The organism is Methylobacter marinus A45, from assembly GCF_000383855.1.
Lineage (GTDB): Bacteria > Pseudomonadota > Gammaproteobacteria > Methylococcales > Methylomonadaceae > Methylobacter > Methylobacter marinus.
Genome location: NZ_KB912877.1, coordinates 2,924,922 through 3,149,977, shown reverse-complemented (window position 1 = coordinate 3,149,977; position 225,056 = coordinate 2,924,922). Strand labels below are relative to the sequence as shown.

Annotated in this window: 247 protein-coding genes and 1 pseudogene (2 of these 248 cut by a window edge); 94 read left to right on the top strand and 154 right to left on the bottom strand. The window is 52.5% G+C overall.

Annotated features, from left to right (window positions below):
- From METMA_RS0115095 to METMA_RS0115085, 3 genes are all read right to left on the bottom strand, one after another.
- Positions 1 to 749 carry the 5' portion of a hypothetical protein gene (locus METMA_RS0115095; protein ID WP_036299220.1) on the bottom strand. Its footprint begins 301 nt before the window's first position, so only the first 749 of its 1,050 coding nucleotides appear in the window; it begins with the start codon at positions 747 to 749; its stop codon lies beyond the left edge, outside the window.
- A 208-nt stretch (positions 750 to 957) separates the two neighbouring features.
- A complete protein-coding gene (locus METMA_RS0115090) occupies positions 958 to 1,620 on the bottom strand; it encodes a helix-turn-helix transcriptional regulator (protein WP_156830510.1) in 663 nt (220 codons plus the stop codon).
- 197 nt (positions 1,621 to 1,817) lie between these two features.
- Entirely contained in the window at positions 1,818 to 3,176 is a 1,359-nt protein-coding gene (locus METMA_RS0115085; protein WP_020159936.1) for an HD-GYP domain-containing protein, read from the bottom strand.
- A 563-nt stretch (positions 3,177 to 3,739) separates the two neighbouring features.
- On the opposite strand from METMA_RS0115085, the gene METMA_RS0115075 reads away from it, so the two are divergent.
- Complete coding sequence (locus METMA_RS0115075; RefSeq protein WP_040590590.1) at positions 3,740 to 4,528, top strand: OBAP family protein; 789 nt, start codon at positions 3,740 to 3,742, stop codon at positions 4,526 to 4,528.
- 490 nt (positions 4,529 to 5,018) lie between these two features.
- On the opposite strand, the gene METMA_RS24690 is transcribed toward METMA_RS0115075, so the two are convergent.
- Complete coding sequence (locus METMA_RS24690) at positions 5,019 to 5,729, bottom strand: hypothetical protein (protein WP_232216365.1); 711 nt, start codon at positions 5,727 to 5,729, stop codon at positions 5,019 to 5,021.
- Between METMA_RS24690 and METMA_RS0115065 the strand changes: the two genes are divergently transcribed.
- From METMA_RS0115065 to METMA_RS0115040, 6 genes are all read left to right on the top strand, one after another.
- Positions 5,713 to 6,000 carry a hypothetical protein gene (locus METMA_RS0115065; protein WP_156830509.1) on the top strand — a complete coding sequence of 96 codons (288 nt, stop codon included), beginning with the start codon at positions 5,713 to 5,715 and terminating at the stop codon, positions 5,998 to 6,000. The two genes, METMA_RS24690 and METMA_RS0115065, sit on opposite strands and share 17 nt — an antisense overlap.
- Before the next feature lie 77 nt (positions 6,001 to 6,077).
- Entirely contained in the window at positions 6,078 to 6,323 is a 246-nt protein-coding gene (locus METMA_RS0115060) for an AbrB/MazE/SpoVT family DNA-binding domain-containing protein (RefSeq protein WP_020159931.1), read from the top strand.
- Positions 6,308 to 6,733, top strand: coding sequence for a type II toxin-antitoxin system VapC family toxin (locus METMA_RS0115055; RefSeq protein ID WP_020159930.1), 426 nt, complete (start codon positions 6,308 to 6,310; stop codon positions 6,731 to 6,733). Before METMA_RS0115060 ends, METMA_RS0115055 begins: the two co-directional genes overlap by 16 nt.
- Position 6,734: 1 nt before the next feature.
- Positions 6,735 to 6,962: a hypothetical protein gene (locus METMA_RS0115050; RefSeq protein WP_020159929.1), complete on the top strand. Its 228-nt coding sequence runs from the start codon at positions 6,735 to 6,737 to the stop codon at positions 6,960 to 6,962.
- Positions 6,952 to 7,650 (top strand): adenosylcobinamide amidohydrolase, encoded by a 699-nt coding sequence (locus METMA_RS0115045; protein WP_020159928.1) that lies wholly within the window; start codon positions 6,952 to 6,954, stop codon positions 7,648 to 7,650. The genes METMA_RS0115050 and METMA_RS0115045 overlap by 11 nt, the downstream gene beginning before the upstream one ends.
- Before the next feature lie 51 nt (positions 7,651 to 7,701).
- On the top strand, positions 7,702 to 7,908 hold the full coding sequence (locus tag METMA_RS0115040) for a hypothetical protein (RefSeq protein WP_020159927.1): 207 nt from the start codon (positions 7,702 to 7,704) through the stop codon (positions 7,906 to 7,908).
- Between the two features lie 112 nt (positions 7,909 to 8,020).
- On the opposite strand, the gene METMA_RS28225 is transcribed toward METMA_RS0115040, so the two are convergent.
- The gene (locus METMA_RS28225; RefSeq protein ID WP_408605833.1) at positions 8,021 to 8,239 is read right to left on the bottom strand and encodes a VIT1/CCC1 transporter family protein; all 219 of its coding nucleotides are present in this window, start codon (positions 8,237 to 8,239) and stop codon (positions 8,021 to 8,023) included.
- Between the two features lie 140 nt (positions 8,240 to 8,379).
- Entirely contained in the window at positions 8,380 to 9,066 is a 687-nt protein-coding gene (locus tag METMA_RS0115030) for a cytochrome b/b6 domain-containing protein (RefSeq protein WP_020159925.1), read from the bottom strand.
- Between the two features lie 103 nt (positions 9,067 to 9,169).
- Here METMA_RS0115030 and METMA_RS0115025 point away from each other — a divergent pair, with 103 nt between their 5' ends.
- Positions 9,170 to 9,700, top strand: coding sequence for a helix-turn-helix transcriptional regulator (locus METMA_RS0115025; RefSeq protein ID WP_020159924.1), 531 nt, complete (start codon positions 9,170 to 9,172; stop codon positions 9,698 to 9,700).
- A 423-nt stretch (positions 9,701 to 10,123) separates the two neighbouring features.
- Here the strand turns inward: METMA_RS0115025 and METMA_RS26525 are convergent, their stop codons facing one another.
- Positions 10,124 to 10,291, bottom strand: coding sequence for a replication initiation protein (locus METMA_RS26525; RefSeq protein ID WP_332248871.1), 168 nt, complete (start codon positions 10,289 to 10,291; stop codon positions 10,124 to 10,126).
- 621 nt (positions 10,292 to 10,912) lie between these two features.
- Positions 10,913 to 11,581, bottom strand: a complete 669-nt coding sequence (locus METMA_RS0115010) for a phytanoyl-CoA dioxygenase family protein (RefSeq protein ID WP_020159921.1) — start codon at positions 11,579 to 11,581, stop codon at positions 10,913 to 10,915.
- Between the two features lie 354 nt (positions 11,582 to 11,935).
- Here METMA_RS0115010 and METMA_RS24680 point away from each other — a divergent pair, with 354 nt between their 5' ends.
- On the top strand, positions 11,936 to 12,508 hold the full coding sequence (locus METMA_RS24680) for a hypothetical protein (RefSeq protein ID WP_156830508.1): 573 nt from the start codon (positions 11,936 to 11,938) through the stop codon (positions 12,506 to 12,508).
- Positions 12,509 to 12,594: 86 nt separating this feature from the next.
- Here the strand turns inward: METMA_RS24680 and METMA_RS0114995 are convergent, their stop codons facing one another.
- The gene (locus METMA_RS0114995) at positions 12,595 to 14,055 is read right to left on the bottom strand and encodes a sigma-54-dependent transcriptional regulator (RefSeq protein WP_020159918.1); all 1,461 of its coding nucleotides are present in this window, start codon (positions 14,053 to 14,055) and stop codon (positions 12,595 to 12,597) included.
- A gap of 179 nt (positions 14,056 to 14,234) precedes the next feature.
- Between METMA_RS0114995 and METMA_RS0114990 the strand changes: the two genes are divergently transcribed.
- Both METMA_RS0114990 and METMA_RS0114985 read left to right on the top strand, forming a co-directional pair.
- A complete protein-coding gene (locus METMA_RS0114990) occupies positions 14,235 to 14,894 on the top strand; it encodes a PspA/IM30 family protein (protein ID WP_020159917.1) in 660 nt (219 codons plus the stop codon).
- Positions 14,895 to 14,907: 13 nt separating this feature from the next.
- Positions 14,908 to 16,227, top strand: a complete 1,320-nt coding sequence (locus METMA_RS0114985; RefSeq protein WP_020159916.1) for a hypothetical protein — start codon at positions 14,908 to 14,910, stop codon at positions 16,225 to 16,227.
- A 71-nt stretch (positions 16,228 to 16,298) separates the two neighbouring features.
- On the opposite strand, the gene METMA_RS0114980 is transcribed toward METMA_RS0114985, so the two are convergent.
- A complete protein-coding gene (locus METMA_RS0114980; RefSeq protein ID WP_027147364.1) occupies positions 16,299 to 17,381 on the bottom strand; it encodes a hypothetical protein in 1,083 nt (360 codons plus the stop codon).
- A gap of 383 nt (positions 17,382 to 17,764) precedes the next feature.
- Here METMA_RS0114980 and METMA_RS0114975 point away from each other — a divergent pair, with 383 nt between their 5' ends.
- The gene (locus tag METMA_RS0114975; RefSeq protein ID WP_020159913.1) at positions 17,765 to 18,529 is read left to right on the top strand and encodes a hypothetical protein; all 765 of its coding nucleotides are present in this window, start codon (positions 17,765 to 17,767) and stop codon (positions 18,527 to 18,529) included.
- 125 nt (positions 18,530 to 18,654) lie between these two features.
- Here the strand turns inward: METMA_RS0114975 and METMA_RS0114970 are convergent, their stop codons facing one another.
- Positions 18,655 to 19,311, bottom strand: coding sequence for a DUF4184 family protein (locus METMA_RS0114970; RefSeq protein ID WP_232216364.1), 657 nt, complete (start codon positions 19,309 to 19,311; stop codon positions 18,655 to 18,657).
- Positions 19,312 to 19,479: 168 nt separating this feature from the next.
- Entirely contained in the window at positions 19,480 to 19,902 is a 423-nt protein-coding gene (locus METMA_RS0114965; protein ID WP_020159911.1) for a tetratricopeptide repeat protein, read from the bottom strand.
- A gap of 348 nt (positions 19,903 to 20,250) precedes the next feature.
- Here METMA_RS0114965 and METMA_RS0114955 point away from each other — a divergent pair, with 348 nt between their 5' ends.
- The 3 genes from METMA_RS0114955 to METMA_RS0114935 all read left to right on the top strand — a co-directional run bounded on the left by METMA_RS0114955 (position 20,251) and on the right by METMA_RS0114935 (position 23,949).
- Complete coding sequence (locus tag METMA_RS0114955) at positions 20,251 to 20,688, top strand: cupin domain-containing protein (protein ID WP_020159910.1); 438 nt, start codon at positions 20,251 to 20,253, stop codon at positions 20,686 to 20,688.
- Positions 20,689 to 20,947: 259 nt separating this feature from the next.
- Positions 20,948 to 21,697, top strand: coding sequence for a hypothetical protein (locus METMA_RS0114950; protein WP_020159909.1), 750 nt, complete (start codon positions 20,948 to 20,950; stop codon positions 21,695 to 21,697).
- Positions 21,698 to 22,788: 1,091 nt separating this feature from the next.
- Positions 22,789 to 23,949 carry a YncE family protein gene (locus METMA_RS0114935; protein ID WP_020159906.1) on the top strand — a complete coding sequence of 387 codons (1,161 nt, stop codon included), beginning with the start codon at positions 22,789 to 22,791 and terminating at the stop codon, positions 23,947 to 23,949.
- A gap of 451 nt (positions 23,950 to 24,400) precedes the next feature.
- Here METMA_RS0114935 and METMA_RS0114925 read toward each other — a convergent pair whose 3' ends face one another.
- Positions 24,401 to 25,363 carry a hypothetical protein gene (locus tag METMA_RS0114925; RefSeq protein ID WP_020159904.1) on the bottom strand — a complete coding sequence of 321 codons (963 nt, stop codon included), beginning with the start codon at positions 25,361 to 25,363 and terminating at the stop codon, positions 24,401 to 24,403.
- 386 nt (positions 25,364 to 25,749) lie between these two features.
- On the opposite strand from METMA_RS0114925, the gene METMA_RS24675 reads away from it, so the two are divergent.
- A complete protein-coding gene (locus tag METMA_RS24675; RefSeq protein WP_020159903.1) occupies positions 25,750 to 26,778 on the top strand; it encodes a metallophosphoesterase family protein in 1,029 nt (342 codons plus the stop codon).
- A gap of 330 nt (positions 26,779 to 27,108) precedes the next feature.
- Here the strand turns inward: METMA_RS24675 and METMA_RS0114915 are convergent, their stop codons facing one another.
- From METMA_RS0114915 to METMA_RS27040, 9 genes are all read right to left on the bottom strand, one after another.
- Positions 27,109 to 27,591, bottom strand: coding sequence for a hypothetical protein (locus METMA_RS0114915; protein WP_156830507.1), 483 nt, complete (start codon positions 27,589 to 27,591; stop codon positions 27,109 to 27,111).
- Between the two features lies 1 nt (position 27,592).
- Complete coding sequence (locus tag METMA_RS24670; protein WP_020159901.1) at positions 27,593 to 28,111, bottom strand: hypothetical protein; 519 nt, start codon at positions 28,109 to 28,111, stop codon at positions 27,593 to 27,595.
- Positions 28,112 to 28,234: 123 nt separating this feature from the next.
- On the bottom strand, positions 28,235 to 28,717 hold the full coding sequence (locus METMA_RS0114905; protein WP_020159900.1) for a hypothetical protein: 483 nt from the start codon (positions 28,715 to 28,717) through the stop codon (positions 28,235 to 28,237).
- 1 nt (position 28,718) lies between these two features.
- On the bottom strand, positions 28,719 to 29,597 hold the full coding sequence (locus METMA_RS0114900) for a hypothetical protein (protein WP_020159899.1): 879 nt from the start codon (positions 29,595 to 29,597) through the stop codon (positions 28,719 to 28,721).
- 733 nt (positions 29,598 to 30,330) lie between these two features.
- Positions 30,331 to 31,092, bottom strand: coding sequence for a hypothetical protein (locus METMA_RS0114895; RefSeq protein ID WP_020159898.1), 762 nt, complete (start codon positions 31,090 to 31,092; stop codon positions 30,331 to 30,333).
- Positions 31,093 to 31,297: 205 nt separating this feature from the next.
- The gene (locus tag METMA_RS0114890; RefSeq protein ID WP_020159897.1) at positions 31,298 to 32,446 is read right to left on the bottom strand and encodes a hypothetical protein; all 1,149 of its coding nucleotides are present in this window, start codon (positions 32,444 to 32,446) and stop codon (positions 31,298 to 31,300) included.
- A 241-nt stretch (positions 32,447 to 32,687) separates the two neighbouring features.
- Positions 32,688 to 33,839 carry a RelA/SpoT domain-containing protein gene (locus METMA_RS0114885; RefSeq protein WP_020159896.1) on the bottom strand — a complete coding sequence of 384 codons (1,152 nt, stop codon included), beginning with the start codon at positions 33,837 to 33,839 and terminating at the stop codon, positions 32,688 to 32,690.
- A gap of 92 nt (positions 33,840 to 33,931) precedes the next feature.
- Entirely contained in the window at positions 33,932 to 34,618 is a 687-nt protein-coding gene (locus tag METMA_RS0114880; protein ID WP_020159895.1) for a hypothetical protein, read from the bottom strand.
- A gap of 201 nt (positions 34,619 to 34,819) precedes the next feature.
- Entirely contained in the window at positions 34,820 to 34,960 is a 141-nt protein-coding gene (locus METMA_RS27040; RefSeq protein ID WP_156830506.1) for a hypothetical protein, read from the bottom strand.
- A gap of 39 nt (positions 34,961 to 34,999) precedes the next feature.
- On the opposite strand from METMA_RS27040, the gene nifE reads away from it, so the two are divergent.
- Genes nifE through fdxB form a run of 6 tightly spaced genes read left to right on the top strand, consistent with a single transcriptional unit; the run spans position 35,000 to position 39,340 of the window.
- Positions 35,000 to 36,394, top strand: a complete 1,395-nt coding sequence (gene nifE / locus METMA_RS0114875; protein WP_020159894.1) for a nitrogenase iron-molybdenum cofactor biosynthesis protein NifE — start codon at positions 35,000 to 35,002, stop codon at positions 36,392 to 36,394.
- Positions 36,391 to 37,788: a nitrogenase iron-molybdenum cofactor biosynthesis protein NifN gene (gene nifN, locus METMA_RS0114870; protein ID WP_036254690.1), complete on the top strand. Its 1,398-nt coding sequence runs from the start codon at positions 36,391 to 36,393 to the stop codon at positions 37,786 to 37,788. Before nifE ends, nifN begins: the two co-directional genes overlap by 4 nt.
- Positions 37,789 to 37,832: 44 nt before the next feature.
- Positions 37,833 to 38,264: a nitrogen fixation protein NifX gene (gene nifX, locus METMA_RS0114865; protein ID WP_020159892.1), complete on the top strand. Its 432-nt coding sequence runs from the start codon at positions 37,833 to 37,835 to the stop codon at positions 38,262 to 38,264.
- Positions 38,265 to 38,308: 44 nt separating this feature from the next.
- Positions 38,309 to 38,782 (top strand): NifX-associated nitrogen fixation protein, encoded by a 474-nt coding sequence (locus METMA_RS0114860; protein WP_020159891.1) that lies wholly within the window; start codon positions 38,309 to 38,311, stop codon positions 38,780 to 38,782.
- Between the two features lie 11 nt (positions 38,783 to 38,793).
- Positions 38,794 to 39,009, top strand: a complete 216-nt coding sequence (locus METMA_RS0114855) for a CCE_0567 family metalloprotein (RefSeq protein ID WP_020159890.1) — start codon at positions 38,794 to 38,796, stop codon at positions 39,007 to 39,009.
- A 16-nt stretch (positions 39,010 to 39,025) separates the two neighbouring features.
- A complete protein-coding gene (fdxB, locus tag METMA_RS0114850; RefSeq protein WP_020159889.1) occupies positions 39,026 to 39,340 on the top strand; it encodes a ferredoxin III, nif-specific in 315 nt (104 codons plus the stop codon).
- Positions 39,341 to 39,443: 103 nt separating this feature from the next.
- Here the strand turns inward: fdxB and METMA_RS27035 are convergent, their stop codons facing one another.
- Positions 39,444 to 39,806, bottom strand: coding sequence for a hypothetical protein (locus tag METMA_RS27035; RefSeq protein ID WP_020159888.1), 363 nt, complete (start codon positions 39,804 to 39,806; stop codon positions 39,444 to 39,446).
- Between METMA_RS27035 and METMA_RS0114840 the strand changes: the two genes are divergently transcribed.
- The 6 genes from METMA_RS0114840 to METMA_RS0114815 are packed head-to-tail and all read left to right on the top strand — an operon-like array spanning position 39,805 to position 43,716.
- Positions 39,805 to 40,128, top strand: coding sequence for a (2Fe-2S) ferredoxin domain-containing protein (locus tag METMA_RS0114840; protein WP_020159887.1), 324 nt, complete (start codon positions 39,805 to 39,807; stop codon positions 40,126 to 40,128). The genes METMA_RS27035 and METMA_RS0114840 overlap by 2 nt on opposite strands.
- A 2-nt stretch (positions 40,129 to 40,130) precedes the next feature.
- Complete coding sequence (locus METMA_RS0114835; RefSeq protein ID WP_020159886.1) at positions 40,131 to 40,616, top strand: hypothetical protein; 486 nt, start codon at positions 40,131 to 40,133, stop codon at positions 40,614 to 40,616.
- 3 nt (positions 40,617 to 40,619) lie between these two features.
- On the top strand, positions 40,620 to 40,991 hold the full coding sequence (locus METMA_RS0114830) for a hypothetical protein (protein WP_020159885.1): 372 nt from the start codon (positions 40,620 to 40,622) through the stop codon (positions 40,989 to 40,991).
- Between the two features lie 9 nt (positions 40,992 to 41,000).
- Entirely contained in the window at positions 41,001 to 41,975 is a 975-nt protein-coding gene (locus METMA_RS0114825; protein WP_020159884.1) for a DUF364 domain-containing protein, read from the top strand.
- Positions 41,972 to 42,409, top strand: coding sequence for a hypothetical protein (locus METMA_RS0114820; protein WP_020159883.1), 438 nt, complete (start codon positions 41,972 to 41,974; stop codon positions 42,407 to 42,409). Before METMA_RS0114825 ends, METMA_RS0114820 begins: the two co-directional genes overlap by 4 nt.
- Positions 42,410 to 42,411: 2 nt before the next feature.
- Positions 42,412 to 43,716, top strand: a complete 1,305-nt coding sequence (locus METMA_RS0114815; protein ID WP_020159882.1) for a (Fe-S)-binding protein — start codon at positions 42,412 to 42,414, stop codon at positions 43,714 to 43,716.
- A gap of 100 nt (positions 43,717 to 43,816) precedes the next feature.
- Here the strand turns inward: METMA_RS0114815 and METMA_RS0114810 are convergent, their stop codons facing one another.
- The 10 genes from METMA_RS0114810 to METMA_RS24655 form a co-directional block, all read right to left on the bottom strand.
- On the bottom strand, positions 43,817 to 45,232 hold the full coding sequence (locus METMA_RS0114810) for a mechanosensitive ion channel family protein (RefSeq protein WP_232216363.1): 1,416 nt from the start codon (positions 45,230 to 45,232) through the stop codon (positions 43,817 to 43,819).
- A 205-nt stretch (positions 45,233 to 45,437) separates the two neighbouring features.
- Entirely contained in the window at positions 45,438 to 45,959 is a 522-nt protein-coding gene (locus tag METMA_RS0114805) for a YMGG-like glycine zipper-containing protein (protein WP_020159880.1), read from the bottom strand.
- A 13-nt stretch (positions 45,960 to 45,972) separates the two neighbouring features.
- The gene (locus METMA_RS0114800) at positions 45,973 to 46,374 is read right to left on the bottom strand and encodes a hypothetical protein (protein ID WP_027147360.1); all 402 of its coding nucleotides are present in this window, start codon (positions 46,372 to 46,374) and stop codon (positions 45,973 to 45,975) included.
- A gap of 168 nt (positions 46,375 to 46,542) precedes the next feature.
- The gene (locus METMA_RS24665) at positions 46,543 to 47,592 is read right to left on the bottom strand and encodes an efflux transporter outer membrane subunit (protein ID WP_156830505.1); all 1,050 of its coding nucleotides are present in this window, start codon (positions 47,590 to 47,592) and stop codon (positions 46,543 to 46,545) included.
- A 209-nt stretch (positions 47,593 to 47,801) separates the two neighbouring features.
- Complete coding sequence (locus METMA_RS0114785; RefSeq protein ID WP_020159876.1) at positions 47,802 to 48,947, bottom strand: ABC transporter ATP-binding protein; 1,146 nt, start codon at positions 48,945 to 48,947, stop codon at positions 47,802 to 47,804.
- On the bottom strand, positions 48,940 to 49,608 hold the full coding sequence (gene modB, locus METMA_RS0114780; RefSeq protein ID WP_020159875.1) for a molybdate ABC transporter permease subunit: 669 nt from the start codon (positions 49,606 to 49,608) through the stop codon (positions 48,940 to 48,942). Before modB ends, METMA_RS0114785 begins: the two co-directional genes overlap by 8 nt.
- Before the next feature lie 5 nt (positions 49,609 to 49,613).
- Positions 49,614 to 50,396, bottom strand: coding sequence for a molybdate ABC transporter substrate-binding protein (gene modA / locus METMA_RS0114775; protein WP_020159874.1), 783 nt, complete (start codon positions 50,394 to 50,396; stop codon positions 49,614 to 49,616).
- A 60-nt stretch (positions 50,397 to 50,456) separates the two neighbouring features.
- Positions 50,457 to 50,897, bottom strand: a complete 441-nt coding sequence (locus METMA_RS0114770; RefSeq protein WP_020159873.1) for a GNAT family N-acetyltransferase — start codon at positions 50,895 to 50,897, stop codon at positions 50,457 to 50,459.
- A 99-nt stretch (positions 50,898 to 50,996) separates the two neighbouring features.
- Entirely contained in the window at positions 50,997 to 51,635 is a 639-nt protein-coding gene (locus METMA_RS24660) for a protein-methionine-sulfoxide reductase heme-binding subunit MsrQ (protein ID WP_020159872.1), read from the bottom strand.
- A 47-nt stretch (positions 51,636 to 51,682) separates the two neighbouring features.
- Positions 51,683 to 52,498, bottom strand: coding sequence for a sterol desaturase family protein (locus tag METMA_RS24655; RefSeq protein ID WP_020159871.1), 816 nt, complete (start codon positions 52,496 to 52,498; stop codon positions 51,683 to 51,685).
- A 402-nt stretch (positions 52,499 to 52,900) separates the two neighbouring features.
- On the opposite strand from METMA_RS24655, the gene METMA_RS0114750 reads away from it, so the two are divergent.
- The 4 genes from METMA_RS0114750 to METMA_RS0114735 all read left to right on the top strand — a co-directional run bounded on the left by METMA_RS0114750 (position 52,901) and on the right by METMA_RS0114735 (position 55,418).
- The gene (locus METMA_RS0114750; RefSeq protein ID WP_020159869.1) at positions 52,901 to 53,476 is read left to right on the top strand and encodes a hypothetical protein; all 576 of its coding nucleotides are present in this window, start codon (positions 52,901 to 52,903) and stop codon (positions 53,474 to 53,476) included.
- Between the two features lie 452 nt (positions 53,477 to 53,928).
- Positions 53,929 to 54,249 carry a rhodanese-like domain-containing protein gene (locus METMA_RS0114745; RefSeq protein ID WP_020159868.1) on the top strand — a complete coding sequence of 107 codons (321 nt, stop codon included), beginning with the start codon at positions 53,929 to 53,931 and terminating at the stop codon, positions 54,247 to 54,249.
- On the top strand, positions 54,239 to 54,709 hold the full coding sequence (locus METMA_RS0114740) for an ankyrin repeat domain-containing protein (RefSeq protein ID WP_020159867.1): 471 nt from the start codon (positions 54,239 to 54,241) through the stop codon (positions 54,707 to 54,709). Before METMA_RS0114745 ends, METMA_RS0114740 begins: the two co-directional genes overlap by 11 nt.
- A 1-nt stretch (position 54,710) precedes the next feature.
- Positions 54,711 to 55,418: a dinitrogenase iron-molybdenum cofactor biosynthesis protein gene (locus METMA_RS0114735; protein WP_020159866.1), complete on the top strand. Its 708-nt coding sequence runs from the start codon at positions 54,711 to 54,713 to the stop codon at positions 55,416 to 55,418.
- A 271-nt stretch (positions 55,419 to 55,689) separates the two neighbouring features.
- Here METMA_RS0114735 and METMA_RS27030 read toward each other — a convergent pair whose 3' ends face one another.
- From METMA_RS27030 to METMA_RS0114715, 3 genes are all read right to left on the bottom strand, one after another.
- On the bottom strand, positions 55,690 to 56,256 hold the full coding sequence (locus tag METMA_RS27030) for a hypothetical protein (protein ID WP_152565202.1): 567 nt from the start codon (positions 56,254 to 56,256) through the stop codon (positions 55,690 to 55,692).
- Positions 56,257 to 56,400: 144 nt separating this feature from the next.
- On the bottom strand, positions 56,401 to 57,096 hold the full coding sequence (locus METMA_RS0114720; RefSeq protein WP_232216362.1) for a TVP38/TMEM64 family protein: 696 nt from the start codon (positions 57,094 to 57,096) through the stop codon (positions 56,401 to 56,403).
- A 21-nt stretch (positions 57,097 to 57,117) separates the two neighbouring features.
- The gene (locus METMA_RS0114715; protein WP_020159862.1) at positions 57,118 to 58,068 is read right to left on the bottom strand and encodes an LOG family protein; all 951 of its coding nucleotides are present in this window, start codon (positions 58,066 to 58,068) and stop codon (positions 57,118 to 57,120) included.
- 825 nt (positions 58,069 to 58,893) lie between these two features.
- On the opposite strand from METMA_RS0114715, the gene METMA_RS0114705 reads away from it, so the two are divergent.
- Positions 58,894 to 59,328: a GlcG/HbpS family heme-binding protein gene (locus tag METMA_RS0114705; RefSeq protein WP_020159860.1), complete on the top strand. Its 435-nt coding sequence runs from the start codon at positions 58,894 to 58,896 to the stop codon at positions 59,326 to 59,328.
- Between the two features lie 204 nt (positions 59,329 to 59,532).
- Here METMA_RS0114705 and METMA_RS0114700 read toward each other — a convergent pair whose 3' ends face one another.
- From METMA_RS0114700 to METMA_RS0114685, 4 genes are all read right to left on the bottom strand, one after another.
- Complete coding sequence (locus tag METMA_RS0114700; protein WP_020159859.1) at positions 59,533 to 61,089, bottom strand: prolipoprotein diacylglyceryl transferase; 1,557 nt, start codon at positions 61,087 to 61,089, stop codon at positions 59,533 to 59,535.
- Between the two features lie 124 nt (positions 61,090 to 61,213).
- Positions 61,214 to 62,227 (bottom strand): Gfo/Idh/MocA family protein, encoded by a 1,014-nt coding sequence (locus tag METMA_RS0114695; protein ID WP_020159858.1) that lies wholly within the window; start codon positions 62,225 to 62,227, stop codon positions 61,214 to 61,216.
- A 547-nt stretch (positions 62,228 to 62,774) separates the two neighbouring features.
- Positions 62,775 to 63,137 (bottom strand): exosortase system-associated protein, TIGR04073 family, encoded by a 363-nt coding sequence (locus METMA_RS0114690; protein ID WP_020159857.1) that lies wholly within the window; start codon positions 63,135 to 63,137, stop codon positions 62,775 to 62,777.
- A gap of 642 nt (positions 63,138 to 63,779) precedes the next feature.
- Positions 63,780 to 65,381, bottom strand: coding sequence for a tetratricopeptide repeat protein (locus METMA_RS0114685; RefSeq protein WP_020159856.1), 1,602 nt, complete (start codon positions 65,379 to 65,381; stop codon positions 63,780 to 63,782).
- A 202-nt stretch (positions 65,382 to 65,583) separates the two neighbouring features.
- Here METMA_RS0114685 and METMA_RS0114680 point away from each other — a divergent pair, with 202 nt between their 5' ends.
- Positions 65,584 to 66,366 (top strand): aldolase, encoded by a 783-nt coding sequence (locus METMA_RS0114680; RefSeq protein ID WP_020159855.1) that lies wholly within the window; start codon positions 65,584 to 65,586, stop codon positions 66,364 to 66,366.
- Positions 66,367 to 66,430: 64 nt separating this feature from the next.
- Complete coding sequence (locus METMA_RS0114675) at positions 66,431 to 67,321, top strand: dihydrodipicolinate synthase family protein (protein ID WP_020159854.1); 891 nt, start codon at positions 66,431 to 66,433, stop codon at positions 67,319 to 67,321.
- Positions 67,322 to 67,464: 143 nt separating this feature from the next.
- Here METMA_RS0114675 and METMA_RS0114670 read toward each other — a convergent pair whose 3' ends face one another.
- The 15 genes from METMA_RS0114670 to METMA_RS0114595 all read right to left on the bottom strand — a co-directional run bounded on the left by METMA_RS0114670 (position 67,465) and on the right by METMA_RS0114595 (position 77,994).
- The gene (locus tag METMA_RS0114670) at positions 67,465 to 67,740 is read right to left on the bottom strand and encodes a DUF6156 family protein (protein WP_020159853.1); all 276 of its coding nucleotides are present in this window, start codon (positions 67,738 to 67,740) and stop codon (positions 67,465 to 67,467) included.
- Positions 67,741 to 67,750: 10 nt separating this feature from the next.
- Entirely contained in the window at positions 67,751 to 68,053 is a 303-nt protein-coding gene (locus METMA_RS0114665) for a hypothetical protein (protein WP_020159852.1), read from the bottom strand.
- Positions 68,054 to 68,055: 2 nt separating this feature from the next.
- Positions 68,056 to 68,493 carry a SoxR reducing system RseC family protein gene (locus METMA_RS0114660; protein ID WP_020159851.1) on the bottom strand — a complete coding sequence of 146 codons (438 nt, stop codon included), beginning with the start codon at positions 68,491 to 68,493 and terminating at the stop codon, positions 68,056 to 68,058.
- Between the two features lie 176 nt (positions 68,494 to 68,669).
- Positions 68,670 to 69,284, bottom strand: a complete 615-nt coding sequence (gene grxD, locus METMA_RS0114655; protein ID WP_020159850.1) for a Grx4 family monothiol glutaredoxin — start codon at positions 69,282 to 69,284, stop codon at positions 68,670 to 68,672.
- A gap of 137 nt (positions 69,285 to 69,421) precedes the next feature.
- Positions 69,422 to 70,711 (bottom strand): ATP-dependent Clp protease ATP-binding subunit ClpX, encoded by a 1,290-nt coding sequence (clpX, locus tag METMA_RS0114650; protein ID WP_020159849.1) that lies wholly within the window; start codon positions 70,709 to 70,711, stop codon positions 69,422 to 69,424.
- Positions 70,701 to 71,579 carry a nitrogen fixation protein NifM gene (nifM, locus tag METMA_RS0114645; RefSeq protein ID WP_020159848.1) on the bottom strand — a complete coding sequence of 293 codons (879 nt, stop codon included), beginning with the start codon at positions 71,577 to 71,579 and terminating at the stop codon, positions 70,701 to 70,703. Before nifM ends, clpX begins: the two co-directional genes overlap by 11 nt.
- Before the next feature lie 2 nt (positions 71,580 to 71,581).
- A complete protein-coding gene (locus METMA_RS0114640; protein WP_020159847.1) occupies positions 71,582 to 72,061 on the bottom strand; it encodes a nitrogen fixation protein NifZ in 480 nt (159 codons plus the stop codon).
- A complete protein-coding gene (nifW, locus tag METMA_RS0114635; protein WP_020159846.1) occupies positions 72,058 to 72,372 on the bottom strand; it encodes a nitrogenase-stabilizing/protective protein NifW in 315 nt (104 codons plus the stop codon). Before nifW ends, METMA_RS0114640 begins: the two co-directional genes overlap by 4 nt.
- 422 nt (positions 72,373 to 72,794) lie before the next feature.
- Positions 72,795 to 73,340, bottom strand: a complete 546-nt coding sequence (locus METMA_RS0114625; protein ID WP_020159844.1) for a hypothetical protein — start codon at positions 73,338 to 73,340, stop codon at positions 72,795 to 72,797.
- A complete protein-coding gene (gene cysE / locus METMA_RS0114620; RefSeq protein ID WP_020159843.1) occupies positions 73,341 to 74,132 on the bottom strand; it encodes a serine O-acetyltransferase in 792 nt (263 codons plus the stop codon).
- Complete coding sequence (locus tag METMA_RS27535) at positions 74,132 to 74,302, bottom strand: hypothetical protein (protein ID WP_020159842.1); 171 nt, start codon at positions 74,300 to 74,302, stop codon at positions 74,132 to 74,134. Before METMA_RS27535 ends, cysE begins: the two co-directional genes overlap by 1 nt.
- Positions 74,295 to 75,440 carry a homocitrate synthase gene (nifV, locus tag METMA_RS0114610; RefSeq protein WP_020159841.1) on the bottom strand — a complete coding sequence of 382 codons (1,146 nt, stop codon included), beginning with the start codon at positions 75,438 to 75,440 and terminating at the stop codon, positions 74,295 to 74,297. The genes METMA_RS27535 and nifV overlap by 8 nt, the downstream gene beginning before the upstream one ends.
- 77 nt (positions 75,441 to 75,517) lie before the next feature.
- The gene (gene nifS / locus METMA_RS0114605; RefSeq protein WP_020159840.1) at positions 75,518 to 76,726 is read right to left on the bottom strand and encodes a cysteine desulfurase NifS; all 1,209 of its coding nucleotides are present in this window, start codon (positions 76,724 to 76,726) and stop codon (positions 75,518 to 75,520) included.
- 3 nt (positions 76,727 to 76,729) lie between these two features.
- The gene (nifU, locus tag METMA_RS0114600; protein WP_020159839.1) at positions 76,730 to 77,629 is read right to left on the bottom strand and encodes a Fe-S cluster assembly protein NifU; all 900 of its coding nucleotides are present in this window, start codon (positions 77,627 to 77,629) and stop codon (positions 76,730 to 76,732) included.
- Between the two features lie 35 nt (positions 77,630 to 77,664).
- Positions 77,665 to 77,994: a HesB/IscA family protein gene (locus METMA_RS0114595; RefSeq protein ID WP_020159838.1), complete on the bottom strand. Its 330-nt coding sequence runs from the start codon at positions 77,992 to 77,994 to the stop codon at positions 77,665 to 77,667.
- Between the two features lie 215 nt (positions 77,995 to 78,209).
- Between METMA_RS0114595 and METMA_RS0114590 the strand changes: the two genes are divergently transcribed.
- The 4 genes from METMA_RS0114590 (at position 78,210) to METMA_RS0114575 (ending at position 81,723) form a co-directional block, all read left to right on the top strand.
- Complete coding sequence (locus METMA_RS0114590) at positions 78,210 to 78,497, top strand: nitrogen fixation protein NifZ (RefSeq protein WP_020159837.1); 288 nt, start codon at positions 78,210 to 78,212, stop codon at positions 78,495 to 78,497.
- 74 nt (positions 78,498 to 78,571) lie between these two features.
- Positions 78,572 to 80,152, top strand: coding sequence for a SagB/ThcOx family dehydrogenase (locus METMA_RS0114585; protein WP_027147358.1), 1,581 nt, complete (start codon positions 78,572 to 78,574; stop codon positions 80,150 to 80,152).
- A gap of 115 nt (positions 80,153 to 80,267) precedes the next feature.
- Entirely contained in the window at positions 80,268 to 80,735 is a 468-nt protein-coding gene (bfr, locus tag METMA_RS0114580) for a bacterioferritin (RefSeq protein ID WP_020159835.1), read from the top strand.
- A gap of 82 nt (positions 80,736 to 80,817) precedes the next feature.
- Positions 80,818 to 81,723, top strand: coding sequence for a beta-1,6-N-acetylglucosaminyltransferase (locus METMA_RS0114575; RefSeq protein ID WP_020159834.1), 906 nt, complete (start codon positions 80,818 to 80,820; stop codon positions 81,721 to 81,723).
- Between the two features lie 82 nt (positions 81,724 to 81,805).
- On the opposite strand, the gene METMA_RS0114570 is transcribed toward METMA_RS0114575, so the two are convergent.
- Both METMA_RS0114570 and METMA_RS0114565 read right to left on the bottom strand, forming a co-directional pair.
- Entirely contained in the window at positions 81,806 to 82,024 is a 219-nt protein-coding gene (locus METMA_RS0114570; protein ID WP_027147357.1) for a TraR/DksA C4-type zinc finger protein, read from the bottom strand.
- A gap of 147 nt (positions 82,025 to 82,171) precedes the next feature.
- Positions 82,172 to 83,335: a CapA family protein gene (locus METMA_RS0114565; RefSeq protein ID WP_156830504.1), complete on the bottom strand. Its 1,164-nt coding sequence runs from the start codon at positions 83,333 to 83,335 to the stop codon at positions 82,172 to 82,174.
- A 280-nt stretch (positions 83,336 to 83,615) separates the two neighbouring features.
- Between METMA_RS0114565 and METMA_RS27850 the strand changes: the two genes are divergently transcribed.
- From METMA_RS27850 to METMA_RS0114550, 3 genes are read left to right on the top strand one after another with little or no spacing between them, the layout of a single operon-like run.
- Positions 83,616 to 84,293 (top strand): phosphoribosyltransferase, encoded by a 678-nt coding sequence (locus METMA_RS27850; protein ID WP_020159831.1) that lies wholly within the window; start codon positions 83,616 to 83,618, stop codon positions 84,291 to 84,293.
- Complete coding sequence (locus METMA_RS27845; protein ID WP_020159830.1) at positions 84,290 to 84,958, top strand: dienelactone hydrolase family protein; 669 nt, start codon at positions 84,290 to 84,292, stop codon at positions 84,956 to 84,958. Before METMA_RS27850 ends, METMA_RS27845 begins: the two co-directional genes overlap by 4 nt.
- Positions 84,955 to 85,935 (top strand): ribose-phosphate diphosphokinase, encoded by a 981-nt coding sequence (locus METMA_RS0114550; RefSeq protein WP_020159829.1) that lies wholly within the window; start codon positions 84,955 to 84,957, stop codon positions 85,933 to 85,935. The genes METMA_RS27845 and METMA_RS0114550 overlap by 4 nt, the downstream gene beginning before the upstream one ends.
- Before the next feature lie 22 nt (positions 85,936 to 85,957).
- On the opposite strand, the gene METMA_RS0114545 is transcribed toward METMA_RS0114550, so the two are convergent.
- The 3 genes from METMA_RS0114545 to METMA_RS0114535 all read right to left on the bottom strand — a co-directional run bounded on the left by METMA_RS0114545 (position 85,958) and on the right by METMA_RS0114535 (position 89,770).
- Complete coding sequence (locus METMA_RS0114545) at positions 85,958 to 86,956, bottom strand: hypothetical protein (protein ID WP_020159828.1); 999 nt, start codon at positions 86,954 to 86,956, stop codon at positions 85,958 to 85,960.
- Positions 86,957 to 87,173: 217 nt separating this feature from the next.
- Positions 87,174 to 87,515 (bottom strand): hypothetical protein, encoded by a 342-nt coding sequence (locus METMA_RS0114540; RefSeq protein WP_020159827.1) that lies wholly within the window; start codon positions 87,513 to 87,515, stop codon positions 87,174 to 87,176.
- Between the two features lie 392 nt (positions 87,516 to 87,907).
- Positions 87,908 to 89,770: a M48 family metallopeptidase gene (locus METMA_RS0114535; RefSeq protein ID WP_020159826.1), complete on the bottom strand. Its 1,863-nt coding sequence runs from the start codon at positions 89,768 to 89,770 to the stop codon at positions 87,908 to 87,910.
- A 776-nt stretch (positions 89,771 to 90,546) separates the two neighbouring features.
- On the opposite strand from METMA_RS0114535, the gene METMA_RS0114525 reads away from it, so the two are divergent.
- The 4 genes from METMA_RS0114525 (at position 90,547) to METMA_RS0114505 (ending at position 94,563) form a co-directional block, all read left to right on the top strand.
- A complete protein-coding gene (locus METMA_RS0114525; RefSeq protein ID WP_020159824.1) occupies positions 90,547 to 91,578 on the top strand; it encodes a DUF3053 family protein in 1,032 nt (343 codons plus the stop codon).
- Positions 91,579 to 92,015: 437 nt separating this feature from the next.
- Positions 92,016 to 92,453, top strand: coding sequence for an NUDIX domain-containing protein (locus METMA_RS0114520; protein ID WP_020159823.1), 438 nt, complete (start codon positions 92,016 to 92,018; stop codon positions 92,451 to 92,453).
- A 239-nt stretch (positions 92,454 to 92,692) separates the two neighbouring features.
- Positions 92,693 to 92,908: a hypothetical protein gene (locus METMA_RS0114515; protein WP_152565079.1), complete on the top strand. Its 216-nt coding sequence runs from the start codon at positions 92,693 to 92,695 to the stop codon at positions 92,906 to 92,908.
- Positions 92,909 to 93,120: 212 nt separating this feature from the next.
- Positions 93,121 to 94,563: an aspartate kinase gene (locus METMA_RS0114505; RefSeq protein WP_020159820.1), complete on the top strand. Its 1,443-nt coding sequence runs from the start codon at positions 93,121 to 93,123 to the stop codon at positions 94,561 to 94,563.
- Between the two features lie 73 nt (positions 94,564 to 94,636).
- Here METMA_RS0114505 and METMA_RS24650 read toward each other — a convergent pair whose 3' ends face one another.
- The 12 genes from METMA_RS24650 to nifL form a co-directional block, all read right to left on the bottom strand.
- Entirely contained in the window at positions 94,637 to 94,819 is a 183-nt protein-coding gene (locus tag METMA_RS24650) for a hypothetical protein (RefSeq protein ID WP_036250897.1), read from the bottom strand.
- A gap of 408 nt (positions 94,820 to 95,227) precedes the next feature.
- Positions 95,228 to 95,794 (bottom strand): nitrogen fixation protein NifQ, encoded by a 567-nt coding sequence (locus METMA_RS0114495; RefSeq protein WP_232216361.1) that lies wholly within the window; start codon positions 95,792 to 95,794, stop codon positions 95,228 to 95,230.
- Positions 95,795 to 95,805: 11 nt separating this feature from the next.
- On the bottom strand, positions 95,806 to 96,156 hold the full coding sequence (locus tag METMA_RS0114490) for a 2Fe-2S iron-sulfur cluster-binding protein (RefSeq protein ID WP_020159817.1): 351 nt from the start codon (positions 96,154 to 96,156) through the stop codon (positions 95,806 to 95,808).
- A gap of 53 nt (positions 96,157 to 96,209) precedes the next feature.
- A complete protein-coding gene (locus METMA_RS0114485) occupies positions 96,210 to 96,497 on the bottom strand; it encodes a 2Fe-2S iron-sulfur cluster-binding protein (RefSeq protein ID WP_020159816.1) in 288 nt (95 codons plus the stop codon).
- Between the two features lie 86 nt (positions 96,498 to 96,583).
- Complete coding sequence (locus METMA_RS0114480; protein ID WP_020159815.1) at positions 96,584 to 97,867, bottom strand: FprA family A-type flavoprotein; 1,284 nt, start codon at positions 97,865 to 97,867, stop codon at positions 96,584 to 96,586.
- Positions 97,864 to 98,292 (bottom strand): ArsC/Spx/MgsR family protein, encoded by a 429-nt coding sequence (locus METMA_RS0114475; RefSeq protein WP_020159814.1) that lies wholly within the window; start codon positions 98,290 to 98,292, stop codon positions 97,864 to 97,866. Before METMA_RS0114475 ends, METMA_RS0114480 begins: the two co-directional genes overlap by 4 nt.
- Positions 98,293 to 98,308: 16 nt before the next feature.
- Positions 98,309 to 98,587: a 4Fe-4S dicluster domain-containing protein gene (locus tag METMA_RS0114470; protein ID WP_020159813.1), complete on the bottom strand. Its 279-nt coding sequence runs from the start codon at positions 98,585 to 98,587 to the stop codon at positions 98,309 to 98,311.
- Positions 98,588 to 98,700: 113 nt separating this feature from the next.
- On the bottom strand, positions 98,701 to 100,191 hold the full coding sequence (gene nifB, locus METMA_RS0114465) for a nitrogenase cofactor biosynthesis protein NifB (protein ID WP_027147354.1): 1,491 nt from the start codon (positions 100,189 to 100,191) through the stop codon (positions 98,701 to 98,703).
- A gap of 251 nt (positions 100,192 to 100,442) precedes the next feature.
- Positions 100,443 to 101,267, bottom strand: coding sequence for a CheR family methyltransferase (locus METMA_RS0114460; protein ID WP_020159811.1), 825 nt, complete (start codon positions 101,265 to 101,267; stop codon positions 100,443 to 100,445).
- Between the two features lie 161 nt (positions 101,268 to 101,428).
- A complete protein-coding gene (locus METMA_RS0114455; protein WP_020159810.1) occupies positions 101,429 to 101,689 on the bottom strand; it encodes a hypothetical protein in 261 nt (86 codons plus the stop codon).
- A 59-nt stretch (positions 101,690 to 101,748) separates the two neighbouring features.
- Positions 101,749 to 103,290: a nif-specific transcriptional activator NifA gene (gene nifA, locus METMA_RS0114450; protein ID WP_020159809.1), complete on the bottom strand. Its 1,542-nt coding sequence runs from the start codon at positions 103,288 to 103,290 to the stop codon at positions 101,749 to 101,751.
- A 12-nt stretch (positions 103,291 to 103,302) separates the two neighbouring features.
- Complete coding sequence (nifL, locus tag METMA_RS0114445) at positions 103,303 to 104,904, bottom strand: nitrogen fixation negative regulator NifL (RefSeq protein WP_020159808.1); 1,602 nt, start codon at positions 104,902 to 104,904, stop codon at positions 103,303 to 103,305.
- Between the two features lie 313 nt (positions 104,905 to 105,217).
- On the opposite strand from nifL, the gene rsxA reads away from it, so the two are divergent.
- Genes rsxA through METMA_RS26520 form a run of 8 tightly spaced genes read left to right on the top strand, consistent with a single transcriptional unit; the run spans position 105,218 to position 110,885 of the window.
- Positions 105,218 to 105,799, top strand: coding sequence for an electron transport complex subunit RsxA (gene rsxA / locus METMA_RS0114440; protein WP_020159807.1), 582 nt, complete (start codon positions 105,218 to 105,220; stop codon positions 105,797 to 105,799).
- A gap of 18 nt (positions 105,800 to 105,817) precedes the next feature.
- Positions 105,818 to 106,369 carry an electron transport complex subunit RsxB gene (rsxB, locus tag METMA_RS0114435; protein ID WP_027147353.1) on the top strand — a complete coding sequence of 184 codons (552 nt, stop codon included), beginning with the start codon at positions 105,818 to 105,820 and terminating at the stop codon, positions 106,367 to 106,369.
- Positions 106,363 to 107,850: an electron transport complex subunit RsxC gene (gene rsxC, locus METMA_RS0114430; RefSeq protein WP_020159805.1), complete on the top strand. Its 1,488-nt coding sequence runs from the start codon at positions 106,363 to 106,365 to the stop codon at positions 107,848 to 107,850. Before rsxB ends, rsxC begins: the two co-directional genes overlap by 7 nt.
- Positions 107,847 to 108,947 carry an RnfABCDGE type electron transport complex subunit D gene (locus tag METMA_RS0114425; protein ID WP_020159804.1) on the top strand — a complete coding sequence of 367 codons (1,101 nt, stop codon included), beginning with the start codon at positions 107,847 to 107,849 and terminating at the stop codon, positions 108,945 to 108,947. The genes rsxC and METMA_RS0114425 overlap by 4 nt, the downstream gene beginning before the upstream one ends.
- Positions 108,944 to 109,642: an electron transport complex subunit RsxG gene (rsxG, locus tag METMA_RS0114420; RefSeq protein ID WP_020159803.1), complete on the top strand. Its 699-nt coding sequence runs from the start codon at positions 108,944 to 108,946 to the stop codon at positions 109,640 to 109,642. The genes METMA_RS0114425 and rsxG overlap by 4 nt, the downstream gene beginning before the upstream one ends.
- 11 nt (positions 109,643 to 109,653) lie before the next feature.
- Positions 109,654 to 110,355: an electron transport complex subunit E gene (locus METMA_RS0114415; RefSeq protein ID WP_020159802.1), complete on the top strand. Its 702-nt coding sequence runs from the start codon at positions 109,654 to 109,656 to the stop codon at positions 110,353 to 110,355.
- Positions 110,352 to 110,630: an RnfH family protein gene (locus tag METMA_RS0114410; RefSeq protein ID WP_020159801.1), complete on the top strand. Its 279-nt coding sequence runs from the start codon at positions 110,352 to 110,354 to the stop codon at positions 110,628 to 110,630. The genes METMA_RS0114415 and METMA_RS0114410 overlap by 4 nt, the downstream gene beginning before the upstream one ends.
- Positions 110,631 to 110,660: 30 nt before the next feature.
- Positions 110,661 to 110,885: a (2Fe-2S)-binding protein gene (locus METMA_RS26520; protein ID WP_081917851.1), complete on the top strand. Its 225-nt coding sequence runs from the start codon at positions 110,661 to 110,663 to the stop codon at positions 110,883 to 110,885.
- 368 nt (positions 110,886 to 111,253) lie between these two features.
- Here METMA_RS26520 and METMA_RS0114405 read toward each other — a convergent pair whose 3' ends face one another.
- The 5 genes from METMA_RS0114405 to hxlA all read right to left on the bottom strand — a co-directional run bounded on the left by METMA_RS0114405 (position 111,254) and on the right by hxlA (position 116,971).
- Positions 111,254 to 112,240, bottom strand: a complete 987-nt coding sequence (locus tag METMA_RS0114405; RefSeq protein WP_020159800.1) for a transaldolase — start codon at positions 112,238 to 112,240, stop codon at positions 111,254 to 111,256.
- Positions 112,241 to 112,744: 504 nt separating this feature from the next.
- Complete coding sequence (locus tag METMA_RS0114400) at positions 112,745 to 113,440, bottom strand: hypothetical protein (RefSeq protein ID WP_020159799.1); 696 nt, start codon at positions 113,438 to 113,440, stop codon at positions 112,745 to 112,747.
- Between the two features lie 113 nt (positions 113,441 to 113,553).
- Entirely contained in the window at positions 113,554 to 115,548 is a 1,995-nt protein-coding gene (gene tkt, locus METMA_RS0114395; RefSeq protein WP_027147351.1) for a transketolase, read from the bottom strand.
- Between the two features lie 239 nt (positions 115,549 to 115,787).
- Positions 115,788 to 116,321, bottom strand: a complete 534-nt coding sequence (gene hxlB / locus METMA_RS0114390; protein WP_020159797.1) for a 6-phospho-3-hexuloisomerase — start codon at positions 116,319 to 116,321, stop codon at positions 115,788 to 115,790.
- Positions 116,322 to 116,323: 2 nt separating this feature from the next.
- On the bottom strand, positions 116,324 to 116,971 hold the full coding sequence (hxlA, locus tag METMA_RS0114385; protein WP_020159796.1) for a 3-hexulose-6-phosphate synthase: 648 nt from the start codon (positions 116,969 to 116,971) through the stop codon (positions 116,324 to 116,326).
- 528 nt (positions 116,972 to 117,499) lie between these two features.
- On the opposite strand from hxlA, the gene METMA_RS0114380 reads away from it, so the two are divergent.
- Together METMA_RS0114380 and dhaK are read left to right on the top strand one after the other, a co-directional pair.
- Positions 117,500 to 118,333 carry an HAD-IIA family hydrolase gene (locus METMA_RS0114380; RefSeq protein WP_020159795.1) on the top strand — a complete coding sequence of 278 codons (834 nt, stop codon included), beginning with the start codon at positions 117,500 to 117,502 and terminating at the stop codon, positions 118,331 to 118,333.
- A gap of 101 nt (positions 118,334 to 118,434) precedes the next feature.
- Entirely contained in the window at positions 118,435 to 119,424 is a 990-nt protein-coding gene (gene dhaK, locus METMA_RS0114375) for a dihydroxyacetone kinase subunit DhaK (protein WP_020159794.1), read from the top strand.
- On the opposite strand, the gene dhaL is transcribed toward dhaK, so the two are convergent.
- Entirely contained in the window at positions 119,407 to 120,054 is a 648-nt protein-coding gene (gene dhaL / locus METMA_RS0114370) for a dihydroxyacetone kinase subunit DhaL (protein WP_027147350.1), read from the bottom strand. The two genes, dhaK and dhaL, sit on opposite strands and share 18 nt — an antisense overlap.
- A gap of 310 nt (positions 120,055 to 120,364) precedes the next feature.
- Between dhaL and METMA_RS0114365 the strand changes: the two genes are divergently transcribed.
- The 5 genes from METMA_RS0114365 (at position 120,365) to METMA_RS0114340 (ending at position 126,524) form a co-directional block, all read left to right on the top strand.
- Positions 120,365 to 121,261, top strand: a complete 897-nt coding sequence (locus METMA_RS0114365; protein ID WP_020159792.1) for a carbohydrate kinase family protein — start codon at positions 120,365 to 120,367, stop codon at positions 121,259 to 121,261.
- Positions 121,262 to 121,667: 406 nt separating this feature from the next.
- Positions 121,668 to 123,146, top strand: coding sequence for a glucose-6-phosphate dehydrogenase (gene zwf, locus METMA_RS0114355; RefSeq protein WP_027147349.1), 1,479 nt, complete (start codon positions 121,668 to 121,670; stop codon positions 123,144 to 123,146).
- A gap of 64 nt (positions 123,147 to 123,210) precedes the next feature.
- The gene (gene pgl / locus METMA_RS0114350) at positions 123,211 to 123,921 is read left to right on the top strand and encodes a 6-phosphogluconolactonase (protein ID WP_020159789.1); all 711 of its coding nucleotides are present in this window, start codon (positions 123,211 to 123,213) and stop codon (positions 123,919 to 123,921) included.
- A gap of 55 nt (positions 123,922 to 123,976) precedes the next feature.
- Positions 123,977 to 125,797 (top strand): phosphogluconate dehydratase, encoded by a 1,821-nt coding sequence (gene edd / locus METMA_RS0114345; protein WP_020159788.1) that lies wholly within the window; start codon positions 123,977 to 123,979, stop codon positions 125,795 to 125,797.
- 97 nt (positions 125,798 to 125,894) lie between these two features.
- Positions 125,895 to 126,524 (top strand): bifunctional 4-hydroxy-2-oxoglutarate aldolase/2-dehydro-3-deoxy-phosphogluconate aldolase, encoded by a 630-nt coding sequence (locus tag METMA_RS0114340; protein WP_020159787.1) that lies wholly within the window; start codon positions 125,895 to 125,897, stop codon positions 126,522 to 126,524.
- A gap of 54 nt (positions 126,525 to 126,578) precedes the next feature.
- Here the strand turns inward: METMA_RS0114340 and METMA_RS0114335 are convergent, their stop codons facing one another.
- Positions 126,579 to 127,142 carry a thioredoxin family protein gene (locus METMA_RS0114335; RefSeq protein ID WP_027147348.1) on the bottom strand — a complete coding sequence of 188 codons (564 nt, stop codon included), beginning with the start codon at positions 127,140 to 127,142 and terminating at the stop codon, positions 126,579 to 126,581.
- Positions 127,143 to 127,408: 266 nt separating this feature from the next.
- Between METMA_RS0114335 and rpiA the strand changes: the two genes are divergently transcribed.
- Both rpiA and rpe read left to right on the top strand, forming a co-directional pair.
- A complete protein-coding gene (rpiA, locus tag METMA_RS0114330) occupies positions 127,409 to 128,062 on the top strand; it encodes a ribose-5-phosphate isomerase RpiA (RefSeq protein ID WP_020159785.1) in 654 nt (217 codons plus the stop codon).
- Positions 128,063 to 128,190: 128 nt separating this feature from the next.
- Positions 128,191 to 128,862, top strand: a complete 672-nt coding sequence (gene rpe, locus METMA_RS0114325; RefSeq protein ID WP_020159784.1) for a ribulose-phosphate 3-epimerase — start codon at positions 128,191 to 128,193, stop codon at positions 128,860 to 128,862.
- A 12-nt stretch (positions 128,863 to 128,874) separates the two neighbouring features.
- Here rpe and METMA_RS0114320 read toward each other — a convergent pair whose 3' ends face one another.
- From METMA_RS0114320 to bioB, 15 genes are all read right to left on the bottom strand, one after another.
- Positions 128,875 to 129,639, bottom strand: a complete 765-nt coding sequence (locus METMA_RS0114320) for an inositol monophosphatase family protein (protein WP_020159783.1) — start codon at positions 129,637 to 129,639, stop codon at positions 128,875 to 128,877.
- Between the two features lie 171 nt (positions 129,640 to 129,810).
- Positions 129,811 to 130,557 (bottom strand): phosphate/phosphite/phosphonate ABC transporter substrate-binding protein, encoded by a 747-nt coding sequence (locus METMA_RS0114315; protein WP_020159782.1) that lies wholly within the window; start codon positions 130,555 to 130,557, stop codon positions 129,811 to 129,813.
- A gap of 18 nt (positions 130,558 to 130,575) precedes the next feature.
- Positions 130,576 to 131,052 carry a PAS domain-containing protein gene (locus tag METMA_RS0114310; protein ID WP_020159781.1) on the bottom strand — a complete coding sequence of 159 codons (477 nt, stop codon included), beginning with the start codon at positions 131,050 to 131,052 and terminating at the stop codon, positions 130,576 to 130,578.
- Between the two features lie 214 nt (positions 131,053 to 131,266).
- Positions 131,267 to 131,824: a protoglobin domain-containing protein gene (locus tag METMA_RS0114300; protein WP_020159779.1), complete on the bottom strand. Its 558-nt coding sequence runs from the start codon at positions 131,822 to 131,824 to the stop codon at positions 131,267 to 131,269.
- 163 nt (positions 131,825 to 131,987) lie between these two features.
- A complete protein-coding gene (locus tag METMA_RS0114295; RefSeq protein ID WP_020159778.1) occupies positions 131,988 to 132,350 on the bottom strand; it encodes a roadblock/LC7 domain-containing protein in 363 nt (120 codons plus the stop codon).
- Between the two features lie 57 nt (positions 132,351 to 132,407).
- Positions 132,408 to 133,046 carry a hypothetical protein gene (locus METMA_RS0114290; RefSeq protein WP_020159777.1) on the bottom strand — a complete coding sequence of 213 codons (639 nt, stop codon included), beginning with the start codon at positions 133,044 to 133,046 and terminating at the stop codon, positions 132,408 to 132,410.
- A 3-nt stretch (positions 133,047 to 133,049) separates the two neighbouring features.
- Positions 133,050 to 133,586 carry a GTP-binding protein gene (locus METMA_RS0114285; RefSeq protein WP_027147346.1) on the bottom strand — a complete coding sequence of 179 codons (537 nt, stop codon included), beginning with the start codon at positions 133,584 to 133,586 and terminating at the stop codon, positions 133,050 to 133,052.
- A 21-nt stretch (positions 133,587 to 133,607) separates the two neighbouring features.
- Positions 133,608 to 134,753, bottom strand: a complete 1,146-nt coding sequence (locus tag METMA_RS0114280) for a hypothetical protein (RefSeq protein ID WP_020159775.1) — start codon at positions 134,751 to 134,753, stop codon at positions 133,608 to 133,610.
- Complete coding sequence (locus METMA_RS0114275) at positions 134,743 to 135,477, bottom strand: type IV pilus assembly protein FimV (protein ID WP_036250922.1); 735 nt, start codon at positions 135,475 to 135,477, stop codon at positions 134,743 to 134,745. Before METMA_RS0114275 ends, METMA_RS0114280 begins: the two co-directional genes overlap by 11 nt.
- A gap of 251 nt (positions 135,478 to 135,728) precedes the next feature.
- The gene (locus METMA_RS0114270) at positions 135,729 to 136,127 is read right to left on the bottom strand and encodes a bacteriohemerythrin (RefSeq protein ID WP_020159773.1); all 399 of its coding nucleotides are present in this window, start codon (positions 136,125 to 136,127) and stop codon (positions 135,729 to 135,731) included.
- A gap of 77 nt (positions 136,128 to 136,204) precedes the next feature.
- Positions 136,205 to 136,879: a dethiobiotin synthase gene (gene bioD / locus METMA_RS0114265; RefSeq protein WP_020159772.1), complete on the bottom strand. Its 675-nt coding sequence runs from the start codon at positions 136,877 to 136,879 to the stop codon at positions 136,205 to 136,207.
- Between the two features lie 4 nt (positions 136,880 to 136,883).
- Positions 136,884 to 137,678, bottom strand: a complete 795-nt coding sequence (bioC, locus tag METMA_RS0114260) for a malonyl-ACP O-methyltransferase BioC (protein WP_020159771.1) — start codon at positions 137,676 to 137,678, stop codon at positions 136,884 to 136,886.
- Complete coding sequence (gene bioH / locus METMA_RS0114255) at positions 137,675 to 138,445, bottom strand: pimeloyl-ACP methyl ester esterase BioH (RefSeq protein WP_020159770.1); 771 nt, start codon at positions 138,443 to 138,445, stop codon at positions 137,675 to 137,677. Before bioH ends, bioC begins: the two co-directional genes overlap by 4 nt.
- Positions 138,442 to 139,602 (bottom strand): 8-amino-7-oxononanoate synthase, encoded by a 1,161-nt coding sequence (gene bioF, locus METMA_RS0114250; protein ID WP_020159769.1) that lies wholly within the window; start codon positions 139,600 to 139,602, stop codon positions 138,442 to 138,444. Before bioF ends, bioH begins: the two co-directional genes overlap by 4 nt.
- Positions 139,602 to 140,597: a biotin synthase BioB gene (gene bioB, locus METMA_RS0114245; RefSeq protein WP_020159768.1), complete on the bottom strand. Its 996-nt coding sequence runs from the start codon at positions 140,595 to 140,597 to the stop codon at positions 139,602 to 139,604. Before bioB ends, bioF begins: the two co-directional genes overlap by 1 nt.
- A 68-nt stretch (positions 140,598 to 140,665) precedes the next feature.
- Here bioB and METMA_RS0114240 point away from each other — a divergent pair, with 68 nt between their 5' ends.
- Positions 140,666 to 141,367: a ComF family protein gene (locus METMA_RS0114240; RefSeq protein WP_020159767.1), complete on the top strand. Its 702-nt coding sequence runs from the start codon at positions 140,666 to 140,668 to the stop codon at positions 141,365 to 141,367.
- Positions 141,368 to 141,383: 16 nt separating this feature from the next.
- Here METMA_RS0114240 and waaA read toward each other — a convergent pair whose 3' ends face one another.
- The 15 genes from waaA to METMA_RS0114165 all read right to left on the bottom strand — a co-directional run bounded on the left by waaA (position 141,384) and on the right by METMA_RS0114165 (position 156,528).
- Complete coding sequence (gene waaA, locus METMA_RS0114235; protein ID WP_020159766.1) at positions 141,384 to 142,658, bottom strand: lipid IV(A) 3-deoxy-D-manno-octulosonic acid transferase; 1,275 nt, start codon at positions 142,656 to 142,658, stop codon at positions 141,384 to 141,386.
- A gap of 81 nt (positions 142,659 to 142,739) precedes the next feature.
- A complete protein-coding gene (gene rplI / locus METMA_RS0114230; RefSeq protein ID WP_020159765.1) occupies positions 142,740 to 143,189 on the bottom strand; it encodes a 50S ribosomal protein L9 in 450 nt (149 codons plus the stop codon).
- A 46-nt stretch (positions 143,190 to 143,235) separates the two neighbouring features.
- Positions 143,236 to 144,105 carry a YybS family protein gene (locus METMA_RS0114225; protein ID WP_232216360.1) on the bottom strand — a complete coding sequence of 290 codons (870 nt, stop codon included), beginning with the start codon at positions 144,103 to 144,105 and terminating at the stop codon, positions 143,236 to 143,238.
- Positions 144,106 to 144,152: 47 nt separating this feature from the next.
- Positions 144,153 to 144,380, bottom strand: a complete 228-nt coding sequence (gene rpsR / locus METMA_RS0114220; protein WP_020159763.1) for a 30S ribosomal protein S18 — start codon at positions 144,378 to 144,380, stop codon at positions 144,153 to 144,155.
- Positions 144,381 to 144,409: 29 nt separating this feature from the next.
- Positions 144,410 to 144,862, bottom strand: a complete 453-nt coding sequence (gene rpsF, locus METMA_RS0114215) for a 30S ribosomal protein S6 (RefSeq protein WP_020159762.1) — start codon at positions 144,860 to 144,862, stop codon at positions 144,410 to 144,412.
- A 331-nt stretch (positions 144,863 to 145,193) separates the two neighbouring features.
- On the bottom strand, positions 145,194 to 146,573 hold the full coding sequence (locus tag METMA_RS25800) for a flagellar hook-length control protein FliK (protein WP_020159761.1): 1,380 nt from the start codon (positions 146,571 to 146,573) through the stop codon (positions 145,194 to 145,196).
- Positions 146,574 to 146,602: 29 nt separating this feature from the next.
- Positions 146,603 to 147,061, bottom strand: a complete 459-nt coding sequence (gene fliJ / locus METMA_RS0114205; RefSeq protein ID WP_020159760.1) for a flagellar export protein FliJ — start codon at positions 147,059 to 147,061, stop codon at positions 146,603 to 146,605.
- Positions 147,062 to 147,070: 9 nt separating this feature from the next.
- Positions 147,071 to 148,426, bottom strand: a complete 1,356-nt coding sequence (fliI, locus tag METMA_RS0114200; protein WP_027147343.1) for a flagellar protein export ATPase FliI — start codon at positions 148,424 to 148,426, stop codon at positions 147,071 to 147,073.
- A complete protein-coding gene (locus METMA_RS0114195; protein ID WP_020159758.1) occupies positions 148,423 to 149,238 on the bottom strand; it encodes a flagellar assembly protein FliH in 816 nt (271 codons plus the stop codon). The genes fliI and METMA_RS0114195 overlap by 4 nt, the downstream gene beginning before the upstream one ends.
- Positions 149,225 to 150,229: a flagellar motor switch protein FliG gene (fliG, locus tag METMA_RS0114190; protein WP_020159757.1), complete on the bottom strand. Its 1,005-nt coding sequence runs from the start codon at positions 150,227 to 150,229 to the stop codon at positions 149,225 to 149,227. The genes METMA_RS0114195 and fliG overlap by 14 nt, the downstream gene beginning before the upstream one ends.
- Positions 150,222 to 151,946, bottom strand: coding sequence for a flagellar basal-body MS-ring/collar protein FliF (fliF, locus tag METMA_RS0114185; RefSeq protein ID WP_020159756.1), 1,725 nt, complete (start codon positions 151,944 to 151,946; stop codon positions 150,222 to 150,224). Before fliF ends, fliG begins: the two co-directional genes overlap by 8 nt.
- A gap of 21 nt (positions 151,947 to 151,967) precedes the next feature.
- Complete coding sequence (gene fliE / locus METMA_RS0114180) at positions 151,968 to 152,282, bottom strand: flagellar hook-basal body complex protein FliE (protein ID WP_020159755.1); 315 nt, start codon at positions 152,280 to 152,282, stop codon at positions 151,968 to 151,970.
- 59 nt (positions 152,283 to 152,341) lie between these two features.
- Positions 152,342 to 153,730, bottom strand: coding sequence for a sigma-54-dependent transcriptional regulator (locus METMA_RS0114175; protein WP_020159754.1), 1,389 nt, complete (start codon positions 153,728 to 153,730; stop codon positions 152,342 to 152,344).
- Positions 153,727 to 154,950: a sensor histidine kinase gene (locus METMA_RS24640; protein ID WP_020159753.1), complete on the bottom strand. Its 1,224-nt coding sequence runs from the start codon at positions 154,948 to 154,950 to the stop codon at positions 153,727 to 153,729. Before METMA_RS24640 ends, METMA_RS0114175 begins: the two co-directional genes overlap by 4 nt.
- 108 nt (positions 154,951 to 155,058) lie before the next feature.
- Positions 155,059 to 156,528: a sigma-54 dependent transcriptional regulator gene (locus METMA_RS0114165; protein ID WP_020159752.1), complete on the bottom strand. Its 1,470-nt coding sequence runs from the start codon at positions 156,526 to 156,528 to the stop codon at positions 155,059 to 155,061.
- Positions 156,529 to 156,838: 310 nt separating this feature from the next.
- Between METMA_RS0114165 and METMA_RS0114160 the strand changes: the two genes are divergently transcribed.
- A complete protein-coding gene (locus tag METMA_RS0114160; protein ID WP_027147342.1) occupies positions 156,839 to 158,089 on the top strand; it encodes an HlyC/CorC family transporter in 1,251 nt (416 codons plus the stop codon).
- Positions 158,090 to 158,197: 108 nt separating this feature from the next.
- The gene (locus METMA_RS0114155; RefSeq protein WP_020159750.1) at positions 158,198 to 158,824 is read left to right on the top strand and encodes an FHA domain-containing protein; all 627 of its coding nucleotides are present in this window, start codon (positions 158,198 to 158,200) and stop codon (positions 158,822 to 158,824) included.
- Positions 158,825 to 158,874: 50 nt separating this feature from the next.
- On the opposite strand, the gene radA is transcribed toward METMA_RS0114155, so the two are convergent.
- Together radA and METMA_RS0114145 are read right to left on the bottom strand one after the other, a co-directional pair.
- Positions 158,875 to 160,251, bottom strand: coding sequence for a DNA repair protein RadA (gene radA, locus METMA_RS0114150; RefSeq protein ID WP_020159749.1), 1,377 nt, complete (start codon positions 160,249 to 160,251; stop codon positions 158,875 to 158,877).
- Positions 160,252 to 160,269: 18 nt separating this feature from the next.
- On the bottom strand, positions 160,270 to 160,608 hold the full coding sequence (locus METMA_RS0114145; protein ID WP_020159748.1) for a hypothetical protein: 339 nt from the start codon (positions 160,606 to 160,608) through the stop codon (positions 160,270 to 160,272).
- Positions 160,609 to 160,697: 89 nt separating this feature from the next.
- Between METMA_RS0114145 and METMA_RS0114140 the strand changes: the two genes are divergently transcribed.
- The 4 genes from METMA_RS0114140 (at position 160,698) to METMA_RS0114125 (ending at position 166,444) form a co-directional block, all read left to right on the top strand.
- A complete protein-coding gene (locus METMA_RS0114140; protein ID WP_020159747.1) occupies positions 160,698 to 162,878 on the top strand; it encodes a type I secretion system permease/ATPase in 2,181 nt (726 codons plus the stop codon).
- Between the two features lie 76 nt (positions 162,879 to 162,954).
- Complete coding sequence (locus tag METMA_RS0114135; RefSeq protein ID WP_020159746.1) at positions 162,955 to 164,310, top strand: HlyD family type I secretion periplasmic adaptor subunit; 1,356 nt, start codon at positions 162,955 to 162,957, stop codon at positions 164,308 to 164,310.
- A gap of 70 nt (positions 164,311 to 164,380) precedes the next feature.
- A complete protein-coding gene (locus METMA_RS0114130; RefSeq protein ID WP_036250957.1) occupies positions 164,381 to 165,031 on the top strand; it encodes a helix-turn-helix transcriptional regulator in 651 nt (216 codons plus the stop codon).
- A 60-nt stretch (positions 165,032 to 165,091) separates the two neighbouring features.
- Complete coding sequence (locus METMA_RS0114125) at positions 165,092 to 166,444, top strand: TolC family outer membrane protein (RefSeq protein ID WP_020159744.1); 1,353 nt, start codon at positions 165,092 to 165,094, stop codon at positions 166,442 to 166,444.
- Positions 166,445 to 166,534: 90 nt separating this feature from the next.
- On the opposite strand, the gene METMA_RS0114120 is transcribed toward METMA_RS0114125, so the two are convergent.
- The 4 genes from METMA_RS0114120 to METMA_RS0114105 form a co-directional block, all read right to left on the bottom strand.
- Positions 166,535 to 167,254 carry a M48 family metallopeptidase gene (locus METMA_RS0114120; protein WP_020159743.1) on the bottom strand — a complete coding sequence of 240 codons (720 nt, stop codon included), beginning with the start codon at positions 167,252 to 167,254 and terminating at the stop codon, positions 166,535 to 166,537.
- 15 nt (positions 167,255 to 167,269) lie between these two features.
- On the bottom strand, positions 167,270 to 167,911 hold the full coding sequence (locus tag METMA_RS0114115) for a transglutaminase-like cysteine peptidase (RefSeq protein ID WP_232216359.1): 642 nt from the start codon (positions 167,909 to 167,911) through the stop codon (positions 167,270 to 167,272).
- Positions 167,912 to 168,187: 276 nt separating this feature from the next.
- Positions 168,188 to 170,161, bottom strand: a complete 1,974-nt coding sequence (locus METMA_RS0114110; protein WP_020159741.1) for a bifunctional diguanylate cyclase/phosphodiesterase — start codon at positions 170,159 to 170,161, stop codon at positions 168,188 to 168,190.
- Positions 170,162 to 170,194: 33 nt separating this feature from the next.
- A complete protein-coding gene (locus METMA_RS0114105) occupies positions 170,195 to 170,590 on the bottom strand; it encodes a group II truncated hemoglobin (RefSeq protein WP_020159740.1) in 396 nt (131 codons plus the stop codon).
- A gap of 134 nt (positions 170,591 to 170,724) precedes the next feature.
- On the opposite strand from METMA_RS0114105, the gene METMA_RS0114100 reads away from it, so the two are divergent.
- Positions 170,725 to 171,393: a Bax inhibitor-1/YccA family protein gene (locus METMA_RS0114100; protein ID WP_020159739.1), complete on the top strand. Its 669-nt coding sequence runs from the start codon at positions 170,725 to 170,727 to the stop codon at positions 171,391 to 171,393.
- Complete coding sequence (locus tag METMA_RS0114095) at positions 171,380 to 171,997, top strand: nuclear transport factor 2 family protein (RefSeq protein ID WP_020159738.1); 618 nt, start codon at positions 171,380 to 171,382, stop codon at positions 171,995 to 171,997. Before METMA_RS0114100 ends, METMA_RS0114095 begins: the two co-directional genes overlap by 14 nt.
- Before the next feature lie 360 nt (positions 171,998 to 172,357).
- Here the strand turns inward: METMA_RS0114095 and METMA_RS0114090 are convergent, their stop codons facing one another.
- The 15 genes from METMA_RS0114090 to METMA_RS0114015 form a co-directional block, all read right to left on the bottom strand.
- Positions 172,358 to 172,762 carry a DUF2802 domain-containing protein gene (locus METMA_RS0114090; RefSeq protein WP_020159737.1) on the bottom strand — a complete coding sequence of 135 codons (405 nt, stop codon included), beginning with the start codon at positions 172,760 to 172,762 and terminating at the stop codon, positions 172,358 to 172,360.
- 178 nt (positions 172,763 to 172,940) lie between these two features.
- Positions 172,941 to 173,795: a flagellar motor protein MotD gene (motD, locus tag METMA_RS0114080; protein ID WP_020159735.1), complete on the bottom strand. Its 855-nt coding sequence runs from the start codon at positions 173,793 to 173,795 to the stop codon at positions 172,941 to 172,943.
- A 2-nt stretch (positions 173,796 to 173,797) separates the two neighbouring features.
- A complete protein-coding gene (locus METMA_RS0114075; protein WP_020159734.1) occupies positions 173,798 to 174,553 on the bottom strand; it encodes a flagellar motor protein in 756 nt (251 codons plus the stop codon).
- Between the two features lie 23 nt (positions 174,554 to 174,576).
- Positions 174,577 to 175,299, bottom strand: a complete 723-nt coding sequence (locus tag METMA_RS0114070; protein ID WP_020159733.1) for an RNA polymerase sigma factor FliA — start codon at positions 175,297 to 175,299, stop codon at positions 174,577 to 174,579.
- Positions 175,300 to 175,310: 11 nt separating this feature from the next.
- Positions 175,311 to 176,144 carry a MinD/ParA family protein gene (locus METMA_RS0114065; protein ID WP_020159732.1) on the bottom strand — a complete coding sequence of 278 codons (834 nt, stop codon included), beginning with the start codon at positions 176,142 to 176,144 and terminating at the stop codon, positions 175,311 to 175,313.
- Between the two features lie 31 nt (positions 176,145 to 176,175).
- Positions 176,176 to 177,582, bottom strand: a complete 1,407-nt coding sequence (gene flhF, locus METMA_RS0114060) for a flagellar biosynthesis protein FlhF (protein ID WP_020159731.1) — start codon at positions 177,580 to 177,582, stop codon at positions 176,176 to 176,178.
- 14 nt (positions 177,583 to 177,596) lie between these two features.
- Complete coding sequence (gene flhA, locus METMA_RS0114055; protein WP_027147339.1) at positions 177,597 to 179,690, bottom strand: flagellar biosynthesis protein FlhA; 2,094 nt, start codon at positions 179,688 to 179,690, stop codon at positions 177,597 to 177,599.
- A 7-nt stretch (positions 179,691 to 179,697) separates the two neighbouring features.
- Positions 179,698 to 180,828: a flagellar biosynthesis protein FlhB gene (flhB, locus tag METMA_RS0114050; protein ID WP_020159729.1), complete on the bottom strand. Its 1,131-nt coding sequence runs from the start codon at positions 180,826 to 180,828 to the stop codon at positions 179,698 to 179,700.
- A 3-nt stretch (positions 180,829 to 180,831) separates the two neighbouring features.
- Positions 180,832 to 181,605 carry a flagellar biosynthetic protein FliR gene (gene fliR, locus METMA_RS0114045; RefSeq protein ID WP_020159728.1) on the bottom strand — a complete coding sequence of 258 codons (774 nt, stop codon included), beginning with the start codon at positions 181,603 to 181,605 and terminating at the stop codon, positions 180,832 to 180,834.
- Positions 181,606 to 181,609: 4 nt separating this feature from the next.
- Complete coding sequence (gene fliQ / locus METMA_RS0114040) at positions 181,610 to 181,879, bottom strand: flagellar biosynthesis protein FliQ (RefSeq protein ID WP_020159727.1); 270 nt, start codon at positions 181,877 to 181,879, stop codon at positions 181,610 to 181,612.
- Positions 181,880 to 181,891: 12 nt separating this feature from the next.
- Positions 181,892 to 182,632 carry a flagellar type III secretion system pore protein FliP gene (fliP, locus tag METMA_RS0114035; RefSeq protein WP_020159726.1) on the bottom strand — a complete coding sequence of 247 codons (741 nt, stop codon included), beginning with the start codon at positions 182,630 to 182,632 and terminating at the stop codon, positions 181,892 to 181,894.
- Positions 182,625 to 183,047 (bottom strand): flagellar biosynthetic protein FliO, encoded by a 423-nt coding sequence (gene fliO, locus METMA_RS0114030; RefSeq protein WP_020159725.1) that lies wholly within the window; start codon positions 183,045 to 183,047, stop codon positions 182,625 to 182,627. Before fliO ends, fliP begins: the two co-directional genes overlap by 8 nt.
- On the bottom strand, positions 183,047 to 183,424 hold the full coding sequence (fliN, locus tag METMA_RS0114025) for a flagellar motor switch protein FliN (protein WP_020159724.1): 378 nt from the start codon (positions 183,422 to 183,424) through the stop codon (positions 183,047 to 183,049). The genes fliO and fliN overlap by 1 nt, the downstream gene beginning before the upstream one ends.
- Before the next feature lie 42 nt (positions 183,425 to 183,466).
- Positions 183,467 to 184,468: a flagellar motor switch protein FliM gene (gene fliM / locus METMA_RS0114020; RefSeq protein WP_020159723.1), complete on the bottom strand. Its 1,002-nt coding sequence runs from the start codon at positions 184,466 to 184,468 to the stop codon at positions 183,467 to 183,469.
- A 1-nt stretch (position 184,469) separates the two neighbouring features.
- On the bottom strand, positions 184,470 to 184,955 hold the full coding sequence (locus METMA_RS0114015) for a flagellar basal body-associated FliL family protein (RefSeq protein ID WP_020159722.1): 486 nt from the start codon (positions 184,953 to 184,955) through the stop codon (positions 184,470 to 184,472).
- A 344-nt stretch (positions 184,956 to 185,299) separates the two neighbouring features.
- Here METMA_RS0114015 and METMA_RS0114010 point away from each other — a divergent pair, with 344 nt between their 5' ends.
- Complete coding sequence (locus METMA_RS0114010; protein WP_036299433.1) at positions 185,300 to 185,677, top strand: Hpt domain-containing protein; 378 nt, start codon at positions 185,300 to 185,302, stop codon at positions 185,675 to 185,677.
- Positions 185,678 to 185,885: 208 nt separating this feature from the next.
- Here the strand turns inward: METMA_RS0114010 and METMA_RS0114005 are convergent, their stop codons facing one another.
- From METMA_RS0114005 to cysM, 18 genes are all read right to left on the bottom strand, one after another.
- A complete protein-coding gene (locus METMA_RS0114005) occupies positions 185,886 to 187,073 on the bottom strand; it encodes an O-succinylhomoserine sulfhydrylase (protein WP_020159720.1) in 1,188 nt (395 codons plus the stop codon).
- Between the two features lie 63 nt (positions 187,074 to 187,136).
- Positions 187,137 to 188,645: an amidophosphoribosyltransferase gene (gene purF / locus METMA_RS0114000; protein WP_027147338.1), complete on the bottom strand. Its 1,509-nt coding sequence runs from the start codon at positions 188,643 to 188,645 to the stop codon at positions 187,137 to 187,139.
- A 27-nt stretch (positions 188,646 to 188,672) separates the two neighbouring features.
- Entirely contained in the window at positions 188,673 to 189,167 is a 495-nt protein-coding gene (locus tag METMA_RS0113995; RefSeq protein ID WP_020159718.1) for a CvpA family protein, read from the bottom strand.
- A gap of 40 nt (positions 189,168 to 189,207) precedes the next feature.
- On the bottom strand, positions 189,208 to 189,969 hold the full coding sequence (locus METMA_RS0113990; RefSeq protein WP_020159717.1) for an SPOR domain-containing protein: 762 nt from the start codon (positions 189,967 to 189,969) through the stop codon (positions 189,208 to 189,210).
- 9 nt (positions 189,970 to 189,978) lie between these two features.
- Positions 189,979 to 191,250: a bifunctional tetrahydrofolate synthase/dihydrofolate synthase gene (gene folC / locus METMA_RS0113985; protein ID WP_020159716.1), complete on the bottom strand. Its 1,272-nt coding sequence runs from the start codon at positions 191,248 to 191,250 to the stop codon at positions 189,979 to 189,981.
- Positions 191,251 to 191,288: 38 nt separating this feature from the next.
- A complete protein-coding gene (gene accD, locus METMA_RS0113980) occupies positions 191,289 to 192,275 on the bottom strand; it encodes an acetyl-CoA carboxylase, carboxyltransferase subunit beta (protein ID WP_027147337.1) in 987 nt (328 codons plus the stop codon).
- Between the two features lie 109 nt (positions 192,276 to 192,384).
- A complete protein-coding gene (gene trpA / locus METMA_RS0113975) occupies positions 192,385 to 193,188 on the bottom strand; it encodes a tryptophan synthase subunit alpha (protein ID WP_020159714.1) in 804 nt (267 codons plus the stop codon).
- Entirely contained in the window at positions 193,185 to 194,387 is a 1,203-nt protein-coding gene (gene trpB, locus METMA_RS0113970; RefSeq protein ID WP_020159713.1) for a tryptophan synthase subunit beta, read from the bottom strand. The genes trpA and trpB overlap by 4 nt, the downstream gene beginning before the upstream one ends.
- Before the next feature lie 4 nt (positions 194,388 to 194,391).
- Positions 194,392 to 195,018, bottom strand: coding sequence for a phosphoribosylanthranilate isomerase (locus METMA_RS0113965; RefSeq protein ID WP_020159712.1), 627 nt, complete (start codon positions 195,016 to 195,018; stop codon positions 194,392 to 194,394).
- 164 nt (positions 195,019 to 195,182) lie between these two features.
- On the bottom strand, positions 195,183 to 196,010 hold the full coding sequence (locus METMA_RS0113960) for a DUF2231 domain-containing protein (RefSeq protein ID WP_020159711.1): 828 nt from the start codon (positions 196,008 to 196,010) through the stop codon (positions 195,183 to 195,185).
- 82 nt (positions 196,011 to 196,092) lie between these two features.
- A complete protein-coding gene (gene truA / locus METMA_RS0113955) occupies positions 196,093 to 196,896 on the bottom strand; it encodes a tRNA pseudouridine(38-40) synthase TruA (RefSeq protein ID WP_020159710.1) in 804 nt (267 codons plus the stop codon).
- Positions 196,897 to 196,960: 64 nt separating this feature from the next.
- Positions 196,961 to 197,446 carry a L,D-transpeptidase gene (locus METMA_RS0113950; protein ID WP_020159709.1) on the bottom strand — a complete coding sequence of 162 codons (486 nt, stop codon included), beginning with the start codon at positions 197,444 to 197,446 and terminating at the stop codon, positions 196,961 to 196,963.
- Positions 197,447 to 197,493: 47 nt separating this feature from the next.
- On the bottom strand, positions 197,494 to 198,792 hold the full coding sequence (locus METMA_RS0113945; RefSeq protein ID WP_020159708.1) for an MFS transporter: 1,299 nt from the start codon (positions 198,790 to 198,792) through the stop codon (positions 197,494 to 197,496).
- A 161-nt stretch (positions 198,793 to 198,953) separates the two neighbouring features.
- The gene (locus METMA_RS0113940; RefSeq protein WP_020159707.1) at positions 198,954 to 199,565 is read right to left on the bottom strand and encodes a CHRD domain-containing protein; all 612 of its coding nucleotides are present in this window, start codon (positions 199,563 to 199,565) and stop codon (positions 198,954 to 198,956) included.
- Between the two features lie 257 nt (positions 199,566 to 199,822).
- A complete protein-coding gene (rlmD, locus tag METMA_RS0113935) occupies positions 199,823 to 201,160 on the bottom strand; it encodes a 23S rRNA (uracil(1939)-C(5))-methyltransferase RlmD (RefSeq protein ID WP_027147336.1) in 1,338 nt (445 codons plus the stop codon).
- 5 nt (positions 201,161 to 201,165) lie between these two features.
- Positions 201,166 to 201,753 (bottom strand): YdbL family protein, encoded by a 588-nt coding sequence (locus METMA_RS0113930; protein WP_027147335.1) that lies wholly within the window; start codon positions 201,751 to 201,753, stop codon positions 201,166 to 201,168.
- A 13-nt stretch (positions 201,754 to 201,766) separates the two neighbouring features.
- Positions 201,767 to 203,776 carry a hypothetical protein gene (locus tag METMA_RS0113925; RefSeq protein ID WP_020159704.1) on the bottom strand — a complete coding sequence of 670 codons (2,010 nt, stop codon included), beginning with the start codon at positions 203,774 to 203,776 and terminating at the stop codon, positions 201,767 to 201,769.
- Between the two features lie 58 nt (positions 203,777 to 203,834).
- Positions 203,835 to 204,725: a cysteine synthase CysM gene (cysM, locus tag METMA_RS0113920; RefSeq protein ID WP_027147333.1), complete on the bottom strand. Its 891-nt coding sequence runs from the start codon at positions 204,723 to 204,725 to the stop codon at positions 203,835 to 203,837.
- 139 nt (positions 204,726 to 204,864) lie between these two features.
- Between cysM and hemF the strand changes: the two genes are divergently transcribed.
- A complete protein-coding gene (gene hemF, locus METMA_RS0113915) occupies positions 204,865 to 205,782 on the top strand; it encodes an oxygen-dependent coproporphyrinogen oxidase (protein ID WP_020159702.1) in 918 nt (305 codons plus the stop codon).
- A gap of 84 nt (positions 205,783 to 205,866) precedes the next feature.
- On the opposite strand, the gene METMA_RS0113910 is transcribed toward hemF, so the two are convergent.
- Positions 205,867 to 206,373 (bottom strand): cytochrome P460 family protein, encoded by a 507-nt coding sequence (locus tag METMA_RS0113910; RefSeq protein WP_020159701.1) that lies wholly within the window; start codon positions 206,371 to 206,373, stop codon positions 205,867 to 205,869.
- A gap of 529 nt (positions 206,374 to 206,902) precedes the next feature.
- Here METMA_RS0113910 and METMA_RS0113905 point away from each other — a divergent pair.
- Positions 206,903 to 209,044 (top strand): M12 family metallo-peptidase, encoded by a 2,142-nt coding sequence (locus tag METMA_RS0113905; protein ID WP_020159700.1) that lies wholly within the window; start codon positions 206,903 to 206,905, stop codon positions 209,042 to 209,044.
- 334 nt (positions 209,045 to 209,378) lie between these two features.
- Here the strand turns inward: METMA_RS0113905 and METMA_RS0113900 are convergent, their stop codons facing one another.
- The 3 genes from METMA_RS0113900 to METMA_RS0113890 all read right to left on the bottom strand — a co-directional run bounded on the left by METMA_RS0113900 (position 209,379) and on the right by METMA_RS0113890 (position 212,526).
- Positions 209,379 to 210,089: a PEP-CTERM sorting domain-containing protein gene (locus tag METMA_RS0113900; RefSeq protein WP_020159699.1), complete on the bottom strand. Its 711-nt coding sequence runs from the start codon at positions 210,087 to 210,089 to the stop codon at positions 209,379 to 209,381.
- A gap of 767 nt (positions 210,090 to 210,856) precedes the next feature.
- On the bottom strand, positions 210,857 to 211,297 hold the full coding sequence (locus METMA_RS0113895; RefSeq protein ID WP_027147332.1) for an Hsp20/alpha crystallin family protein: 441 nt from the start codon (positions 211,295 to 211,297) through the stop codon (positions 210,857 to 210,859).
- A gap of 257 nt (positions 211,298 to 211,554) precedes the next feature.
- A complete protein-coding gene (locus METMA_RS0113890) occupies positions 211,555 to 212,526 on the bottom strand; it encodes an integron integrase (protein ID WP_027147331.1) in 972 nt (323 codons plus the stop codon).
- Positions 212,527 to 212,671: 145 nt separating this feature from the next.
- Here METMA_RS0113890 and METMA_RS0113885 point away from each other — a divergent pair, with 145 nt between their 5' ends.
- The 11 genes from METMA_RS0113885 to METMA_RS0113840 all read left to right on the top strand — a co-directional run bounded on the left by METMA_RS0113885 (position 212,672) and on the right by METMA_RS0113840 (position 219,570).
- Entirely contained in the window at positions 212,672 to 213,142 is a 471-nt protein-coding gene (locus METMA_RS0113885; protein WP_020159695.1) for a hypothetical protein, read from the top strand.
- On the top strand, positions 213,142 to 213,306 hold the full coding sequence (locus METMA_RS27525; RefSeq protein WP_020159694.1) for a hypothetical protein: 165 nt from the start codon (positions 213,142 to 213,144) through the stop codon (positions 213,304 to 213,306). Before METMA_RS0113885 ends, METMA_RS27525 begins: the two co-directional genes overlap by 1 nt.
- Positions 213,307 to 213,423: 117 nt before the next feature.
- Positions 213,424 to 214,032, top strand: a complete 609-nt coding sequence (locus tag METMA_RS0113875) for a hypothetical protein (protein WP_005372857.1) — start codon at positions 213,424 to 213,426, stop codon at positions 214,030 to 214,032.
- 143 nt (positions 214,033 to 214,175) lie between these two features.
- Positions 214,176 to 214,586, top strand: coding sequence for a GFA family protein (locus METMA_RS26515; RefSeq protein ID WP_084254133.1), 411 nt, complete (start codon positions 214,176 to 214,178; stop codon positions 214,584 to 214,586).
- 128 nt (positions 214,587 to 214,714) lie between these two features.
- Positions 214,715 to 215,095: a hypothetical protein gene (locus METMA_RS0113870; protein ID WP_020159693.1), complete on the top strand. Its 381-nt coding sequence runs from the start codon at positions 214,715 to 214,717 to the stop codon at positions 215,093 to 215,095.
- A 90-nt stretch (positions 215,096 to 215,185) separates the two neighbouring features.
- A complete protein-coding gene (locus tag METMA_RS0113865) occupies positions 215,186 to 215,482 on the top strand; it encodes a hypothetical protein (RefSeq protein WP_020159692.1) in 297 nt (98 codons plus the stop codon).
- Between the two features lie 132 nt (positions 215,483 to 215,614).
- Complete coding sequence (locus tag METMA_RS24635) at positions 215,615 to 216,592, top strand: DMT family transporter (protein ID WP_020159691.1); 978 nt, start codon at positions 215,615 to 215,617, stop codon at positions 216,590 to 216,592.
- Positions 216,593 to 216,789: 197 nt separating this feature from the next.
- Complete coding sequence (locus METMA_RS0113855) at positions 216,790 to 217,137, top strand: hypothetical protein (protein WP_020159690.1); 348 nt, start codon at positions 216,790 to 216,792, stop codon at positions 217,135 to 217,137.
- An 88-nt stretch (positions 217,138 to 217,225) separates the two neighbouring features.
- Positions 217,226 to 217,915, top strand: coding sequence for a DUF5677 domain-containing protein (locus METMA_RS0113850; RefSeq protein WP_156830502.1), 690 nt, complete (start codon positions 217,226 to 217,228; stop codon positions 217,913 to 217,915).
- A gap of 259 nt (positions 217,916 to 218,174) precedes the next feature.
- Positions 218,175 to 218,765, top strand: coding sequence for a pesticin C-terminus-like muramidase (locus tag METMA_RS0113845; protein ID WP_020159688.1), 591 nt, complete (start codon positions 218,175 to 218,177; stop codon positions 218,763 to 218,765).
- Positions 218,766 to 218,787: 22 nt separating this feature from the next.
- On the top strand, positions 218,788 to 219,570 hold the full coding sequence (locus METMA_RS0113840) for a hypothetical protein (protein ID WP_020159687.1): 783 nt from the start codon (positions 218,788 to 218,790) through the stop codon (positions 219,568 to 219,570).
- A 180-nt stretch (positions 219,571 to 219,750) separates the two neighbouring features.
- On the opposite strand, the pseudogene METMA_RS0113830 reads toward METMA_RS0113840, so the two are convergent.
- Positions 219,751 to 220,658, bottom strand: a pseudogene (locus METMA_RS0113830) (tyrosine-type recombinase/integrase).
- 211 nt (positions 220,659 to 220,869) lie between these two features.
- Between METMA_RS0113830 and METMA_RS0113825 the strand changes: the two are divergent.
- From METMA_RS0113825 to METMA_RS0113795, 6 genes are all read left to right on the top strand, one after another.
- The gene (locus METMA_RS0113825; protein ID WP_020159685.1) at positions 220,870 to 221,574 is read left to right on the top strand and encodes a hypothetical protein; all 705 of its coding nucleotides are present in this window, start codon (positions 220,870 to 220,872) and stop codon (positions 221,572 to 221,574) included.
- Positions 221,575 to 221,662: 88 nt separating this feature from the next.
- Entirely contained in the window at positions 221,663 to 222,028 is a 366-nt protein-coding gene (locus tag METMA_RS0113820) for a hypothetical protein (protein ID WP_020159684.1), read from the top strand.
- A gap of 73 nt (positions 222,029 to 222,101) precedes the next feature.
- The gene (locus tag METMA_RS0113815) at positions 222,102 to 222,476 is read left to right on the top strand and encodes a transposase (RefSeq protein WP_020159683.1); all 375 of its coding nucleotides are present in this window, start codon (positions 222,102 to 222,104) and stop codon (positions 222,474 to 222,476) included.
- Positions 222,477 to 222,672: 196 nt separating this feature from the next.
- Positions 222,673 to 223,305 (top strand): IS3 family transposase, encoded by a 633-nt coding sequence (locus METMA_RS0113805; protein ID WP_020159681.1) that lies wholly within the window; start codon positions 222,673 to 222,675, stop codon positions 223,303 to 223,305.
- Positions 223,256 to 223,585, top strand: coding sequence for a transposase domain-containing protein (locus METMA_RS28315; protein WP_084254132.1), 330 nt, complete (start codon positions 223,256 to 223,258; stop codon positions 223,583 to 223,585). The genes METMA_RS0113805 and METMA_RS28315 overlap by 50 nt, the downstream gene beginning before the upstream one ends.
- A gap of 6 nt (positions 223,586 to 223,591) precedes the next feature.
- Positions 223,592 to 223,942, top strand: coding sequence for a hypothetical protein (locus tag METMA_RS0113795; protein WP_020159679.1), 351 nt, complete (start codon positions 223,592 to 223,594; stop codon positions 223,940 to 223,942).
- A gap of 267 nt (positions 223,943 to 224,209) precedes the next feature.
- Here METMA_RS0113795 and METMA_RS27025 read toward each other — a convergent pair whose 3' ends face one another.
- Positions 224,210 to 224,377, bottom strand: a complete 168-nt coding sequence (locus tag METMA_RS27025; RefSeq protein ID WP_156830501.1) for a hypothetical protein — start codon at positions 224,375 to 224,377, stop codon at positions 224,210 to 224,212.
- 51 nt (positions 224,378 to 224,428) lie between these two features.
- Here METMA_RS27025 and METMA_RS24630 point away from each other — a divergent pair, with 51 nt between their 5' ends.
- Both METMA_RS24630 and METMA_RS24625 read left to right on the top strand, forming a co-directional pair.
- Positions 224,429 to 224,824: a contact-dependent growth inhibition system immunity protein gene (locus METMA_RS24630; protein ID WP_020159678.1), complete on the top strand. Its 396-nt coding sequence runs from the start codon at positions 224,429 to 224,431 to the stop codon at positions 224,822 to 224,824.
- A 130-nt stretch (positions 224,825 to 224,954) separates the two neighbouring features.
- Positions 224,955 to 225,056, top strand: partial view of a hypothetical protein gene (locus METMA_RS24625; RefSeq protein WP_051114355.1) — the start only. Its footprint extends 165 nt past the window's final position; the window shows 102 of its 267 coding nt (coding positions 1-102); the start codon lies at positions 224,955 to 224,957; the stop codon falls past the right edge of the window.

Below are 225,056 nucleotides of genomic sequence, written 5' to 3'. Positions count from 1 at the left end.
GTGATCGTAATGGTGACATGATCGCCTGCAGGCGCGGAGAACTGAACGGTGCCCGCCTCCATGGTCTGGCCGGCAAATAACGTGACTGTTTTAGCAACGCCTTCATACGACGTGTAAGTCGCCCAGTTGCCTCGGGGTGTATATCTGGTCCCTTCAGCCCAGGCGGTTTCATCTTCAAAACATTCCGTCTCCTGGCCAACCGGGTTCCAGCAGAAGGTCAGATTGCTCAGCCCGGCCGGATTCCCGCTGGCATTCAACGGGGACGTTAGGCCGGAATCACTGTTCTTTTGCGGGTTATACACGTAGACATTGGCATCGTTGCTTCCCTTTACAATCGCCGCGCCAACGCCATCCGGATTCGCGGTAAAGGCAACCGAAGTGCCATCGGTAACAGTCACATCGATCGCGTTGTTATTGCAGCCCGGATTTCCGCTGACGTCAGTGAAGGTAGCATCGAACGTGTCACTTGTCTCACTATAGTTAGCTCTGGCGCTACTACAACTGTAGTAATTGACGTTGCCAAAAAAAGCGTCGCCTACACCCTCGCAAGTCCGGTTACCTCCGTTGTTTAACTCTCCTGCCCTGTCTGGAAAAATAATGTATGGCGTAATGCCTCCGTCGGATATCCTGGCACTTGCAGTACCAGTACCTTCTTGCGGTTCAGCAGCCATAGCTCCGCTGCCGAGCCCCAGCGCCAAAATGGATGTCATGGCTGTCATAGCCAGTCTGGTGTGTTTTACCTCTTTCATCTTTCCTCCAAAAGCCTTGGTTTGGAACAATCCCTGTCAATTCAATTACTCAAAGGCCGCGGCAAGCGGGACGAAGAGACAGGCACGACACTCAAACCCTTCATATCCCGCCCCCACGGGCCAGCCGTCTGATTATCAATAAGCGAGCGCAGTTTATCGGCTGACGCTAACGCCGCGCATCCTTCAAATGGAGGAGAAATTCATCGGTCTATGCCCGCATGAACAAATAAATCAGCCGCAACAGATCGGATTGCCCACGCGTGGCGGTTTTGGCGAACACGCTGCTCAGCTGGCTGCGCGCGGTGCTGATCGCGACGCGCCAATGGGCGCAGTAATCGTTGAGCGTCAAACCATCCGACAGCGCGCGGCAGATCCGGGCTTCGGCATGCGTCAGATTGAATTGCCCGGTGAAAAAATGCCATTGCCTGGCATGATAATGATTCGGGTCCCGCAGCGTGACCCTATACCGGGCCACAGGCATATTCGGCCGTGAGGACTCGGGCAGGCGAAAGCAGGTCAGCAGCAGCCTGTCCCGGTCCTGCTCGCCAGACAGCAGCAGGATAAGCGGTCCCGGTTCGGTCTCTTCCCCGTTTACGAAAGCCGCGAAGCGGGCAGCATTATGCGAAGGCGGCAGGCTGAATTTCGGCTGCAACATGAACGGTATGCTGGAACGCCTGATAATTTGATCCGCTTGCGAGGTGACATACATGACCCGCCTTCCATTATCCAGCAACAGCACGGCATCATCCGCGCGCTCCAGGCACGAATGGCAATGCGCGGTTGAAAAGGTCTTGTACAAATCGTTAGCGGCTCGGTCCGCAATCCGGCGCGGCAACTCACGGCGTTCGGCTTTGAACGTGGAAATAGTCACTCCAAAGTCTCCTATAGTGCTATGGGTACTGCCATTTCCCGCTATGGAAATGCCCTGTTTCTTGCACAGTCCGAAGAGTACCAGAAAGCAAAGATGCAGAATGTCGGTGGCAGCGGATATTAAAACAAAAGCCGACAGCCGATCAGAAAACATGATGATCAATTGATTGCTATCAACCCGCCTCTCACGAATAATGCCTAGGCATCCCTGACGCCGGCTCCGATGGCGGTAGCCAGAAAATACCGGGCGATGCGGCGCCTTAGCATCGCCTCCAGCCGGTACGCATCAAGACCGCTCACTTCCTGATAAAGACCGGGCGCGATAGTCGCGAAAACCTGCACCAACCGCGGATCGAAGTGACTGCCGCTGGCCCGTTCGAGCTTGGCGATGGCATCGAGCACCGGCCACGGTTCCTTGTAGGCGCGTTTGGTAGTCAGGGCATCGAACACATCCGCGATGGCGAATATCCGCGCATTCAGGGGGATTGCCTCGCCTCGGAGTCCTTGCGGATAACCGCTGCCGTCGTATCGCTCATGGTGAAATTCAACCACATCCCTCGCCCCCTCCAGCCAGCTTGATTTGCTTAGAATCTCCACGCCCAGCGGCACGTGGGTTTTCATGATCTCGAACTCTTCCGGCGTCAGTTTGCCGGGTTTGAGCAGGATGGGGTCGCGGATGCCGATCTTGCCGACATCGTGCAGCAACGCGCCTGTGATCAGGTCGTGAATTTGTTCTCGGGAGAGCCCGATCGCCTCACCCAGTCGCAACGCATACAACGTTACCCGGTAGTTATGGCTGTTGGTAGCGGAGTCGCGCTCGGCAACGGCACAACCGAGCACGCTTATCAGCTCCAGGTTGCCCTTTAGCAGATCGCCGGACAGTTTGATCAGCCCCCGGTTGAGTGTCAGCACAATCGGATACATCAGTAGCGTCGTAAAGGTGATGCCGAGGGTGACAAACACCAATCTGCGGCCCAGATCTTCCATGATCGAATCCCGGGTCTCGCGGTCGACCTGATAAACCCCCTCGAAATAACCGGCCAGCGAATCCCGTGCATCACGCAAAGGCACCAGGATGACCAGCAGCAATTCACCACGGATGTAATGAAACTCGTGGGAAAATTCACCCACCTTTGGAAAGCGGTGGCGATAGCGATTGATGTCCTGTTCGGCAAGCTCATGTCCCGGCCTGATGATTTCCAGCCTGAGCTGTTTATTGCGGTCATACAGCTCGACAACCAGAAAATGCTGATTGACCAGTTGCCGCGCCAGATCCATCAACTGTTGGTAAGCCGCAGAGTCGAGCCGATCCAGATTGTGCGCGGACTCACCGTTGAATATCGCCGATTCCCTGAGCGCGAGTTCGTGGACGGACTGCTTGATACGTTCGAGTTCCAGCCACAGGAACAGACCGCCGATCACCAGGCTGAGCGACAGCCATCCGAGAAACAGCCGAACCAGGATTTTCCGATGGATGAACCGGCTTGTGGCCAGCACGGCTTCCGAGTCGGCCATGGCTTGATTGCCCTTGCTCACTCTGATTTTCGAATCGCTCATACCGCCGTCCTGCCCGCCGAATGCCGGATGTTTTATACCGCCGGTGCCAGACTGCGCCGCTTCGCGGAACGGGCATCCGCCATTATCGTTACTATTGGCCAGGTTTCAGTCATCATTGCCTACCTCTTACCGCCTTACATAAGGCCGGATTGAAATTGTCGGGAAGCGGGCACTGGCGGCAGGGAAATGCCCGTCCGCTCTAGCCGCATAGTCCCGATTTAACGAATTTTTTGCCGGCATCCGATAGACATCAAGCTTCATTGTACGCAGTGTTGCTGCCGGCGCCAGCAGGTTTTTTGCGTAAAATCAGCTCGGCATCCGGCCGAGGCGCCTTCTTTGCGAGGCGGAACTTGCATGAACGAAGCCTATCCAACGGCTCAAACAGCTAAAAGCCGCTGATAATAGAATCCAACCAGCCGCAACGCTGGGCAAGGGCCGGAAATGCTCGCCTCAACCGGTTACGAGACCGTTAATTTCTGTCCTTGCCGTATCCGCCAGTCAGACGGCCGTTCAGCCCAGCCCGGACTGACGGCCAATTGCGCACACAGGAAGAGGAGAAATCGATGATACCAAAGCTTCATTCCGCTTCTCGCATGACCCTTACCCTCATCACCGCCAGCCTGCTGGGAGCCTGTAGTTCGTCGGCCAACCCGCCCCTGGCTCCGCTCGGCGAGGAAAAAAAGACCAAAACCGAAGTACTCGAGGCGGGGGCCGCGATGTTACAGACCGACTCGCCTTTAGAGCCCATGAACATCTATCTGGATGGTTTCCATGCCTCCAAGGAAGATCCGGTGCATCAAATGGAGGCTCATCATTTCTGCCGCCAGGTTAATCAGGATTTCGCCCAGTGCGTCCTGTTCGACGGCAATACCCGGCAGGCAAACCTGATCGGCATTGAATATATTATTTCAGAAGCGCTGTTCGAGTCCCTGCCCGAAAAAGAGAAAAAGTACTGGCACCCGCATAATTACGAGATCCTGTCCGGGCAACTCGTAGCGCCCGGCATTCCCGGCGCGGCCGAAACGGAGCTGATGGAAGGCAAAATGAACAGTTACGGCAAGACCTGGCATGTCTGGAACTCTGCCCCGTTTGGCGCAACCGGCGACCGGATGCCGCTGGGCGAACCGACACTGGAATGGTCGTTCAACCGGGACGGCGAGGATATGCCCGGCCTGGTCGACCAGCGGGATCAAAGGATGGGGATCAGCACCAGCGAGAAACGCCGTCAGCGTGCTGAATTGAAAGCACTGGCCAAGCCGCAGTCCGGCGTCGATGCGCTGAAAGGCAAATTTCCACGGCCTACGCGCGACCTTCCCGGTGTCGTGGATAAAAAGGCCGCGAGTCTGAAATAGCCTCATCTCACTATTCAAATGCTATACGCAATAGTAAGGAGCAATCACCCTTACCTGAAAGCAACGACTGTTGTGAAAATTGAGTTTTGTTATTAATGCCCATACTTCGAGAAAGCGTTTCGGGTCGAATTAATTCGACCCTACAGTTTACCGTCGCGCTGGCGATACTTTATTAAACCCGTCGCAATTCAACTGATGCGTAATATCAGTGACTTAATCCGGATGTAAAAAATCGGCTTCAACCTGAGCTATATCGACTGACCGGAGCCGATCCAAACTCGACGGCCGGGCCGAAGCAGCGAACGATAGTTACTGCACTATAGCGGCCTTCTATATCTGGTATTCAGGAAAGGCAAAGTCTGCTTAGTAATGAGCATGGAATAAATCAGAAAATTGTAGGTGCGAATTTATTCGCACTATGCGCACGGCGTGTCAAGGCCAGCACGTCAGCATTGCCTCGGGTCGAATAGCCCTTTGGAGCACAAGTACCCTAAAGGGCACAAGTGAATTCGACCCTACCAATGCCGAAGGCAATGATTTGCGTAACATCAGTGGTATAAATTAGGGGCATATGATTGGTACCGTTTTGGTATTCAATTGACGCCGTTCCGGTATCAGACGGCTGCCGCCCCACGCCTTTAAAGATGAAGTAGCGGAAGGTCAGAAACAGCGCCGCCCCCATTCCGCCGAGAATGTACAGCGTCTTATCGCCGGTGCCCATGCCCCCATAGCGCATCGAGATGATCAGCGCCCCGACGATCATGACCATGGGCGCGAAGTCCAGATACCGGACCCCGATCTCGTGGTGCATTTCCCTAACCTTGCGCTTGTCGATGATGCGCTCCTTGCCCGACTCGTCCAGCATGTCATGGATCGCCTGCGGCACGCCGCCCGATTGCTTGACGACGCGGGAAATGTATAGCTCCGGCGACTCGATCAAAATGCCCTTGGCCTCGATGTACTTCCTGACGATCTCGCGGATCACGTCCGGCGGCAAGGGCTTGACGGGGACCTCCCTCATTTTCCACCACAGCTTGCGCACGCGGACCTTTTTCTCGGAGGCGCAGCCGGCTACCTGCGCATGGTCGAAAATGGCCAGCCAGAAGGCCATTTGCGTCGGCGTCAGCGAAGTCAGGTCATCGACGGCGATCACTGGCTTGCAGTCGCTGCGGGCCAGGGCCGGGATGATGGCCTGGGTCAAGTCGCGCATGCTCATGCGGTTGACGCGGTTCCTGATCGCCTGCCAGTCGATTGCCGCCGGCGGCGTGCCGTGGTATTCCGCCGGCAGATCCAGCTCTTTCGGGCCGGCATACCTGCTTGTAGCGCTGCGTCCTGGCCAGCACGTCCACCTTGGCGGTCAGGGCGTCCTCGTCGTTGAGCTTGCCTCACCCCGCGATTCTTTTCATAAGTATCTTTTTGAAAATACAAAAATCAAGTTTTGTTATAACAAAAATAAAATTATGCAACAATAGGAACGATCGCTTAAAACTTTACTTGACCTACAAAGAAGTATTACTATTCAGGTATTACCAACTAACCGGAGATCGCAATGCGCGTCACCAGCAAGGGCCAAGTCACCATTCCCCAGAATGTCCGGGAAAGCATGGGCATCCAGCCTGCCGAAACCGAGATCGAGTTCCTTCAGGACGAAAACGGGCGCTGGTATATCGCCAAGGTCCAGCCCCGCCGCAAGAAAGCCAGCCGCTTCCGCACCGCCCACCATAAAGCCAAGCCGACCATGAGCACTGACGAAATCATGGCCTTGACGCGGGGCGAGTCATGGCCGTCGTCCTGATCGACAGCTGCGTGGTCACCGACCTGGCCGCCCCGGACAGCGCCTGGTTCGAATGGAGCGCCTCGACACTGGAGCGACTGGACCGGGACAACACGCTGGTCATCAACCCGATCGTCTACGCCGAGAGCTCGGTCGGCTTCGAACGCATCGAAGAGGTGGAGGCCCTGTTCGAGCATCTGGGCTTCGCCATGCGCCCCCTGCCCCGGGAGGCGCTGTTCCTGGCCGGCAAGGCCTTCTTGCAGTACCGCCGGCGCCAGGGCCGGAAAGGCAACGTGCTGCCCGATTTCTTCATCGGCGCCCATGCCGCCGTGGCCGGCTACCGGCTGGTCTCGCGCGACAATGGCCGCTTCAGCACTTACTTCCCGAGCGTGGACCTGATCCTGCCCGAGTCAACCGACGGGCTGAACTGACGTGAGCCTGAAGGAAGCTGAACTACTGTTTCAAGCGGGTGCTCTGGAGGTTCCCGTTATCAAGCAACACGATGCCGGCGAAGGCTGGACCGTCACGCTGGCCGGCAGGCACAAGCTTAACCCCGTACTGGAGACCGCGCGCGGCCAAGTGCGGATATTTAAGCGCCTGGATGCGGCGGTGGGGGTGCTGTTCGAGACTGGCTTCAGCGAGGCCCGGATTGCCCGATAAGAGCATTATTTTTCCGCCGCAGATAGGCTTTGATCAGACAGCGCGTCATGTTCACCTGGCGTTCGGCAGGCCATTCAACGCACTGAGTTGCGCAGTCTTGAATGGCGGCTTCCAGGCCGTGGATCACATCGTCAATCTGAAAGTGCCCAAAGCGGCTTGTACCGATGAAGAGCCGGCGATGACGCTGAACCGCTATTGCCTTCAGCAAGGCTGGCAAGGCACGGCGGCGGGCATGATGACCGCGGCCTCGATGAAATCGCTGCGCATCCGGCAGCGCAGGATGGAAGGCGTCGATGTCATGGCGTTGGTCACTACCGGCCTATCCAACGCCCGACGGGCCGGCGATCCGGCGGAATGGCGAACGCTGCAGCCGGTTTGCCTGGACCACGATACCATCAATATCATACTGATCAGCACCGCCCGGTTTACGCCTTCCGCCATGGTCGAAGCCATCATGATCGCCACCGAAGCCAAGGCCGCGGCCTTGCAAAACGCTGCCATCAAAAGCGCTGTCTCCCATGCCATTGCCACGGGCACCGGTACCGATGCCATAATCATGGCCTGCCCGGAAGCCGGACAGCCTCGCATTGAATTTTGCGGCAAGCACGTACTCATGGGCGAGGTCATCGGTCAATTAGTGATCGAGGCTGTGACGGATTCGATCCGCTGGGAATTGGCAGCCACATGATCTATCCTATTGCCATCAAGCAACCCGGATAATTGTTCAGTAAAAAAGCCCATGTACCGTATAACAACCCTGCTCAGCGAAGTGTTCAACTGCACCGTTCCGGAACTGGAAACCAAAGGCATCCTTGCCAAGTTCAAAGCCTGGCTGAAACGGCATCCGGAATTAAAGGTTTGCCATGATATCCGCCATGGAGAAGAGATAAATGGCGATATTGCCGACAGGTTCTTTGCATATTATGAAAGCCGTAGGGCGAACTGAGCTCTGCTTTTCTAAGTTGACTGGCTTGTATCGACCCTAAGGAGTCATATAACGCAAAATTTCGAGCGTCGGTTTGACGAAACAAAGGCGACTGTCATACCTCTCGTTCAAATCAGCATCCAGTTGCTTGATTGCAAGACTTGACCCCGATCTCTGGTCCTGTCAAGGCATCGTGGGCCATAAGTTGCCCTGCAACCTGCTGAGCAAGTTCCGGTTTGAGTCCCCTGTCGATATAAATGGCCTTTAGTTCATGCACCTCATGATGGTGATTTTCCGCCAGTTCTCGCTCTTCCCGCCTTAGGTCGGCATGGGCGGCAGCGACACCAATCACAAGACTCGATGTTGAGACGATGCCACCGTTGGCGCCCAACACGGCTGCGCGTAACCACCCGATACGATGTGCACGATGTAATTCAGAATGTCTCAAATGAGTTCCTTTCCTTTAGAATTTTAGCATTATGGACAAGGGTATTATTGGTAAGTATTATCGATGTCTTTTTTTCCAGTTAACATGGCTTTAACCAGTTTCTCTTTATCGATGTAACTGGAAGCGACAACACCAAAAATGTGTAAAAACACTAACAATAGCGTCAAATTAGCGAAAATCTCATGTAGCTCTTCCCAATACTCTTCACCTTGCTTATCAGTCTCTTGTTCGTGATCAATAAGCACGGATTCTTCACCTTCATTCTCGTCATCTTCCGCTTTGGCCACGGAAATCAGGCTAGATGCCTGTATTTGTGTCATGGTTTGTTTTTCGGAGATAGCGAAGGGTCCTTTATTGTCTTCCACGGCGTACAATTTCAAACCCGTCAAGGTAGTTGCAGACAAACTGAATAACAATGCGATCACCATGGCACCGCCAGCGGGGTTATGACCAATATAATGCTGCGGCTTTCGCGTTATCATATTTTTCAAGTACCCAATAATCTTAACCGGGGAATAGACAAAATTACTGAAACGCGCGTACTTTCCACCTACAAAACCCCACAGTATTCGAATGAGTAAATAAGCCCCCACGACATAACCTGCCCACACATGTAGGGACATGAAATCATCTTCAGTAAAATAAGCCGTAAAAAATGCAATCACTAAAGTCCAATGCCCAATACGGATCAATGGCTCCCATACCTTTAAGGTTTTGTTATCATTTGTCATAGTATTTCTCCGGATCAGTTATCGGTTACAAATTAAGTGAAGTCTAATATTGCGTTAAACTTGCTTTTTTGGCATCCGTCATCCGACGTATAGGCGGTTATTTATGGCATTTATTAACGATAACAAACAGTTTAGCCAATGGGCTACCGCTCTCAGTTTGTTTGTTTTTGTACTGATTACACTTGATTTTCTTGGTGACTATCGGGATGGCGTTCCTTGGACGCATTTGCTCACTGAAGTGCTAATTCTGATGCTTTCTCTGGCGGGTATTGTTTATTTTGGTCGGCTTTATTATCAATTTGCACAATCCAAAATCAATTTGCTGACCCAGGATTTGGCCTTAGCAAATCAACAGGCTCAACAGTGGCGTGAGGCAAATCGTGAGCTTATCGCGGGCTTGGCTGTACAGATTCAAAAGCAGTTTGATAGCTGGCAACTAACCCCAGCTGAAGCGGAAATCGGCATGCTGATGTTAAAAGGCCTCAGCCATAGTGAAATTGCGCATGTGCGCAACGCAAGCGAGCGTACCGTACGCGACCAGGCCCGTGCGATTTACCGGAAATCCGGGGTGACAGGACGCACTGAGCTATCCGCTTTTTTTCTGGAAGATTTGCTACTGCCACGTCAGAAATAGTAAAAATTAACAGTCAATTCATAGTCTACAAAAACAGGTAATTAATACGGTTGAAGTAATTAAGCTCGATGGAGCGTAAAATGAATAAAATTTGTGTCTTTTAATTTCATGACTTCCTCATCCACTACTTCAAAGTTGTAAGCCATCCATTCTCCCACTTAATGAGTGGCCGCTCTCAAAATATGACCAGTCGTTCATGGGAAACTAGTGAGGGTCGGGTCATGGCATATACCTGACCGTTTACCGCAATTTCTTCTTAACTTCAGCCGATTTCCATTTCCGTTCAAGAACCTGGTCAAATGTCTCGCCGGGTTTGGCAAATTCAGCTACAGACGTTCCCGTCAAACGGGCAACCACAGCAGACCCCGTCTCTCCAGCCCTAGCCTGCCGGTTTATTTCTCCCTCAGTCAATTGTTGTCTTGGCTACCGAAAATACGTTACCGTGCGCCCAACCTTGCGTTGACCATAGGCCACCCATAGATTGGAATGTTTGTTGATTTCCTCAATGGCCGGATCGATCACTCGCTTTTTCAAATCCCCTATCCGGCCATATTTATCATTAACCTGGAATTGATTCTTCAGCCATTGCACTAACAATTCATACAAGCGGATCGAATGGACGCTCTCGAACCTGTCGACGTGCTTCAGCCTGTACTTAGGATTTGGTCGTCAATAATGTCCCTGTTTAAACATAGGATGCGCCTCCTGTCGTCGGCACATCCTATGCAAGATTCCAATTTCAGGAAGTCATTTTTAGCCAGATCCTAACCACAGAGGACACAGACGACCCCATGGACAGGAAATGATCCCGTCATTTCTCTGCATTCACCCCATCCATGGGGATTATGCGGGAGGTAGGTAGAAAACTGCATTGCTCTATTGTTCGCATTGTCCAACATGCCGACCGGGGACCTGAAAATCGTGCGGGTAATTCACGGGCCAGCTACGCCTATCGTCCTGAAAAATGATGCCTGCCGGCAACGCCATCAGACCAATAATTTCAATACCGCACTTCTCCAAATATTGATGCGATCGGGCGCCGACCTGTTTATCCGCAGCAGGCCTTGACCTTGCCGCCGATTTACCCATTTACCCGTTGAACGGCTACGCCTTGTTGATGCCCAATTGAACAGGATTCTTCGCCGTACCGAGAATTATTTCATAGACATGCAGGATTTTGTGCAGCCCGCTTGATTGCAGGATTAGAAGCCATTATGCCGACCATGTTATGCCTTCCGGCAATTTATAACTTGAGTATTCGAAGTGCAATATCCTTCGCGGTATCGAAACAACAGCTTTACTCGACGCATGCAATATGTGTGGCCGCATGATTACCGCGCCACCTGCAGCCACCTCGCAATATATCGCTTGCTCCTGACGTACTTTCTCCTGAATTTTATCGTTGCTGAGAATCCCTTGAGTGTGCGAGCCGGGAATGATTTTAAGACATCCGTTTGATACGGTTGCATCGTCCAGATGAATACGCAAGGTGACCATTTGCTGTAGCACATCAATAGGCGGCTGAACATGCCATGCGCCGGATTTCATTGACCATGGCCCCCAGCCATCAGCCTCGAAACGGTCGGACACGGCAACAGTTCTATCCTGGTGCCAGGTAACAAACCAGTTGTGATCCGGAGATTTATCAAAGTAGATAGCTCTTACCATCTCGGGCCGGCCAGACAAATATTGCCCGGCAACAGACAACAGATCAGCGGATTTTGCCAATGACGCCACCTGTGGAACCCGCTGCTCGATTCTGCGAATCCCGCCACGCAGCGGCTCGAGCTTTTGCTGGATCAGCGCGGCGAGAAGTGTTTGCACAATAGCCGGCGCAACCAGATTCTCGCGTACTTCAAAGCCTGATTCATCAAATTTCATATATTTTCCCGACCTTAATTATTGGTCTTTTTTACTGCAGTCATGCCTGCAGAGCTTGAGTTTCACGGAATCCCGGGCTAAGCAATTTCGACATGCCGGGTTTATCAATCCTGATTGCCGCGCTATTATACCCAACAGACTATAAGTTATTTTTGAAGGAATATTGATCAGTTCAAGGGCGCCGGATGGTTGCGAATGAATCGTTCTTCAATCGCTGAAAGTCCTGAAAACGTTAACGAAGCGAGGATTTTCAGCCCCGAAGGCATGGATTGCCGCATAACGTTTACCACTTGATTGGGCTCGCATTCCCCCAACAAGCTTGCGCGGCCCCAATCAATAAAGTTTCTGCTGTATATGAAAAAATTGCCAAAAGCCGTCATCATCCTATCTGCGTCAATTGCATTGATTCTGGCAACTTATGCCGTCCTCGCGCAGGTTGATGTCCCTATTGTCACAACCAAGGAAAATGGCAATAAAGTTGTTACCGGAGTCACTATCATCAAGGGCCCGGTAAGCAATACGCTCCCATTGACCGGCGCCTGGATTGAATCGAAAACTGAAAATTCATCACGTAAATTGAATGTTTACAAAGATGGAACGGTATTGATGGATGCGCAACAAAACCAATATCTGGGTTCAATCAAACATTCACTGAGTACGGGAAATAGCTCACTAAGGGTCGGTGTTTGCAGCGAATACAGTGAATTCTCCGGATCTCTCAACCATTCTCGCTCGGGCCTTAGTTCATATGGCCTGGGTGTAGGCCATGGCCAATATTCGGGTTCCGTTACCCACTCGCCGAAAACCGGAAACAGTTCACTCAAGGTGGGTGTTGGCAGCCAATACGGTAAATTCTCCGGCTCTGTTAACCGCTCTCCAGGCAGCGGAGATCATTCTTACGGTATTGGCTGGAAAACGACCTGGTAGTCATGCTGGATGGGTTGAAGCCTTGCTGAAACCCGGCACAGGCAATTCCGAAATGCCGGATTGATCGACCTCGCCTGCCGCGCTGTTCAACCAACAACATATTTCCTGGCCGTACGCCGGTCGAGCCGGGTAATTCTCGCGACGGCTTCGTAGCTGCCGTGCTTTTCATACAGAAACCGGCAATAGTGCCGCAGCAGTTCCTGAGCGCTGGGTTCGGCGCCGCTTTCGGGCAGGCCGAATGCCTGGCCTTCCGCTAATTGATTCTTTTCCGCCATGCTGTAACTGCCGGTCAGGCAGATGCGCCGGATGCACTGCTCCAGTTCCCTGACATTGCCGGGCCAGGCATACTGTTCCGGCACCATGGCGCGGATCCGTGTTTCCATGCGCGCGACCAGTTGGCGGTCGGGATTGTCGATGACCCGCTTCAGCAAGCCGGCGATCAGCGGCGTCAGCTCCGCCGGATTTTCCCGCAAGCGCTGCTGAAGGCCGGGCACGACGATCACGTCCGAACACAGGCGGTAATACAGATCGTCCCTGAACTGCCCTTCCCGGCGCAGGTGCTCGATGTCGCGATTAGTGGCGCTGATCACGCGCCCGGAAAAGCGCAGTTTCTCATGGCTGCCGACCGGACTGAAGGCGCGGTCCTGTATGACATTCAGCAGCTTGACCTGGGTCGGGATATCGATATCGCCGATCTCATCGATAAACACCGCCCCGTTGGCGCTGCAGCGCGCGAACACGCCCGGATGGTTTTCAATGGCGCCGGTAAACGCGCCCTTCTTGTGGCCGAACAGCTCCGATTCCAGCAGCGAGGCCGGAAACTGCGCCAGATTGATCGCCTGGAACGAGCGGGTGAAACTTTCCTGGAAACGCCGCCGTTTGAGGTCGAAAGGAATAAACCCGGAACAGCCGATGGCGCGGGCGACCAGGCTTTTGCCGCTGCCGGTCGCGCCCAGCAGCAGCGTGGAAAATTCCTCCATGCGGCCCAGCAGATAGTCCAGATACCAGTGCGGATTGAAGGTGAAGATGTTGTTCCACAGACGCATGCGCAGTTCGACGATGGACGGACAGTCGCCCGAGACCGACGAATTGATGAAATAAAAACCGCGCTGCAGCTGATAAAACAGCGCAATGTACTTCGCGCAGGCCACATCGCCGAAGCCGGCTCGCTGAAAACAACCGATCAGCTCAGCGGCAAACGGCAGTTCCAACGGCTCGTCGCCCGCCCGCTCCTGATCGACGATGAACTGGTTGAAGCGGTCCTGGAATTCATGGAACTGATAAAACAGCCAGGCATATTCCATGATTTCCCTGACCTTGCCCTGATAGACGGTGATGCGGAAATCGGACAACGGCTGCAGCTGTTGCAGGCGTTCGCGCAGCAGCGGCTGAATTTCTTCAGCGCGTTGGGACAGATCCAGTCCGCCCGGCGCACGGTTCAAAAGCCGCCAATCCGCCAGTTCCCTCTCCCGGCTGAACGGATTGACGAAGGCCAGGTCGGCGATTTGCCTGAAGAAATCGCGTTGTTCCGGTAACAGTTTTTTCATGAGTTTCCGCCTGCTGATTTTTTGAGCAATTTTAGTACAGTTTGCATGCAATGAATGTACATTTCTAGCTAATGGTAAGCAACGAATCCAGCTATCTTTTTGATTTCACGGAAAAACAATAACTGGCCCGGCTTTTGCCATAGTGATACTGAATCTACACTTAACAGAGGATGATCACCATGAACAGTTTTAAACGCCTGTTTGTCTGCATTAAAAGCCAGATCGACCATGTCGCCGATGAATTCGAAAACCATGAAGCCGTGGCCGGTGCCGCGATTGAGGATTTGCGGGCGCTGGCCAGCAAAACCCGGCTGCATCTGCATCGGGTCGGCAAAATGACGGAACACTATCAAAAACAGCTTCTGGTACAGCAGGAACAGGCCCGGCTGTGGTCGGAACGCGCCATTAAGGTCAGGCAGGACGATGAGCAAAAAGCCTTGCAATGCGTCAAGCGACTGCGTGATACGCAACGGCAGATCGCCGCGTTGGAACAGCAATATCAGGACAGTTCGGCGCAAGAAACGAAAATCCGCGATGACCTGAATGCGATTCAGGAACAGTTGCAGATACTGAAAAACAAAAAGGAAATCCTCTCCGCCCGGCAGAACCGGACCAGCGTCCAGGAAACATTGCTGAACAGACGGGGCACGCCGCTGCAGGAGGCGCGGAGCATCTTCGAGCGCTGGGAAGATTCCGTCGTCAGCGCCGAGTTCGATGCGCCGGACCGGATCGAAACCGACCGCTTTGCCAGCGCCTTCGAGCAGGAGGAGGACGAACTGGCCCTGAAAATGATACTGGATGAACTGACCGGACAAGACCGGTCCGCAGACAAACCATAGCCGGGAGACGACCATGCCTACCCATGACTACAGCGAATTCGATCTCCAGACGTCCGCGCAACCGGACGAAAAACCGGCCGCCGCCAGCCTGACGGCGAAAATCACCGCCTACCTGCGCTGGACCGGCGCCATCCTGATTGTGCTGTCGGCCATCAGTTTCATGCTGCAGAGCCATGAGGACCTACTGCCGGCCTACCGCTATTGGATCGGTCTGGGACTGACCTTGCTGCTGTGCGCGGGCGGCCTGGTTTGCGCCAGGCTGTTCAAGGAAACCAAGGGCGCCCGGATATTTTTCGGGCTGGGCACGGCGTTCCTGCCGGTTCAGGTTTCCCAGGTCAGCGCCATGATTTACGCCTATTGGCACGGCCAGGCGGCGCTACAGCCGCAATACCGCTGGCTGCAGTTCACCGACGTCAGTCCGGCGGTGATCGCGCTGGACTCCATCATTACCGCCGGGTTGCTGGTGCTGGTGAGTTACGCCGGCTACGCCATTCTGGCGCGCAGACAGCTTAAGACGTTGCTCTGGGCATCGGTGGCTGGCAATCTCCTGCTGATGCTGCCGATCCGCGATGCCGGCCTGACGGCGCTCATGATTGCCGGCCTGTTCGTGTTCCTGCGGCGAACTGAACAGCGCCTGCACCGCGACAGCCGCATGCGCCTGCCGGAAGGACTGGCGGCCAGAGCGCTGGTCAGCCTGCCGTTATGGATCATCATCGGCCGCAGCCTGCTGCATCCCGACTCTTACCTGCTGGCGATCGCGATCTCGGCCATTGTCCTGGTATTCTGTATTTATGACATCAGGCGCTACACGCAATCAGCTTATATCGTTTATGTCTGCCAGTGGCTGGGAACTGTTGCCGCCATCGCCATCTGGCTGATCGTGCTTGACCGGTTCGGGGCGCTTTCCGGCAACCGGCTCAGCGCCCTGCTGCCTGTGGCGGCGATTCTGTTCGTCTTGTCCGGCCGGGTCGAGTTTCATGCCCGGCTGTACCGCTTCGCCAGCTCCGTCATGGCGGTTCTTCTGGCTTACGGCGCCCTGCTGGATCACCAGGCGCTGGCGTCTGTTGCCGCCGTCGCCGCCGGCATCTTTCTGACCGTCGCGGGCATCAGGCATCGCGAAAAAGTGCCGTTTGTCAGCGGCAATCTCTGCGTGGGCGGCGGCATGCTGTTCTATGCGCAGTACGCGGTCGACCTGTACGCGACAGCGCCGTGGATCAGCTCGATCGCTCTGGGCCTGCTGGTGATCCTGCTGGCATCCTATATTGAAAACAGGGAGAAACAGATCATGGCCAAATCCCGTTACTATTTCAACGAGTTGAAAGGCTGGGATTGAGCCGTGGTCACCGGCAAAGCAGCACCAAACCGGCGCGGCCTTGCCGGTTTGGCGGGCTTAGGAACGGGGATTTAATTCGACATTTTCGTCGCGGGGTCGACGATGCATAAATAGTATTGTGGACGATGAGTCTCAAGCATGATGAGCCGATTTACAATATCCTCGGCGCTACTCTGCCCTATCGGGCCGGCGGTGGCGCGGCCAGTGGCGGCGCTGACCAGATGCACATAGCTCATGTGCGGTCCATTGGCCAGATCTGAGTTGATCAAAAACTCGGTTTCATAGGGATCAGGTTCTTTGTCCGGGGCCGCACTGCCCGGATTGCAGGTGCCAAAAAAAATCAGGCCGTCTGTCGCAGCCAGCGAACTCAAGGATTTTATGAAATGAAAGAATCTTTCCTGCGATACTTCGGTAGACGCCTTCAGCTCGAACAGGGGTTCCCGGCAAATGAGTTCGCAGAGATTGAGCCGGGCTTCGCGCTGATTCTCCGCCACCGCTGCCAATTGATCGGGCGAGCAGTAGAGCGCATAGCAGGACCGGTCCAGCGGCTGTATCTGTTTTTCCAATCCTTTTAACAGACGCTGAATATCGTTCGATTTCATCGGTGCGAACTCCGGCCAGCGTGACACCATGAAGTCGCTGAATTCGCGGTTTTTTTCGGTATTGTAAGTAACGGACACCACCTTCTTAAGTCCCGGCTGCGCCTCGGAAAACTTAATGAAACGGCCTTCGTCCCCCGCTATCTTAAAGTCTTGCCAGTACATGGCGCTTTTGAGCACCGGGCCGTCAAAACCGCCGTGACCGATAAAGACCACCCGGTCGAAAGGAGGCGACTGCCGTGCCATTTGCTCGGCCTGCCGGTAATAATCGCTCCAACTCCAGATATCATGCAGTTGCGTAACGGCCGCGTTAAACCGGTTGCGATAAAAGGCTTTCACAATCCGGGCGGACTGCTCGGACCATCTTGGATTCTCATTCGCGCGCGGGTCCCTGCTCAGCAAAGGCACAAGCAGCACTCGCCTCGGCGGCTGGCGCACGTTCAAGCTTTTCGATCCGTTATAAAAGGATCGGCATGACGCTAAATGGTCTTCATCACTATAAGCATTGACAGCACAAATCCATATTAACAATGAAGCCAGTAATCGGGTCCGCATAATTTTATTCCTGAAAAGATTCCGCATCCGAGTCGCGCCGAAAAATTAAACCCATCTCTTATCTGCCGTGGCCGGAAACGCACTGCGTGCCGTTCCCCTCATCCGACGCCAATTTCCACACTTTGACCCGATTAAAAAATAAATTATCGATGAGAACAAGGTCATGTATATTATTGCCAGTCGGGTTTGAGGCTGCACCGGCAAATGCTCGCTGTCGTTTCACAACTTATGGACACCTTAAAAGCAATATGTTGTTCCTCTAATGTTAAAAAATGACTATTTTCTCTGTCTCGCACCCTGCCGCGCAGCGTTGATTCATCCCCTGTGCCTGAGACAAAAATATATCCAAATGAATTTGGATGCCATTCAGTGAGTTTCCATACATGATTACTTCACGTTCGATCGCTTTATTCAGCCTGCTGTTTTCCTCGGTATTGCCGTCCTATGCCAACGCCGTGCCAGACGCCCACATTCATGTCATTGTGGCCCTGGTCGACAATGCTTCTCAAGGCATCGTGCCTGTTCCCGCAAAAATCGGCAATGGCGACGATCCGCGAAACAACCTCTATTGGGGCGCCGCTTATGGCGTGAAAACCTTTTTGAGTAAGTCGGCAGGTTGGCGTAAGTTAGCGTGCGAAGAGGATATCAGCGACACTATTCTGGAACGCTGCCGGTTTTCCTGGAAGGACAAACTCACCATTACCGCCGATGCCTATCGCGGCAAACGGATTGACCAGGCGATGCTCGACTTTATGCAACAAGCCGCCAATCCGCCCAATGAGGCAAAGCGTGAAATGGTGGTGTTCATCGGTCATGATGGCTTGATGGACGCACAAAACGAACCAATCATAGAACACTTTCCAAGGCATGCCGAACACGGTAAACAAGCGGCCGTCCTGTCCTGCATGAGCAATGAGTTTTTCAAAGGGCATTTGCTTGCCGCCGGCTCACAGCCGGTGGTCACCACTTTTAGCTTCATGGCGCCGGAAGCCTATGTATTGGAAGCAATTGCGCGCGGCTTTGCCAACAAGGCAAGTGAGGCGGAGCTGCGCAGCTCCGCCGGCCTTGCTTACGCCAAGTACCAGCATATCTCAGCCAAGGCTGGAAAGGCGGTTTTTGGCGCAAAAAATCCAATAGTCCGCAATTGATGCGCCGTATTGCTCACGAAGAACGCCTTGCAAGTTCAAGCATCGCACCATTGACCGCCAGAGCGGCGAATGAACCTCGCTTTTGTGGTCGATTGCCTGCATTTGGCAATCCTTTATTCAATAACCTATTTGTTCCTCATGCCGGCAGCCAACATTATCATGAGGCCAGATACGCCAAGGAAAACACATAGCAGGTATAACCAGCCCACCGGCATGATGTGGAGAAGGCCGTTCGATGCGCTGAAAGGAGAAAACGGCTGCATATCCGAATGCATGATACTGTCCAGAAAGACATGGGAAAAAGTACCGATGAATGCGCCGGACGCAGCCGCAGGCCAGGTTATTCCCGGAGATACTACAAGCCAGCGGGTATATCTGAACCGGACCATCACGTTCCATGCGCGCAATAACCGTTCCGAAACAGCCTTGCCTATGAACAGCGAAATGATACCGATGAGTAACGCGCCGACATAGGTGTGCGAAAATCCATGCAAGACGCTATCTCCCCGCAGAATCCGCACCAGCGGCTCGACATCCATGGCTACCTGGGCGAAACCGAATACCATCAGGCTGAAATACTTGCCAGTCACCGCCTTTATCGCAGCGCCTGGCCCCATGTGAAACGGTGTGAACGGCATGGTTTTTCTTATGACCTGATCAACGGTTATGTAAGCTAATAAGGATTCGGCTAGAAATAACATCCCGATGTCGTTTTTTATGAGCCCCCGTGGGAGCGATGCCCTCATCGCGACTAAAGACGCCGCAAGTTGCGATGAGGGCATCGCTCCCACAGGTGTCGCTTGGATTTAAAACTGATTGTAGAGTCGCCCTACAGCCCTCCGCAAACCGGGAAATTATTTACGGCCAAATCCTAAGCTGCTGAAGCAATTAAGCCGTAAGGTGCAAATCCGCATCGCGGCGATACGCCCAAATAACCATCAAATAATTTGCTAAGCAGTTACGCGTTTAAGAAGCCACTCGATCTCTTGCAAGGCATTTTTATCACGATTTTCCGAGGCATTGGCTCTGGCTTCGGCAAGCAGTCTTTGCGCGCTTTCGCTTTCACCCAGTTCGACCAGGGCTCTTGCCAGTCCGATCTGTTTGGTATGAATCGGTTCGCCGGGAAACGAAGCGGCTTGCTCGATCGCCAGGCGATATAACTCTGCCGCCTCGCTTGGCTCCGTCGTGCAGTCCGCCAGGGTTTCCGTCAAGAACGGGTCAGGCGCTCCGACTTTCAATCTATTCTTATACAGTTCCCGAAGGCTTTCCAATGCTTCAGCCTGGACCGCTGTATTGCCTGTTTCAATCGCCAGGTTGATCTCGAAAGTGAGTTCGAAGACTTCAGAGTATAAAGGTTCTGGTATCGTTCTCATGGCCGTCTAATCAGTGATTATGGAGTTCAGGTATTTTACACTCATACTCTAACCCAGCAATAAATAACATTTAACTCTGATGTCAGCCCGTATAGGCAGCGCCAGAGCGTTGTGAAACCTGGCGCTTCGTGTTGACCAGGATAATAATCAAGCAAAAATCAAATTTTCAACATCGGGCAAAATGCCTACTTTCTAAAGGTAATTCTCACTTTTTAGCCTGGCGCTCGTTCTGTAGCATTTAAATTCGCCTTCACGACCTGCGCCAGCGGCAAAGCTTATCCATGCACATCGGCCAGCCGGGACCGCTGATCAGGCTGAAGATTTCATTTCATGCAAAGGAAAACCGTTATGAGCAATTACCTTTTTAATGATAAAAACATCGCCTGGCAGCAACTCGGCGCATTCGAGAATTTTCGTTACTCGATTCTGAACATCGATAAAGCTAATAAAATTATAGACGTGATTTTCAGATTTGAACCTCACAACCCGATTGTCCTGCATCGGCACTGCGCGTTAAACCACACTTTTGTTATTCACGGCGAACACCGGCTCTATCATGCCAATGGCGAATTAAAAGCCGCCCGCGCCGTCGGCAGTTATACTGTCAGCCCGCCCGAACCAATGCCTCACAGGGAATGCGGCGGCAATGAAGGCGCGGTTGTTCTGTTCAGCATCCGGGGCACCGAGGGGGTGATGTATGAAATCCTTGATGAAGAAGAAAACATCATTGGCGCCTTGGGCATGCAGGATTTTGTCGACTTATACGAAATGAACAATCGCGCATAGGCTGGATTGGAACTTGCGCCCCCCCGGCATTTGCAGTTCCCGAATGTCGGGTTAGCCCATTCAGCCTGCCATATTCGAGTAATTTCGCGTACATTCTCAGGCGTTGTCTCCTCAAACGTAAATCAATAACGTTTACCTTGATGTCCCGATTAAGCTATGCTTAGCCCCACGGCACTTATTTCTCATCCAAATACAAGGATTTGAAATATGTTTATGTGATAATCAATACAATAAATAAGAAATGGCGAGGAGCTTTTACATGGCAAAGAGTTTTATAAATCAATTATTCGACCTGGTGGGGCTGAAATTGCCAGATGCCCAAGGTCATTACAGCCCATCCGCATACAGAGATGAGCCATCGAAGGCTGAGCAAGAGCAAGCGAAAATGACAGGTGTTGCAAGGTACCTGGCGAATAACTATCCGGAAGAACAGGCCGATGTTTCGGAAACCGCAAAACTGACCGGAGTCGCCAAATACCTGGCGAAGATACAACAGGAAGAACAGGAACAAGTCGAAGCGGAGGCAGCGGCACAGGCCCAAATGACAAGTGTTGAGAGATACCTGGCCAAGCTGGAAGAGGAAGTTGCCGCCCCCCCTGGCAACACAGAAACAGCACAACAGGTCGATACCGTGAGCATGACGCGCGTAGAGAAATACCTGGCCAAACAACAAATAACGGCATCCGACAGTCCTCAGCCGGAAGCGGTCCAGCCGGCCGCCGAGAAAACAGCGAGGAAACCGGTTGCCGAAGTGAAGAAAGCCCCACCTAAACAGGCGGCTGAAAAACAATCCCCGCCTGCCGCCAAAACATCAGGCAAAATAATCAATCTGGCTGAAAATGCCTCGCAATGTCAATCGACAACTTCGAAAGGCACACAATGCAAACGCAGAACCGGCCTGGAACCACTCGAGAAAACCATCAACCAGCAAAAGTACAGATTTGTTGCCTGCGGTCAGCACCACAGTGAATCCTTCGTACCATTTCCGGAACTTCTGCAAAATGATTGAATGAAGCGCTCTGGCTCATCAAATCGATCGTAAAAAAAAGACTGAACGGCCAAACAGAGAAAAAGAATGTAGGCTGGGTTGGAGCTTTAGCGGAAACCCGGCATGAGTAACTTCAAAATGCCGGATTTAGCAACTCAGCCTGCACTCTGAACTATTTGATATGGCATAACCACGGCGATTCATCCAAGCTTTGCCGATGCGAATCTATAAACGCGTCCGGTTCCGGTGCGCGCTATTTCTTTACCGTGAATCGCCTGGCGCCAAGCAATGATCACCTGATCCGTCATATTTGGTCACCTGTGCAGTGTTTTCCGGCAAGCGCGCAACGCGCCCCTCCCTTCGCCATCGTCATACTGCCAAAGCGTCTGCATTCGCAATGAGTGCGATTACCGTCAGCATCTGTACCAGGTCCAGTACAATCCCGTAAAACACTGCCATGTCCAGGCAGCCAAGGACCGATCCTAAACCTCATTCCAGCAAAGATTCAGGCACGGCATGCACATCGAAAACAAGGCCGCCTCCCTGGACATCCAAGACTCTTCATGGGAATACGTCATGCAGGCCGCTTCGAAATGCCGGATTTATCAAACCCACCCGCCACTAAAGTTGTCATTACTGTGAAAGACAAAAAAAAGCCCCTGTTAAGGGGCTCGATAGGTTAGGTCGAAAGGAGAGCAATAATGAAAGTAATCTGCAATATTACATAAAAAGATATAGTGGCAGATCAGCTAATTTTCAACTGTAGATTGAAAATATTTTTTGCGGCCCGCTCCGGCAAAGGATAGCATCAGCAGAAATCTATAGGCCTTTGACACTAAGCCAAGTAACCGTCAATTTGGTGGCTTTTCTAAATCTCAGGGCGGCGTCAAGTTTCTTGAGTTTGAGGTGTTCAGCCTTTAGTAGCTAGTCAATTTAATTATGACGAGTAAATTGTAGGTGCGAATTCACTTGTGCCCTTCAGGGTATTCGCACTGCGCGGATACCCTGAAGGGCACAAGTACCAAATCCGCACCTACACCGGAAATTCATCCGCACATTTGAGGAAGTTATTTTATGCGCGTTCCTAACCTGACAAAACACTGGAGTCCTTTATGAAACATGCATTCAAAATATTTGGCCTGTGCGCAATGACGCTAAGTGTCCCGATCACCGCCAACGCGGAATTGCTGGCTCTGCTCAACTACGAGAGCAAGATTGGTCAGCCTAACCGGCGCGAAGGTATTGCCGTAATAGACGTCGACCCGAACTCGCCGAACTTTAACAAAATCATCAAAGATACCCCGCTGCCTCCGGATTTCGTGGCGCATCATATCTATTACAACAGAGATACGAGCAAGGCTTATGTCACCTCGCTCGGACACTCCGAGCTCTATATCTACGACATGGCGAAATTTCCCGACTCGAAAACGATCGTGCCGGTTCCGAACTGCAAGGTCGGAGAAGACATCACCTTCTCAGCCGACAAGAAGCGCTGGTTCCTGAGCTGCATGGGCTCCAGCAACATTATTGTGGGCGACGCCCAGACAGATCAACCCATAGGAACCATCGATAGCGGCGACTCTCCCGATAAATTCATCAAGTATCCGCACGGCATCATGCTGAACAATGATCTGGACCGGATGTTCGTCACCAGCACGGTAAACCCGAGCAACCCTAACGACGCCGGTGAGACCGTCACGATCATCGAGGCGTCGACGCTGAAAATTCTCTCGACACACAAACTCTCGACCAAACCCTCTCCCTCGGGTGAAGCGCCCGTTGAAATTCTCTTTGCGCCGGATCAAAATCCCCCGATGGCCTACATTGACAATATGTACGGCGGCACGCTCTGGACCGCGACCTGGCGCCCTCAATCCAGGGATTTCGGTTTTCATGAGGTATTCGATTTTGTCGGCACCGGCCAAAGTCTGCCGTTGGAAATGGGCTTCAATGACAAAGGCGATCGCCTTTTCGTCACGACGGCCAAGCCGGGCGCTTTCAATATCTTCGACATCGCCGAGCCTTACGAGCCAAAGCTTCTTGCGACCATTCCGACCGCGGGAGGCGCTCACCACTTCGTCATATCGCCTGATAATCGCTACGCCTTCGTCCAGAACAGCTTCATCAATCTTCCGGAAATGGACGATGGCTCCGTCAGCGTCATCGACTTGACCCAAAATAAAGTCGTCGCAACGGTTGACGTCCTGAAAAAGGCCGGACTGACGCCGAACTGCATCATCGCCATGCCGAGCTGGCATAAGCATGTCCATTAAAGGACAGGAGGTGCCATAGATGGGAAAAGTTAACCGCCGCCCGTATATCCATGATTATTCATGGGAATCAGCTTATGCAACTTAGGTAGGTTGAGTTGGAGTCTGGCGGAAACCCGGCATGAGTGGCTCCGAATGCCGGGTTTAGCAACCCAACCTACCCGCCAAATCCAGCCTGCCAGGTTTTAGCGAACCCCAAGTCGTTTTATTTCGAGCACTTCACCGCTAGCGTCATCTATCCATACGTGTAGTGAGCTTCCAATTGTGGCTGAACTTACTATCCATATCAAAGCACCTGCATTTTCCTCTAACGTTATAAGACAGAGGTTTTCACAACTCGGTTGCCCAGAAGCTGCTTTCCGTGCAATAGCGATTACCTCGTGTTCAGATAACCGGGTCTTTGGCTTCTCTTTTTTCTTGCTCAGCCACCTATCAAATATGTGAAACATGTTACTCACCTCATGCTATTTTCGGCTGGAATTTCCCGAACAGGAACATTCGCAGGTTGAAATCGTAGTTCAAACGCAATTCCTGATACCGTTCCGTTAAAAAGCAGGCCGGCTGCTTCAGTAATAGCACCACTTCCGGTGAAGTTTGGATGATAGCCCCCACCCTTGGTTAAAAACATATAACCACTCTGAACCGGAAATCGTATTCCGGTGAAAAACTGTCGGAAACCATAGACTCCAACTTGCGCCACTGTTTCAGCCAGTGCTTCTTCAATGTAGCGATAGAGGGATGAGCGCATATAGGAAGCGGCGCGATTACTTACCCTGTATTCACGCAGAATGTAGAGTTTAGGAGTAAGGAACTGGTGGACACGTTCGTGTAGGAGAGCCGCCGCACGCTCACTGGCAGAGCCATGAGTTGTAACAATGATATTACCCCAAAAACTAGTTTCGCCTTCTCCTGCAGGGAGTACAGGACTTTCTTTTACGGTTGGTTTGTACCGAATACCTGGTGTTTTCGGCGGAGCATCGCCAAGTAGTTCTCGCGGAATGCGGCCTCCATTTCCAGTGCGCGGGGATTTTGCTCCTCGAAACAGTACTGCCAGCACTGTCTGAATACCAAGGATACTGATCGCCTTTGCCAAGTCATCAGCTGCCTTATCGAGATCATGTATAGTTTTGGCTCGATAAACGCCCACTGCGAAATCATAAAGATAATCCAATCCTGTGAAGACGGCGAATCCAATCGCAACTATCCCTACCACTAAAATAATTATGTCAATTATCTCGCCGATTCCCACAGCGTGAGATACCACCCATGCGATCAGAACACCGGAGATGATGGCGAGCGATGTCGGATTTATTACTGCTTGAAGTTGGGCGCGAGCTTCAGGGCCTAATTTGGGGAGTGTTCTGGTCAAAGTTACTTCAAGGCGTCTCTCAAAAGACCAACTGGCTACGGTCTGCATATTTTCAATCCCTTTAATATTTTTTGGTCAATTACATTAACATATAGACTGAGTTGGAACCTGACAAAAATCCATCATAGGCGGCTTTGAATGCCGGATTTATCAGTCTGACCCGATGGGTCGTGCTCTTTCTCAAGCTCATATTATAACAATAGCTTTCAGGATTAACTTGTCTGGATGAAATAACAGGAAAAATGCTTAAAAATGGGCGGTCCCGAAATGCCGGGTTTAGCAACTCAGCCTGCCGTGCTCGCAAAACTCATCTGAAAAACATTTTTGCAACGAAGTTATCATCAATCGTTAACCAAACGTTCACGATTTCGTAATCAGTGAACGCCATACTTTGCCCTTCTTTTTCATCATCTCATTGATCTTAAGAGGGTAAAATGTCAAAACTCAAGCATTGTTTCTTCCTGAAACTATCCGTTGCCGCTTGCTGTGCAGTATTCGGACAAACAGCTATTGCCGCACCGGAACATAACGCCGCCCGAGGTTACGGCAAGTTCGAGTTCGCCTTGATCGGCGATGTGCCATATAAGGAAGCGGATTACTGGAAGGTCGACAATGTGATCGCAGAGATCAATGCCAACAAGCAGTTGAAATGGGTCTTGCATGCTGGCGACATCAAGAACGGTTCGACTTTGTGCTCGGACGAGATATTCGAAGACAGGCTGCAACGCTTTCAGAGTTTTAAAATCCCTTTCATTCTGACACCGGGCGATAACGAGTGGACCGATTGCCACCGCCCCAATAACGGTTCGTACCAACCGCTGGAACGCCTGAACAGGCTGCGTGAACTGTTTTATCCAGTGCCCGGCGAGACGCTTGGCCAGAAAACCATGACAGTCGAGACCCAGGCCGATGATCCAAATTATTACGAGTTCGTGGAGAATACGCGCTGGATGGAACAGCATGTGATGTTTGCGGCTGTGCATATCGTAGGCAGCAATAATGCATTAGCCAATTTTTCCGGCCGCATACCAGCCGATGACTCAGAAGTCGCGAGACGAATTGATGCAACCCGCGCCTGGATCAAAGAAACTTTCGCCAAAGCTAAGGCTGAGGATGCGCGTGGCATACTGTTGCTGTTTCAGGCTAACCCCGGTTTCGAGTTGGCTAAGGGCAGCAACGAACGGAAAGGTTTTGAGGAAATTCTGGCTGATCTGGAACAGGAAAGTGTCGAGTTCAAAAAGCCGGTCATATTCGCCCATGGCGACTCTCATTATGTCCGTATCGACAAGCCTATGAAGGGCGGCATCAGTAACCGCCGTATCGAGAACGCCACCCGTGTGGAAACATTCGGTGCCGATGACGTGCATTGGTTACGGGTCGTGGTCGATCCAAATTCGCCGGAAGTATTCTCTGTACATCAAGAAATCGTCGACAAAAATCTGGAACAGCATCCGCTGCCTTAAGTATTGATCACAACTAAGCCCCCGGCATTGCCGGGGGCTTTTTAACTGGCGTTTTTTCCTTTTCGTTCATCAAACCGCAACAAACTGGCTGTAACATAATGATCTCTTTTAGAGCAATCTCAAAGATACGCTAAGCATGCATCATTCATTAAGCCCAACCTCGCTCGCTGGCCCTTTAATTAGGGCCTTTTTTGCCTTTCGCTTTTTCCCTAACTAACCTTTTTTATACCTATCAGATCAGCACGGTAGGCGGGGTTGGAGCTTTAGCGGAAACCCAGCATGGGCGGCTTCGAATGCCGGGTTTAGCAACCCAACCTGTCGCGCTGGAAGCTAAACACCTCCAGTTATCCGATTTTTTTTACGCTTGATTAGCTCTGCACAAGCATCGGAATTTGATACGTAAACAATTTTTTGGTACCTACGCCACTGGTAGGATGCTTGCTCACAGATGTTATAGCCTCGTCCTTCCAGATAGCTCTCAACAGGATAATGAACGATATGAGGCAACACAAACATAACACTAAAACTACCGATTAGACTATTCGTTAGTATTTTGGCGACTTTTTCTGTCAAGGGAAGTTTCAATACTCCTTCATAAAACATATATAAAGTTAGAATGGCAATTGCACTGCCCACTCCCAACATGTAAAAAACACCTTTGTCAAAAACAATGATTGGACCATTTTCTGCTATCTGTACATAAAGCTGGAAAACGCTCCAACCAAACCATGTTAAGGCCGAAAGAGCCATCAAACTGAAAATCAGTAGAATACAGAACATTGTTAAAGGTGAGTGTTGATGTGAACTTTCCATTTTAATAAACTCTCGGCCTTGTTGATAAAAGCTTATCAAGTTGATGTTGTGCTGCATTTATGATTATTTGTCTGACTGAACCTATTGCATAATTGATAATTGATTCCGCAGTTTCATTAACAGTATTCCTTATATTTTGCCTGGATCTTGCTATATATGCGTTTGCATTTTCATTTTCATCTAGCTCATCCAAGGCTTGGATTACGCGATCTGTTATGCCGTAACGCGTATCAATTTTGCCTAGCGCATAAGATGAGCCAATGCCAACAATAACTACAGCCAAAATTGGTCCTATTGCTACAGTGACCCCCAGCGCAACAACCCCATAAGCAGCTGCTATTGACGCACCAGTTGCTATACCTATCTTTACCACGTCAGTTGCGAGAGAGCCAATTAACCGACTAAGCGTGGCTTGGTCGGTCAGAAAATAATCGACTACCCGATAAGCGGACATTAAAACGACAGAAAGAATGCCGCCAGACCTTGCAGCGTTAATGGCTCCCGCTCTGCCAAGCCTCATTGTGATTATCTTAGGATGTTTAATACCGTACTTTGTGCCAGTAAGTATCTACTGCGCTAGCGGAAACCCAGCTTGGACGACTTCAAATGCCGGGTTTAGCAACCCAGCCTGTCGCGCTGGAAGCTAGACACCTCCAGTTATCCGATTATTTTTACGCTTGATTAGCTCTGCACAAGCTTCGGAATTTGATACGTAAACAATTTTTCGGTACGTAAACCACCGGTAGGATGCTTGCTCACAGATGTTATAGCCTCGTCCTTCCAGATAGCTCTCAACAGGATAATGAACGATATGAGGCAACACAAACATGACAACAACACCGCCAATTAGAACATTAGTCAAAATTTTTGTGACTTTTTTTGTAAGGGGAAGCCTCAGTATTCCTTGATATAAACCGCCTAAGGTAAGAGCGCCTAATGTAACACCTGCCCCCAACAAGTAAAAAACACCTTTGTCAAAAACAATGACTGGACCATTTTCTGCTATCCGTGCATAAAGCTGGAAAACGCCCCAACCAAACTGTGTTAAGATCGAAATCGTGAGCAAACTGAACACAAAAAAACTAAAGAACCTTGATAAAGTTGAGGGTTGATGTGAACTTTCCATCTTAATAAATCCTCGGCCTTGTTGATAAGAACTTATCAAGTTGATGTTGTGCTGCATTTATGATTATTTGTCTGACTGAATCTATTGCATAATCGATAATTGATTCCGCAGTTTCATTAACAGTATTCCTTATATTTTGCCTGGATCTTGCTATATATGCGTTTGCATTTTCATCTAGCTCATCCAAGGCTTGGATTACGCGATCTGTTATGCCGTAACGCGTATCAATTTCGCCTAGCTCATGAGATGAAACAATGCCAACAACAACTACAGCCAAAATTGGTCCTATTGCTACAGTGACCCCCAGCGCAACAACCCCATAAGCAGCTGCTATTGACGCACCAGTTGCTATACCTATCTTTACCACGTCAGTTGCGAGAGAGCCAATTAACCGACTAAGCGTGGCTTGGTCGGTCAGAAAATAATCTATTACCCGATAAGTGGACATCAAAACGACAGAAAGAATGCCGCCAGATCTTGCAGCGTTAATGGCTCCTGCTCTGCCAAGCCCCATTGTGATTACCTTTGGATGTTTGATACCGTACCTTGTGCCTGTAAGTATCTTCCTCAGACCTGGATATCCCTTCAAAATAATGTGGGGTTTACCTCCATAGGTTTTTATGTAAGCTTGAGTTGTAAATCCTCCCAAATCACCGACAAGTTTGCTTAGTGTTATAAAATCATCGGCCGATGCATAATAGCCTACGCCAAATTCCACCTTCCCCTTGATCTGTTGCCATGCCTGCTGGACGCTCGGCATTTTACCCTTGGGAGATGATTTAATAACGGCATCCATTTCCTCAATGGAAATCACAAATACTTCGTGTTGGTTAGATTGTATTTGTAGTTTTAGCGCTTTCTTTTCCTGATCCGTTAGCATGAAATGCCTCCTTGGTTATGTTTGTGACGAGAAATTGTACTATTTGAGCTATCCGCTCAAGTGGGTGTATATGCCCGGCATGGGCATAAATTAATGAGAGTGAAAATCTTAATCGGAGAATCGATATTGATTAACATTTATTATAAGTTGACAATTATAACGACCAGTCGGCAGTCAGGACAATATTGTGAAAACAGGCAATACAAAACCGTGATCCATTTCATGTTTTTTGTGTAATGCCATTCGGAAACTACTTTTTATACACATTTGCCTGTTATTTTGTTTACCCAATAAGGCTTGAAAAATTATTTTAACAGCTCAATTTCAGTGCGACAGGATGCATTGAAGCTTTAGCCAGGTAGGGTGCTTCGCACAGCAAACCGCCATTTCAAACAGGTCAGGTAGTATTGCGGAACATTTCGGTTTTAAGGCTCCGTTTATGGTGGATTGCCAAGGCAAATCCACCTTACAAGTCATCCATCATACGGCCATGCAGAGTTTATCAATCCAGCCTACCGTGCTATGCCATTATTCGGGCTTGAACATTGTTAATGTTCACTACGAAATCCAAAAGAAAATGTTTAAGCGCAATTATCGTTCCCGTGCTCCTCATTTCTTAAATTCGACATAGAAACTCCCTCATTAAAATGGATTGCCAAGGCAAACCCACCCTATATTCATCCTCTATATAGCTGCAGCAAAATCGATCGCTCGGGAAACCTGTCCAGTCGTTCTATTGGCCTTTTATTACCGGCAAGGTTGCTTGGCCTTGTTTTAACAGACTCTCAATGGCAAGTTCCCTAAAACGACCATCTTTACGGGTACGCGTTAGAACAACAAGGCGTGCATTACTGTAACTACCATTAAGAGCATAACCTTCCCAACGAAAAGCAGCGTCTTCCCAGCCATCATGATCAAAATCAGCACGTGCGAGCAGCGTAAGACGTAAACCAAAATCAGTTGCCTCCAATTGCAAAGTTTCGTCATTTAACTGTTTCAGGGATTTCTTTTCCGAAACAGTCTGAAGCGTTGCCTGGGTCTGCTCAAGACGTTGATGTTCGTCATCCGATACAGTCGGCCAGATCGAAGCCGGATAAGCACTCGTATCGGTATACTGTAAAAAGTCTTCCGGCAATGCAGTTTGTGAGGCGGTACCGGATAATTTAAGCAAAGCCATTGCTAAACATGGAGCTGTTTGCAGAAGAAGAACCCGATAGTCAGCCTCGTTATCACTACCGGTTATGCGGTCTCTCACCGCGAGATAATCCCGGCAATTGGCTAATTCTATCAAACGCTTACCTTCAGCATCTGACACCATAGCAGGCAAAGGGTCTTCAAAAGAGCGACTAAACTCCTCCTCGCTTGGAATAGAGTCTTTTAGCTGCAGTTCCTTGGCTACAAAAAGCTTGGGGGCTGAAAGGATGTCGAATGAGCAAACATAGAAAAGAAGGAAGGCGGCGAGCGCCCTCAACGGGTGCAGCTTACGAAATATCATACAAAAACCTTAATTAGATGTAGATAGGAACAGATCGCGAGTCCAATCATTGCGTTCCTTTGAAGGACCAATCCGGTGACAATGTTTTGCGGCTTCTTTCCAATCACGAGATTCAACGGCTTTTTTGAGATTTTTGAACTTCAGCGCGGTAGGCTGGGTTGGAGCTCTAGCGGAAACTTGGCATGGGCGACTTCGAATGCTGGGTTTAGCAACCCAGCCTACCGCGCTGAACGTCCTCATTGTGAATAAACCCGATAAAGAAACCTGAGTCTCCGAAGTTATACACGTGCCAATACGGACCATCTCCCTGCAGTCCTGTAATATAGAAATCACAGTCCACCTTCATAAGGTCCTTCGGCGTACGGCAGACGATCTTCGACTTTCTGTCTGCCTTCTCATAAACAGGCACTTCATCTTTAGCAAGTTCAAGATAATATTTTTGGTTCGACGAAGTTTTAATAGATTCCTTCTTAGCGTGAACGGCTAGCAGGATATCCACTGTGGTATTGAAGATGTATTCGATAGTATCGGTCAGTATTTCTTTATCGAGCTTACCAAAGTCGTGCTTCAATACCCATTCTTTGTCCATGGTCCGATAAACTTCAGGAGTGAGTCGCCAGACATTCCAAAAAGCGGTACTGTCAATAGAGTACTTCAACAACTCCTGGTTCAAATCGATATGGTCATAGACGATATAATCCGTAGGCTCTAAGACCTTCTGCTCGATATAATCCTTGCTTCTAGCAAAGAATGGCGCCTTACTGAACCGCCCCAACAGTCCTCGCGGTTTTACATCATCCTTGAAACTCGCTATGTCATACGAATTCTCTAGCTCTAAATAAATCGCTTTCCGACAATCAATTGCGCAAGCCGCGTAATCTTTATTATCGAATGCCACCTTGGCTGCTAAAAGTAGATCTTTTGTCTCGCCAGTATGCATAAGATCAATAGCACTGACAGTAGAAAAGTTCACTCCCAGAATCGATGAACTGACTTCGTCAAAGAATTCCCGGACGGCAATAGAAAGCCTCTGACATTCATCTCTCGCAGGTTGGATTCCATGATGCTTTGAGTTTACTCGAATCTTATTCAATCGAAGTAATCTATTCTTAAAGGGTAATTCCTTTGGCGCTATCTTCTCATTGATTAACACAAAATACTTATCGAAGTTTGTTTTTTCATCGAGAGAAGCCCCAACAGAATCCGCTGTCGCAACAAGAAATGCTTCAATGGCATCTTGCAATAGGTTCACTCCAGAAAAGAGATAGAGGTCATTGGCTGATTTAAGACTTTCACGGCTAAGCTCGTACAGGTGCCTAGCAAGGCAAATTCGTCTGATTATTTCAATATCCATTGGCAGAATCTGAAAGTGTGGCGGCTAACAAAGGTTTTTTCATTTCGGGATATTTTATACTCTCTCAATCTCAACGCGGTAAGCTGGGTTGGAGCTTTAGCTAGGCAAGGTGGTTTCGCGCAGCAAACCGCCATTTCAAACAGGCCAGATAGCATTACGGAACATTTCGGTTTTAAGGCTCCGTTTGTGGTGGATTGCCAAGGCAAATCCACCTTACAATTCATCCATCATACGGCCATTATCAACCCAACCTACCGCGCTTGGCTACAGTGCTACCTGGCTGAGAAAGCATTTTGTTTATTTTTTGGGCAGGAGCATTTGTTATGAATAACAAATATTTCAAAAAATCTGTTGAATCAGCAAAGTAGTTCGGGTAGGCCTCTTTAATACCGCCAACCGCTGTAGTAGAAACAAGCGCTACAACAATGCCATTTTTTTCAGTTGCTCGTTTTTCTGCTTCGATGTACATCTTCTCAGCATTTTTGTTTGCACTATCTTTAAAAAAAATTGTTTTAACTTCCTTTTTTGTTGTGTCGACCTCAACTAAGACGTAACCAGCTTCTGAATTTTTTTCGAGATGCCCATCAACTATTTTGAGTGAATGAGTAAAAGCTTCAAATACTTCGACTACCCCTAATTTTTCAGAATATTTCCGAGTACCATCAAAAGATTCAATAGCTTTTGGATTTTCATTCAATTGTTTTACATATAATTTATATTTTTCTTTATCCTCAAGCGCATTAAACAAATGAATACTTTCCATCACAGCAAACTGTGTGCTAACACTTGAGAAAAAACGTTTCCAATTTTCATCTCCTCGATTAGATTTCAATGCTTGACCTGTAAATAGGTCTACAATTTCCAAGGCAGTAGCCCAATCATGCTGAATATTTGTCCTTAGCTGGACTTCTATATCTTTCTTGTCCCCATGCTCATCTTTAAATTGACCAACTATATGATACCCTCTGTAACCATCTTCTTTTGGATTTACTATATAATCTTTATGCCGGATCTTTCCTTGTGAATTCTTAAATTCAGGCCTTTGTTTTAGCTCTCTTGCTACTTTATATAGCTTTTTGGGAGTTGAAACGATAGCCCTACATCCTCCAATATCTTGCATATTCTTAAGTTTCATTTGCTTAAATCGTTTTAGCTTAAGAACAATAGAAACATATCTCTTCAATCGTTTTGCAAATATGGCCGTTTTATCTATTTTTAACGTTATTTCCCGAAGAATTTCTAATGCTTTTCCAAGAGGCACTTCATGACTAAAACGCCAGTATGACAGAATATCCATTGCTCGATCGAATTCATCAGCACTGTTAATAATGTCGTCCTCAAGGAACATTTCACCAGCTTTAATGACTTGTTTTCCTGTATATTTTTTATTCATAAATTCCTCTGTAAACGACAAAAAAGATAACTGATTGATATATAAGTCCAGTAGGCTGGGTTGGAGCCTTAGCGGAAACCCAGCCTACTGCGCTACATAATGACAGCCGTTCTTTCAGTAGTTCCATCAAACATGAGTACCTCGCGGAACTTGTGATTTGGCATCTGGCGTTTTACTTCCAGGGCCAGTAAGTCCCAGTCATCCCCCGTATAGAGACTATTTAAGCTGCACTGAATAATCAAAGAGGTGTCTGCTGGATAAGGTATCTCTGCTTTCTTGGTTATTTGACCGATAATTATCGGCACGAAATGTTCCACGTGCTCAGTATTAGTAAAGACGACTGGCTCTGATTGTACGGGCTTTCGCTTGAGCTTCTGTATGCCCTCCGGTGCAAAAGCACCTTTCCCTTGTGACAAAAGTTTCCAGATCCAATGTTCATTCTCATGCATGGCCGTAGTTACTTCCAAATGAGCAAGGGCTGGGTAGTAACCTTTATTGATGTAATAACCTTTCTGATGGAGTTCAGCATCAAACGACTGATTCCCATCAATCCATCGAACTGAAATATACCTGCCCACACGATAATAAGTTTGAATATAGCGGCAGATGGGTAGCAGTTCTTCAAGGAGTTTCTTTTCTATTGAAGTATTTCGAAGGCGTAGACGGTTGATACCGTCTGTTTCGTTTCGAATATGCTCAAAAATTGCATATATCTTGGCGCAGAACTCAAGACCATCAATTAAGATACCATTGAGTGGTGACAGATCTACTTCGTTCATATGCTTAACAATTAATTATCTACGTCTGTAGATTTTACACTCTTACTCTTAATCAGCATTCAAATGATTTTTAAAACCAGATAACAACTCTACCTCAATATCTGAGGGATTGGATCAGCAACTAAGAAATACAGCACCTTCAGGCAGTATTCAATTTGGTTGCGTCTAATGGTTATTGTCATAAGCCAGCATAAATCGAATCTATAGCACAAACTCAACATCAGTAATTTCTAAATAACTTTTAGACCAACCGACAACAATCCCCAACTTTGTAGCATTTCCTACAATTCCCTCCCCCATAAACCCCAATAAATTCAATGAAATAAAAACTGGCACAATCATTGCTCTGTCCTAAGTAAAACAAAACTACCGGTCAGAGCCATGAAATCAACCAAAGACATTGCTGAACTTCTGGACGAACCCTCCTGCGAGCATAACAAGAAGGAGAAGTCCGGTTGCGCCAAGCCCAAGCCCGGCGCTTCGGCGGGCGGATGCGCGTTTGACGGGGCGCAGATTGCGCTGTTGCCGATCGCCGATGTCGCGCATATCGTGCACGGGCCTATCGCCTGCGCGGGCAGTTCCTGGGACAACCGCGGCACGCGCTCTTCCGGCGCGAGCCTGTACCGCATCGGCATGACCACGGATCTGACCGAGCAGGATATCGTCATGGGCCGCGCCGAAAAGCGGCTGTTCCATGCGATCAAGCAGGCCGTCGAAACCTACCAGCCGCCGGCCGTGTTTATTTACAACACCTGCGTGCCGGCGCTGATCGGCGACGATATCGGTGCGGTGTGCCGGTCGGCCGAGGAGCGCTGGGGCGTGCCTGTCGTGCCTATCGACAGCGCCGGCTTTTACGGCACCAAGAATCTCGGCAACCGCATCGCCGGCGACGCCATGTTCAAGTATGTGGTCGGCACGCGCGATCCCGACCCGCTGCCGTTGTCGGCGCAACGCACCGATATCAAAATCCACGATGTGAATCTGGTCGGCGAATACAACATCGCCGGCGAATTCTGGCATGTGCTGCCGCTGTTCGATGAGTTGGGCCTGCGCATTCTGTGCACGCTGTCCGGCGATGCGCGCTTTCGCGAAGTGCAGACCATGCACAAGGCCGAAGTCAATATGATGGTGTGCTCGAAAGCGATGCTCAACGTCGCGCGCAAACTGAATGAAAAATACGGCACGCCCTGGTTCGAAGGCAGCTTTTACGGCATTACCGACACCAGCCAGGCCCTGCGCGATTTCGCCAAGGCCATCGGCGACCCCGACCTGACCGAACGCACGGAACGGCTCATCGAGCGCGAGGAAGCGCGCATCCGCGCCGAGCTGGCGCCGTGGAAGGAGCGCCTGAAAGGCAAGCGCGTGCTGCTGTTTACCGGCGGCGTGAAAAGCTGGTCGGTGATTTCGGCGCTGCAGGATCTGGGCATGGTGGTGGTCGCGACCGGCACCAAGAAATCGACCGAGGAAGACAAGGCGCGGATTCGCGAATTGATGGGCGAGGATACGCTGATGATCGAGGACGGCAGCCCGAAAGCCCTGATCAAGATCGTACACGATTACAAGGCCGACATCCTGATTGCCGGCGGCCGCAACATGTATACGGCGCTGAAGGCGAAAATCCCGTTCCTCGACATCAACCAGGAACGCGAATTTGGCTACGAAGGCTATCAGGGCATGCTGGAACTGGTGCGGCAACTGGCGCTGACCATGGAAAGCCCCGTCTGGCCTTCCGTCAGGGCGCCGGCGCCGTGGAAGAAGGCGAAGGAGGCGGCATGACCGAGATCCTGAAACGCAACAAGGCGCTGTCGGTCAGCCCGCTGAAAGCCAGCCAGCCCGTGGGCGGCTCGCTGGCGACGCTGGGCTTTAACCGCGCCATGCCGATGCTGCACGGTTCGCAAGGCTGCACGGCGTTCGCCAAGGTGTTCTTCGTGCGCCATTTCCGGGAACCGATTCCGCTGCAAAGCACGGCCATGGACCAGAGCAGTTCGGTGCTGGGCGCCGACGAGAACGTCGTCGAAGGCATCAAGACCATCGCGGAAAAATCCCGCCCTGCCCTGATCACGATTCTGACCACGGGGCTCGCGGAAACGCAGGGCGCCGATGTGCATCGCAATGTCCGCGAATTCAGGGAAGCCAATCCCGAGTTCGACGACGTGGCCGTGGTCGCGGTCAATACCCCCGATTTTACCGGCAGCGTCGAAACCGGTTATGCGGCGACGCTGACCGAAATCATCCGCGCGCTGGTGCCCGATGCCAAGGACGCCGGCACCCAGCCGGGCCGGCGCCGGCGCCAGGTGAACGTGCTGGTCAGCTACATGCTGACGCCGGGCGATCTGGAAGCATTACGCGATATTTTCGAGCAGTTTCAACTGCGGCCGGTATTCGTGCCGGACCTGTCCGATTCGCTGGACGGCTGCCTGACCGAGGATGATTTCAGCCCGGTCACGATCGGCGGCACGCTGCTGTCGGAAATGGCGACCCTGGGCGATGCGCTGGCGACGGTGGTGATCGGCGCGTCGCTGAAAAAAGCGGCCGAACTGCTGGAACAGAAAACCGGCGTGCCGACTCATGCGTTCGACCATCTCTATGGCCTGCATGCCAACGATAAGCTGATCTCGGCACTGAACGAAATCAGCGGCATGGACGTGCCCGAACGCATCGAGCGGCAGCGCGCACAGTTGCAAGACGCCATGCTCGATACCCATTTCATGCTCGGCCAATTGCGCATCGCCATCGCGGCCGATGCCGATCTGCTGCACGCATTTGCCGCCCAGGTCCAGGAAATGGGCGCCGAAGTCGTGGCCGCGGTCACGTCCTGCAATACCCCGCAGTTGTCGCGCATACCGGTCGCCAGCATCAAGATCGGCGACCTGGAAGACATGGAACTGATCGGCAAAGCCCAGAACGCGCAACTGGTGATCGGCAACTCGCACGCCGTCGACAGCGCCGAACGGCTCGGCGCGCCGATCCTGAGAGCCGGCTTCCCGCTCTATGACATCATCGGCGGCTACCAGAAAACCTGGATAGGCTACCGGGGTTCCCGTCAGACGCTGTTTGATCTGGCCAACCTGGTCATCAATCACGCGCATGAGGAAATCCCGGTTTATCGCTCGGTTTACGCGCAAAAACCGGCCCACGAATTAACTGAATACCCGCAGCCATGTCATTAAGAAGAAGGCTGCACGTCGTGCAAAGTACAGATGAGAGCAGATTTATGGATACCGCATTGAAAATAGCTTTTGCCACTACCGACATGGAAAACGTCAACCAGCATTTCGGCTCCGCCAGATCGTTTGCGGTTTACGCCGTCGACATGGAAAACTCGGAACTCATGGAAGCGGCGCAATTCGGCGAACTGGCCCAAGACGGCAACGAGGACAAGTTGTCGGTAAAGATTCAACTTTTGGACGGCTGCGCGGCGGTATATTGCCAGGCCATCGGCGCGTCGGCCGTCAACCAATTGATGAGCAACGGCATACAGCCAGTCAAGGTGCATGAAGGCAGCAAGATCAAGGATCTGATCGCCGATCTGCAGAATGAATTAAAGGCAGGCCCTTCAAGTTGGCTGGCCAAGGCGATCAACAAACACAAAGGCCCCGATCCTAATCGTTTCGACCAGATGGAAAGCGAGGGCTGGGATGAGTAAACCATTCTCTTCATCACGTTTAATTTCAATTAACGGAGTACACCATGACCACTGCTGAACTGGTCGTCCAAGAGGACGACGTAAACCTGGATTCCGAGCTTGTTAAGGATCTGATCAAACAACTGCGCGCCATTGATACCTACGACACCTACGACGGCTGGTCGAATGCGAAAATCATCGACCCTATCGTACTGACCAAGGAGCGCAAGCGCGACATTCCCGTTGTCGGTGATCCGGACGGCATCACCGTCGCGCGCATCAAGGCCTATTACAACTCGCTGGCGACGCTGATCGAGCAGAAAAGCGGCCTCATGGCCGTGCCCGTGGTCAATCTGAGCCATGAAGGCTTCGGCCGGGCATTCATCATGATAGGCAAGCTGATCGTGGTCGATAAAATCCTGCGCGACGTGCATCGCTGGGGCTTTCCGAGCCTGGAGGCGATGTGCGAGCAAAGTGACAAGACCATCGACAAGGCCTTGGAATTAATCGAAAAATACCGCGCTGCCGCGACTGATTAGGAGGTGTTGCCGTGAGTCCCGAAGAACTGAGAAAACTGGAAAAAGAGGTCAAGAAGACCAAACGGCTGGCCAGCGAACAGGCCATGGAGCTGCATGACCTGATCGAAGACCGCCTGCCGGATGCCTATCAGGAGCTAATGGGCATAGCCCAGGCCACTTACGACGCCTGCAAGGCCTGGGATGAGGCCAACCAAAAACTTAACGCCGCGCAAACCGATGCGGCCTGACCGGGGGTGATCAAGCATGTCAGAATTTGTAACCGGCGTAACTTTTGGTGGCGCGGAATGGACTCCGTCTTATGTTAACGACATCGACCAGACGACCTGCATCGGCTGCGGCCGCTGCTTTAAAGTCTGCCCGCGCGATGTCTTTGATCTGGTGGAAAAAGCCGACGTGCTCGATGCCGATGATTTCGACGACGCTTATGGCGATGAGGACGAGGACGAAATCACCATGGTCATGAGCATTAAAGACGCCAATGACTGCATTGGCTGCGAAGCCTGCTCGAAAGTCTGCCCGAAGAGCTGCTTTACCCACGACCACAAAAAAGCGGCCTGACGCCAATTGTGTAGTGTACGCACCGCGTCCCTTTGGAACCTGTAGGTGCGAAATTCCTGGTTCCCACGGTCCTGAGACTGTGAAAGTATTCAATTTAAAAGATTTAACCACGAAGGACACGAAGCACACGAAGTTTTAAGTTATTGATTAATTTTATTTTTTCTTCGTGTCCTTCGTGATCTTCGTGGTGAATAAGGCTTTTTATGACGCTTTTCACTAATTCTTTCACAGTCTGTCCTCCGTGGGAACCGATACCGGGCTGTGAGAGCGGCACGTCGTATGCTAGGTCCGGTAGGCATTCCCATTTATGCCCTTCAGGGTGCGCGGGAACGAGGAAAGGGGCAAGAGCTAAGGAGCGCAGGACAAAATCGCCTGTTAAGGCGAAAAAACAAGGATGTTTTTCATAAAACCCGATTAGACAAACCGTCGCGCAGCGACACATTAACGACAAAAAGGAATCCACCATGCCCAGACCCGATAAACACGTATTCGTCTGTACCCAAAACCGGCCTCAGGGCCATCCTCGCGGTTCCTGCGCCAGCAGCGGCTGCGCGGAAGTCATGAACGAATTCATGAACGAGATACAAAACCGCAACCTGTTCGAAAAGATCGCGCTGACCAACACCGGCTGCATGGGCCCCTGCATGATGGGACCGAGCGTGCTGGTTTACCCCGAAGGCGTCATGTACGGCAGAGTCAAACCGGCCGATGTCAAAACCATCATCGATCAGCATCTGCTGGGCGGCGAGCCTGTCGCCAACCTGATTGCGCCCGCCGAGGTCTGGTAGCCATGGACGTGGGGGAACGCATCACCTTCAGTCCGAACATGCCGCCCGAGGTCAATCAATTGCTGCAATCGGCAGTCATAGCCAGTTCGGTCGACCAGAAACGCGCGGAAACGCTGTTCATCCAGGCGCAGACCATGGACCGGCATTGCCTGCAAACGTATTTCGCCCTGTACAAGTTCTACTTCTACCAGAAGCGCCTGCCTGAAGCTGAACGCATCGCTCTGTCGGGGCTTGAGGAATCGGCCAGGCAGGGCGGCTTTCCCAGTGATTATCGCAGGCTGGCCAGGGAACCGAAAAAATGGAATTTGTACGCGAACGAAATTTCGCTGTTTTACCTGTACACACTGAAGGCGCTGGCGTTCATCAAATTGCGCCAGGGCCTTCTGGTTGAAGGCCAGCTTATTTTGTCGCAACTGCAACAATTGGACCCGAAGGACCTGTCCGGCGGCTCGGTGATCATGGACCTGGCCGCCGGCCTGGAGGCGTAAGCGATGGAACTGGACGAGCACATCCGGATAAAACGCGAGCTGGGCGCCTCGATATGCGATCGGATCGGCGATGAAATCGACCGGCTCGGTTTCGCGGCCGGCAGCATCGAGCACTACCCGTTTTTCGATCAGGCGCGCTTTGAGCTGATCAAGGACCCGTTCACCGGCGACCATAACCTGGCCGGTTATTGGCACGACCAGCGCCAGCAGCTTATCGGCAGCCTGCAATTCAACAGCGACGGCACCTTTTACGCCGAATACGATGTGGTCAGGCCGCATCCGACCAAACCTAAATGGTTCGTTGAAGGCATCACGGCCTGGGGCAGCGCGGACAGGATCACGGCCGAAGCCAAATTGCTGCCGATGCCGGAATGAGCCAAGCCCATGAACCAAGCGAATCGAATTTACGAACTGCTGCTCGATTATGCCGCCGACAACGCGCGCATCACCGAATTGACCGTCGGTTTGGTGTGGACGGCCTGCAAGGCGCAACGGGACGGCGATAGCGTTTTAGGCTTGGCCATGAGCCCCGGCCTGCCGACCCGGACCCTGGCCTGGCCCGGCACGCTGGCCGGCAAAACGCTGGGCGAGCTGGCCGGCTGGATTACCGACTGGGAGCCCTACAAAGCCACCGTCGGCATGGCCGCGATCAATTGCAGCCTGAACGCGCGCGAACTACCCGCCGGCCTGACCCTGCAGCCGACTCCGGGGCTGGGCAACCTGGCCGTGTTCGAACATTTCCTGCCGCAACTGCAGGGCAAGAAAGTCGTGGTGATCGGCCGTTACCCGGGCATCGAGCGCTATGCCGAACAAATCGACCTGCACATTATCGAGCGGCAGGCCATGCACGGCGATTATCCCGACCCGGCCTGCGAGTTTCTGCTGCCGGATGCCGACTGGGTCTTCATCACGGCCAGCTCACTGATCAACAAGACCTTTCCGCGCCTGGCCGAACTGGCTCGCGATGCCGTCACGGTATTGATGGGGCCGACCGTGCCGTGGCTGCCGGAATTCCACGACTTCGGCATCGACTATCTGGCCGGCATCGAAGTGACGAATTCGGACAGCCTTTACCGGACCGCGGCCGAAGGCGGCGGGGTGCGCATTTTCGAGAACGGCGCCCATTACCGGATCGTGGAACTGAATCCCGTCAACAGCATGGCCTGGCTGAAAGCCCAGATCGCCCAGTGCTACGCCGAAAAAGAACAGCTGACCCAGGCGATGGAGGCATGGTACGGCGCCAGCAGACCCGGACGCTATCCCGCGTTTACCCGGCTCTCTCAGATCACCACCCGCCTCTCGCGCATGGACAGCAGTTATAAAAACCTCTGGGACATCCACCACTCGCAGCCATCATGACCGAAGCTTTCGAAAACAACCGCGTTATCCTGTATTACAACGGCGCCATCAGCGCCCTGACCCTGTTCGTGCAGCATGCCAACGGCTGCGTCTGCGCGCCCTCGCCTTTGCCCTTGCTGTCTTCGGCACTGGAATCGGAAGAACTGGAGCATGATGTGGTCAGCACGCATCCGGCCGCCGTCGTGCAGGCGGTCGGCACCGCCCTGGATCTGCCGACTCACCTGCTGAAAGCCGAGGCCGGCTACCGCGAACGGATCGAGACGCCGGGCGGCATCATTACCGTTTACCTGGCCCGCTTCGACCTGCTGGACCCGCCGCATCAACTGGTGGAAAGCAAAGGCTGCCAGTTCAGGACCCTGACCCAGTTAAGAGGCCAGTCGCCGACCGAAATGGAACTGCTGCGCCGGGCCTATGCCTTCATCATGGAGTCGTAAACATGCTGGAATTTTTCGAAGATGACGGATTCGGCACTGACGCCGTATATCAGCAGGATGGCTTGTACATTCCCGAGGCTGGCGATTGCATGCGCTGCGGCCAGTGTGTCAGCCACTGCCCGACCTTCAGAATCGACCGTATCGACGAAGAATCGCCGCGCCGCCGCATACGCACCATCGACAAGATCCTCAACCAGTCCGCCGCGCCTTCCGATGAAGACCTGAAGCATCTGAACAACTGCCTTCAATGTCGGGCCTGCGAGACCGTCTGCCCCAGCAAGATGGCTTACGGACAACTGCTGGACCAGAGCCGGCAAAAGCTCGCCGACACGGTCAAGCCCGCGCGCTGGACCAAACGCCTTGAAAAACTATCGCTGGCGCTGATCGAGCACAAGCCCCGGCTGCGCGTGATCAGCCGGCTGCTCGGTTTTTATCAGCGCTCGGGCCTGCAAGCCCTGCTGCGCAAATCCGGGCTGTTGTCGGCTTTAAAACTGCAAGCCTATGAATCCCTGCTGCCGGCCATCGATGCCGCGCCGCTGGAGCCGTTTTATCTGACCCCTGCCGACCGGCGCGGCAGCGTGGCCTTGTTTACCGGCTGCATCGCCGAAAGTTTCGACAAGGCCACGGCGCTGGCCGCCATACGCGTGTTGAACCGGATCGGCTTCGACGTGATCGTTCCCGAGCAGCAGAACTGCTGCGGCGCCATACACCAGCACCGGGGCCACGCCGAAACGGCGGCCCGGATGGCCTGGCGCAATATCGGCGTGTTCAATTCGCTGGATGTCGACGCCATCGTCTATACGGCCAGCGCCTGCGGCCTGATGCTGAGCGAATACGAACAACTGAGCATCGACGATTTCGATGACGAAGAGCTCGATTTTTTCAATAACCAGCTGTTCGACATCACCGACTTTGTCAACCGGCACTGGCCCGATAAAACGCCGCTTCTGGCCTATCCCAAAACCGTCGCCGTGCACGAACCCTGCAGCCAGCGCAACCAGCTGAAAAACCAGCAGGCCGTTTACGATCTGCTGGCACGCATCCCGGACATCGACCTGGCGCCGCTGGCCGACAACGCCGTCTGCTGCGGCGCCGGCGGCACGCACATGCTAACCCACCCGCACATAGCCGGTCCTCTCGGCGCCGAAAAAATCGAGCACCTGCACATCAGCGGCGCTGACCTGCTGGTCACCTCCAACATCGGCTGCGCCCTGCATCTGGCGGCCGGCGCCGGCCGGTTAGCGCCGCCGGTGGCAGTCATGCATCCGGTCGGGCTAGTTGCGCGATTGATTCAGGAAGTTGGTTGAAGGATGTGGGGCTTTGACTAATGGCATCAATTTTAAGCATAAACATGAAGGCCTCAAACGACAGGGATAGGAAATGATCCCTGCCAATTAGCGGTCCCATTTACTCAGGCGCATTCGGACCCAGAAGATTTTCAGTGTTGTCCTTTACATTTTCCTTCGCCACCTGTTTTTCGACAGTATGATCAGCTGTTATGTCTTTAACTTCATCGGATTGCAGATCAATGTCATGGGCGCTTACGGGTATGGCCGGTTCGGTTTTTTCATGAAATTCTTCCGACACCCTGTCTTTTTCATGAGAAAGTCTGAGGTCGTAAATCGGATTCGGCATAATGATTTTTGCCTCATCAAAGGCTTTTTTCACCGATTTTATTGCTTCACTGCGCACTTTTAATAAATCATAATCCCTTTGATTAACCCAATTAAAAATGCGTATGACTACATTTGAATCGCCCAACTCATGGATAATGGCTTGAGGCTTAGGCTCACTTAGAATGCCCGGTACTTTTTTAAGTGTAGCCAGTGCCAGGCTTTGGGCTTTAGAAAGATCCTGATCCGTCGCTATACCGAGATCGAACTGAAACCGCCTTTCAGGATTGCGGGTGAAGTTCGTGATCACGGCCTTGTAGACCGTCGAGTTGGGAATGCGGATATGATTGCCGTCCGGCGAAATCAAAATAGTGGCGCGCGAGGTCAGGCGCGCGACATTGCCTTGCTGACCGTCAATATCGACAAACTCATTAACTTCAAACGGATTTCGGATGCTCAGCAAGATACTGGCAATAAAGTTTTCCACGGTATCCCGCACGGCAAAACCAACCGCTAACCCGAAAATGCCAGCGGCGCCCAGAATGGTGCCCAGTAGCGCCGTTGCATCCAGTAAGTTGAGGGCGAAGACAATGCCGACAACGATGAAAATCAGATGGGTGAGTTTGCCCAATAAATCGGAAATGAAAAAGTTAATACTGATGTGACGAAAGAAACCTTGGCGTTTCGAGATCCATCCGCCCAAGATCCAGAATAGGAAAATCACCAGTAAGGCCAGCAAAAACAAGGGAAGTCCGGCGATTAATTGCTCTCCAAGCGCTGTCATTTTAACCATGGTTTTTTGTAGACGCTTTTCGAGGCTGTGGCTGACGATTAGCCGATTCTCAACTTCGACAACATTTTCTATTTGTTTGGCGAAATCCACGGCTTTATTTTCCGCTGCTTTGGAATCCACCATTCCTTGCAAAGTGACTACACCATTACTGACAGATGCTTTTACGTCTTTTAAATCATCCATTTCTGAAAAAATCTGCCGCAACCGTTTTTCGATTTTTCTATCGTTTTGTTTTGAATGGTCGACGTCGATAACCTTATCTGGCTCAGAGGTACTCTTGGGCGCAGTATCGCTCGTTAACAAATCCGATACATCCTGTGCTTGAACCAAGTGAGTTACGGATAGCAGAACAAGCAGCCAACCGACCCTTGACAACCTTGATAGTGTTTTTACCATTGAGTTAATCATTATTTTCATAAAGGGAATGTCATTTTTAGGGGGCTTGAATAACTTTTCCCGTCGCTATCGGCCGAAAGCGACTTTTAAAATTTAGAATATAAAGATCCTTAGATTAATACGATACGCAGAGGGCAAGTCCCTTACGCATTAATCTGCTGAGGTGCCATATTCTGAAACCGGCTGAACAAGAGACATGGCAAATGCATGCCTCTTGCTTCCTTTTTCATCTGCTGGGTGGAGGCGGCGGCGTGCCCTCCGGAGGCGGAGGAACCCGGATGGACGGCCCGGGCTCCGTGGCCTGGTCTTCGTAGATGAATTGTCCGGATACCGGCACACGATGCCCGTTGGCGTACATACACTGGATATAAGCATTATCGTAGTCTCGCTGGGTAGCATAGCCGGCTCTTCGGCCTTCTTCCGTCCCTACCAGACCGCCGGCCACCATACCGGTTCCCGCGCCTATTGCCGCGCCCTCGCCGCCGCCTATTGCCGCTCCGGCAGCGGCTCCGAGCGCCGAGCCGACAATGGTGCTGCCGACCTGGCTGTCCACCGCGGCCTGATTAGCGGTTCTGCCGCCCACCTGCCCATACGCATATTGCCGGCAAAGCGTATCATCCTGGCGAAATTGTTGGAACGACATCCCGGTGCCGGGTAACACCATGACACTGGGCCCAGTCGGCATATACGCACAACCGGCCAGTCCTGCCACGAAGATGAATCCTGAAAAACTTTTCTGATATTTCATGTTGGCTCTCCTGCTATCTGGGCGATGGTGGTATCGGATCGACCTGCCGCCAGCCGGACGGGCATTCCTTGACGTAAGGGTAATAGCCTTCCGGATCGCTGCAATAATACCAATACCCTGGCGGAAGCGGCTGTGCCGGCTGCGGCTTGGCGCGCTCGATATAGACCGGCGGACTGACCGGAACCCTGACGATTTCAGGCGGATAATAAGGATAATAAGGGGAATAAGGATAGTAATAGGGATAAGAATACGGTCTGGGATATAACGGCACGCCAAAATAAAAGCTGAACCCCGGATGACGGTGATAACGGCCGAAGTAGTACCCGTCCCTAGGATGGGCTTGCGCTTCAAGCCCTATGCCAAGCGCCATGACAGAAACGGCCAGCATGGCTGAAAACCTGTTGATTGTTAACATCTTCAATACCTCAATGTCTCTACTTTAATTCCGCCGTCGGCAAATATGTTTGTTATAGCATGTTCCCGGCTCTATAGTCAGTCTTGTTCTGACGAGTAAAATTAGTAGAGTATTCATAGCGTGCGAATAGTGCGAATGAATTCGCACCTACATTGCAACTTAGGTACCCTAACCTGAACGACTATTCATGCCGCAGCGCCTCGATCGGGTCCATACGCGCCGCCTTGCGGGCCGGCATGAAGCCGAAGATAACGCCGACCGAGGCCGAAAAGGCAAAGGCCACGGGGCGACGCCGATCTGAGCGGTCTGCGCCGCCAGTTGGCGCTCGGCGCGCCGCACGTCGGGCCGCTGTCGCAACACATCGGCGGGGATGCCGGTGGCAATGCCGCCGATTGCCGCGGGGATAGGCGCGGTTTGATCCAGCAGCGCGTCGAGGGCGGCCGGCTGCAGGCCCAGCAGCAGGGCGAGATTGTGTTTGGCCTGCGCCAGGGAACTGCCCAGATTGGGCAGCTCGGCGCGGGTGTTTTCCATGGCCAATTTGGCCTGGTCGACATCCAGCTGGGTGGTTAGGCCGGCCATCTGGCGCCAGCGGGCAATGTCGTAAGTTTCGCTTTGCGCGGCCAGATTGGCTTCGGTGATGCGCAGGCGCTTCTGCAGACTGCGCAGATCGACGTAATTCAATGCCGCTTCCGCGTACAGGCTCACCAGGACATCGCGCAAATCTTCCCGCGCCGCCTGTTCCGACGCATCGGCGGACTCGATGGCCCGGCGCTGTTTGCCAAAAAGGTCCAGTTCCCAGCTGGCACCCAGGCTGTAGCTGTACATTTCGTAGGTCATGCCGATGCCGGTCGCCCCCGCTCTGAAGCCGGCTTCCTTGCTGCTGCCGCTTTTGCTGGCCGAGGCGCCGAGCGAGGAAGTCGGCCACAGATTGGCCTGCGCCAGCTGCCGGCGCGCCCGCGCCTCGCGCACCCTGCCCTCGGCTTGCCGCAGCTCCCGGTTGCCGAGTTGGGCTTTTTCGATTAGCTCGGACAGGACGGGATCATTGAAGGTCCGCCACCAACTGCTGATATCCGCCGTGTCGGCTGCTGCAGCGCCGGTCAAGGACTGGCTCCAGGCGGCCGGCAAATCGGTTTGCGGCGGCCGGTAATCCGGACCGACCATGCAGCCCGGCAGCAGCGACAAGCTCAACCATAATGCGGTTTTTCCTGACTTCAACATGATCCTGTCAGTTTATTTTAAGCAGGGCATAGGCGCCGGCGTCAGAAAATGGCGGCGGATTTTGGTGATGTTTTGCATGGTATCGGCCTGAAAGTCCAATGCGGCAATGGTTCTATTATGCCGGAACCTTCGGCAAGTTGGTGTCAAACCGATGCAAGATCAGGTAAATACAAGATAGTTTGGTTCTACTGTCGCCAGCAACCGCCTGGTCACACCAGATCCTCGCCCGCCCTGTCCCCGCGCAGTTTTTCAAACGGCATCAGGTGAATGCCGTCGGCCAGCAGCGAAACGGTCACTTGCTCGCCATAGGCCAGCGCGTTGCGCCTGGCCACATGCAAGGGCACGGTCATGGCGAGATTGATCCTGAGCTGCCTGTCCACCTGGACCAGGACGCTGACATGCTCGCCCAGCACCATGTATTCGACGATAGTGCCCGACAGCGGGTTCTCGCGGTCGCCGTTGGAATGGCGGCCGCGCCGGTGCAGCAGCACGTTGGCCGACTGGATCATCCAGCATACGCGCTGTTGCACGGCGTATTCGGGCTGGTAACGCGCTTCCAGGATCAGGCCTCGCCAGCGCAGCCGGGTGATCCGGTTTTGCGGATCGTGGCTCATGACTTGGCCGGTAAACAGGTTCTGCTGGTCCATCAGCCGGCAAACCAGCGCGCTGACCGGGCGCGCGGCCACTTCCAGGGGCGTCCCGGCCTGCAGGGTCACGCCCCTGTGCAGCAGGCATAAGCGGTCGGCCAGCAAGGTCGCCTCTTCCAGATCGTGCGTGACCAGAACGATGGGCATGGACAGGGAGCGGCGCAGTTCATTGAGTTCACGGTATAAACGCCGCCGCGTGACCTGATCGACGGCCGAGAACGGCTCATCGAGCAGCAGCACTTTGGGCTCCCTGGCCAGCGCCCTGGCGACGGCGACGCGCTGCTGCTGGCCGCCGGACAACTCACGCGGATAGCGGTCGTCCAACCCACCCAGATGCACGCGCCTTAATAAGGCCCGGGCCCGTTCATGGCGCTGAGGCTTGGGCAGGTGCGTCAACGCCTCCAGCACATTGCCGAGGGCGGTAAAATGCGGAAACAGCGCGTAATGCTGAAAAACCAGGCCCACTTTGCGCTGATGCGCGTCAAGATAGATATCCCTGGCGCTGTCCATCCAGACTTCGTCCTGGCAGCCGACCGAGCCGTGCTCGGGATGATGGAGCCCGGCAATGGCGCGCAGCACGGTGGTCTTGCCACTGCCGGATGGCCCGACCAGCGCCAGCACCTCGCCGGGCCGGCAGTACAGGTCGATATCGAGCGGTATGGGCTGATCCTGTGTCAGCCGGACCCGCAGGCCTTGCGTGTCAGCCATGGAAGGTTCGGGTACGGGCGGTAATCAGATAGGTCAAGGCGATCATGATCATGGAAAAAAACAGCAGGAACGCCGACATGACCGCCGCGGCCTCGTTGTCGAACGCCTGCACCCGGTCGTAAATGGCGATGGCGATGGTTTTGGTCTCGCCCGGGATGTTGCCGCCCACCATCAGCACCACGCCGAACTCGCCCAGCGTGTGCGCGAAGGTCATGACCATGGCCGAGACGATACCGGGCCAGGCCAGCGGCAGCTCGATGCGCAGCAGGACCTTGGCGGGGCGCATGCCGCAGCAGGACGCCGCCTCCCTGACATCGCGCGGTATCGCTTCAAAAGCCCGCTGCATGGGCTGGATCGCGAAGGGCAGGTTGAAAATGATAGAGGCGATGACCAGTCCTTCAAAGCTGAAGACCGGCGCGTGCCCGATGAGGCTTTTCAGCAGCTGCCCCGCCCAGGAAGCATCGCCCAGCGACATCAGCAGATAATAGCCCAGCACGGTCGGCGGCAGGACCAGCGGCATGGCCAGCAAGGCCTGCACCATGCTCTTGCCGTAAAACTGGCTGTAGGCCAGCCGGCGGCCGGTCCAGATGCCGGTCGGCAGCAAAAACAGCACGGTATAGGCGCTCAGTTTTACTGATAGTAACAGGGCTTGCCAATCCATCGGTGTTATTGGGGCAGGATAAAGCCGTACTGCTCAAAAATGGTGCGCGCGGCCGGCTGCTGCAGATAGGCATAAAAGGCTTTGGCGGTTTCGCCCGCCGGCTTCAGCAGCACCATGCGCTGGCGCAATGGCTGGTGCAACGTTTCGGGCAGCAGCACGAAGCGCCCCTGCGCTTTCAGTTTCGGCGAAAGCGCCAGTGCGTAGGCGAAAATACCGCTCTCGGCCGCGCCCGATGCTGCAAACTGGGCCGCCTGCGACACGTTTTCACCCAGCACCAGATGCGCCCGCAGGTCGTCCCACAGGCCCAGCGTTTGCAGCACCTGCTGCGCCGCGCGGCCATAAGGCGCGTGCTCGGGATTGGCGATGGCGAATTTCTTGAGCTGGCCTTTTTCCAGCGCTTCTTTTACGCCCTTCAGGTCGGCATCGGGCGCTAGCGGCGAGCCTTCCGGCGCGAACAAAACCAGCCGTCCCAGCGCGTACAGCACGCCCTGATCGATAGCCCGCCCCTGCTCGGCCAAGGTCAGCGCATACTGCTCGTCAGCGGACATGAACAGTTCGAAAGGCCCGCCCTGGCTGATCTGGCGGAAAAAGTTGCCGGACGAGCCGAAGCTCAGTTTGACGTTGCGCCCGGTGTCCTGAGTGAATCGCCGCGCGATATCCTCGAGCGCGAATTGCAGATCCGACGCGGCCGCGATAACCGGCACCTCAGCCGCCTGCGCCGGACGCGCGCCAATCGACAACAACAGGAACAGGCTCAGGACAATGGAGGACATCAATTTCGATTTCATGGTGTGTTCTCAAACGCAAGTTAAAAAACCGGATAGAGCATTAACTATACCAGTATTGCGCTAGGCCTTTCTCAGACAAATCAGCTGCGTGGGTTGCCAGGCCTGTTTTGCATAGAATTGCAGAGCCGGTCCATTGTTTTTATCGGCCAGCAACTGCAGACGCTTGAGCCCCCGCCGCTCCGCCCAGTCGACGGTCGCGGCCAGCAGTTCCTGGCCGATGCCCTGATGACGGAACGCCTCTGTCACGATCAGATCCTCTACCAGCCCCACCGGTCCGCCTTCGGCCGTGGAAATCAGGGTTTGCAAACTGCACATGCCCACCACGCGCCGGTCCGACTCGGCGACGAAAAGAGCGTCCTTCTCGCTGGCCAGCAATTGCTTGAGCCCTTGAATCTGCTTGTCCCGGTCAAAGGCAAAATCGGCTTCGATGGCAAACAGCTCTTCCAGAAGCGCCGCCAGTTGCGCGACGTCGGAAGGTTCGGCGGTTCTTATAGTGATCATGATGGCAATATGAAAAATGACTGGTTTTTTATTTTACGGCAAGACGCCCTTAAAAGGCAGGTCTCGATCTCGTCGAAGATAGCCGCGTGCACGTTCGCCTCAAATTTCGCTATCGTGCTGCAAATTCAGGCGTTTGAGCAAAGCGTTCTGCTTGCGCTTGTTGTATATGATGCGAATGATTTGCAGGAAAAGCAGAAAGGCGCCGTAAAACAGCGGAATGGATATATCGACTTTTTCACTGAAGACGAAATGCAAGATGCTCAACAAGGCGGCGGTATGCACGAGATTATGCAGCTTCGCCCAGCGCTTGCCCATCAGGCGCATCATCTGGTTGGTCGAGGTCACGGTCAGGGGAATCAGGATCAGATAGACCATCAGGCCGATATCAACGGCAGGACTTCTGACAATGGCTTCAAGGATATAGGCGCCGTTGAGGGAGTGATCAAAAACCAGAAAAACCAATAAATGGACGGTACTGTAAAAGAAGGTAAACAGGCCAAGCATGCGCCGGTATTTCATGACCGGCAGTTTCCGAAACAGCATTCGGGCAGGGCTGACCGACAAGGTGATCAGTAAAAAACGCAGGGCCCACACACCGCTTCGGTCTAATAATTCTTCTACGGGGTTGGCCCCCAAGTCGTCGGTTATGATATCCGCCACCATGAGCAAAAACGGTAGCAGCGCACAAATAAACAGGGCGTATTTAAATTTAAATGTCGGACATATTTTTCTAGTCATTAACACCGGACTTGTCAATTGGCCTCGCCAATTATTCATCATATTCCCTAATTGTTAAAGTGCAAAAATTCATTGATGACACTGTAGGTTCTCCTGGTCGTGCGAAAAAAATAAGCCATGGAATCCAGGGCGCTTACAAAGCCCATTTTCAGCAACTGCGTACAACTGGGATGTTGTATAGCCGCCAGCCCGATTTCCGCGGGGCGGGCATCCTGATAGGTGGCAAAAAGCCTGTCCCAAAACGAAAAGACGACGCCGAAATTTTTGTCGCGCTGGTTTAACGAGCGCGAATGGTGCAGCCTGTGTAAACGCGGCACGACAAATATTCTCGCGATCCGCTGTTCGTAAGGGAAAGTGATATTGGCATGCTGGAAAGTGACGAACAAAGCCACGATGCCTTCATAAAACAGAATGGTTACCGCGCTGAGCCCCATGGTAATAAAAAACAGGGTCTTGACGATGATGACCAAGATCAGGGACAGGGTATGAAAACGTACCGAGGTGGAGACATTCAAGCAGGCATCACTGTGATGGACCTGGTGAAAGCCCCAGAGAAGCTTGAAGGCATGCTCCGAGCGATGCCATAGATAGAGCGTTAAATCCATCAGTACAAACGCCAGCAGATATTTGAACGGCCCGTCGGGCATGTCGCTCAGCAGCCCGTGCCCTGAAAACCTGTCGACCAGCAAATACAGCGATTCGATAGATAAAAGCGCCAGGGTTATTTCATTAAATGCGAACAGTTTGAAGTTAGTCTTGTAGGACTCCCGCATTTTATCGGGAGGGTCTTTAAGGTAAGGCATGTTCTTTTCTGTTTTGATAAGAACAGCGAATAAAATCAGTGTCAGGAATATTAACCACATGGTTGACACCTCAACTTTAACGATCGTATCTCCACCCCAAAAGATACAAAAACCAATTTGCCAAAACCGTCAACGGTCTGGACAACATATCGGCAGTTGACGTTTTGTAGCATTTCCTACATTTTTATTGTTTGTATTGCCTCAAAGACCGCAACTGTTAGTTCTTTGAACAGTTTTCGCGTAAATTTGTTCAAAGAACATTTTCTGAAAAAAGCCCCGCTGTCGCTCACCGCTCCTGAATCGGCCAGCCTTCATCGCCTGTTTTTTTATAGTCGCTAGTAAATAGATAACTTTTGGCAAGCATTTTGCTAATCTCAAAATAAAGCGGGAAACCAGGATGCTGCCCAAACAACAGACAGCCCCAATCTCATTATTTAATCAAATGTTCAGGAGAAAAACACAATGCTACTCGACACTTACCAAGCGCAAGGATTATTGACTGTCACACTGGTGAACGGCCAGACCAGCGATACCGGTGTTTACGCTTACCGTGGCGATCTGGTTTTGAAGGAAGGTAAATTGCGTGAAGGCAGTACAAATACAAACGACCGCAACCCGCCCGAAGCTCTTTTGATTCACTCTGCCCTCGTGATTGAAAACGACAAGATCAAATTCATCAGCGGTTTGCTGGCGGAATTGAAATTACTGCCTTTATTCGTTGAAAAATATAAGGCCGACTTCGCCGAAGACTGCATCGCCCTGATTTATGTTGAAAATATCGGCAAAGGCATGCAAGTGGTCATGGAAGGCGTGACGTTTAAACTGCTTCCTTACAAGCAAGGCCTGGTGTGGAATGAACTGCTTGAAGAACTGTATATAGAAAAAAATGATTTAAAAGGCCAGTCCGCCGAAGACAAGGTGGCCACGGCTTACAGGGAGGCAAAAACCTATAAGCCGAAGACGGAGGTCGTGTCTTTTGAAGAAGCCGAAAAAAATACCATTGTCGTGATTAAAGAAGCGGCTGTCGGCGCGATTTAAACCGCTTTGGGTCGCACCAAAATGGTCGTTCAGCGAGGCAATCTTGGTGCAATTTATACATTTCGTTATAACCGCGATTTAAAGAAATATTTAACAAGTTATTGAAATTATGGGAATTAGTAACTTGGCACCATTAGTGCATCTTTAATGTGTAACCACTTTCATCGTCCTTCTCAATTTGCCCATGAAGCTGAGCTCGGCGTCTTATCTTTATAGATAAGACGCTTTTTTTTGCCTGACAAAACAGCACGTCCCCATAGGCTCGCCGCGAGAAAATTGGCAAATGTTTTGCTTATCTTCTGGACAGAACCTGCTGACATTGGCTAATTGATTGAAAGTGATAAACAAAAACTTTTCCAAATCCATTTTTGAGCGACAAAACCGAGCGATTGTCAGCTTTACTACAAACAGCCGTATTTTTATGAGGGTGACTTTAACGTCATGACACGCCGATGAAATATAAAAAAATCTCCGTTACCGATTCTGAGAAACTGATCAAAGACGCCCGCCCGATGATTCTGGACTGCCGGGACCTGAAAGACTACAAGGCCGGCCATCTGGAAGATGCGCTGCATGTGCACGAGGGTTTGAAAGAGTCGCTGATCAAACGCGGCGACAAACAGCGCAGCCTGTTGATTTATTGCTATTACGGCCATGCCAGCGAGCATCTTGCGGAATTCTTCGCCGACTTTGGCTTTAAGGATGTCTACAGCCTGGAAGGCGGCTATTCCGGCTGGAAAGAAAACCACAAGGGCGCCAGCGATGCAGCCTGAGATCGCGGACTGGCTACAGAACCATTATTTTTCCGTCAGCCATCCCTCTTCTCCCAACAATACCGGCATGTATCCGCTGATTTTAGCCTGCCAGCAAGGCCGCGACGATATCGTCGGGTTCCTGATCGCACATGGCGCCGATTTAAGCGTCACCGATCAATACGGCAATAATGCGCTGTGGGCCGCTTGTTACGCGCAGGATCTCGCCAGTATCGACGCCTTGATCGCCGCCGGTATCGATATCGATTACCAAAACGCCGCCTCGGGAGCCACCGCCTTGATATTCGCCGCTTCCAGCGGCCGGGAACAGGCGGTTGAACGCTTGCTGGCGGCCGGCGCCAATCCCGATCTGAAAACCCACGACGATTTCAGCGCCCTGGATCTGGCCTCGACAAGAAAAATACTGAAATTATTACGCACCCCCTCTCGCCCCCTACACCCACATTTATCAGGAGCTTGATATGGAATCCTTACCCCGTGAACTAGCCTTGCGCATCGCCCTGGCGACGCGCGTCCTGCCCGGCATCGGCGTGCCGAGATTGCTGGACATCCTGCATGAGCGCGCCGGCTCGCCGCTGAGTGATGAAAAACTGAAATCGATCACTGTCACCAATCTCAAGACCGGCATCGGCAGTCTTGATGGCGAGGAAGACGGCGAGGATATCGGCATCGGCCTTGAAAACATCAAGCTGGCGGTGCGCTATCTGTGGGGCGATGAAGCGGAAGATGAAAATCTGCCGGAAATCCAGCCCTATAAAGAAGGCGACATGCCCGAATCGATCCGGGTCGCCATCGGCTCGAACAGCGGCGCGCTGCTCAACGGACATTTCGGCTCCTGTATCCGTTTCCTGGTTTACCAGTTGTCGCGCACCGAGTGCAAACTGGTCGATATCCGCTCAACCATCGAAGCCGACAGCGCCGAGGACAAAAACCTGTTCCGCGCCAACCTGATCAAGGATTGCCATGTCCTGTTCGTGCAGTCGATAGGCGGCCCCGCGGCCGCGAAAGTCATCCGCGCCGATATCTACCCGATCAAGGAGCCCGAAGTTGTTGAAGCGCTTGATAAACTGAAGGAATTCCAGAAAGTATTCGACGCGCCGCCGCCCTGGTTTGCCAAAGTGCTCGGGCGCTCCGCCGAAGAGCGGGTACGGTTTAGCCATGCGAGCTAGGAGGTAATGATTTACTGCTGTTACGCACGAATCGTTTTATGTTTTGTTTTACTGCGAACATTGCGGTACCTGAATCGCGGTGTAGGTGCGAATTTATTCGCACAGTCCGAATGAATTCGCACCTACACCAGAAATTCATCCGCGCACTTGAGGAAGTTATTTTTGTGCGTGTTCCTAAATCAATTGCCCGCGTAACATCAGTGACTCATCAAAACAAAATTGTCAGAGTACTGATGATTATGGTCGAAGCCAGATAGCCCATTGCAACAGTTCATTGAACCGGAGTATTCAGATTGCTTTTATCGCCGATATACAAGATGGTCTGCCAGTTTTGATCTTTGAAATAACGAATTGAGACAATCGTCTTGGACCCCTCTTTGCTGAATCGGGTATGTTCTCCCCCGGAAGCGGTCGTATTGGTCTGGGCTGTCCATTGCGTTCCCAAGCACCGTTCCAGGATGCCTTCCCCTTTATGAAAATCGGCTTGCGCTCCCTTCATGCCGTTATGTGATTTCCATTCGCAATAATAATTGCTTAAACCGGCAGCCCATTCCCAGACCTGACAGTTATTAGCGCCAGGAAACAATATCGTTGCATCCCAAAGGATCATTCTTCGAGTGACGCTTTTGTTTTTCCTGTACCTGGCAAACTTATCAGGATGCGCGTCTATCAATTCTTGCAGCTGAGTACAAATCTGTTGTTCCGGCACGGCTTCCGACTTGGCTTCTTGTTTAGGCTTTGAAACGGAACATGAAGTTGAAAGAAGCGTAATCGCACAGGCCAAAATCAAAATAACCGATGGGGTCAATCCGGCTGGACTGGATGACTTTATCTTCATGATTATCTCCTTATGATTGAAATTTTCACTCGACCTGGAGTTTATACCCAGCACACCGGGAAAAAGTTCGCCTGCCGGGGAAATAGCGCCGTTTTAGACGATCCATGTCAATTCCGCTATGCAGGTCGAAGCAAGCTTATCGCGTCACTTTTCCCTATCGTTATCGATATGCAAATCCTTAAGCGCTTTGCCGGCTAATTTCGAGATATAAAACATGATTCCCAGTGTAAGCAACAACCCGGCCGCCAGTAACGGATACGGCACCGTCGGTTGTGCCGAGGCGCCGCTGGCCCACCCGGCCAGATGCTTGGTTGTGTAACCGATATAGACCAAGGCCAGGTTGTAAATGAATATGCCGCTGGTTGCCGTCAGATAAGGCCAAAATCGGACCGGGGCAATAGCAAAGGCATAACTGAGCAACGCAAACGGCAGCGGCGTCAAGCGCAATAGAAACATTAATTTGAAAGGCTGATCGGCCAAGGCTGAATTCAGAGCGGCAATTTTTTTATGCCTGGCAATAAAACTGACCACTTTCTGCCTGAATAAATAACGCCCCAGTACAAATATGAGTGCTGCCGCAAGATAAGTGGCAATGACAATGTAAAACGTACCGGCACCGATGGAAAATAGCAGGCCCGCGGCAAAACAAAGTGCGTCGACAGAGACAAAAAAAGGCGTCAGTACTACGAATAAACCGATAAAGCCCAGCGGCGCCCAAGGCCCCAGATTTTTAACCCAATGCTCGAGATCCGGAAGATGCAATTCCAGTTGATGTCCGATCACCAGTAAAATTCCGACAATTGGCACTAAAAGCAATAATTTTCGGGTCAATTCGTTCATATCTTTCCCCATAAGCAGTTATCAAAACAGCGGCTTGCCGTTGACCTTATGCCAATCGAGAATGCCCTGCCAGATTTCCTCGGCGGTTTCCGCATACCAGAACAGGTCCCGATCCTCGATATCGATCACGCCTTCATCGACTAAAAAATCGATATTGAAAGCCTGCTTCCAATACGCCTCGCTGACCAGAATCACCGGCACCTGCTGAATTTTGCGGGTTTGCATCAACGTCAGCGTTTCAAACAATTCGTCAAATGTGCCATAGCCGCCCGGAAACACTACCAATGCCTTGGCCCGCAATAAAAAATGCAATTTGCGCATGGCGAAATAATGAAACCGGAAACAAAGATCGGGCGTGATATAGGGATTCGGAAATTGCTCGTGGGGCAGATTAATGTTCAGGCCCACCGATTTGGCGTCGACGTCGTAAGCGCCGCGATTGGCGGCCTCCATCATGCCCGGGCCACCGCCGGTCATGATCACGCACTGGCAATCGGTCGGGCCTTCGCCGGATTGGCCGACTAAACGGCCGAACTCGCGGGCGACATTATAAAAACCGCTTTTGGCATAGATGCGTTCGGCGATCGCCAGTTTTCTTTTTAACTCCGGATCGTCCGGCCTATTTTCCAGTACCGCCTGCAAGGCTTCGACTTTCCGCTTCGCACCGCCCGGTTCCTTGATCCGGGTGCCGCCGAACACGACGATGCTGTGCTTGATCCGGTTCTCCACCAGCAGACGTTCGGCTTTTAAAAAATCGACCTGCAAGCGGAAAAAACGCAGATCGTCCTGATAGAGAAAATCGAGATCCTGATCGGCTTGCCGATAACTGGGACTGGCGAGAATTTTCTTCAGCCGTTGCGGAGCTTCCGGGTCCTCCTCGGCGGGTTTCGGCGTCTCCCAGGGCAAAGGCTCCAGTCTCGGGCTGGTGCCCGGCTTTAAATCAGGTGATTCGGATTTTACGTGATTAGCCATAGGACTCGCCTCTTCCATTTTTATTACGATTAAATGTTTCAAGCCATTCTCAACCCATCACGGCCTGGATAACAATCAATTTAGTTAGCTGAACAAAATCCTGACCGATGTTATGCGTACATTCGGTTAATGAGTACGTGCAGGACGGGTTGGCGCTTCAGCGGGAACCCGGCCCAGGCGGCTTTGAACGCTGGCTTTATCAACCCGGCCTACCGCTATTAAAACCGCACGGCCTGTGCGTAACATCAGATCCTGAATACTAAGTCTTAGTGTCATTTCTGACTGTTTCATTCCGGATAAAACGCGCGGGACTACTGTAATATATAGCGTTACATCGCCTGTTCAGGCCTGAAAAAATACAGTAGGGTACGAGGCTGTGAAAGAATTAGTAAAAAACGTCATAAAAAGCCTTATTCACCACGAAGATCACGAAGGACACGAAGAAAAAATTAACTTAATCAAAAACTTAAAACTTCGTGCTCTCGATTGCTGTTCCAGACGCAATTCTACCGCCTCCATCCTTGGAGGCGTTCGTGTCCTTCGTGGTTAAATCCTTTAAATTGAATACTTTCACAGTCTCGTACGCATTGGGTACCTTTTCCAACGGTTCCGGTGAATGCCATCCCAGAAGGTACGCACTGCGTACCCTACCGAATTTATGGATACCTCTGGCGCCCTGCCGGTCAGTGAATGGCTTGTTTTCATGGCGACGCATGCCTGAAGGCAATGTTTCCAACTAATGAATAACGCTGTAAGTATTTGCCCGTCTTGTCCTGCTTTCTTTTATCGTGCTAACTTTGCTGGAAAATACCGGAGGATCAAAACATGCACGTAACCTATGAACAGGCTGAAAAGGCGATCGCCGCAGCCATTGAAGAAGCCAAAAGAATCAACACGCAGATGTGTATCGCGGTAGTGGACTCCGGCGCCGATCTCAAGGCGTTCGTGAGAATGAATAATGCCTGGGTCGGTAGCGTGGACATCGCTATCAAAAAAGCCAAGACGGCTTGCTTCTTCGGTATGAATACCGGACAGATCGGCGAGCTGTCACAACCGGGCGGCAAGCTTTACGGCATTGAGCATTCGAACAATGGCCTGATCACGTTTCCCGGCGGCATTCCCATCGTGGATGAAGAGGGCAATCTGATCGGCGCGCTCGGCGTCAGCGGCAGTACGGTGGAAAATGACCATCAGGTTGCCAAGGCCGGTGTTGAGGTCATCGGCGTTACCGATCTGCCGGCACATCCCTGGCGGACTTGAGTTCAGGATTAACAGTAAAGCGGATTGCAGGGTTGATTGTATAAGCGGCAAGGTATGCAGCGCATACCCTGCCGCTTAGGATTGAGTCGTCAATCATGTCCCTGTCTAAGCATAGGATGTGCCGACGACAGGAGGCGCACTTGTGCCCTTTAGGGTATCGTTCGCGAGCGATGCCAGCATAAAACAGATAACCGTCCTATTCAGCTAACCTTGCATCCGCTCCAGCCGTTCCGCCAATTTGGTACAGACCAAGGTATCGTGATGGCGTTTCAGCACTGAATCAGTCGGGCTATCCGGCAGCTCGGACTCAATCTGGGTCTGAAGATTAGACAGGAAATGGCGCCTGAGAATCGAGTCCTCCGGTATGCCGGTCTTGCTTTCCACCCGAACGAAGGCTTCATTACGCATGGCGGGCTCTGCCTTGGCTTCAGGTTGACTGCTTTGAACGACGGACGGCTTGCTGGCCGCCACCTCGACCGCGCGTTCTTGCGGCACAGGCGCCTGTTCCCGACTTTCCTGAGCCGATGGCCAATCCAGTTGCATTCTTATCATGGTTTCATAATGCCGGCGCAACATGGAATCGGTGGGATAAGGGTTGGTCAGGGCTTCGCGATCGGCCTGCAGCTGTGTCAGATAGTGCCGCCTGAGCACGGAATCCTCGGGCAGCCACGCTTCATTCACTGTTTCGGTTTCGGCCTCGGCCTGAATCTCATCATAAGTTGCTACCGAAGATGACTCACGCTCGGATGCGATTTCATTTTCCAGACTGTGAATGGCCGCCTGGCCGCTGGCCGCATTCTGCCGCCGGCTCTCTTCCCGCGTCGGCACCTCTGCCTCGCTGACCTGTAGCGATGGCTCGTCCACCTGGATTTTCACCATGGCATCATAGTGCCGGCGTAGCGTCGAATCAGTGGGATAAGGGTTGGTCAGGGCTTCGCGCTCGGCCTGCAGCTGTGTCAGATAATGCCGTCTGAGCACGGAATCCTCGGGCAGCCACGCTTCATTCACTGTTTCGGTTTCGGCCTCGGCCTGAATCTCATCATAAGTTGCTACCGAAGATGACTCACGCTCGGATGCGATTTCATTTTCCAGACTGTGAATGGCCGCCTGGCCGCTGGCCGCATTCTGCCGCCGGCTCTCTTCCCGCGTCGGCATCTCTGCCTCGCGGGCCTGTAGCGACGGCCCGTCCACCTGGATTTTCACCATGGCATCATAATGCCGGCGCAGCGTCGAATCGGTGGGGTAAGGATTGGTCAGCGCTTCGCGCTCGGCCTGCAGCTGTGTCAGATAGTGCCGTCTAAGCACGGAATCCTCCGGCAACCAGTCGGCCGGCAGTTCCTCGCGCCCGACCGACGGAGCCGGTTCCGGTGTCGGCGCTTTGGCTTTCTCGACAGCCACCGGCGCCTCCTCTTTAACCGCAACCGGCTCCGGTTTTTGCATCGGGGCTTCGGCTATTTTAGCCTCTTCTTTCAGCGCCGCCGGCGTCTCCTCTCTAACCGCAACAGAGGCCGGTGCCGCCGTTTGTTCCTGGACGGCATGCTGACGCCGGTCCTCGATACCCGCCTGACGTCTGTCAATGACCGGTCGGACGGTTCCGGAATCGCCAGACCGGTTTTCCGCGGCCGCGGGCGCGCTTTCGGTTTTCCGCAGGCCTGGCTTTGCCGTCCTGTTTTTAAACGCTTTCCGTCTGATCAAGTAGCGCTTGACCACCCAGAACATAAGAATAATTGCCAACGCGGCCAGTATAAGTAACGCTTCCATAGTAACCTCCCCTCTCTGATTAATAGAACCCCGTCTGACCGACAACTTCCAATCAGCCCATCAGGGCCGTTGGTTGCTTCATTTACAGACAGGCCATATCGTTTGTTCTTCAGCAAAAAGTACTTTAAGTTAATGTTACCCGCTGTCCCTGAGCGGCGGACTGCAAGGCTGCGACAATAGTCTTGCAATTGATTTTGGCATCATCGAGCGACAACAGCGGCGGCTTGCCATTCAGCACGCAGTCGCCGAAGTGTTCGATTTCCAGCCGAAAATGGTTGGCGACCGGCAAGCGTTCCTCGCATTGCCGCCCGTCTTCGGTCCACCAGGAAATCACCGGCACATCGCCGGGCAACTGCCAGACCGTATGGCATTTAATGCCGCCTTTTGTACCGGTCACCTCGTATTCGCACCGGCGCGCCCGCTCAAAACTGAAATCGAAATGCGCGAACTTGCCATCGCCGAAATCCATGATGCCGCTGGTGGTTATATCGGCGCCGCTTTCGACATACTTGGCCATGGCCGTTACCGCCAGCGGCGCCTGATCGAAAAACAGGCGCGCGGAATGAATGGCATAGCAGCCGATATCCCACATGGCTCCGCCGCCGCGCTCGACACTTTCCGCCAGCCGGTACATGCGTGCGGGCCGCATCATGAACGAATAGCTGGCACGCACCGAACGGATCTCGCCGATAAGGCCCGAATGGACCAGTTCCAGCACTCGCGCATGCTGGGGATGAAATCGGTACATGAATCCTTCCATGACGGTGACGTAACGGCGATACGCCGCCGCCTTGATCGCCTCGATATCGGCCACCGTCAACGCCATCGGTTTCTCGCACAGCACATGCTTACCCTGCTCGATCGCGCGCAACGCCCATTCCGCATGCTCGTGATTCGCCATGGGCAGGTAAACGGCCTGAATATCGGGATCTTGAAGCAACTCGTCCAGGTCATCATACACATGGATGCCCTGCAGCCCGGGTGCATACTTCGCCAATGTCTGCGCGGCCGCGCCGGGACGCCGGCTGGCAATCGCCACCAGTTCCGAGTTCCCCGCCTCCGCGATGGCAGGCAACAGACGCTCATTGACGCGCGCAGCCCCCAGAATGCCCCAACGTAATTTCGAATTGTTGCCCATAAGAATCACCTTTGTTTACCAATTGTGTATGCATTATATCCAGACAGGCTCAGTTCACAACATCGGTGTTAAGAATAAAAGAGTTTGTCAAGACCCGAATTCAGTCTGGGCTTTAGTTATACAGGCAGGACAGGCAAGAAAGCGAAGCCATGACTGAAGCATTTTTTGCCGTCCGGTTGGTGCATTCCGGAAGCTTTTTTATGGCGTGCATTGTCTGTTGTGGCTTTCCAGAAGACAGCGGCACTGAATATCAGAAGTTGATTGCACCACAGAAGACACAGAGGGCACGGAGCGTATAAGCTACTTTGGAGCTTTTCAGAAAACCCGGCATAAGGGCTTCGACATGCCGGGTTTATCAACCCAACCTATGAGCTCTGTGTCCCCTGTGGCTATTTATTAACTTGGTCTAAAAATGAATGTTTTCACGGGTGCAATTGGCTTCGGAGCAGACCGGGCTTTCCGCAAAGCTCCCGCTCAATCCGCGGGCTGACGGGGAAGGGAAGAAGAAAAAAATCTCCCCGAACGAGTCGGGGAGAGAAAATGGCTGTTATTTGAAAGTCCCGCCGTAAGTCGTGGATTGATCGAATTCAGACCAGGCATATTTAGGCTCGACCATGCTTTTAGTCGGGATCGGACTGGTGATTACGTCAAATACGCCCGATGCGGTTCTCCCTAACGTATGCAATGTACCCATTATCAGTCCACCGGTTGCGCCGACGATCGGATTGGTATCCTTGCTGGTGTTGACAATATTTTTAGGAACTTCGCCAATCCCGGTAAAAATATTGGCAAATCCTGTTAAAAACTTGTCGCTCGTTTGATGCAAATAACTTTCATCGGCTTGGCTGGCCGGGGCGTATAAGCCGCATGACAAAACCAAAGCCAACCCGATCGATTTGAATTTGTGCATAAATCACTCCTAAAATTATTATTAATATTGTATCGAATCGCTATTACAGTATAGAGCAACGGATTTGGCCCGTCAAAACCTGGGCGCTGTTGATATTTGAAGCCGCAGGATTCCGGGTTTCAGAACTCGAACCGGGCTCAAATTGAACGGTTCACAGCCCCGCAGGAAAAAACACCGCATCTTTTAATTTGGTGGACAATTTGGCTGAACCTTGAAAAAGGTACGAGACTGTGAAAGTATTCAATTTAAAGGATTTAACCACGAAGGACACGAAGAGCACGAAGTTTTAAGCTATTGATTAACTTAATTTTTCTTCGTGTCCTTCGTGATCTTCGTGGTGAATAAGGCTTTTTATGACGTTTTTCACTAATTCTTTCACACTCTCGTACGCTATGCGTACCCTACTTCCAGGCCGGGTTTCCGCAGAGCGCCAACCCCTGCGAGCACGCGGATAGCTGCATCAGGCGTCCTGAGGCATGAAAGCCTCTGTTAAGGAACGGAAATAAAATAAGACGCCGAAGAGTTGGCGTCCCTCTTGATCTCTGTTACCGGCATTACAAAATTGAATACCTGGCTTGCAATGATCGAGGAGTCCATACATGGGTTGATAAACCCGGCATTTCGCAGCCGCCCAGCGACAAGCTACGCGGCAGGCTTAACGTCAAACGCCACGCAGACCCGCTCCTGGTCGGACTGGAAAGGCAGGGTGCGATGGAACAGCGAGGAAGGAAACAGCACCAGATCGCCCACCTGCACATCGGCTATCCGGCTCGGAAAGTCGTCGTGCAGCCTCGGATAATCGTCGCCGTCGGTGCTGTAGGCAAAACTGCCCTCATGGTCGGCGATCCGGTCAGGCAGTTTGAGGTAGACGCAACCGCTGATCCAGCCTTCCTCATGAATGTGCGAGCTCAGGTAACCGCCTTGTTTCATGCGCAAATACCAGGAACTGGTAAATTCGATGTGCTTGGGAAAGTCCACGATCAGTCGATCGCTTGCGCCCGCGTAATGCCGCCGGTATTCGAGAATCTTCCCGCGAATCAGCGCCGCAAGCTGCTGAAAGGAATGCTCGGAACGCTGCAGCAAGTTGCCGGCGGATTGTATGCCGTAATACAGTCGCCCCTGCTTTCTTTCGGCGATGGCCAGATGCTGGATGTCGTGCAGCAGGTCCTGAAGCAGCGGATTTCCGGGACGGGTCAGTTCATCGATGTGCGTATGCCGCACGTAGTCCATCGGCGCCGCGCAAAACCGGTAGGGGTTTTCCTGACGGAAATTGGTCGCGTAGTGGGTCGATAAAGCCCCGAGCAGAACGGTGGTCTTCCGGGCCTTGGCGGTCAGCGCCTCAAAGCGCTGCTTGAAAAGCTCGAACTGTCCGGTTTTGTACAGGCATTGCAGCGCCCGCTCCTTGCTGTCGGCGAAGTCGGATGCCTCGAAATACGGAATGGCGTCATCGAGCCGACCGGCAAGACACAGGTACTCGCCCAGATTGTATTTGGCCCGGTCATGGTCAGGCTGGACCTCGATGGCCTTTTTATAACAACGGATCGCTTCATCCATCTCGCCGCGGTCGCGCAAGGTTTCGCCCAGCGAATTCCAGGCATCGGCAAATTGGGGTTCCAGACTGACGGTTTGCCGAAACTGCCGGACCGCCTCCTCGTGCTGCCCCAGCCCGTACAACACTGTTCCGAGATTGAAATGCCCGCGCGCATCGGCATTGAGCGCCAGGGCCTTGCGGTAGCATTGTTCGGCTTCCTCGAGCCGGCCCTGCTGTTGCAGGAGCGTGCCGAGATTGCCCAGCGCCGCGAAAAAACCGGGCTCGATGGCCAGCGCTTTTTGATAATGTTGCTCGGCTTCCTTCAACATGCCCCGGGCTTGCAGCAAGGTGCCCAGGTTGAAGTGCGCTACCGTCAGGTTCGGTTTGAGCTGAAGCGCTTTCCGGTAACTGATGATCGCCTCTTTGGCCTCATCGAGCTGGGTGTAAAGCACCCCGAGATTGAAATGGACTTCGGCAATACGCGGATCGATCGCCAGCAGTTTCCGGAAACTGCCCACGGCCTGACGATGCTTGCCCTGCCCTTGCTGACAGAGCCCGAGTATGTTGTACAGGATGGGTGCCTTGGCGTGCTTGCCGAGCATCGATTGCGCCATCACTTCGGCCTGCTGCAAACGCCCGCCCTGGAAGAACTGATGCAGCGTCTGCAATTCGGCGGGAGACGGCTGGCTCAGTTGTTTCGGTTGCTTTTTCATCGAAAATCAACTCAATCGTAGTAACAAATGACCGGATTCTAACGCAATGCGCAAACACTGTCAGCTCTCCAAAGCGCAGTCAATGCGTGGCGCATGGCTCGCAAAGGAAGCGCTTCATGGCGCCGTACGTGAAAAGGAACTACCCGGTATTGCGGCAGTCAGACCCCTAAATTCAATCTTTGCAAGCGGAGGGTTACACGATATGGCCGAAACATTATCCACCTCGAAAGCCGAACTTGTCGCCAAGGCGCATGAGCAAATGCAGCGTGAACTGGCCGAAAGTCCGTGGAGCATGACCGAGAAACTGGCGCTCACGTGCCGGATTCTGTTCGACGCCGGACATGATTCCGGTTTGGCGGGACAAATCACCGCACGGGCTGAAAAACCCGGCACCTATTACACGCAGCAATTCGGTTTCGGCTTCGATGAAATCAGCCCATCCAATTTGGTGCTTGTGGATGAGGACCTGAATGTCCTCGAGGGCGAGGGCATGCCTAATCCCGCCAACCGTTTCCATACCTGGGTGTACCGTGCGCGCCCCGACGTCAACTGCATCATTCACACCCATCCGCTGTATATTGCCGCCCTGTCCATGCTGGAGACGCCGTTAGTGGTGTCGCATATGGATATGTGCCCGCTGTATGACGACTGCGCCTTTTTGAAAGACTGGCCGGGCATACCGGTTGGCAATGAGGAAGGCGAGATTATCTCAAAAGCGCTAGGCGACAAGCGGGCGGTTTTGTTGTCCCATCACGGCCAGCTGGTGGCGGGCAGCACCATTGAAGAAGCCTGCGTGCTTGCCGTGCTGCTCGAGCGGGCCGCGAAAATGCAGATGATCGCCATGGCCGCCGGGGAAATCAGGCCCATACCGGAAGCCTTCGGCCGCGAAGCCCATGACTGGATATCGACCCCGAAACGCAACCAGGCGTCCTTTGCCTACTACGCCCGCCGCGCATTGCGGAATCATCCCGATTGCCTGGATTGACGACTTTAACAAGCCATGCGCTTTTATTCAGGCCTGTATTTCACTCACCAGAAAGGCGTTTATCATGTCAAACACTCTTTTCAAAGGCATTATCTCTTACCCGATTACACCGTTTCGCGCGGAAGACGGCGGCGTCGATCTTGAAACCCTGGGGCGCTTGATTGACCGCCTCATTCAAGACGGCTCCCATGCGATCGCGCCGCTGGGCAGCACCGGCGAGAGCGCTTATCTGAACGATAATGAATGGGACGAAGTGGCGGAAGCCTCGGTGGCGCAGGTCGCCAACCGCGTGCCGGTTGTGGTCGGGATATCGGACCTGACGACGATGAATGCCGTGCGCCGGGCAAAATTCGCCGAGAAGGCGGGCGCCGACGCGGTCATGGTCTTGCCTATTTCCTACTGGAAACTCAGCGAGCGGGAAATCTTTCAGCATTACCAGACCATCTGCGAGGCCATCAGTATCCCGGTCATGGTTTACAACAACCCTGCCACCAGCGGTATTGATATGGCGCCGGAACTGATCGTGCGCATGGTCAAGGAACTCGATAACGTCACCATGGTGAAGGAAAGCTCCGGAGATATTCAGCGCATGCACAAGCTTTATCACCTCTCCGACGGGGAAATTCCGTTCTATAACGGCAGCAACCCCTTGGCGCTGGAAGCATTTGCCGCCGGCGCAACCGGCTGGTGCACCGCGGCGCCCAACCTGATTCCCGAATGGACGCTGCGGCTCTACGAGGCTAGCGTTGCCGGTGACCTGATACAGGCGCGCGAGGTCTTCTACAAACAGCTGCCTGTGCTGCAGTTCATCCTTAAAGGCGGCCTGCCCACCACGATCAAGGCCGGCTTGCAGATATGCGGTTTTGAGGCGGGCATTCCGCGCCATCCCCTGCTGCCTCTGGACAACGCCGGCCAAAACGAGCTGGCCGAAATGCTCAAGCAGCTGAATGGCTGATGGTTATGCCGAGGCCGCCAATGGTTTAAGCACAGCCTGGCAGGTTGGGTTGATAAACCCAGCATTTCGAAGCCCTTTAAGCTGGGTTTCCGCAAGGCTCCAACCCAGCCTACCCGCCAGGGCATAAATGCCCCTACCGTTAATTAAAACTCAAGCTCGCGCTCCTCGTCATCTTCAATGATCAGCGCGTGTCGCAATGCACCGCTGTCATCATACCGGTAGCGGTGCTCGGATTCGACTTCGCCGTAGACGATCTTCTGGCATATCAGCAGGCGGTCCTGGTCATCGAAATAGCCGCGATAAAAGGTGTTGCGGTTATGCAAGCCGTCTTCGGTCAGTTCGTTGACCAGCTTTAACGGCAGTTTGATGCCGCTGTAGCTGACAAAATGGCGGCGTATGAGTGACGGTTCCTGGTTCATGAGCTCGATGTCAAGAAAATAAGTGGGTGGTGATAATCTCCAATACCTGATCCAGCGACAGGTTTTCATTTTCGCCGATGATATTGTGCTCGGAGATGGGGTATCTAAGATCGATGCCGTAGCATCCGCGGTTCTGCGCGAACGTATAGACATAAGCCGAAACGGCGGGATCATGGGGCAGGCATAGCTCGATCGCCTGACGATTTTGCTCCCGGGTTTTCAATGCCAGGGTGTTTTCGCCGTATAGGCGCACCAGCTCCAGAAGCAACAGCTTCAGCGTGATATCCTTATCGATAGCCCAGACATTGACCATGGTTAAACTTTTTTCAGCACGACAGGCCTTGCGCAATAGATCATTGAAAACAGCTTCTGCAGCCTGTTGATCAGCCACATCGTCAGCAACAGGCCGAGCAAGGCGCTGCCGGCCATCCACAGATCGGCATGGGGGCTGGTATCGGCCAGCAGCCAGTCCGCAATGCCGGCGCCGGCGAACATCGCCAACAGCGGCAGCAGGTATAACAGTAACGAGGCCTTCAGCACCAGGCCTTCATCGACGGCGACGAGAACTTCATCGCCCACGCGCAGACTGATCCGGCTGTCGACGGCAACGGCTTTTTTGCCGACCACGCCACTGATCGCCGAGGTCGAACACGAGGTACTTTGCTTGCACGCCGCGCATCCGCTGCTCTGCCGGCTTTCGACCCAGACCTGGTGGTTTTCCGTCTTTACGACGACGGCTAATTCTTCAATCATGGTACGTTCCCATTAACGGGTGTTGGAAAGGCAGGCATTCAATTGTAGGGGCGAACCTATGTGTTCGCCCTTGCTCAACGGTTTCCCCTCGGCCAATGGTTTCCCGATAACCTGTCGTGCACCGGATACAGGGCGGACACGCAGGTCCGCCCCTACATGAGCGCCTGTAGCCAACCTTAACCTTGTATCTGCAGCAGGCCCGAATCCTTGCTCGGCTGCCCTGCCTGCCATTCATCGGGCGTATAGGCCTTGACGCTGACCGCGTGCAGTTTGCCCGAGGCCAGCGGCTCTTTCAGCGTCTCCAAAACCATTTGCTGTTCTTTTACCGGCGTCAGATCCGCGAATTGCCCGCTGACGACGATGAGCGACAGATCACAGCCGGTGCCTTCGACGAACACCTGCGCATCGGCGATGCCCTGGCGCACCAGCTTTTCAACCTCGGCGGCGCTCAAGGCATCGTCGACCGGCTGTTCGCTCTTGACTGACACCTGCTGCAGCAAGGTCTGCAAGCTGCCATCATTGGCCATTCCCTCGATAATGTCGCAGCCGCCGACCAGTTCACCGTTGACGAACAGTTGAGGATAAGTCGGCCAATGGGAAATGCTCGGCAGTTTTTCGCGGATGAAAGGCGCCTGCAGCACATTGACATAGGCATAGGACACGCCGGTATCGTTGAGATAGCCTACGGCCTTGGCGGAAAACCCGCACTGCGGCTCGGCCGGTATGCCTTTCATGTAAATAATGATCGGATTGGATGCCAGTTGCTGGCGGATTTTGTCTTCGGTTTTCATAGTGTTCCTGTATTCCTGTTGGATTGGATTCAAAACAGCATCCGATGTCGATTTTATGCCCCCCGTGGGAGCGATGCCCTCATCGCGACTGGCGGAGGTCTTTAGTCGCGATGAGGGCATCGCTCCCACAGCGGTTATTACGATGCCTGTTGCCTGATTTTGACCTCGTCTGTTTCAATCACGTCTTTTTCGATCAGCTTGATGTCGCCCTCGCCCTTGACGACGGCGGCATCGATGATGCACTGCTCGACATTCTCGCGCGACGGAATCTCAAACATGGTTTTTCTGAGAATCTGTTCCAATATGCTGCGCAGGCCGCGTGCGCCGGTTTCCCGCTCGATGGCCTTGTTGGCGATTTCCACCAGCGCATCCTGCTGGAAGGCCAGATCCACGCCCTCGTAGGCGAACAGTTGCTGATACTGGCGCACCAGCGCGTTTTTAGGTTGGGTCAAAACCTGTATCAAGGCGTCCACATCCAGCGGTTCCAGCGGCGCCAGCACCGGAAAGCGGCCGATAAATTCGGGAATCAGGCCGAATTTGCGCAAATCGCTGGGCTGCGTGGCGTTCAGCATCTCTTCAAGCGCCGGCTTGGTGTCCGGATTGGTCACGGCGGCATGAAAGCCGATGGCCGTATCGGTCGGCACCAGGCGTTTCTCGACGTGCTTTTCCAGACCCGGGAACGAGCCGCCGGCGATAAACAGGATATTGCGCGTATCGATGATGATGTCGGCGCCGTCCTTGCCGCGGCCCTTGGACGGCACTTTCACTTGCGAGCCCTCGACCAGCCTCAGCAATGCCTGCTGCACGCCCTCGCCGGAGACGTCGCGCGTGCCGGTCTGCTGCTCCGGGCTACGGGCGATTTTGTCGATTTCATCGAGGTAAACGATGCCCCATTCGGCATTGCCGATATTGCCGTTGGCCACGTCCAGCAGCCGGACCAGGATATTCTCCACGTCGTCGCCGACATAGCCGGCCTGCGTCAGCGTGGTGGCATCGGCCACCACGAACGGCACACCGACGATCTTGGCCAGGGTGCTGGCCAGCAGGGTTTTGCCGGTGCCGGACGGTCCGATCAGCAGGATATTGGATTTGCCGATTTCCACGTCCTTGTCGTACTCGCCCAGCCCCGCGTCGCCGCTTTCGTGCTTAAGCCTTTTGTAGTGGTTGTAAACCGCGACCGACAATATCTCCTTGGCCAGATGCTGACCGATGATGTATTGATCCAGATACTCCTTGATCTTGGCCGGAATCGGCAGCGGCCCCTGCATTTCGGACAACTCCTTTCTCCGGCTCCAGCTCGAGACGACCTGGCTGGACAACAGGACGCAGGCCTCGCAAATACAACCTTCGGCACCGGCGATCAGCGGCACCGAAGCCGATTGTTCGATACCACAAAAAGAACAGTGTTTAGTTTCTTTATCCGCCATAGCTATTTCCCTCGGGTTCAGCGACCGGTAAATTGGCCAGCCAGGCGCGCTGGCAGTTGCGCCTGTAGCGTTCTTTCATTAACTGGCGTATTTTCGGCGTCGCATTTTTTAATGAGATGGTTTCCGCTCTGTGTATCTGTTTGCACAGCAGGACGTGAAAGCCGATTTCCGACTCCACGACCTCGCTGATTTCGCCGGCCTTTAAATTGAACAGCACGGCATCCAGTTCGGGATACAGCTTGCCGCGCGGCACTTTGCCCAGCGAGCCCCCATTCAGAGACGTCGGGCATTCGGAATGCTTCAAGGCCAGTTCGGCGAACTTATGCGGTTTCTTGTGCAGTTTTGCGCAAATTTCCTGAATTCTGGCCTCGGCATTCTCGCGCGTGTTTTCGGGATAATCCGGGTTGATGCTGATGAAGATATGGCAAGCGTCGCGCAATTCGGGACGGTTGAATTTCTCGGCATGCAAATGATAATAAATGCCGATTTCGACTTCGTTGACCTCGGGCGCACGCGCGGCAACCGACTCCAGCACCGCGTTCACCTTGCACTGCCGGTACAGCGCCTGGCGCAGCGTTTCTTCGGTCAGCCGGTTTTTCGCCAGATCGCTCAGGAACTCGCTCTCCTCTTCGTAACGATCGCGAATTTCCTTGTAGGCCATCTGCAATTCACGCTCGGGAATGATCACGCCCGAGGCTTCCGGCGCGCCCAGCACCCGGCTTTCCAGCTTGTACTCATTCCTGGCCTGCGCTTGCGCCCGCTTCAGCTCGGCCGGCTCCAGCTTGTCCGGTGCTTTCTGATACATCGCGAGCGAAGCTCTCAATAAGGTGTAGGGTTCTGTCCGGACCGGTTTTTCAACGGTTTTCATGGTCAAACCTCCGGCTCGCTAAAAGATTCGGGATGGGCGGGCGCCAGGGCCGATTCAGGCACTTGCAGCATCCGGCCGGTGAAACTGACGTGGTACTGGATATCCTCGCTGTCTCTGATGACTTTGAAGATTTCCCCCGGCGTGCCTTTCGGGTACAGGACCTTGCCCTGCATGCCGATGTCCACCGTGCAGACCACCTTGTCCCTGAATTCGAATCGGCTCGGATTCCAGGGCTCATCGGCGCTGATCAGTTCTTCCATCCGGCAGCCGACCATGCGGCCATGGTCGAGAAAATGCACCGTGAAAATAACCTGGTCCTGCAGAAAGGTGCCAACTTCGACCACGTTGCCGACGCTGCCGCGCCGGATCAGCAGATGGCCCACGTCCAGGCCCGGATAAGTGCCGTCGTTGCGGATGTTGCGCGTGACGCGCACCGCTTCGCCGAATTCAAACCGGCCTTCGTCAAAGCGTTCAGGGTTCATGTCTTAATATCGCTCAAGGAAACAAACGCGGTTTGCGGCTCGCCCATGGAGAAGACCTTGAATACTTTCTCGGTCTGGGCATCGGATTCGACGAAGTCCTGATAGGCGCGCATCAACAGCCTGCTGTATACGGCGCGTTTGGCCTCTTCGCCGTCCGGCATGCTGTCCGCGGTTTTTTGCAGATAGTCGTGGAAACGCTGCAGGATGTGCAGGCGGTTTACGTGCACGACGCGTTGATCGTATTCCAGTTGGAAATACTGCATAAAGTCTTCGGCAGATTCCAACTCTTCCATTTCTTCTTCAAAACTCATCGCTTTTCTCCAGATATTTTTAAATAGGGCCGACCAGTGAGACATCCTGAAACAGCAGGTACAGCGCCAGCAGCACAAACAGGACGGTCATCGTGACGGTCATCAGCATGGAATAAGGTTTTTCGTTCGACATGACGGCCTCCTAAAAAGAATTTGGTTAAAAATGGCTTCCTGGTCCACTGATGAAATCAGCTTGTAGGGTACGCATCGCGTACCTTTTTAAAGCTTGGCGGCTCATCGCAACTCCGAACAGGTACGAGACTGTGAAAGTATTCGTTTTTTGAAATTTTAACCACAATATATTGTGCATTTGATATTTGTATATAACAGCATATAGACATTGAAGAGAAAAATGCTGAATACTTTCACAGTCTGGTACGCTATGCGTACCCTACGAATTACTACGAAGCGCAGGGGCGATTTCAATCGCCCAGGGCGAATACCCTCTGGGGCACAAGTGAATTCGCCCCTACAGTCTCGGCCCTGCACTGATGCAGCAATTCCAGCAACCCCTTTGCGCCGATGCGGTCCATGCGATCCAGTTCGACCAGCTTTTCGAAAATCGACTGGCTTAAATCCAGTTTATGCAGGCGCATGTTTAAAAAGCCGATGGCTTTCAAAGTAAACAAATACATCCGGACCCGCGTCAGCAAATCGGGCGACACCTCGTCGATATGGCGCTGTTGCAGCGCTTGCCAGTCCTCGGGAAAGCCGATCATGGGCCTGAGCACTTCCAACGCCTTATCGGTCGCGCTTAAGGCATCTTCCAGCCGGTGCTGGTAGTAATAAAAACGGTTCAGCGCCACCAGCACGTTCAACGACTCCGGCGCCAGGAAATAGGCCCTCAGCAGGGGCAGCTCGGCATCGCTGCTGTAATCTTCGGCCGCTTTTCTGATCAGCCCCTCGACCTCGGGCGCATCCGGCCGGTCGAAATACAAATCCTTCGCTTCAAAATCGAGCAGATCCATTTATTCCCCCACCGCGCGTTTCATGACTATTTCCTGCTCGTTGGCGCATAGGCTCTCCGCTTCGCACTCCTCGCAGTGATGCTCGTGCAGGACCTTGCTGGTTTCGGTCTGTCTGGCTTCCAGCTCGTCGATGCGGTCCATCAGGCAGCTGATAGCCTTGCCGACCGGATCGGGAACCAGATGATGGTCCAGATCGATGCCATGCCGGTTCTGTATCTTGGTGCCCTTGCTTTGTATGACGCGGCCGGGGATGCCCACGACCGTGCAGCAGGGCGGCACATCCTTGACCACCACGGAGTTCGCCCCGACGCGCACGTTGTCGCCCAGGGAGATGGCGCCCAGCACCTTGGCGCCGGAGCCGACCAACACGTTGTTACCCAGCGTCGGATGACGTTTTTCCTTGTTCCAGGTGGTGCCGCCCAGGGTCACGCCGTGGTAGAGCGTGACATCATTGCCGACGATCGTGGTTTCGCCGATCACAACGCCCAGGCCATGGTCGATGAACAGGCGCCGGCCGATGGTCGCGCCGGGGTGGATATCGACGTTGGTCAGCATTCTGGCGACCGACGCGAGGATGCGCGCCGGCAATTTCCAGCCGGCTTGCCATAATCGATGATTCACCCGATGAAACAGCGTCGCATGCACGCCCGGATAAGTCAGCAGGATTTCCCAGACACTGTGCGCGGCCGGATCGCGGGCGAACACGCAGTGAATATCTTCATGCCATTGCGCCATCAGACTTAGCGGCGCGGTCCCGCTGTTGTCGCGCTTATCAAGGGCCGTGGAAACCATCAGCTTAGGCTCCAGCTCGTTTTGCCGGGCACCGGCGGCGCGGGTATCCTGAAAAAGGAACCGGGATAGCGATCATCGCCCTGCTCCTGCCGGTGGGATGCCGCCGGCAGCGGTTGCCGGGGCACTTCAACGGTTTGGTCCGCTACGGGTTGTTTGTATTGATCATTCATAGCAATAGCCTCCGGAGAGATTTTGATGAAACTGGTTCAGGTCGGCAGCGGTCGGCGAGGTTTTCGTCCGGCTGACGAACAGGCGGACCTCGGTCAGCAGTTGCTGCGCCTGCAGGCGCGTCAGTTGAATGCCCAATTGTCGATAGGCATGCATGACGCCGCGCGTGCCCGAGTGCTTGCCCAGGACCAGTTGGTGGCTGCGTCCGACGATAGCCGGATCGACGCCCTGATAATTGTTCGGGTCTTTCAGCAGGCCGTCGACATGGATGCCCGCTTCATGACTGAATACGGCCTTGCCGATCAGGCTCTTGCGACTGCCGATGGCATCGCCGGAAGCGCTGGCGACCAGCTCGGATACAACGGTGAACCGGGACAGATCGATCCCGGTTTCGAGGCCGTATAGCTGCTTCAGACCGACCACGACTTCTTCCAGCGCGGCATTGCCGGCCCGCTCGCCCAGTCCGTTGACCGTGGTGTTCAGATGGGTGGCACCGGCCATGGCCGCGGCCAGGGTATTGGCCGTGGCCAGCCCCAGATCGTCGTGCGCGTGCATTTCGATTTCCAGATCGGTTGCGGCACGCAGGGTCTTGATCGTTGCAAACACGCCGAACGGTTCCATGATGCCGACCGTATCGGCGAAGCGGATGCGGCTTGCTCCCGCTTTTTGGGCGGCTTCGGCCATTTTTATCAGAAACCCGGTATCGGCGCGCGAGGCGTCTTCCATGCCGACACAGACCTCCAGGCCCAGGTCGCGCGCTTCGCGGACACAGGCGGCAATGGTCTTGAGCACCCATGACCGGCTTTGTTTCAGCTTGTGTTTGATATGCTGGTCCGACGCTGAAATCGACAAATCGACTTTATCGACATTAAGATTCAGGCAGGCCCGCAAATCCTCGCGCCGCATTCTGGACCAGACCAGCAGTTTCGAGGGCAACCCCAGGGCCGCGATGGCTTTGATCTCCTCGCGCTCAAACTCGCCCATGGCCGGAATACCGATTTCCAGTTCCGGCACACCCAACGCCGCCAGCTGGCTGGCAATCGCCAGCTTTTCCTCCAGCGAAAAGGCGACGCCGGCCGATTGCTCGCCGTCCCTGAGCGTGGTGTCGTCAATGATGATGGTGCGAGGTTGAGTGTTCATAATTCACGTAGGGTACGCACCGCGTACCATTTGTTGAGTTTTAATCAAGGTACGCGGTGCGTACCCTACATTTTCTATCATGCATACGTCGGCTGGAACGCCTGCTCAGGATTGGCGACCGGTCCGTTGCCGTCCCAGTAAGGCGACAGCTTACGCAGGTTGGCGGCGATGTCGGGCATCACTTTCAGCACCTCGTCGACTTCCTCCATCGTGTTGTAGCGCGAGAACGAGAAGCGAATGGTGCCGTGCGCGGCCGTATAAGGGATATCCATGGCCCGCATCACATGCGACGGCTCCAGCGATCCCGAGGTGCAGGCCGAGCCGCTGGAGGCGGCGATGCCGGCTTTGTTCAGCAGCATCAGAATGGCTTCGCCCTCGATATATTCAAACGCGATATCGGTGGTGTTGGGCAGGCGGTTTTCGACGTCGCCGGTGATAAAGCAGTTCGGGATCAGCTCGACAATGCTGCGTTCCAGCCGGTCGCGCATGGCTTTGACTACGGTGTTCTCGTGTTCGATATTCGCCAGCGCCAGTTCGCAGGCTTTGCCGAGGCCGACGATGGCCGCCGAATTTTCGGTGCCGGCGCGCCGTCCGCGCTCCTGATGGCCGCCGCGCAGCAACGGACGGAATCGCGTGCCGCGCCGCAGGTACAGCACGCCGATGCCTTTGGGCGCGTGCAGCTTGTGGCCGGACAACGACAGCATGTCGATCTTGGTGTCCTTCAGCATCATCGGAATCTTGCCGACCGCCTGGACCGCGTCAGTGTGGAACATGACGCCGGCGGCATGGGCCATCTCGGCCATTTCCACGACCGGGAACAGCGTGCCGGTTTCGTTGTTGGCCCACATGACCGAGACGATGGCGACACGATCGGACAACAGGCTCTTGTAAGCGTCCAGATCCAGGCGCCCGATCTTGTCCACGGGCATCCGGTGGATGGTGTAGCCTTCTTTTTCCAGATACTCGCACAGGCTCAATATGGCCGGATGCTCGACCGTCGTGGTAATGATTTCCTTTCTGTCAGGCTGCGCCTTGATGGCGGACAAAATAGCCGTCGAGTCGGATTCGGTGCCGCAGGAAGTGAAGATGATCTCCGAATCGTGTTCGCAGCCTATCAACTCCTGAACCTGGTGGCGCGCCTGCTTGATGCCCTTGGCGACGCCGTCGGCGAAGCGGTGGATGGATGACGGGTTGCCGAACTGTTCGGTGAAGTACGGCAACATCGCTTCAACCACCAGCGGATCAACCCGCGTGGTGGCATTGTTATCGAGATAGATGGCGTTCATGGCTTACGCTCCTGCCGCAGCGGCTTTGGGCATTTGTGACGCGGGGACGACCTTGATGAATTCGCCCAGTTCTTCCATCAGCCGTTGCTGAATGCCGCCGATCGTCATCGCGGCCATCTGGCAGCCGCTGCAGGCACCGGTCATGTTGACATAGGCGGTGTTACCGATGACTTCGACCAGTTCCACATTGCCGCCGTCAGCCATCAGTTGCGGCCTTAACTTATCCAGCACCTCTTCAATTTTCTTGATGCGTTGCAAGTTGGTCATCGGCATTTTTTCCTTGGCCGACGCGGCCACCTCAATCGGCGCGGCGTTCGGGTCGAATTTCTCGCCCCGCTCGGCCAGCACTTTCGTCAGGATGCCCTCGATGTCTTCATGGCAGGCCGCGCAGCCGCCGCCCGCTTTGGTGAAGTTGGTGACATCCTCGACCGTGCGCAGGTTATTGGCCACGACCATTTCCTCGATCATGACGGCATCGATCGCAAAGCATTTGCAGATCAGCGCGCCTTCTTCATGATCGTCCTTCCATTCCTCGCCGCGATAGTTCGCCACGGCGGCCTGCAGGGCTTCGCGTCCCATGACCGAACAGTGCATTTTTTCCGGCGGCAGGCCGTCCAGCTCGTTGGCGATATCCTGGTTGGTCACTTTCAGCGCCTCGTCCAGCGTCAGGCCCTTGATGATTTCGGTCAGCACCGAGGACGAGGCGATCGCGGAGCCGCAGCCGAAAGTCTGGAAACCGGCATCCTCGATAGTCTCGGTTTCCTCGTTAACGCGCAGCGTCAGTCTCAACGCATCGCCGCAACTGATTGAGCCGACCTCGCCGATCGCATTCGCATCAGCAACAGCCCCGGCATTTTTAGGGTTGAAAAAATGTTCTTGGACTTTTTCTGAGTAATCCCACATCGTTTAATCCTCCAGAAAATAATAAATTAGGGCTGTTAAGAGCACGTATTAAACGACGTGCCGCAGGCACAACTTTTAACGGCGTTAGGGTTGCTGAACTTGAACCCTGATCCTTCCAGGCTGTCGATAAAATCGACAGACATGCCGTCCAGCATTGGCATGCTGTCAGGCCCGACAAAGACCTTGACGCTTCCGCAATCGATAACGGTATCTTCTTCGTTCTGATTGTCTTCGAGTTTCAAACCGTATTGCAGACCGGAACAGCCGCCATCGGTTACTTCAATCCGTAAGCCGGCGGTTGGCTTGTCGGAGCCGGCGATAAAACGCCCAACAGCGTTAATAGCGTTTTCAGTTAATGTAATCATGTAAGTCTCCTGAATGGGTTTGGCATCGTTCTTGTAAACACTTATAGCAACCTGTATGCCATCAGCTTTTTTAATTATTTAATGCGTTGTTTAATAAAGAATAAATAAAGCATGCTTAGGATGTAAGGCGGGGCGGGAACAGGTTCTAAACTAACAATCACGTACACTTTGTAGGCTTTACTACAAAACAACCGGAAGCTTTGAGGAGATAAATCATGAGAATAGAAGATCTGGATATAGGCGATGTTGTTTTTGCCGCTCACGCGATCACCGATGACGGCTCCATACCGAATGGCCTGGAAGGCGAAGTGCTGGCCGAAGCCGGCGCGCGCGGCGTCATCACCATGATTGGCCACGTGGAGGAGCAACCGGAACGCAGCGTTTTTCTGGTACGCTTTGAAGACAAGAACATGACCCTGGGCAGCCCGATCGGATGCTGGGCCGAGGATCTGACCGTGGAGAGCCGGCATGAGACGATGCCGGGCGGGTTTGAACTTTCGTAGTTTTTTATGCCGGCTTTTCGCTAAGGCTCCAACCCAGCCGACCCATGGAGCAGCATTTAACAATATCATTAAATATGAACGAGCAAACACAGACCGTTATCAACTACCACCATCGCACCAAACACCAGCTGGAGCGCTATGCAAAAGGCCCGGAAACGCTGGACTGGGACGACCAGCCCGATCCGTACCGGCGCTTTGCCGGCTGCGAATCGGTGCCGCTGCCCGAGCCGGGCGCCGAACTGCCCGTCCTGTTTACCGAACTGGATAGTCCCCAGGCCATCGAACCCCAGCCATTGACCCTGAAGACGCTGGGGTTGCTGCTGGAGCTGTCCTTCGGCCTGTCGGCCTGGAAACAGTACGGCCCGGACCGCTGGGCCCTGCGCTGCAATCCGTCCAGCGGCAACCTGCATCCGACCGAGGCCTATCTGATCAATACCGACAGCTCGCTGATCCAGCCGGGCGTTTACCATTACGTCAGCCATGATCACCATCTGGAGCGGCGCGCCCTGTTTACCGCTGACCTGGACAATGCCGGCATCCTGATCGGCCTCAGTTCGCTGCACTGGCGCGAAGCCTGGAAATACGGCGAGCGGGCTTACCGCTACTGCCAGCATGATATCGGCCATGCGCTGGGCGCCTTGCGCTATGCCGCGGCCGCCTTGGGCTGGTCGGTCGAATTGCTGGCCGAATACGCCGATGACGACATAGCCGCGCTGCTGGGGCTTGACCGGCTTGAGGATTTCAAACCGAATGAGCGGGAATTGCCCGACGTGATCTGCCGCATACGCACGACTGCCGACGCCTGCTCGTTTGGAATCGATACTTTGTCGGAAATCCAACAATCGGCTGCCTGGTCAGGCCGGGCGCGCAGTCTGAACGCCTATCACATGTACAAATGGCCGGTCATAGACGAAGTAGCCGCCGCGGCGGCCAAGCCGCGCACCGGGGAACCGCGCTGGCAGGCCGAGCCACAGCCGGTCGTCAACACATCCTGCCGGCAAACGGCAACGGCCATCATTCGCCAGCGCCGCAGCGCCCAGCATTTCGATGGTAAGACCACCCTGCCGCGGGCCGATTTTTTCCGGCTGCTGAGCGCGGTCCTGCCGGGCCGCAAGCCGCCTTTCGACCTGTGGCGATGGCCGGCGAAAGTCCATCTGTTTATCTTCGTCCACCACGTTGAAGGCCTGGCGCCCGGGCTGTATGCCCTGCCCCGCGCGCCTGACGCCATCGAACCGCTACAGGCGGCCACGCTTGCGGACTTTGACTGGCAACCGGTATCGGACATCCTGCCGTTGTATCATCTCTATATGGGCGATTGCCGGCAGATCGCCAAATCGCTGTCCTGCCACCAGGCGATAGCCAGCAACAGCGCCTTCAGCCTGGCCATGGTCGCCGAATTCAACCTCGCCGATCAGCCCTGGACCTACCGGCGCCTGTTCTGGGAGTGCGGGCTGATCGGCCAGGCGCTGTATCTGGAAGCCGAAGCGGCAGGCGTGCGCGGCACCGGCATCGGCTGCTATTTTGACGACAGCGTGCATGAAATTTTCGGCATCAAGGACGACCGGTTCCAGAGCCTGTACCATTTTACCGTCGGCACGCCGCTGGAAGACAAGCGGATACAGACGCTGCCGGCTTATGCGCATTTGCAGGAATAGAAAGGAGCCGCTGCGCTTTGACAGGACTCGGTTTAGGTTTTAATCTGCCGCTGATGCCACACGCATGTCCCGCCTGACAACAATAAACAACAAGCATTAAGCACAAGGTGATTTTATGAAAAGCAACAATCAGGTCATCGACCAGTTGAATCAGTTACTGGCCGGCGAATTGACCGCCATGGATCAGTATTTTATCCATTCGCGCATGTACGAAAACTGGGGCTTCACCAAACTGTACGAGCGCATCAATCATGAAATGCAGGACGAAACGGGCCATGCCGACTCCCTGATCAAGCGCATTCTGTTCCTTGAGGGCGTACCGAATCTGTCGGTCCGCAATCCTCTGACCGTCGGCGGCACGGTGCCGGCCATGCTGAAAAACGATCTCGACGTGGAAATGAGCGTGATCAGCGCCCTGAAGGACGTCATCGCCTATTGCGAATCGGTCAACGACTATGTCACGCGCGAGATGCTGGAAGGCATGCTGCAGGATACCGAGGACGACCACGCTCATTGGCTGGAGCAGCAACTGAACCTGATCGACAGAATCGGTCTGGAGAACTATTTGCAGTCGCAGATGTAGCCGGAAGACCGGCGTCATCACCCCGGCCTGCACCGCTGAAAGAGCGCAGGCCGGGCGGATTCTCATCAAGATAGGGGCGAAAATGGTTAACATTGTCTATCTGGTTATTGCTTACAAAAACCTTGAGCAAATGATTCGCCTTGTCAATCGTTTGAATGCGCCGAATGTTCAATTTTTAATTCATATCGACAAGAAAACCGACGAGGATTACCTGACAGGCGCACAGCAGGCTCTCAGGGATTATCCCAACTGTTACTTCATAAAAAGAGAAACCGTATATTGGGGCGCATGGGGGCTGACCCAGGTGTCGCTTAACGCTATTCACTATATTGAAGCGCATGACTTAAAGTGCGATTTTTTAATTTATATGAGCGGGCAGGACTACCCGCTACAGAGCAATGACCGCATTCATGCTTTCTTCGAAAACCATCAGGGCAAACAGTTTCTGGATCATTTCACCTTGCCGTATGAACATTGGCCGGGACGCGGCGGGCTGAACCGCGTGGAGCTTTATCATTTCCAACTGGGCAGTAAAACCCTGGTCTATCCCCCCTTTGCCGGGCGCGATTCCCCGCCAAGACTTTTAAAGCCGATCATGCCCTTTTTTTCCTTCAAACCGCGCAAATTGCCCGGCGGTTACCGATTTTACGGCGGTTCCGCGGCGATCATTCTTGCCCGCAGCGGCATCACTTATATCGACCAGTTCGTAAAAACGGATCTGGGACAACGGATAGTGAACTTCTATACTCGGACAACAAATGCCGATGAAATGTTTTTTCAAACGGTAATGATGAATTCCAGCATGGGAAATACCGTCGTGAATGACGAACTGCGCTTTACGGATTGGTCGAAAAAAGGCGCGCATCCGGAAATTCTTACCAAACATGATTACCAACGTTTAAAGGATTCAGGCCACTTATTTGCCAGGAAATTTGATGTTCAAGTTGATGCCGAGATTCTTGATCTGCTGGATGAAGGCAGTGATTGAAATGGACCAGGCTTAACATTCGCTTTGCGGCAATCAAGCCCATTCCATTGACCGGCCGGTCCTGCCGGCCGTGCGCCCGGCCTTATCTGGAATTTTTTTCCAGTGCCGTCTGGCAGGCCAGACAATACTTGCAGGCAATAGCCTTGCGGCGGCTTTCCGGTATCGGCTCACCGCATTCTTCACATTCGACAGCCGACTCGCCGGTATAGATCGACTTTCGCGTTTCTTCGATAAAGAGCGTGGTCATTTGATCCATGCGCTCAATGATGGCGTCGGTTCCGCCTGCCCATGCTGATGACATATTGATTTCACTTATTAATTAAGTTATGGAATTGATAACAGGTTGTTTTAAGCGTTCAGCTTTTTGCGCCATTTAGACGCGTCAATCAACCCGCTGTTTCAAAATTACTTTAAAGTTTGCAGCGCTTAACTGTCAACCGCTGCATGCTCAGTGCCTGATCGACAAGGCCAGACGGCGGTCGCTATCGACCAGCTCGACCCTCGCGCCCAGCAGCCGGCTTTCCCTGTCCACTTCCTGCTGCAGCCATAGCGCATCTTTGGGCGATGCGTGATTCAACCGGAAGCGTTTGATTTGCATGGGCAACATCATCAAGTCGGCCAACTCGCCTGTCGCCGGATCCAGAGTGACAAAGTACATCAAAGAGAGATCGCCCCGGAATTCCTCATAGCCCGAGATACCCTCATAATCGTTCAGAAAGTCGCCGCAGCCGTAGATGATCGGTTTGCCCTGATAGACCTCGATGCCCTTGGGATGATGCGATGAATGGCCGTGCACCACGTCCACATGGGCCAGATCTATCAGCCGATGCGCGAATTCCCGGTGCGTATTCAATATCTTGTAGCCCCAGTTGCCGCCCCAGTGTATCGAGGCCACCACACAATCGCCTTTCCGCTTGAGACCCGAGATCCGCTCGGCGATACGGCTCACCGTGTGCTCGGATAAATCCGGCAGCAGATTCACGCCCGGACTGTCGCCGCGGGCGCCCCACTCCCAGGGAATGCCGCTGCTGTCATCGCCGAAGCCGAACACCAGCACGCGGCCTTTCCCTGCCAGGTCGATAATCGCCGGCGCCTGGGCTTCCTGCTGGTTCCGGCCCGCTCCCGCCACCTTGAGACTGGCGTCGGCCAGCGTGGTCAACGTCTCCTTCAAGCCGGCATGTCCCCAGTCCAGGACATGATTGTTGGCCAGCACGCAACAGTCGATATCCGCTGCCGTAATGCAGGGCATGTTTTCCGGGTGCATCCGGTAATGAATGCCCTTCCCCGGCCAGAAGTCAGAACTGGTCGTCACCGCCGTTTCAAGGTTGATGATGCGGGCATCCGGGGCGACACGCCGGAGCGCTTCAAGCGCATCCCCCCAGATATAGTCGAAACCGACCGGTTTCGGAATCGGGCCGTTGGCTTCCTCGGCGATCTGCACATAGCCCCGGGCGGAATTCATGTAAAACTCATGAATCCTCGGGACGGAGGGATGAGGCAGCACCTGGTCGATGCCCCGGCCGGTCATCACGTCTCCGCACAGAAATAGCGTGATCGTTGGGTTGGTGCGGGAACCCGTCCCGGATGATTCAAGGCCTTGATCGAATCTCATTGCTTTTCTGTCCGTCGCCGAACGCGTTTCACTCGCGCCCAAAGCAAGCGCCGTGAATCCGGCCAGTCTCAGGAACTCCCTTCGCGTTCTCGGCTTTGGCCGCTGATCATTCATCGCCGGCGATAGGGGTTGGTTGATGCGTCATTGCCCGTCACTCCAGTAAAAGCGTTAAACATTAGGTCAAAGACGCGCCGATAAGTTTCGCGGGTATCGGGATAGATCCATGAGGTGCGGCGGTCATAAGAATAATCTTACGCTACGTAGACATCAGGACACCGCCTTGAAACTGCGATTTGAAGACCGAATCCAAGCCGGGCGCCTGCTGGGGCAGGCGCTGCATAAGTATGCCAAACGACCGGACGTGACAATTCTCGCCCTGCCCCGCGGCGGCGTTCCGGTAGGCTTCGAGGTCGCCCAGGCAATCAACGCGCCGCTGGATATCATGCTGGTGCGCAAACTGGGAACGCCCGGAAACGAGGAACTGGCCATGGGCGCCATCGCCAGCGGCGGCGTGTGCGTGCTCAATTCCGATTTGGTGGCGGCGTTTAATATCAGTCAAGAGCTCATCGAAGCCGTCGCCAGAAAAGAGCAGCAGGAACTGGAGCGGCGCGAACGGGCCTATCGGGGCGATCATCCCGCTCCCGCCATAGAAGATCGCTGCCTGATTCTGGTCGATGATGGCTTGGCCACCGGGGCCAGCATGCGCGCCGCCGTCGCCGCCCTGAAGCAACGCAAGCCAGCCTCTATCGTGGTCGCCATTCCCGTGGCCCCGCCTGATACGGTGGAGATTCTGAAAGAGGAAGCCGATGAGGTGGTCTGCCTGGCCACGCCCGAGCCATTTTTGGCCGTCGGCCGCTGGTACGAGGATTTTTCCCAGACCAGCGATGAGGATGTCAAAGCGTTCCTCGCGCGCGCCTGGGCGATGGAATCCGATCTCAACCCAATGGAGCAACCATGACTCATCCCGCTTCCTCACTCTCCGTCGATATCAACATGGCATTTGCAGACATCTCCCTTGACGGCTACCTGACTGTTCCCGAACACGCGAAGGGCCTGGTGATCTTCGCCCATGGCAGCGGCAGCAGCCGGTTCAGCCAGCGCAATCGCTTCGTGGCAGAATTCTTGAACGAGGCCGAGCTTGCCACGCTGCTTTTCGACCTCTTGACCCCCGCAGAGGAGGACATCGATCTGCGCACGCGCGAGTTTCGCTTCGATATCGACCTGCTGACCGAGCGGCTGATTGGCGTGATCGACTGGGCCGGCCGGAATGCGACGACAGCCGGGTTTCCCATCGGGCTGTTCGGGGCCAGCACCGGCGCGGCCGCGGCACTGGGCGCCGCCGCTGAGCGCGCCGACAAGGTGGCCGCCATGGTTTCGCGCGGCGGCCGGCCGGATCTGGCTGCGCGCCATCTGGCACAGGTTAAGGCGCCTGCGTTGTTGATCGTGGGCGGTGAAGACACTGTGGTCATCGATCTTAATCAACAGGCGGCCGGGCAACTGACGGTTGAACATCGCCTGGAGATCGTTCCCGGCGCCACGCATCTGTTCGAGGAAGCGGGCAAACTGGAACAGGTCGCGCGGCTCACGCGCGACTGGTTCCTGCATTATCTGGCCGGCCTATGAATCTCGACGCGATGCGACTGTTTGCGCTGAGCGAGACCCAGGCGCTCGGGGCAAGCATCGGCGCCGCGCTCGGCATACCGCTGACTCCGCACGAGGAACGGGATTTTGAAGACGGCGAGCACAAGACGCGCCCGCTGGAAAGCGTGCGCGGCTGCGATGTGTTCGTGATCCAGTCGCTGTACAGCGAGCCTGGTAAAAGCGTCAACGACAAGCTGTGCCGTCTGCTGTTTTTCATCGGCGCCCTGAAGGATGCCTCGGCGCGGACGGTGACCGCCGTCCTGCCCTACCTCGGCTATGCGCGCAAGGACCGGAAAACCAAGACCCGCGATCCGGTAACCACCCGCTATATGGCGCAACTGCTGGAGGCCGTGGGAACCGATCGGGTGCTGACCCTCGACGTGCATAACCTGGCCGCTTTCCAGAACGCTTTCCGCTGCCACACGGACCATCTGGAAGCCAAAAAGCTGTTCGTCGAGCATTTCGCGGCCCGGATGACTGATGCCGAGCTGGTCGTGGTCTCGCCCGACGTCGGTGGCGTCAAGCGGGCGGAACTGTTTCGCGATGCGCTGAGCCAGCGCTTGAGCCGGCCGGCCGGCAGCGCTTTCATGGAGAAACAGCGCAGCGCCGGCATCGTCAGCGGCGAAGCGCTGGTAGGCGATGTCAACGGCAAGACCGCCATTATCATCGACGACATGATCAGCACCGGCGGCACGATCGCACGGACCGCGCACGCCTGCCGCGACCGGGGCGCACAAAGCGTTCATGCCGCCGCCAGCCACGGCCTTTTCGTGGGCAAGGCCGATCAGGTCGCGGCCGATCCTGCCCTGGACAGTCTGGTGGTCACCAATACGCTGCCGCCGTTCCGGCTCGACCCGGAACTGGCGCGCAGCCGGCTGACGGTGCTGGATGTGTCGCCGCTATTGGCGGATGCCATCTGGCATATCCATAACAGCGGTTCCCTCGTGGAACTCCTGTAACGAGTCAGACGCAAAAAGCACGTCACCAACAACGTACATACTGCTCTGCCAGAGCCAGGTAGGAGCCGGCGAGATCGTGCCAACGCCGATGATCCCGAATGTCGTGGTCCACGGTGTGCCATACCGCGATCTTGGCGCGCAAACAGGCGCGGAAAGCCTTGTAAAATCCTATCAGTTCAGCGGGACAAGCATCGCCTGTCGCTGTCGTGTAGTACGCCAGCACCTGGTCGCCGATGCCCGGAACACCGAGACGCTCGCATTCCAGGGCCAGATAGGCCAATTCGTCCACGGGGTCGAGGATACGGAACTGCCGGTTGAATTCCAGGCAATCGATGATCACCGGCGCGGGCAGCAAGCAGATATGCTGCGGCCTGAGGTCGCCATGCGCATCGATGATGCGCCCGTCACTCGCCCGCTGTTCAAGAAGACGGCCCTGTTCCGTCAGAAACCGTCTTTGCGCCGCCGCAAGCTGCGCCACCTGCGCGCCGGACAAAGCGTACCCGGCGTCACTCAACTCGGTCAGGTTGCTCTGGATATCCGCCTCGAACCGGCGTCGATACTCGGCCGGGCTTATCGTTAAGGCTGGCGAATCCCGATAGAAACGGGCCAGCACCTGGCTCACCTTCCGCACATCCTCGGCATCGACCGTTCCCGAACGAATCGCAACGTCAAGCATGCGCTCTTCAGGCAGGCGGCGCATCTGAACAAGCCAATCCACCACCTGGCCTTCGCCGTCCAGCCTCAGGCTGCCATCGGCTTCCAGCGTGAGTGGCACGGTGCCGAGATAAACGTGCCCGGCTAACCGCCGGTTGAGACGTATCTCGCGTTCGCAGTTCTTGTGCCGGGCTTCCAGGGTGCTGAAGTCCAGGTAGTCATACTTAACGGGTTTCTTCAGCTTGTAAACCAGCCTTTCTGTCAGAAAAACCCAGGACATATGGGTTTTGACGACCTCGACGCGCGCCGGCTTGTCCGGATAGCTGTCCGGTTGCCGGAGAAAGGCTACTTTTTCATCAATATGCATGGTGCATGTTTTCCTGTAGCGACCGCATTCAGTAAGCCGGGTTCGAATACCTCACTATGCGTTTCATTGTTCGCCTCCGGTATCATTAATTACTGTTAAGACAAGGGGCTGAAGGGAAAGTGCGGCCCTGGGGAATAGCCGGAGCTGGAGATTTGCTAGAATCCGATAATCTGGGCAAGGAAGCGCCGGGCTCACCACTCCGGCTTCTGCCATTTGATCATGACATTTTGGAAACATGCTTTAGCGCAAAGAATATAACGACTGCGGGCATAAGCAGTGCCATGGTGCTCCATAGTCCCATGGCAAGCAAAACAACCTGATTGAGCGCCACTAAACCTGTATAGGTATAAACAGCCCATTTTTTCATCATCCACAAGCCGATCATGCACACTAGCCCTATAAGAGAGGTAAGACCTATGTAGATTGGATACCAGGAGCCGATTTGCTGCGCTACCGGTGAGAAAATCATAGGCACGGCTAACAGTGTCCCTATGAAGCCAAGCACACAGATGATTGTTATTGCGATCGGGCGTTCGGCTGTTTCTGTGAATTCGTTCATAACATGTTTTCCTTATTATTAATGTTTAACCACTTGGTTCAACCGTGCCCATGCATCAATTAGGTACTGGGAGCTGCAATGCGTCTCCGGCATTGGCAGGAAGTAATCGTCAGCCACAGTACTGAAGCGGGAAAGCGTTTGCAACCCCGCCCCTAACGTTCCAGCGATATCTGAGCCAGGCGGCTGCGCTTAAACAGTATCAAACGTTTTAAACGGGACAATATGCCCCGTCCGGCAGGAGTTTTCAACAACTTGCATTATTTTCTCCGCGTCCTCTGCAGCCGGACCGACAGAATGCATCAGACGGCTAAATCATCGGTTGTTTACAGCCAGTTTCAGGCTAAATCCAATGAGCGGCATGTCCGCAAGCCGGCTGAACTCTTGTGTCGGAGTCACAGAATCCTTGACCTTCGCATCCATCGGAACTTCCTGCCGAACCGGTAGTTTTCGCCCTCCACGCTGATGAGTATTGTCTCGCCCGGAAAAGGCACCGATTCCTGAATCCGCTGCAAGACCTCTGCCGAACGCCGCTGGCTATGCAACTGAAAGAAACGGGTGACGCGATAACCCAACACATAGCAGGGCAGATGCGTGAGGTACTTGACGCGCTTTCTTACGAAGTAAACCTTGCGCAAGCCGGGTATGGCTGCCAGTGCGGCGCGCAGTTCAGCGGCTTCGGCATCAGAAAGCCCATGGTGCTCGAAGCGGTCGGTCAGCAATAATTGGTTGCGCTCTTTATGGGCTGCCTCCTGTAATTGCGAACGCTCGAGCAGCCGCTGGTGCCAGGTTTGGGCCTCTTCTTTTCCGCCGTTGTGCCAGTGGTAATCGCGCAGCAGTTCGCAGCCTTCCAGGATGGTGTTCTCATCGAGGCGCATAGCCTGTTCGATCAACCTACAGCCGCCGGCATCATTTCGACCCAGCAGGCGAGCGCCCAGGCTGAGGCAGACCAGCGGATCATCCGGGGCGCGTTCGTGCAGGGCCCGGAACTGGGCCAGTGCATCATCGAAGTCATTGCCGGTGGTTTCGGTGAGTCTTGCGCGATCATATGCCTCCTGCACCGTCAGTTCCGCATCGCTCTCGAATAACCTGTTCAACTCGGCCAGCTGGCGGCGGTCGTTCTGAACCTGCAGATAACGGTTCTGCCAGGAAGGCAGGATATTATCCTTCCAACGCCGATCAAAACTTTCGGTAATGGCTTTCAACGCGAAGCCGAGAAGCCGGTCGGCGGACTGCCCTATGCCTGGAAGGGCCAGGCGCGGCGACTCGTTAATCGCCTTCAGACGGTCACTCAGTGCAGGATGGGTATCAGCCGAATCTGTTTGCAAGGCCATCGCCTGATCCAGCCATTCTTGGGTCGATATTTCGTCCAGTTCCGTGGCTACCCCCTGCCCCATGCCAAAGTAAGGAGCGAAGTTAGGGATCGGCTGTTCATCGGCCTGTTTATGGATTTGCGGCCAATATTGCTCAGCCAGATAGCTGCCGACGACATTGACGCTGGTAAGGGCTTCGGCAGCCACCTGCGGCGAGGTGAGTCTGGCGGAGGTGGCATCGGCCTCGTATTCATTGGCCCTGGCCATTGGAAAAGAATAGGCATTGAAGTAGGGGGCGAACCAGTTCAGAAAGGGCTTGAAGAGAAAGCCGCCCTGACTCTCGCAGGCATCCAGAACGGCCAGAAGACGGCTCCAGCGCAAACGCTGACGGTAGATCCAGTTGGACATCCGCCCGTGCCCCTTGGCCAGATGGCCGAATTCATGCGCGAGCACCGCCTTGAACTGCTCCTCGGTCAACGACTTCATCAGCGGCAGGCCGATCAGCAGGTAATTGCGATGCCAGCCGAAGATGCCCAGGCGAGGCGATTGCACCACACCGGCATTGAAATCATCCGTGATCAGAACATGGTGAAAGCGCGGCGCGCCCAACTGGCAGCGCAATCGGCCAATCATGGCGAACAGCCCAGGCGCCTGTCCGGCCTTGATTTCGGTCCCCTCCGGCGGATCGATCCTAACCCACAGGGCCTTGAGAATCATCCACAGAAAGAAGCCGACGATGATGATCAGCTTCACGGCGAGAAGCTTGAGCACCATGACTGATGCGAGCAACATCCCAAACAGCACAACGATCAATAACAGCATCACGCCAAGATAGGCGTTGCCAAGCATTGCCAGTAAAAACACCTTGAACCGGTAACGTCCCGGGTTGCTCTGCGCCTGGTGCTCAAGCCTGCTGACCAGGGCTTCAAACTGTTCGTTGGTCATCGAGCCTCCCGCCTAACGCTCAGAGCCTCGTGAGAATGGCATGTGACCATTACGTTCCTGCTCATGAGTTCATTTATTGTTGGGATAAAAAAGTGATCGAATATTACTGTCATTTTCGCATCGCCCGTGGGGTTGAGCGACCAGGGTAAGATGACATTGCCAGGCGCAACGGGGACAACAGTCAGCCTGAACGGCTGGTTAAGGGGAATCGGTTTCAATATAGTTTTCAACATCCTTGCTCTCTATAAATTCAGTTTTGCATCATATAATGCAAAGAATTAAATTGGGTTAAAATAATTCAGCGCGTATGCGACAGACTCTTATAGTTTTTCATATTTGTTTTTCTTTAAATTTCCTCTCTGTACACGACAAAAAAGTTAACTTATTGATCTACAAGGAAAGACTTGAAAATCCATCGCTAATCGATTTCACTCTCCTGCGACCAAACACGAGGTGAAGCGTGATTCTAAAAGGACATTTAGGCTGGAGCAAGTGCCGACTGAATTGTTTTGTTAGAATGCTATTGGCGTTAGTGCGACTAAAAGCAGATTAATGCCGGATCGAGTGGACTGGAAATACCCGGGGGCACAAGTGGGGCGACAAGAACCTCAACATTCTCACATTGGGCATCGTCTATAAGGGGGGGGCAATTCCTGTTTATGGGCTGGTGTTGAACAAGCCGGTTAATTCTATCAACAAAGCCGTGAAGGAGTTGCGCTTTTGCGCGGCCGTTTACATATCACATTCGTTAGGTTTGCAATAATAAGGAGAATCCTATGGAAAAAATAGAAACCTTGCAGCAACCGGATAATAGTATCTGGAAAAAAATATATGCTATCTGGAAAATAGCATTCGCTCTTGTTTGTCTTGCTCTTGTTTGTGCAGGAATAATTGGCTATGGGTTTATCTATGCAAAGACTCCAACGGCTAGTTTTGAATACCTGGATAACATTGTATCTCCGGAGAATTTAGGATACTTGGTTAGTTATGGCATTGTGAATGGATTGATTATATGGGGTATTTTCTATGCGCTCATCATCAGAAAGCGAGGAGCCGTAATAAAAGGCTTTTCATTCATAGCCATATTTGTTTGCCTGGAATTAAGTTGTTTTTTCGGTTTTTTAAAACATAGTTCTGAAGCAATGCGGGCGCATTCAGAAATACAAAATCAATATTTGGAATTTGTTAACGCCTCGATTGACTCACAAAATGTGCCTAAAGTTATAGAAAAACCAATAAATACAATACCCAAAGCACATGGCGAGTTTGGCGAAATGGAAAGATTCGTTAAGGAATTCTTGAATCAATTCGTGTCACAGAGGAATGACTATTTGCTCGAGGCGAAAGCCATTGGATGGGATAGCTTATTGGATATGAATCGCTTAAAAGCAGATAAAACATTTGCTGAAAGTAGAGTTAAAATCCGGAAAGCCAGAGAGAATGTCAAAAGATTTAAAGAACAAACAGATATTCTTTATGGAAACCTCGATGAAAAAATAGCTGCTTTGAATATTAGCGAACGTACAAAGAGCAAAATGTTATCGAACTTTAATCAAGGCATGGAAATGGCAAAGAAGGATCTAGATACATTATTGCCATTGGAAGATAAAATCATCGATGAATTCGAGAACATAATAGACTTATTATCCGAAAGAAAAGGGGCTTGGGTCATTGACGGTGAGCATATATCATTTAACAACGATAATGATCTGGAGAGGTTTGATTCTTACATTTCCGCTATTCAAAAAATAGCGAACCGACAAGAAGATTTTAAGCGCCAGAATGCTCAAACATCAAATGCGACTTAGAATTCAAATAAGTCAACCTAAGGAACGTGAATTTTATAACGCCCGCAACTGACTTGTCTTGCCGTCCCTCTTCGGCGTTGCAGGGATGTAGGTAAGGGACGTGAGCACGACTGCATGGATGCAGGAGGTAGAGCAACGCAGGAGCAGTTGCCGACGACTGCATGGACAGGAAATGATCCCGTCATTTCTCTGCATTCACCCCATCCATGGGGATTATGCAGGAGGTAGAGCAACGCATGAGCAGTTGCCGAGGAGCAAATATCTGTCCCGGGGGTCGTCTGTGGTTTTATGAAATATCCAGATTAGTATAAAGCGCCATCCCCCTGCCCCGACTCCAAAAATTAATCCCTTGTTACGAATGCTTTATACTCAACATTTCTCCAATTGGCCCGGTCAAGCCGGCCGTTATCCACTATCGTTTATTGTCAGGAGCCATTATGTACAAACCCGTTACGCCGTTGCTTGCCGCCGATACCTTGATTGAACTGATCGATCTGCCCGGACGGCCGTTTGTTTTGATTGAGCGTGCCAATCCGCCTTATGGCTGGGCCGTGCCGGGCGGGTTTGTCGATGTCGGCGAAACCATGGAGCATGCCGCCATACGCGAGGCGAAGGAGGAAATCAGCCTCGATATCCGGCTGACGGCTTTGTTAGGTCTCTATTCCAATCCCAAGCGCGATCCACGCAATCATACCGTGACGGCCTGTTATGTCGCCGAAGCGCACGGCACGCCCGTGGCGGCGGACGATGCCAAAAACTGCGGGATTTTTACATTCGACAACCTTCCCGCCGAACTGGCTTTCGATCATGCGATGGTGCTGGATGATTACCGTAATTACCGTCTGACCGGCCAGGTCGCGCCGTTGCGGCTATAGGAAGCGGTCGCAAAGCACTGATCGGAACCTTGCACGGCGGCATTTTTGACCCCCATGAAGTGGGTGGTAAGCACTTTAAATTCCGACCGAATGCGGCCTTAATTGCCCCTTAAAATTTGAAACAGCCAAGCTTGTACTGTAACATATTGATAAATAAAATATTTTAAACAAGGAACTACAGACTCCGCTGCGTACGCCTACAACCCTTAGTGGGCGTGGGTTTCACCCAGATTGCAATTATGATTATTTTCTTTGTCCGCTCTTTATTTGTATCTGCTGTGCCGGACTTATTGTCCGTCAGGCAAAACCGCGATATCGCGCAAAACCCTCACCCCGCCGGCGCCCGTATCAAACCCAGGCTGGCAGCCTTATCCACGATGGCAACAGGCAACATCATTCCTATAATTATCGGCGGCACCGGTTATACCCGTAACGCCGGGCTTGCCGCCAACTAACTAATGACAGGTTGGATTACCTGTGGTTTTTTAGCTTCCTTATTTTTCTACAGACGCTTTAAAGCCGCGACAGCCGAGCCACCGGACGGGTGAGTTTTTGCGCGCCCCCCTGGCCACCATGGGTTTCGCCAGCGTTTTGCGCCACTACAGTAAAGCCCTTTCCGAACACGATTATCAGTAACCCGCACAAAAGGAACCAAGAGAACAGCAACATGAATTTTCATAGTGTAGAAAAAATTGGCGGCACCTCCATGAGCAATTATGCCGCGGTACGCGACAACATTATTTTCAAACCCACACGAAGCGCCCAGCCTTATCAGCGCATCTTTGTTGTTTCGGCCTATGCCGGGGTCACCAACGACCTGCTGGAGCATAAAAAAACAGGGCAACCCGGCGTTTTTTCCTTGTTCGCCAACAATGATGACGATGATGGCTGGCGTCAAGCGCTGCAGACTTTAAGAGCAAAAATGCAAGGCATTAATGCCGCTCTCTTTGAAAACGGCGACCTGCTGGCGCAAGCTGATGCCTTTATCGGCGAACGACTCGATGATGCCGAACGCTGTTTAACGGACCTGCATCGTCTCTGCCAGCATGGCCATTTTGCCCTGGATTCTCACCTGGCTACAGTCCGGGAAATGCTTGCCAGTATCGGCGAAGCGCATAGCGCCTGGAACATGGCGCAGCTGTTAAAATGTGACGGGGTTAATGCTTGTTTCATTGATTTAACGGGTTGGAGATCCACGCGGCATTTTGCTTTGGACGATCATATTCAGTTGGCTTTTGAAGGGCTTGATTTCGATACCCAACTGCCCATCGTCACCGGCTATGCGCACAGTGAGGAGGGTTTGATGTCCAGTTTCGACCGGGGCTACAGCGAAATGACATTCAGCCGGATTGCGGTATTGACCCAGGCCCAGGAAGCCGTCATACACAAGGAGTTTCACCTGAGCAGTGCCGACCCGCGGGTGGTAGGTGAAGAAAACACGGTTCCCATTGGCCGCACTAACTATGATGTCGCGGACCAGTTGGCTAACCTGGGAATGGAGGCGATACACCCCAAGGCTGCCAAGGGGCTTCGCCGGAACAATATTCCTTTGCGCGTCAAAAATACGTTTGAACCGGACCACAGCGGCACATTGATTACCGGTGACTACGTCAGCGATACCCCGTGCGTGGAAATTATCGCTGGTTGCAAAAGCGCTTATGCCCTGGAAATTTTCGATCAGGACATGGCGGGTAATATTGATCGATACGATCGCGAAATCCTGACCGCGATACGCCGCTTCAACGCCAGTATCATTGCCAAGGACATTAATGCCAACACCATTACGCATTATCTGTCCACGAACCTGAAAACGATAGAACGGATTCGACGGGTGCTTGAAGAGGCATTTCCTGACTCGGAAATCGACCAGCAGAAAGTGGCCATCGTTTCGGCAATCGGCAGCGATATGCAAGTGCCTGGCATTCTGGCCAAAACAGTGGGGGCTTTAGCCAGCCACAATATCAGTGTGTTGGCCATGCATCAATCCATGCGCCAAGTCGATATGCAGTTTATTATCAATGTCGATGATTATGAACAGGCGATTAAAAGTCTGCATAGCTGCCTGGTTGAGGTCCATGATCATGGTCGGGCCATCTGTCTTGCCTCATAGTGCCATTGCCGCCGTTGCGGCTATCGGCGGATGGGCGTAACGCACCGGAAAAGGCGCGTTACGCGGCGGCGCGTTAGATCACCATGAAGGGGTTGGGCTTGGGATTGGCCAGTATTTTCAATACCGACCGGATATCGGCTTCCAAGATGTTGAGCGTGGTGTAAAGCTCTTCGTTGTCATATTGTTCGTCGAACCGGAAAGACTCGATCATCGGCAGCAATTCCGCTAATTTTGTCTGTAAATTCTCTCTGTCCACTATTTATCGCTCCAAAAGGTCAGAACGGGTTATTGATCGGTTTAGCAGGCAGGCCGCCTGCTGTAAGAGGTTATCTCCAACAGGCAAAAGTCTACGATAAAGACGGTGTTTGTTGAAAGTCTATTTTTGGCGCGAGGCCGGTAGGGATAGCGTGCGGGAGCGCTTTCTATCGGCAGTCTCCTTTACGGCAGCAAGCGAAAGCATATTTCAAAGCCTTCGCGTCCTCGGCACACCGCTACGCTGCTCCTGCGTTGCCTACATAGGGATGTAGGTACTTAGCGTGAGCAGGAGCAGTTTTCTACCTACCTCCTGCATAATCCCCATGGATGGGGTGAATGCAGAGAAATGACGGGATCATTTCCTGTCCCTGCAATCCTTCGTAGTGAAATATTCAGGCGAATCGATTGCTCAGTCTTCAGGACCGTAGCACTTGGCATAATCGGCACAGACATCACAGGACGGCGCGCGGCAAAGGTACAGGCCTTCCGCCTCGCAGAGCTGTTTATACAGGAATTTTTTCCATTTCATGTCCTTGTCGTTTTTGGCGGCCAGCCCGGGAAAATTGTAGCCCAGCATGTCGCTCAACTGGCCGCGGCTCCATAACCCCAAATCCTGCCACAAGTGATCGCTGCCCAGGCACCCGGCCACGATAATGGAAATGATACAGTTGTTTTCAAAGGTGTAGGCCTGACTGTATTGCTTAAGCAGATTGACCAGATCGTCCCGTTCCAGCATGCGGCTGAAATCCGGCCGTATGCCCGAAGGCGCCTGTTCGGGCACGTCGCAACCCGGAAAAAAGTGGCCGACCAGTTCGTTAAACTGCAAGGGCTCAAGGCCCAGATAGTCGGGCAAGGCGCTTGCACCGGCACACCAGCTGGCCACGATGCAGGCCAGCCATTCGTGGTTGGGCGTCGCTATCGCTTGCGATTTCAACCGGGAATACAACCTTTCCCTGTCATCCTGGAGCCGGGGCATGGCAGCCATCATCAATATTCGACCAGAATGTCTTCATCGCGAACGATCATCTGACAGGCCAGACGCCAGGGCGATGGCAGGTCATCGACGATCATCTGCTCCAGCTCTTCCTTGGTGATTTTGCCGGATTGCCTTAATACGGTTTTTTCCTTTTCCGTTAAAGGGCCGCCCATGCGCTCGAGTTTTTTATCGATACTGCTGACTTTAACCAGACAAGTGCCGCATTCGCCGTCTTCGCATTCAAAATTGATCGGAATTTTGTTTTCCCGCGCCAGTTTCAGCACGGTTTGGGTATGGCTGCCAGCGACAGCATAGACGGTTTTGTCCCGGTATTCAGGGCTTGAAAAAGTAACTATGGCCATAACACGTTTCCTTAAAAATTGAGTTGATTATCACGATTTACGGACGGATCCGTTCATACCGGCTTGACGGAGATTTTCCCGCTCAGGACCTGAGCCTGACAAGCCAGGCGGTTATGCTTGCCGGCCATGTTTTCGCGCAGGACCTTGTCCTCCAGCACTGATGGTTCGGTCAGATTGTTCCAGCCGTCGGTGACTTTCATGATGCAGGTGCCGCAATCGCCTTCGCGGCAGCCGTAGGTAATGCCGGAACCGACTTTTTCCGAGATTTCGATAATCCGGGTGCCGGCCGGCGCCGATACGGTGATATTGATGTCTTCAAACGTTATGCTTGCTTTCGCCATGGTGGTATCTCTTTAATGTGGTTAAAAAATTGTAGGGTACGCATCGCGTACCATTGCCAAACCATAAAAGGTACGCGATGCGTACCCTACGCCAGATCAGCCATGTCAATCACTCTGGATTGCCGCACCCCCGTCAGTTCCCGAGCCAATTCCAGACCAAATTCGCGGCAGTTCCGGATTTCTTCCTCGGTCGGAATTAATTTAACGCGCAGCCCCGGAATGGGGACGCGCAATTTGAGACCGCGCAAGCGATCCTCAACCATTTTCACCGCCTCGCCGCTCCAGCCGTAAGACCCGAACACGCCGCCCAGTTTGGTTTTGAGATTGACGACGGCCAGGGACGACAATAAATCCCAAACCGGCTTGACGGCATCGCCGTTGATGGTCGGCGTGCCGAACAACAGGCCGTCCGCGCCCTCGATCAAATCGACGAAAGGGGCTATTTCACCGCCTTCCAGGTCAAACAGGGACACGCGCACGTTGTTGACGGTCATGGCGCCTTCATAGATGGCCTCAGCCATGCGCCGGGTATTGCCGTACGAGCTGATGTAAAAAATCAGCAGGGTTTTGGGGCCTTCGCCGGTTTCGCTTTGCTGGACCGCCCGCGACAGTTCGCGATAGCGATGCACATAGCGTTGCGGTTGATCGCGCAGCAGCGGGCCGTGCGCCGGGGCGATCTGGCTGATGGGCAGCAAGGGCTCGATCAGATCCAGGGCACGGTTTACATGCTCCTTGAACGGCCGCATGATGTGGGCGTAGTAATATTCAAAGGAAAAACGGAAATCGCCGACTTCGTCATTGAACAGGCGCAGGTCGCAAAAGTGGCAGCCGAAGACATCGCCCGAGAACAGGATGCGTTCCTCCGGCAGATAGGTGCATTGCGTATCGGGCCAATGCAGATACGGCGTATGGAAAAATTCAAGCGACCGGTCGCCCAAGGTCACCTGGTCGCCGGTCATCACGGGCGTGAATTCAAATTCGTCCTGCTTCAGCAGGGCCTTGAGCATGGATTGGGCTTTCTGCGAGATATAAAGCTGCGCCTGGGGCGCCCGCCGCATGAGTTCGGGCAAGGCGCCGGTATGGTCGGGCTCCAGATGATTCAGGACGATGACTTTGATTTCGTCATAGCGCGCCACGGTTTCCAGCCGGGCAAAGAAATCCCCGGCAAAATTTTCCTTAACGGTGTCGATAATGGCAACACCTTCGCTGCCCCGCACCGCATAGGCGTTATAGCTGGTGCCATTGGCCGTTTTGAGGATGATGTCGAAGGTACGCAGGGTCGGGTCGAGCGCGCCTATCCAGTGCACCCGCTCCGATAAGGCCACCGCCTGGACCTGTCCATCCTTGATCAGCTGCGGAACTTTGCTCATGGTTGCAACTTGGCTGTTGAGCTTTCGACTGCTTTTCGCCGGCAGCTTTCCAGGTCGCTGTCGATGTTGATCTCGCGCAAGCCGATCCAGCTGTCTATTTTCTGCTGGTCAAAGCCGACCATTCTTTCGTCGCCGACCTGGAGCAGGGGGCGACGAATCAGTAATGGCTCTTCCAGCATCCGCGTCAAGGCCATCTCTTCGCTGATGGCAAGCGGATCAATCTCGCCATGTTTGATAGCCGGGGCGCTGTAGTTAAACCACTGATGCACGGGTTCATTGCCAAAGAAGGCACGCAAGCGTTCCTTCAGCCAGGGCTCGGTCAGTAAATTGCACGCAATCACCTGATGGCCTGCCGCCGTCAGCAGTTTCTTTTGCCGGGTATTGTTGATGCAACCGGGTTTTTCGTAGAAATAGACCGTAGCCACGGCTGTCGTCCTGTGTTTAGTGGGCTTGCAGCTCGGCCATCGCTTCGGCCATTTTTTCCGGCGGAATGCCGGTCAGGGATCCGGGCGGATTGATCGCCTCGCCCAGCGAATTGAGTATGGCCCCTTCTATCGGGCAAATGCTGGCGCATTGATAAACCGGATAGTCGCCTTCGCATTCGGTGCATTTTTTGCTGTTGACCCGAAAATGCGGTTTGGCTTCATAGATCGCCTGGCTGGGGCAAACCGGCTCGCAGGCATAGCAGTTAACGCAGGATTCAATAATTTTTACCGCCATATCAGGCTCCTAAGAATCGCGGGGCATGCATGCCTTGCAGGCATGCATGCCTAAATATTCCAATGATCAGGGTGGGCGCAAGCGCGCTGCCACCCTGTGTTACTGTGCAGCTTTTATGCACTTGCTCTGGCGGCTTCAGGCTTGGCATCCAGCTTGCCCGCCGCGGCCATTTCCTTGTAAACGGCCATGACGGCTTCCTCGATCGGTTCCATGGGATGCTCGCCGTTCGGCTGGATACCGGCCGCTTCCAGCTGTTCCCAAGGTTCATAGCCGACCTTCGAACACAGCACCGCTTCACAGCCCTCCAGCGACCGGATCGTGCGCATCAGGGTCGATTCGGTTTCGCCGCAGGTGGTATCGCCGCCGCAATATTGATCGGCTTTGCGATGACTGATAAAGCGCACGCCGTCCGGCGAGGCTTCATAAATCAGAAATTCCTTGGCATGGCCGAAGTGCATGTTGATCACGCCCTGTCCGCTGGTCGCAACCGCCATCAATACCGGGCGCGTATCAAGCTTGGGTTCTTGCTTGAACTGCTCGACCTTGGCCGCTTTCTCCAGGCGCTTGCTGTCCATCTCGGCCTGAATGGCTTCATGGATGACCTTGCGTTTTTCCATCGCCGCCTGGTAATCGATTTTCATGTCCTCGATCTTGTCCAGCGTGAATTCATCGCCGCGATCCTCGCCGAGCAAGCCTACGGCATCGGCGCGGCATTGACGGCAGTGGCGCATCATGTTCATGTCGCCGGAGCAGGCATCCTGCAGGTCTTGCAATTCATCGGGCGTAGGACCGCGCTGCCCCATCACGCCGTAGAACGTGCCATGCTCGGCTTCGGCGATCAGCGGCATGACGTTGTGCAAAAACGCGCCTTTGGATTTGACGACTTTACTGACTTCAGCCAGATGCTTGTCGTTGACGCCCGGGATCATGACCGAGTTGACTTTAACCAGAATGCCTTTGGCAATCAGCATTTCCAGGCCTTTCTGTTGCTGTTCGATCAGGATTTTCGCGGCTTTTACGCCTTTAATGCGGCGGTTATTCCAGAAGATCCAGGGATAGATTTTCGCACCGATTTCAGGGTCGACCGTATTGATGGTAATCGTGACATGATCGATATTGTGTTTGGACAACTCTTCCACGGCATCGGGCAGAGCCAGGCCGTTAGTGGATACGCACAATTTAATATCGGGCGCTTCCTCGCTCAGCCGGCGGAAGGTTTCGAACGTACGTTCCGGATTCGCGAGCGGATCGCCGGGGCCGGCAATGCCCAATACCGTCATTTGCGGAATGGTGGCGGCCACGGCCATGGTCTTTTTAACGGCCTGATCGGGCGTCAACAGTTCCGAAACCACGCCGGGACGCGATTCATTGGCGCAATCGTATTTACGGTTGCAATAGTGACATTGAATGTTACAGGCGGGCGCCACAGCCACGTGCATTCTGGCGAAATAATGGTGGGCGTCTTCCGAATAGCAGGGATGGTTCTGGACCTTCTCCCGAATTGAATCGGGCAGTTGATCCATTTGATCATCGGTTGAACCACAGGAACCTGCTGAACATCCGCCTGCTGCTTTGGGTGCATCATTGAGTACTGGCAATTCCATAATATTTGACCTCGTAAGTTATGTTTGCATAAAGTAAATGCATAGGCCGTGCCAATATATTATGTTATTGATTTTTAATGCATTTAGTTAGTTTTATGCGGACGATGTCGCAAACACAACAGGTATATAGGCGAGTTTTGTAATCAATCGGACAATGAATCAATCACGCAATCTTTGGTAATAGCCGGGGCAATTTCGCCTGCTTGCTCGCGCTGTCGAGTGCCGCGGCCCAGCACAGGATGCCGCCCTCCCTACCGGCTTCTACGGTAGATGGGCAGTCCCGGCCGCCAGGCACTCCAGCCCGGAGGCCACTCGGGCAGCGATTCATGCACGCCGATCACGAGCAGCCCGTCCGTCGCCAGGCAGGCATCGAGATGATGCAGGATTTCCTGCTGCCGGTCGGCCGAGAAGTAGGTAAACGCCAGATTTCGGCAGAGAATGAGGTCGAAGGGTCCGGTCGGCATGGCTTTACGCAGGTCCTGCACCTTCCAGCTTACCGGTCGGCGGTATTCCGGCTTGATGCAATACTGCCCCTGATCCTCGGTAAAGGCGAGCTCGCGCCAAATCGAAGGCAATTCCCTGAGACTGCTGGCCGGGTAGCACCCGCGCCGGGCTCGCGCGATCTGGGCCGGATCGGCGTCCGTGGCGGTCAGTGAAAACGAGATATCCGGAACCCGCGGCGCGATTTGCAACGCCCAGATCAAGGCCAGCGTGTAGGCTTCCTCGCCAGCGCCGCAGCCTGCGCTCCAGCCATAGAGCCGGAGCCCATTGCGATGTCGACATAGACGGACCAGTTCCGGCAAGCCTTCCCGGGCGAGCACATCGAACATCTGGCGATCGCGGTAAAAACGCGAGATCGTGATCCGACAGAACGTGTCCAGTATCTGCCATTCCTGCTCGTGAGTCGTGAGATAGCGGCGGTAGCCTTCCAGATCAGTCAATTGCAATGTTGCGATACGGCACGCCACGCGCTTGATCACCTGGCGCCGCACTTTCCGGAATCCCGGCCAGCGCAGTCCCAGGCGCGGCAAGGCCCATTGCAGAAAGTCCAGCCATCGCGCCTCCGGCTCGGTCACCGATGAGTCTGGCGGCCGTGACCGAAGCGCGCCGTCGGCATAGCGGTCATTGTCATCATGCTATCTCCGTTGCCTTCAGGTTTTTGATACCGTTTTCATAAGAGCTGAGAATAAAAATCAGACCGCAAAATGGTCGCAGTGATCCCGTTCGTCATCCAACTTCAAGCCACATCGTAATACCATTCCAGCAATTCCTCGCCACCCCAGTTTTCGGCTTCGGCGGGGATGGTTTCGTCTGTTTCGTAGAGTGTCATTTGCCCAGGCTTGGGTGAAGTCACCAATAGGCTTTCGGCATACTCTATCGAGCAGCCTTGTTTGCCTGTGGCGTCTGTTAGCCATTGCGCGGCCATGGCAATGGCTTCTTGCCGGGTCTCGCCGAAGCCGAAGACGGCATAATCGTGTTGCACGTATAAAATAGTCATTGTTTTTTTCCTTGCAGGCAGTCCTCGAATGCCGGGTTTATCAACCCAGCCGACCTCGGTTAAATTTGCTTCATGGTGATATCCAGCACCTGGATGCGATAGGCGATCTGGCGCGGCGTCATGTTGAGCAGCCTTGCGGCCTTGGCCTGCACCCAACCGCTTTGCTCCAGCGCGGCGATCACCCGCTCACGGTCATCGAGCGTTTCATCGTTGACATCGACTGGCAGGGCTTTTTGGGGTTTAAGCACGGCCTGGTGACCGATTTCATCCTCTAGCCCGGTGTTGACCATGACGTCCCTGTCGATCACGCCGTTGGGACTCATGATTGCGGCCCGCTCGAGCCGGTTGGCCAGTTCCCGCACATTGCCGGGCCAGTTGTGCTTCATCAGGATGCGGATAGCGCTGTCCTTGATTTCCAGGTAACGCCCGCCCTGCTGGGCTGATATCCTGCCCAGCAAAAACTCGGCCAGTTGCGGGATGTCTTCGGTTCTGTCGCGCAGGGCCGGCATGTGGATGGGCATGACATTCAGCCTGTAATACAAGTCTTCCCGGAATTTGCCCTCGGTGACCAGTTCTTCCAGATTGCGGTTGGTCGCGGCGATGATGCGCACGTTGACGTTGATGGTCTTGGTGCCGCCCACGCGTTCGAATTCGCCTTCCTGCAGCACGCGCAGCAGCTTGGCCTGGAACGAGGCCGATATCTCGCCGATCTCGTCCAGAAACAGGGTGCCGTTGTCGGCCAGTTCGAAGCGCCCTTTGCGTTGCGTCAGGGCGCCGCTGAAGGCGCCTTTTTCATGGCCGAACAATTCGGATTCCAACAGGGTATCCGGCAGGGCCGCGCAATTGAGCTTCAGGAACGGTCCGCTGGCGCAGCCCGAGTTGAAATGGATGGCATTGGCGACGACTTCCTTACCGGTGCCCGATTCGCCGCGGATCAGGACAGTGGTATTCCATTTGGCGACCTGGCGAATCAAGTCGAACACTTTCAGCATCGGCGGCGAATGGCCAACGATATTTTCAAAGCTGTAGTTCTTGATCAGGGCCTGTTTCAGATGATCCCGCTCGCTGAGCAGATCACGCTGCTTGCGCTCCATGGCCCGAAGCATCTTGACGCTTTGCGCGATCAGATTGGCGACCATTTCCATAAAACGGGCCCGCTCACCCAGGAACAGGCTGTTGGTGGGCTGCGCCGCCAGTACCCCGACCAGCTCGCTTTTTTCCACATAAATGGGTGAGCCTATGAACGGCAACTCGGGATCGTACAGCCCCAGCCTGCCCAAAAAGCGCGGTTCCTCGGCTACTTTTTCGACCACGATGGTGCTGCCGGCATCGAGTATGGTGCCGACCAGTCCCTCGCCCGGCTGGTATCTGACCGGTTGGGCCGGTTTGACGGGGCCGTCGCTGTGCAGGGCCGTGACGACCATGGCATTATTTTCGGTTTCCCGCAATGCAATCATGCCTGAACGCATGCCGGATCTTTTATGCAGAATTTCCAGCACGCCTTGCAGTTTGGCGTGCAAGTCTTGAGTGCTGTTCAAGACCTGACTGATCAAGTATAAGGTGTCCAGTTCGGCTTCTATTAATTCGGTACGCTCAATCATTATACTTACTCGCTATTCCGACACTCTGCGCATGGGGAAACTGATGATAAAGCGGCAACCCTGATGATAATTCGGGTCTATTTCGATCAATCCCTGATGCTGGTTGATGATTTCCTTGACCATGACCAATCCCATACCGGCTTGGTTACCGCCCATGGGTCGCGTGGTATAAAAAGGTTCGAATACTTTGGAGCGCTTATCGGGGGGAATGCCCGGGCCGCTATCTTCTATGCAGACGTAGACCAGGTCGGCATCGGAATCGGTAGTGATTTTAAGCCGCGACTCCCCGGAACCGGATTCGCTCATGGCTTCGATCGCATTATCGATGAGTTGCTTGAACAAGATGCGCAGGCGATTTTCCGAGCCCAGGATCGTCGGCAGCGCCTGCATGGGATGCCAATGCACTTCGATGTCATGGCTCATGAAACGTTGCTCGCTAAGCAGCATCATCTCATGCAGGATTTTGTTAAGATTGACCGGAATAATGGCCGTTTGATAGATCTCGGGGATGCATTTTTGCATGGTCGCAACCGCTTCTTCGCCCGATTTCTGTATTTGCTGCAAAATCTGCAGCAGCCCTTGATGCTGGGCATCGCCCTTATGCCGAAAGATCTGCTCCGCGGCTCGGATCTGGTTCATCGGCATCTGGATCTGGTGCATGGCGCCCAGCAATGTCTCCCTGATACCGCGTACCCGCTCATCCTCGACCATCATGGTTTTCAGGGTCTGGATATGCAGTTCCTCCATTTGCCGGCGTTGTTTGGTTATATCGGTCAGGGTCAGTATCAGATAGCGTTTTGAATTGTCTTCAAAAAAAGCATCGGCATTGACTTCTTTTTCCACGAACCAGTTGCCGGCGCAGGAAAACCAGCGCACGCCCTGATGGCCCCGGGTTTCCACCCGGAACTCCCGGTTATTGAAGCCTTGTTCAGCAAGTTGCAGCTGCTCCCACATGTCGCCCATCTCATTGCGCAACAGCTCCAGGAAATAAAGCCCCGGCTCGCCTTTGTCCAGATCGCTGACCAGCGCCTTATACAGCTGATTATCCAGAATGACCCGGTCATGTTCATCGAGCACGACCATGGCGATCGGCGATGAATTGATCACGGATTCAATCAGCAGTTTTTGGTTGGTGACTTTTTTCTCGAACTCGTAGTCGTTGGTTACATTCCGGTGCATGCCGATATAGTGCGTGATTTCCTTTTCACTGTTCAGCATGGGTGTGATAGTCAGGTCGGCGAGATAACGATGCCCCTGTTTATGCCGGTTGATCAGCCGGCCGTGCCATATCTTCTTGCTGCTGATGGTATGCCACAAATCATAATAAACATGCCGCGGCGTGGATTTGTCCGATAGCAGGGATTCATTTTCGCCCAGAACATCCACCGGCGTGTAGCCGGTGACCCGGGTGAATTCTTCATTCACATAGAGGATCCGGGCTTTTTTGTCGGTAATGGAAATAGCGATGGGCGCCTGCTCGACCGTTTCGATAAACAGCCCGCACGGCCCCCTGTTATCAATGTCATTTCCCAGCATAATGGCTTCAAGTTCTGCATTGATGCACTTGCCTTTATTGCTATGAGTCCACAGGTATTGCAACGAGGTCTTTTTCATACGTCATATCGTAAATTAAGAATTCTGCCGATACTCAAGCAAAAATAAAGCCAAATTTTGTAAGGAAATAAAAATAGGCAGAATCCGGGATGCGAAATCTCCCTTGCAGCCTTATTTTCAACCCTAAATTATGTAAGGTTTACGACACAGGGATTCCTGTCTATGTCGCTATGTCTTAATTGCGACAGTATTTTTGCACCATATTAGTGCATTGACGCACTTGTTTTGGCCATAGGTCTTATTGAATCGGCATTTTTATCAATTTGGCATGTTTGATGCTGTAGGTGAGTAAAAAAACAGCCTGGAAAAAACAGTGAGCGAATATTTGTTACTTTTATTAGGTACAGCGCTGGTCAATAACGTGGTGCTGGTCAAATTCCTGGGGCTTTGTCCGTTCATGGGCGTGTCCAACAAGCTGGATACGGCCCTGGGCATGGGACTGGCGACCACCTTTGTCTTGACATTGGCGGCCATCGCCAGCTGGCTGATCGAGCATTTCATTCTGGCACCGTTCAATATTCAGTTTCTGCGCATCTTGGCCTTCATTCTGGTGATCGCCGCCGTCGTTCAGTTCACTGAGATGGTGGTCCATAAAACCAGCCCGGTTCTGTATCAGATCCTGGGGATTTTCCTGCCGTTGATCACCACGAATTGCGCGGTCCTGGGCGTGGCTTTGCTGAATGTGCAGGCGCAATACGGGTTCATGCAAAGCATGACTTTCGGTTTCGGGTCCGCCGTCGGTTTTACGCTGGTCATGGTATTGTTCGCGGGCCTGCGCGAGCGATTGGCCTTGATGAGCGTGCCGGTCTTGTTTGCCGGCTCGCCGATCGCTTTCATTACGGCTGGGATTTTATCACTGGCGTTCATGGGTTTCGCTGGACTGTACACTAAATAGTCTATTTAAGGGGAAATCATGTTTATCTTAACTGCCGTTGTAAGTTTGACTACGTTAGGACTTATTTTGGGTTTAATGCTGGGTATCGCCGCCAAGTATCTGAAAGTTGAAAGCAATCCGATCGTCGATGAACTGGAAGCATTGATGCCCGGTTCACAATGCGGGCAATGCGGTTATCCTGGCTGCAGACCGGCCGCGGAGGCTTTGGCCGCCGGCGAAGCGTCCCCTACCTTGTGCCCGCCCGGAGGCAGTTCATTGGCCGAACAACTGGCAAAATTGCTGGGCGTGGAAATCGACCTGAGCGATGTAAAAGACCCTGAACTGCTGGTCGCCCGGGTCAGTGAAGACACCTGCACCGGTTGTACGCGCTGCTTCAAGGTGTGTCCGACCGATGCGATCGTCGGCGCGCCGAAACAGATACATGCCGTGGTGGCCGATGCCTGTATCGGCTGCAAGAAATGCGTGGCCGTCTGTCCGACCGAATGCCTGCAAATGCATCCGGTCGAGGTCACCTTGCGCAACTGGCGCTGGCCTAAACCGTCCGTTTCCGAAGAGGTCGCCACATGCTGAAACTATTCAAAAAGCGTCGCATCCGCGGTGGCGTTCATGCCGAAGAACATAAAGCCTCCACGTCCGGCCAGCCTATCGCGGTTGATTTTCCGCTGCCCAAGAAACTGTATATTCCACTGCAACAGCATGTCGGCAAAGCGGCGGAACCGGTAGTCAGGGTTGGCGACCGGGTGTTGAAAGGTCAACTACTGGCTCACAGTCAGGGCATGATTTCCGCACCGGTGCATGCCTCAAGTTCGGGCATGATTGTCGATATCAATGATTACCCGGCCCCGCATCCTTCCGCATTGCCGATACGCACCGTCGTACTGGAAACGGACGGCGAGGACAAATGGCTCGAACAGCCTCTGGCCGGTGATCCATTTCAACTCGATCCCGAGGAAATCAGCCTGCTCGTCGGCGCCGCCGGCATCGTGGGCCTGGGCGGAGCAGCCTTTCCTTCGGCGGTCAAATTGAATCTGGGACGCAAAAACAAGATACACACGCTGCTGATTAACGGCGGCGAATGCGAACCTTATTTAACCTGCGATGACCGTCTGATGCAGGAGCGGGCCGTAGAGATTATCGATGGCATACGGCTGATGCTGCACGGCATGGAGACCGGACAGGCGATTGTCGGCATCGAGGACAACAAGCCCGCGGCCTATCAAGCCATGCAGGATGCCAGCCTTCCCTATCCGTTTATTAAAGTGGAACAGGTGCCGACCCGCTATCCCATGGGTTGGGACAGGCAACTGATTCGCTATCTCACCGGCAATGAAGTGCCGGCCGGCGGGCGGTCCGCCGATGTGGGCGTGATCATGCATAATGTCGGCACGGCTTATTCGGTGCATAAAGCAATCCGCCTCAATCAGCCGTTGATCAACCGTGTTGTCACGGTTGCCGGCGGTGCCGTGGCATTGCCTATGAATATCGAGGTGCCTATCGGTACATTGATTAGCGAATTGTTTGCTTTCTGCGGCGTCGACCAGGATGCCACACAGCGGATCGTCATGGGCGGCCCCATGATGGGCGATGCCCTGCCGCATAGCAATTTGCCGATCGTCAAAGCATCCAGCGGTATTCTGGCGTTGACCCGGAAGGAGATCAGATCCACGGCCCAGCAGCCTTGCATCCGTTGTGCCCAATGCGTCAGCGCCTGTCCCGCCGGACTACTGCCGTTAGACATGGCTAACCGTATCCGTAACAATCAATTGGATGCCGCCGTCGACATTGGCCTTAAAGACTGTATCAGTTGCGGCTCCTGTTCTTATGTCTGCCCGTCCAACATTCCTTTGGTGCATTATTTCAAGTATGCCACTGGCGAACTGGTCGCCAGACAGCAAGCCCAACACAAATCAGAACAGACCAAGCGGTTGATCGATGACCGTAATGCCCGCATAGCCCGCATCAAAAAGCAGCAGGAGGAAGAGGAAGAAGCGCGCTTGGCGGCCAAGGCGGAAAGAGAACGCTTAAAAAATGAACAAGGGACATTAGCATGATTGCAACTAAAAAGCTTAGCAGCGGTGCTCATACCGGGACCAACGTCACGGTCCAGCGCATTATGTGGCAGGTGATATTGGCCATAACGCCGGCGACTGCATTGGGACTTTTCTATTTTGGCTGGCCCGCCGTGAACCTGTTTATTATTACCATCCTGTCCGCCATACTGTTTGAGGCGTTCTGTCTGCGCCTGGCGGGCAAGGTCGCCATATCCGCCATTCTGGATGGTTCCGCACTGTTGACCGGCTGGCTGGTGGCCATGACGCTGCCGCCCTGGGCACCTTGGTGGATAGGTGTTGCCGGTTCCGGAGTTGCGATTATTCTAGGTAAGCAGGTTTATGGCGGCCTGGGACAAAACCTGTTCAATCCGGCCATGCTGGCCAGGGTCGCGTTGTTGATTTCTTTTCCGATTGAAATGACGACCTGGGCAAACGTGGCGCCGATCAATTCATCGCACGCTCCCAATTTCAGCGAAAGCTGGTCAATTACTTTTTCCGGCCTGGATACTATGGCGCCTATCGATGCCATCACCGGCGCAACCACGCTGGGATTCGTTAAAACCGAATTTTCACAAAAGCATTTATTGCCCGATATATTGGCGGATTATTCCTTATTTTTTGATTTTTTAGGCTGGACTCGCGGCAGCCTGGGCGAAACCTCGGCACTGTTGCTTGGCCTGGGTGGACTCTGGCTGATCCGGCAAGGCGTAATCAAATGGCACATCCCCGTCTCGTTATTATTAACCGTCACGGTATTGTCGGGTTTCTTTCATCTGATGGATAGCCATCATTACCTTACTCCTTTAGTGCACTTGAACTCGGGGGCTCTGATGTGCGTCGCGTTTTTTATCGCTACCGATTATGTCACGTCACCTAACACGCCGGCCGGCCAGCTCGTTTTCGGCATGGGCTGCGGGCTGCTGATTTTTGTTATCCGCACCTGGGGCGCGTACCCTGAAGGCGCCGGTTTTGCCGTGCTGCTGATGAACGCGGCGACACCGCTGATAGACCATTACATTAAGCCGAGAATATACGGCCGCTATCGTAACGGAAAACCCTTGGAGCCTAAAACTGTTGAACAGGAGCGTAAGTCATGAAGCTCGACTCTGCCGAATCCAAAGGGGCGATGGAAAAGGAAAACCCGAAACACTGGCTGGAACTGTCAAATCTGGAACGCTTGAGATCCAGGCTGACTTTTCAAACAGGCATTTTGGCGGGATTTGCCCTGATTGCCAGCTTTTTGCTCGGCATCACCAATTTAGGCACTCAGGATGCCATTCAACAACGACTGGACGAAGATTTAAAAAAATCGCTGGAAGAAGTAATGCCCGCGGCATTGCATGATAATGATCTGTTAAAGGATACGTTGACTATCCCATCCAGGGAGGACAACTTGGGCGCTAATGAAACCATCGTCTATATCGCCAGGAAAGCCGGACAAGTCAGCGCAGTCTGTTTCAAACTTGCCGCGCCTGATGGTTATTCGGGAGCAATTAACATGGTCATGGGCGTAAGCCGCGAGGGGGAAATTTTAGGCGTACGCATTATCAGTCATGCCGAAACACCCGGCTTGGGCGATAAGATTGAGACAGCCAAGTCAAACTGGATAATGGATTTTGATGGCCGCTCCCTGCTTAACTTGACCGATGTCCAGTGGGCAGTCAAAAAAGACGGCGGCGTTTTCGATCAGTTTAGCGGCGCTACCATTACGCCGCGCGCGGTCGTAAAAGCAGTCCATCGCGGCCTGCAGTTTTTTAACCGGCACCGTAACGAATTAATCGACTCAAAATAGAAGGCGGTAATATGTTTATCTCTGATAGCTATCGAAAAATAATGCGGGACGGCATTTGGGACAATAATATCGTATTTAGCCAATATCTGGCACTGTGCCCTTTGCTGGCTGTGACCGTAACGGCGACCAACGGCTTGGGCATGGGGCTGGCCACTCTGGCAGTACTGATCAGCACTAACGGCATAGTTTCGCTTTCCAGGCAACTCATCCCTTCGGAAGTCCGTATTCCGATTTTCGTATTGTTGATTGCCGCGATAGTTACCGTTGTGGATATGGTCATGAATGCCTGGCTGCACGAATTACATAAAGTATTAGGTCTGTTTATCCCGCTTATCGTCACTAACTGTGCCATCCTGGGGCGTGCCGAATCATTTGCCTCCAGACAGCCTGTTTCGCCTTCTTTATGGGATGGTTTGATGATGGGATTAGGTTTCACCATGGCCCTGGTCGTATTAGGAGCAGCCAGGGAAATCGCCTCGACCGGAACATTATTCGCCAATGCCTCACTGCTGCTTGGCGATGGATTCAAGTTCATCGAATTGACCCTGATTCCTGACTATAAAGGCTTTCTGTTGATGGCGCTGCCACCGGGCGGATTCATCATGCTGGCGTTTATTATTGCCGGTAAACGATTGCTGGACCGGAAGCGCGCCGCCAACAAGCCTCAGGTAGATTTACTACCCGAGCAAGCGATACCGGAGGAAATAGCATGAATGTAGGTGTTTGTTACGCACAGGCTGATAAACAGTTATGGATGCGTCTGGAAGTCCCTGAGAACAGTACCATAGAAGAAATTATCCGCCTTTCCGGCATATTAACCCAGTATCCTGAAATCGACCTGTCCATGCAAAAAGTCGGCATTTTCGGCAAGATAGCCAAACTGGATGTCACCGTGCAAGAAGGCGACCGCGTGGAAATCTATCGTCAGATCACTGCGGACCCTAAGCAGGTTAAGCGCCGCAGAATCGAACCTTCGGCACAATCGTGACGATGCTGATATCACCATAAACGACCGACTATGTATATTTGCGTTTGTAAAGCTGTAACCGACTCGCAAATTCAGGCCGCTATCGCTATGGGTATGTGCAGTCGCAGGCAGTTGGTCAAATGTTTCGGTGTCGGTAAAGACTGCGGGAAATGTAATAAAGAAGTTAAAGCCATGCTTGAGCAAAGCATACAACCTTTATTCTCACCCTCTTCTTATAACAGAAGTGCCAGGGAATTAAGTGAATTCGGCACTTAAGCTGGCAGCATATTTAAGGCAGTGGAAAATAAGCAGGAAATATGAGTCCACCGGAAGCCAGGCTTAAATTGATTGATGGTTCAGCGTGCAGAACTACTCACAGCCTTAAGAATCATTGCAACGCTGGCCCGAGGACGGAACCAAGCTTATTATTGATCTTTATCAGCAGTAAAAATGTGCCTGAGCCTAATTGTCAAGACATTTATTACTTTTAATTTTGGATTATGGACTTGTCGGATCGATATCATCCATCGTTCCCATGCATTGGCATGGGAACGATGAAAAATTTTCCGGACAATCAAACTGTCGTCATCCGACTGTTGGTCATTTTAAATAAAATTTCCCCAGAGGAATAGCCCGGATGTTTTCTAGCCTTCAAGCACCGCCAGTCTGTCTTCAAGCAGTTTCTCAAGTGTTTCCAATGCTTTGGTAAAGCCTTCGATACCCTCAGACAATTTTTCGGAAGCCATACGGTTTTCAGCATGCATGCGATCGAAAGTGGCTTTATCCATAGTGATTTTTTCAATAGGGGCATTAGCTGCTTTTTGTGGATCCAGCTTGCGCACTAATTCACCTTCGGTAGCCTGCAATTCGCCTAATAAAGCCGGAGCAATCGTCAGCAGGTCGCAGCCCGCCAATTCTGTGATTTCTCCAATGTTGCGGAAACTTGCGCCCATAACTTCGGTTTTATAACCGAATTTTTTATAGTAGTTATATACATCGGTAACTGATAATACGCCTGGATCTTCAGCAGGCGCATAAGAATCGCGGCCGGTGTCCTTCTTGTACCAATCAAGAATACGGCCCACAAACGGAGAAATCAGCGTAATGCCATTCTCGGCGCAAGCAATCGCCTGATGCATGCCAAACAGTAAAGTCAGGTTACAGTGAATACCTTCTTTTTCCAGAACCGCCGCAGCCTGAATCCCTTCCCAGGTGGAAGCAATTTTAATCAGCACTCGCTCGCGGGAAACGCCTTGCTCTTCATACATCTTAATCAATTCACGGCCGACAGCAATGCTGGCCTCGGTATCATAAGAAAGACGCGCATCAACTTCTGTAGAAACACGACCTGGAATAACTTCGAGTATTTTATGCCCAAAAGAAACCGCCAGACGTTCGAAAGCAAGGTTTGCCACCTCTGCTGCCGACGCGCTCTTACCTAATGTTGCCCTGGCGCCTTTCAATGTATCATCGACAATACCTTGATATTGCGGCATTTGCGCGGCCGCCGTGATCAGTGAGGGGTTAGTCGTGGCATCGCGTGGTTTGAAAGTTTCAATAGCCTGGATATCGCCGGTATCGGCTACAACCACGGTCATTTCCCTCAATTGTTCAAGTAAATTCTTTGCCATAAATGGTACCTTTCGTTTTCAAATTAAAAAAATCCGCAGGCGCACTTACTATATTCAAATATTAAGTAAGATAGCAGCAATTAGACCGTGAGCGGAGAACTCATCATTGAAGTAAATCCGGGCGTATATATTACCTTAATCCGAGGAGGAGACGCATAGAAGAGTCGCAATTTTTATCGGACCTCTAGAATCCACCCGACTTCAGACCGAATTGTGGGAAAAAATTTTCAAATCTGTTTTTTATTTTTAAAGCTACTAATTCGAAATCAGATCGGTTAATGACCGCTCTAAGTCATTCGATTGCTTTGTATTTTATTTCCCGCTTCACGTCAAGAAAAAGGCTACTGCCCTCGCATATACGGGGGCAGTCATTCACCCGGAGCCCTTTGCGCAGTTGCGTTTCTAATGTACACCTTTAATATAAAGGTTCAGCATAAGTAGGGGGCCTATTTCTCTTGGATTCGGGGCAGCGGATGGAATATGCCCCGGATTTTCAGGTATGTGTTAACCCAGGTTGCGCAGATACTTCTCTACTCCGGTGGCTGATTCTTCTTCCTTTTTATCCAGATACTTAGCCACTCCGGTTGCTGGAGCGGCAGCCTCTGCAACTTCTTCTGATTCAGTCTGTCTTTCCAGGTATTTGGTAACGCCGGTTGCCGAAGCCGCTTCCTGTTCCTTCAAATATTTTTCAACTCCAGTAAGTCCGCTTGTTGTATCTCTGGTATAGACAGGATACGTTTTTTCAGCAGGCGCTTTAGGTTTTCTGCCGAAGAAAAATAGTCCCGCCACAGCAAAAGCACCTAAACCAAGTAAGTAATTTGTCATTGATTTCTCTTCTTTCTTTTCTGTAGTAGCTACCGCACCAGTTGATTTTGATTCTTCGGTAGAAACCGATTTTGGAGCAGCTGGTTTTGATTTTGATGTTGGAGCAACAGGAGCGGATTGAGTATGTTTGTATTCAGTATCCTGATAAACAACTTCCGGTTTAAAAGTTGCCGCGGGATATCTTTCATCAGGTTGAGCTGTTTCCGCGGTAGCTGACTTGGATTTTTCGGCCGAAGCAGACTCAGCATGTTTGTACTCTGCATCCTTGTAAAGAACCTTCGGCTGGAAATCAGCTGCTGGATACTCCGTTTCTGCTCCCGCTATGGGACTGGCTAGCAGCAATGCTGCTAATACACCTGTCGTCAAATTATTCATTTTCACGTTGTTCCCCTATGAGTCGTAATAAGCGGTTAGAAACTCCAGGACTGGATGCTGATACCATCCAGTTCAAGGAGTTTCCTCGCCAAATAATATATATTATTTATAGATTAAAGTACTGCTTCTACGTGTTTGACTACGTTTTCAACGGTGAAACCGAACTCTTTAAAGAGTACGCCTGCTGGCGCTGATTCACCGAAACGATCAAGACCCACGACCTTGCCGTTGGATCCTACGTATTTCCACCAAACATCGGTCACGCCCGCTTCCACGGCCACACGCTTGGTCACGGCAGATGGCAATACCGACTCACGGTAAGCGGCATCTTGAGCGTCGAAAATATTAGTAGAAGGCATAGAGACAACACGAATTTTCCGACCATTAGCTGCCAACTCTTCCGCAGCTTTCAATGCCAGTTCAACTTCAGAACCAGTAGCGATGATGATAGCTTCGGGTTGTCCATCGCTGTCTTTCAGAATATAGCCGCCGCGAGAAATTGCGGTAATTTGGTCTTGACTCCGAGGTACATGTGGCAGGTTTTGACGTGAAAATACCAGAACGGATGGTCCGTCTTTACGTTCAATAGCAGATCTCCATGATACGGCGGTTTCTACCGCATCGCATGGACGCCATACATTCATATTTGGAATCAGACGCAACGTTGCGGTTTGCTCAATCGGCTGATGCGTTGGACCGTCTTCACCCAAACCGATGGAGTCATGGGTGTAAACAAAGATCGAACGGATCTTCATTAATGAAGCCATACGCAACGCATTTCGCGCATATTCGGAGAACATCAGGAAAGTCGCACCGAATGGAATAACCCCGCCATGCAGTGCCAAGCCATTCATTATGGCCGACATACCGAACTCACGTACACCGTAGTTAACATAGTTAGCATGCGGCTTATCCGCACGCATCGGTTTGTAACCGGACCATTCGGTCATGTTAGAGCAACCTAAATCGGCTGAACCACCAAAAATTTCAGGCAATACTTTTGCATAACCTTCAATGGAAGCCAATGAAGAAAGGCGAGTAGCCGTAGTTTTAGCTTCATCATTGACAGCACTGATAAACTTGTCTGCTTCCGCAGCCCAGTTTTCCGGCAAGTCACCGGCCATGCGGCGCTCATATTCAGCGGCTAATTCAGGATGAGCGGCTTTATAAGCGGCAAATTTCTCATTCCATTCCTGTTCCGCTTTAGCGCCTTTCGCTTTGGCGTCCCAGCCGGCATAAATATCGGCAGGCACTTCAAACGCATCATGATCCCAACCTAAAGCAGCTTTGGTCAGATTGATTTCATCTTGGCCCAAAGGCGCACCGTGGCAGGCATGGCTGCCTTTTTTATTAGGAGAGCCGAAACCGATGGTTGTCTTGCAGCAGATCAACGTAGGTTTGTCGGTCATCGCTTTAGCCATCTCGATCGCTTTTAGAACAGCGTGAGAATCATGACCATCAACATCAGGAATTACATGCCAGCCGTACGCTTCAAAACGCATTGGCGTATTGTCGGTAAACCAGCCTTCAACGTGGCCGTCAATGGAAATGCCATTATCGTCCCAGAATGCAATCAGATTACCCAAGCCCAAGGTGCCTGCCAGGGAACACGCCTCATGTGAGATACCTTCCATTAAGCAGCCGTCACCCATGAACACATATGTGTGATGGTCGACGATTGTATGATCGGGTCTGTTGAATTCAGCCGCCAATGCTTTTTCGGCAATCGCCATGCCAACGGCATTTGTAATACCTTGGCCTAATGGACCGGTAGTGGTTTCAACACCCGGCGCATAGCCATATTCTGGATGGCCTGCTGTTTTAGAATGAAGTTGACGGAAATTTTTCAGATCTTCGATAGACAGATCATACCCGGTCAGATGCAGCAGTGAATAAATCAGCATCGAACCATGGCCGTTGGAAAGAACAAAACGGTCGCGATTTGACCATTTTGGATTGTTGGGGTTATGACGCATGAAGTCATTCCACAAAACTTCAGCAATGTCCGCCATGCCCATAGGGGCGCCTGGGTGACCAGAGTTTGCTTTCTGTACGGCATCCATGCTCAAAGCGCGTATGGCGTTCGCTAATTCTCGGCGCGAAGTCATAATCTTCTCCTTAGAGATAAATTTTTATAATGTTTACAGACCAAAGCCCGAATCATTATGCATCCTCTTACCGTTTATTTCGCGGTTATGATAAAGAAGGCAAAGTATCCGAATTTTGATCTGCGTTGAGTATAAATGATGAATTAATCAGCCCTATCAACTTTGTCACGAAATAATTTCGATACCTGACATCTGATACGGTTAAAACGAGTGACTGTAAGCCACTCGTTTTTTTGGTGCTACTCTAAGTTAGCGTGTCTAGACCGCATTTCTTCTTCAGGAATTCCTTTTTCATGTATCACATGCGAAATCAGGGCCTCCAAAAAGAATAATGTGGACAGTTCAAACACTGTTCCCATCGGCATACCGACAACTTTACCATATTGTTCAGGGTTACCGATTTGGAATACCGCATCTGCCATATCACCAATAGTTGAGTCGCTTTTCGCCGAGATTAAAACAATTTCAGCGCCTATATCTTTAGCGCGTTTGGTGAAGGCCACCAATTGTTCAGTTTCTCCGGAGCCTGAGATAATGATCAGCAGGTCACCTTTTTTAATGCTCGGTGTGACGATCTCACCAACGACACTCACATCATAACCACTATGCATCAATCTCATGGCGAAGAACCGGCCGATCAAACCTGATCGACCTGCGCCTGAAACAAAGATGCGGGATGCTTTATCGAGCATTCCAGTCAGCTTTTCATCATATGAATTATCTGTAGCCGCCAGAATACCAGAAATTTTTTCTATGATAAGTTGCTGATGCATACTTATACCCTTACAGCATTAACCAATTGACGGATTTCACGAGCCGCTTCAGCAGGGGAAGGAGCACCATAGATCGCTGCACCGACAACAATAATATTTGCGCCAGATTTTACAACATCTTGAACAGTAGATTGTTTAATACCGCCAGCAACTGAGATTCTGACGTTTAAGCCTAATCTAGCAATATCGTTCAAGTCGCTAAATGGTGTGTGGCCTGCAGCCTGTGCATCAAGACCTGTATGAATACCCATAATATGAGCACCCATTTCAGCAGTAGCGCGCGCGCATGCTATTTTATCTTCAACATTAATCAAGTCGATTTGTGCTTCCGCACCGTGTGCGTTCGCTGCTTTGATAACGCCAGCGCAAGTCGCAAGACCTGATACGCCTAAAACAGTACAAATATCAGCACCTGCCGCATAGAAAGGTGTTGCTTCATACTCACCAGCATCCATTGTTTTCAGGTCAACTAAAAGCAGTTTATCTGGAAATCTGTTTCTTAATTCTTTAACCAGATTGATGCCGTTATGCTTAATGCATGGTGTTCCGATTTCAAAAATATCAACATGAGGCGCTACTTGTTCTGCAAGCGCAACTGTTGCGTTGAAATCCAGTGAATCTAATGCCATTTGAATTAATGGTTTTGCCATGATCGTGCTCCGATATGTTTTATTTATAGTTGGTTACATAATTTAATGCGATGCTAACTGTAAATTAGAAAGGGGACGGCTGTCAATGCCCAATCCCGACGTCAGCGCAAGGATGAGAACTGGTCGAGCCTGTTCATACGGTCAATTTCAGACATGCCATTATGCGTTATATATATGGAATGACTTTATTATGTCAGCTATTGTGATAAGCCCTGACGAGCTAGGACCGATGCCTTTTAGAATATATTTTCATGTCAGCAAACCAGACAAGGCCAGCGCATAAGCCTTTGAATAATGAGTCAAAACAGCATTAAAATGTAATCCGGGTTAAAGTTAGTCGTATTGCATATCCAGGCAGACAGCTTACGAGGTTAATCGATGACTTGAGTCAACAGGTGGAGACAGGAACAACCGGGCTCGCCTTCATCAAATTAAACCCGCCATGTCTCACGGCGAAACGGTAGACTATTTTCTTCAAGATTGCAAAACCCAATCCAACATAATTTAATTATCCGAGAGACCTTTTTGATGGAATCCTTTACTAATATTCGCGCATTCATCATCGATATGGATGGCGTCTTATGGCATGGTGAACAAGCCCAACCTGGATTACAGGACTTTTTTCAAGCCTTGCATGACAATCAAATCCGATTCATTCTGGCCACCAATAACGCCAGCCTGACTCCGGAGCAATATGTCGCGAAACTCGCACGCATGGGGATAACAACAGTGGACCGTAGCAATATTCTGACTTCAGCCACGGCAACTGCATTGTATCTCGCTGAACGTAATCCCCCCGAGAACACCCGAATATTTATTGTCGGCGAGGATGGCTTAAGACAACCTCTTTTAGACCAGGGCTTCATGCTTACAGGATTGTATGAGGTAAATACCGACACGCAAGAAAACCTGGGCGCTCATATTGTCGTCTGCGGCAAGGATCAGACGCTGACCTGGGACAAGCTGGCGACAGCAACATTGAATATTCGGGCGGGAGCGGACTTTATAGGCACCAATGGTGACACGACATTGCCGACAGAGCACGGCGTCACCCATGGCAACGGCGCCATCCTGGCCGCCCTGCAAGTCGCCACCGGCATATCGCCAACCATAATCGGCAAACCGGAACCGATCATATATCAGCAAGCCCTCGCCTTGCTGGGTGTAAAACCTTCGGAAACGGTAGCGATTGGCGACCGGCTGGAGACGGATATTCTGGGCGCCGTTCGTACCGGGATACGTAGCCTTCTGGTTTTATCAGGCATATCCACCGAAGAAGATGTAAAAAAATCGAATTACCAGCCAACCTGGGTGATGCCCGATATCCGGGCCGTGACCGAGGCATTGCGGGATTGTTCCTGATTGTCGATATAGCCGGGAATGTGACTTTCACAAGTCGATTGATCGCATTTCCGACACACGCTACCATGAAAACATAACTATAAAATACAGGAGTCGCCGCCATGAAAAAATTCATTAACAGTATTGACACATTGCTCGACGAAAGTCTTCGCGGCTTCGCCAAAGCCCATGCGGATATTATCCAGCTCAATCTTCAGCCGCATTTTATCAGGCGCGCCACCCCGACTGTTTCCGGCAAAGTGGCCTTGATTTCCGGCGGCGGCTCAGGCCATGAACCTTTGCATACCGGTTTTGTCGGTCGTGGCATGCTGGATGCGGCTTGTCCCGGCCAGATATTCACCTCGCCCACCCCTGACCAAATGCTGGCCGCCGCCCAGGCAGTCGAAAATGGCGGCGGCATCCTGTTTATCGTCAAGAATTACGCTGGGGACGTCATGAATTTCGAAATCGCGGCGGAAATGCTGGACTGCCCGAACGAAACGGTTTTGATAAACGATGACGTATCGCTGCCCAAAACCCACAGTACCGGGCGACGTGGTGTCGCGGGCACCTTAATCGTGGAAAAAATCGTCGGCGCCGCGGCGGAAAACGGCGCCGACTTGGCGACGTGCAAAGCGCTCGGCGAGCGCGTCAACCTGGCGACGGCATCCATGGGCGTGGCCCTGAGCAGTTGCACGGTGCCGGCCCTTGGCCACCCTACATTTACTATCGACGACAATGAAATGGAAATGGGCGTCGGCATACACGGAGAACGCGGCCGCGAGACAATGGCATTAGCCAGCGCTATGGAAATTGTCGAGCATCTCGCCCAAGCCATTGATGAAGAACTGAATCCGAAAAAAGGCCAATCGGCATTGCTGCATGTCAACGGCTTTGGCGCAACGCCGTTAATGGAATTGCATCTGATTTACGATCTGGCCGCCAACTTCTTTGCAAAACGCGGCATCAATATTTGCCGTTCCTTGGTCGGCAATTACACCACATCACTCGACATGGCCGGTGCCTCGGTTACGCTGACGCTGTTTGATGAGGAATTGATTCGGTTATGGGATGCGCCGGTTCATACCGCGGCTTTACGCTGGGGATGTTAAGCGCTCGATCAGCACAGCGACTATCGCGCAAATCATTAACTGAGCGGTTTTAGCGCCAGCATCAATATGCCCCCTGCTCCGCTCTTCCAAAAAGGAAGCGCGACCCTTGGTGGCCAGCATATCGCGGGTGGATTCCATACCCGCGACCGCCACCTCTGCCAGCCTGGTTAACGCGACAGTCAACTCGGCACCCTCCGCCGATGATTGTCGCAAGCTGTCCGCTACAGGAACCAGAACATCGAGCATGGTTTTTTCACCAACATCCGCCTTTCCTCTCTGCTTGACGGCTTCCACGCCCTGGGCATAAACCTCGGCAAAACCGGACAAATCCAGAAACCGCTCGCGGGCCGCTTTGCTCATAGCAATAAACAAGGTGCCATATAGCGAACCCGATGCACCGCCTACCGTCGACATCAATGTCATACCGATTTTCTGCCAGGCAGCATCCCAATCCAATTGACTTACTTCAGCGCTTTGCACCATCAAGGCCTGAATGCCGCGCTGCAAATTAATCACATGATCGCCGTCGCCAATAGCCTGGTCCAGAATGGTTATCTCTTCGGCATTGTTTTCGATTACATCGGCGATAGCCTGAATCAGGCCCGGCAATAATTGAGGAGTAAGTTGCATAATGGTTTCCAATCCAGAATATTGAAAAACAGGAGAATAGCGCGCAATTTATGATGCTGTCCAGTCAGCCAACCTGACAATGACAAACGGAATCCGATCATTCCGTCTTAAGCAGTCGTGGATTTTGCCGGCTGAATACTTTCCATCAATCGAATTAAGACCCGAAAACTCCATCGCTCCGCCGAGTCCGGCTTGCCAGTAAATACACCATGATGATAATCTTCGAAAATTTACCCTTACCCTTGCCGATTTACTTGAGGGCCTCACCTTTGAGCTCAAATCATTTTAATCTTTCATGGCGGCTGATCTAATGAGAGTGGATGTACTTTGCATCGGTCATGCATCTTATGATCTGGTTTTCTCGGTTTCGCATCATCCCGCCAAGGATGAAAAACTTTTTGCGGACGGTTTTATCAGCTGCGGAGGCGGGCCTGCCGCTAATGCCGCCGTCATGGTCTCGCGACTGGGCCTTAACGCCGCTTTCGCCGGCTATCTGGGCCTGGATCTTTATGGCGACAAGCATAATGAGGAATTCGTAGAATACGGCGTCAATACCCGACTTATCGTACGAGGCTCATCCCCTACGCCGCTGTCGACAATATTGGTCAAACCGGACGGGGACAGAGCCTTGATCAATTACAAAGGCGATACCCGGGCCTTGCCGGCAGACGCTGTAGATTTCTCTTCAGTCAAACCCAAAGTCGTGCTGTTCGATGGCCACGAACCCCATCTGTCTCTGGCATTGGCGAAGCGCGCACAGCGGGATAACATTCCTACTGTACTGGATGCGGGCTCTTTACATGAAGGGACTTTAGCCTTAATGGATCAGGTCGATTATTTGGTCTGTTCGGAAAAATTCGCCCGCCAGTTTGCCGGCAACGAAGAAACGGCCCTGATGCGCCTGGCGGAGACCGCGCCTACCGCCGTCATCACGCTAGGCGAAAAAGGACTGCTCTGGCAACGCGGCAAAGAGCGCGGCGTTCTGCAGGCTTTTCCGGTTGCCGCGGTCGATACCACTGGCGCGGGCGATGCCTTTCATGGCGCCTTCGCCGCCGCTGTCGCTTTAGGCCTGGAGTGGCTCGATGTCTTACGCTATGCCAGTGCCGCCGGAGCCCTTTGCTGCACCAGAACAGGTGCTCGCCTGGGCATTCCATCAAAGGAAGAACATCGCACATGGCTCGAGCAGCATCGAGACATTCATGTATAATATTCAAGTTGATCCGCAGCCTGAAGCATGGATTCTCCAGTCACCGGCATGGAACCACCCGCTATTATTTAACGATCGAAACGCCAAGAAACAGCAAAGAGTTGAAAAACATTGATATATCAACTATTCCCAGGAACCATAACTGACCATTTGCTTGTCAAAGAACGTATGAAACAACTGTTTTCCCTCATTGCCCGACGGACAAGCAATAGCGATCCGCTTACTGGCCAAAACACCAGGGTTAATACTGCTTTTCAGTTTTTTCCAACTCATTTCGGGATGACTCTCGAAAGCGCACTCTATTTGTTTTTTCACCCGCGGACACAACTATTTCGTGTTCAGCCTGATTTTCCTAAATACAACTGACATTCATTAAACTTCATCTTAATTTTTTAACAAAACAAAAATGCAAACGACAACATTTAAACCCTGCGATTTAGTCATTTATGGGGCCATGGGAGATTTATCCCGCCGCAAACTGCTCATTTCTTTATACCGACTTGAAAAAGCCAATTTAATTGAGCCCGACACCCGGATCATAGGTATCGACAGAATTGCCCAGGACAGCGCCGCCTATATCGACATTGCCTACAAAAGCCTGCAGGATTTTCTGAATGAAGAAATCGATGCCAGCGTATGGAAAACCTTCTCCGCGAGGCTTTCGTACCTGCAAATAGACTTGACGCAACTGGACCAGTACAAACAGTTACATGACGTCCTCGATCCAAGCACCAGGGTTATGGTCAATTATTTTGCCGTCGCACCGTTTTTATTTAAAAACATTTGCCAGGGCCTCGACCAATCGGGGGTTTTAAACAAAGAATCACGCATGGTGATGGAAAAGCCTATCGGTCACGATCTTAATTCCTCCAAGGAAATCAACGATGCCGTCGCTGAGGTTTTCAGCGAGGAGCAAGTGTTCCGTATCGATCATTATTTAGGCAAGGAAACGGTACTCAACTTATTGGCACTGCGCTTCGCCAACTCCATTTTCACCTCTAACTGGGACCATAACACCATCGACCATATTCAGATTACGGTCGGTGAAGAGGTCGGCATTGAAGGCCGCTGGGATTACTTTGATAAAACCGGACAGTTACGCGACATGCTGCAGAACCACCTGTTGCAGATTTTGACTTTTGTTGCCATGGATCCGCCGGTCAACCTGGAGGCCCAGAACATACACAGAGAGAAGATCAAAGTGCTTGAAGCACTGCGTCCCATTACCATTGACAACGTTGAAGAAAAAACGGTGCGTGGACAATACGCATCCGGCGTTATCAAAGGCACAGCAGTACCCGGTTATCTGGAAGAAGAAGGCGCCAATAAGGACAGCACGACGGAAAGCTTTGTCGCCTTGCGCGTCGATATCGATAACTGGCGCTGGGCGGATGTGCCTTTTTACCTGCGCACGGGCAAACGCATGGCTGGCAAGCGCACCGAGATTGTCATTTACTTTAAACGCTTGCCGCACAATATTTTTACAGACAGTTACGACGTCCTGCCCCCCAACAAGCTCATTATTCACCTTCAGCCGAATGAAGGCATCGATATCGTGATGCTGAACAAAATCCCGGGGATTGATGAACACATTAAGCTGCACAAGACCAAGCTGGATTTAAGTTTTGATGAATCCTTCAAAAAGAGCAGTCTTTTCGGAGGCTATGAAAAACTGGTGCTCGAAGCCATGCGCGGCAATCCGACATTGTTCCTGAGCCGTGAAGAAATCGAACAGGCCTGGACATGGATTGATTCGATACAAGATGCCTGGGCGCATATTGATACAGCCCCTAAGCCTTACCCCGCAGGCACCTGGGGACCGGCCGAAGCGGATGAACTGCTTGCCCGGGACGGCAGGGCCTGGGAAGATCCATGTTATAAATAATAAATATTTCACGCCCTTTCCGCCATGGAGAGGGCTACAAAAAATAGAATTAAAGAGCACAGCCATGGTTAAAGAATTTTTGTTTGAAGACCGCGCCAGTTTATTCGCGGCGTTGGCAAGCGATTGCCGGACCCATCTGGCAAAAGCCCTGAGCGACAGAGGCGCGACAACCTTCATGGTATCCGGAGGCAGCACCCCGGCGCCATTGTACGAAGCGTTATCCCTGTCCGACCTGGACTGGGACAACATCAATGTTGCCCTGGTCGACGAACGCTGGGTAAACAAAGAGCACAGCGCCAGCAATGAAGCCCTCATTGATTGCTCGCTCCTGACTAATAACGCAGCCAGGGCTTCATTCGTCGGCATGAAAAACGCGGCAGCGAGCGCCGCTGAAGGCTGCGCCGAAACAGAAGCGCTGTATCAGGCGCTACCGAAACCGTTCGCGATATCCATACTGGGCATGGGCAATGATGGCCATACCGCCTCCTTATTCCCGCATGCGGACGGCCTGACTGATGCCCTGGCAGAAAACAATCAGCAACTCACCGCCGCCATCATGGCCAAGCAGAGCGATGTTACCGGCCCTAATACCGAACGTTTAACCTTGACGCTGAACGGCCTGCTACAGTCAGAGCGCTTGATCATTTTGTTGACCGGCGTGGAAAAGCTCGCCGTATTCCGTCGAGCCATGACCGAAGGCCCAGTAGAAGACATGCCAGTACGCGCTGTGCTACGGCAGAATAAAGTGCCGGTTGAACTGTATTGGGCACCTTGAGGTATATTGACTAATGTTAAGCCGTCATCACAAGCAGTCGTAGGAAGAGAATATTATGCACCCTATATTAGAAAAAGTTACTGAAGAAATTATTGAACGCAGCCGTGCAACACGTGACGCCTATCTGGCGCGCGTCGACGCCGCGGTTGAAAAAGGTCCGCACCGCGCGAAACTGGCCTGCGGCAACCTGGCGCACGGCTTTGCCGCCTGTGCGTCCGGCGAGAAGACCGACTTGGCCGGCAGCGAGAAAGCCAATATTGCGATTATCTCTTCTTATAATGACATGCTCTCCGCCCATGAGCCGTTTAAAGACGCGCCAGCGCTGATTAAACAAGCCATCAAGGAAGCGGGCGGCGTCGCCCAGTTTGCCGGCGGCGTGCCGGCCATGTGCGACGGCATCACGCAGGGTCAGCCCGGCATGGAGCTGTCGCTGTTCAGCCGCGACGTGATCGCCATGGCGACCGCAATCGGCTTGAGCCACAACATGTTCGACGGCGCCCTGTATCTGGGCGTTTGCGATAAGATCGTACCGGGTCTTCTGATCGGCGCCCTGAGTTTCGGCCATCTGCCGGCGGTATTCGTGCCGGCGGGGCCGATGCCCAGCGGCCTGCCTAACAAAGAAAAGGTTCGCATCCGCCAGCTGTACGCGGAAGGCAAAGTCGGCCGCAAGGAACTGCTGGAATCGGAATCGCAGTCTTACCACAGTGCCGGCACCTGTACCTTCTACGGCACGGCCAACAGCAACCAGATGATGGTTGAGATCATGGGCCTGCACCTGCCGGGCAGCTCATTCATCAACCCTTACACGCCATTGCGCGATGAATTGACTAAAGCCGCCGCCAGGCAGGTTCTGAAATTCACTTCCCAAGGCAACGATTTCCGTCCGATCGCGCATATGATCACTGAAAAAGCGATTGTGAACGCCATCATTGGGCTGCTGGCCACGGGCGGTTCCACCAATCATACGATTCACCTGATTGCCATCGCGCGCGCCGCCGGCATCATCATCAACTGGGATGACTTTGACAAACTGTCCCGCATCATCCCGCTGCTGACCCGCATTTATCCGAACGGCCAGGCCGACGTCAACCACTTCCAGGCCGCCGGCGGCATGGGCGTCCTGATTGCCGAGCTGTTGCGGAACGGTCTGCTGCACGAAGACCTTCTAACCGTCGCCGACGAGCATGGCATGAAAAATTACACGCAGGAACCTCGCTTGCTTGACGGCAAATTGACTTGGGAGCCTTGTCCCGAGGCATCGCTGGATACGGAAGTGCTTAGCACCGTTGCCAAGCCGTTCGCGACCAGCGGCGGCCTGCATGTGATGCACGGCAACCTGGGCCGCGGCGTTTCCAAAATTTCCGCCGTGGCGGAAGAGCATCAGATCGTTGAGGCACCCGCGGTCGTATTTGATGATCAGGACGATATGATGGCGGCGTTTAAACGCGGCGAACTGGAAAAAGACTTCATCGCGGTCATCCGTTTCCAGGGGCCCAAATCGAATGGCATGCCCGAGCTGCACAAACTGACGCCGCCATTGGGCGTACTCCAGGATAAGGGCTTCAAAGTCGCGCTAGTGACCGACGGCCGCATGTCCGGCGCTTCCGGCAAGGTACCGTCCGCGATACACATGTGCCCTGAATGCGCCGACGGCGGCCCGCTGGCCAAAGTGCGCGACGGCGACATCATTTATTTGAACACACAAACCGGCGAAATCAATGTCCGGGTGGATGAAGCCGAATTCAATGCCCGCACACCGGCCGTCAATACGGCCACGAACCATCACTGCGGCATGGGACGCGAGCTGTTCGGCGCTTTCCGCCGCGGCGCATCGTCATCTGAAACCGGGGCATCCAACCTATGGGTTGAAGATTAATCGGTACTGATTGCACCGGTCCGGATTTTTCCGGGCCGGGTCTATTATTTCTCCAGCCAGAATGGCTATCTTTTAGTTTATAAATTGGAATTTATTAATGACTGCATCCATTAAAGACATTATGAACACGTCCCCGGTCGTGCCGGTGATGGTTATCAACAAACTGGAACATGCCGTGCCGCTGGCGCATGCACTGGTTGAAGGCGGATTGAAAGTGCTGGAAATTACCCTGCGCACACCGATTGCCCTGGATGCGATCAGAAGAATCAAAGCCGAGGTGCCGGGGGCCATCGTCGGTGCCGGCACCGTTATCAACCTGGAAACATTAAAGCAGGCCATCGATGCCGGCTCTGAGTTTCTGGTCAGCCCCGGCGTGACCGAAAGCCTGATTGATGCCGCGCTTCAGTCGGGTGTGCCTATCCTGCCTGGCGTCATCAGCCCTAGCGAAGTCATGCGTCTGATGGAAAAAGGCATCACGGAAATGAAATTTTTCCCGGCTGAAGCCGCCGGCGGCATCCCGATGCTGAAATCGATCGGTGGTCCGCTGCCGCAGGTCACCTTCTGCCCGACTGGCGGCATCAGCCCAAAAAACGCGGCCGATTATCTGGCGTTGAGCAATGTCGCCTGTGTCGGCGGCTCGTGGATGGCGCCTGCCGATCTCGTGGACAAGGAAGACTGGGACGAAATCAAACGCCGCGCCACAGAAGCGGCCGCGCTAAAAAAATAACACCAGTCAACCGCTACAGGATCCTATTCGGGTCCTGTAGCCAGTCGCCGGGCGCTATGCTTCCTTCCATTTGATATTGCAGCCGATGCTGGGAATCTGCTCGGTATTGATAGGTTTATTGGCCAGCAGATTGTCCAGCGCATTGCGCAGATCCTCGCCAGTCAGCGGCACATCGTTTTTTGGCGTCGCGCCATCCAGGCGGCCGCGATAAACGCAGGCCAGGTTTTGATCAAACACATAAATATCAGGGGTACAAGCCGCCTGATAGGCCTTGGCGGTGTCCTGGCTTTCATCATACAGGTATGCCGCGAAAGGGTGCCCCCAGGCATCCATCATTTCCTTCATCTTGTCCGGCGCGTCCTGCGGGTAATTTGCTATATCATTGGCACTGATGGCGATAGTGCTGATGCCCAACGCCGCATAATGCCTGGCAATATCGATCAACTGATCTTTCACATGCAGCACATAAGGACAATGATTACAGATAAACATCACTACCGTGCCTTTTTTACCTTTTAATTCTTGCAAACTGTTGTGAGAACCCGTGACGGGATTGAACAAATCGAAATCGGGAGCGATAGTGCCCAAGGGCATCATGTTTGAAGGGGTTGCTGCCATGTTTTCCTCCTAAAATAGTTATGAAAATTCTGAATAAAGCTTGTGATTATAAAGCGCTATCGGTTTTCATAATAACCGGGATATCGGCTTTAAGACCCATAATCATTTATAAATGTTTATTATCCTTTTACTTAGCATTACTCAATCGGTGTTATTTTTTATATAATTTCCTGCCATTGCTTTTTCAATAGCCACTCTTATGGTTATTGCTTTAAATACGAATCGCCTTAACGCGACACCATTAACCCTTAACATTAAAACGACCTATGACTCAAAACGAACTGAAAAAAAAAGTTGCCGAAGCCGCCCTGCAATATGTTAAAGATATTCCCATTATCGGGGTCGGCACCGGCTCAACGGTTAATTTCTTTATCGAAATGCTGGCTGACTATAAAGCCGATATCGAAGGCGCTGTCTCCAGTTCCATTGGCACTACCGAGCGTTTGAAAAAAGTCGGCATTCCGGTTCTGGACCTGAATGCCGTTAACGATCTTAAAATCTATATAGACGGGGCGGATGAAGTCAATCCCGACAAAAAACTGATCAAGGGCGGCGGCGGTGCTTTGACCAGGGAAAAAATCATCGCCGAAGCCAGCGAAAAATTTGTCTGCATTGCCGATGAATCCAAATGCGTGGATGTATTGGGCGCGTTCCCGCTGCCTATTGAAGTCATTCCGATGGCTCGCAGCTTTGTCGCACGTGAAATGGTCAAGCTGGGCGGCCAGCCGGTTTGGAGAGAAAACTTTATTACCGATAACGGCAATGAAATCATTGATATCCGCAACCTGAATATTACCGATCCTATCGAGCTGGAAAAAACCATTAACAATATTCCGGGCGTTGTGACCGTCGGCTTGTTCGCATTGAGAGGTGCCGATATCGTATTGGTCGGCAAAGGCAACGAAGTCGTTACTTTATAAAAATCATGCCGGAAGGCTACCATTTGAGCCTTTCTCCCGCCATTAGACCATAGTACACGGCCGCTCCAAGCTTCAGGCGGCCTCCATCAAAAAAATAATTATTCAAACAATATTAAGAGGGTAAAAAAATGAATGAAAACTGGATTGCACCTTCCATTCTATCGGCGAATTTCGCCAAACTGGGCGAAGAAGTCGACAATGTTCTAAAAGCCGGCGCCGATGTCGTGCATTTTGATGTCATGGACAATCATTTTGTACCTAACCTGACTATCGGTCCGTTGGTCTGTGAGGCCTTAAGAAAACACGGCGTTACCGCACCCATCGACGTACATTTAATGATCGAGCCCGTGGACCGCATTATTCCCGATTTCGCCAAGGCGGGTGCCAGCTATATCACTTTTCATCCGGAAGCATCGGTTCACGTCGACAGAACCCTGCAATTGATCCATGACTGCGGTTGCAAAGCCGGTCTGGTATTCAACCCGTCCACACCGTTGCATTATCTGGATTATGTGATGGATAAAATCGACATGATTTTATTGATGTCGGTCAATCCGGGTTTTGGCGGTCAGTCTTTTATCCCGTCCGCACTGCCTAAGCTGCGTGAAGTCAGAAAACGCATCGATGACAGTGGACTGGATATACGACTGGAAATCGACGGCGGCGTTAAAGTCGACAACATCCGCGACATCAAAGCGGCCGGCGCCGACACCTTCGTAGCGGGCTCGGCGATATTCGGCCAGCCTGACTATAAAGCCGTGATCGACGCGATGCGTGCTGAAATAGCTAAAGCGGAATAACCGCTTAAGGCCTTACATAAGCGGGAGGATTTGATCGAGAATCTTCCCGTTTGTGACTAAAATCTGCTTCGGAAAAACGCCCGCGTTACCCTGAAAGTCGGTCACGGTCGCGCCAGCCTCTTTGGCAATTAAAGCGCCTGCAGCAATATCATACAGGTTCAATTCCTGTTCCCAGAACGCATCGATCTGACCGTCGGCGACCAGGCATACGTCCATCGCCGCACAACCAAAACGGCGCTGCCCTGTCGTAACCCGCGCGATACGGCAGAAACGTTCAAGATTGTTCTGTTCCAGATAATTGCGCAAACAGGCAAAACCTGTACACACCATTGCAGAACCAAGATCAGTTTCCGATGAAACCGTGATAGGCTGACCGTTTTTCCATGCTCCTTTACCTTTCTCGGCGCAGTAATAATCACCGAGTGCCGGGGCATACACCGCACCGGCCACTAATTCCCCATCGATTTCCAGTGCCACGCTGAGCGCCCAAAAATACTGACCGCGCGAAAATGAATGTGTGCCGTCTATCGGATCGACCACCCAGCGGCTGGACTGATTTTCGGTTTTACCACTTTCCTCACCCCAAAAACCGAATTGCGGGTACTCTCTAGCCAGAGCCTCTTTTAAAAAAGCCTCTACAGCGACATCAGCCTCGGTCACAAAATCGCGCGGGCTTTTTCTACTGACTTCCAGATCCTTCAGATTTTTGAAATGCGTCAGAGCGATAGTTCCGGCTTCACGGACCACTTTTTCAAGCACGGCAAGAGAAATACACATAGATTAACCTTAAGAATTAAGCAGAATTACCCATTCGACCCATCGGCTCAATGCTAGTGCCTAAAGCTCGAAAGCAAGATAAATGATAATGTTATAAATTGACGGCCGCGGACTTTACTGTCCGGGCGATGTTATGACAAGTATTTTACTAATGAAGCCGGCATTGTGCATCTATGTATTCAAAGTATCCATCAAATCAATCATAAATTCCATTTCTTCATCGTCCACGCGAATCCAGGCATCAAAACCCAGACTTTTCAACACCCCTTGCCCTTTCTCATCATTATTCATGTCGACCAGCAATTTTTGAAAGACTTCTTTTTTATCCGCCAGTCTCGGACCGATCATCAACGAATGATGAACGACGCTAATCTGGCTGCGGACCAGCACTTTCAGCTGGCTTTTGATGATATTCGATAAATTATCATAAGCTTCGGCCAGAAAAATACCGACATCGGCATCTCCGCGCAGCAGTTGTTTTGCAATGAGAATATAGCTATCGCAGACAATTGCCTGCACATTACTGTTATCCAAGTCCCCGGGTTCCAACATGATCATGCCCATTAAACGGACATCAGGATCTTCTGTGACGGCTACCCGAATACCCGGCGACAAATGAGCCACATCTTCCACTGCATTTTGAGCCTGGACAGCAATAATAGCTTCATCAGTCACACCGACCGGCCTCACTAATGGTGAAAAGCCTTTTTCGCGCACCAGCATGGCGGCATCAAATGGATTCGCATAAATCAAATCAATTTTGTCCTGGTCGATGGCGGCTCTTTGCGTAGGGAAATTGTTATACATTTCCAAATGAATCGCTTCCCCGGTCTGTTTTTGAAGCCAGGTATTAAAGATATACCAGCCGGAAATATGATCGGGGGGAAAATCTGGACTGACTGTAAACATGTTTGGCATGATTAGGCTCCGTATAGATTAAAACAAGGTTGGATAAAGCCTGATGCATTCTTCCACTTTCGTCCGGGAGGGTTTTCGGCGCACAGAGGTATATCCGACTACTTTGCCTTTTCTTACATTGGGAATAACGGTGGCCTTGACCCAGTAATAACCGCCATCCTTGCGCAAGTTTTTAACAAACCCCTGCCATTTATCCCCTCTTTGCACCGTATCCCATAAATCCTTGAAAGCCGCCGGCGGCATATCCGGATGCCTTAGAATCGAATGAGGGGCATTGATCAGTTCATCTTCGGTATAGCCGGACATTTCAATAAAAGCCTGATTGACATGCGTAATGACGCCCTCCGGGTCCGTCGTCGATACGATCAGCTTGCCGTCAGGATAAGGCGTTTCAATTTGGGTATATAACACCTTGCGCTTCGCACCGTCGTATAAATTCAGAGTAACCTCCTGATAATCACCGGTTATGTCTTCTGGTTTCATATCATCAAGCATTGTGTTTCTCCATCTGGTTACGTTTCAGTTTAACTGAGCACCAGTTTTTATATGTTGTAGTCAGCCAGCTTAAATCAACACGCAGGATAATGGGGCCGTTACTGTTTCTTATTTTCATATCAAGCGTGCCGCCCTTCATCGCGGCCAGTAAAAATCAACGCCCTGTCGTTAATGAGTATCATCAGGGCATTGATTTTATGAGGTTAATTTCTGATTATTTATAGGCCTTGGCAAGATTGGCAAATAGCGTTCTACTCATGCCGGAAATACAGAGGAATTTCTCCAGTTCATCGGCAATCGTCGACTCTTGATAGGACTGCTGCATTATCATCAGGGTAAGCCCGGTGACGGAACTGATCGCCTGCAGGGCTTTTGAGCATTTTTCAGGATCATGACCAAATATTTCGACAATGATACGGATGAGTTCATTATTGATCAGGGTCATGGCACCCGCCATAAACTCAACAGGCAGATTGACTTTGACGTGAATATCACCGACTTGAAACATATGTTGAGCGAATTCAGCATCGACATTAGCGGCAAATAGCCCTGTCATCCATCTTAAATGAGCTATTTTCAAGGTCTCAAGACGGCCTTCCAGATATTTTGCCGTTGCAGGTATCGCCGCTAATTGATCATAAAAAGAATCAGTGACGGCTTTCAGATGCGGCGTGATTTCTGGCCCAATATCTTTTAGACACAACTCAAGCTCAGGCGTTAAACCGGAAAATGCCTTGGCATAATCGATCAATTCGTTAAAGTTTTGTGGCATTAGCTTTCTCAGTTGCTGAGTATATTGAATCTATTATTTCGTATTAAATTAATAATATTTCAATAACTATTTATTTTTTATAATATAAATCCTATGGTTATTTTCCTGGAACAAGAACACTGGGGCTCTATAAAAGACCGTAATTCCTGACTGCGCAAAGCACCTACAATAATTCCGCAATACTGCTTGCGGCCCGCTTTACGTCAAGAAAAATCAAGCCTAATTTAGCATTCGGCTTTGCCAGAACAGTTAATACGGATTCATTACCGGCATAAACCATCAGGACATAGCCCTTAGCTCCCTTAATTAGAACTTGTTCCAGAGTCCCCCTTGTCAATTCTTGAGCGGTGCGGTCACCTAACGACAGCATTGCGGCACTCATGGCGCCAACCCGGTCTTCGTCCAATCCGGCGGGCAACACAGAGGCCATCATTAAACCATCCGTTGATATTACACCTGACGCTTCAATATCTGCCGAAGTACCATTAAGCTCTGTTAACACTGAAGCCAGCATATCTGCGCGCATATTTTGCTCTCCTTTATTTAATAATTATGTTTAGAACGGTCAAATTTTAATAAAGCGTTATTTAGTGGCATAACGCAGACTTAATGCCCAAACCAGAGAAACGAATTCTGGATGGTTAAAGTGGGGAATGCCCGAAATTGCAATAACAAAGCGGTTATTGCCAATAAATAACGGCCAAAACCCGAGCTGACTATTACCGCGCGCATCAATAACAGCCCAAGCGTTACTAGCCAGTCCCATATTATTCATCAATAATCCTGATCGGCGTTCATGAATAATTGCAATTTCCGCGCTTAATGCCGATAACTCCTCAGCAACTTCATGCGGAAACCCATGACTAGCCAGATAGAAGCCTTGGCTATCAGCCAAAAGAACCTTGCCATTTTCTGAAATTCTGCTTAATAGCTCAGGCAAAATATCTTCCAAGGCATCGTGCGGATAATTCAGCGCTGCATCAAGCCCCTGAACCCAGCCCAATTTTTGGCAATGATGCAATAACTCCAGGCATTTTGCTTCTTCCTGTTGGTCCATTAAATTTTGTAGATTCGACAGGTTGAGTTCTGGGGTTTGCTGCTGCGCAAGTAATGCTCTTAAAAACTGCCGAGGCTTGTCCCTATTAACAGAACAGACGGCGTAATAAGTACCGGCCGGGGTTGGGTATAAATACACCCCCTCTGTTAAGACATAGTTGCTCATGTGCTATTCCTCGAGTTCAGGATCCAAGGAATACAGCAATGACTGCACTAAAAGAGACACATCATTTTTAACCCGGGCGTCGACGGAAAATACCGGCGGCTTAAGCCCCATGCCCTGCAATTGAATATGATAATCATTGATAGCCGGCTTAGCACTTAAATCCATCTGAGTTACACCAATGGCCACATTGGTTTTTTTTATAAACTCTTGAAACGAATCCAGAAAAAACTTCATATCCTGGAACGGATCCGTTCGGGTATTATCGAGCAGCAAAATCAGGCCTATACCGCCCGTGGTCAGAATATCCCACATAAAGTCAAAGCGTTCCTGGCCAGGTGTACCGTAAAGATGAATTTTCTCACCACCTGCAAGATTCATAATCCCATAGTCCATGGCTACAGTGGTCGATGATTTCCTGTTCTTTGTCATGTCACTGGCAGCCGCATCCGTTTTAACCGGGGGCACATCGCTTATTGATTCGATAGCTGTTGTTTTACCTGCGCCAACGGGACCGGTAAAAATAATTTTGTATTGGCTCATATTGTTATATTGTTCCCAACTTTATGTTTTATGTCCACGTAACTTGCTGATAATTCGAGTAAATAACCCTTGTCGCTCATTATTTTTGCTGACTGGAGGCTGAATGATTTCATCGGCTTGCCGTTTAGCTTGTTTAATCAGGCCAAGTGCATACGCGGCACTGATGAAAGCAAATACATATTGGGGCTTGATTTTCAAAATTTCAGCGATATCAGGCAAAGTTCTTGGTCCAGCTATAAGCAATGCTGAAATTCTTAATGCATGAGGGGTGACAATAAGGCGGGTGAAGTTCGGCCAATGTTTTAAAAAAACCGGTTTATGAATATCAAGGGCTACAGGATAACGCCCCCTTGACGTCCATACAGCCAGCTTCCACAGGAAGGCGTCTAGATTATGGAATTTCTCCGGCGCGTTCTCGGCAGATAACACATGCGCACTCGCTGGAGTAAGCGACATCCCCTCACCTGACAGGTTATTAATCGGCAGTCCGGCAAACGATCTCAACTGTTTGTCGTCCGCATCAAGCCAGACTTCATGATTATGAGGAAAAATAATCAGCAACTTCCAACCTGAGTTGAGATGCAATACCTGCTTTTTTGTCTGGGCAATAAGGCATGCGGACTGAAAATATCCCTGGAAATACTCTTTGGGATTATAAAAAGCATTAGGAAATTGTTTCGGATCATTTACGTCCAGACCAGGGATAGAGCCCATAAATGCATTGAAATTCCCTTCATCAAGATGCATCGCTGTTTGATGCTTGGATGTTTTTTTCCGCTCATCCGTATTAATAAATAACTTCCTGTCTGCCCGAACATTACCGCTCGACTTTTGTCGTGCAGTCAACATCGCCTCGGCTTTAGCCAAGGCATCCAGCATCTCCGCTGTCCTTACCGGTTTTTTTACATATAATACATTTTCCAGCTTCTGTTCTTTTAAGGATAAGACAATAATTGGCCTGACCGAGTTTTCAGCCTGCTTCTGCTCAAGTAACGTTTTGGCATTGACGGAGTCGGCATCAATCATATCGACTTCGGCATCTATATCTTCAACAACAATGGCCGCGCCTTTACAAGGCCCTTGAAGATACATCACCATTGTTTTATAAGTGCGCCCATCCATGCCATGAAGCACAACTTTTAAAGGGCTTTTGCGTTTATCGTTCATTGTTCCCGCTCATAAAAATCGCCATTAATTCATTCCAGCCATCGGGCATGGCTATATCCAAGGTGGCGAAAAGCTCAACCATTTTTTTCAATCCTGAAACGTCGTGCGTTGATTTATAAAGTTCCAACAAGCCCTGATGCAATTCCAGCCTGTGCGGTTCGCTAATAATAGCCTTTTCCAGCACGTCTTTTGCTTCAGTAAGCTGACTGTATTCAATATAATCACGAGCCAAATCCAGCGGGTCATACGTTTGTTCTTCTGAAGCATCAACCAGTCGCACTAAGTTTTGAGTGCCAATCAATCCCCTTGTAAAAATAGAATATTGGTTTCCTGCCAGCAAGGCGACATCCATTTCATTAACCATAAACGCCTGCAGCAACCTATATTGTTCCCGAGAGAGCTTGGATCTTGCACCCTTTATCATACGCCGGCTGATTTTTGCACCGCGCCGGTCTAAAATGACCAGAAAATCAACCAGCGCAGCAAAAAGCTGTTCCGATAAATCGGCGGAGTAACAATAATAAATTCGCTGAATATGAGCGATTAATTGCCTTGGTTTTCTGGCAATATGAAAAACAAGATTTTTTAAAGTTTGCTCAGGTAATTCGTGATCGGCAAAATGAAAGATATTCGAGTCTGATGGCAAAAAAACATTACGCTCGGGGAATTCAGAAGTGTCTTTTGGTCCCTCACTGCAAGTAATCAATTTCCGGCAAATAATCATGCATTAACTCTCAAATATTCATGCGAAAGATTTTCTATATGAATTTTAGCTGCTTTTCTTTAAAAAAACAGATACAAGAGCCACAAAACTTAAAATATAATTCGATTAAACTGAGCTTTATATTATTTTGTTGAAGCAATTAATTATTAGAGCATGCAACAAGATGTATCTCATAACTTTTTACTGTTGACATAAAAAAGGCTTGTGAAGCCGTGTTTCACAAGCCTTTTTTTTGATTATTGAATTATTGCTTAACTATTCAATGCATCAGCATAAGCCATATCGAATGTAGGAATATGATGATCCAGCCATCCTTTCACCATTTGACCGACTTCCTCCGTAACATCTGCCTCGCCGGCATGAAATTTTGTTTGCAGCCCGGCGCAAATGCTGACTAAAGCGTCATGCTCGGCTTTGTGAGCCGTATAACCATTAAAATCTTTTGCCTGCATTTCCCTCTCTTCATGTGCGAAATGCTCGACAACATAAGAAATCAGGTCATCCAACTGATTTCCTACAGCAGAACGTTCTGCCCCGCCGGTTGCCAGATCATACAACTTATTCAGCTTATCAAATAACGTTTTGTGTTCGTCATCGGCGAATCCTACATTAGTACCAAATTGACTAGCAGTCCAAGTAATTAAAGCCATATACGTTCTCCTCAATAATTTTTATAATAACCGCACAAAAATTATAGTTTTTACACCTGTCCAAATGTTGACCTAGATCAATTTTTATTCAGATCACCCGATATATTCGCTGACAGCTCATCAAAATCAGCCCGGGCAGAATACGGCAATACGCCTAACAAAGGCGCATCCAGAGCAGCTTTGACAGCTAGAATGGTTTCCTCCCGGTTCAACAGATCAGGATCGGTGCATGTAGCGATCCAGCCCACACAAGAAAGATTTGACCAGCGGACGGCCCGATCGGTTAATTTCGCCTGATTAATGCAGCCCAGCTTGATAGCCACCACGATAATAACTGGCAGGTTCAGTGCTTTTGCCAGATCGGAGACATCCTCCGTGGCATTAATTGGCGACAGCCAGCCGCCCGCCCCCTCAACCAGAACGATATCGGCCAATTTTTTGAGGCGATTAAAGCTGCCAACGATTTTATCCAGTTGCACCGGATTATCGGCGCCGGCGATATGGGGCGAAACAGGGGCTTCATAGGCATAGGGATTGATCAGCTCATAATCAACGGGCAATGAAGCATTCTCCTGAATCAACAGCGCGTCTTCATTCTTCAGGATGCGGTTAGTTAACAGACAGCCCGATGCGACCGGTTTCATGCCGACCACGGATTGGCCCTGCTTTTTGAAGTAGCGCATCAGCGCAATAGTCGTCCAGGTTTTTCCGACATTAGTATCGGTGCCGGTAATGAAATAGCCTTTTTTCATGCGATTATGCCCGTGCGGTAATCATGATAACCTCGAAGGAGGCAGGAATCCGTCCGCCGTTTCTAAACGCTTCATAAGCCGCAATCATGCCCTGCATCTGCGCTTTGGTCGTGATCCTTCTGTTTCGCCCCGCAGTCACGTTATGCGCGCCGATATGCTTCAGTTCCTTCATCAAGTCCTGGACGGAGTCATAAGTCGGCCTATGCAGTTGACTTTCCGTCCTTATCCGATGAAAGCCGGCTCGTTCAAGAAAACAACCGTGCTGTTCTTGGCTGAAAAACTCGTTAACATGGCTATAATCGTCAACTTCCGCCCAGGCGCTTTTCAGTTCCCGCAAAGTACGCGGCCCAAATGTCGAAAAAATCAGCTGACACCCGGGCTTTAGAATGCGCCTGATGTCATTGAAAACAAGCTCCAGATCCTCACACCATTGCAGAGCCAGATTCGAGAACACATGATCAACGGCATGATCCGCAACCGGTAACGCTTCCGCGTCGGCACATAAATACCAGACATTGCCGGCATCGGCCAGCTTCCCGCGCGTGATTTGCAGCATAGGCAGCGCGAGGTCCAGCGCCAGCATATGTTTAGCGCCCGGCCATGATAATAACTCCGCGGTTAGAAAACCGGTGCCGCAACCGATATCCAGCACAGTACCGGCCAGCCTGTCCGTTTCGATACGACCAAGCAAGTCCCTGCCAACTGTGCGCTGTAATTCGGCGACAGCATCGTAGGACGCACAGGCCGCTGAAAAAGATTGTCTGATTTTGTTTTTTTCTAACACGAAATCAGCGCTCATCTCTGCTCCAGAAAACGGGCGATAACCGCCAGAACTTCTTGCTGATGCGATAAAAACGGCACGTGCCCGGCCTGATCGAGAATGTTGACTTCGCAACCGGCATTCAACTGCGGCAGCTGTTGCCCGACAGAAACGGGAATCAATTTATCCCTGCCGCCCAATATGACCGATACCGGGCACTTCAGTCTGGACAAGGACGGGCGCAAATCCGACTGTTTCAAGATATTCAGGCCATCCAGCAATGTCTGCCGATCCGGCACATCATACTCGGATACGGCTTCTTTCAGATCTTTCAATACTGTTTTACAGTCCACCAAGCCCTTCACCTGTAGCGCCAGAAAACGTGATAAAGTTGCCTGACAGTTGGCCTTTAAGCCATCGATGAATGCATCCAGCTGATAAGCCTCCATGCCCGGCCAGGTTTCCGCTTGCACGAATAGCGGATTACCCGCCAGCAATACCAGCGAATCAACGCGCTCAGGGAAGCGCTCGGCAACATCAAGCACAACCGTAGCGCCCAAGGACCAGCCCAGCCAGCAGCAAGGCCGGTCGGGCAACGATTCCACTAATGCCGCGCTGATTTGTTCCAGTGCAAACGGCGTGATTTTTTCACTGCGCCCATGCCCCGGCAAATCGATGCAGGTAACCTGACAATGCCGAGCCAAAGCCTTGGCAAAATCGCGCCAGACGCCGGAATGCATGGCCCAGCCATGCACCAGGACAACCGGCTGGCCCTGACCGAAGGTTTCGCAATGGAGTCTTGTCATAAATGCAGTTGATCAAGCGCTGTTAGCAGGCGGTCGACATGCTGTGTTTCATGTTGCGCTGACATGGTTACGCGCAGTCTGGCACTGCCTTGCGGCACGGTAGGCGGGCGTATCGCGCTGACCAGCAAGCCTTCGTTGAGCAAGGCATTACTGATATCTATCGCGCGTTGACTGTCCCCGATCATAATGGGCTGAATGGCCGAGGACGACGGCAGCAACTGCAAACCGAGCTGTTGCGCGCCCTGCCTGAAGCGCTCGGACAGCATTTTCAGCTTATCCCGGCGCCAGTTTTCAGCTAAGACGATTTTTAAGCTGGCCCGGGTCGCTTCGGCCACGGCGGCCGGTAACGCCGTGGTATAGATATAAGTACGGGCTTTCTGGATCAGCATTTCAATCAAGGTCTCGGAACCGGCCACAAAGGCGCCGAACGTACCGAAGGCCTTGCCCAGCGTGCCCATCAGTATCGGCACATCGTCCTGACCCAGGCCATGGTGATCGATAATGCCCCGACCCTGCGCGCCGATCACGCCCAAGCCATGCGCATCGTCGACCATCAGCCAGGCTTCATGGCGTTTGGCTGCTGCCGACAACGCCTGCAACGGCGCGAAATCGCCGTCCATGCTGAAGACGCCGTCCGTTACGATCAGTTTGCGCCCCGTCGCGGTTTCGAGATGGCTGATCAGATGTCGGGTATCGGCATGGGCATAGCGTTTGAACCGGGCGCCGGACAAAAGGCCGCCATCAATCAAGGAGGCATGGTTCAATCGGTCTTCAATCACCGTATCACCGCGGCCGGCCAAGGCCGAGATAACGCCCATGTTCGCCATATAACCGGTCGAAAACAGCAATGCCCGGTCGCGGCCGGTAAAAGCCGCCAGTTCTTCCTCCAGGGCATGATGCGCGGCGCTGTGCCCACAGATCAGATGCGCCGAGCCGCTGCCGATGCCATAACGGTCGGCGCCCGCTTTAAACGCCTGAACGACAGCCGGATGGTTGGCCAATCCCAGGTAGTCGTTGCTGCAGAAATTCAACACCTTCCTGCCGTCGATCTGTAGATGGATGCCTTGAGGCGATTCGGCGATACGCCGCGAACGGTACAATCCCTGCGCGGCGATGGCTTCGAGGCCGCCGACCAAGGTCAACGATGCGCCTGTCATTATGCGTAGCTGGAACCGCCAGAACGCAGGCCCAGACGCTCGAACAGCCGGAGATCATGATTAGTCATCGGATTGTCGGTCGTCAGTAATTTGTCGCCGTAAAAGATCGAATTGGCGCCGGCCAGGAAACACAAGGCTTGCATTTCATCGCTCATGTTGTTGCGGCCTGCTGACAGCCGCACGCGCGACCCGGGCATCATGATGCGCGCCACGGCGATGGTTCTGATGAACACAAGCGGATCCAGCGCCTCGGTGCCCATCAGCGGCGTTCCCTCGACCTGCACCAGCATGTTGATCGGTACGCTTTCGGGATGCTTGGGCAAATTGGCCAGCTCGATCAACAGTTTGGAGCGGTCGACATCGCTTTCACCCATGCCGACGATGCCGCCGCAACAGACGTTGATGCCGGCATCCCTGACGCGCGCCAGGGTATCCAGCCGGTCCTGATAAGTGCGTGTCGTGATGACTTCCGAATAATAATCTTCCGAGGTATCCAGATTGTGGTTGTAGTAATCGAGTCCGCCCTCCTTCAGCCGCGCCGTCTGTTCATCGGTCAGCATGCCCAGTGTGACGCAGGTTTCCATGCCCAGCGCCTTAACGCCTTGCACCATTTCGACGACGCGCTCGATGTCCCGGTCTTTCGGCTGACGCCAGGCCGCGCCCATGCAAAAACGCGAGGCACCCTGGTCTCTGGCTTGCCGGGCGGCTTTCAAAACGGCGTCGACCGGCATCAGCGCCTCGGGCGTCAAATCTGAATCGTAGCGCGCGCTCTGCGGGCAATAACCGCAATCTTCCGAACAGGAGCCGGTCTTGATGCTTAGCAAACTGCTCACCTGAATTTCGTTTGGATCGAAATGCTCTCTATGAATGGCTTGCGCTTTAAAAACCAAATCATTGAACGGCAACGCATAAAGCGCCTGAACCTCATCCAGCCGCCAGTCATGGCGGATAGAGCTCGACTGCTGAATCGGGTTTATTGCAGGGTTTGCAGACATTCTGTTAATCTCCGGCTACGGTATTTATTATTAAGGAAGACAACCATGCTACTTGTCAACCTGTCCAAATGAAAATAGGTTACAACTGGATCGATATTATACAGGATTACCTGCTTCCGCCTACCTGCATCTTGTGCGGAAACACAGGATTTGCCTCGCGCGACCTCTGCTATGCCTGCTATATCCATTTACTCAGAAACAATCCGTGCTGTTACCGCTGCGGCGAATCTTTCGAAATAGAGACTGAGATGCCATGCGGCCGCTGCCAAAACCAGACTCCCGCCTATGACCGGACTTATGCGCCATTCACGCATCAAGGCGCCATGCGGCACTTGATAACATTGCTGAAATTCCATGCCCAATACAAGAATGCGCGCCTGCTCGGCCAATTACTGGCCGAGCATGTCAAGACAACGGCGGAAATGCCGGATCGCATTATGCCCGTGCCGCTGCATAAAGCCCGTTACCGCCAGCGGGGATTCAACCAGTCGCTGGAAATCGCCAGAACCGTCGCCCGTGAATTACAGTTGCCTCTCGATCTTGAGTCATGCCGGAGGCATCGCAATACACCGCATCAAACCGACCTGCCGGCCAAACAGCGGCGTAAGAATCTGAAAAACGCCTTTTCACTGGTGAAACCGATTCAAGAGGGTCATATCGCCATTATCGATGATGTCATGACGACCGGCTCAACCGTCAATGAACTCGCCACCTTGTTGAAAAAAGCCGGAGTCGGCCGGGTTGATGTCTGGGCGTGCGCCAGAGCTTGATATGCGTTATCTCAAGCTACCGCACTATTTGAGCGATGGCCTGATCGAGCATTTTAGACAGTCTGGCTTTCGCCCCCTGATTCCGGCGAACAAAGGCCTTGGCCTTTGCCACGAGCGATGCGCCGTAAGCGGCATCCTTGTATAGTTGATAAACGGTTTTGACAATCTCATCCTTATCTTGACATTGTATGGCCGCATCATGCGCCAGCATCCCTCCGGCAATCTCCTTGAAATTGGCTATAAAAGGACCGAACAAAGCCGGCACGCCGATCGCGGCAGGCTCCAGCATATTATGGCCACCCACCGGCACCATGCTGCCGCCGACAAACACGACATCGGCGGCAGCGTACAGCATTTTCAATTCGCCCATCGTATCGGCCAGATAAACATCCGTATCCTGGCGACAGTCATCACCGGATGTGCGCGTCACTACGGCCAATCGTTGCTGTTCGCACAACTTCCTGACCTCGCCGAACCGTTCTGGATGCCTCGGCACCAGGACCAGTAGCAACTCAGGAATTTGCGGCTTTATCTGTTTGTAACTATCGAGAAATATCGCTTCCTCATCCTTATGTGTACTGGCTATTAACCAGATGTACCGGCGCTTGAACAAATCCTGTTTTAACTGCCGCCCCCGCCCTATCGTTTCATCGCCAATTTCAACATCAAACTTGATATTTCCTGCGACAGTCACTCGCTGTTTTTCGGCGCCAATCGCGATGAATCTGTCCGCATCATCCTGTGTTTGCGCGGCGATCAATTTAACCTGCGCCAAGGCCGGACGCACCAGTGAGGGGATTTTTTGATACCCGCGCGCCGATTTTTCCGACAATCGGGCATTGATCAAATAAAGAGGAATACCGTTTCCGCCGCAGCAGGCGAACAGATTGGGCCAGATTTCCGTTTCCACGATAACGGCGATAACCGGTTTAAAACAGCGCATAAAACGGCTGACGGCGCCGGGCGTGTCGTACGGCAAATAAACATGCTCAACGGATTCCTGCAGTACCGCCTTAACGCGTGCGGACCCGGTAGGTGTCGTAGTCGTGATTAACAGCCGCGCATCAGGATGTAGGTTCTGTATCTGACGGATCAGTGGAAACAATGCCTCGGCCTCACCGACTGAAACGGCATGAAACCAGATGACGCCTGGCGCATAGGGTTTAGTATAGTAGGCTAGTCTTTCGCGCCATCGACAGCGGTAAGCCGGCGCTTTGATGCTCCGCCAGAGCAGGCGGCACAGTATGAAGGGGATAAGCAGATAAAAAAGGGCGGAATAAAAAGCACGCATGTTAAGAAGACACAAGGTTCAAGGCACAAGATTGAAAAGCCGTCGCTTTACCTGTTGCCTTGTCCCTTTTGCCTTTAACTATTATGCTTCAGCCGCAACCTTGACAGGTATCGTTACGACAACATCCGTATGCAGGTTGATGTCGATATCGTATTCGCCAACCTGACGAATCGCGCCTGTCGGCATACGTACTTCGTGCTTTTCAATGGCAACACCTGCCGCTGTGATCGCATCAGCGATATTGTGCGTACCGATAGAACCGAACAGCTTGCCTTCATCTCCTGCTTTATGCGTGATGACAACTTCGAGTTTGCTCAATGCATTCGCACGTGCTTGAGCGGCGCTCAGTTTCTCGGCGGCAATTTTTTCAAGCTCCGCGCGACGCGCCTCGAATTCAGCAATTTTTTTAGCCGTTGCAACAACAGCCTTGCCTTGTGGAACCAGATAGTTTCTGCCATAGCCTGGTTTAATCGTGACCTTATCACCCAGGTTACCCAAGTTTGCTATCTTTTCAAGAAGAATAACTTCCATCTTTTAATACCTCACCTTTCGGTTTTAGCTAATTATTTTTGCGCCGTCAGGCGTTAGTTTGATTTGAAATTTTGTTTCGCAAGTTCAGCCATGCATCAATTAAACCCACCAAAGCTACAGGCAACATGGCATGGGGTATCAAAAACAATGTCAGATAAAACATCGGCACCATATAGCGGCCGAGTTTCATCGAAGCAAAAACCGCATGCATTACGGCCGTTCCGATACAGGTGTATAACACAAACAGCAAGATGGTCATATTCCAGGCAACTTCGGAGAGCACTCCGGAACTGGCCCACGCAACGACCACGACAGCGACACTGCCTATTGCCAGCCGGGGCTTCGTGTTCAACGACAAAAACTCTTGCTTGAAACCGCCGGGGTTATAAAGCACCGACTGCCACCATCGCCCCAGGAACAGGCCAAACAGCAAACCGAATACGGTTCCTGCCGCCACCACGCCGGTCATATAATGAGACAGAACATCCAAAGTGCGCTGAATTTCGTCAACAGGCGCATTGGGCGGCACCATCTGCGAAAGAACCTCTTTCCACATGACGGCGGGCTCTGCCTCATAGAGGTAAAAGCCAACAACCCCAAGCATGCCCAGCAGCACCGCGAATTCAACCGCCAGGGATAAATGGCGGCCTTCTCTCAATATAATCGAAATCAACCAGACAGGCAGCCACAGCATCATGCTATAAAGCAAGGCAAACTGGTAGCTGCCTAGCAGGAAGAGGCCTAATAGTGAGGCCGCCGCACTTGAGCAGACTAAAACATATAAGCCTTCAAAAGCACCCCGCCTTAACGTAACGAGCGCAACAGAGGCTGAACTTACTATACTTACCGGAGGTATGATCAGTGACAACAATGCGAGACTGGAAGCCACTATCATGGCTTGCAGCCGGCCTCGCATAATATAAGCTGCTAGAAATCTCACTGATTACCCCGGCCTGGTAGTGATTATTTGTGAGCGTCGCAGAATGGCAGTAAGGCAATAAAACGCGCACGTTTGATTGCCACGCCTAACTGTCTTTGATATTTAGCGCTGGTACCTGTAATACGGCTAGGAACAATCTTGCCGGTTTCGGTAATATAATCGCTTAATAGATCCAGATCCTTATAATCAATCTGTGTACCGCCTTCCGCGCTGAATCTGCAGAATTTTTTGCGTCTTACGTTGCGTGCCATAGTAATCTCGTATCCAAGTGTTAAAAGTTTTATTCAGAAGCGGCTTCGTCAATATCGAAGCTCTCATCGGCATCGTCCAGGCTATCTTCCGCACCGGTGTCTGCCGCCGCTTCTTTGGCCGCCGCATCTTTGGCTCTGGATTCAGCCGCTTTATTTTCCTCGGCTGTCGCTGTGGCGATCGGAGAAGGTTCGGTAATCGCTTCTTTTTGCAATAAAGTCATGCTACGCAAGATAGCGTCGTTGAACCGGAAGCCGCTTTCCAGTTCTTCCAGTGTAGCTTGATCGCACTCGACATTCATTAACACATAATGTGCTTTATGAATTTTGTTAATAGGATAAGCCAGGTGTCTGCGCCCCCAGTCTTCCAAACGATGGATTTTACCGGATGCCGTTTCGATAGTTGATCTGTAACGATCAATCATCGCCGGAACCTGAGAACTTTGGTCGGGATGGACTAAAAAGACAATTTCATAATGCCGCATAATTTTTCCTTTCGGTTTTAAGCCTTCCACCCCCGTTTAGCTCAAGGATGGTAAAGCAAGGAGAGGCTGAATGCCCCAAAGAACCGACTATTATAGGGGCTTTTTCTTATATTGGAAAGCCTGCATGCCAAAACTGCTTTGCGAAAACAATATTCGACCATCCGCCATTACTTAATCAGCCTTAGTTTTAACGAGTAAAATTTGTAGGGCAGTCATAGAGTGCGAATACCCTCAAGCCACCAGTACCCATAGGGCATAAATGAATTCGCACCTACAATTTACCCATCATTCGCACCTACAATTTACCCATCATAATTAAATTGACTGAGTACTAGGCATAGAGGCTGAGCAAACCATTGCTGACAGCCGCCCGACCGCTGGCGAGCTCCTCCGCCGCATCAGCCGCAATGGGTACGGAGCCATGTGTCCTGGCATCGGCTGTTTGAGCGAAACGATGAGATTGCTCCTGGCCAGAGGAAAAATTCTGTGCGACATTGACATCGGCCAGATTGAGCTGCTGTGCGCTCATCATGTCTCTTAACTTGGGAATAGCGGCTTCAAGCGCCTCCCTTACCACCGCATTCTGAGCGGTAAAAGCGACCGACGCCTGATCCTGATTAACATCGACCCGGACAGAAACCGGCCCTAATTGCTGAGGATTCAGCTTGATTTCCGCTGCCGTTATTGCCTTATTGCTCATCCAGATGATCCGCTCCCCGAGCTCCTGATGCCAATCCGGATGCGCGATGGGCTTGGTAATGGCCGGCATATCGATTTTATTATCCATTACCTGCTTAAGATCCGCCGTAACCCGAGGCAGGGTTTTCTCTCCATCTACTACAGGAAGCTGCCCCTCGCTTTGCATCGACTTTTCCGCTTTACCCTCTTTGCCAGGAGAACTTAATTCGCTGCCCGGCTCCCGCAGGAGAGTCTGCCCCAGAACCTCTTCCTGTTGGCCAAAATCAGCGGACACTGCATCCTCGCCCGAAGCCTGCGGCTGACCTGCTTCAGGCATCGCCTTTGTCAAACCGGGAATCGTCTTCTCTTGACTGGCTGCCGCGCGTGCCAGCTCATTGCCGGTGGTTTCCGGTGCGGACAGCATGGCAACAGGCGAAGCGTCGACAGCCGTCAATAACGCGTCACTTCCCCGGACATCACCAACCTGATCGTTAAATTGATCGTCGCTGGCTGGCTCCGTATGCCTGTGAGCAGCCGTCTGTTCGGGAACCATCACGATAACAGCCGCATTTTGACCCGCATGTCCCATGACCGTTTCAATTTTATCGTCGATCTGCGCCCTCTCCAACTCGCCATCCTCCAACTCGGGCGCCACCATGCCCTGCGCAGCCTCGCCTTTGGCAACATACTTTAGTATATCCTTTAAAGTAACCAGCACGGCTTCAAGATCCTCACTGGCATTTATTTCCGAGGCCGCCGGCAAGTCCTTGCCGAATAAAGCGGCAAGCTCTTGCGCATCAGCCTTATCGAGCGGCAAGCCGGTAAGGCGCGCATTGATATTTTCGAGCCCGCCAGCCTCCTGCGGGGACTTAGGCAAACTGTAGCCTTTGGATTCGATCAGCATTTCAATCCGCGCCATCAAGGTGTCTGCAAAGCCTTCGGGCATCGCGCCATCCGCCGCTAAAGACGGCGACGCTTCTTTAGCGCTCCCCTGAACCGGCAAAGAGGGAAATCTCGCGCTGTCTACATTCATATCAATTCTCCTAAAATCCTGAAGGCCTATTAAGCATTTTTCGCGCCACCCGAACTGCTTTGGAAAAATCTCGATGCCCACTCGTCCTGCGCGGCCTGCTCAAGTTTGCCGGCCTGCCTGGTCTCAGTCTGCAAAGCGGAATCACAAACCTTGCGCAGGCTATTGGTTTGCTGATGCGCGCTTTCCCAAACCTTTCTTTTGGCCGCCAGGTCGGCATCCATGGCCCGCATCGCCTGTTCCTGCCCCGCTATGGCCTTATCCAGCTTTTCAATAAACGACCTAAATTCCAACAATTGCGCAACCTTGACGCCGCCTCCGCCGAGCCGGTCAAACCGCTCCTGGTATTCCTGCCGGTACTGCTTCAAATTATCCAGCTGCGCCTGCAATTCGGCCTTTTTCCGCTGCACCGCTCCTAAGACTTCCAGGGAATTTTTTTCCTGGGACGCCTTAATCTCGACGATCGTTTGAATACGCTGTGACCTTTTCACTTATGCGCCTCACTCATTTTTGATGCCCAGTAAAATTTGCAAATCGCTGAGACTCCGGCTCATGTCGACAGGCTCATTCATGTCTTGCTGCAGGAACGCCAAAATCGCGGCATTTTTCTCGATGGCTTTATCGATTCTAGGATCAGCGCCGCGCTGATAAGCGCCGACACTGATCAAGTCGCGGTTTTGTTGATAAAGAGAATAGAGTCTGCGCACTTCTCGCGCCATCTGCAGATGCGCCTCATCAACAATATCGGGCATGACACGGCTAACCGAGGCTTCGATATCGATCGCCGGAAAATGCCCGGCTTCCGCCAGGTTTCTGGACAGGACAATATGCCCGTCCAGGACGCCGCGGGCCGAATCGGCGATAGGGTCATTCGTGTCATCGCCCTCGGCCAATACCGTATAGAATGCCGTTATGGACCCGCCGCCTTCATCGGCATTACCGGCCCGTTCCGCCAGATGCGGCAGTTTGGCGAAGATGGATGGAGGATAGCCCTTGGTAGCGGGCGGCTCGCCTATCGCCAGGGCGATTTCCCGGTGAGCCTGCGCAAACCGCGTCAATGAGTCCATCAGCAGCAGCACATCCAGCCCCTGATCGCGGAAATATTCGGCAATACTGGTAGCCAGAAGCGCCCCATGCACACGCATCAACGGCGGGTCATCCGCCGGCGTCGCGACGACAACGGCTCTTTTCAGACCGTTCTCGCCCAGGATTTTCTGCACAAACTCGTTAACTTCTCGACCTCGCTCGCCGATCAGACCGACGACCACGATATCGGCGGTCGTAAACTTGGTCATCATGCCCAGCAGAATACTCTTGCCGACGCCGGTCCCGGCAAACAAGCCCATGCGCTGCCCACGCCCCACGCACAGCATTGAATTGATCGCCCTGACGCCGACATCGAGCGGCTCGCGAATCGGCTTTCTCGATAACGGATTAATCGGCGTTCCGGTCAGCGAAATCTGCTCATCGGCTTTAAGCGGACCCTTGCCGTCGAGCGGCCTGCAGGAACCATCCAGAACCCGCCCGAGCAAACCGAACCCCACCTTGGCCAGACTGCCCTTGCCCATCGGAATCACGCGGCAATCAGGCTCGAGCCCATGCAGCTCTCCGGTCGCCATCAAAAACACCCGCGCACCGGCAAAACCGACCACTTCGGCTTCAATAATCCTGCCGCTTTTGGTTTCGATCTGGCAGCGGGAGCCGATGGCGGCCCGGCATCCAATCGCCTCCAGCGTCAACCCGACCATGCGCGACAGCTTGCCCTCAACAATCAGCTCAGGCGCTTCCTGCAATCTTTCGGCATAAGGTTTCAACCGAGCCAGCCAGATTCGAGACCGATCGACGTCAGGAATCACGGATTTTTAGCCTCCGCTTCGCCTAAAGCGTCTGCTTTTGGTGCTCCACCGCCTTCATCCATGCCGTCGCCGGCGTCTGCTCCCTGCGCCCTAGCAGGGACCCTCTCCGCCTCCCTGCAGTCTTGCGCGCGTTCACCGCCGAACAAATTCGCTATCACGGCAGCCAAACGGTTTTCTATCGTGGCGTCAATATGCGAAACCTCGGTATCGACTTTACAGCCGCCGCGCGTAATCAGCGGATCCTCGATAATGCGCCAAGGCGGCGACATCTCATCCAGCGACAATGCGGAACGCACCAACTCGGCATCGTCCGGATGCAGATGCAAGCTGATTTTTTGCGAGGCCAATGGCAGCACCCTGACCGCCTCCTTGACCGCGGCAACCACTTGCCCCGCGTCCATTTTGATTTCGCGTCGGATAATTTGCGTGGCGATGCTTATAGCGAGCCTGACCAGCTCTTTTTCAACTTCTTCATCGAGCGCTTTGAACGGCTCGCTCAGGGATTCAAGAAGACTGGCAAACATGGCCCCCTGTTCACGCAGCAAGTGCGCATTTTCCTCGTAGCCTTTTTTCGCGCCGTCTTCGAAGCCCTGCCGGAACCCTTCCTTATTGCCTTGAGCAAATGCCTCGTCATAGGCCTGCTTTTGCATCAATTCAATTTCCTCAACCGTCAAAACCGGCGTCGGCTCTTCATCGATATCGACGGGCTCCGATATTGCCACCGTCTCGGCACCAGACACATCGGGCACGTCCCATAATTTCAGCAGCGCCAGTTCGGAGGAGGAAAAGCCGTTTGATTTAGATGAGCACATCGCCGCCGCCGCCAAAATTAATCTCGCCCGAATCAGCCAGCTTTCTGGCAATCGCCAGAACATCCTTCTGCGCCATCTCCACTTCACTCAATTTGGTAGGCGGTGCGGCCTCCAGGTCATCCCGCAGCATCTCAGCCGCCCGCCTGGACATACTGCCGAATATTTTATTCTTAAGCCCGTCGCTGACGCCGCGCAACGCCAGCAGCAACTGATCGGTTGAAACTTCCCGCAACAGTTTTTCCATCCCCCGGTTATCCAACGAAAGCAGATCTTCAAAGACAAACATCTTATCTTGTATTTTTTGCGCCAGTTCGGCCTTGCTTTCGGCTATTTCCTCCAGCAGCACATCACTGACCGCCCCTTCCATAAGATTTAAAATATTGGCGGCCGTGTTAATGCCGCCGATGGATGAGGATTTGATATTCTCGCCGCCCGTCAACTGCTTTTCCATAATGTCATCCAGTTCCCGCAACGCGGATGGCTGCACCCCTTCTATGGAAGCAATTCTCATCAGCAGATCGGAGCGCATGTTTTCAGGCAGGAACATCATGATATCGGCCGCCTGGTCACTGTCCAGCAAGGATAAAATGATCGCGACGATCTGCGGATGCTCGGAACGCACCAAATCGGCGATGGCGCGCGTATCCATCCATTTCAATTGCTCGATGCCCTTGCTCCTGCCGCCGAGCAAAATCCGGTCGATAATGCTGCTGGCTTTGTCGGCGCCCAAGGCATTGGTCAATACATTGCGAATATATTCCTCCGAATCAATGCCCAGTGCCGTCTGGTTTCTCACCGCGACAATAAACTCCTCCAGCACCACATCGACCATTTCCGGCGAAATGCTGCCCAAAGTCGCCATCGTCGAACCTATGAGCTGCACCTCCCTCGGCCCCATATGCCTCAACACGGCCGTGGCTCTTTCCTGACCCAGCGCAAATAATAACAATGCGCCACGCTCGGTCCGCGTCAAATCTATATCGTTAGCCATCTCTAACCCATGATTTAATGACTTGCGCGACTAGTTTCGGATCTTCATCGACCAGCCTTTGCACATATTCCAGACGTTTCTCGTAGCTCTGAGGGGCCGACAAGAGCAGCAGGTCGTCCATTTCCATCGGCTGCGGAGCCGCGTATTGCTCGGCCGGCACCGCCACAGGCACGCCGTCTTTGTTGTCATTAGCCGCTCCGCTCTCCGCTTCTGTCGCCGCATCGGCTTTTTTCTCTTCGGCCTCGCGCCCGACCAGACTGCGGAAAGTGGGCCTTAATACACCCAAAAACAGCAATACCAGCGCCAATACCGCCGCCACCTGTTTTATCAGGTCGAGAAACCAGGCCCGTTCCCAAACCGGGGCCTCGGGCAAGGCCTCCATTTCCTCCGCCCCCCTGAATGCGACATTGGTGACAGTCACCTGATCGCCGCGGCTGTTGTCGAAACCGACAGCCTGCCTGACCAGGTCGCTGAAGCGATTGATATCTTCCTGGGCGTAAGGCTGGGTTTTTATCGTCCCGTCCGCCTGGGTTATATGCCGGTCGTCGACAACGACGGCGACGGACAAACGGCGCAATATGCCGGTGGCCAGACGCGTATGCGTGATGGTTTTATCGAGTTCGAAATTTCGGGTGGCGGTTTTTGTCGCTGAACCGGATGCTTTTGCCGGGTTCGCGGCAGAATTCTGCCCGGCTGCCGTTTCCGGCGCGATACCGGCGGGCGTGGGCTGGTTGGACAAGGCGCCGGGAATGCCTTGCACGGCGGACAAAGTACTTTGCTCTTCGGATGTCTGCTCGCTTCTTAAGGCCGGCAAGTCGGGATTGAACATTTCCTGCGTTCTGTCCGTCTCGGTAAAATCTATATCGGCTGAAATCTGCGTGCGCATGCCGTCCCGGCCGACCAGGGGCGATAAAATATTGCTGATGCGCTCCATCAGGTGCTCTTCAATATTTTTCTTGTATTCAAACTGCCTGGAGGTCAGATAAACCTCCGATGCCGAATCCCTGCTATTGAGCAACTGTCCTCTTTGATCGACCACGGTGACCTGCTCGGCTTCCAGTTGAGGAACACTGGAGGCGACCAAATGAATTATCGATTCGACTTGCCCCTTATCCAGTGACCGGCCCTGATATAAGTGCACCAGGACCGAGGCGCTGGGCTTCTTGCGCTCCCGCACAAACACCGACTGCTGGGGCAAGGCTAACAGCACCCGGGCCGATTTCACATTCTGGATCGCCATGATGGTCTGCGCGATCTCGCCTTCCAGAGCCCGCCGGAAGCGCATCATTTCAACATTTTTACTGGTACCGAAGCCCTGATCCTTGTCCAGCAGGTCATAACCCAGGCTTTTACTGCGGGGTAATCCCTGAGCGGCCAGTTTAAGCTTCAGCTCACGCACTTCGTCGGCCGGCACCATGATCGCGCCGGAACGAGTGTCGACTTTATATTTGACGCCTTGCGTATCGAGGACTTCAAGAATGTCGGCGGCATCCTTGTCGCCGATTTCGGCAAACAGCAGGCCATAGGAAGGCTCCTGCGACCATAGCACAACGGCAACCGCGATGGCGACACTGAGCGCCAACCCGAGCATCAAGCCGATTTGACGGGGCATGGTCAGTTCGGACAGCCCTCTAAGCGCGGGATGAACCTCGCTCTTGGCCGCCAACGCTTGCCCGCTTCCGGCCTCAACCAGGTCCTTGCCGTTTTGTTCACTCATGTGCTAGTAACAATCCCTGATCTACATCGGCATGTTCATGACATCTTGATAGGCTTCAACCAGTTTATTTCTGACTTGCAGCATGGCCTGGAATGAAACGCTCGCCTTTTGGGATGCCACCATCACCTCGGCCAGACTGACATTGGCATCGCCTGTCTCAAACGCTTCCGCCATTTTGCCGGCCATTTGCTGGGTGTCGTTGACAGAATCGATGGACTGTTTCAACAAGGCGGCGAAATCGCTAGTGCCGGCGTCGGCTTCCCGCGCTTTAGAGCCGGCCTCAAGCGACATGGCGCGCATCTGGGCCAGCACCTGGTTTACATTCATCTCACTCATGGATTTTCCCTCTTAATTTTCATCTACCAGATGCTTCATGCATAATTAATGCCATTAGTTTAGCATGGAATAATGATGCCTGATTCTTTCATTCTGGCCATTTTATACCTGAGGGTCCTGGGGCTGATTCCGAGCTTTTCGGCGGTGGTTTTACGGCTGCCGTTTTCCATCTGCAAGGTCTGCAAAATAATGTTTTCCTCGACCGAGCGCACGCCCTCCCCCAAACCGGCAAATTCCTGATTTTGATCTTTAGGATCAATCACTTTAAGTAGACGTTCCGGGGTATGACCTGGCATTTTCTCCGTCATTGAGCCGATATCCTCAAATACCAGATCCTCTGCGGCAATCGTATCGTCTGTGCGTAAAATCAGCGCCCGCTGGACAATATTGTCGAGTTCCCTGACATTGCCCGGCCAAGCGTAGCCGAGCATTTTTTCGACGGCCTGATGGTTAAATTCGGGCAATTTTTTGCCTTGCCGGCCATGCCGGCGCACCAACTCCCTGGCCAGCGGCAAAATATCGCCCGGTCTGTCGCGTAGAGGCGGAATCGTGATGGGGAATACATTGAGCCGGTAATACAAATCCTCCCGAAAACGCCCCTGTTCCAGCTGTTCCTTGAGCTTCAGATTGGTAGCCGCCAAAATTCTGACGTTCAGCCGGATCTTTTTATGGCTGCCCAGGCGCTCGACCTCTTTCTCCTGCAGCACCCGCAACAGCTTCGCCTGCAGATTCAAATCCATTTCCGCAATTTCATCCAGCAACAAGGTGCCGTCCTGCGCCTGTTCGAATTTTCCGGGCATGGCCTGGACGGCGCCCGTGAAAGCGCCTTTCTCATAACCGAACAGCATCGCTTCCAGCATGTTTTCGGGGATGGCGGCACAATTGACCGCGATAAAAGGACCTCGATGATAAGTGGAATTTTGATGAATATATCGGGCAATGACTTCCTTGCCGGTACCGCTTTCGCCCTGCAACAGCACCGTCACATCGGTTCTGGCAACCTTGGCGGTCAGGGCGTAGAGCTTTTTCATGCCATGGTCCTGAACCACTCTGTCATGGCTTACCGCATTCACTTCATCGGCACTTGCACCTATAAAATCGGCCACCTTGCCGACCAGCGCATCGGCCTCGAAAGGCTTGATCAAATAATCGCAGGCGCCCGCCTGCAAAGCCTCCACGGCTTTAGGAACCGTACCATAAGCCGTCATCAACAGTACCGGCGTTTCCGGATACTTATTGCGCATGTTTTTCAGCAGCAAAAAACCATCCATAACCGGCATCTGCACATCGCTGACGACCAACTTAAACTGGTCGCGTTCCAGCTTGCCCAGCGCTTCCGTGCCATTGCCGGCGGCGCTGACCCGATACCCTTCTATTTCCAGCGTGTCGCAGAGCGCTTCGCACAGCGCCAGATCATCCTCAACGATAAGCACATCGTACTGTTTCATGCTACATCTCTCTGATTGTGATTCTTACCGGAAAAACCGCCCGGCAATGGATTAAACTGCTGCCCGAGGCAAGGCAAGGTTAAGGCAAAGACCGTGCCCCTGCCGAGCGTCGAGATGCACTCACATTGGCCGCCGTGAGCCCTGACCACGCTATCAACGACAGCCAGGCCCAAACCGGTGCCGCTGGTCTTGGTCGAGAAAAAAGGCTCAAAAATCCGTTGGCATAACTCCGGCGCCATGCCGGGGCCATCATCCTCGATAACAAACCGGACATTGTCATCAAATTGACTCACGCGAATCTGTATATCGCCGCCCCGGCCGATCGCATCGACGGCATTGTTCAGTATATTCATCAGCGCGCCGCGCAGGGCATCCTGGTTGCCGAGCATGACATCATCCTCGGCATCATTGATGATCCGCCAGGTGATACCGCATTGGCCGGCATAGTCTTTTAAAGCTTCGCTAAGATGATCAAGCAAGCCTGACAGGAAAAAGCTTTCCATCGCCAGGCGCCCGTCCTTGGCGAAAATCAGCATATCGTTAACCTGTCTTTCCAGATACTGCAGGCGCTCCAGGATTTTCCGGGAAAACCGCTGCCGCTTGTCATGATTCAAGGCCGGATTGGCCATCTGCGAGGCATATAAAATGGCCGTCGCGAGCGGGGTTCTGACCTGATGCGCCATGCTGGCGACCATCTCGCCCATTGACGACAATTGCTTTTGCTGATTCAACAAGGCCTGCAAAGCCTGCATTTCGCTGACATCGGACAATAAAATAATCTGCCCTGTGTCATTTTCCAGCTGACGGCAGGTCATGTTGACGCGTTTGCCGTTTAACAGCCGACGTTCATGCGGATTATCGGAAACAGTTATCATGCTGCGGGCGACCACTTCCGACCAGGGCAGTTCCTTTAGCGGCTCGCCCAAAAAATCGACCGCCATCTCATTGCAGTCGACAATTTTGCCCGTGACATCGAGCACGATAACGCCCGCCGGCAGCGCGGCCAGTATTTTCTCCAGCCGGTTGGCCAGCTTCTCTTTTTCTTCAAGCGTTTTAAGACGCTCGCTACGCGCGGCGGCCAATTCGCAGTGCAATTTGGCGACCTGCTCTTCCAGCCCCTGATAAGAAATGGACAAATTCTGCGAGAGCTCATTGAACATGCGGAACGCATCGGTGAGCTGTTCTGTTTTATTTGCTTTCTGAGCCTTGCTTGTGTTCATGATTGAAGCGCCTGGTTTTTCATGTGAATCAAAGAAAGCAACAATCAGGCCACTAATAATTTATATTTGTTTTCAATTAGTTAAACATGGCGTCGAAAATTTGACTCGCTAGCGCTGCACATCGTACTTGCGCAATTTTTCCACCAAGGTCGTACGGCGCATATTCAGGCGCTTGGCTGCATGGGCGACGACGCCGTTGCATTCCACCAGTGCTTGCCGTATCAGATCGCCTTCCAGCACATTCAGATATTCTTTCAAATCAATACCCTGCTCCGGCAGATGCGCCAGGGACGCCGGCAACGCATCAGACTGTTCATCCATTTCCATTACCCCGGAGGACCGGTCCAGGTCTTCCGCATTAGCCGCCGGCGTATCGACGATCATTTCCTCCGGGACAGGATAGTGCTGGAATTTTTCCGGCAAATCGGCCACATCCACCAAGCCTTTCGGATAAATAATCGCCAACCGTTCAATCAGATTGGCCAATTCCCTGACATTGCCGGGCCAGGTATGCTGCATTAAAACCGCCAGAGCCGCATTGGTCAGCTGTACCGACCCACGGTTAGCCGCCTCCAGTCGGGCGATAAGATCCTGCACCAGCAGCGGAATATCGCCGGCGCGCTCCCGTAAAGCGGGCACTTCAATCGGAAACACATTCAAGCGGTAAAATAAATCTTCCCGGAACCGATTCGATTTAATCTCTTCTTCAAGGGATCGGTGGGTTGCTGCAATTACCCTGACATCACAGTAGATGGTTTTATTGCTGCCGACGCGCTCAAACGTACGCTCCTGCAATACGCGTAGCAGCTTGACCTGCATGGCCGTCGGCATGTCGCCGATCTCGTCGAGAAACAGCGTGCCGCCTTCCGCCATTTCAAACCGCCCTTGCCGGGCATTCAAGGCACCGGTAAAAGCGCCTTTTTCATGGCCGAATAACTCGCTTTCCAACAATTCGCCTGGAATCGCTCCGCAATTGATCGGCACGAATGGTTTTGATTTCCGGCAAGAGGCATCATGCAAAGCCCGGGCAATCACTTCCTTGCCCGTTCCTGACTCGCCGAGAATCAACACTGTCGCGTCGGATTCGGCCACCTGCGCTATGGATTTACGAATATTGACAATGGCCTGGCTATTACCTTGCAGTCGTTCGATCGCCGATGAACGCCGCTCATAAACCCTGCGCTCCTGGAAATTGACGGGATTGCCCTGGCGCTGACCGTAAGCCGCTGACAGTTTATCGATTGTCGGCTTCAGGCCGGGATAGGCCACTGGCCATTCCTGCACCTGAAACACCCGGTTGTTGATGGCTGTCGGCACTCGCAAGGCCGCCCCCTTGTCGATCAACAAAATCACGGGGACATTATCGGTGAGCTCTACTATTTCCTTGATCACCAGCGCCTGTTTGTCGATACCGTCACCGACAAAAATCCCGAAAACCGGCTCAATCTGACCGATCACTGCCGCATAATTTGATGAACCGGCTGTTTCCACCTGGTATTCCATAAACTGAAGAATAATCTCAAATTGCTGGGATCTTGTTTTATTATCATCAATTAACAAAATACGCGGCAAAGCCATATTCCTATACTCATCATTCAAATATTAATCTGCAATTAAAACGTGGCTTCAAAAAGCGGCCATGATCAAAGAATCAGTTATCCTTAATCTCTAAGGTATTAAATATAATCCAACTTGGTTTTTTAGCTACTCGATAAAGTTAAGCATCGAATCGAGCCGCTGTCAAAATACTCTTTTTTTCAAAATGTTCTATAACTTTTTTAAAGTAATTCAAAGACAAATAACAGCTTACGCTCCACATTCAAGCTTGACAAAAATTTCCCATTGTAGACACTAGAGCTGTTTCCACTACTCTAGAGCCCTCATTCCTTTGAACGACATACCCCTTGGTATGCTCTTTGGCATACTTGCATTAATGCTTATTCTTTCGGCTTTTTTTTCCGGTTCCGAAACGTCTCTTATGACCTTGAACCGTTATCGTTTAAAGCATCTGGTTAAGCTCAAACATTCCGGGGCAATAAAAGCCCATCACTTACTGCAGCGGCCCGATCAGTTAATCAGCCTGATTTTACTGGGCAATAATTTCGTCAATGTCATCGCCTCCTCATTAACGACAGTCATTGCCATTCGGCTCTTTGGCGAAAGCGAGTCCAGCATTGCCATTGCCGCCGGAATTTTGACGATCGTCATTCTTATTTTTTCCGAGGTCACGCCGAAGACGCTGGCGGCGGTCAAGCCTGAGATACTGGCCTTCCCCGCAGCCTGGGTCTTTGTCCCCTTGCTGAAGCTCTTTTATCCGATTGTATGGATCGTTAACCTGATTACCGGGCTGTTGCTGCGCCTGGTCGGCATTAACATCAAAAAAAACAACCACGACCTGCTTAACAAGGAAGAATTGAAAAGCATCGTGACCGAAGCGGAAAGTTTAATGCCTTCGCGCTATCAGAAAATGCTGCTGGGCATTCTTGATCTTGAGTCGGCGACGGTTGAAGACATCATGACGCCGCGCAATGAAATTGTCGGTATCGATCTTGAGTCACCGATTGAAGACATCATTACACAAATCAAGACCAGTCCGCATACCCGACTGCCTGTTTATAAAAAAAGCATCGACCGGGTCATCGGCTTCATGCATTTAAGAAAAGTCCTCATGCTGGTCAATAATGAGGATTTTGACAAGCAAACCCTTATCAATCTGTTGACGAAACCCTCCTTCATTCCCGAAAGCACGCCTGTGCACCAGCAGATTCACCGGTTTAAGACCGAGAAAATACGCATCGGCCTGGTGGTCGACGAATACGGTGACGTGGAAGGCCTTGTTACCCTGGACGATTTGCTGCAGGAAATAGTGGGCGAACTGATCACCGACGATGTAACCGTCAGAGAGCAAAGCGACGGCAGTTTTCTGGTGGACGCCAACATTACCGTACGGGAATTGAACCGCGTCACGCAATGGTCTTTGCCGACAGAAGGCCCGAAAACACTGAACGGGCTTATCATTGAATTCATGGAGACCATCCCGGAGCCCGGGACCAGCATAAAATTGCACGGCTACCCTCTGGAAATCATAAAACGCGACCAGAATACCGTTAAATTGGTTAAGTTTCTGCCGCAAAAATAGCAACTTATACCAATGCCGATCACCTCTGTTAAAAACTTGCGTTTTTTTGGCTAAGTAAAATATTCCGTCTATAATTAAAATCCATTCAAAGATTAATTTACGACAGCAATGGCAAGACTCACTGTTTTTTTTAAAGATAAAGCAATCCATTCAGCGCTTTTTGAAAACGGCATCGTGCATATCGGACGCGATGAAACCAACGACTTGACCATCGACAGCCTTGCGGTTGCTCCGGCTCATGCCGCTCTTGTTATTCGCGATACTGACTGCATTATCAAGCAGTTGAATGATGACTTTCCGTTAATCGTCAATCATGAAAAAGTCAAGGAATGTCATCTCAGCAATAATGACACGATCTCAATCGGCAAGCATGACATCATCTACAATACGACGGAATCGACCGAACAACTCCGGCATTCCGGCAGTTCGACCAACAAAGTGAATCGCGAAGAAGACAGCGCCTACACCCCGATCCCTGCCGCCAACCTGCAGATCATGGACGGCCAGAATATAGGCAAGATCCTGCCCCTGAAAAAAACAATGACGCGCCTGGGCAATAGCGGCAGCGGCATGATCGTTATCGCCAAAAGAAAGGACGGCTATTTTATTTCCGCATTGGAAAACAATGGCCCCATCACCGTCAATAACCAGCCTTTGGACGATAATTCACTCAAGCTGAACAATAATGACGTAATCGTTATTGACAATACCGCCCTGCAGTTTTTTCTGGCTTGATAAAAAACCGCCGCCAACCGCCGCAATATCCTTATCACTTATTTCCCTCATCAAAGATCCGAGAAAATATCCAGCGCTTCGGAAAGATGGGAAACGGCATGAATCGTCAGGCCTTCAATCGGTTTTCTAGGCGCATTGGCTTTCGGGATAACCGCCTTTTTGAAGCCGTGTTTCGCGGCATCGTTAAGGCGGGCGTGACCGTTGGCGACCGGCCTGATCTCGCCATTAAGACCAATCTCGCCAAAAAAGAACGCATCATGCGGAATCACCTTGTCCCTTAGACTGGATACGATCCCCACGACAATGGCCAAATCAGAACTGGTTTCCGTGACTTTGATGCCGCCCACCACATTGGCATAAATCTCGTCAGTACCGGTCAGGATGCCGCCGTGCCGCGCCAGCACAGCCAGCAGCATGGCAAGGCGGTTCTGATCGAAGCCGACGGCCAGGCGCCGCGGATTGCCATACTGGCATTCGATCACCAGGGCCTGGATTTCCACCAGCAAAGGCCGTGTACCTTCCCAAAGCACGGTCACGACACTGCCGGAAGACGGCTTTTCGGCCCGATTCAAAAACATCGCCGACGGATTCTTGACTTCCTTGAGCCCCGCACTGTCCATGGCGAAAAAACCCAGCTCGCCGACGCTGCCGAAGCGGTTTTTATCGGCTCTCAAAACCCGGAACCGGGCGTCATCCGTCGATGCCAGAATGACCTGGGTATCGACAATATGACTCAGAGTCATGGGACCTGCCAATGACTGATCCTTAGTGACATGCCCGACCATGAAGATGGAGACATTATGCTTTTTTGCGTACTGGGTCAGATAGCTGGCCGACTCCCGGACCTGGGAAACCGATCCGGGCGCCGAGTCCGTCTCCTGCGTGTGCATGACTTGAATCGAATCAATCACCAGGATCTGCGGCCGCACCTCATCCAGCACATCACAGATTCTCTGGACCGAGGTTTCGGCCAGCATCATGATTTTATCGACCGGCAGCTTCAGCCTATGGGCTCTCTCGGCGATCTGTTGCAACGATTCCTCGCCGGAGACATACAGCACGCTGATACCGTCGCCGGCAATATTGGCGATGGCCTGCAACAAGATCGTGCTCTTGCCGGCGCCCGGCGCGCCGCCGATCAGCACGACGCTGCCGCTGACAATGCCGCCGCCCAACACCCGGTCAAATTCTGAAATCCGCGTGGAAATACGTTCGGCTTGCGAAAGATTGATGTCGGACAACAACCGGACTTCCGACCGGCTGCCGGCATAACCGGCAGTGCGGCTATGGCGATCGGATGCCGCGGAGCCGAGCCTGACTTCCTTAATGGTGTTCCAGGCCCCACAGCTCGTGCATTGCCCGGCCCAGCGCGGAAAATCCGCGCCGCATTGATCACAAACATACGCTGTTTTGGTTTTCTTACTCATACTGATTGGGGCGACACATCAAAATATATCGTCATCCTCGCTGATCAAATTATTCAGTGACTGCATATCCTTCCTAAGCCGCTTTCTGGTCCCTAATTTTTCCTGCACCGCCGGTGGCAATTCCGTAAAGATGAAAACCTGCTTCTCGATTAGCAGGTCGACCAGATCCTCTATGACCCGCGCCATCTCATAGTCCGTCGAGGACAGCGTACGCTTGACCTGCTCCGACTCGGCCATGCGCCGTAAAAAACTCATCACCTCCGGGTCGGTAGCCGCCAGCCATTGCGAGTCGGCGGCAGGCGGGGAGTCATGTAATTCAATAATGATACCTGCGGCATTTCGGCTTACATAGGGCATCAATTTCTCCAGTAAATGTTGTTGTGCTATTCTACCTAAGTACTCTGCAAATACACTGCAATAATTTGGACCCTTAGTTACCTGAGCATATGGACACCGTCGAAGAAGCCCCGCAATCAACTGCTCTGCCCTCCACCACCTCCCACTCAATTCCGCCCAAATCTGATGATGCGCTGTTGCTGGCCTTATTATCAATTTGTAAGCTATTGCATACACCCTATTCAGCGGAGGCGCTAACGGCCGGATTGCCTTTGGTCGACAACAAATTAACCCCGGCCTTGTTCATCAGGGCGGCCGAACGCGCGGGGCTTGCCGCCGCCCTGGTCAAGCGCCCTCTCGATGAAATATCAAATCTGGTTTTACCGGCTGTTTTGATTTTAAAGCATGAAAAAACCTGCGTCCTGATTAAAAAAGAACAGGAGCTTTTTACGGTTATTCTGCCTGAAACCGATAGCGGGGAAAAAACGGTTACATTGCAGGCTTTACAGGAAGAGTATACAGGCTCGGCATTTTTAACCCAGCTTAATCATCAATTCGATGACAGAACCTCCGGTTCCGTCACGCCCAAAGTCAGGCATTGGTTCTGGGATGTCATTTACAAATCCTGGCCCATTTACACCGAAGTCATCATCGCATCGCTGCTGATCAACCTGTTCGCGCTGGCCTCTCCGCTTTTTATCATGAACGTTTACGACCGGGTGGTGCCTAATCATGCCGTGGAAACGCTGTGGGTCCTGGCTATCGGCGTGGCGATTGTGTTTACCTTTGATTTTGTCATGAAGGCGTTGCGCGGCTATTTTATTGATGCGGCGGGCAAACGCTCGGATATCATTCTGTCCGCGACTGTTTTCGAAAAAGTCATGGGCATCCGCATGGAGGCAAAGCCGGTGTCCGTAGGCGCTTTCGCCAACAACCTGCAGGAATTCGAATCCTTCCGGGATTTTCTGACGTCCGCGACCTTAGCGACGCTGATCGACCTGCCTTTTCTGTTTATTTTTCTGGCGATTATCGCCATGATAGGCGGCGAACTGGCGCTGATCCCTTTATCCTTGCTGCCATTGGCGATTATCGGCGGTATTGCGGCGCAAAAGCCCTTAAAACGCACCATCGCGGAGCTGTTCAAATACTCGGCGCAAAAAGGCGCCATTCTGATCGAGTCGTTGAGCAATCTTGAAATCCTCAAGACGGTCAGCGCGGAGGGCCAGATGCAGCGGCAATGGGAGCAGAATATCGGCCAGATTGCGCGACTGGGCCTGAAATCCCGTTTTTATTCCTCGATCGCCGTCAACCTGACAGTGTTCCTGCAGCAGCTGGCTTCCGTTGCCGTCGTTATCCTGGGCGTCTATAAAATAGCCGAAGGCGAACTGACCACCGGCGGCCTGATCGCCTGCACGATTTTAACCGGCCGGGCATTGGCGCCCATTGCCCAGGTGGCCTCTTTGCTGACCCGCTATCACCAGGCGAAAGCATCTCTGGCGTCCATCAACCGCCTGATGGAACTGCCGGTGGAACGTGAATTCGGCAAAAAATTCCTGCATCGGCCGAAGTTTAAAGGGGCCATTGAATTCAAAAACGTCACGTTCAGTTATCCCGACCAGCCGACCCGGGCCCTGGAAAAAGTCTCCTTCAAAATCAAGGCCGGAGAGCGCGTCGCCTTTATCGGCCGGATCGGCTCGGGCAAAAGCACTATTGAAAAACTTATCATGGGCTTGTATGAGCCGCAGGAAGGCTCCATTCTGATCGATGACACCGATATCCGCCAGATCGATCCGTCGGAGCTGCGCCGCCAGTTCGGTTATGTGCCTCAGGACATATCGCTGATGTTCGGCAGCGTAAAAGACAACATCACCTTGGGTTCGCGCTTCGCCGAGGACTCCGCCATTCTGAACGCCGCCGAAATCGCCGGCGTCACGCAATTCGTCAACAAGCACCCGGCCGGCTTTGATATGCCCGTGGGCGAGCGCGGCGCCTCGCTGTCGGGAGGGCAGCGCCAAAGCGTCGCCATTGCCCGGGCCCTGCTGCTCGCGCCGCCGGCCTATATTATGGATGAACCGACCAACTCGATGGACAACAGCACCGAAGAAGCCTTCAAGCAGCGCTTCGCCAGCCACATCGGCACGCGCACCTTGATTCTGGTCACGCACAGGGCCTCGCTGCTGTCGCTGGTGGACCGGCTTATCGTGATGGACGGCGCGCATATTGTCGCCGACGGCCCTAAAGCCTATGTCCTGGACGCGTTAAAACAAGGGCAAATCAAGGTATCGATGTAGCTATCCGGTCAAGTCCGGCAAAACCGTCGGCTACACAACAGCGCAAGCGCCACGAACAAAGCAGCGATCCATAATAATGATAAAAAAATTATCCGAACTGATCTCAAAGCAACACCAATTATCGGAAGATAAGGATTTTCTTACCGACGTGAATGAAGCGAACCTGTACGGCGCCTCAATTCACAGTCATCTTATTTTATGGCTGACCTTTCTGTTCGTCGTGACCGCCTTGATATGGGCCAACTATGCCGCATTGGATGAAGTCACCCGCGGCGCCGGAAAAATCATCCCGTCCAGCCATATCCAGGTCGTGCAAAATCTGGAAGGCGGCATACTTTCGGAGATCCTGGTCAAGGAAGGCGATCTGGTTGAAAAAGGCCAGGCGCTGTTGCAACTGGACGAAGTGCGCTTTGCCTCCTCATTCAATGAAACCAAGCTGAAGTATTATGAACTTTTAGCCAATGCCGCCCGCTTGACTGCTGAAACGACAGGGCAGCCGTTGAAAATGCCGCAGGAAGTCATCGACAATTACCCGAGTTTCGCCGAACACACCCGCCAACTCTATGACGCCAGAAAATCCGAACTGGAGGCGAATATCCGGATATTGCAGCAACAAGTCGTGCAAAAGGAACAGGAACTGGTTGAACTTAAATCAAAGCAGAACCAGATCGCGCGCAGTTATCAGATGCTGAAGAAGGAAATGGACATGTCAGAACCGCTCGTTGCCCAGGGCGCGATGTCCGAAGTCGAACTGCTCCGACTGAAACGCAGCGCCAATGACTTGAATGGCGAACTAAGCTCCGCTCGACTGGCCATACCGCGACTGCAAGCGTCTCTGGCTGAAACCAAAAACAAGCTCAGCGAACAAAAAATCCGCTTTCAAGCTGACGCAATGAAGCAACTTAACGAAACCAAATCGGAACTGGACAGAACGTCCGAGTCGGTGCTGGCGCTGAAGGACCGGGTGACCCGGACCCGCATCCTCTCCCCGTTAAAAGGCACGGTCAAACAACTGAAAGTCACGACCATCGGCGGCGTTATCCAGCCCGGGATGGACCTGGTGGAAATTGTCCCTGTGGACGATCAATTGCTGGTGGAAGCGGAAATCAGGCCGGCCGACATTGCCTTTCTGCGCCCGGGCCAGGATGCCATGGTCAAATTAAGCGCTTATGACTTTTCCATTTACGGCGGCCTGGACGCAAAACTTGAACATATCAGTGCCGATACTATTATTAATGAGCAAGATAAAAAAAGTTATTACCAGATCCGTCTGAGAACGACTAAAAACCACCTCGAAAAAAATGGCGAAACGCTCAACATTATTGCCGGCATGAATGCCGACGTCGATATTTTAACCGGCAAGAAAACCGTTTTGGACTATTTACTCAAACCCATATTAAAAGCCAGGCAACGCGCACTTCGGGAACGCTGATAACTATTAGTCATACCCTGTTATCGACTATATACATAATATTAATAATAGGGATCAAGGATACATTTAAGTGGCGAATATATTAATTCTATCAATTAATCCTATTTTAGCGGATCAATGGAAAACAATACTTTCAGAGGAACATAAGATTAATATAGTCGATACTATTAACCATGCTATCGGCCATATCCCGATGAATCCGACCGATATTCTCATTATCGACGCCGATGCAGCAGGTTTTGATACCGATACTACGGCGCTTGCGCAAATTCTGAATACGGCCTTAAAAGCGCTGATTATCGGCCGCGACTGGCCTGAAGACCAACAAATACATGCCTTGATCTCAGGTTTTTCAGGCTATTGCGAGTATGATGCAGCTGCCGATCAGCTGCTAAAAGCAACGAACAGCCTGTTAAAAGGCGATATCTGGATCCAACGGCATTTAGTTCCCAAAGTCATCGGACACTTGATCGAACTGACTAACGCCCAAACCATTCAATCCGAAAAAACAACACCCGCCCATAATAACTTGCAAACGCTGACACACCGGGAACTGGATGTTGCCAAAATGATACGCGCCGGAGAAAGCAATAAAACGATTGCTTCTTTACTCAATATTTCAGAACGTACCGTGAAAGCCCATTTAACTTCCATATTTCAAAAACTTGAAGTTCAAGACCGACTGCACCTTGCCGTATTACTGAAAGAAATAATCCAATAATATAAATAATAAAAAATAATAACTATATAACGAGACAAAATATTTTAATCAGGAGTAAATATGAAGTTTAAATCAGGCATAACCGGATTGATTGCCGGCATCGCATTGTCATCACCGGTTGCGGCACAGTCGCTCCAGGAAGCCGTACAACAAACCATCAACGAAAATCCGGAAATTCAGTCCGCCAAGGATGAGCGACTGGCCGTGGAACAGGAAATCGATCAGGCCAGAGCCAGCTATTTCCCTACCGTGGACCTGGCCGCCGGTTATGGATTCGAACAGTCCAACAACCCGTCCACGCGCGCCCGCATATCCGGGACGCCTTTATTCAGATCAAACCAGCAACAAGGCACGGTTCAGTACGGCCGTGAAGAAGCCTCCCTGCAGATACGGCAAATGCTTTTTGACGGATTGGCCACTCCCAACGAAGTGGCAAGACAGGAAGCCAGAACCAACGCCAAGGCCTACAATGTCTTCGGCCGATCGGAAATCACCGCCCTCAAGGCGGTTGAAGCTTATCTGAATGTGTTGCGCCGGGAAGAGTTGCTGAAACTCGCCCAGGAGAATCTGGTCGTCCATGCCAGAACCAATGACCAGATCACCTTGCGCAGCGAGCAAGGCATCGGCAAAAGAGCGGATATCGAACAGTCCACCGGCCGTTTATCGTTGGCGGAAACCAATGTACGCGCCGAGGAAGGCAACCTGAAGGATGCCAAAACAGCCTTTTTGCGCGTCGTGGGCGCATTGCCCGGACAACTTGAGACGCCGGCAGACCCGAACACCCTGCTGCCGGCAAGCATTGACGAGGCCATTGAGAAGGCCGTGGAAAATCATCCCATCTTAAAGTCGGCCAATGCCGATATCGAATCAGCCGTCTCCCAACATGAGACGGCTAGGGCCGCTTATATGCCACGTGTTGATTTCGAGGGCGGCGGCTCCTACAACAACAATCTGGACGGCATTCCCGGTAAGAACGAGGACTTGACCGCCATGTTGCGCCTTAGATACAACCTGTTCAATGGCGGCAAGGATTTGGCCAGGCGCAAGGAAACCGCGCACTTGATCGCTCAATCAAAGGATATCAGGGATAACACCTATCGGCAGGTGGTTGAAAGCATGCGGTTATCCTGGGTTGCCCATCAGACGGTCAAGGACCAGCTGACGTTCTTTAAAAACCATAGGGACTCAAGCATCAAGGCGCTTGAAGCATATCAGCTGCAATTCAATATCGGTCAACGCACATTGCTGGATTTACTGGATTCCGCCAATGAGATGTTTATCGCCAAAAGCGCTTATACCAATGCCTTATATGACGAATTATTTGCCGCCTATCGCATTTTGGCCAGCATGGGTGGTCTGAATCAATCCTTAGGCGTGACACTGCCGCCAGAGACCATTCCCCTGGAAAAATAAGCCTCAAAGGCGCTGTGAGCGCCTTTTAACTTTGCCGACGCCGGGATACAGCCCCGCCGCCGGTTAAGTTATCCCCGGCAAGCTGTTAAATTACAGCCCCATCATCAGATGACTGCCGTGTTTTTTCAGCCAATGCCGATGTTGCTGGTAGCCGGGCAAATGCTCGGCCACCAGGGCCCAAAAATGCCTGGAATGATTTTTTTCCTGAATATGGCAAAGCTCATGAACGACCACATATTCCAGCACTTCGGGCGGCGCCATGATCAACAGCCAATTGATATTGATGTCATTATGGATGCCGCAACTGCCCCAGCGGCTTTTTTGAGTCTTGATCCTGATTGAGCGCGGAAACAGCTGCCGTCTGCCGGCATGTTCACTGACCAGCCGCTGCACATGCAATTTTGATGTCGCCATCATCCAGCGGATCAGGGCCTTCCTGATGTCGTCGCCATGCTCTTTGACAAGTAATGCCTCAGGAACATGCGCGATAAACGCATCTGAAAACTCTATTTTGACCTTTTTTAAGGCCGACGGCCTGACCGCCAATGGATACTGTTTCCCCTGAAACGGGATATCGACGCCATGCTTATAATCAGATGGAGCCCGGCGACTGTACAGGGCGCTTTTAACCTCCATGTTTGCCAGAGTCTGCACAATCCACTGCCGCTTTTCCTGAACAAATTGCTCGATGCGCAGAGGCGAGGCTTTTACCGGCGCGACGACTTCAACCTTGCCGGGCGTTACAACGATGCGTACACGGGTCGCGCGCTGGCTGTGACGGATATGATAAGAAAATGGCGGATTAGACACTAATAGCTCCCTAAATTACAGCGGGTTATTCATCATTCTTTGTTTAAGCCTGGTCCACAAATCCAATCGGTCCGAGCCGCCCACGCGCTGGCCGGCGCCCCTGGCTTTGGCCAGCCATAAGCCGGCTCCGTTAAAACTGTAGACAGGCAATAAATCGGTTCTTTTGGTCGCCGGCTCGATGGTCGGCACCAAATTATCCAGCACCACCGGCACGGCCCTTGGGGTAGCAAAATACGTCAGCACCATGTGTGCCTGATTGAGTTTATAGGCTTTTACATAGGTAATACGCATTTTATCTTCATCGACGCCGAGTTCTTTCAGCGTGAAGTACTTGGCAATGGAATAATCCTCGCAATCGCCCGCGCCGGTCGCCAAAGCTTCGAGCGGTGTCGCCCAGTAATCCTCGACGCCCCAATGCAGGATATCATCGACAAACGCTATATTCTGATTAAAAAACTCGTTGACGCGTTGTAATTTCTCCTGATCCGGCAAGTCTTTCGCCGTCCGCACCAGCGTTTGCCACTGAATGATGCGCTGCCTTGCCGCCTCGCCATATTTGTTTTGTACCTGCCCTAGTAATTCGTCGCTAATTTCAAGCGTCGCTGCAACGGCGAACGCATATGACCAGCAAAGCAGCACTGCCGCTATTTTTTTCAATGGCGACCGCTTAAGCCCCGGCATCAGCGAAACCGCCGACACTCCGAATCGGGCCGGTTCACGGTCCGAAAAGCTGTAAACAGATCAATGCTCATAAATAACTCCCTGTGTTTCAATTATGGCGTGCTTGCCCGCCCGCGCCGCGACGGCCGACAGGCAAACTGCATATTAGTCAGATTTTCAATTGCGTACCTCGTCAAACAATAAACGCCGCCCTGTCATCACAAGCCCATATTGCGGCACGCGAAACACTCCGTCGTCTTCAAAACCGGCCTGTTATAGATGAACGATGCTGTCGGCGACGGGCACATATAATTTGCCGGCCTTATTTGGCTGTTTACCGCTGCCGCGGCTGGCACCGGCGATCCCCATTGATTTAATGGCGGCAAAATCTTCATCGGCATCAATATTTTCAGCCAATATACCGATGTCCAGCAATTGCCCCATCTCCTTCATGGCTTCGATAAAATCTCGTTTGCCCGGTTCGCGGCTGACGCCGTTGCCGAGATCTCTGGCCATGCGGATATAATCGGGTCTCAACGCCTTCGCCGTTTCCAGCGAGACGGATTGCGTATCGAACCGTTTCAGGATGACTTTGGCGCCATGCTCGTGGACAAACTTGATAAATTCCTTGAAAACCTTAACCTCTTTCGCGACCGCATAAGCGGAAATACTGAACACGAGCTGGGCCGAGACAGCCTGATGCCGGGCCAATTGCGCAGCCAGCCAGGCGCGGAAATCGCTGTTTTTTACCGTCCTGGTCGACACGTTTACCGCTATGGCATGCCGGATACGCCGCCCTTCAATATAAGCGAGGACTTTTTCAACAACGCCCTTATCCAGATCGACAATTTTCTCGAATTTCTCGGCGACAGAGACGAAAGTTCCGACAGGTATCGGCTGGCCATCAGCGGCCGATGCCCGAATAAACGCCTCGGTCATCAGTACTTGCCCGGTCAGGAAACTCTCTATCGGGTCGATGAATGAAACCGTATAGGCGTCATTATCGACGACATCGAAAACCAGCGACTTCCATTCCGCGATATCCTTGGCTTGATCGTCCCGCGTCCTGATAAAGTAGCTGTTGGCGCCGATCAACTTGGCTTGCTCAAACGCCTCATTGGCCGCCGCCAGCATGCCGGCGGTCGTGTCCAGGGGATTAAACGGCGCCACGCCGATATGGGCAATATCCGGTTGCCGGTATCGTGAGCCCAATTCGCTCAAGGACCGGCTCAATGCTTTTGCCATCTGTTCGACCTGTTGCGAATTGATATCCCTGGCCAGCAGGACAAATTCACCGCCAAAAAAATGATAGACTCCGGCGCCCCCTTCCGGCAATGTCGCCGCCAACTGTTTCAGACTGTTGGCGCAGTCCCGTAAAAAGCGATCGATGGCCTCGCTGTCCTTTTCCTTGGCCATCGCAGCCAGACCGTCCAGTTTTATCAGATAAATGAAAGCCTCGCCGTGCTCGGCCAATAAGCGCTTCATGTCCGTCTCGAAGCCGCATTTTTTGCTCAGGCCGGTGACATCGTCAAGTTGCAGTTTTTTACCCAATAATTCAAGCTTGGCATTCAGGTTTGTCACCACTTCGCCGATCTTTTTGGACATGGCGTTCATGGAACCGGCAACGGTCCTGACCTCGGTTGTCCAAGGCAACCGGTCCATGGTTTCATACTGCCCATCGGAAACCGCGAGCGCCAACTGACTGATTCTTTTTAACGGCAATAAAATAAACCGCAAGACGAGCATCAGTAAAACGCTGGACGCTATAAATGCCGCCATAGAATAATAGAATGCGCTTTGCGCCTGATGGTAAAGCTTAAGATAAGCATATCCCGGATTTACCGTGACCCGCAGGGTGCCGCCAATACTCCAGCCCGAGCTTATTTCGCTTTTCGCCGTGGCCGTCTCGATGGGCAGCATGGCGATAAACCAGCCCGGGACCTCTTCAAACACCTGATCATTAGTCAGGGTAACCAGTGGCCGGCCTTCCGCATTCACCAGTTTGAGCTCCTTGTAATACCCCATGTCGAAGATGGCGTTCATCATGGTTTCCATGACCGGATCGGTTTCATTGCTGATATATGGGCTCAGCGCCAGTCCTAGAGACGTGGCCGTATCCTGCGCATGCACTTCGGCTTCAATCTGCAGATAACTCCTCATGTTACCGACACTAATGACGAAATTGACGCTGAAAATCATCAAAAACAGCGCCGATATCAGTATGAATAGTTGTTTGGATAAAGTCATGTGCCTGGCCTTGGGTGCCCCCTACCTTGACCGTCAATCATACTGATTAATCATGTGAGTGGCCAGTTGTTGTAGCGCCTGACTTAAACTGTCCCTGAAATGGGCATCCATGGGCATTTCGTTCAAGGCCTTATTCATGCATAACATCCATTGATCCCTTTCGGCGGCGCCTATGGCAAAAGGAAAATGCCGCTGCCGCAGGCGCGGATGCCCATACTGCTGCATAAACAGATCGGGGCCGCCCAACCAGCCCGATAGAAACTTGAACAATTTATCGCGGGCTCCCGACAAGCTCTTTGCATGCATGGCTCTGATGCCTGCCGCTTCCGGCAGGGTATCCATGAAAAAATAAAAACGATCGACTAAACTTAATAGTGCGTTTTCACCACCGATAAGCTCATAGGGCGTTTTTTGCAGTGTATCTGTCATTATTCAACTCTGAAAATTACTATGCTTATAAACCAATATCTTACTCAATTTTTGTTACCGACATCGCGAAACTCTTGTAAGATTTGAAGGTCTTCCTGTATTGTTAACCTTTTATTTTAAGGAATCCAAGTAATATGAAATTAAATACCGCTGTTTCCCGACCGGAAGCCAGTATACTGGCGACCAATAAGATGCTGAAAAACACTTATTTGTTATTGTCGATGACATTGCTTTTCAGTGCATTGACAGCCGGGGCATCGATGTTGCTGAATTTGCCGCACCCTGGCATGATCATTACCTTAGTGGGCTATTTCGGCCTGTTGTTTCTGACGGAGAAATTCAGAAACAGCGGCCTGGGCCTGGTTTTTGTTTTTGCCTTAACCGGCTTCATGGGCTTAACGCTCGGCCCTATTTTGAACATGTATCTTCAAGCCTTCAGCAACGGCCATGAGTTGATCATGACCGCGCTAGGCGGCACGGGCGTCATCTTTCTGGGGCTCTCAGGCTATGCCTTAACCACACGCAAGGATTTCAGTTTTCTTGGCGGCTTCCTGATGGTCGGCATCCTGGTCGCGTTTCTGGCTGGCATCGGCGCGATGGTCTTCTCCATGCCCGGCTTGTCCCTGGCCGTATCGGCGATGTTTATCCTGCTGATGTCCGGCATGATTCTGTTCCAGACCAGCGCCATCATACACGGCGGCGAAACCAACTATATTTCAGCCACCGTATCGTTGTATGTCTCTATCTACAACCTGTTCCTGAGCTTATTGCAACTGCTGGGCGTATTCAGTGGCGACGATTAAAACGTTGCTTGCCGCATTTACCCCAAGCGCAACGAAAAGTCCGGCTTATTTAGCCGGACTTTTTATTTTCCTGTCGCTACTTGCCGGCTGCCAGAGCCCGAAAACACCCGATGAGGTAACGACGGCATTCTGGGAAGCGCTGATAGACGACCAGCTTGGCGCGGCCAAAGGCTATGCCACACCGGCCAGCCGTGACCTGGTCGAGAGAGAACCGTACCTTGAGGAAGCGTCGGTGCAAACCGGCCAAATAGTCATCAACGGCACTGACGCCTCGGTGGAAACCGTCATTACCACTTCGGCCACCGATGAAACCGACAAAACCCTGACCTTTAACACCGTCCTGGCAAAGGAAAATGATCAATGGCAAGTTGACTACCAGCAAACCCTGATCAATATTTCGAACCAGCCGTTCAGCGGCATTATCAGAAGTCTGAAGGCGCTTGGCGATATCTTCAACAAGCAGTTGGAACAGCAGCTCCCGTTGATTGAAAAGCAGCTCGAGTCTTTCGGCCAGGAACTGGAGCGGCAACTGGATGAGTTCGGACGCCAACTGGAAAGACCCGCTCAGCCCGACAAACAATCGCCTTACCCCGGCACGATATAAACCGGTTTCTGACGTAAGCGAAGGCACGGCTATGCCGTCCTCAGCGTAGTGGCCTTGTTTTATGCGGATAACGGACGTAGGAGCGATGGCGGCGATTGGCCGGAAACGGCCTTAAAAGGAAGGGATACCGGTGGTTATTGTCAGCCTGATCCTTAGTGTACCTGAGTCAATTGTCTGCGTGACATCAGATGTTAGGGATTGGGCCATAAATCATTTCCCTGTTTAAACATAGGATGCGCCGACGACAGGAGACGCATCGTTCGTGAGCGATGCGCTTCGCTATGCCGCCTGGAGCGCCTACTTTTGGTCAGCGCATCCTATGCAAGATGCTAATTTCAATAAGTTATTTTTAACCAAACCCTAATTTTCAGAACCATGCAGGCGAATCAGCAAAGCCGCCTCATCATGGCTCAATCCGTAATTTCTCATTAACTCATTGACACTGGCGCCGCTGCGCACTTCATGCAGAATCCCGCTATAGGGATGCGCGGACTGATCGTTTTGCTGATGCCGGTCGTTTTGTTGCCGCTCGGCAAGCTGTGTTAATAAGTCACTCAGCTGTTTGTCATTGCTCGTTACCCGGCTATCCACGGTCAAGGCGGCAGAGCATAATCCGGCGATATCCTGGGTATTGCCCTGCACCATATTCGCCAGCACCTGATAATCGCGTTTCAGCCTCAAATAGACCCGCGCCAGCCAGACAAGCGCGCCGATAATAAGGGCGATGGCGATGCCCATGGCTATGAGAAGATAGTCAATCATCATATGGAAATATCAATATGTCGGGCCGGTTCAATCACCTGATCTTCCCTAGTGGGCTTTTCCTTGGACGGCGGTTGCTTCGCCGGCCGATCTTTTTTTTTATCCTGATCCGTTTTTAACACGGGACAAGAAGGCGCTACAGGCCGAATTTCTGTCATTCCGATCTCCTATTAATCTGCACTCAGGGTTTACTAACAGCGGCGGCGGCCGACGGCGCCAGATTCAACCATTTAGCCCGCTCCGCGTCACTCGCGCCATAGCGGGCAAAAGCCTGCGACACTAATAGCAGCACAACCCGCCGGTTTTTAAAACGACCCTCTTCTATTCGATTATCGCCGATAGGATGAAATTCGCCATAACCGGTTGCCGATAATCGAGCCGGCTCTATGCCCGCTTTAATCAGTTCCTGCACGACACGGGTGGCTCGCGCCGATGACAGTTCCCAATTCGACGGAAAGGCCATGGTAGCAATGGGAATCGTATCCGTGTGACCTTCCACATTGATTGCATTGGGTAAGGGCTTAATGACTTCGGCAGTCTTTTTCAGCACCGATATCGCCTTTTTGGATAATTTTGCCTCGCCGCTTGAAAACAGTAACTCACTGTTCATTTCCAGTTCTATCCAGTAGTCGCTCCTTTTGACCGATACCAGGTTGTCGTCGATAAACACGCGCAGAACGTCTTCAAGCTGCCCGGAAACCTGCTGCAAACGCCGTCTTTCCTTGAGAATCTCCTCGCTCAACGCCTGTCTTTTATCCGTTTCGGCAGTCGCAACATGGTCCAATGGGATAGGCTGAATGACGGTAGGCGGCGTGCCTGTCTGGATCGGCTCGAGCACATTGCCCTGCAGCGCTCTATTCGAAAAAGCGTCGTCCAGTGATTCGGACAGGGTCTTGTACTTGCCCTCGTTGACCGAGGAGATGGAATACATCACCACGAAAAAGGCGAACAATAAGGTGACAAAGTCGGCATAGGACACTATCCATCGTTCATGATTATTGGCCTCCTCCGGCGGTTTTCGCCTACGCCGTGCCATAGCTAGGTTCTGTTCGCGTCATGCAGATAACCGCTCAGTTTCAACTCGATATTTCGTGGATTCTCGCCCTCGGCGATAGCGATAATGCCTTCTATGATCATTTCACGGGCCAGCGTGGCCGCCAGAACATGCAACTTCAACTTGTGGGCAACGGGCAGGAAAATCAAATTGGCGGTTGCCACGCCATAGATAGTCGCGACAAAAGCCGTGGCAATGCCGGCACCCAGCAGCGCCGGTTCCGCCAGATTTTCCATCACATGGATCAAACCCATGACCGCGCCGATAATGCCGATGGTCGGGGCATAGCCTCCCATCGCCTCGAATAACCTGGCTGCCTGCAAATCCCTGTTCTCACTGGTCGTCATCTCTACTTCCAGGGTATCCCGTATCACTTCCGGCTCATTGCCGTCGACCAGAAGCTGCAGGCCTTTTTGGGTGAAAAGGTCTTTTTCGGCCGACATCACATTTTCCAGCCCCAGCAAGCCTTCCTTGCGCGCCAGCGTGCTCCAGCCCACTATCTTGGCAATTTGCCCTTTCAGATTCTGTTTTTCCGGCCTGAATACCCATAACGACATTTTGACGCTTCTGATAAAAACCGCCGGCGGAAACTGCAGCAACGTCGCCCCGGTCGTGCCGCCCAGCACGATAATGAAAGCGGGCCCATTCAACAGTGAACCGATATGGCCGCCATCGAGCAAATTACCCAGCAACAGTGCGCCGATGCCTACCAGAATGCCAATGATGCTTAAAATATCCATAAGTCTCTATACTTGCCGGCCCACTATCGGCAGTGATCCGTCAACCAGTCGGCCAGCCGGGCGCGCAATCTCAGCACAGCCTGCGCGCTGATCTGGCTGACCCGCGATTCGCTGAGATTCAATACCTCGCCGATCTCGCGCAGGTTCAGCTCTTCATCGTAATACAACGATATAACCAGCCGCTCGCGCTCGGGCAGCCCCATGATGGCGCTGGCCAGGGCGCGCCGAAAGCCGTCGCGGCTTAAACCGGCCAAGGGCTCTTCCGCCGAATTCGTCGACTCTTCCAGGAAATGATCGCCGGCCAGGGCCAGCTCCTCGGTGCTGAACACGCGGCAACTGACCGAATCCTGAAGAATGTGGTTGTACTCATCGATAGCGATGCCCAGATATCCGGCTACCTCGCTGTCCCGAGCCTCGCGGCCGGTGCGGCTCTCAACGGCCTGTATGGCCTCGACCACCTGACGGGCTTTTTTGTGCACGGAGCGCGGCGTCCAGTCGGAGCGCCTGACTTCATCGAGCATGGCACCCCGAATACGGATGCCGGCATAGGTATCGAAGCTGGCGCCCTGCGTCGCGTCATAGCCTTTGATGGCTTCCAGCAAGCCGACCATGCCGGCCTGGATCAGGTCATCGATTTGAATCGAAGCCGGCAGTTTATTCAATAAATGATAGGCAATGCGCTTGACCAGGGGCACATGCTGCATGACACGCTCATCGGTGCCGCCCGACTGTACCGAAGCGTACATTGCCGCTCTGTTCACGCGACATCCTCTTGCAGACCATACTGGATCATGCGTTCAATAAAGAACTCAAGATAACCGCCGGCCTGGGATTTCAACGGCCAAGCGTCAACATTCGCCGCTATCGCCTTCACGGCGAGCGCCGCCTTACTGCGCGGGAATGCCTCGACGACCGGGCTTTGCTTCTGAACGGATTTACGCAAGTATTCATCGTATGGAATGGCGCCCGCAAACTGCAGCGTCACATCCAGATAACGGTCGGTTACTTTGCTCAGTTTCTGGAACAGCGACTGGCCTTGCTGAATGGTTTGAACCATGTTCGCGATGACATGAAAATGGGACAGGCCGTAATCCCTGTTCAGCAGCTTGATAAACGCGTAGGCATCGGTCAGCGATGTCGGCTCATCGCAAACCATAACGATAATTTCCTGGCAGGCGCGCGCAAAATTGACCACGCTGGCCGAGATGCCGGCCGCCGTATCGACAATCAGCACGTCCAGATCCCGGTCGATTTCGCTGAACGCGCGGATCACGGACGCCTGCTCAATCGTGGACAGCTCGGACATTTTCTGGATGCCGGACGCGCCCGGGATAACCCGCAGTCCGGCCGGCCCCTCGAGCATGATGTCGTCCAGGGTTTTCTCGCCTGCCAGCACATGGGACAGGTTGTACTGCGGGTAGACGCCGAGCAGGATATCGACATTGGCCAGGCCCATATCGGCATCCAGCAAGGCGACCCGCCGTCCCATTCGGGACAGCGCGATGCCGAGATTGACCGACAGATTGGTTTTGCCTACGCCGCCCTTGCCGCTGGTGACGGCGATGACGCGCACGGGTTTCATGTATTTCATTTTCCTTATTCCGGCTGCTTGATCAGTTGGCTTATGCATAGCCTTGCGCCATCCATGCTTCGTGGTTGCTTCCATCAGTATAGTCATTTTCCGCGTTAAGCGCGGCCGCACAGTGCTCGATCAGCGACCGGGCATGCGGCCGGTGCATGTCTTCAGGCACTTGCTGGCCGTCGGCGATAAAAGCTATCGGCAGGTTCTGCTCTATGAGCGCGGAAATGGCGGAACCGACCGAAACGGCTTCATCAAGTTTAGTCAAAATACTGGCTTGCGGTTCGAAAACCTGAAAAGCGTTGATGATTTCATTCATGGCCCGGTATTCGGTCGCCGCCGACATGACCAGATACGATTTAATCGGCAGGCCGCTTTGCTGCAGCGTACTGATTTGCTCGACCAGCTTCATGCCGCGCTGGCTCATGCCGGCCGTATCGATCAGAATCAGGCGTTTGTCGGCAAAGCCGTTGATCAAATGGCGCAGGTCCTCGGCGCTGGAAGCCACGCGCACCGGCACCCCAAGAATGCGGCCATAGGTATTGATCTGTTCGTGGGCGCCGATACGGTAGTTATCGGTCGTGATCAAGGCGACCTGTCTGGCGCCATGCCTTAAAATAAACTTGGCGGCCAGTTTGGCGATGGTCGTGGTTTTGCCGACGCCGGTAGGACCGACTAAGGCGACGATGCCGCCGGATTCGAGCAGGTCGTCCTCGGCTATCGGCAGTATATCGGCCAGCATGGCCTGTGCTTGCTCAAAAGCCTGTTCGGCATCGTTATGACCGGACAGCTGGTTAGCCAGCCTGGCGCCCAGCTTTTTGGAAATGCCCATACCGTTCAGCCGTTGCAGCAAATCGGCTTTGACGGTATTAATTGGCGCGTTTTGCGGCCGGCTGATTTCGGCCAGCCGGCTGTCCAGCGCGGTTCTCAGGTATTTCAACTCCTTGTTCATCTCCATGAGCAGCTGATCGGACAGACTGCCCGGCTTTTCGGCGGCCTTAACCGCCGGGGCCGGCGAGGCTGGCGCTTCCCTGACTGCCGGCTTGGCGGCTTTCGGCGCGGGACTGGCTGGATTGCCGCGCAGCTGCGCTTTTTCCGCATAGCCGACATACTGGTCAACCGGGCGGTGCACAGGCCGATCGGATGTGAATCCGTCCCCACCCGGTTTTCTCGGGCTGGTTAAAATGTGCAGGCGTTTTTTTTCGGCTTCGAAATCAGGGAGGTCAGCGTTTTTGCTCTCGCGGACGGCAACTGCCGGCGCCGGTGGTTCATTCGCCTGTTTTTGCAGCTTGTTGTGGATCAACTGTTCGTCAAAATCGCGCGCGGCAATGATCTCGACGCCGCCGTCCACCGACCGGTTGGACATGATGACCGCATCCGCGCCCAACTCTTCCTTAACCATGCGCATGGCCTGGCGTATATCTGCTGCAAAAAAGCGTTTAATTTTCATTGTGCCCTCATCTGTTATGCGCGTCGCCCGACAGTGGATACGACCTTGATCTGACGATCGGCCGGTATTTCACTGTATGCCAGGACATGTAAGCCGGAAATCGAATGACGGACGAAGCGGGCCAGCCAGGGACGGATATAGGAGGACACCAACAACACGGCGGTCTGGCCTTCCATTTCCATTTTTTGCACACTGTCTTGCAACGATTGATGCATTTGTTCTGCTAACCCGGGTTCAATGCCGACGCCGCTTTCGCTTGCCGTTTGCAGAGACTTATGCAACAACTGTTCCAACTCGTGATCCAGCGTGATAACCGGCAGTTCATTCCGCGCGCCGCCGATTTCATGCACGATCAAGCGTCCCAGCGACGTGCGCACCGCGGACGTCAAGATGTCGGGATCTTGACTCTTGCCCCCGTATTCCGCCAAAGTTTCGGCGATGCTGCGCATATCGCGGATGGGAATGCGTTCCTGCAGCAGATTTTGCAGCACCTTAACCACGACGCCCAACGGCAGGGTCTTCGGCACCAAGTCTTCAACCAGCCTGGGCGCCGACTTGGCCAGGTTTTCAAGGATTTTCTGCGCTTCTTCATAACCGAATAATTCGTGCGCGTGCATCTGCAGAAGATGGCTCAGGTGCGTCGCCATCACCGTGCCCGGATCGACCACGGTATAACCCAGGGTCTGGGCATGGTCTTTCTGCTTCGGTTCAATCCAGACCGCATCCAGGCCGAAAGCGGGATCCTGGCAGGCCTTGCCCGGCAAAGCGCCGAACACGCGCCCGGGATTAATCGCCATTTCCATTTCCGGCAGGATATCGGCTTCGCCGACCGTCACGCCCATCAATGAGATCTTGTAACCGGTAGGGCTCAAATCGAGGTTGTCGCGGATATGCACGGACGGAATCAAAAAACCCAGTTCCTGGGACAGTTTTTTGCGCACGCCCTTGATGCGCGTCATCAATTGCCCGCCCTGATTCTTGTCGACCAGCGGGATCAGCCGATAGCCGACTTCCAGGCCGATGACGTCGACCGGCATGACATCGTCCCAGCCCAGCTCTTTCATCTCGGGCGCCGCTTGCGGCATGACCATCGAGCGCTCAATCTCAACCTGTTCGGCAAGCTTATGGCGCTTGTCGATCCAGTAGGCGGAACCGGCCAGCCCCGAGGCCAACAGGATAAAGACCAGATTCGGCATGCCCGGAATAATGCCCAGCAGTCCGATCACGGCCGCGGTAATGATCAGCGCTTTCGGATTCTCAAACAGCTGCGTGCTGACCTGCTGGCCAATATTCTCGCCGCTGCTGCCGACCTTGGTCACGACCAGTGCCGATGCCGTCGACAGCAGCAAGGACGGAATCTGCGCGACCAGGCCGTCGCCGATGGTCAGCAGCACATAGATTTCGCCGGCCTGGGCGAAGCTCAGGCCATGCTGGCTGACGCCGATCACCAGTCCGCCGATGATGTTGACGAACAAAATAATGATGCCGGCGATCGCATCGCCCCGGACAAACTTGCTGGCGCCGTCCATGGAACCGTAGAAATCGGCCTCGGTCGCGACTTCCGCGCGGCGCGCACGCGCCTCATCCTGGCTGATCAGGCCGGCATTCAAATCCGCATCGATCGCCATCTGCTTGCCGGGCATGGCGTCCAGCGTAAAGCGGGCGCCCACTTCGGCGACCCGGCCGGCGCCCTTGGTGACGACCATGAAGTTGATCACGACCAGAATGGCGAAAACCACGAGGCCGACCGCGAAGTTGCCGCCGATCACGAACGCGCCGAAGGCCTCGATCACCTTGCCGGCGGCATCGCCGCCGTTATGGCCCTGCAGCAGCACAATACGGGTCGAGGCCACATTCAGCGCCAGACGCAACAGCGTCGCCATCAGGATAACGGTCGGAAACGAAGCAAAATCCAGGGGTTTGAGCGTATAGACGACCACCAGCAGGATGATCAGCGAAAACGCGATGTTGAAGGTGAACAGCAGATCCAGTAAAAAAGCCGGCAACGGCAGCATGACCATCGCCAGAATCATGACAATCACCAGCGGCGCGCCCAACTCCGCCTTGCCCAGCATCGCTAATGCCGCCTTTAGTCTGCTCAGATCCATACGTTATCTACCCTTGTTTGAATTCATCAGGCACTTTAATATCCCCCGGCGGCAAGGGCTCATCCCAATGGTTCTGCCGGGCGGTTTTCAATTGGTAAACATAGGCCAATACCTGCGCCACCGCCAGGTACAGGCCCTGCGGTATTTCCTTGTCCAGATCGGTCGAATAATACAAGGCCCGCGCCAACGGCGGCGACGCCACCAGCGGCACGTCGGCGCCTATCGCCAGATTGCGGATTTGCGCCGCGATCAGATCGACGCCTTTGGCGACCAGTCTCGGCGCCCCGTTGGCATGCTGGTCGTATTTCAGGGCCACTGCGTAATGGCTGGGATTGGTCACGATCACATCGGCTTTCGGCACTTCCGTCATCATCCGGTTTTGCGCCATTTCCATCTGCATCCTGCGCATGCGCCCTTTTACTTCGGGGCTGCCTTCCGATTCCTTCATCTCATCCTTGATTTCCTGCAGGGTCATTTTCAGTTTTTTATTGTGATCCCACAGCTGATAAGGCACATCGATCATTACGATCAGTATCAATGAAGCGCTCAACAGCAAAAAGCACAGGCCGATAATACGGAGGGCATGCGTCACCGACTGCGCCATGGGCTCGACGCTGAGGCCGACCAGTTCCTTCAGGAAAAACCGGAACAGCACGACCGCCACCATAAAGACCAGTAAAAACTTCAGCAGCGCCTTCAGCATCTCGACCAGGCCGCGCACGGCAAACAGGCGCGCCAGGCCTTTAATGGGGTCCAGCTTCTCCAGCTTGGGCGCAAGCGCCTCCCAGCTGAACACCCAGCCGCCCAGCGCCAGCGGGGCGATAATGGCGGCCGCGACCATGGCCGCGGCAAAAGGCGCGATCAGCAGGACGCCGTCGATCATGGTTTGCTTGAAGTAGAGGGCGGGACTGGCGGGATCGAAAATCACCGCGCGCTTCAATTGAAACTGAGCCTTCATCATATCGATCAGGCCGTTGCCCATATGCTCGCCCCAGGTCAGCAGCAGCACGGCACTGGTCATCAGCATGACGAAGGTATTGAGCTCCCTGGAGCGGGCGATCTGGCCTTTTTTGCGCGCGTCGGCCAGGCGCTTGCCGGTGGGTTGTTCGGTTTTTTCCTGATCGGAATCTTCTGCCATACGCTATAGCCGCAACAAGTGCCCGATCAGTTCATAGGCATCGGTCAACAGGCCCGAAAACTGATCCAGCACATCGGGCAATGTCACCCAGATCAATAAAATGCCCAGCATCAACGTGATGGGAAAGCCTACCGAAAAAATATTGAGCTGGGGCGCCGCGCGGGCGGCCACGCCGAAACAGACATTGACCAACAGCAGGCTGGCGATCATGGGCATCGCCAGCAGCAAGCCGCCGGCAAACAGCCGGCTGCTCCAGGCGATGACGGTCCAGATATCGGCTGTTGCCAGCCCGGCCATGCCGATCGGCAAGGTCGTGAAACTGTCCAGCAGCATCCTGATCAGCAGCAGATGGCCATCCAGACCGACAAAAATCAGCGTGCCGGTGATGACATAAAACTGCGCGACCACCGGCACCTGCTCGCCGTTCTGCGGATCGACCATGGCCGCGAAACCCAGCCCCATGCTGTAAGCGACACCTTGTCCGGCAAAAACCAGAGCCGCAAACACCAGCTGCACAATAAAACCGCTGACCAGGCCGATCGCCAGTTGCTGAACGGCCATCAGACCGCCGGCATAACTGAACGGCTCGACAGCCGGCAGCGCCGGCAGCAATGGCATGACCGCCAGCGTCAGCGCGACCGAGAGGATCAGCCTGACCCGGGCCGGGACGGCGCGGATGCTGAACACGGGCAGGACCACGAACATTGCGCTGATGCGCATCAGCGGCCAGATGAATGACCCGACCAGTCCCAGGATTTCTGCTTCGGTAAAATTCAATGGCTTATCCGATCAAATACGGAATATCCCTGAGCAATTCCTGAAAGTAGTCGACAAACATTTGCAGCATGGCCGGCCCCATCAGCATCAATACCACGCCGATAACGATCAGCTTGGGCACAAAGGTCAGCGTGGTTTCATTGATTTGAGTCGCCGCCTGAAACATGGCGATGACCAATCCGATGGCCAGGGATGGCAACAGCACCGGCGCCGCCAGTTTGACCGCGACCACCATCGCCGCCTGCCCTATGTTGTAAACGGTTTCCGGGGTCATGGCGCGTCCCTGTCAGCTGACATAAAAACTCGCCGCCAGCATTTCCATGATCAGCGACCAGCCGTCGGCCAGCACGAACAGCATGATTTTAAACGGCAGCGACACGATCATCGGCGACAGCATCATCATGCCCATGGACATCAGCACGCTGGCCACCACCAGATCGATAATCAGAAACGGCAGAAAAATCAGGTAGCCGATCTGGAACGCCGTTTTCAGCTCGCTGGTCACATAAGCCGGCAACAGCAGCGAAAACGGCACATCGTCAGCCGATGCCAGTTCCGCCCGGCCGGAAATCCTGACGAACAATTCCAGATCGGATTCGCGGGTCTGCTTCAGCATAAACCGCCTGAACGGCTCCGATGCCTTGACGATCGCCGAGTTAAAGTCGATTTTCTCTTCCATATAAGGCTGCACGGCTTCCGTGTTGACCTGATCGATGACCGGCATCATGATGAAAATGGTCAGAAACAGCGACAGGCCCAGCAACACCTGGTTGCTCGGCGCCTGCCCTGTTCCCAGCGCCTGCCTCAGCAAGCTTAAAACGATCATGATGCGGGTAAAGGAGGTCATGGTCAGCAGCAAGGCGGGCAGCAGCGTCAACAGCGTCATGACCGCCAGAATCTGAATCGTGACGCTGTAGGTCTGGCCGCCCTGCGGATTGGTCGTGACCGTCAGCGCATCGATGCCCGGCGCCGCAAAGGCCGGCATCTGGGACAGCAGCAAAACCAGCAGTAAAATACCCCTACGCATCCGGCTGCCCTTTCATCGCTTGCTTCAGTTTCCGCGCAAATCCCGTTTCCATTAGCGAGTCGTTCTCGCTGCCGAGGCAATCATCGCCTTCCAGCACATGCAGGGTTTGTATGCGGCCCGGCGTCACGCCCAGAATCAGCTGTTTGTTACCGACCTGCAGCAAAACGACTTTTTCCCGCATGCCCAGCGACAACCCGCCAAGGATCCGCATTTTCGAGGACCCGCCAACATTGACACCCGCCAGCTTGCGCATCGCCCAGGCGCAGAGAAAAAAAACGCCCAGCACGATCAGCAGCCCGAGACTCCAATTGGCGATATCCCCCGAAGCCACCGTTCTGGCCGCCTGCGGGGCATCTGCCGCCAACACCGGATTGCCCCAGAACAACAGCCCCCAGAGCGTGATTTTCAGACGCATCAGGCGAGTCTTTTCACGCGTTCCGACGGACTGATCACATCGGTTAAACGGATGCCGAATTTGTCGTTGACCACGACCACTTCGCCATGCGCTATCAACATGCCGTTCACCAGCACATCCAGCGGTTCGCCGGCAAAACGGTCCAGTTCAACGACCGACCCCTGATTCAGCTGCAGCAGGTTTCTGATATTGATATGCGTGCGGCCGATTTCCATGGAAATGGTCACGGGCACTTCCAAAATCACATCGAGATTGATTTCATCGGCTGGGGTTGCCGACGGCTTTTTATCTTCCTGGTTGTCGAATGCCTCGAATTCAGCGGCTGCAAATGCATCAGCCACTTCCTGGTCGGAAAGTCCCATTGATTCTTCGCTCATATTTTTTCCCGCTTGTCGCGTTATAACCCGGCCCTGAAGCCCTCAAATCGAGTCAGGGGTTAATTTGTTGATAATCTGCACCGCGTAATTGCCGTCCGATACGCCGACCTTGCCCTCAAAAATAGGCACGCCCTCTACCTTAAGCTGTACCGTTTCCGGCATGTCGATCGGTATGACGTCGCCTTTTTTAAAGCGCATGACGTCCCTAAGGCTCATCTGTTTTTCCACCAGCAGACTGTCGACGCTCACTTCCACGCGCATGATCTCGTTGCGCAGGGCTACCTGCCAGCGGCCGTCCACTTCGGTCCTGTCGCTGCTGACAGCATCGAGCAATTCCCGGATCGGCTCAAGCATCGAATACGGGATGACAATATTGATATTGCCGCCGCCGCCCTCCAGCTCGACATGAATCGTGGAGATCACCACAATTTCCGAAGGGCTGACAATATTGGCGAATTGCGGATTGATTTCGGAACTCATGTATTCGAAATTGAGATCCATGACCGGCTTCCAGGCTTCCTGGAGGTCCTTGAAGATCATGTCGAGGATGATCTGGATAACCCGGGTCTCGGTCGGCGTGAATTCGCGGCCCTCGATCTTGTTGTAAAACAGTCCCCCGCCGCCGAAAAAGTTGTCTACGGCGGTAAAAATCAGGCGCGGCTCCATGACGATCAAGACCCGTCCGCGCAGCGGGGAAAACCGCACGATATTCAGGTTGGTCGGCACGAACAGGCTTTGTATGTATTCGGAAAACTTTTGAATCTGCAGCGCGGGTGTGGAGATTTCCGCCGAACGGCGCAGAAAATTGAAGATCGACACACGGAAATACCGGCCGAACCGTTCATTGACCATTTCCAGGGTCGGCATGCGTCCGCGGACAATCCGTTCCTGGCTGGTAAAGTCATACGGCTTATGCTCTTCCGGAATGTCGTCCGGAAAAGACTCATCCGTATCCGGTTCAGTCGCGATAGCGATATCGCCCTCATCCATGCCATGCAGCAGGGCATCTATTTCTTCCTGTGACAGTAAATCGGCCGTAGACATATTATTGCATGACGAAAGAGGTAAAAAAGACTTCTTTGAGCCGGCTCTGTCCCGCCATTTTCTTTAACACGGCATCGGTCTCATTCAGCATCACGGCGCGCAACTGTTCTTTTCCGTCGCGGGTCTTTAGCTCATCGACATTTTGAGCGCTGATCAGCATCAGCAGGTTATTCCGCAGCATCGGCTCGTGCTTTTTCAGCGCCGCGACGGTTTCCTCGCCTTCCACCAGAAATGACACTGAAATTTGTATCAGCCGCGCTGAAGCGCTTTTAGGGAAATCGACTATAAAGGGCTTTTCCATATCGAAGTACCGTTTATCCTCGACGACCACCTGCTCGGTTTTTTCATCCTCGGCCATGCTTCCTTGCAAAAAAAAGAAAGTCGCCGCCGAACCGCCCGCCAATGAAATCAATACAGCGGCAATAATGAGGATCAGTTTTGTGGAGGAACCCTTTGCTCCGCTGTTTTTTTGTTCAATTTGAGCCATGTTTAAAACCTTTCATTTTAAATCCATTAAAAGCAATTTATAGACCACAATAAAATAACAACAATAAAACAAACGCTTATGAATTTTCATTAATCATCGGAAATATCACCGTCAGGCATTGGTCATTATAGAGGATCGGCGTTGAAAAACCCGGTTGAATAGAAAAAATAATCAACTAAAAGAATAATATACAGAGAATCGTAAAAGCTGATAATTAACTAACAAAAAGACAGGATTAATGGCCTGGACGCCGCAGTGAATAATTGCGACTTCAAACCATCAGGAATTTAAGCGATGATAGCGTCATAAAACCGTCATTATCGTTATTTCATTACCAGGCAATTATGACCCTACCCACAAAACACGCGACAGATTATATTCAGGCCATGCTGGACAAAACCTACAATAACCGTCCGCTCAGCCTGACAATTTTTAAAAAGCTGTTTGAAGAACTTCCGGAGCAGATCAGCGCCATCAATAAGGCGCTGAATAGCCGGGAGTACACGCTTGCCCGGCAAATCACCCATAAATTGCATGGCTCGGCAAGTTTCTGCGGCTTGACTGATATGCAGGAAGCGGCTCATGCCTTGGAGAGCTGCCTGTTAAACCAGGACTTCGAGGCCACCGATCGGCATTTTTTGACACTGCATCAACGCGTCTTGAGCTTTATCAGTCACCAAGCCGCTATCCTTGCTGATCTTGACGATAATTCAGAACAATAGAAAGCCTTTACCGCTGTTTTTGGTAAAGCCACTTGGCTGCGTTTTCGACATTCGCTACATCCCTGTGGCTTAGCGGGTAGGCTGGGTTGGAGCTTTGCGGAAGCCCGGCATAAGGGGCTAGAGAGGACACAGACGACCGCATGGACAGATACTTGCTCCCGGGGTTGTCTGTGTCCTCTGTGGTTTTATGAAATACCCGGGCTAGCTGTCAGCCTTCCAGACCTTTTGACAGGTCGTTTTTGATGTCCTCGAGATTCTCAAGACCTACTGAAATCCGCACCAGCCCATCCTTGATACCGGCGGCGGCGCGGACTTCCGGCGCCAGCCGGCCATGCGTCGTCGTGGCCGGATGCGTTATAGTGGTCTTGACGTCGCCCAGGTTGGCGGTAATGGACAGCATTTCGGTGGCGTCGATCAATTTCCAGGCCTGCTCCTTGCCGCCGCTCAGTTCAAAACTGACCACGGCCCCGAAGTGCGTTTGCTGACGCCTGGCCAATTCATGCTGGGCATGGGATGCCAGGCCGGGATAATGGACTTTGGCGACGCCCGGCTGCCGCTCCAGCCATTTGGCCAGCTCGAACGCGTTGTCGCAATGCGCTTTCATTCTGACCGCCAGCGTTTCCAGCCCCGATAAAAAGACCCAGGCATTGAACGGGCTCATGGTCGAGCCGCCCGTGCGCAGATACGGATAGATATGCTTCTCGATCAGTTCCTCGCTGGCCACGACGGCACCGCCGACACAACGCCCCTGCCCGTCTATGTATTTGGTGGCCGAGTGCACGACGATATCGGCGCCCAGCGCCAGTGGCTTTTGCAGCACCGGCGTGCAAAAAACATTGTCGACCACCAGCAAGCTGCCGTGGTTATGCGCGATTGCGGCAATGCGTTCGATATCGGCGATTTCAATCAGCGGGTTGGAAGGCGTTTCCAGAAACAGAAAGCGCGTATTCGGCTTGATGGCTGATTCCCAGGCCGCAAGATCGGTCAGGTCAACGAAGTCCGTCTCAACACCGAACTTGCCGAAATAATTCTGGAACATCAGCACGGTATTGCCGAAGACGCTGCGCGAACAGACGACATGATCGCCGGCTTTCAGCAGACCCATGCCGACCGCCATGATGGCCGCCATGCCCGACGAAAAAGCCAGGCAACGTTCGCCTTTCTCCATCAGCGCCAGCCTTTCCTGAAAGGCATTGACGGTTGGATTGGTGAATCGCGAATAGATATTGCCGGCTTTCTGGCCGGTAAAGCGCAAAGCGGCTTCCTCGGCGCTGTCAAAAACATAACTGGAAGTAGCGAAGATCGGCATGCTGTGCTCATCTTCATGCGTCCGCCTGTGTCCGGCCCTTATGGCCTGAGTTTCCAGAGAATATTCGTTCCAGTTAATGTCTTTCATTGTTCGTTAGTTTTATCAGGAAGAAAAAAGAGTTCCAGCAAGGCGCATTTCAGACCTGCTGCTTCAACCGCAATTCTGCATTTCTATAATGAAATTCTGCGAATTCCGTTCCGATTGCGCACTATCGTTGCGCATGGCTTCAATGCGCTCCAGGTAGGCCGTATCAATATCGCCGGTCACGTATTCGTTACTGAAACAGGAGGTATCGAAATGTTTGATGTTCGGATTACCTTTGCGAACGGCATCGATCAGGTCATCCAGATCCTGATAAATCATGCGGTCGGCACCGATCGCGGCGCAAACCTCCTCCTCCGAGCGGTTATGCGCGATCAGCTCATGAGCGGCCGGCATATCGATGCCGTACACGTTCGGGTAGCGGACAGGCGGCGCCGCGGAAGCGAAATAGACTTTTTTGGCGCCGGCATCCCGGGCCATCTGGATAATCTGTTCGGACGTCGTCCCCCTGACCACGGAATCATCAACCAATAAAACGTTTTTGCCTTCGAATTCCAGACCGATGGCATTTAACTTTTGCCTGACCGATTTTTTCCGCATTTTCTGGCCTGGCATGATAAAAGTCCGACCGATATAGCGGTTTTTCATAAAACCTTCGCGAAACTTGACGCCCAGCCTGTTGGCCATCTGTAAAGCGGCCGTGCGGCTGGTATCGGGAATAGGGATGACGACATCGATATCATGGTCCGGCCAGACTCTGAGCACTTTTTCCGCCAGTTTTTCGCCCATGCGCAAACGGGCTTTATAAACGGAAATATCGTCAATAATGGAATCGGGACGGGCGAAATAAACGTACTCAAAAATACAAGGGCAATGATCGATCGCCTTCGCGCACTGCCTGGTGTGCAGTACGCCCGATTCCTCGATAAACACCGCTTCCCCGGGTTCCAGGTCTCTGATCAGATTAAAGCCCAGCACGTCCAGCGCCACGCTTTCCGAGGCGATCATGAATTCGGGGCCATGGTCGGATTTTCGCTCGCCGAATACTACGGGCCGGATACCATGTGGGTCCCTGAAGCCCAGCACTCCGAACCCGGCGATCATAACCACTACCGCGTAAGCGCCGCGGCAGCGCCGGTGCACGCCCGATACCGCCTCAAACACATCCTCCACGCTTAAATGCAGTTTGCCCAGCGATTGTAATTCATGGGCAAAAACGTTCAGCAGCACTTCGGAATCGGAATCGGTGTTAATATGACGCAGATCCTCGACAAACAAGGCCTTTTTCAGCTCTTCGGTATTGGTCAGATTGCCGTTATGCGCCAGCGTCAAACCGAAAGGAGAGTTCACATAAAAAGGCTGCGCTTCAGCCGAGCTGGTGCAGCCGGCCGTGGGATAACGCACATGGGCAATGCCCATATTGCCCCTCAGCCTCATCATCTGATCATTGTTAAAAACGTCCCGTGTCAAGCCGTTCTCTTTGCGCAAATGCAGTCGTCCGTTCTCGCAAGTGACAATCCCCGCGGCATCCTGGCCTCGATGTTGCAAAACTGTTAATGCATCATACAACTCCTGATTAACAGCCTGATGTGAAACGATAGCAGCAATACCACACATTCTTTTTTAACCTGATCCTTAAAATATTTAGCGATAATTTATATAACCCGCCATGCCTGACGGGTTGTGATCCCGCAACCAGACAGCGAATGATTGAAAAGGTGGAATCAATCGGGATTTTTTCCACCAGGAATCTTCCGGCAACGATGTCAAGCCGGCCAGCACGATCATGACCGCAACAACGACCACGCCTCGGAAACAGCCCAAAATCATACCGAGAAAGCGATCGCCGAAAGTGAGTCCGGCCTGTTTAATCAGCTTTTCTCCCAGTATAAAACCAATTAGACCACCGAGAACCAGCGTAATCACAAACAGACTGACGAACGAGGCGGCAATTTTGGCTGACGGGTGGCTGATAACCGGCTCCAGGAAGCGGGAGAAGTCACGACTGAAATTCATCCCCACCCAGATCGCCACTATCCAGAACACCAATGAAAACACTTCTTTAATAACACCGCGCAATAACCCTATGACCAGCGAAATGAGGACGAGGCCGATAATGGTAAAGTCTATCCAGATCATATGTCCGTCCGGTCTATAAAAAATAGCGTTTCACTTGGCCTCACTCCGAGACAAGAAGGGATTTAATCTTATTTAGCCTATCCACTTTTTCCTGCATGGCTTTAGCGCGTTTTTGATCAAGCTCGGGGCCGACCTTGATCCGATATAAGGTTTTTCCGTTAACCTGAGCGGTTTCCAGCGACGCAGGAAAGCCTTGCTTGCGCAGCTCGGTCCATCGGGTCGTGGCGTTTTCCTCCTTGCTGAAACTGCCTGCGCGTATATACCACCGGGTCAGGCCGTTGCCTGATTTGGCTGGCGCGGCTTTCTGCTGAACAGCCGGCTCCGGTTTTGTAGCCGCCTGGGATTCCTTAGCGGGCGTTTTAATCGCCGCCGGTTTCTCATGTCGAGCTGTTTCCTGCCGCACCGGGGGACTGCTTTCTTTTCTCGGCGCCTCCAGCACTTGCTCGGCCTCTTCCACGATGACTACCTCTTGCGCATCTTCGGCGCCCAGGGATTCGGGATAACCGAGCTCTTCCTGAGTCAGTTCGGATAAAGCAATTTCCGGTTCATCAAGCGGCCGGTCAGGATAGCCTGTATCCTCAGCGTCCAACGGTTCCGCCTCCGCCGTATTCAGAACCTGATCGGCATTGGCGGGCAGCCTGTCCTCGCCCTCCACGACAATCGGCGCCTCGGGAATAATCAATTCGCTGACAACCTGACCGCTATTGTCAACAGGATCATCAAACAGCATGGGAATAAAAATGGCCGCCAGCGCCGTCACAACTACCGCACCAATTAATCGTTGTTTTAACTCTTGTTCCATTTTCTCAACTCACCTTTTTTCAAATTCAGCCAGGCAATCAGATACCAGAAAGAACGAGCCGAAAACCAGCAGCAGATCGCCTTTCTGGGATTGGGTTTTTGCAGCATCGAAAGCCTCGGCAAAACCTTTAAAACCGAAAAATACATTAGTCACCGAGCTTTGCGCGAAAATCTCGCGCATTAGAGGTTCCGTAGCCGCCCGAGGATTGGATAAGGGCGCGAAAAACCAGTTAAAAATCACAGGACGCATGATTTCAATAACGCCCGCGATATCCTTGTCTTTCATCATGGAAAACACGGCATGAATGCGCCTGCCGGGAAAAGTCGCGGCCACATAATCAACCAGCGTTCTTACCGCCTGGGGATTGTGCCCCACATCCAGCAATACCGGAATTTCATCATTGATCAATTGAAAGCGGCCGGCCAGCCGGACTTTCTCCAGCCCTTGCCGAATCGCGGCATCGCTGACGGGCAATGCGCCGGCTAACTCGGCCACGGCTAAAATTGCCGACGAGGCATTGCGGAACTGGTGCTCGCCTTTTAACCCCGGTTCAGGCAATTGGGTCAGCCGGCGATCGCCGGCAAACCAGTCCCATCCGGCCGCTCGTTTTTTATAGCCGAAATCCTTGCCCAGGCAATAGAGCCGCGCCTGCTGGTCGACCGCCACCTGCGCCAATGATGCCGGCGGCTCGGGATCGCCGACGATGGCCGGAGTATCGGCCCGGAAGATACCGGCTTTTTCCCTGCCTATCGCTTCGCGGGTTTCGCCCAGCCAATCGACATGATCAATGCAGATGCTCGTTATCAGCGCCACATCGGGGTCAATGATATTGACCGCGTCCAGACGCCCGCCCAGGCCGACTTCAAGCAACTGGACATCCAGATTCGAGCGCCGGAAAATATCCAGTGCCGCCAGCGTGCCGAATTCAAAATAACTTAACGAAATATCGCCGCGGACCGCTTCAATTCTGGAAAAGGCCTCGCAAATCAGTTCATCCGATACCGGCTTACCGTCTATCTTGATTCTTTCGTTGTATTTCAGAATGTGCGGCGAAGTATAAGCACCGACGCGATAGCCTTGCGCTCTGTAGATGGCTTCAAGATAAGCGATGCACGAGCCCTTGCCGTTAGTGCCGGCAACCGTAATGGTTGGCGGTTTGATCCCATCGGGATTAAGCGCGTGAAAAACCCGGGACGACCGATCCAATCCCAAATCTATTGTCAGCGGATGCAAGCTTTCTTGCCAGGTCAGCCAGCCTTCCAACGAATCAAAATGCATCATTAGCCGATAATGCCTGGATACCGATAGGCATAGGGAAATTACGCTTCCTGCTCGGATTGAGGACTATCGGCAAACGTTTCAATTTCGGCAATCTCTGTTTCCGGCTCAACCGGAGCAACTGGTTCCGCCTGCGGCTCGGCCGGTACCTCTACGACGGTCTCCGCCCTGCCGGCCATCAGCATGGACAGGATGCTGGCAATTTTATCGCGCATCTCTCGCCTGTCGATGATCATATCGATAGCGCCATGCTCCTGCAAAAATTCGCTGCGTTGAAAACCTTCAGGCAATTTCTCGCGGACGGTTTGTTCTATGACCCGGGGCCCCGCAAAGCCGATCAGCGCCTTGGGCTCGGCCACGTTGATATCGCCCAGCATGGCCAGACTTGCCGACACCCCGCCCATGGTGGGATCAGTCATGAAGGAAATATAGGGGATGCCGGCTTCGGATAATTTCGTTAAGGCCGCGCTGGTTTTCGCCATCTGAAACAAGGAGAACAACGATTCCTGCATACGCGCGCCGCCGCTGGCCGTGAACACGACAAACGGTACGCCAAGCTTCAGACTCGTGTTGACGCCGCGGACAAACCGCTCGCCGACGACCGAGCCCATCGATCCGCCCATGAAACTGAAATCGAAAGCCGCAACAACGATGTCCTTGCCTTTCAGCTTGCCTTTCATCACCACCAGCGCATCGGTTTCCTTGGTCTGCTTTTGCGCTTGCGCAATCCGGTCCTTATATTTCTTGCTGTCTTTGAATTTTAAGGGATCGGTAGGTTTGACGGTCTTGCCGATTTCCTCGCGATCTTCCTCATCCAGGAACATATTCAGACGCGTTCTGGCCGAGATGCGCAGATGATGCTCGCATTTCGGGCAGACACTGAAGTTTCTCTCCAGTTCGCTGTTGTAAAGAATCGCACTGCAACTGGGACATTTGTTCCACAAGCCTTCCGGCACGGTATTTCTTTTATTCGACCCGTCTATCCGGATTGTCGAAGGGACTAATTTCTTAAACCAACTCATTATTATACGCTCCGTAGCGCTTCATCATATGCATGTATGGCAAATCGGCTCGAGGTAAACCATGACATTCGATTACCAACCGGCAACCGTCTGCAATTACTTTCCAACCCCGGCCTCAACTATCCATCGCCTGGCGCATGGCAGCCAGCAACTCAACAATTTCAACCCTGGCCCGTTCGGGATCATGCAGATTCGCTTCAATTTTACTGATCAGAGCACTGCCGATAACCACACCGTCGCCTATTCCTGAAACAGTCCTGGCCGTTTCGGCATCCTTGACGCCGAAACCGATGCCAACCGGCAAACGGGTATTAGCCCTGATCTGTTTCAGCTTGTTTTCAACATCGGCCGTATTCAAATGGCCGGCGCCGGTGACCCCTTTCAGGGACACATAATAAAGATAACCGCTGCCCAGGGCGTCCATTTTCCTGATGCGCTCCTCACTGCTGTTGGGCGCCAGCAGGAAAATCGGATCGATGCCGCGCGCCTTGAGCAAGCCCATGCATTCCTCGCCCTCTTCGGGCGGCAGATCGACCGTCAATACGCCGTCAATCTGAGCTTCCTGGGCGGCATTGGCGAAATTCTCATAGCCCATGGCTTCGATGGGATTTAAATACCCCATCAATACCAAAGGCGTTTGTTGATCGGTTCTCCTGAATTCCAGAGCCAGCATCAGCGTCTTGCGCAAGCTCATTTTATGGGCCAGCGCGCGCTCGCTGGCCCGCTGAATAACGGGACCATCAGCCATCGGATCGGAAAACGGCACGCCCAGCTCGATAATATCGGCGCCGGCCTTAACCATCGCATGCATCATCGGCACGGTAAACTCAGGGTGCGGATCGCCGGCCGTGATAAACGGAATCAAAGCCTTGCGGCCGGCGTTAGAAAGTTGTTCAAATTTAGCGGCTAATCGGCTCACAGTGCTATGCCCTCGCGTTGTGCCATCGTATGCATGTCTTTATCGCCACGACCGGACAGGCTCACGATGATGATTTCGTCCTTTTTCATGGTCGGCGCCAGCTTCATGGTATAGGCCATGGCATGGCTGGATTCCAGAGCCGGAATAATGCCTTCCATGCGCGTCAGGGCATGAAACCCTTCCAATGCTTCGTTATCGGTAATATTGACGTACTGCGCCCGGCCGATATCTTTCAGCCAGGCATGCTCCGGCCCCACGCCCGGATAGTCCAGGCCGGCCGAAATCGAATGCGTTTCAATGATTTCGCCGTCATCGTCTTCCATCAGATACGTGCGATTGCCGTGCAGCACCCCCGGACGGCCCGCGCACAGCGGCGCGGAATGCCGGCCCGATTCGATGCCGTCGCCGGCCGCCTCGACGCCGTACATTTTCACCGAGGCATCGTCGATAAACGGATAGAATAAACCGATGGCATTGGAGCCGCCGCCGACGCAGGCGACCAGCGCATCGGGCAAACGCCCGGTCATTTCCCGGCATTGCTGTTTGGCTTCGCGGCCGATAATGGCCTGGAAATCCCGGACCATGGCGGGATAAGGGTGGGGGCCGGCCACGGTGCCGATAATATAAAACGTGTTATCGACATTGGTGACCCAGTCCCGGAGCGCTTCATTCAGCGCATCCTTGAGGGTTTTCGACCCGGATTCGACGGCAACGACTTTGGCACCCAATAACTTCATGCGGTAAACGTTCAACGCCTGACGCGCCACATCGACAGCACCCATGTAGACCACACACTCGAGCCCCAGCCGTGCCGCGACCGTTGCCGTCGCGACACCATGCTGGCCGGCGCCGGTCTCGGCGATGATGCGCGTCTTGCCCATGCGTTTGGCCAGCAGGGCCTGGCCAATCGTATTGTTGACCTTATGCGCGCCGGTATGGTTAAGGTCTTCGCGCTTTAAATAAATCTGCGCGCCGCCCAGTTCGCGGCTCCAGCGCTCGGCATGGTACAAAGGCGAAGGGCGGCCGACGTAATGCTGCAGATCGGCATCCAGTTCGGCAATAAACTCCGGATCTGTTAAATACCGTTGATAGGCCGCATTTAATTCCTGAATCGGTGGTATTAATGTTTCTGCTACAAACATTCCTCCGTAAGGGCCGAAATGTCCCCGCTCATCGGGCATATTATATTTTTCTGTCATGTTATTAACTTTTGTCACCCTCATTAACTGCTCTTAAAAATGCCGCCATTTTCAGCGCATCCTTAATCCCTTTTCCCGCCTCCACGCCACTGCTGACATCGAGCGCATACGGCCTTACCGCCTGTACAGCCTGCGTTGCATTGTCCGCGGCCAATCCGCCCGCCAATACAATTGGCAAAGCGCACTGGCGCGGAATCAAATCCCAGTCGAACCGGCTTCCTGTTCCGCCTTTGGCATCCGGATGCCAGGCATCCAGCAGCAACCCTGCCGCATCATGATAGCGCCGCGCCAGCGCGGCAATATCAATGTCCTCCCGCATACGGACCGCTTTCATATAGCGCTTGCCATAAATCCGGCAAGCCTCGTCCGGCTCATCGCCATGAAACTGCAGGCAATCGACCGGCACCCGATCCAATACCTCGCGTATCCGCGCCTCCTGTTCATCGACGAACAAGGCCACGACGGAAACGAATGCCGGCAAGGCATTGACGATTTCAACCGCGCGCTCGATATCAACATTTCTGGGACTGGGCGGATAGAAAACCAGGCCAATCGCATCGACGCCCAATTGAGCGGCATAAACGGCATCTTCAGCACGGGTAAAGCCGCAAATTTTAACGCGAGTTCGCATAAAGTGATATGAGAATTTGTTCAAAAAACCAGCCGCCTAGAATAACATAAAACAGCACCGGTGGCGCCTGCAATATACAAAGAATTCGTTACTAAACAATCGCGAGCCTCATAAAAAAGGCTGACATAAGTCAGCCTCGTGTTTGATAACGCAACATTATAAAATCAGTGCGCGTGATCATGAGCATCCTCCGCCGGCCCATGATCATGTGCCGTATTCTCATGGTCATGCACATGGCCTTCTTCCGCATGCTCGTGAGTGTGCGTACGACCCTCTTCCGTATGTTCGTGCTCATGCACATGGCCAGCCTCTTCAGGCTCGTGATCTGTCATAAGGCCATCACCCGCATGTCCATGCCCGGCGTCCGCATTCGGATGCTCATGCACATGGCCATCATCCGGCGGCTTGACGGCCTCGACGCCGACACCGTATTTATAGACCATCAGCCCGCCCAGATCGGCGCCCAGCACCATCAATCCGCAGAGCAAGCCCGTCAGCGTCAGAAAAAGACCGTTTGCCGCGCCCCGAATCACGCCGCCGCTTGCAACGCGCCAAACCGAAAGCACAACCGCCAGAATCAGCACCGCAACGCCAAACTGCTGATGGCGTTCCATAATGTCATGAACATTCCCGCCATGCGCCACGGAACCCGCGGCAATAAAGCCGGCTATAACGGTAAGCCCGGCCGCCACGGTCCCCAAGTAAAGAAACCAGCTGGCCACCTCACGCCACCGCGTTTTTCTCGCCAATGTGCCGACAATATCCAGAATCAGGAAAATTGATAACAATGCGATGGGAAAATGCACCAGCAGGGGATGAATATTATGCATGCCGGTCAGTCCCGGCATAATGGCCGGAAAAATTTCCGCCGGCTCCTTGTTTAACAACCCTTCGATAAAACTGAGAAAATGGGCCACGCCATCCGCAACGCCGCCGCCGTGATCGCCGCCGCCATGAACCTGGAAAGATAAAAAGTTACTCACATCAATCATAATTGTAATTCACAGAAAAAAGACACTAACCTGAAATATTGATAATTGCAAATCAGATAAAAAACCTGATTTGACCGTTAAATCAGTCAAAACGTTTGGCATCGGCCGGCAATTTATCAAAGACCGGATGTTTGGCAATACCGTAGTGCTCAGGATAATAAACCGCCCCCAGATAAAGCCCGTCGGGAGGCGCCGTGATACCGCCCAGCTTACGGCTTTTCACATCGAGCAGCTCGCGGGTCCAGTCCACGGACTGCTTGCCCATGCCGATAGCCATCAACACGCCGGCGATATTCCTGACCATATGGTGTAAAAACGCATTGGCGGAAATATCCATGATCACTTGATCGTCACGCCGATAGACATCAATAAAGTGCATGATGCGCCAGGGACTTTTGGATTGGCAACCCTGCGCTCTGAACGAGGAAAAATCGTGATTGCCGATCAGATACTGCGCCGCCTGATGCATTTTGTCGGCATCCAGCGGGTTATAGCACCAGGTCGCCCGACCATACTGCAAGGCCGGCTTGGCTGGACGATTCAGGATGATGTAGCGGTAAAACCGCGCGACGGCGCTGTATCGGGCATGAAAATCGCCTACCGCCGGCTTGACCCAGGTGATTTTGACATCATGCGGCAGATTGCTGTTGCCGCCCAGCATCCAGGCATGCAGATCCCTCTTCGCCTCGGCATCGAAATGCACAACCTGCTCAAAAGCGTGCACACCGGCATCGGTCCTGCCGGCACAGGTCACAGTCACCGGTTGAGCCGCGACTTTCGACAAGGCCTGCTCAAGGGTCTGCTGAATACTGCGCTTGTCAGGCTGCCACTGCCATCCCGAAAAGCCGCCGCCATCATATTCCACGCCTAAAACGATACGCGTCATTTCAGGCTCCCGCGGGCAATCAGCCCGCCGCTATAACACAAACTCAAACTACACTCGCTTATCATCAATAAATAAAAACCGGCATCCCGGCCTCCACACGCTCGAACAAATCCAGCACATCGGCATTGTTCATGCGAATACAACCGTGCGATTCCGGCCTGCCGTTCATCAATTCGTCGGGGCAGCCGTGGATATAAATATAGCGCCAGGCCGTGTCGACATCTCCATAACGGTTTTTTCCCGGCTCCAGTCCGCCCAGCCACAGAATGCGCGTCAATATCCAGTCCCGCCGCGGATTCCGCCGGCCCAGTTCGGCGCTGTAAATTTCACCGGTCGGCCGCCGGCCGACAAACACCGCATGCAACGGCTGACCGGCGCCGATTTTCGCCCGGACCCGGTGCCAGCCAGTCGGCGTGCACTCACTGCCCCGACGCTCACCGGCGCCATTTTTGGCCGTGGATACGGCATAACGTTGCAAAATCTGTCCGTTGTCAATGATACTCAGCTGTTGCTGGCTGATTGAAATCTCCAGAAACAAATCGGGTTTCATACGCACACCTGAATTTTTAGGAATGGGAATTATAAAATTCACGTTCCTTACCTTAACTCGTAGCATTCGCTCATAACCTGCGCCCGGGTTTCCCCGATACGCCATACCGCTAAAAAACTGACGGCCGCGGCCGCCGAAACATAGCCGCCCACCCAGGCCAGTCCGCCCTGATTGACCAGCAACTGCGAAATATACGGCGCGCACGATGCGCCCAGAATACCGCCGAGATTATAGGCCGCGCCGGCACCGGTATAGCGCACCGCTACCGGAAACAACTCGGGCAGCAGAGCGCCCATTGGCGCGAAAGTCGCCCCCATCAGGAACAGCGACAGCGACAAAAACAGCGTGATTTGCAGCATTGATCCGCTGCCCAGCATCGGAGCCAGCGCAAAGCCCGACAGGATGGCGGCAAAACCGCTGATCAATAATACCGGACGGCGCCCGAACCGGTCGCTGGCCCAGGCCGATAAAGGCGTGGCCAGCGCCATGAAGACGATGGCCACGGACAACATGCCTAAAAACAGCGGCCGTGGAATCGCTAACGTATTAGTCCCGTAACTCAGACAGAATACGGTCGCGGTATAAAACAGCGTGTAACAGACCACCATCGCCAGCGCGCCCAGCAGCACGGCACGCAGATGCCCCTGCAGCAACACTGTCAGCGGCATTTTCAAGGGCGCCTGCTGCTGCAAAAGCGCCGAAAATTCGGGCGTCTCGGCGAGTTTCAGGCGCACATACAAACCCACCGCCACCAATAAGCCGCTGGCCAGAAAAGGCAGACGCCAGCCCCAGGCCTGGAAATCCGCATCGCTTAAATTAACTGCCAGCAGCCAGAAACTCAGCGTTGCCAGCAAAAACCCCACGGACGGCCCCAACTGAGGAAACATGCCGTACCAGGCTCGGCGGCCGGCAGGCGCGTATTCCGTGGCCAGCAGCACCGCCCCGCCCCACTCGCCGCCCAGCCCCAGCCCCTGCCCGAAGCGCAACAGGCAAAGCGCGACCGGCGCCCACACACCCAGCGTGTCATAACCGGGCAAGCAACCGATCAGCAGCGTGGACACGCCCATCAACAACAGTGATGCCGCCAACGTCGCCTTGCGTCCGATCCGGTCGCCGAAATGACCGAACAGCACCGCCCCCAATGGCCGCGCGATAAAGGCGATACCAAATGTCAGAAATGCGCTCAAGGACTGAACCGCCGGCTCGCTCTGCGGAAAGAACACGCGCCCGATCACCAGTGCCGAAGCCGTTGCATAGATATAGAAATCATAGAATTCAATCGCGGTGCCGATAAAGCTGGCGAAGGCAATATGGGCAATGGAAGGCGGGGTATTTTGTATTTTCATGGCCTATTCTAACTTTTTGTATGCCATGAACGAAACTCTGATTACATACCCGGTAAGCGCCGAGGGCAAGCCACTGCTCAGCCTGGTTTACGCAGACGAATATCGGCGCGATTTTGGCCACCATTGGCTGTTCGCCTTAGGTGGCCGCAAAGCTGTTGCCGCTAAAACAGAGCGATGTGCCTGCGGCGCCGCAACACCAGAAGAGAACCCAATCCCAAACCGAGGAGGCCCGCCAACTCTGGTTCAGGAACCTGCTCAACCTGCAGAAAGCCACGGATCTCGCCAGCGGAAAATTCCGTCGTATGAATGTTCACATAAGACTCGCCGGCCAGCATGCCCTCGGTTAAAGCCGCCGCCGCGCCCGCCACCGTGCCGCCATTCGCCGTGATGAAGGCCGGATTAAACGATGAAGCCAACGTCAAATCGAACACCTCATCATAGGTTCCGGCCGTCACCCCTGATGGAAAACCGGGAAAAGACGGCACCGCCGTGGCAACCCCGGCAGTCGACGGCTGGGCGAACTGGGAAACGCAGCAATGGATATGGGCGGCGACCGTTGTTCCGAGAAGATCGGCGAATTCAATCTGCACGCGCAACGTATTCGCGATTGTATCGAAGTCGACCGAGGAAAAACCGGTACCTGGCGAATTGTTGACCGGAAACTCGCTCGGGCCATCAAGGTCGGCATTAAATTTAACCAATGCCGCATGACTAAAAGGGGCGGCAAATAACAGGGTTGTCGCCAGCGTTATAAAAACGAGAATTTTTTTCATGCTTCCTCCTGCCAAATTTATTGGGGGCTTTAAAGAGAAAGCACATTTCAAACCACATTAATCAAGCCTATGTTTTCATTATATTTTAATACTCGATTTCAGCATTAGCCGCGCATTAAAGTGTAAAATTTATTGACCCGACAATTAGTCTGTCGACTGGATAGTCATCCTAACAAAAACCCAGCATACAAAAACTCGAATGCTGGGTTTTTGTTACCTGGCCCCGGCCTGCAGGCCATGCAAAACGGCTCTAGACGCTATTTCTTTTCAAACAAGGCGATCGATTCCACATGCCCGGTCTGCGGGAACATATCCATGACGCCGGCCTTGATCAGCTTGTAACCGAGCTCATTGACCAGAATGCCGGCATCGCGGGCCAGCGTCGAGGGATTGCAGGATACATAGACGATCTGCTCGGGGCACCATTTCTTGAAATGGTGCAGCACTTCCGAAGCGCCGGCCCTGGACGGGTCCAGCATGATCTTGTTGTACTTGCGGTTGGCCCAAGGCTGATCGCTGATATCCTTGCTTAAATCGGCGGCATGGAATTCCACGTTTTCGATGCCGTTATGGCGCGCGTTTTCCCGGGCATGCTTGACCAGCGGCAGATCGCCTTCGACACCGACGACGCGGCCGGCTTTTCGGGCCATCGGCAGCGTGAAATTGCCGAGACCGCAGAACAGGTCCAGCACCGTGTCGTTCTCGTTGAGATCCAGCGTATCGAGCACGCGGTTGATCATCTGCCGGTTGATTTCGTAATTGACCTGCGTGAACATGGCCGGCCTGAATTTGAATTCGATGTCCTGATCCGGCAGCGCATAAGTCGGTATGACTTCCGGTTCGCCGTCCAGCGGCACGATGGTGTCGGGGCCTTTCGGCTGCAGGCAGATGCTCATATGATGCTCGCGCCCGAATGCGCGCATGCGCTCCTTATCGGCATCGGTCGGCGGCTCCAGCACGCGCACCGCCAGCACGCAGTCGTCGTCGCCGATCGCGACCTCAATCTGCGGGATTTTATCGCGGATGGTCAGGCCCTCGATCATCTCGCCTAACGCGGTCAGCCGCGTGCCTACGATCGGGTGCATGACGATGCAGCTGTCGATCTCGGCCAGATACGGATGACGTCTTTCCCTGAAGCCCACCAGCACGCGATTTTTCTTGGCGACGTACTTGACGCCCATGCGCGCCTTGCGCCGATAGCCCCAATGCGGCCCTTCCAGAGGTTCCCACAAGGTGGGAATCTCCACCTTGCCGATGCGCCGGAACTGCTCGACCAGCAAGTCCTGCTTGATACGGATTTGCGCGCTTGAATCCACATGCTGAAAGCTGCAGCCGCCGCACACGCCATAATGCGCGCAGGCGGCGTCAACGCGGTCACCGGCGCGGCTCAGCAAATTGACCACCTTGCCTTCCGCGTAATCCCGGCGAATTTCGGTATAGACAAACTCGACCTCTTCGCCCGGCAACGCCTCATCGATGAACACGGCCTTGCCGTCGACATGCGCGACGCCGCGCCCGTCATGCGCCAGGGATGCTATGGTGACTTTGACCGGTGTATCCGGCAACTGCTTTCTTCTCGATCTGTTTCGTGACATGCTGATTACTTCTGCTTCCAACTTCCGTTAGATGATTGATACCACCAACCCGGCTGGGCATGACTGACCCAACGGGCGGCAAAGGTTGATTTGATTTGAGCGGCCCATTCGGGATGGCCGTTGGCGTTGGCAATAGCCTGATAAAGACGCTGACGGTCGGCATTTTCGGCCGCGACCAGTTTGTTGACTTTGTTTCTGTCCTGCAAGGGTACGGCACCGGCATTTCTGACCGCCAACAGGCCGTCCGCCTGTATGCCGATAAAACCCGCATTATAAAAGGGCTTTAACGAGGAAAAGCGGCTTTCCATAGACGCTCGCACCTGCCTGATTTCCGGGCTGTTGATCGATAAATCAGCCCCCTGGGCCTGTGCCGGCGAAATCACCACATTGATAACGCTGTCCAGCGACCTGAAAACGGCGACCTGCCAGGCGGACAGGCTGGCCTCGGGCTCGGTTGCGTCTGGCGCGCCCTCTTCCTGAATGCCCCTGATGATTTCATCGGCGGCCTTTTCCGCTGCCGCGGCAGGGAAATAAATATTGATCGTTACACAAGCGGTCAACATCAACGCGCCCAATACTATTATTTTTTTCATGATTTGCTCCCAATTATTCAATGCGTACTTCATCGGTGGTTGAAATACGTGCCAACCGCTCTATCAATACGTTCCAGTCAACCTGGGGATTATAGCCGATCACGTCGATCCGCGGCAGGCCGCCGCCTTTAATAAGGTAATATCCTTGCGGCGCGGCCTCGACCCCCATCATCTGACAGACCCCGTCATGCAGATAACAGCCCAGGCCGATTTTGTCGTAACTGAATGTTTCGAAAAAACGCAGAAAACTTCTGGACAGCACATCGGCCGCGCCGCCGCCACCGATACTGGCGATATTCCTGACCGCTTTCTGGCTGATTCTATGCCGGGATTTGTCGTCGTCGGGCGTGCCGAACCAGGCGTAAAAACTGACCGGCTGCCAGTTTTCCATATATAACTGCCGGACATAGCCCGACAAACGCCCGGTGATGCCGCCGAACTCAAACCGCCGCGTCAACTGATCCAAATCCAGGTTGTCGACTTCCAGTTCCGCATGAAACCTCGGAAAATCGGTAAACAGTCCCGACGATGCCAGATTCGTGACCTTGACCTCCCCGTCAAACACCTTGATGTTCAGCTCGCCCCCCAGGCTCAAGGTTTTATCGCGGTAGTCGACGCCAGGAATACGGCCGCTGATGGTGCCGGACAGCGGCGTCCAGTTCAGCGCGCTGGACAATTGCTCCAGCGATACCTGATAGACATCACCTTCGAAGTAAACTTCGGGCGTATCCTGTTGTTTGGCCTGCCACTTAAATTCATTGACGGCGATAATGCCGTCCAGAAAAGGCAGCTTGGTCTTTTCCAGCAGAGTGATGGTTCCCGCCCGGGCCAGAAAGGCAAGCCGGGCCGGACCGACAGGCAAAGCCCGCACCTGCAGGCGCTGCCAGACCAGCTCGGAGGGTTGATCAAAGGCTTCGTTACCGGACCAGTTGATAATGCCGGCGCCGCCCTGAAGCGCCAGACGCCCCGCTTCATCGTGCACATCCAGATCGCTAAAACCGGCGGTCAGGCTGGCCAATGCCTGTTGTTCGATGTTCAAATCGGCTGTCAGCCGCCCCGACAGCGACACGCCTTCCAATGCCGTCGCCTCGAACAGGGACTGGAGGTAAACCGCCGACAGCCCCGCCAGATCCTGGCTGGCCAGCGTTAAACGGGCCTTTTCGACGACGATGTCATGGTCATAGCGAATAACCGCGCTGCCCTGTAATTCCACCGCGCCCGGATGGTGATAGTCGGCCGATTTGATCGCGATCCGGCGGGTCTTGCCATTCCAGTCACCCTCCGTATCCAGCACGATCGCCTGCGCGCCTGCCGTCAGAAACAGCGGTTCGGCGTATATCGCCCCGCCGCCGACTTCCGTATGATTTTGCCAGCGCCATACCCCGTCGTCGCGACGGGCTTCCAGCCTGGTCGACAGCGTCAAGCCTTCGGCGGCAAAGCGCGCATCGACGCTCTGCCCCGAGAAATCCTTCACCTCGACGGCGGCATCGACGGCGTGCACGGTATCGTGCGAACCCGTTACGTTGAGCCATAAACTGACGCGGCCGTCCTGCAGTTCCACGGGCGGCAGCCGGATCATAGCCCGCAGCAGTTTGACATCGGCCCTGCGGGCCCGGATTTTCAGCCGCCATTGCAGGCCGATTTCCTCGCCCTCGACGGTAAACCGGCCGCCCGCCCAATGCAAATTGGCCAGCTTGAACGTGCTGTGATTCTCCTTGATGTGAAAGGATAAATCGGCTGACGGCGATTGCCACTGCCGCGAACGGATCTCGGCGCGTCCCTGCTCGCAGTCCATGGCCTCGTTTTGCCAGGTGAAAGACGTGCAGCGGATATTGACCAGGCTCAGGTCATCGAAAGGCTTGGGCAGGCTCAGTTTGTCAATAGTCAGGGCCAGTTGCTGCGGACTTTTGCCCAGGTCCGTCAAGGCGATGTGAATGCCCTGCAATTGCCAGTCTCTGGCCTTAAGGGCGCCGATATTGACCGAAACGGCATCCAGTGCATTGGCGATCGGCGTCGCTAACATCCATATAATCGCCAGGAGGATCCTCATCAACAGTGCATAGGCGCTTGGCCATCCCGGCTCAGCCCGGAAAGACACCGGTCGATAAGTAACGGTCGCCCCGATCGCAGATAATCACCACAATCACGGCATTTTCGACTTCGGCCGACAGTCTCAATGCCGCGGATACGGCGCCGCCCGATGAAATGCCGGCAAAAATACCCTCCTCGGCCGCCAGCGCGCGCGTGGTGTTCTCAGCCGAGACCTGATCGACATCGATAATACGATCGACACGCTCGGCCTGATAAATTTTCGGCAGGTATTCCTTGGGCCAGCGCCGGATGCCGGGAATTTTGGACTCGCCTTCCGGCTGCACGCCGATGATCCTGATCGCCTCGTTCTGCTCCTTCAGGTATTTGGCCGTGCCCATGATCGTGCCGGTCGTGCCCATGGAGCTGACGAAATGCGTGATTTTACCGTGCGTGTCGCGCCAGATTTCGGGGCCGGTGCCTTCATAATGCGCGCGCGGATTGTCGGGATTGGCAAACTGGTCGAGGATCTTGCCCTTGCCGGCCGCCTCCATTTCCCGGGCCAGGTCGATCGCGGCCTCCATGCTGCCGGCCGCCGGCGTCAGGATAATCTCGGCGCCGTAGGCTTTCATCGATGCCCGGCGTTCCTCGCTCATATTGTCCGGCATGATCAAGGTCATCTTATAGCCCTTGATGGCCGCGGCCATCGCCAGGGCAATGCCGGTATTGCCGCTGGTCGCCTCGATCAGCCGGTCGCCGGGCTTGATTTCGCCCCGCGCCTCGGCATGCTTGATCATGCTGACCGCCGGCCGGTCTTTCACCGATCCGGCCGGGTTGTTGCCTTCCAGTTTCGCCAGAATGGTATTACTGGTGGCACCGGGTAAGCGCTGGAGTCTGACTAACGGCGTATTGCCGACAAAGGATTCAATCGTTGGAAAAGTCATGGCGGTATTATTCAGGTAAAAGAGGATGAGCCAATTATCCCACAAAAAGAGACCGCACAGATTCCGTTTTTATTTGCCGATTCCCTACAAAAACTGATAGATTTTCCGCCTGTTTTAATTATCTATTTCTTATAGGCCTATGAATACCGACGATATCGCCCGCGTAAAATCCTATCTGCTTGGCTTGCAGGATCATATCTGCACCGCCCTGGAAGGCGAGGAGCCCGAAGCCCGGTTCATTGAAGATAATTGGGAACGGCCGGAAGGAGGCGGCGGCAGAACGCGCGTGCTCGCGAACGGCCGGGTATTCGAACAGGGCGGCGTGAATTTTTCCCATGTATCGGGCTTTAATCTGCCGCCTTCGGCCACGGCCAAACGTCCCGAACTGGCCGATCGCGAGTTTCAGGCCATGGGCGTGTCGCTGGTAATCCATCCCAATAACCCGTATGTACCAACTTCGCACGCCAATGTGCGCTTTTTTATCGCCGAAAAACCGGGTGAGCCGACGATCTGGTGGTTTGGCGGCGGCTTTGATCTGACGCCGTTTTATCCGTTCGAGGAAGACGTCCTGCACTGGCACCGGACGGCGCGTGCCGCCTGCCAGCCTTTCGGCGACCAGGTCTACCCGGCCTACAAGAAATGGTGCGACGACTATTTTTTCCTCAAGCACCGCAATGAAACGCGCGGCGTCGGCGGACTGTTTTTCGACGATTTGAATGACTGGGGTTTTGAACGCTGCTTTGCTTTTATGCAAAGCGTCGGTGATCACTATGTCAAGGCCTATCTGCCCATCGTGCAGAAACGCAAGGACACGCCTTTCGACGACCGGGAGCGCGATTTTCAATTGTACCGTCGGGGCCGTTATGTCGAGTTCAACCTGGTCTATGACAGAGGCACCCTGTTCGGCCTGCAATCGGGCGGCCGGACCGAATCAATTCTGATGTCCATGCCGCCAGTCTCCCACTGGCGCTATAACTGGCAACCGGAGCCCGGCACTCCCGAGGCGCGCCTTTACGAACGCTATCTGAAACCGCAGGACTGGCTGGCCGGCGACTAATACCCAAAGGATGTGGTGCGGGAAGTGTCTGATCTTCCCGCAATAAAGCTGCCAGGAATCAACCCCGGCTTTTTAAGATTACGCTTATTGCAACGCGGAGAAGGTATAAACGTAATCGTTGTCCTTCATGGGCGTATGGCAGGCAAAACATTCCTTGGCCTTGGCTTCTTCGTGCATGACCAGCTTGCCTTCTTGCCAATGCGCAAAGCCCCAGCCGCCGGTAGCGGCATATTTCTTACTGTCCTTGATCATGGCTTCAGCGCCGGCAAATCCACCGGGAACGATCGCCTGCGGCCAATTGGGATGCGCGCGCTCTTTCCATACCACCTTGGCTAAAACCGAGCCATCCGGCCAGGGCTTGTTTTCACCCTTACGCGCGGCCTCTATGGCGGTGTCGTTGCCCAGGATGGCGCGCAGGGTTTCTTTCTCGGTCCGGTGGGAAACCGACAGCAAGCGCCAGTCCTGATAGTCGCCGTGCACCGGCTTGGCGGCCTCTGGCGCGGACTTGGCGTCCCCCATCGCTGTTGCCGACAACGTCAGTAAAACAGCGGCAAAAGAGACTTTCAGCTTAAGATTCTGTGTTTTTTTCATCTTTCCTCCATTTCGGGATTTGCTTTTAAACTTGCAGCATTATTGTTGCTTTTCTTGAATCCGCGTCAAAAGGCCACCCCTTCAACACAAGCTCGAACTGCAGTGTTATATCAGAAAACAGTCGGCTTACATACCGTTTCATCAACAAGCCGAATGCCTGCTTGCGGATCCGGCCTCATTGCCATTGGCCTAATTGATCAGATGGCATGTATCTGAATATCAAAACGGTCTCAACACCGTGTCCTATATGATATTTAACACTAAATACCCTTCTTAATTATTTGATATTAAATCAGGGAATATATATTCTTAAATATTTCTTAAGAAAATTCAGATACCCTTTGGTTTTTCCCTGCCACGCTTGTTCAACGGATTGTTGAAAAAATGAGATTTACATCACGGTTTATTCGGTTTCCAACACCCAAAAATGTTATTCGCATCTCATTTTTCCACGCCTTTTACTCCCATACTTTCTGAGATGTTTATTACTTTTAACTTGTAATGTAAATCCCAAACGGAACCTCCTGTCATGAAGCTCAAAAATACTTTCGCCCTGTCACTGCTTGCCTCATCAATAATTTCATTAACGCCCGCCGGCGCTGCCGGCCGGGGCCCCGCTCCCGATCTGTTTGACAATTTCGGCATGCCGCAAGCCAAGGACAAAACATTACCAGCAAAAGCCGTCAAGGGCAGAAACCGCGCCGTTGCCGTCCATACCGATCTGCTGGAGATGGATACGCTGACACTTAATCTTTTTGATGATGTTGTGGTAACCGCTGTACGCGACCGGCTGATAGACAAGGTTAAAGGCAGCAGTACCTGGATCGGCCATGTTGACGGCGAACCTGAAAGCGAAGTCTTTCTGACCATTCGCGGTCAAAGCATGTCCGGCACCGTTCAGATCGGCGAAGAGATCTATGAGATAGAACCCAAGGGCAACAACCGGCACGACATCATTCAAGTGGACCCCAGTAAAAATCCCAGAAACAACGAGGACACAATTACCGTAGACCTGCCAACCGCCAGCGATCAGACCGCCGGCCCGTTGGCAACCGACGAGCCCGTCACCAGCGCCGCCGGCACCGGCACAATCATTGACCTGATGGTGGTTTATACGCCGAAAGCAAAAAACAATGCATCGGGACAAACGGGTATTGAAGCCAAAATAGCCAACGCGGTAGCAAAAGCCAATCAGGCCTACATCAACAGTAAGGTTGATATGCAGCTCAATGTCGTTTATATGGGCGAAGTCAGCTATAACGAGACCGGCAACATGACCACCAGTCTGACCGACCTGCGTGGCACCAATGACGGCAAAATGGATGCGGTTCATAACCTACGCAACCAATACGGCGCCGACCAGGTGTTATTGGTTACCGCCGATACCAACTATTGCGGCATTGCTTATGTGATGAGCAATCCAAGCACCTCGTTTGCACCTTACGCATTCGGCGTCGTGCATGATGACTCCACCTATGCCTGCCTTTCCGATAACACGCTCGCCCATGAACTCGGGCATAACCAGGGCGATCAGCATGACAAAGCCAATTCGTCCAGTGCCGGCGCCTACGATTATTCTTACGGCTACCGGCTATGCCAAACGGGCGGATTCCGAACGGTTATGTCCTATAGCTGCAGCGGCGGCGCCCGGGTCAGTTATTTCTCCAATCCGAACGTGTCGCTGACGACCGGCCAGACAACAGGCACCGCGACAGAAAACAACGCGCTATCGATGAACAACACCAAAGCCATCGTCGCCGCATTCAGGTCGACCATTGATTCAACAACCCCTAATGCGCCCAGTAACCTAGCCGCTTCAGCGCTTTCCGCCAGCGAAATCGCTTTAACATGGTCCGACAACTCCAGTGATGAAACCGGCTTCAGACTGGAAAGATCCGCCGATGGCAGCAACTGGGCTGAATTTGCAGTCACCGCCGGCAACACAACCGGGTTTACCGATTCGAGCCTTGTGACATCGACCACTTACCAATACCGTATTCGCGCCTATAACAGCAACGGCAATTCAAGCTATTCCAATATCGGCAGCGCCACCACCAATGCCCAGGTTGCCTCTACCTGCACCAGCAACACGCCCGCACTGACCATGGGGCCGAACGCTCTATACAGCAAGCCGGGGGCGACGATAAAATTTGATATTTCCCTGACCAATCAGGATACATCGGCCTGCGGCATCAGCACTTTCACCTTGACAGGCAATGACAACACGGCATTAGGCTCATACGCACTGAGCCCGGCGAGTTCGACTTCCACGTCCTGGTCCAGCCCGGCGCCAAGCACCGACGGGACTTATACAAAATCGGTAACCGCATCGGCAACAGGCCATGCCAGCGCGACCCGGTCGGCGACAGTCACTGTCGATGGAACAGCGCCGACCGCACCGGGAAACCTGACGGCTGTCAGCAAAAAAAATCAGGTGAACCTTTCCTGGACGGCATCGACCGACTCAGGTTCAGGCATCGCTCATTACATTATCAAACGCAACAACTCCCCCGTGGCAACCACGACCGGCACCAGTTATACCGACAAGTTAAGCGGTCGTTCCAAGGGCTCTTTTACTTATACCGTGGAAGCCGTTGACAAGGTTGGCAACATAGCCGGAAGCAGCACGTCAGTGGCAGTAGGCGATGCCGCCCCTGGAAAAGGAAAATAATTTTCTTCGGAGATTACGCAGACTATTTGCTCATTCGCCAAATGCGTTTTAGCAGCTGCTTAGGATTTGGTCGTCAATAATGTCCTTGTTTAAGCATAAGATGTACCGACGACAGGAGGCGCATCGTTCGCGAGCGATGCGCCTCACTGCGCCGCCTGCTGTTGGCCAGCGCACCCTCTGCGGGATTCCAGTTTCAGGAAGTAATCTTTAGCCAAATTCTTAAAAGAAAAAAGGGCGTTTCGGCGCCCTTTTTTACGCATGAAACATTGCGGTTTTACTGAAGTTCGTCTTGATAATAATCTATTTTACTTTCATAAAATCAGCTTTTTTAAACTTAATGGCCCGATTTTCGCCTGCGGGAAAAACCAGCCAAGCCCAACAGTCCCAGACCTAGCAACCAAAGGGCTGCCGGTTCCGGTACACTCCCATCCGGCAACGGCTCGGCGCCGGTGGAGATATATTCGCCCAATACAAAGCCGCTATCACTTGTCACATCGTCAGTTGTTTGAAGCGACTGCACGTGAGCCCCCATCTGCCCCGAACCCAAAACAGTATCGGAACTCTGCGAGAAATCCGCCAGTAAAAAATCATTGGCATCCCAATCCCGGTTCAGTATGGCATCAAATATTAAAGGAATGGCGTTAGTGACATCCTCGGCATTCGGCGGACCGGCCGGATCGAGTGCTTGAAATTGAAAGTTGGGGGTAAAATTCCCTCCGCCTCGAACTGTCGCGGGACTGGTAACAGCCCAATCGGCTGGGCTAAAGCTGACAAAATCAATATCCGAGGCTGATATGCCGCCGTCTAAATTAAAATAAAATTCATCCAGTCTTATATCGGGATGATCCGGAGAATTGATATCAACAGCCCAGTTGGACAAATTACCGTCAACATTGATATTGACATCGACCAGCAAGTTATCCGGATTATCAATACGTGGATCGCCCGTTAACTGCCCGGACACAATAAATGCCGCCTGCGCCGTCACCGAGAAAACAGCCAGGCTTATAATCCCGGCAATCGCCCCTTTCGTTAAATGTTTCATCTTTTTACTCTCCGAAATAAGAAGAAGGCAGGTTTCGTTTGTACCCGACTTTACCCGCCTCCTCCTTTATCTAAATAAACCGTCACAATTTAATTAATTCCGGTTTATTTTTTCTATCCCTGCTTCGTTTGACCCTCATCGCTCGCCGGATAGAAACGTGACATTCATCGAAAATCAAGGCATGCAACATACCAACTCAATTAATGCTTAAGAAATCAATGAATTAAATTATTAGGCAGCTGAAGTACCACGGGGACTGGTCAACGATTGTGTAAAATGCTTCGACAGCTCATATTCAGCAGTAACGGAACAGCACGTGCCATACCGACATCATATAATTTTTTATAAAACAATAGGTTAATCATAAATTACCCTAGCGTTCCACGCCCTGGTTAATAAATATGTAAAGCCTTCCGACAGCTCATCGGCCAGCGTTATAACCGTATTTGCCAGCTGAATTTCCGCTGCCAGCCCCGTATGACGGGACTTGGAGCTGCTCCAGGGCTGGATGCCATGCGCCAGTACTGCGTTATTGCGTTTGAAAAAGCTGTAAAAAATACCGGCAGTTCATTCGTCCGGACTGGAAAAGCCATAGTGAGTGATGAGCAGCCGTTACCCCATCCAGAGCAGTCTTTCCAGGCATAAGAACAAGGCAAAATTGATGAAGAGTATTGAAATGGCTTCGAGCGGGACCGTAAAAACTCCTGACAATTGATCGATAATTTTTTTAACGGCAAAAAAAACGGAGCCCTAAGGCTCCGTTGTTATTAATCTTCCGAGGCAACATTAATCTTTTTCGGTTGCACCGCTTCACGCTTTGGGATGACGATTTCCAGCACGCCATGCCTTGATTTGGCGCTGATACCGTCAGCATTGGCGGTATCGGGCAAGCTGAAACGCCGGTAAAACGAGCCGTAAGTCCGCTCGACGCGCTTATAGTTTTCCCGTTCGGTTTTGGCTTCGGTTTTCTTTTCGCCTCTGATGGTCAATACGCCTTCTTCCATGCTCAGATCGATATCCTCCGGCTTTACGCCCGGCAAGTCGGCCTGCAGGACATACTTATCGTTTTCTTCCTTGATATCGACCGCGGGCGCCCATTCGGCCGTCGCGATCGAGCCTTCGCCGCCGGCAGCGCCTTCATACGCCCGTTCCAGCTCTTTCTGCAATTGATTCAGTAAACCCCATGGTTCATAACGAGTAATAGCCATAATCATCTCCGGATAGAGTTAAATTTACCAAGAACACGTTGAAAACCGTTTCAGTCCGGCATTCACTGACGATATAAGGGGAACTGGCGATTTTTCAAGCCACAAAAAGCTGAAATTTTTAATCCGGGAGAATCGAGAACTTGCCATGCTGTTAACAGCCAGGCATGGATGTCGGGATGTCGAATATGGGGTGGGCTGTGAACATATGTAAACGGTAAGAGCAAAGGACAGAAAGCCTGTCGAGAAAGCTCAATCCCCTACATATCCAAAGGACTCCTCACCCCACGCCCGCCTTTGTTCAAGACATGGGTATAAATCATCGTCGTCTGTACATCCTTGTGCCCAAGCAGTTCCTGCACCGTGCGAATATCATAGCCGGAATCGAGTAAATGCGTCGCAAACGAATGGCGCAGCGTATGCGGCGTGGCCGGCTTTGCTATACCGCTGGCCTGCACCGCCTTTTTCATCGCCCGCTGCAACAGTTTTTCATCAATATGATGCCGTCGCTCGACACCGCTGCGCGGATCAAGTGAGTAGCTGCCGGAAGGAAAAATATATTGCCAGGCCCATTCAGTCGAGGCATTGGGATATTTGCGCTCCAGCGCATCCGGCAAATAAACCGATGCCTTGCGCAGCCGGGTATCATCATCGAACAAGGCTCGGCGCTGTTGCAAATGCGCTTGCAGAGAAGCCTTCAACGACTCCGGCAACATCGTCACCCGATCCTTGGCGCCCTTGCCGTCACGGATCAAAATCTCGCCGCGTTCAAAATCCACGTCCTTCACCCGCAGGCGCACGCACTCCATCAAGCGCATGCCCGTACCGTACAGGAGATTGGCCATCAAACCATGGATGCCGCTCATCCGCACCAGCACAGCCCTCACCTCGGTACGCGTCAGCACATTCGGCAAACGTTGCGGCTGCTTGGCGCGCACGACATCATTCAGCCACGGCAAATCGATTAACAGCACCTCTTTATACAAAAACAGCAAAGCGGATAAGGCCTGATTTTGTGTTGAAGCCGATACTTTTCCTTCCACCGCCAGATGTGTTAAAAAAGCCTCCACCTCGGCCATTCCCATCTCTTGAGGGTGGCGTTTATCGTGATACAGAATAAAACGCTTGATCCACTGCACATATTGCTTTTCGGTACGAATGCTATAGTGCTTGACGCGGATACGCTCGCGGACTTGATCAAGGAGTTTTGGAGGTGGGTTTTTAGTCTGCATAAAAGGTTGATATCAATAAGTGGTTACTATAATATCGGGCCTAACGGATTACAAGAGTGGCATTATACACCTGCGATTTCAATTTTATATACACCTGAGAAGGTGTCTACTTAATAGTTAGGCTAAATAAACCAAGGAGATAAACATGAGTCAGTGCTATAAATCAGGCGATTTTAAAAAGTACTTTGATGAAAATATGCAAGAATTAGGATTGCCTGTTCCTTCAACATTGTTTGATACCTATCAAACAGCCGTGTCAACGGCTACTACCCTTGTGGGTACTTTGGCGACTTTGGGCAAAGGAGCTACTATGGGGGAGTTAATTAGTGCAACTGTTGGTCTAGAAAAATTAGCGGTCGCCGCTTCCATTGGCGCTGCTGGCTATACAGGCGCTGTAATAGGAAGTATCGCTGTTGCAAGTGGTCGCTCATTAGGGTGCGGCTCCCGCATATCTGACTCTGACTTATTTGTCTTCACACACCAGAATAATCTGCGATTCGATGGGCTCGCTGCCTTTTACACACATAATCCTCAAATATTAGACAAAAATCACCCATTTAGAAACAGCTTCGGCAATCGCGCTAAAAGCTCACCCTCTAGTTTTGAGTACGCGTAATGTTAAAAAACATTTTATTTTTAATAGCTTGCGTGGTGCTCGCGGCATTAGCATGGGGAACTTTTCAGATTTTTGGTCAATATACCTTTCTCATAATGCTGGTAATCACTATCGCTGCTCTTTTGGTTAAGTCTGGCAAGCCTAAGTTTGGCGGCAAAAAATAGCCTAACGATGCCGTCAACTCGGACGCATTTTTCGTTCGCCACGCTCACTACAAATGCGCCGGTTACGGCCGGCGTTAGGCCTCACTCGTTGACCGAGGTAAATAGGATAAATACAGAATGTTTGAAATAGATCATCTTATGATTGAAGTCGGAGACCCTTTGAAAGTTGCTAATAATGTAGCGGAACGGCTAGGTTTGCCTTTTGCATGGCCTTTAATGAAAAAAGATGAGTACACCAGCATTGGTGTGAATTTTGGTGATATCAATATCGAATTCATAAATTTTAGAGTCAGATTTGGAATTGAAGGTACGGCATTCAGAGGTTTCAGTGGTATTGCATTTAAGGCCGCGGATTCTCTAGAAGAGTCCATAAAGAGACTGAACGCTTCTGAAATAAGTTATCGGATCGGAGAGGAATGCCAAGCCCACACAACTCTTCCTATCGAAGAACACCAGGTGTTTCCCACGGTTTTTCTTGTTAAATATCACTTTGATACTAGCGGCTGGATTGAACGTCTTAAAAATGAATTTGCCGAGTGTTCTGGTGGAAAATTTCATATCGGACGTTTTAAATCCCTCTCCATTAAACAAAGAACTCCAGCCAATTTGACAGATGAGTTTCAGATTAACGTCGGTGATAAGAACCAAATTTTCTTTGAATCGCGCACTGGTGAAAATGCTGTTATTTCTGATTTGATTGACAATTTGGAGATAGTAATTGCCTAACACAACGGTCAAAGGGACGCGCCGTCCGTTGGCGGTTTTGAAGGCTTCCTTTTTATCGGGTTCAATGGCTTCGTTTAGCTTCCTTCAGCGGCGCGCCCCTTACCTTTACGTTATGCGCAAGATATAAAAGTGGGAATTAATAAATGAAAAGAGTGGCTAAGTGTTCATGTGGAAATTTGACAATTGAGCTAGAGGGCGACCCTAAGATGGTTGTAGCATGCAATTGTTTAAAATGTCAGAAAAGAACAGGATCTGTGTTTGGGGTTAGTGCGTACTTTAACGAAGATCAAGTATCGACTGTCTCAGGTGAGAAAAAGGTATTTTCTGATATAAGCGATGAAAATAGAAAAATAAAGAGAAACTTCTGTCCATCTTGCGGTTCAACAGTGTATTGGAGCGCGGAGTTTATGCCGAGTAGTGTAGGTGTAGCAGTAGGTTGCTTTGAAAATCCCAAATTTCCTGAGCCAGTTGCATCGGCATGGAATGAATCAAAGCACTCATGGGTGCGCTTCCCAAATAATTGGCGTATGTCAGATACGCAAAAGTTTGGCTAAAAGCGCATAACAATTAGCTCCAGCTGACCATTTGCCGCGGTATTTTTTTGCGGGTCGCTTCGCTATTATCCCGCAAAAAAATCCCGCGTCAAATGGCAGCTGAGCATGGCGTTAGCACTCAATAAGCGATGTTTGAAATTCCAATCAAAGATAAGAGCGAGTTGTTGGCTCTACATAAAGTATTAATGGCAGCAAAGTTTCACCCTGAGCCAAACCTTCCCGAGTGCCAAGGAAATCCGCTTGTAGCGAGCATTGCGGATAGAGTATGTGAAACGCTTATTGAAATAGAAAGGTCCGCAGGTAACAAAAAAGCTGTTGCGGAGTGGGAACGGTGGCGTACCGCAGATATGGAAAGATTGGAATCTAAGCTACTGTTAAAGCGCATTTCAGCATCCAATTGGTGGTCTTCTGCGGATGAAAACAGTCGCCGTACATTTATTAATGCTTTCATGGCGCCGTTAAAGTTAAATGACAAAGATATTCAGTATATTATCGAAGCCAAGTGCTAACCCAACGCTCAACCGGAGCGCGGAAAGCGATGCGGTTTTCCTTCAAACTTCGGTGCTCCGCGCCCGGTTAGCTTTGCGTTAGGCATAGGAATGATCGAATTCATTATTTTTATAATTGCCTTGTTTTTGATCCCCATAATATGTGCTGCACTACTACTGTGGATTTTTAAGAAACTTTGGTGCCGTGTAACTATCGTTACGGTCGGAGGGCTTTTTGGCGGGGTCGGTGGGTATTTCGCTCCTCCTGAAACCGGTTATATCAGTATTACGGATACTGAAATCATGTTAACTTTGGATCAAGTTCACGTGTTCAATGGAGTAGCAGTTGGTCTTACGCTGACAACAGCACTAGCATTTATCCTGGTTTGGCGAAAAGAATATGCCTAACGAGCGTATCAACTTGACCCCAAAAAGCTACTCTCCTATCGTCGCTCCACTTTTTGGGGCAAGTTATACTCGGCGTTAGGCAAAAACCTATTCGAACAATGACCGCTTTTTGACTTCTCGGAAAAACCAACGATGACATGTAAAAACTCCCTAGCGCACTCCAAAGATTCTTCGTTTGTCCTCGTCAACTATCTTCTCCTTCTCGGCGTGGGGCTGATCTGGGGTTCTCAATTCCTCCTCAACAAGATCGCACTGGAAGGGTTTTCTGCCTCTTCGATTGCGGCGGGACGTGTCACCATCGGAACCGCGACACTGGCTATCATTCTCGCCGTTGGGTTTGAAAAATCAGGGCAAGCCAAGCCACAACGCCCTTTCTGGCACTTCTTTCCCGATTTCATCCTGATCGGCCTGTTAGAAGCGACCATCCCCTTCCTGCTCGTTGCCTGGGCTCAGGAGCGACTAGCTAGCAGCATTACCGCCATTTTGATCGGCACCGTCCCCCTATTCGCCACTTTGCTGGAGGCACTCTTTATCAAAGGCAGCGATATCTCGGCGAAAAAAGTCGTCGGGGTGACCCTTGGTTTCTTCGGAATTGTTGTTCTTGTTGGTCATGAGCTTTTTGCTGCCAGATCGGCAGAAGCAGTTGCCGACAGTTCCTCCATCCTCCTACCTGCCTTGGCCGTATTGGCCTCTGCCTTTTCTTTTGCGGCCGCCATGCTGCTGATTCGAATGCGCCTGTCTCGCTTGGGGCCGACCCACGCCGCCCAGGGAATCCTTTTGGGAGCCGCCATCACCACTGTGCCACTGGCGCTCTGGCTGGCTAACCCGTGGGCGATGACGGCCTTTCATCCTTCTCTGCATGCGTTGATGGCTTTGGGGTTGCTCGGTATTTTCTGCGGCGGGCTGGTCTATACCCTTTTCGTGGTTCTGATCAACCGGGCTGGGCCGAGTTTCGCATCAATGAGCAATTACTTGGTGCCGCTTGTCGGCGCCTTCATCGGCATCGCTTTCAGCGGGGAGAAGCTGACTTTGGCCTTGATCTGTTCACTGACGCTGATCCTGTTTTCCCTCTGGCTATCGAGCGGCAAGCGGAAGGCGGAAGCTGATTAACGGGATCGAGCCTTGGGAGCACAAACTTAGGGTAATAATTTGAATCTTCTGGTGGTCGCTGCTCAGCCTAACAAGTCAGTCAAAGGGACGCGCCGCCCGTTGGCGTTTTTAAAATTCAGTTTTTTATCAAAGTTTAGTGACTTCGTTTGGCTTTCGTTAGCGGCGCGCCCCTTACTGTAACGTTAAGTGTCAAAAAGATGAGAAACCAACTTCCATTAATACTATTAGCTACTCCGCTATCAGTGCACGCTGAAGTGTCGGATAAAATGGCAAGCATTCCACAACTTTGGGTGCAAGGTATTGTAATCGCGATTATTTTATTTGCGTTGGTAAGGTGGTCGGTCTGGTTAAGCATATTTGCGATCGTAGTAATTACTTTCTTTGGTATTGCCACATATGAAACGTTAGCTGATCCATATGTAGGCCCCGCCATCATGAAAGAACAAGGCGTCCCATATGCTGTATCAGCTTACAGCTCTGTCGTAGCTATGCTTATTGGTTTTGTGGGAGGCTTCATGTTAAATCGCAGGAAGCTAAAAAAATGACACTTAACAATCACATCAAATTCGCCCCCTCCGGTCGCCGGACGCTCCTAACGTCGCGCCGTTTATGTGGGCGTTAGGTGAAAAAAGCATGGATGAATATCGCCAAGAAATAGCGAAAGCGCTTCAGTACGCAGAACATCTCAAGTTCGATAAAACCCACCCTTGGCATCGAAACTTGGTAGCGCTGTATGGCGCGCTTATCGAGTACTCAGATTCACTGGTTCATCTGGCTGCCAACGAGAAAACAGTAGCGATCCCAGTTATTTTCCGCTCTCTCTTAGAGGCTTATGTGGATTTCAAGAACTTGGCAGAAGATCGGGGTTATGGAAATCATATGGAAGCAAGCTACTCCAAAGAATGGCTGCGAGTGCTCAAACACGCGGAAGGTGGAGACAATCCATACCTTGCTGCTATTGGTGGTGATGCCGAACTGACGGCGCAAGTGCAGCATCACGAGGAAAGGCTTGCTCAGCTCTCGCAAGATGGGTACCCACCGCTGTCCCACTTTTCGAAGTTCGAAAAGGCGGGAATGGTTGAGGAGTATCGCTCCATCTATAACTTCGTCTGCTCCCACTCCCATAACAATATTCGGTCGCTAGTGGATCGCTTTATCATCATCAACGAGCAGGAAGATGATTTCGAAATGGCACTGTTCAGAGAGCAAACGGAAGGGGAATTTGATCATTACCTCTCAACCGGAAAGCACTGCCTCCGAAATGGAAGCCACAATATTCACGCAGTACTTGAAACAGGGCACGAGAGTGAGTTTCCGGCCTAACTACAAGAAATACTTAACAAGTGCATCCACGGCGACCCAAAAACCGCAGCGCGGTTTTCGGTCGCGTGATGCTTGGCGTTATGCTTCAATCGCTCTAAACTCTAGTAGTCAGTCAATTTAATTATGGCGGGTAAATTGTAGGTGCGAATTCATTCGCACTATTCGCACGCTATGAATACTCTGCAAATTTTACTCGTCAGAATAAGACTGACTAAGTACTAGCACATTAATTAGGAAACTTAAAAATAGGAGCTAAACCATGCTTACAGCCACAGAAAAACAAATCCTTCGCACCAAACTCGAAAAATATGAAGGCAAAGTTAACTACATGTATTTAGATTCTAAAGGCTATGTCACTGTAGGTGTGGGCCATTTAATTAATAGCGTGGCGGATGCGCAAAAGCTGGCTTTTATAACGCCGAAGAGTTTGCCCGCCAGTGCGACAGATATAAAAGCAGATTATGACACTGTAAAAAAGCAACCAGCTAATCGGCTGGCTTCTTTTTATAAAAAGCACGCTAAATTGACATTACCCAATGCCGAAGTTGATAAACTGACCAATAAACACATCGATTCATTTGAAAAAGAACTACGGCTTATTTACAGCGGTTTTGATGCCTTTCCCTCCGAGGTGAAATTAGCTTTGTTCGATTTGATATTTAACTTGGGTATGCCCAACTTAAAAAACAAATGGCCCATGTTTAATGCCGCAATTAAAGCAAAGGACTGGCAAAAAGCGGCATATAACTCAAGCCGCACTGCGCCCATATCCGCCGAGCGCAACAAATATGTCAAAGACCTGCTGGAGAAAGCCGCCAAGACTGCGCAATCCAGGAACCCAAAAATTTAAAGTCCTAAGCGAGGATAAGGGAATGGCAAGGTATACCACTATAAATTACGGTCTTTTAGCTCTACTCGCTTACCTGAGTTTGACGGCCAGCTTATTCGGCTGCGCTGGTACGCCCTGGCAACAACACTCTGCATCGACAGATAAAACCATGCCGATAGAGTGGACGCAAGAATTAAGCATAGTAAGCCTACTAGCTGAGGAGCCGACAGTAAACTCACAAGAGGATTTATCCGAACTCTTGGCACAACCCTGGTATGCCAGTATTGACGTTAAAACCAATAAGGCAGATGAAAGCAAGACACTGACTAACTGCAACGACTTTTTCGCGATTAAAGAACCCGACCTGCGCGCGCAACAAGAACAGGAGAATGATTCCCTGTTGGAGTTTAAAGTAATGTGCGAGGCCACACGCTTATTAAGCCAAGCCACAGCTGCCCGACATTCAAACATCCCCACAAACCCGCTGGATGCGCAGTTGCCAACAAAGCTACCTAAGTCGCTTGCCTTAATAACTTCCCAAAGTGAGGGGTATCGCATTCAGCGCAATCACGACCTTACTCATTGGGGGAACGTCAACGCAATAAGAAAAGTGCAACAAAAATCGGCCTATCAAAGCGTGTACTATTCAGATGCCGGAGTACAAACCTTAGCGGTTTTAGGGCGCGGCGATATAAATGGCGATAAATGGGACGACATTTTAGTGACCGTTAAAGACACCGTGGAAGGTGGCAGTTATTTTAACTTGCGCTTATTTGTTTTAACGGTAACGGCGCAGGACAAATGGCAAGTAGTGGCACAGTATTAGCTGAAAAGAAACCGACTTTTCTCTAAGACCTTTCGGTAGGCACATGTTGTGCTACCGGTTTGATTTGTCGGAAAGCGCTTTTCCCATAATGATCAGGAAGTAAGAAGCGCATAACACCCACTTCGAGTCCGACGGCTTACCCTTTCGCTACGAAGGTTGCGATGACCGATGAGAGCAGGATCATTTGACCGTCCTCCAGTCAATGGCAAAACCATTCATCAGAGCATTGATCGCCTGGTTGGCGTTCTGGTTCGTACCGGAGGTCAGGTGGGTATAGCGGGCGGTGGTCAGGATACTATGGTGACCGAGGATCTTCTGCACTTCCAGCAGATCGACACCGGCTTCGATCAGATGCGTGGCATAGCTGTGACGTAAACTGTGTGGCGTAATCTTTTTTTTAGACCACAGTCTTGCGCCACCTTGCGCAGCGTTGCTTGCGCGCCGCCGCGATCCAGCGGTGTCGTTGCCCGGCATGCGCCCTTGAGCCCACCTTGACGATTAGGAAACAACAACACCGGGTTACGATGGACCTGCCAGAAGCGGCGTAACAGGGACAACGTTACCTCCGGCAACGGCACCAACCGGTCTTTATTGCCTTTGGCATCGCGGATGTGCACGCGCTGGCGTTCGGCGTCGATATCGCCCACCTCCAAGCGCAAACCTTCGCCCAGACGCAGCCCAAGGCTGTAGACGGTGAAATAGAAAAACCGGTAACTGAGGGTTTGGGTTGCCAGGAACAAACGCTGGGCTTCCTCTACCGTGACGATATCCGGCAAGCGTTGGGCCCGTGGCGGTTTGATCAGACCGATATTGACCCAGGGCTTATGCAGCACATGGGCGTAGAAGAATTTAAGACCGTAGAGGTCCAGCTTGGCGGAACTCCAGAAATGCGATTCCAGCAAATCGGATAAATAGTCGGTCAATTGCGGTTCGGACAGCTCAGTAATTTGATAATCGAAATACTGGCCGATACGCCGAATGGCACGGGCGTAGGCCTCGATCGTCTTGGGCTGGAGCCCTTTGAGCTTAAGGTGTTTAAGATGGCTTTGATAATTGTGCTTGAAATTGGCTTCAGATGATGCTGTCATTATGGCGTAACCTCATGATTCGTCGTGGAATGCTCCCTCGCAGTGAGGGCTTGAGGTTACATTTTATAAACAATCGGACGACGAGGTTCTTCTCCGCGTTAGCGGCTTCGTCCAACAAGCGCGTTAACTCGGACAAACAAAAGCGGCGCCGCTTCGCTCTGCCGCTTTCGCCTGCCGGTTACGCGCGGCGTTATGTAATGAGTCCTGCTAGATGAATGAGCAACAAATACACCACAAAATGGTTGTGGGTAGTTTTATAAAAAACAAATTGCAGGAATATGAATATTTTTTGCTCAAAATTATTAAAATATGCAGTCTGGTAAATCAAAATTTCTTGGCTGGAATTAGTCCGGTGAACACAAGTGATGAAGATATCAACTTCACCTTCAATGCCTTCGTCAACACATTTCAGTCACTCAAGGACTCTTTAGAAACTGCGACTAGTCAAAAAATTGCATGGTCATACTTTTCAGATGTCAGACATTCAGAGTTCTTTAAAGAATGTCGAAATGCAATTACTCATGATGGAATGCAGATCATTAATGCTTATACAGATGGTAAATATTATATTGCGAATGATATAGAAAGGATTGACAATAAAGGGAAGTGCACTTGTCTTGACGCTCCTAAACAAGATGTTCTTACGTTGTGCCTAGAGTTTTCCGTAGACCTTATGTCTAAGGTCGAAAAAATTGCCGATGACTTTGGGCAAAGCATTCCAACCCAGAGCAATGTAGACAAAATAACGTACATTGAACGCTATATGAACAATGCTTTTGTTCCCGAGTTTGCTCGTACCTTATTCCAACAGAATCGTAACATCATCGAGCAGCAGTTAGCAGCACATGTTTTTGACCCAGTCGCAGACATCAAAAAACAAACAGTAAGCGTGAGGAACTTATGCCAATCTACATAACTAACGGGTCAACTTGACCGGCAAAAGCTTCGCGCCTATCGTCGCTACGCTTTTACCGTCAAGTTACTCTTATCGTTAGAGCTTAAAAATGGATGTCGCAGAACTCGTAAATGTATTTATACAACGCGTTGTTGTTAAGGAGAAACAGGCACGCTATACAGGCTTCGTTGGAAGCAGCAAGAATAGAAAGAAATTCTTGGAGGCTTTAGACCACAAGCTTAGTTCTGAAATTGATTTATCAAAAACCACAAAATCTCTCGATGGAAAAGAATGGCGTACCGCAGCGGTTCTTTATTCGAGCAATGGAACCTTTGGTATGACATTTAATAGTCTCAAAGAAGCTTATGAGCAAGCTTCGTCGTATGGAGGTTGGCTAATTCTTGGCCTATCCGGGCATGTTGCCATTTTTCGTCCAGAAGGAAAAAATGATGATGAACTTTACTTTAAGCTCTAACCCTGGCGTGATATGGCTACACTAAACCGGACACACAATTTAAAATAAAGCGAACAGAGAACGTGTGCCCCAAATGAATCAAGAAAAACAAAAAATCTATAGTGCGGAATTCAGAGCGTCAACCGTTAAACTGGCGAACGAGTCGGACCAGTCGATTGCTCAGACCGCCAAGGATCTCGGCATCAATGTCAATACGTTGCATACCTGGATCAGCAAATATAGCCGGCCCAAAACCAGCGACAAAGCGGTACGCACTGACGAGCACCTTTACGATGAATTAAAGCGGCTGAAGAAAGAGGTCGCTCGACTCACTGAGGAGCGTGATTTATTAAAAAAGGCGGCGGCGTACTTTGCCAGGGAACAACGGTCGACTGCATGGATGCAGGAGGTAGAGCAACGCAGGAGCAGTTGCCGAGAAGTACGCCTGGATCAAGCAACATACGAATGACTTTTCAGTGGATGCGATGTGCCGGTTCATGAAGGTGTCCCGTAGTGCTTATTATGCCTGGTTACAGCGCGGGCAAACAGAGGCCGAGAAAGACGATGCCGCTTTGACGAGCCTCATCCGCACCGAGTTTGACAAAAGCCGGGCGACCTATGGTACCCGGCGACTCAAGTAGATATTGCTCGGCCATCAGCGGACGATGAGCCGGCGGCGCATAGGCCGTTTGATGCGGGAAGCCAATCTGGCCTGTAAATCCAAACGCGAATTCAAGGCGACTACGGATTCCCGGCATGATCTACCCATTGCACCGAACCATCTGGACCGTCAATTTACCGTGAATCAACCTAATCAGGCTTATGTCGGCGACATCACCTACGTTCATACTCAGGAAGGCTGGCTGTATCTGGCGGTGGTGATTGATCTGTTTTCCCGACAAGTGGTCGGTTGGTCGATGGCCGAGCACATGCGGACCAAGCTGGTGAATGATGCGCTCTTGATGGCTATTTGGCAGCGCAAGCCCGACAAAGGCTTGTTATGGCATACCGATCGCGGCAGTCAATATGCCTCGGAAAGCCATCGGGCGCTATTAGCCCGGCATGGCGTAAGGCAAAGCATGAGCCGTAAGGGCAACTGCTGGGATAATGCGGTTTCGGAAAGCTTCTTCCATACCTTGAAAACCGAGCTGGTGCACCATCAGACCTATCAAACCCGGGCTGAGGCTAGGCAGGCGATATTTGAGTATATTGAAGTCTTTTACAACCGCGAGCGACTCCATTCGGCCAATGGCTATAGGTCGCCCGTGGATTACGAATTGCGGCATAAAGCGGTTTAATCGTGTGTCCGGAAAAGTGTTGACACATCATAACCCGGTGGAGAACAGCATCCGGCCTATCGCCCTGGGTAAGAAGAATTGGTTGTTCGCTGGCTCCGAGCGTGCCGGCCGCCGTGCGGCCGCCATTCAGACCTTGCTCGGCACCGCCCGGCTCAATGGCCTCGATCCGGCTGCCTGGCTGAAAGAGACGCTGGCAAAGCTGCCGGTCTGGCCGAACAGTCGCATTGACGAATTATTGCCCCTGGCACCGGAGTTCATTGAAACGCTAAAGCAGCAATAATGCCAGGTGGTGGGACTGGATGCTTACATTCAACCAGGGTTTTCGACCGCTGATGCTGAGTATCCTGAGATTCATCAGGAAGATGGCGATGTGACACTCAAATTCAAAGACTGGCAAGAGAATCAAATTGAGGTTTTCTTTGCTGACGCTGTTGCTTTTAAATGGCAAATGGCTGAGTCATTCCTGAGCGGTGAGCGAGATGATTCTTCTTATGAAATAAAAGGGTCAGACTGGCTGCAGTTACATGTAAAACAAGGTGAGATTGCAGAGTCTGAAGAATATAAGCATTACAAGTTCAATTTTAATGGGATTGGTCAGTTTGAGATACTCGCACTTAGCTATACGGTCAAAATATAACACGGCGCTCCACCCGGCCAAAAAACCGCTGCGCGGTTTTTTGGCCGGGTGGGCTAGGCGTTTAATGGTGAGAAATGTCCGAAAGCTTCTGGTTTAAAGACCATACGCGTTTACCCTGTCCCAAATGCGGAGAAGAAGTTAATGCTGGGGCAACGCTTTCATCTATAAGTCTAATGCTAAAATCTCAGCTCGTTTGTCCAACATGCCATATTCCATTGCGCAAAACGGGATGCTCTTACGGCTCACCCATACCCGCCTCTGTTAGTGTTATTGTTGCCAAATATTTTGATCTTGGCGATCTTTGGAGTTGGATTTTACCAATGACGGGTTTTGTGGTTTCCTTCTATCTTGTGGGTAAGGAAATTGAATCAACACGGTTGGTTTCTCGGGAGAAAAGGTAATGAGTGTAATGATTTCAGCTAACCAATCGCTCAAAGGGGCGCTCCACTTCGCTACGCGCCCCTTAGCTTTGCGTTAGAGCGCGAAATGGATTTCGATCGCAAGAAAACAATTGAGCAGCTAGAAAATGCTGTTTGGCCACACGATTCATTCAGTTCTCATGTGGTTCAGGAGTCCCAGCGTCTTCGGAAAGTCCCAGTTGACCAGCTTGGGAACGAAGATCTCCGGCTCCTGATTGGACAGCAGATTGGGCTCGATTTTGTGGTGCCTCTGGCTCTCGAGAGGCTAAGCGCCAATCCGTTGGTCTCAGGAGATATTTACCTTGGCGATCTCCTAGAGGTTGTGTCCAGGCTGCCAGAAGAGTTCTGGGTAACACACCCCGACCTCAATAATCAGGCAGTTGAGTTGGCCGTAACCGTTGCTCAAGCGCTTGAAAGCCTCTCGAGCAGTATGTCGCAGCTACCTCGGCGCAAGTACCTGTGAGAGCCTGCGCTCTAACCATACGCTGCAGGCGCGACGGCCCTAAAGGGCCGCGGCCTGAGCTCAAACGTTATAAGACGAAATGAACTGTGCAGTGAGGGATATTCATTCACTTCCACTTCATGATGCAATCATGCAAGAGATTCGGGTTTGTTGGAATCAAAAGCAAGTTACGTTAACGTTAGATGTATTCTTAAATCCGAAATTGAAGGCCGAACCATGTGAGCTTGTTTTT

Bases quoted from the DNA above. Each gene is read 5' to 3' on its own strand.
- METMA_RS0114740 (WP_020159867.1), top strand. From the start codon at position 54,239: ATGCAGCCTGAGATCGCGGACTGGCTACAGAACCATTATTTTTCCGTC.
- METMA_RS0114400 (WP_020159799.1), bottom strand. From the start codon at position 113,440: ATGAATAATTTGACGACAGGTGTATTAGCAGCATTGCTGCTAGCCAGT.
- METMA_RS0114195 (WP_020159758.1), bottom strand. From the start codon at position 149,238: ATGTGCTCATCTAAATCAAACGGCTTTTCCTCCTCCGAACTGGCGCTG.
- tkt (WP_027147351.1), bottom strand. From the start codon at position 115,548: ATGACTTCGCGCCGAGAATTAGCGAACGCCATACGCGCTTTGAGCATG.
- METMA_RS0114895 (WP_020159898.1), bottom strand. From the start codon at position 31,092: ATGATATTTCGTAAGCTGCACCCGTTGAGGGCGCTCGCCGCCTTCCTT.
- METMA_RS24635 (WP_020159691.1), top strand. From the start codon at position 215,615: ATGACATGTAAAAACTCCCTAGCGCACTCCAAAGATTCTTCGTTTGTC.
- bioC (WP_020159771.1), bottom strand. From the start codon at position 137,678: ATGAGCGCTGATTTCGTGTTAGAAAAAAACAAAATCAGACAATCTTTT.
- nifA (WP_020159809.1), bottom strand. From the start codon at position 103,290: ATGATTGAGCGTACCGAATTAATAGAAGCCGAACTGGACACCTTATAC.
- METMA_RS0114715 (WP_020159862.1), bottom strand. From the start codon at position 58,068: ATGGCTAATCACGTAAAATCCGAATCACCTGATTTAAAGCCGGGCACC.
- METMA_RS0114950 (WP_020159909.1), top strand. From the start codon at position 20,948: ATGGCAAAGAGTTTTATAAATCAATTATTCGACCTGGTGGGGCTGAAA.
- METMA_RS0113895 (WP_027147332.1), bottom strand. From the start codon at position 211,297: ATGGCTATTACTCGTTATGAACCATGGGGTTTACTGAATCAATTGCAG.
- METMA_RS24675 (WP_020159903.1), top strand. From the start codon at position 25,750: ATGTCAAAACTCAAGCATTGTTTCTTCCTGAAACTATCCGTTGCCGCT.
- METMA_RS0114295 (WP_020159778.1), bottom strand. From the start codon at position 132,350: ATGCGCGCAGATATGCTGGCTTCAGTGTTAACAGAGCTTAATGGTACT.
- METMA_RS0114815 (WP_020159882.1), top strand. From the start codon at position 42,412: ATGCTGGAATTTTTCGAAGATGACGGATTCGGCACTGACGCCGTATAT.
- METMA_RS0115085 (WP_020159936.1), bottom strand. From the start codon at position 3,176: ATGAGCGATTCGAAAATCAGAGTGAGCAAGGGCAATCAAGCCATGGCC.
- METMA_RS27030 (WP_152565202.1), bottom strand. From the start codon at position 56,256: ATGAAGATAAAGTCATCCAGTCCAGCCGGATTGACCCCATCGGTTATT.
- METMA_RS0114545 (WP_020159828.1), bottom strand. From the start codon at position 86,956: ATGCATATTGATGAAAAAGTAGCCTTTCTCCGGCAACCGGACAGCTAT.
- rpiA (WP_020159785.1), top strand. From the start codon at position 127,409: ATGACTCAAAACGAACTGAAAAAAAAAGTTGCCGAAGCCGCCCTGCAA.
- METMA_RS0114915 (WP_156830507.1), bottom strand. From the start codon at position 27,591: ATGGAAAGTTCACATCAACACTCACCTTTAACAATGTTCTGTATTCTA.
- METMA_RS0115065 (WP_156830509.1), top strand. From the start codon at position 5,713: ATGATGGCCTGGGTCAAGTCGCGCATGCTCATGCGGTTGACGCGGTTC.
- rplI (WP_020159765.1), bottom strand. From the start codon at position 143,189: ATGGAAGTTATTCTTCTTGAAAAGATAGCAAACTTGGGTAACCTGGGT.
- fliP (WP_020159726.1), bottom strand. From the start codon at position 182,632: ATGCGTAGGGGTATTTTACTGCTGGTTTTGCTGCTGTCCCAGATGCCG.
- METMA_RS0114585 (WP_027147358.1), top strand. From the start codon at position 78,572: ATGAACGAGCAAACACAGACCGTTATCAACTACCACCATCGCACCAAA.
- METMA_RS0114835 (WP_020159886.1), top strand. From the start codon at position 40,131: ATGGACGTGGGGGAACGCATCACCTTCAGTCCGAACATGCCGCCCGAG.
- METMA_RS0115055 (WP_020159930.1), top strand. From the start codon at position 6,308: ATGGCCGTCGTCCTGATCGACAGCTGCGTGGTCACCGACCTGGCCGCC.
- METMA_RS0114750 (WP_020159869.1), top strand. From the start codon at position 52,901: ATGCTACTCGACACTTACCAAGCGCAAGGATTATTGACTGTCACACTG.
- rpe (WP_020159784.1), top strand. From the start codon at position 128,191: ATGAATGAAAACTGGATTGCACCTTCCATTCTATCGGCGAATTTCGCC.
- truA (WP_020159710.1), bottom strand. From the start codon at position 196,896: ATGACGCGTATCGTTTTAGGCGTGGAATATGATGGCGGCGGCTTTTCG.
- METMA_RS0114700 (WP_020159859.1), bottom strand. From the start codon at position 61,089: ATGGAAGCGTTACTTATACTGGCCGCGTTGGCAATTATTCTTATGTTC.
- METMA_RS0114105 (WP_020159740.1), bottom strand. From the start codon at position 170,590: ATGACAGATACACTGCAAAAAACGCCCTATGAGCTTATCGGTGGTGAA.
- zwf (WP_027147349.1), top strand. From the start codon at position 121,668: ATGCAAACGACAACATTTAAACCCTGCGATTTAGTCATTTATGGGGCC.
- METMA_RS0114010 (WP_036299433.1), top strand. From the start codon at position 185,300: ATGACCCTACCCACAAAACACGCGACAGATTATATTCAGGCCATGCTG.
- METMA_RS0114975 (WP_020159913.1), top strand. From the start codon at position 17,765: ATGATTACTTCACGTTCGATCGCTTTATTCAGCCTGCTGTTTTCCTCG.
- METMA_RS0115075 (WP_040590590.1), top strand. From the start codon at position 3,740: ATGATACCAAAGCTTCATTCCGCTTCTCGCATGACCCTTACCCTCATC.
- METMA_RS0114810 (WP_232216363.1), bottom strand. From the start codon at position 45,232: ATGAAAATAATGATTAACTCAATGGTAAAAACACTATCAAGGTTGTCA.
- METMA_RS0114830 (WP_020159885.1), top strand. From the start codon at position 40,620: ATGGAACTGGACGAGCACATCCGGATAAAACGCGAGCTGGGCGCCTCG.
- nifN (WP_036254690.1), top strand. From the start codon at position 36,391: ATGACCGAGATCCTGAAACGCAACAAGGCGCTGTCGGTCAGCCCGCTG.
- METMA_RS0114415 (WP_020159802.1), top strand. From the start codon at position 109,654: ATGTTTATCTCTGATAGCTATCGAAAAATAATGCGGGACGGCATTTGG.
- METMA_RS28315 (WP_084254132.1), top strand. From the start codon at position 223,256: ATGGCTATAGGTCGCCCGTGGATTACGAATTGCGGCATAAAGCGGTTT.
- METMA_RS0114065 (WP_020159732.1), bottom strand. From the start codon at position 176,144: ATGAAATACATGAAACCCGTGCGCGTCATCGCCGTCACCAGCGGCAAG.
- rpsR (WP_020159763.1), bottom strand. From the start codon at position 144,380: ATGGCACGCAACGTAAGACGCAAAAAATTCTGCAGATTCAGCGCGGAA.
- rsxC (WP_020159805.1), top strand. From the start codon at position 106,363: ATGCTGAAACTATTCAAAAAGCGTCGCATCCGCGGTGGCGTTCATGCC.
- METMA_RS0114275 (WP_036250922.1), bottom strand. From the start codon at position 135,477: ATGATTATTTGCCGGAAATTGATTACTTGCAGTGAGGGACCAAAAGAC.
- METMA_RS0114540 (WP_020159827.1), bottom strand. From the start codon at position 87,515: ATGAACGAATTCACAGAAACAGCCGAACGCCCGATCGCAATAACAATC.
- METMA_RS0113855 (WP_020159690.1), top strand. From the start codon at position 216,790: ATGAGAAACCAACTTCCATTAATACTATTAGCTACTCCGCTATCAGTG.
- METMA_RS24630 (WP_020159678.1), top strand. From the start codon at position 224,429: ATGGATTTCGATCGCAAGAAAACAATTGAGCAGCTAGAAAATGCTGTT.
- METMA_RS0114270 (WP_020159773.1), bottom strand. From the start codon at position 136,127: ATGGCTTTAATTACTTGGACTGCTAGTCAATTTGGTACTAATGTAGGA.
- fliE (WP_020159755.1), bottom strand. From the start codon at position 152,282: ATGAGTGAGATGAATGTAAACCAGGTGCTGGCCCAGATGCGCGCCATG.
- METMA_RS0114515 (WP_152565079.1), top strand. From the start codon at position 92,693: ATGATTATTTTCTTTGTCCGCTCTTTATTTGTATCTGCTGTGCCGGAC.
- METMA_RS0114980 (WP_027147364.1), bottom strand. From the start codon at position 17,381: ATGCGGACCCGATTACTGGCTTCATTGTTAATATGGATTTGTGCTGTC.
- METMA_RS0114825 (WP_020159884.1), top strand. From the start codon at position 41,001: ATGAACCAAGCGAATCGAATTTACGAACTGCTGCTCGATTATGCCGCC.
- METMA_RS0114285 (WP_027147346.1), bottom strand. From the start codon at position 133,586: ATGAGCCAATACAAAATTATTTTTACCGGTCCCGTTGGCGCAGGTAAA.
- METMA_RS24670 (WP_020159901.1), bottom strand. From the start codon at position 28,111: ATGAGGCTTGGCAGAGCGGGAGCCATTAACGCTGCAAGGTCTGGCGGC.
- METMA_RS0114535 (WP_020159826.1), bottom strand. From the start codon at position 89,770: ATGACCAACGAACAGTTTGAAGCCCTGGTCAGCAGGCTTGAGCACCAG.
- METMA_RS0114595 (WP_020159838.1), bottom strand. From the start codon at position 77,994: ATGATTACATTAACTGAAAACGCTATTAACGCTGTTGGGCGTTTTATC.
- METMA_RS0113890 (WP_027147331.1), bottom strand. From the start codon at position 212,526: ATGCAGACTAAAAACCCACCTCCAAAACTCCTTGATCAAGTCCGCGAG.
- METMA_RS0114380 (WP_020159795.1), top strand. From the start codon at position 117,500: ATGGAATCCTTTACTAATATTCGCGCATTCATCATCGATATGGATGGC.
- METMA_RS0113960 (WP_020159711.1), bottom strand. From the start codon at position 196,010: ATGATTGATGTGAGTAACTTTTTATCTTTCCAGGTTCATGGCGGCGGC.
- fliG (WP_020159757.1), bottom strand. From the start codon at position 150,229: ATGGCTAACGATATAGATTTGACGCGGACCGAGCGTGGCGCATTGTTA.
- METMA_RS24640 (WP_020159753.1), bottom strand. From the start codon at position 154,950: ATGAACACAAGCAAGGCTCAGAAAGCAAATAAAACAGAACAGCTCACC.
- METMA_RS24680 (WP_156830508.1), top strand. From the start codon at position 11,936: ATGAAAAAATTGCCAAAAGCCGTCATCATCCTATCTGCGTCAATTGCA.
- rsxB (WP_027147353.1), top strand. From the start codon at position 105,818: ATGTTTATCTTAACTGCCGTTGTAAGTTTGACTACGTTAGGACTTATT.
- METMA_RS0115040 (WP_020159927.1), top strand. From the start codon at position 7,702: ATGTACCGTATAACAACCCTGCTCAGCGAAGTGTTCAACTGCACCGTT.
- METMA_RS0113825 (WP_020159685.1), top strand. From the start codon at position 220,870: ATGAATGAGCAACAAATACACCACAAAATGGTTGTGGGTAGTTTTATA.
- METMA_RS0114890 (WP_020159897.1), bottom strand. From the start codon at position 32,446: ATGGATATTGAAATAATCAGACGAATTTGCCTTGCTAGGCACCTGTAC.
- METMA_RS0115030 (WP_020159925.1), bottom strand. From the start codon at position 9,066: ATGACAAATGATAACAAAACCTTAAAGGTATGGGAGCCATTGATCCGT.
- cysE (WP_020159843.1), bottom strand. From the start codon at position 74,132: ATGGTTTCCACGGCCCTTGATAAGCGCGACAACAGCGGGACCGCGCCG.
- METMA_RS0114140 (WP_020159747.1), top strand. From the start codon at position 160,698: ATGGACACCGTCGAAGAAGCCCCGCAATCAACTGCTCTGCCCTCCACC.
- METMA_RS0113905 (WP_020159700.1), top strand. From the start codon at position 206,903: ATGAAGCTCAAAAATACTTTCGCCCTGTCACTGCTTGCCTCATCAATA.
- METMA_RS0114310 (WP_020159781.1), bottom strand. From the start codon at position 131,052: ATGCTTGATGATATGAAACCAGAAGACATAACCGGTGATTATCAGGAG.
- nifX (WP_020159892.1), top strand. From the start codon at position 37,833: ATGGATACCGCATTGAAAATAGCTTTTGCCACTACCGACATGGAAAAC.
- fliN (WP_020159724.1), bottom strand. From the start codon at position 183,424: ATGAGCGAAGAATCAATGGGACTTTCCGACCAGGAAGTGGCTGATGCA.
- METMA_RS27040 (WP_156830506.1), bottom strand. From the start codon at position 34,960: ATGATTGTGCCAGTTTTTATTTCATTGAATTTATTGGGGTTTATGGGG.
- METMA_RS0114575 (WP_020159834.1), top strand. From the start codon at position 80,818: ATGGTTAACATTGTCTATCTGGTTATTGCTTACAAAAACCTTGAGCAA.
- METMA_RS25800 (WP_020159761.1), bottom strand. From the start codon at position 146,573: ATGAATGTAGACAGCGCGAGATTTCCCTCTTTGCCGGTTCAGGGGAGC.
- nifV (WP_020159841.1), bottom strand. From the start codon at position 75,440: ATGAACACTCAACCTCGCACCATCATCATTGACGACACCACGCTCAGG.
- METMA_RS0114280 (WP_020159775.1), bottom strand. From the start codon at position 134,753: ATGAACGATAAACGCAAAAGCCCTTTAAAAGTTGTGCTTCATGGCATG.
- METMA_RS0114365 (WP_020159792.1), top strand. From the start codon at position 120,365: ATGAGAGTGGATGTACTTTGCATCGGTCATGCATCTTATGATCTGGTT.
- METMA_RS0114965 (WP_020159911.1), bottom strand. From the start codon at position 19,902: ATGAGAACGATACCAGAACCTTTATACTCTGAAGTCTTCGAACTCACT.
- METMA_RS0114995 (WP_020159918.1), bottom strand. From the start codon at position 14,055: ATGAAAAAACTGTTACCGGAACAACGCGATTTCTTCAGGCAAATCGCC.
- METMA_RS0114075 (WP_020159734.1), bottom strand. From the start codon at position 174,553: ATGGATATTTTAAGCATCATTGGCATTCTGGTAGGCATCGGCGCACTG.
- METMA_RS0114480 (WP_020159815.1), bottom strand. From the start codon at position 97,867: ATGAGCAAAGTTCCGCAGCTGATCAAGGATGGACAGGTCCAGGCGGTG.
- dhaK (WP_020159794.1), top strand. From the start codon at position 118,435: ATGAAAAAATTCATTAACAGTATTGACACATTGCTCGACGAAAGTCTT.
- flhA (WP_027147339.1), bottom strand. From the start codon at position 179,690: ATGGATCTGAGCAGACTAAAGGCGGCATTAGCGATGCTGGGCAAGGCG.
- METMA_RS0114690 (WP_020159857.1), bottom strand. From the start codon at position 63,137: ATGCACAAATTCAAATCGATCGGGTTGGCTTTGGTTTTGTCATGCGGC.
- METMA_RS0115010 (WP_020159921.1), bottom strand. From the start codon at position 11,581: ATGAAATTTGATGAATCAGGCTTTGAAGTACGCGAGAATCTGGTTGCG.
- METMA_RS0114525 (WP_020159824.1), top strand. From the start codon at position 90,547: ATGGAAAAAATAGAAACCTTGCAGCAACCGGATAATAGTATCTGGAAA.
- pgl (WP_020159789.1), top strand. From the start codon at position 123,211: ATGGTTAAAGAATTTTTGTTTGAAGACCGCGCCAGTTTATTCGCGGCG.
- METMA_RS0114970 (WP_232216364.1), bottom strand. From the start codon at position 19,311: ATGCCCTCATCGCAACTTGCGGCGTCTTTAGTCGCGATGAGGGCATCG.
- METMA_RS0113875 (WP_005372857.1), top strand. From the start codon at position 213,424: ATGTTTGAAATAGATCATCTTATGATTGAAGTCGGAGACCCTTTGAAA.
- METMA_RS0114685 (WP_020159856.1), bottom strand. From the start codon at position 65,381: ATGAAAAAGCAACCGAAACAACTGAGCCAGCCGTCTCCCGCCGAATTG.
- METMA_RS0114490 (WP_020159817.1), bottom strand. From the start codon at position 96,156: ATGGCCATAGTTACTTTTTCAAGCCCTGAATACCGGGACAAAACCGTC.
- nifU (WP_020159839.1), bottom strand. From the start codon at position 77,629: ATGTGGGATTACTCAGAAAAAGTCCAAGAACATTTTTTCAACCCTAAA.
- rlmD (WP_027147336.1), bottom strand. From the start codon at position 201,160: ATGTCACGAAACAGATCGAGAAGAAAGCAGTTGCCGGATACACCGGTC.
- METMA_RS0114905 (WP_020159900.1), bottom strand. From the start codon at position 28,717: ATGGAAAGTTCACATCAACCCTCAACTTTATCAAGGTTCTTTAGTTTT.
- bioH (WP_020159770.1), bottom strand. From the start codon at position 138,445: ATGACAAGACTCCATTGCGAAACCTTCGGTCAGGGCCAGCCGGTTGTC.
- METMA_RS0114300 (WP_020159779.1), bottom strand. From the start codon at position 131,824: ATGCCACAAAACTTTAACGAATTGATCGATTATGCCAAGGCATTTTCC.
- METMA_RS0113930 (WP_027147335.1), bottom strand. From the start codon at position 201,753: ATGAAAAAAATAATAGTATTGGGCGCGTTGATGTTGACCGCTTGTGTA.
- METMA_RS0114125 (WP_020159744.1), top strand. From the start codon at position 165,092: ATGAAGTTTAAATCAGGCATAACCGGATTGATTGCCGGCATCGCATTG.
- METMA_RS26515 (WP_084254133.1), top strand. From the start codon at position 214,176: ATGAAAAGAGTGGCTAAGTGTTCATGTGGAAATTTGACAATTGAGCTA.
- METMA_RS27035 (WP_020159888.1), bottom strand. From the start codon at position 39,806: ATGGTGGATTCCTTTTTGTCGTTAATGTGTCGCTGCGCGACGGTTTGT.
- METMA_RS0114565 (WP_156830504.1), bottom strand. From the start codon at position 83,335: ATGAGATTCGATCAAGGCCTTGAATCATCCGGGACGGGTTCCCGCACC.
- purF (WP_027147338.1), bottom strand. From the start codon at position 188,645: ATGTGTGGTATTGCTGCTATCGTTTCACATCAGGCTGTTAATCAGGAG.
- METMA_RS0114340 (WP_020159787.1), top strand. From the start codon at position 125,895: ATGACTGCATCCATTAAAGACATTATGAACACGTCCCCGGTCGTGCCG.
- nifB (WP_027147354.1), bottom strand. From the start codon at position 100,191: ATGGAATTGCCAGTACTCAATGATGCACCCAAAGCAGCAGGCGGATGT.
- METMA_RS0114990 (WP_020159917.1), top strand. From the start codon at position 14,235: ATGAACAGTTTTAAACGCCTGTTTGTCTGCATTAAAAGCCAGATCGAC.
- METMA_RS0114680 (WP_020159855.1), top strand. From the start codon at position 65,584: ATGGCCGAAACATTATCCACCTCGAAAGCCGAACTTGTCGCCAAGGCG.
- METMA_RS0114660 (WP_020159851.1), bottom strand. From the start codon at position 68,493: ATGATTGAAGAATTAGCCGTCGTCGTAAAGACGGAAAACCACCAGGTC.
- METMA_RS0113910 (WP_020159701.1), bottom strand. From the start codon at position 206,373: ATGAAAAAAACACAGAATCTTAAGCTGAAAGTCTCTTTTGCCGCTGTT.
- METMA_RS0113995 (WP_020159718.1), bottom strand. From the start codon at position 189,167: ATGATCTGGATAGACTTTACCATTATCGGCCTCGTCCTCATTTCGCTG.
- METMA_RS0113990 (WP_020159717.1), bottom strand. From the start codon at position 189,969: ATGGAACAAGAGTTAAAACAACGATTAATTGGTGCGGTAGTTGTGACG.
- METMA_RS0114165 (WP_020159752.1), bottom strand. From the start codon at position 156,528: ATGGCTTTGCCGCGTATTTTGTTAATTGATGATAATAAAACAAGATCC.
- METMA_RS0114935 (WP_020159906.1), top strand. From the start codon at position 22,789: ATGAAACATGCATTCAAAATATTTGGCCTGTGCGCAATGACGCTAAGT.
- fliO (WP_020159725.1), bottom strand. From the start codon at position 183,047: ATGCGTCTGAAAATCACGCTCTGGGGGCTGTTGTTCTGGGGCAATCCG.
- METMA_RS0114800 (WP_027147360.1), bottom strand. From the start codon at position 46,374: ATGTTAACAATCAACAGGTTTTCAGCCATGCTGGCCGTTTCTGTCATG.
- grxD (WP_020159850.1), bottom strand. From the start codon at position 69,284: ATGAAAACCGAAGACAAAATCCGCCAGCAACTGGCATCCAATCCGATC.
- trpB (WP_020159713.1), bottom strand. From the start codon at position 194,387: ATGACAGAAAAATATAATATGCCCGATGAGCGGGGACATTTCGGCCCT.
- METMA_RS0113840 (WP_020159687.1), top strand. From the start codon at position 218,788: ATGGCAAGGTATACCACTATAAATTACGGTCTTTTAGCTCTACTCGCT.
- METMA_RS0113885 (WP_020159695.1), top strand. From the start codon at position 212,672: ATGAGTCAGTGCTATAAATCAGGCGATTTTAAAAAGTACTTTGATGAA.
- nifL (WP_020159808.1), bottom strand. From the start codon at position 104,904: ATGAAAAAGACCTCGTTGCAATACCTGTGGACTCATAGCAATAAAGGC.
- fliF (WP_020159756.1), bottom strand. From the start codon at position 151,946: ATGAGTGAACAAAACGGCAAGGACCTGGTTGAGGCCGGAAGCGGGCAA.
- modB (WP_020159875.1), bottom strand. From the start codon at position 49,608: ATGGATTGGCAAGCCCTGTTACTATCAGTAAAACTGAGCGCCTATACC.
- motD (WP_020159735.1), bottom strand. From the start codon at position 173,795: ATGGCACGGCGTAGGCGAAAACCGCCGGAGGAGGCCAATAATCATGAA.
- METMA_RS0115060 (WP_020159931.1), top strand. From the start codon at position 6,078: ATGCGCGTCACCAGCAAGGGCCAAGTCACCATTCCCCAGAATGTCCGG.
- METMA_RS0114550 (WP_020159829.1), top strand. From the start codon at position 84,955: ATGAATCTCGACGCGATGCGACTGTTTGCGCTGAGCGAGACCCAGGCG.
- METMA_RS0114670 (WP_020159853.1), bottom strand. From the start codon at position 67,740: ATGAACCAGGAACCGTCACTCATACGCCGCCATTTTGTCAGCTACAGC.
- fliM (WP_020159723.1), bottom strand. From the start codon at position 184,468: ATGTCTACGGCCGATTTACTGTCACAGGAAGAAATAGATGCCCTGCTG.
- METMA_RS0114290 (WP_020159777.1), bottom strand. From the start codon at position 133,046: ATGAGCAACTATGTCTTAACAGAGGGGGTGTATTTATACCCAACCCCG.
- rsxG (WP_020159803.1), top strand. From the start codon at position 108,944: ATGAAGCTCGACTCTGCCGAATCCAAAGGGGCGATGGAAAAGGAAAAC.
- METMA_RS0113820 (WP_020159684.1), top strand. From the start codon at position 221,663: ATGGATGTCGCAGAACTCGTAAATGTATTTATACAACGCGTTGTTGTT.
- METMA_RS0115025 (WP_020159924.1), top strand. From the start codon at position 9,170: ATGGCATTTATTAACGATAACAAACAGTTTAGCCAATGGGCTACCGCT.
- cysM (WP_027147333.1), bottom strand. From the start codon at position 204,725: ATGACTTTTCCAACGATTGAATCCTTTGTCGGCAATACGCCGTTAGTC.
- METMA_RS0114665 (WP_020159852.1), bottom strand. From the start codon at position 68,053: ATGGTCAATGTCTGGGCTATCGATAAGGATATCACGCTGAAGCTGTTG.
- METMA_RS0114770 (WP_020159873.1), bottom strand. From the start codon at position 50,897: ATGATCACTATAAGAACCGCCGAACCTTCCGACGTCGCGCAACTGGCG.
- METMA_RS0114145 (WP_020159748.1), bottom strand. From the start codon at position 160,608: ATGCCCTATGTAAGCCGAAATGCCGCAGGTATCATTATTGAATTACAT.
- flhB (WP_020159729.1), bottom strand. From the start codon at position 180,828: ATGGCAGAAGATTCCGATCAGGAAAAAACCGAACAACCCACCGGCAAG.
- METMA_RS0114485 (WP_020159816.1), bottom strand. From the start codon at position 96,497: ATGGCGAAAGCAAGCATAACGTTTGAAGACATCAATATCACCGTATCG.
- fliQ (WP_020159727.1), bottom strand. From the start codon at position 181,879: ATGACCCCGGAAACCGTTTACAACATAGGGCAGGCGGCGATGGTGGTC.
- METMA_RS0114695 (WP_020159858.1), bottom strand. From the start codon at position 62,227: ATGGGCAACAATTCGAAATTACGTTGGGGCATTCTGGGGGCTGCGCGC.
- METMA_RS0114675 (WP_020159854.1), top strand. From the start codon at position 66,431: ATGTCAAACACTCTTTTCAAAGGCATTATCTCTTACCCGATTACACCG.
- METMA_RS0114955 (WP_020159910.1), top strand. From the start codon at position 20,251: ATGAGCAATTACCTTTTTAATGATAAAAACATCGCCTGGCAGCAACTC.
- METMA_RS0114520 (WP_020159823.1), top strand. From the start codon at position 92,016: ATGTACAAACCCGTTACGCCGTTGCTTGCCGCCGATACCTTGATTGAA.
- bioF (WP_020159769.1), bottom strand. From the start codon at position 139,602: ATGACAGGCGCATCGTTGACCTTGGTCGGCGGCCTCGAAGCCATCGCC.
- METMA_RS0114225 (WP_232216360.1), bottom strand. From the start codon at position 144,105: ATGCGAGGCCGGCTGCAAGCCATGATAGTGGCTTCCAGTCTCGCATTG.
- METMA_RS0114840 (WP_020159887.1), top strand. From the start codon at position 39,805: ATGCCCAGACCCGATAAACACGTATTCGTCTGTACCCAAAACCGGCCT.
- METMA_RS0114625 (WP_020159844.1), bottom strand. From the start codon at position 73,340: ATGGATCTGCTCGATTTTGAAGCGAAGGATTTGTATTTCGACCGGCCG.
- METMA_RS0114110 (WP_020159741.1), bottom strand. From the start codon at position 170,161: ATGACTTTATCCAAACAACTATTCATACTGATATCGGCGCTGTTTTTG.
- METMA_RS0114240 (WP_020159767.1), top strand. From the start codon at position 140,666: ATGAAAATAGGTTACAACTGGATCGATATTATACAGGATTACCTGCTT.
- METMA_RS0114425 (WP_020159804.1), top strand. From the start codon at position 107,847: ATGATTGCAACTAAAAAGCTTAGCAGCGGTGCTCATACCGGGACCAAC.
- waaA (WP_020159766.1), bottom strand. From the start codon at position 142,658: ATGCGTGCTTTTTATTCCGCCCTTTTTTATCTGCTTATCCCCTTCATA.
- nifW (WP_020159846.1), bottom strand. From the start codon at position 72,372: ATGAGTTTTGAAGAAGAAATGGAAGAGTTGGAATCTGCCGAAGACTTT.
- METMA_RS0113945 (WP_020159708.1), bottom strand. From the start codon at position 198,792: ATGAAAATACAAAATACCCCGCCTTCCATTGCCCATATTGCCTTCGCC.
- METMA_RS0114410 (WP_020159801.1), top strand. From the start codon at position 110,352: ATGAATGTAGGTGTTTGTTACGCACAGGCTGATAAACAGTTATGGATG.
- METMA_RS0113865 (WP_020159692.1), top strand. From the start codon at position 215,186: ATGATCGAATTCATTATTTTTATAATTGCCTTGTTTTTGATCCCCATA.
- METMA_RS0114705 (WP_020159860.1), top strand. From the start codon at position 58,894: ATGCACGTAACCTATGAACAGGCTGAAAAGGCGATCGCCGCAGCCATT.
- METMA_RS0114805 (WP_020159880.1), bottom strand. From the start codon at position 45,959: ATGAAATATCAGAAAAGTTTTTCAGGATTCATCTTCGTGGCAGGACTG.
- METMA_RS0114135 (WP_020159746.1), top strand. From the start codon at position 162,955: ATGATAAAAAAATTATCCGAACTGATCTCAAAGCAACACCAATTATCG.
- METMA_RS0114785 (WP_020159876.1), bottom strand. From the start codon at position 48,947: ATGGCTGACACGCAAGGCCTGCGGGTCCGGCTGACACAGGATCAGCCC.
- METMA_RS0114720 (WP_232216362.1), bottom strand. From the start codon at position 57,096: ATGAACGAATTGACCCGAAAATTATTGCTTTTAGTGCCAATTGTCGGA.
- METMA_RS0113965 (WP_020159712.1), bottom strand. From the start codon at position 195,018: ATGCGAACTCGCGTTAAAATTTGCGGCTTTACCCGTGCTGAAGATGCC.
- bioB (WP_020159768.1), bottom strand. From the start codon at position 140,597: ATGTCTGCAAACCCTGCAATAAACCCGATTCAGCAGTCGAGCTCTATC.
- METMA_RS0114455 (WP_020159810.1), bottom strand. From the start codon at position 101,689: ATGACTATTTTATACGTGCAACACGATTATGCCGTCTTCGGCTTCGGC.
- rpsF (WP_020159762.1), bottom strand. From the start codon at position 144,862: ATGCGGCATTATGAAATTGTCTTTTTAGTCCATCCCGACCAAAGTTCT.
- nifE (WP_020159894.1), top strand. From the start codon at position 35,000: ATGAAATCAACCAAAGACATTGCTGAACTTCTGGACGAACCCTCCTGC.
- METMA_RS0114090 (WP_020159737.1), bottom strand. From the start codon at position 172,762: ATGATGATTGACTATCTTCTCATAGCCATGGGCATCGCCATCGCCCTT.
- hemF (WP_020159702.1), top strand. From the start codon at position 204,865: ATGAATACCGACGATATCGCCCGCGTAAAATCCTATCTGCTTGGCTTG.
- flhF (WP_020159731.1), bottom strand. From the start codon at position 177,582: ATGAAAATTAAACGCTTTTTTGCAGCAGATATACGCCAGGCCATGCGC.
- METMA_RS0114880 (WP_020159895.1), bottom strand. From the start codon at position 34,618: ATGAACGAAGTAGATCTGTCACCACTCAATGGTATCTTAATTGATGGT.
- edd (WP_020159788.1), top strand. From the start codon at position 123,977: ATGCACCCTATATTAGAAAAAGTTACTGAAGAAATTATTGAACGCAGC.
- METMA_RS0113900 (WP_020159699.1), bottom strand. From the start codon at position 210,089: ATGAAACATTTAACGAAAGGGGCGATTGCCGGGATTATAAGCCTGGCT.
- METMA_RS0113950 (WP_020159709.1), bottom strand. From the start codon at position 197,446: ATGAAACCCGATTTGTTTCTGGAGATTTCAATCAGCCAGCAACAGCTG.
- METMA_RS0113805 (WP_020159681.1), top strand. From the start codon at position 222,673: ATGAGCCGGCGGCGCATAGGCCGTTTGATGCGGGAAGCCAATCTGGCC.
- radA (WP_020159749.1), bottom strand. From the start codon at position 160,251: ATGAGTAAGAAAACCAAAACAGCGTATGTTTGTGATCAATGCGGCGCG.
- METMA_RS24665 (WP_156830505.1), bottom strand. From the start codon at position 47,592: ATGTTGAAGTCAGGAAAAACCGCATTATGGTTGAGCTTGTCGCTGCTG.
- nifM (WP_020159848.1), bottom strand. From the start codon at position 71,579: ATGAAAACCGTTGAAAAACCGGTCCGGACAGAACCCTACACCTTATTG.
- METMA_RS0114745 (WP_020159868.1), top strand. From the start codon at position 53,929: ATGAAATATAAAAAAATCTCCGTTACCGATTCTGAGAAACTGATCAAA.
- hxlA (WP_020159796.1), bottom strand. From the start codon at position 116,971: ATGGCAAAACCATTAATTCAAATGGCATTAGATTCACTGGATTTCAAC.
- METMA_RS0114070 (WP_020159733.1), bottom strand. From the start codon at position 175,299: ATGTACGCTTCGGTACAGTCGGGCGGCACCGATGAGCGTGTCATGCAG.
- METMA_RS24655 (WP_020159871.1), bottom strand. From the start codon at position 52,498: ATGTGGTTAATATTCCTGACACTGATTTTATTCGCTGTTCTTATCAAA.
- METMA_RS0114015 (WP_020159722.1), bottom strand. From the start codon at position 184,955: ATGGCTCAAATTGAACAAAAAAACAGCGGAGCAAAGGGTTCCTCCACA.
- METMA_RS26520 (WP_081917851.1), top strand. From the start codon at position 110,661: ATGTATATTTGCGTTTGTAAAGCTGTAACCGACTCGCAAATTCAGGCC.
- METMA_RS0114885 (WP_020159896.1), bottom strand. From the start codon at position 33,839: ATGAATAAAAAATATACAGGAAAACAAGTCATTAAAGCTGGTGAAATG.
- METMA_RS0114820 (WP_020159883.1), top strand. From the start codon at position 41,972: ATGACCGAAGCTTTCGAAAACAACCGCGTTATCCTGTATTACAACGGC.
- METMA_RS0114320 (WP_020159783.1), bottom strand. From the start codon at position 129,639: ATGTGTATTTCTCTTGCCGTGCTTGAAAAAGTGGTCCGTGAAGCCGGA.
- bioD (WP_020159772.1), bottom strand. From the start codon at position 136,879: ATGAAAAAAGGCTATTTCATTACCGGCACCGATACTAATGTCGGAAAA.
- METMA_RS0113925 (WP_020159704.1), bottom strand. From the start codon at position 203,776: ATGTTAGCGACGCCGATCGCCAATGCACTGGATGCCGTTTCGGTCAAT.
- METMA_RS0113845 (WP_020159688.1), top strand. From the start codon at position 218,175: ATGCTTACAGCCACAGAAAAACAAATCCTTCGCACCAAACTCGAAAAA.
- METMA_RS0114405 (WP_020159800.1), bottom strand. From the start codon at position 112,240: ATGGCAAAGAATTTACTTGAACAATTGAGGGAAATGACCGTGGTTGTA.
- METMA_RS0114985 (WP_020159916.1), top strand. From the start codon at position 14,908: ATGCCTACCCATGACTACAGCGAATTCGATCTCCAGACGTCCGCGCAA.
- METMA_RS0114175 (WP_020159754.1), bottom strand. From the start codon at position 153,730: ATGAAACAGTACGATGTGCTTATCGTTGAGGATGATCTGGCGCTGTGC.
- METMA_RS0114900 (WP_020159899.1), bottom strand. From the start codon at position 29,597: ATGCTAACGGATCAGGAAAAGAAAGCGCTAAAACTACAAATACAATCT.
- METMA_RS0113940 (WP_020159707.1), bottom strand. From the start codon at position 199,565: ATGAAAAAAATTCTCGTTTTTATAACGCTGGCGACAACCCTGTTATTT.
- METMA_RS0114470 (WP_020159813.1), bottom strand. From the start codon at position 98,587: ATGGCGGTAAAAATTATTGAATCCTGCGTTAACTGCTATGCCTGCGAG.
- bfr (WP_020159835.1), top strand. From the start codon at position 80,268: ATGAAAAGCAACAATCAGGTCATCGACCAGTTGAATCAGTTACTGGCC.
- METMA_RS24660 (WP_020159872.1), bottom strand. From the start codon at position 51,635: ATGACTAGAAAAATATGTCCGACATTTAAATTTAAATACGCCCTGTTT.
- METMA_RS0114155 (WP_020159750.1), top strand. From the start codon at position 158,198: ATGGCAAGACTCACTGTTTTTTTTAAAGATAAAGCAATCCATTCAGCG.
- METMA_RS0114860 (WP_020159891.1), top strand. From the start codon at position 38,309: ATGACCACTGCTGAACTGGTCGTCCAAGAGGACGACGTAAACCTGGAT.
- dhaL (WP_027147350.1), bottom strand. From the start codon at position 120,054: ATGCAACTTACTCCTCAATTATTGCCGGGCCTGATTCAGGCTATCGCC.
- METMA_RS0114505 (WP_020159820.1), top strand. From the start codon at position 93,121: ATGAATTTTCATAGTGTAGAAAAAATTGGCGGCACCTCCATGAGCAAT.
- METMA_RS27535 (WP_020159842.1), bottom strand. From the start codon at position 74,302: ATGAATGATCAATACAAACAACCCGTAGCGGACCAAACCGTTGAAGTG.
- METMA_RS0114590 (WP_020159837.1), top strand. From the start codon at position 78,210: ATGAGAATAGAAGATCTGGATATAGGCGATGTTGTTTTTGCCGCTCAC.
- METMA_RS0114735 (WP_020159866.1), top strand. From the start codon at position 54,711: ATGGAATCCTTACCCCGTGAACTAGCCTTGCGCATCGCCCTGGCGACG.
- METMA_RS27845 (WP_020159830.1), top strand. From the start codon at position 84,290: ATGACTCATCCCGCTTCCTCACTCTCCGTCGATATCAACATGGCATTT.
- METMA_RS0114570 (WP_027147357.1), bottom strand. From the start codon at position 82,024: ATGTCATCAGCATGGGCAGGCGGAACCGACGCCATCATTGAGCGCATG.
- fdxB (WP_020159889.1), top strand. From the start codon at position 39,026: ATGTCAGAATTTGTAACCGGCGTAACTTTTGGTGGCGCGGAATGGACT.
- METMA_RS27525 (WP_020159694.1), top strand. From the start codon at position 213,142: ATGTTAAAAAACATTTTATTTTTAATAGCTTGCGTGGTGCTCGCGGCA.
- clpX (WP_020159849.1), bottom strand. From the start codon at position 70,711: ATGGCGGATAAAGAAACTAAACACTGTTCTTTTTGTGGTATCGAACAA.
- METMA_RS0114335 (WP_027147348.1), bottom strand. From the start codon at position 127,142: ATGGCAGCAACCCCTTCAAACATGATGCCCTTGGGCACTATCGCTCCC.
- METMA_RS0114315 (WP_020159782.1), bottom strand. From the start codon at position 130,557: ATGCCAAACATGTTTACAGTCAGTCCAGATTTTCCCCCCGATCATATT.
- folC (WP_020159716.1), bottom strand. From the start codon at position 191,250: ATGATGCATTTTGATTCGTTGGAAGGCTGGCTGACCTGGCAAGAAAGC.
- METMA_RS0114640 (WP_020159847.1), bottom strand. From the start codon at position 72,061: ATGAACCCTGAACGCTTTGACGAAGGCCGGTTTGAATTCGGCGAAGCG.
- METMA_RS0114925 (WP_020159904.1), bottom strand. From the start codon at position 25,363: ATGCAGACCGTAGCCAGTTGGTCTTTTGAGAGACGCCTTGAAGTAACT.
- METMA_RS0114005 (WP_020159720.1), bottom strand. From the start codon at position 187,073: ATGAAAGACATTAACTGGAACGAATATTCTCTGGAAACTCAGGCCATA.
- nifS (WP_020159840.1), bottom strand. From the start codon at position 76,726: ATGAACGCCATCTATCTCGATAACAATGCCACCACGCGGGTTGATCCG.
- METMA_RS0114495 (WP_232216361.1), bottom strand. From the start codon at position 95,794: ATGCCCCGGCTCCAGGATGACAGGGAAAGGTTGTATTCCCGGTTGAAA.
- modA (WP_020159874.1), bottom strand. From the start codon at position 50,396: ATGAAATCGAAATTGATGTCCTCCATTGTCCTGAGCCTGTTCCTGTTG.
- METMA_RS0114100 (WP_020159739.1), top strand. From the start codon at position 170,725: ATGAAATTAAATACCGCTGTTTCCCGACCGGAAGCCAGTATACTGGCG.
- hxlB (WP_020159797.1), bottom strand. From the start codon at position 116,321: ATGCATCAGCAACTTATCATAGAAAAAATTTCTGGTATTCTGGCGGCT.
- METMA_RS0113815 (WP_020159683.1), top strand. From the start codon at position 222,102: ATGAATCAAGAAAAACAAAAAATCTATAGTGCGGAATTCAGAGCGTCA.
- METMA_RS0113850 (WP_156830502.1), top strand. From the start codon at position 217,226: ATGGATGAATATCGCCAAGAAATAGCGAAAGCGCTTCAGTACGCAGAA.
- METMA_RS0113870 (WP_020159693.1), top strand. From the start codon at position 214,715: ATGTTTGAAATTCCAATCAAAGATAAGAGCGAGTTGTTGGCTCTACAT.